Here is a 229984-nt window from a genome sequence, read left to right as displayed (position 1 = left end):
CCGGTATGTCCTTGAATCCGAAAGTAATCGCGTCAACCTGACGCTGGTTCCGCCGCGGCGTGGCTGGATTGTCGACCGCCATGGAAAGGCGCTCGCCAACAACCGCGTTTCGCTCCGCATCGACCTCATCCCCGACCGTCTGCACAACAAGGAGATGGTGCTCGGGCAGTTGCAGACGCTTTTGCGGCTCGATGGCGACGCGATGGAGCGGATCAACCGCGACCTGAAAGCGGCATCGGGATTCCAGCCGGTGGCGGTCAAGGAAGATATGACCGAGGCCGAATATAGCTCGATCCTCGTTCGTCTCCCCGAACTGCCCGGCATCGCGCCGCAGCGCGGTTTTGCCCGCAACTACCCGACGGGGGCGGCGGTCGGCCATCTGATCGGCTATGTCGGCGCGCCGAACGCCGAGGAATATCAGAAGGTCAAGGATCCGCTCTACATCACGCCCGGCTACAAGATCGGCAAGGACGGGCTGGAGAAATATTTCCAGGAGATGCTGAAGGGCGAACCCGGTGCGCGGCGTGTCGAGGTGACGGCGCGCGGCAAGGTCGTCCGCGACCTCTCCACCCAGCCCGACGTGCAGGGCAAGACGGTTCACCTGACGATCGATGCCGACCTGCAGGAATATGTCGCGCGGCGCATGGGACGCGAATCGGGCGCCGCGGTCGTCATCGACTGTCACAATGGCGACATCCTCGCCTTCGTATCGATGCCGAGTTTCGACCCGAACAGCTTTTCCGACGGCATCAGCAACAGCGAATATGCGTGGTTGCGCGCCGACGATCACCAACCGCTGATCAACAAGGCGACGCGCGGACTCTATCCCCCCGGCTCGACGTTGAAGCCGATGGCCGCGATCGCGGCCATCGAACATGGCGTCGACCCGAGCGAGCGCCACACCTGTATCGGTGGCTACCGCCTCGGCAACCGTTTTTTCCGCTGTCTCGGCACGCATGGCAGCCTCGACATGCCATCGGCCATCATGAAAAGCTGCAACAGCTATTTCTACTGGCTCGCGCACCGGCTCGGCTATGACGCGATGGCCCCCACCGCCCGTCTGCTCGGACTTGGCGAGGAATTCCGGCTGGCGGGCAGCAATCAGCGCTATGGCACGATCCCCGACAGCGCGTGGAAGATGCGGAAATATGACCAGCAATGGTCGGCGTCGGACTCGCTGAACGCAGTCATCGGACAGGGTTATGTCAGCGTAAACCCACTTCAGCTCGCGGTGATGACCGCGCGCATCGCCTCGGGCCGCCGCCTCTACCCACGTCTGGTCAACCGCGAATTCCAGAATGAGCCCCTGCCCTTCTCGCCCGAAGCGCTCGCGGTTGCCCGCCAGGGGATGGACCTCGTCGTCAATGGTGCGGGCACCGCGGTGCGCAGCCGCCTGCCGTTGGACGGCATCACCATGGCGGGTAAGACCGGCACCGCGCAGGTGCGCGGGCTCGGCACCGGCAACGGCAAAAGCGGAACGTGGAAATTTCGCGACCACGGCCTGTTCATCGGCTTCGCGCCGGTCGACAATCCGCGCTACGCCACCGGGATCGTGATCGAGCATGGCATGGGCGGCAGCCGCGCCGCGGCTCCCGTCGCCAAGGATTTCATGACCTTTCTCTTCGACCGCGAGAAAGGCATGGAGGCGCTCGAAACCTTCGAGGCCGGCTGGGGCGGAACCATCAAGGAACGCATGGACCGCGACTATGCCGCGTGGAAATCGGGCGCGGCGAGTGACCCCGAGCCGGGAGTGCCGCAATGATCCCCGTTCCACCCGCCATCCAGCGCATCCCGTGGAAACTGATCGCTATCCTGTGCGGCATCACCGGGTTCGGCTTGCTCGTCCTCTATTCGGCCGCCGGAGGGAACTGGTCGCCCTGGGCGTGGCAACAGGGCGTGCGCTTCCTCGTCTTTCTCGGTGCGGCGCTGGTGATCGGGCGCCTTCCCCTGCGGATCTTCGAGGATTTTTCTTATATCGCGTATATCGGCGTGCTGATCCTGCTCGTCGCGGTCGAACTGTTGGGCTTCGTTGGCGGCGGCAGCCAGCGATGGCTGAACCTTGGCTTCATAAACCTCCAGCCCTCGGAATTGATGAAGGTCGCGATCGTCGTCGCGCTGGCGCGCTTCTATGCGCAACTGCCGCCCGGAAACACGCGCACCTTTACCGCGCTCTGGCCCGCACTGGTGATGATCGGCCTGCCGGCGGCCCTCGTGATGCTGCAACCCGACTTGGGCACGGCGACCGCCATCTCGATCGGCGGCGTGGTGGTGATGTTCGCCGCCGGCCTGCCGCTCTGGTGGTTCGGCAGCACCGCTATCGCCGGCCTTGCGGCGCTGCCCATCCTCTTCTCCTTCCTGCACGATTATCAGCAGAAACGCGTGCTGATCTTCCTCGACCCCGAAAGCGATCCCTTGGGCGCCGGCTATCACATCAGCCAGTCGAAAATCGCGATCGGGTCGGGCGGCATCGGCGGCAAGGGTTTCCTCAACGGGTCGCAGAGCCATCTCGATTACCTCCCAGAGGGGCACACCGACTTCATCTTCGCCACCATGGCGGAAGAATGGGGCCTGATCGGCGGGCTGGCGCTGCTCTTCGGCTTTTTCCTGCTGCTCCGCTGGTCGACGCGCGTCGCGTTGAAGGCACGGACGCGCTTTGGCCAGCTCACCGCTGCGGGCCTCACGATGACGATCTTCTTCTACATCGCCATCAACCTGATGATGGTGATGGGCCTCGCGCCCGTAGTCGGTATTCCGCTGCCACTCTTTTCCTATGGCGGATCGTCGATGCTGACGATCATGACGTGCGTCGGCATCATCCTCGCGATCGAAAACGACAGCAAAACCGGTAGCCGCCGCTTTCATTGACAAAAAATTTCGGCAAGACCATTGCCAAGGCTCCGGCACCATGATAGCGGGCCGCTCTCTTCATGACGCAGGACGTTTTCTTCCTGCTTCGTGAACGCCGGAAACCGGCAGTGGACGCATAGCTCAGTTGGTAGAGCAGCTGACTCTTAATCAGCGGGTCCTAGGTTCGAGCCCTAGTGCGTCCACCATTTTCCTACAGTTAAATCAGAGACTTACCGTTCTGTGACGCCAAAATCAGCCGGGTCCCTTTCGGGGATGTAGGTGATTTTGTGACCTGGGCTTTCGCAGTTTCCTGCGCCTCTTCCGGTTTTCCGGATTGTGACGCAAAAATCAGCTGGTCCGCATATGGCTGGAGATGCTTCACCGACATATGCGCATAGCGGCGCACCATCGATTCCGACTTCCAGCCGCCCAGCTCCTGAAGCACCCAGGTGGGCACATCATTCTGCCGGAGCCAACTCGCCCATGTATGCCGAAGGTCGTGCCAGCGAAAATCGGTAATCCCTGCCCTTTTGAGCGCGGCCCGCCAATGTTTCGTGTTCACCTGACCCAAGGGCTTCCCCTTGTACGTGAACACATATTCGCTCTGCTCTCCCATCCGCCGCTCGAGCACCGAGACCGCGAGATCGTTGAGCGGCACACCCAGCGCCTCGCCATTCTTGGTGTCTCCGTGCTCGATTGTCGCGATGCGGCGGGAGAGGTCGACCTGATCCCAGGTCAGCCTCTTGATATTTCCCTGCCGCAAGCCCGTGGCGAGCGCGAACAGCATCAGGTCCTGCTGGTGAGAAGGCAGTTCCTGCAAAAGGCGCTCAGCTTGGGCGGGGGTCAAATACCGCACCCGCACTTTCGCGTTCCTCGTGTAGGTCTTGAATGCCGGGATATGTTCGATCCATTCCCATTCGCGCTGCGCCATCCGGAAAATGGCGCGGATCAGCGCCACATAAAGATCCTTCGTGCGATTGCTCGAACGCGCATGGTGCCTCGAGATGATCCCGTCGATCATGTCCCTGCTCACCTGATCCAGGGTCTTGCCGCGCAGATGCTTGGTGAACCACCGGATCCGCGACACATCGTCCCGATAGGACTTCTTGTGCCTCTTCTCCTGAAGCCACCTGAGCGCCGCCTCGTCCCATGTCCGCGGCGGCTTCCGCTTGAGTCTGACAAGGTCCCAGAGTTCTGCCTTCAGCTTGTCGTGATACTCCTTCGCTTTCTTCCGGTCGGTTGTGCCAGTAGTGCGTCTAATTCGGCTTCCGTCCGGTGCTGTGATGTCGACATAGTATGTATTTGCACGTTTCCAGAGTGCCATAAGCCTGCCTCCTTGATCGGGGCACCTGGCTGCATTCGTGCGGGCGAAGAATATCGAGCCCGGATCGCAGCGACAAGATCGCTCTCGAGAAACCACCAGAACCGACCAATCTTCGCCGCCGGGACGTGTCCCGACTTCGCATAGGATCGCAGCGTGTTCGGATGCACGCCGAGCCGCGCCGCCGCGGACTTCACGTCCATGATGCGCTCGCCGGTCGCGACGAGCAGGGCCGAACCGGCATCGCCCTCGACATCCGGCAGCGTCATTTGCGCGCCCGCACCTTGCGGAACCCGCGGTCGCCCTCAAGGAAGGCCGCGAGCATCGCGGGGACGAGGTCGGCGACGGTTTCCGAACTGCCATAGGCCGCCTCGTAAACGGCGGCATAGGCGCTCAGCGCCTCGGCCAGAGCGGGAGAGAGCTGGATGGTGAGCTTCACCGGCGTGCGGTCGGGGAGCTTTGCAAGTTTGAGAGCGGCCATCTCATCCCTCCCATGGCTTCAGGACGATGTCCTTGTGGACGACGATCCGAAGCGGCCAGCCGGGACGAATCTTGATTGTCGGCTGAACGTCGAGATTGCGCGCCACGAGCTGGTCGCCGGCCCGGGCGCCGGCCTGCTGGGCCGACTCACGAACCGCGCGGACCAGATCGCTCTCGCTACTTCCCCAGCCGAGCTCCGTCCCGACACCGAGCAAGGTCGAAAGCCCGACCCCCTTCAACAGCCGCCATGTATGGCGGTCGATCCGGTCGGCGAGCCCGGCATAGCCCGCGGTGTCGCTCGCGGGCACATTGTCGATCCGGATCGAAGCGCCGTCGGGAAAGATGATCCGTTGCCAGACGACGAGCGCGCGGCTCTGCCCGAAGGCCACGACGCTGTCGTAGCTTCCGATCACCCGCGAGCCCTGCGGAACAAGCAGGGTGCGCCCGGTGACGCTGTCATAGGCATTTTCGGTAACCTGCGCGGTCACCAGGCCGGGCAGGTCCGAGTTCAGCCCCGTGATCAGGCTGGCGGCAATCACGGTGCCTGCGTGCAGCGTCCATGGCGACGCCGCCGCCTCGAGCCGATGCGGGTTGACGTCGTCGTCCCGATTAGTGCGCCCGACGAGATCGATCTTGCGCCGCTGGCCATTGGGATCGCTCGCATCGTCGGATGCTCCCGCTCGCGGCAAGGACGCTTCCGGCCCTGCGGCCGGGTCGGCCATTTCTCGCCGAGTCGTCGCGTTTGCGAGCTGCATCATGACGCCCGATTCACGCGCCGCGCGCTGCTCGGCGGCGATGCGCAGACGTTCGGCTTCGGCCTGTTGTGCCGCGCGCGCGGCAGCATCAGCGGCGACATCGGCCGCAGGATCAGCAGCGCCCTCCATTCCGAGCTGACGCTGCCGCGCAAGAATGGGTCTTCCGAGGTCGCCCGGCAGCGGCGGTCCCAGCGGAGGAACGTCGCCATAGTTCGTCGGGACGCCCGCAAGTACTTCCGAAGCAGACTTGGCAGCGACAGGCGCGCGGTCGTCGTCAGGGCCGGTCGCAACGGGATCGGGACTGCGCAGCGCGAACCAACCGGCGCCGGCCAGCGGGACCGCGCTGGCTCCGGCAAGCGCAATGATCGCGCCGCGACGAAAGCGCACCACGCGCGCGGGCTGGCCGCGCAACGCGAGGCTTTGCGGCGCGAGCTTGGGAGGCGCGTCTTCCGGAGGCGCGGCTTTGCCGCGAGGGACCGCGTCACCGTCTTCGCAAGAAGCGCCGGTCATGCGCCCCTCCCCCGCTTCGCTGCCGGCTTGCCGGTCCGCGTGATACGGACGATCTTCTGCTTCTTGCCGCCGAGCCGGAGCTCGGCGGCGGCAAACAGCCGATCGACGACATAAAAACGTCCAGCGACGCGGTAGTTGACGAGTTCGGCCGCGCCGTCCGCGCCAAGGACGAACAGCGGAGGCGCTTCGCCGGCTGCGATGGTTGCCGGAAACTCGATCCAGGTCTGGCGCCCGTCGTCGAAGGCGCGCAGTGGTCGCCACGCGGGCTTGTCGCCGCTGATCGCATAGCCGAAATCGAGATCTTCGATCGCAATGCCGGCGGACACGGGGCGCGCACCCTCTTCGGCCGCCTTGCGACTTGCAAGCGCGAGCAGTTCATCCTGCGGATAGGTCCAGCGGATCGCGGACATCGCGGTTGATGCGGTGCTCGTCAGCTGGACATGATAGACGCGCCGGTCGGTCGCGATGACGAGGTTCGTGGACAGTCCAGCCGCGAAGGGCTTGACGAGGAGGTGCGTTCGCCGCGCCGCGCCGCTTCCGCTGGTCGTGTCGCCGACCGTCCAGCGGGCCGTATCGCCCGCCGCGGCCGAGACAAGCGTCTCGCCGGGTTCGAGCGCGATGTCGCTGACCCGGCCCGGCGCCGTGAAGAGCCGGTAAAGCATGCCGTCGGCGAAAGGATAGACCTGCACGGCATTCCTAAAGCCCGATGCCGCAGGCTCGCGGATCGCAGCCTTCTGTGCCGAGGCGACGACGGGTACGCCGCGCGCAAGAACCGGCGGTGCGAGAGCCGCGAGGCTCGCGGACAGGATCAGGAAGCGGATCATCGAGCATCTCCTTCGAGCGGGGGTTGCGAGGCCGGCGGGGCGGCCGTGCCCGGATCGAGCGGCGAGCCGAGCGGGATGCTTCCGGAGGGCGCCGCTGCGCGCGGGGCCGCGGCGAGCGCGCGGGGCGGCTCGGCCGCCGCGAGCGTCGGCAGCACGGGCGTCTCGAGCTCGCGGCTCCAGTCGATGGCATCGACATAAAGACCGAGCGGATTCTTGCGCAGCACCTCGGCCGAGCGCGGCGGCTTGACCTTGATCGTCACCACCGCCGTCCAGCGCGACGTCCCCGACAGGCTGCCGCGCTCATAGGCTTGCTCGGTCCAGTTGACGCGGAAGCTGTCCTCCGACGAACGAACGATGCTTGTGACCTGCACCGAGACGGTGCGGCGCCCGACCTCGACGAAGGGATTGGAAGCGCGTGCATATTCGCCCAGAAACAGCGCGCCCCGCTCGGTCGCGAAATCAAAGGCGGACAGCCAGTTCTCGCGCATGAGCACGGCATCGAGCGATCGCGAGCGGATATGGGTGATGAAGCGGCCCAGATGCCATGCGATCTGCGCGTCGCTCGGCCTGTAGTCGGCGACGGCTTTCGCCACCGCCTGCGCCTGCCCGAGTTTGTCGACCTCGACGACATAGGGCACGACGCGGCTCTGCATCGACTGCCAGACGAGCGCCGACGACAGGCCGGTCGTCAGGACCAGCCCGCCGAACGCCATCAGCCGCCAGTTCTTCGCCTGCACGCGCGCCGAACCGATGCGCTCGTCCCAGAGCTGGCCGGCGCGCCGATACGGCGTTTCGGGTTCGGGCGTCTGCCCGTAACGCTGCAAGGCCCGTTTGAATATCATGGCTTAGTCCCTTTCCTTGATGTCGGGTGTGATGCCGGCGCCGCCGCGATCGCCGTCGCGGATGGCGTGGACCGCCATCTGGCGTCGGTGGCGCGCATTCTGCTGCCCCTGAAGCCGCTGCGCCCAGGCCGGCGCGGCATCGACGGCAGCGGGCCCCGAACCGTCCGCGGCCGCGGCGGCGCCTGTTCCGCTCGAAGAGCCAGAGTTACCCGCGTTCCATGCGGCCCGCTCGCCGCGTTCGGCAGCCGCCTCGATGGCAGCCGCCGAACGCAGGCGCTGCACGGCGCCGCCCTTGGCGGCCGTAGCAATCCCTCCCAGCCCGGCGCCGATGGTCATCGAGCCCGATGTCTCCTGGCCGAGTTTGTAGGCCGTCGACGCGGCGCTCCCCATTGCGGTGCCGGCGCGGATCGCACCGAGCCCGGCACCGCCCAGCCCCCGCGCGGCAGCGACGGCGCCGGCACCGCCCATCGCCAGCCCGCCCGCGGCAAGCGCGGTGGTCGCCACAGCCGAACCGGCGCCGAGCTGCGGTGCGCCCGAGACGAGACCCGAGGCGATGCCGGGGCCGAAGATCGAGAGGCCGAACAGCGCAAGGCTTGCGAGCATCAGCGATACCGCCTGCTCGATCGTTACGTCCTCGCCGGTAAGCGCGCTCGTGAAGTCCGCGAAAAAGTTGGAGCCGATGCCGACGATCACCGCGAGCACCATGACCTTGATGCCCGAACTCACGACATTGCCGAGCACGCGCTCGGCGAGGAACGAAGTACGGTTCCACAGCGCGAAGGGCACGAGCACGAAGCCCGCGAGGCTGGTGAGCTTGAATTCCAGGATCGTGATGAAAAGCTGGATCGCGAGAATGAAGAAGGCGGCGATGACGATCAGCCAGGCGGTGACGAGCACCGCGATCTCGACGAAATTGTCGAAGAAGGCGATCGGGCCGACCAACTCCTTCGCCTGTTCGAGCAGCGGCCAGGCCGCCTCGAAGCCGGTGCCCGCGAGCCGCCCCGGCATCAGCAGATCTTCGGGTCCGATCGCGCTGCCACCGGCGGTGAGCCCGAGGCCCGCGAAGGATCGGAAGATGATCTCCGACAAAGTCTGGAAACTGTTCAGGATCAGCGCGAAGACGCCGACGTAGAGTATCTTCTTGAGGAATTTCGCGATGACATCGTCCTCACCGCCGAGCGCCCAGAAGAGACCGGCGAGCGTGATATCGATGCCGACGAGGATGCTCGTGAGGAAGCCGACATCGCCGCCGAGCAGCCCGAAGCCGCTGTCGATATAGGCGATGAAGGCCGCCATGAACTGGTCGATGATATTGAGATCGTCCATATTTTGCGCATCCTGTGGAATTTTGTCGCGGGGGCCGGCGGCAAGCGGCTAAAGGAAAACCGCTGTCGCGGCGGCCCCCACGACGGGGCAGCTCTCGGGCGGGTGATCTGGCGTGGTCCGTCCTGCCCCGATCGATCAGCTAGCTCAGCGCGGCGGCGTCCACGCCTTGCCGTCGCCGAGGAAGCGCTTGGTCGACGCGCGCGCTTCGCGCTCGACCTGCGCGCGCCGCGCGCGTTCGCGCGTCGCCTCGCGGAACTGCGCCGACATCAGCTGCTGAATCTGGAACTGCTGCTTTGCCGCGAGCGCGAGCAGCTGGTTGGTCGCCTGCGCGGCCTGGAGGCCGCCCGCGGCGCCCTGGCTCCGCTCGACGATCGCTTTCAAAGCCTCGGCGTCACCCCGAACATTCTCGACAATGCCGCTCTGCACCGCCATCGCTTGCCGGAACGACGCCATCTCGGCATCGAGCCGCGCCTTGGCGGCAGCGATGCGCGCGTCGCGCGTCGCCAGATGCTCGAAACTGGTCGGGAAGGACTGGCGGAACTGCTCGTCGAGCGTGTCGATGCGAAAGTCGATCCCCTGCGCCTGCCCCATCAACCGGTCGATCTGGGAGAGGCGCTGCTGCAAGGCCGTCATCTGCGGGAAGTCGATCGTCGCCAGATTCCTCTGCTGATTAACCAGCATCTGCGCTTCATTCTGGAGCGACTGGATCTGCTGGTTGATCTGCTGGAGCGTGCGCGCCGCGGTGAGCAGATTCTGCGAATAATTGGCGCTGTCGAACACCGGAATCGCGTGGGCCGGAACGACCGGAATCGACGCGGCGGCGGCGCCGAGCAGCAAGGCCATCACGAACTTCTTCATCTCAACTCTCCTTCTGGGGGTCATGGGGCGCGTCGAAGCGGCCGAGCAGCCCGGCTGCCCAAGGCAGGCCGCGCTCGGCGAGGAAACGGGCGGCAAAATCCGCGCGCCCATGCTCGGCAAGGATGCGGTCGATCATTTTCTGGACTTCGGGATCGGAGGCGCCGCAGAGCGCGAGCGCAACGGGGCCGAGCCCGAGCTCGAACAGCCGGTTCCCCCGCGCCGACTGCAGATAATATTGCCGCTTGGGGGTCGCGCGCGCGATCAGCTCGATCTGGCGCGCGTTGAGCCCGAAGCGCGCATAGGCCGCTGCGCTCTGCGGCTCGACCGCGCGATCGTTCGGCAGCAAAATGCGCTGCGGGCAGCTTTCGATAATCGCGGGTGCGATCGCGCTGTCCGCGATATCGGCAAGACTCTGCGTCGCGAAGATCACCGACACATTCTTCTTGCGCAGCACCTTGAGCCATTCGCGGATGCGCGCGGCGAACAATGGATGGTCGAGAAAGACCCAGGCCTCGTCGAGGATCAGGAGCGTCGGCCGCCCGTTGAACCGTTCCTCGAGCCGGTGGAACAAATAGCTCAGCACCGGCGCGACGACGCCCGCCTGCCCCATCAGCGCCTCGGTCTCGAAGCATATGACGTCGGCGAGCGCGAGATCCTCCTCGGCGGCGTCGAGCAGCCGCCCGAACGGCCCTTCGAGCGTGTACGGTGCGAGGGCCGCGCGCAGCGGCGCCGATTGCAGCAGCAACGACAGGCCGGTGAGTGTACGCTCCTCGGGTGGCGCGCTGGCAAGGCTGGTGAGCGCCGACCAGAGCGCCTCCTTGATCTCGGGGGTCACCGCGACCGCCTCACCGGCGAGCAGCGACGCGATCCAGGTCGCGGCCCAGGCGCGCTCGTCGGCATGGTCGATCATGCGCAGCGGCTGGAAGGCGATACCGCCCTCCCCCGCGGCATCGCCTTCGCCGCCAAGGCCGAGCGCATGATGCGCGCCGCCCATGGCGAGGACCGCGGCGCGCGCCGACGCGCCCTTGTCGAAGATAGTGACCTGCGCACCGGCATAGCGGCGGAACTGGAGCGCCAGCAGCGCCAGCAGCACCGACTTGCCCGCACCGGTCGGACCCACGATCATCATATGGCCGACGTCGCCGACATGGGTCGAGAGCCGGAACGGCGTCGAACCGCTGGTCTCGGCATGGAGCAGCGGCGGTCCGCCGAGATGGGCATTGCGCGCCGGTCCCGCCCACACCGACGACAGCGGCATCAGATGCGCCAGGTTGAGCGTGTGAACGAGCGGCTGGCGGACGTTGGCGTAGACCTGGCCCGGGAGCGAGCCGAGCCAGGCTTCGACCGCATTGACGCCCTCGCGGATCGAAGTGAAGCCGAGCCCGTTCACGATCCGCTCCACGCCGCGCAGCTTTTCCTCGACGCGTGCCCGGTCGGCGTCGGCGACGGTGATCGTCGTCGTGAGGTGGCCGAAGGCCACATGATCGCCGCCGAGCGCCTGGAGCGCGAGGTCGGCATCGACCATCTTGTTGTCGGCATCGCTGTCGAGCAGCTGCGCCGGCTGGTTATACATAACCTCGCGAAGCAGCGCCGCGACCGACTTGCGCTTGTTGAACCATTGGCGGCGCAGCCGTGTCAGCGCCTTGGTGGCCTCCACCTTGTCGAGCGCTATGAAGCGCGTCACCCAACGGTATGAAAATCCTTGATGATTGAGCCCATCTAGGATGGCGGGGCGGGTAAGGCTGGGAAAGCCGAGAATGGTGAGGGTCCGCAAGTGCCGCTCACCGAGCATCGGCTCGAGCCCGCCGACGAGCGGCGTGTCGGCAAGCAGCCCGTCGAGATAGATTGGCGTCGAAGGAGTCGCGACGCCATGCCGCCGCTCCGAGATCGTGCCATGAAGATAGGTCAGCGTCTCGCCGTCGTCCAAGGCGCGCACCTTGGGCATGAAGCCGGCGAAGAGGTCGAGCACGCGGTTCGTCTCGGCGACGAACGTCGCGAGCGCTTCGCGCCAGTCGCGCGTCTTGCCCGCCTCGCCGCGCTCGACAAGCCATCGCCCCGCGCGGTCGTTCCGGTCGGCGGGCGGCAGATAGGTCAGCGTGAGCGTGAAGTCGCTCTCATGATGCGCCTCGGCGCTTTCGAACGCCGCGCGCCTTTCCTCGTCGACGAGCCGGGAGGCAGCGTCGGGAAAGCGGCTCGCGGGATAGCCCGGCGCCGCGCGGCGCTCGGCCTCGATATGAAGCGCCCATCCCGAGCCGAAGCGCTTGAGGACATTGTTGGCCCGGGCGGCGACCGAAACGAGCTCGGCCTCGGTCGCGGACTCGAGGTCGGGACCGCGAAAGGCGAGCATCCGGCTGAAGCTGCCATCCTTGTTGAGGACAACGCCCGGCGCGACGAGCGCGGCCCAGGGGAGATGGTCGGCGAGCCGATCGGTCGTCCGGCGGTATTCGCGCAAATTCAGCATGAGAAATGCCCCTTCTGACGCAGGTGCCGCAAGAGCACCGGCGCGAAATCGGGGTCGTGCTTCGCCGCGATCACGGCGGCGCTGTGACCGAGCGCCCAGAGCGCGACGCCCGCGACCCATTGCTGGAGCCCGAGTCCGAGCGCCGCTGCGATGGTGCCGTTGAGGATGGCGATCGCGCGCGGCGCGCCGGCGAGCAGGATCGGCTCGGCGAGCGCGCGGTGCAGCGGCGCCTCGAACCCGTCGATATGCTGGCCACCGGTCATGCGATCAGCGCTCCGCCGCCGAAGCTGAAGAAGCTCAGGAAGAAGCTCGAGGCCGCGAAGGCGATCGACAGGCCGAAGACGATCTGGATCAGCTTGCGAAAGCCGCCGCCCGTCTCGCCGAAGGCGAGCGTCAGCCCCGTGGTGATGATGATGATCACCGCAATGATCTTGGCGACCGGCCCCTGCACCGATTCGAGCACCTGCTGGAGCGGCTCCTCCCACGGCATGCCCGAACCCGCGGCCCGGGCGGTCGCCGCGAACAAAAGACCCGCGGCGATGGCGGCCATCGCGATCGTGTTGCGACTATGCGTTGGAAAGTTGGCCCTCATGACAAATCTCCTGTTCTCAATCGGTCAGCGTGACATCTTCGATGGCGTATGAACCGTCGGTCCGCAGGCCCGCGACGCGCGCGACCGTCTCGACGCGGCGGGCAAGCCCGCGACCGGCGATAAAGATCACGACGTCGATCGCCTCGGCGATCAGCGCGCGCGGCACGGTGACGGTGAGTTCCTGGACGAGCTGCTCGAGCCGGTAGAGCGCGGCTGCGGCGCTGTTGGCGTGGATCGTCGCGATGCCGCCGGGATGCCCGGTATTCCACGCCTTGAGCATGTCGAGCGCCTCGCGCCCGCGCACCTCGCCGACGATGATCCGGTCGGGGCGCAACCGCAAGGTCGAGCGAACAAGGTCCGCCATCGTCACCGCGCCCGCGCCGTTGCCGACGGGCGCACGCGTGCGGAGCGCGACGACATCGCGCGCGGCGCATTGCAGCTCGCGCGTGTCCTCGATCAGGATGACGCGTTCGTCGAGCCCGCCCATTTCGGCGAGCAGCGCATTGGCGAGCGTGGTCTTGCCCGACGAGGTACCCCCGACAACGAGGATATTGCGGCGTTCGGCAACCGCGACGGCGAGCAGCCGCGCTTTCTTCGCCGACAGGATGCCGCCCGCAACATAATCGCCGAGCGTGTGGATCTTCGCGGCGGGCTTGCGGATCGCGAAGCAGGGCGCCGTCGCGACCGGCGGCAAAACGCCCTCGAAGCGTTCGCCCGCCCCTTCGCCATGTGGCGGCAGCTCGGCCGACACGATCGGCGCGCTCGCATGTGCCTCGGTGCGGGCATGCGAGGCAACGAGGCGGATGATCCGCTCGACCTGCGCGGGCTCGAAGCGCGTGCCCGTATCGCACCGGCCCTCGCCGAGCCGGTCGATCCACAACCGACCGTCGGGATTGATCATGATCTCGACGACGGCGGCATCCGCGAGCGCGGCGGCGATCGCCGGCCCCATCGCGGTCCGGAGCATCGCGCGGCTGCGCGCGGCGGACAAAGTCTCGCTCATGACATCTTGCCCCTGTTTTGAGGCGCGGCGCCGAGCGTGCGCGTGCCGCTCGCCATCGCCTCGGCGACGCGCTCGACGAAGGTGTTGAAGCGGTCGCGCCCGACGGCGCGCGCCGCCGCGTCACCGTCGGCGAGCGGCGCCTGGATCATCAGCTGGTAGCGTATGAACAGCGCGAGGCTTTCGAGGAGGATATGGCCGTCGCGCTCGATCCGCCCGAGCGCCAGCGACATGCGGTCGAGGCGGGCGCTGAACCGGGTCTCGAGTTCGGACACGGCCTGGCGGCCGAGCCAGGCGGTAAGCGCGTCGACGAGGATCGCCGATTTGCTCGCGCCGGGCTTCGCGGCGAGCGCCTCGAAGCGTGCGCTCAGTTCCTCGGGAAGGAAGAGCTGGTAGCGCACCTTGTTTTCCTTGCGGCGGCCCATGGTCAGAAGCTCGGCAGGGTGTCGTCGTCGTCACCCTGGTTGATCGCATGCGCGCGCCGCATGCTCTCCGGCCCACGCGCCTGCTCGATCGCACGCTTGTCGGCCGCGGCATCGTCATCGTCCTTCTCGAGGCCGAGCATGTCGAGCTGCTTCGTCGGCTCGGCGGGGGCCGGCGCCTCTTCGGCGATCTCGGGCGTGCGCTGCTGCTGAAGACCGCCGTCATCCTGCGTCTCTTCGCCCTCGGCCGCGGCCACGAGGCGGATATCGGTCCGACGCGCGAAGCTCCCCCAGTCGTTCGGCCGCGGTTTGGGCCGGTCGAGCCGGAGGCCATCCGATTTCGGCGGGTCGAGCCGCCGGTCGGCGAAGTTCGCATCTTCAAAATAGCGCAGCTTCTTCGCGCGGATTGGCGCCATCCCCGAGACGAGGACGAGCTCGTCTTCGGGCGGCAGCGCCATGACCTCGCCCTGCGTCAGCAGCGGCCGCGCGGTTTCCTGTCGGCTGACCATGACATGCGCGAGCCAGGGTGCGAGCCGGTGCCCGGCATAGTTGCGCATCGCGCGCTGCTCGGTCGCGACGCCGAGCGCATCAGATATCCGCCGCGCGGTGCGCTCGTCGTTGGTCGCGAAGGCGACGCGGACATGGCAGTTGTCGAGGATCGAATTATGCTCGCCGTAAGCCTTCTCGATCTGGTTCAGCGACTGGGCGATCAGAAAGGCGCGCACGCCATAACCCGCCATGAAAGCGAGGCTCGTCTCGAAAAAGTCGAGCCGCCCGAGCGCCGGAAACTCGTCGAGCATCATCAATAACTGGTGACGGCGCAGCTTCGAGCTGCGATCGTCGAGCTTCTCGGTCAGACGGCGGCCGATCTGGTTCAGGATGAGGCGGACGAGCGGCTTGGTGCGACTGATGTCCGAGGGCGGCACGACGAGATAGAGCGACAGCGGCGTCTCGCCGTCGATGAGATCGGCGATCCTGAAATCGCTGCGCGACGTCACCTCGGCCACGGTCGGATCGCGGTAGAGGCCGAGAAACGACATCGCGGTCGAGAGCACCCCCGAGCGTTCATTCTCGCTCTTGTTCAAAAGCTCGCGCGCGGCGGAGGCAACGACCGGATGGACCCGCGGCGCATCCTCGGTGCCGAGATGATTGGTGGACATCATCCGCTTCAGCGTCGCGACGAAGGGTCGCTGCGGATCGGAGAGAAAGGTCGCGACGCGCGCGAGGGTCTTTTCCTCCTCGGCGTAGAGGATGTGGAGGATCGCGCCGACGAGCAGCGCGTGCGACGTCTTTTCCCAATGATTGCGGCGTTCGAGCGCGCCCTCGGGGTCGACGAGAATGTCGGCGATATTCTGGACGTCGCGCACTTCATGCTCGCCGCGGCGCACCTCGAGCAGCGGATTATAGCGCGCCGACGCGAGGACGGTGGGGTTGAACATCAGCGCGTGCGAGAATTTCGAGCGCCAGCCGGCGGTCAGCTTCCAGTTCTCGCCCTTGATGTCATGGATGACCGCGCTGCCGGTCCAGCTGAGCAAGGTCGGGACAACCAGCCCGACGCCCTTCCCCGAGCGCGTCGGCGCGAACGCCATGACATGTTCGGGACCGTCGTGACGCAGATAGCGCGAGCCGAGACGCCCCAGGAACACGCCGGCCTCGCCGTGCAGTCCGGCGCGGCGGACTTCGTTCCCCGTCGCCCAGCGTGCCGAGCCGTAAGTGGTGACCTGGCTCGACTGGCGCGCGCGCCAGAGCGACCCTCCGATAGCCGCGGCGCAACCGAAGAAGCCGCTTGCGGCGGCGAGTGCGCCGGCCTTGTCGAAGACCTCGGGCGCATAGGCTTCGTAATGATACCACCAGGCGAACAGCTGCCAGGGACGGTAGACGGGCATGCCGAAGAACTCGAACCATGCCGCGCCGAGCTGCGGCTGATGGCCGAGCATCGCGGCGGCCCACTGCGTGGCTGCCCATAGCCCCGCGATCATGATCGCGAAGACGAGAAATATCTGTCCGACAAGCAATTTGGTGGGGGTCATGAGCCGCTCCGTTTCGTGGGCGCCGGACGAAGCCGGCTGACGAACGGAAGATCAGCGATGGAAGCGGAGGGGAACATTGCGGTTGTGCGGCAGAATGCCGCAGAGTGCGGCAAACGCAGCGCGGCAATACGGCCGACGCCCGCCGTCGGACCAAAAATTCGGTCCGCGACCTCGCGATTCGTCAGGTTCAATTCCTGAGTCGCTTCGCACGGCTCGTAGACCCCAAGTCTCGGTCGCGCCCGGATTTGACACGCCGGGCCGGCTCTCGGACCGACTTGGGTGGAAGACAATGGCGCCCGGCGCTCACGCTCCCTATAGCAGCAGCCCGTTCGGGATCGCCCCGGACGCACCAGGAGATATTCTATGAACCATGCGGAACTTTCCGACGCAGTCGCCACCTCGCTTGGCGCGAGCAAGGCCGACGGCAAGAAGGCCGTCGACGCCGTCTTCGCCGCGATCTCCGATGCTGCCGCTAAAGGCGACGAAGTGTCGGTCAACGGCTTCGGCAAGTTCAAGGTCAAGGAAACGGCCGCACGCGAAGGCCGTAATCCCTCGACCGGCGCAACGATCCAGATTGCTGCTGCGAAGAAACTGACCTTCGGCGCCGCGAAAGCCGTCAAGGACCGGCTGAACGGCTGATCCACCCTTTCCCAGCCGGCGTCGCTGGCGGGGATTTCCTTGGCGGCCCGATACGAGCGGTGAAGCAACAACTGAGCGCCCGGCGCATTGTTGGGGTAACAGACAAGGAGCTTCTACCATGGCAACCGACACCCCCCTCGCCTCGCGCCGCATTCTCATCATGGCCACCGACGGCTTCGAGCAGTCCGAACTTGAGGTGCCGCTCGAGCGCCTTCAGGATGCCGGAGCCGACGTCGATATCGCTTCGCTCGAAAGTGGTGAGATCACCGGTTGGGACGAGGATGACTGGGGAGACGACATCGAAGTCGATCTCCGCATCGCCGACGCCAGGGTCGACGATTACGACGCCCTCGTCCTCCCCGGCGGCCAGATCAATCCCGATCTGCTCCGCGTCGAGAAACAGGCAATCGAGCTGATCCAGGGTTTCGCAAAAGCCGGCAAACCCGTGGCCGCCATCTGCCACGCACCTTGGCTGCTCGTCGAGGCAGGTCTGGCGAAGGGTCGCCGAATGACGAGCTACAAGTCGATCCGTACCGATGTCGCCAACGCCGGCGCGAACGTGCTCGATGAGGCCGTCGTCATCGACCGCAATATTATCACGAGCCGCTGCCCCGACGATTTGCCCCTATTTTGCGATGCGATCGTCGATGCCTTGGCCAAGGCCCACGCACCCGCAGAATAGCCGCCGAACAAGCGGGCGCGCCGGCAACTTGGGACATCAGGGCGCCCTTATCGCCGGCGGCCTTTGGCGGGCCAATCACTTCCGTGGGATGAAGGGACTAATGTCGCATGGAAGTGCAAGAGGGTGGAAATCGCCCGCTCTCAGTTGCAGCGGTGCTTTTGCCAGTACCGGTCCCACTTCGCCGCATAGCCATCGCGCACCATCGCACACGAGATGTCGCCTGATTGCGGGGACGTGCAGAACGCTGCGGTCCGGTTACCGCCGGCACCGCCAGCGGATCGACAGCGCATCGTCGGACCAGCGACCGTGACATGCCCCGTCGAACGAACGCCCGTCGGTTTCCCGATCAACAAAGCGAGATGATCGCGCGCTTCGACCGGGCCCGCGGCAGGGCATGGATGGCCGGGCCTGCACGTTCCGTCCATTTCCCGCGCCGCGATACCCGACAGACGGATATGTGGCCCTTCGGCGCACCAGACCGGCCCGTCGCCGTCCCACACGGCAGTGGGCGTACAGTCGAAGGACTGGCCGGCAGGAACGACGGAGGCGAGAAGAAATTCTAAGATCACCGGTATTTGGTCACCATGATTGGCTCGGCTGTGAATATGGTCGCGATCTGCCCGGGGGCGGGCGCTGCGGCATCCTGCGAAAGAGCGGGCATCGCGGCTTTCGCGGCCGCGTCAAGAGCGACAATGATTTTCATGATATCCTCCCCCCGAATCGCTGGATGCGACCCATCTGCGACCCCGATCAGGCGTAGTGTCATATCTGTATGTCAGTCGAAAGATGTTGCCACATCGGCGTGATGGCACGACAAGTTTCAGCGACTAACCGCCGCAGACCTTCCGGTGAGCTTGAATGATAACGACCGGTTTGCGCCTTATTCTGTTGAAAAACTCCCGCTTGCAATGAAGGTCGAGTGCTGATTCACTCGTCCCGTTGTCGGGAGAAGGCTGATGATGGGTGAGCGAACGGTGATGCAGGAGGCGCTGTTTTACAGCTTCAGCCTCGAGGATCATGTGCCGACGGACCACCTGCTGCGGTCGATCGACCGCTTTGTTGATCTGGGCGATCTGCGCGAGCATCTACGCCCCTATTACAGCGAGACGGGTCGCCCCTCGATCGACCCGGAGCTGATGATCCGGATGCTGATCATCGGCTATTGCATGGGGATCCGTTCAGAGCGTCGGCTGTGCGAGGAAGTGCACCTGAACTTGGCCTACCGCTGGTTCTGTCGGCTCGGGCTGGATGGAGCGGTTCCTGATCACTCGACCTTCTCGAAGAACCGGCATGGCCGCTTCCGCGACAGCGATCTGCTTCGCGAGCTGTTCGAGATGACGGTGTCGCGCTGCATAAAGGAAGGCTTGGTCGGCGGCGAAGGCTTTGCCGTCGATGCGAGCCTGATCCGGGCTGATGTATATCGCCGGCGATCGGTGCCGGGGGACGAAGGTCTGCCGCCCGATGTTACCGGCCGCGCCGTTCGAGAATATCTGGAGGTGCTGGACGATGCGGCGTTCGGCGGTTCGACGCCTGTCCAGCCGAAGCGGATCGCGCTGACCGATCCTGCCTCCCGCTGGACCGCGGCCACGCGCGAGCGGGCCTTTTACGCCTACAGCACCAACTATCTGATCGACCTCGATCATGCGGTAATCGTCGATGTCGAGGCGACAACGTCGGTACGGCAGGCCGAAGTGACAGCGCAGCGAAGAATGATCGACCGGACACAGGAGCGCTTCGGCATCTGGCCGCATCGGCTTGTAGCGGACGCAGCCTATGGTTCCGCCGCGAACCTGGCGTGGCTAGTGGAAGAGAAAGCCATCGAGCCGCATATCCCCGTGTTCGAAAAATCCGGTCGCAATGACGGCAGCTTCGAGCGCGTCGACTTCATCTATGATTATGACGACGACAGCTATATCTGCCCGGGTGGCAACCACTTGCGGCGGTCTAATCGCAACTTCAGTACACCGCGCACCGGGATCGATAAGGACGGCTCCATCCGCTACCGCGCGCGTCAGCACGACTGCGAAGGCTGTGCTCTGAAGCCGCAATGCACGCCCAATGCGCCAGCCCGCAAGATCACGCGTTCAATCCACGAAGGCGCGCGCGACATGGCTCGCGACATCGCCACAACCGACGCCTATCTTGTGTCGAGCCGAGAGCGAAAGAAGGTCGAAATGCTGTTCACCCACCTCAAGCGAATATTGAAACTGGACCGCTTGCGTCTGCGCGGCCCCAATGGTGCCCGTGACGAGTTCCACCTCGCCGCCGCGGCCCAAAACCTCCGGAAAATGGCAAAGATCTTCCCGATCCAGCACCTCGCCACCGTCTGATCAAGATGCGGAGGTCGTGCGCCCCGCGTCCGCTTCGATCCTCGGCATCGCTTCCGGGCGACTTCTTCAACAGAATACGCCTCATCTCAGTCGAAGCTGGCAGCGGGACGGTTGCCCGAAACCCGCCATTCGGGGTGTAGGGTCACGGTGTCGGAATACGCGGATTCTTGTCAATTCGAATGCTGAAATCGCATCCCGGAAGCGCGATGCCGTTTCAGCATAGCGCTGAGAGTCGACCGGAAAAATTGGCAAGTGGAAGACCTAACCAGCATGATCCATTGGGCCATTCGGACCATCGGATTAGTTCGGAAATAATCATGCTTCCCGAAATCGGCTTCCGCGCTATCCGGTAGTCTGATCACCTATTTGTCAAAGGACTGACATGGCGCGCCGCCCGACATTTTTCCTATCGTCTACGATTTATGATTTTCGCGATCTTCGCAGCGCAATCAAGTTTAGCCTCGAAGAAAGGGGGTGCCGGGTCTTGGCGTCAGAGTTCAACGACTTCGGTGGCACTCTCGATCAGCATAGCTATGAGGCATGCCTCACCAATATTGAGCAGGCGGACTTTTTCGTTCTGTTGATCGGGGCCCGGGTTGGAGGCTGGTATGACGCTGCGAACCGCGTCAGCATCACCCAGCAGGAATATCGCACCGCGTATGACCTGCATCGGAAGGGCAAACTTCGGTTGGTAACCTTCGTGCGCGATGAAGTTTGGCAGCTTAAGGAGGAACGAAGGGAGCTTGCGCGCTATTTGACCGAGCTTGAGCTGACAGACAGTGAACGCAAGGCAGTCGTGAGGGCACCAAGCAAATTTGCGAACGACGCCGAGTTTATTTCAGCCTTCATTGCTGAGGCTGGCCGCAACACAGAAACCAGCCGAGCTGTCGCGTCAGGCGGACCCAAGCCAACGGGGAACTGGCTGCACCGCTTCCAGAATTTTCGCGATATCCATGACGTTCTCGGACCTCTCGCATTTACGGGTCTGACCTCGGAGGAGGCTGCTTACCGCAAAGCATTGCAGAATGAACTTCTGATCGTCATGAGCGGCCTTTGCGCAATGCATAAAGGCAAAGTCCTTGATCTTCGCAACGCGCTCAAAAAAGGGCTCGATGCCAATCCGGTAACGATCGAAATGCGTGACGAGGATTCGGTGCCGGTCGATCTCGAGAGTTGGGGCAAGTTCACAACAATCTTCATTCAGGCGCTCGGTCTGCGATTTGACACGATCGTCATCGATGACGCGCTGACATCGACTATCTTCCTCGACTACGATGCCGAAGGCGGTGAGTATGTTCAGAGCCCCGCTTATGACGCTTTGTCGGAGTTGCTGGACGAGATCCGTCGCTTCAATGCGCAGAACACCACCGAGAATCATTCGGTCATCTTCGAGACCACACCGCGCGCTTTGGGCGGTTTGAAGACGGGCACTATCGAGCTTCCAGCAATGAAGGTCGCTATGGTCAATTCAATTGCACACCGGTGGATCAACATCGGTAACCTAGCGCAATCCTTGATCTTTCATCTTGAAGGCAATCCCTTCCAAATGCCAGACCTGATGCCATTCTCACCCATCGTCGGCTTCGAAGAAGCTATTCAAGCCGAACGAGTGTCGGTCGCCGATCTTCGCAAAGCGATGGGTCTGCGTACCGCGAGGCGCGAGGAAGTTGACGAGAATTAATCGGAGCGCTGAAAAGGTAATTTCGTAGCGCGATCCCATCGCGCGTAATATGAACCCCAAAATACTCACTGCGGGTGAGGCAGCAGTCACGTCCGCTAGTGTGGACGAAAATGTTCCCCTTCCGCTCGATCTTGGGATCGCGCAGGCGACAGCGGGACTACTCCCACTCAACTCTGCAGCTCGCGCGACTAGCTTGTAAATGCTTTTGTGTAGCCAGTTAAAAACTTCGACGCGGTGAAGTTATGGCTGTCGAGATGCCCGGCGATTGCCATGTGATCATCATAACGCCCGAGAGAAGCTACTACGCGGCCGAACGACCGAATTCCCTGCCGCAGAAGTTCAAGCTTTTCGTTTTCGATGATCCGCATGTCAGCCGACGGCGAAGCTTCTTGCTGGAATCGATTGACGGGCTCGATCAGGATCGGTGTGTGCGTACACGTGCCGTCGTAGTTGCTCTGAAACCACGACACGGAGCCTAGCAGCTGATTGCAATGGTCTTTGGAGATGAGCCGTCCGTCATTCTTCACACCGCTTTTGCACTCAATAACATAATAATGCAGGCCACCCACCGCCCAGAGGTTGTCCGGACCGCCGTCGCGATACTCGTTATCGGGGCGCTGAGAGCCAAATCCGACGAGCGAACCGAGGTCGCGAACGGCAGCTTCGAACTTGTCGGTGTTGTCCTCATCCCATCTCAAATCCTCGGCGAGGGCATTTGTGAAGAGTATGAGACCGTTGGGGTCGACGAATCGCGACGCCATGAAATTGCCGCTCGCTGCCGCCTGACTTGCCGGCGCCGAGATACGGACATGCTGAATTCCGGCGAGCGGCTTTATTACCCGGCGGTTATCGCCGACCGCTGACAATAGTGTGGCCTGCGCCGCAACTGGGTCCCGTAGTTGAATGACTTCAGCGAGCTGTTGCTTAAAATAGCCCCTGACTGCCGGGTTTGCCTCGGCGTTCACCATCTTCTGCAGCTTCTCTTCCGCCGGCTTGAATTGAGAGGTGGTTAGCAGGTCAAACGCCTGGCGCTGGAGTACGATCGACCCTGCGATGCGGCTCGGAGGCCCTTCGGGAGCGTGCGCGAGACGTGAGCGCCCGGTTTGCCACCATTCGGGATTTCTGTTGATGCAATAGTCGAGGAGGGGGCGAAGCGCGCTCGCCGGTTGGCCCTTCACCTGCTGAGCGACCTCTCGACCAAGTTTTATTTGGGTTAGCGTCGCCGACGTGAACATATCCTGCGCGTTCGGTTGATTGATTTTTTCCGCAAGACGGCTGCCCAGCAAGAGGACTGCACATCGGTCTTCAGAAGATCGCACGCCACGACCCATTCCCTGTTCGAGCTTTTGGATCTGCCGAAGGAGAACGATATCGGTTCCTTCAAGGGCCGCCGCCTCTATTCGGCTTGCGAGCCCGAGAACGTCCGGGAGCCCGTCGATGATCAGAAGGCGGCACGCCTCTTCGGGGAGGTCGACGCCATCATATCGGTTTATCAGTACGGTTATGCCGACATGCTGGCCGCTTTTTAGTCTGTCGATCCCCGCTGCGATCGATTCCGACTTCAAAGTTTGGCCGGCAACATCGGCCCAATATGTAGCTCTCTTCTCCGACGGGACGATGACGGTGACATTTTTTGTAGTTGCGACCTCAGCGGCGAGCGCCTTGATTTCGTCGTCAGTGATTGCTCCATTAATCTCCTGGGGAACCAGTATCATCCGATCGCCGATTTCTCCAGCTCCCCTAGGCTTGATCGGATCGATAACAAGCGTCGGGTCCGCATTCAATTTTGAGACGAGAACTCCGTCGTCGGCCAGGGTCGCAGTCATGTATATCCGGCGACGAGCATTGCTGAACGACGGAATTCTCTCGATGGGGACGCAGCGGGGCGAGATCTCCAGACCTCTCCCGCTCATGACGCATTGGCAATGCGCCAGGACATCTTTCAAAAGCGGCCATTTAAATCGAAGATCGTCGTCATCACGGTGGGGGTGGAGGACCTCGAGAACCCGCTGCCGCTTATCGTACCACGCCCAGAACGGGACTAGCATGATAGAGTGAGGGTCCTGGGATTTTAGCTCAATTAGTCCAACTTCAGATTGCAGCCGCAAATCGTCTTCGAAAATCGCCAAAAGCTGGTCAAAAACCGGGTGGGATGCGGTGAGAGTGATTGAAAACTGATCATCCACGGTGGCAAGGCATGCGTGAGCATCATCAATTACTACTGATCCGATGGATTTGCGGACGCTACCCACCCCGAAGACAGACCTGCCGTTCACAAGCCGATGGATATTGACGACAAGGATCGCTCGGCCGGAAAGAAATGCAATATCGTCCGGGTCGTCGGTCGCATCTATTCCCAAATCTCGCGCCTCAATCATGACCTGATGAAGCAGATAATTGTCGGGGACTACGTAGACTGCGGGTGATATGCCTTCGTTGAGGCAGCTCTGAAGAGCCAGGAGTCCAACTAGCATCTTGCCCGACCCAGTGTTCATTTTGATCGTATTGTCACGCCGTGGTCGAAGTTCAAACCATTTATCGAGCACCTCGCCCTGATTGGCGGATGGGAATTTGAATCTCGGATGCCGGATCAGCGTTGTGAAAATCTTCCGCGGTTCGAGAACAGGAGTTCCATTTCCCCCGCCGCCGGCCAGTGCCCCAAAATCAAGCATTCATGTCTCCGATTCGTAGATTGGATTTTACGAGGGATTGATAGCTGAGCACGATATACTTTTAATCGGCATCATTGCCTGTTTCATTAGATTACACCTTTTCGGGTCCGATGATCCACACTGTCTCGTGGACGACTTTGGCCGTCGCTGTCTGGCATCTTCGCATTCTAAAGAAGGATCGACGTCTCGATCTCGATAAGGCCCGGATTGGCCTCTGCACCTGGCGGCAGACTTTTGAAGTCCCCTTTTGCGCCCCCTGACTGCGCCTCAATAAGCGACGCGATCGGCAGGCTTACCGTCTGGCTTGTCGATAGTCCGTTGCCCTGGTGCCGATAGAGGAGTCGTTTTTCAGACTTGTGGTATGGCGAGAGCACTGCAGACCCGCCAAAATGGCCGGTATTACATACTACAATGTTGCAGTAGATCATTCGCGCCAGCGCCTCCGCGGCATGCTCGAAGGAAGAAAGATCGTTATTGTAGGCAATGACGAACAGGTTCTGAATTCGCAGCCGGTACATCGCTACGCGTTCCAGATCGAGAAAATCGTAGCAGATCGCGACCGCGAAACGTCCGAACGGTCCCGCTTCAAATAGCCAGACTTCAGGTGTCTTCTGAAATTCGTACCCCAGCTTCTTGAGAAACTGATCTTCACGCCAAGCGGGATAGGTTTTGCCCACATAGGATATAGTCGTTCGCGTCGACCGATCGCGCCGCCCCCAGCCGTCGGGCACGATCACGGCAGCGCGGTTCACCACCTTCTTCGTCGGATGCCTCTCGGTGACATGAAAGTCCATGCCTGCGATGATGATCGCATTGGTCTGCGCTGAAATGCGTCTGAGGCGTTGGAGGAAACCCGTGGGCACGGAAAGCTCCGGAAGCAAGATTATGTGCGGGCGCGGCTTTTCGAGCGAGAGGGAGGCCACATGCTGCTGAATCTCGGCAATTACACGTTCTTCCTCGTAACGGGTCATCTGCACGCTCTCGGTCCATGCCGAGGTATTCTCGATGGTTGTCTGGATGATGCCGACGCGGAGCGCATCTTCGAACGAGGTAAGGGTCATGCCTCTAAATCCGGAATCGCGACGGCATTCTGACTTAACTGAATGATGTTCATCGGGATGAGCTGCCGCGGCGCATGGTTAAGAACGGTGAGCTGGTTGTGCTCGAGTACGGCTTGCGCATTGGCAACGGCGACCTTCAAATCCTCGATGTCGCGCAGCAAAGGCGGATCGTTGCGCGTATCGGTGACGACGGCAGTCGTCCGGTCGCCGAAAAACGCCCAAGGCGCTCGTTGGATAAGTCGCGTCTCTATGCTGCGAGGAAGCGTGGCCGCTTCAATGATTGCTTGCGACCGCGAGGAGATGATCGCCTCTTCGAGACGATGGCGCACGAAAGCTGCAATGTCGCGCTCGAGGCCACGAACATTCCACCACGCGGGGAGAGAAAAATCCTCTGTGACAAGACCTAGTAGAAGCAGGCCACAGCCTCGCAACTGATAGGTCCATCGCTCGGCGGGATCGAGATTGGGCCCGCTGAGCGGTTGGCGTCGGTAGTCTTCGATTTTTTGAGCGACGACCGCGAGTGGTGCGCTTCTGGCGTGGGCATGCCACGCCGTCCAGGTCCAGAGGTCCGTGTTTACAGTCCCCTTGCCCGGCCCTTCGGTCCAAGCGCGATCAAGCAGAATGTTCGCCGGGTGCAGTTCATCAAGGTCTGCAATGCTGCCAGTTCCGAAGCTCGTTACGTGATCGAGGAGCCGCCGAATAATTTCGAGCGCGGTCCATTCGCTCGCACGCGGGTCCGACGTCTGTTTGTTGGCGCCAAGGAAGGCGGTCCACTCCTGAAGCGACAGGAAACCGTCTATCCCTCGACGTTCTTCTTCATATGCTTTCACGCTGAGACCTGCCGGACTGTTCTCGATTGCCAAGGAGCCTGCCACCGCAGGAGAGCGGCGATGATCGAGAAGCCAGCCTGCATCACTCACGGTCAGCTCGCGCGGCGGACGCGTCCGCAAAAACTCCGCAGCGTGAGGAGGCAGTTTTTCAGGATGCTTGCGCAAATCGATCCAGTCCAGCAGCTCCGCAGGATCATGACCTTGGGCTGAAATACGCCATGCCAGAGAAGGCTCGCGCGCGCGTCCAAGCATTTCGAGATAATGGACCCAGACACCGATCGGCCGCCCCGTAGCATCCTTCCAGGAGGCCGAATCCGAAGTCAGCCGCGGCGCGGCGATCGCATCCGCGAGTACGGTCATGCGCGTTGCGATGGGGGCGAATCCTGACTTTCGTGTCGAGGCAGCGAGCGCGAAAGCAACCGCCGCCTGCAACGCCGCCAGCGCGCTCGCGTCGCAGCAATGCCGCTCGCGCGCACTCGCCAATATCGCGCGGACCGCCTTCACCGATTTGCCGTTGCCAGCAGCAAGGAGGAAGCGCCGCGCTGCCACCCGCTCGCGGTATAGGAGACTCCGGTCCCCGACGTCGAACGCTGCTGCGGCGATGTTGGTCGCGAGCGCTTGAAGTGCGAGCGCGGAAAGATATTCGGCGGTTGGTCCGTGCGGGCCTTTAGATTGCGACTCGATCCAGCCGAGTGTATCGGTAAATCCGCCATGGCCCGTCATTCGGCAGTAGCGGAAGAGGCGAAGAAGGAGGCGGGCCCGGTTCGGATGATCGGTAAATGCGCGCTCGACTAGTTTGAAATAATGGCCGATCAACCTCTGATAGCGCTTGAGATCGGCGCTCGAGTGTTCGGTGAGTTCCGCTTTCGCCCCGGCGAAAGCCTCGGCGTAGTCTGGCGTTTGCAGTTCAGGCTTAACCGACTGCAACCGGCTGAGCTTGCGCCACGCCTTGACGAGATCGGGAGAGGGACTGAAGGCGACCGGGACGAGTTGTGCGATCTTACCCGCAGCGAATGCAGCGCGGGTGTCGGCACGGATCTCGGTATCGGGCATGCTGGCAAGAAGTAGCCATTCGAGTTCGCCAAGCCGTTGGGTGCGCGACTGTTCCGGCAAAATATCGAAATCGGCGTTGGCGAGATCTGAAACCAGCGCGAGTGTCTTGGTAATGAGACGTACCGGCTGAGCGCCGTCAAGTTCAGCCTCCTTGGCCACCTGTTTCGTCACCGCCGAGTCAGCGCTCCCAGCGATGACCGCGGCGAGCCTCTCAGGCTCATATTTGCTTGCCGATATCTTGGCGCCGATGTCGTGGCGGTTCAAGATCGCTTCATAATCTTTGATCCACGCGACCAACTCTTCAAAATCGGGCGCGAGAATCGCATGGTCATCTACGAAGCGGAAATGGGCGATATTCCGCTTAAGAAGCAGCGCGCGTTCCACCTCGTCATCGATCGGCAGCATAGCGGCATTCGCTAAAAGTCCCGCGACCATCAACCCGGTGGGGATGTGCGGGAATGCGCCTGCTTGTGTTACCGGCTGGACGAGTTCGTCGGCAAGCCGACAACTGGATTTTTCCGAGATCGTGAACGAGAGCATCTTCGAAAGCAGCGGCTTAAGCCAGGGGTCGCCGCTGAACCCGTCGAGATGGCTTTCAAAGGAGCGCAGGATCGACTGAGCGGTGATGGAGGGATAGAAGCGCTCGAGATCAAGCGAAGCGTGGAACAGCATTTTGCCTTCGAGCGCAGGCCAATAGTCCGGGAAGAGATAGGCGGGTCTCTCTTCATATTGCAGCGCATGTCTTTCAGGCTCGTCGAGGAGTTCCGGGTCGCCGATACCATCCACCATGGCCCGCGCCGTGAGCGACAAATGTCTACGAAACAATGGCCAACTGTGCTGGAATTTGCGATACAGGCGCCCGCTCGAATGGCGATATGGGCCGATCTGGAGCGTATCGCTTCCGCCATGCTCTTCCCACCAGGCCGCCTTGTATAGCCGGTTGCCATAACTCCATTTCGGCATCTTATAATCGAGCGTCGGCCCGATGACGTTAGCGATGGCAAGCCAAGCGACTTGGTCGCGCACTGCGATGTGAAAAAACTGCCGCATGCGCGGTCCATTTTCGTCGGGCTTTTTGGGCTGCGGAAGATGCGCAAGCTCCGTCAACTGGTAAGCCCCGCTCGCAAGATCGCGGCCAATCAATTCGAGCTGACGCTCGATATCGAGTTCAAACTCCGCAATCTCGCCGAAATCGACGAAGCCATCAGCTTCGAGATAGAGGCGCCGGGCCTTCCGCCACGCCCAAGCCATGTTTTCGGGGCTGGTTATGAGGTCACGATAATTACGCATGATGACCGCGCTCTTGCACGAGATGGTCGTTCAGATCCTTGCCGGCTTTGAAGCGTTGGATCGTGACAAGCACACCGTAGCTGAGCAGCGTTTCGCGCGTGCTGGTTGCTATGCGTGCGCCCGATGTATCTTTGTCAGGCAGAATATACACGGTCTTGTGCCGCAGCCGACGACAGATTTCCGAGGAAAGCGGAGCCGAGGTTCCTGGCAAGCCGATCGCAGTTAGTCCCAACTCATGTGCGGACAACACATCTATCGCACCTTCGACGAGATACACTTCGCTGACACCTTCGATTGCATCGAGATTGAACGGTATTTTGCTGATACCGCCAAGCCCCATCCAGCGTGGCGTGCGACTGTCGAGCCGCCTTGACTGGAGAAAGAGCGGAATTCCCCGGTCGCAATGCGCGAACAGTAAAGCGTTGTGTGGAAAGCGAAAATAGCCACGCGCCGTCAGCAAGCCGGATGCGGCGACACGTTTCGCGCCGAATTGATCGGTGAGCGCCCGCAAGGTCGCCGCGGGATTGGCGATCTGCGCAACCCGAAACAGCTCCGCCGTCGCAGAGCCAATGCAACGTTGCGCAAGATAGGCGCGACCGGAAACACCAATTGGAGAGTGGGTGAGAAGCGCCTCATATATCTCTGGATCCGCGGCCGCAGAAGGCGTCGCCGACGGGGAGCGGATTGGCTTTGCCGGTAGTAAGGGCGCTGCATCGGCCGGCAGACCGAGGAGCCAGCGGCATGCGTCGGCATTGCCAACCTTTTTGTACGCAGCGACAAACTCGATCACCGATCCCTTGCGGCCGCAACCGAAACAGAGAAACAGATTTTTCGATGAATCGAGAGAGAAGGATGGCGTATCGTCGGGATGATCCTCGAACGGACAGCGCTGTTGGCGCTTGTCTACCAGGGCGGCGCCCAGCAACTGCGCTGCGCTCAGAATGGGGACCGATTTCGCTGCGGACCAGTCGAGGCGGGGCCGGCGTGCAGCCATCCTCAATTGCGAACCAGTGAGCGGAAGCGGTCTCGCGCGCTCATGCGGAGTACCAGCGCCTCGGGATGCGTCTCATGGTTTGCCAGAAACGCAAGTTCATCTTCGACAGCGTCAGGATCGACATCGCGCCACCAAGCGCGCGGATAGCCGTTTTGACCATCGTTCCATCGATAACCGCGGCTTTTCAAGACATGGCGCGCGTCGAACGGAGCACCCTCCGCATAAATCCGCGCGGCCGGGCGTCGTGCGGCGTGTAGAAGGGCGGCAAAGCCGGTGCCTTCGGAAACTGGCAGCGGCTGCGACAAAATGAATAGGAGCGCTTCGCAATCGGCGATTGCACGGTGCGCATCGTGAAAATAGCCAAAATGCCCGAGCAGATTCTCGAGGCGGTAACTACTAACGCCCTCCGCTTTCCAGTTGATGTCTGTTGCTGAGCAGGCCCAGGGAAGATTGGCGAAGTTAGCGCTTAGGCGCTCGGAAAAGGGGCGATCGAAGGCAGCATTGTGTGCGATGACAAGGGCCGCCTCCCTGACGAACTCGGTAACGGCATCCGGATCGATGGCTTGACCGCAAAGATCTCCCTCCGTCAGGCCTGTCAGTCGAGCAATCTCATCGCTAAGCGGCGATTCCGGCTGTTGAAATGCCTGGAAACGATCGACGATCGGGCCTATGCGCCCGTCCGAGCCAAAGTGGAATTTGACCATGCCAAGCTCGATCACTTGGTCGAGCTCGTGATCAAGCCCCGTGGTCTCAGTATCAAGAACGATGCCTATATGTGGAAGAGGACCTTCAGTCTCACCTGAAGTAACATGGGACGGAACGCGACGAAGCACCCGGTAATCGCCCGAGTTTTCGAGCGACTTTGCCATATTCTCTAATTTGTCGCGTTGCGTCACGAACCCTCCCCTGGCGGCTGGTCGCATGCTGCGCTTCGCGAAGCAAGAGCCGGAACCAATTGTTCTCGGCCTCCTAAATCGGGCATAATGACTCTTTAACTCAATAAGCGCCGATCCCGCTTCAAGGCGAATTCGGTCTCAGAGGTATCCGTACCGTCGCGCAAAAGCGGTTGTTAGAGACAGATGCACTATCCCATATGTTGCAAGCGCGTTTCCACGATCGACGAAAATTCGCTTATATTTTCCGCATCGAGCAGAATGACGCCGCTGCTTGCAGCGACATCCAGCGCCGCCTTTGTAAATCCCCCCGTGCCAATCACCGCCGCAAGGTCCGCGCGGTAATGCGTCATGCCCGTAAAGGCCTCCTGCACCGACTTATTGCCGATCGGCTGCTGATAGCGTTTGCATTGAACCGCGACCATTTTTCCGCCGCGCATTGCCTCGATATCGACGCCTTGGTCGCCCGTCGATTTGCTCACCCGAACTGCCCAGCCTTGAGCCTCTATCCTCGCTGCGCACCAATGCTCAAAATCAATCCCATCAAGCGGCATCGCGAGCGGATTTAGGCCTTCGGCAAACCAGTCCTCGATAAAATTCATGCAAGCCAGCAGCGGGACGCGATTGTAGAAAAATTGAAGATCCTCCGCTTGGAAATAGGTCCGGAGGAACTCGGCGAGCTCGGCGACATAATCCGTATAATCAAGGTCGCCGTATTTGTTCCGCCCCTTGGCGCGCGCGCGGAGCAAGAGCGGTTTCAAATAGTCTCGCTTCTCTTCGAGCTTTGCGAACAGCGCCCGCAGATCGGCCTTGCGCCGCTCTGTGCTCGTCTCGGTCAAAAAGGTCCGAAGATCAAAACCGGCTTGCGCGCAGAGGCTATTCAGCCCTTGGCGCTGAACCGCTGAACAAAAGCGCTCAAGCTCCGGCCGATTGGCGGCATGATCTTGGCCCGTGACGCCGAAGATTAAGGTATTGAAGGCCCCGCTTTGACAAAGCATGTTGCAGCCCTCGACCACCCGATTGACGCCAACCTCGATCCCCACCTGCGTGAAGGCGGGAGGCGCTTGGATGATCTCGTCGAAGCGCGCCGCATTATCGGGCGTGATGATTTCGTCGGGGAAGCCAGCCATGTTTGCATAAACGGCTGCCAGGCGGACGCCGCTGCAGGTGGTGAGCAATATGCCTTGCGCAAGGACATCATGCGGAAGCGTGCTCGGCTTTGCCTGTTCGGACTCCGCCGCTCCGGCTTTTCTCGAAAACGGCCACATCGAAATTCCTCCCCAGCCGATCCTCTGTCAACCTTATTTGGCCATACATGGCATCAAATTACGCGAAGATATAGTTGGAGGCTGCGACAGCAATTAACCTGACCTGGGCTTAAAGATGTTGGAACGGAGCGGCCATATCTCTTCCTTTCGAAAGCGCTAAGAGCGGATCATTTCGGAATGGCGCACCCGGGCGGCTGAAGCTATCTCCTTGCGCCTGATGAAAGACGGGGCGGGTAGCAACATCTTATGATCGGTGAATTCCGGGAGGCGCATGAATGACCGCGCGCGTTCGCCCTCACATACAAAAATCGATCGACCAGCTCGAAGCCCTATTCAAAGAGGGGCAGGATGACGCCGCTCTCCTGCGTGCGCTCAAAACCGAGCTCGGCCACCGCGGGACCCAGCGCGCCATCCGCCTCCGCGCCCTCGTCGACCAAGCGCTCGCGGCATTAAAAGAGACAAAGGAAGCGAAAAAAGCCCCGCCGCTGCGAGCTGCACCTAAAACGACGCCGGCACCCGCTCCGCGGCCAGCCGCTCGGCCCGCGCCGACGCGCGCTTCGCCGCCGCCCGAAACACCGCGGCCAGTAAGCCCGCCCACAGCCACTCCGCCACCAACGCCGATGGCGCGTCCTCGGACCGCACCAGGTGAACGCGATGCTCCAAGCGCGATCCTCGCCGCCTGGACCGCGCTTGAAGCCCTCTCGCCGCAAACCTATCGCCGCGCCGAAGACCTTGTCGGCGGCGATCGCCGCTGCGTCGCAGCCCTCGACGATGCCGCGCTCCCCTGGATACGCGGCGAACGCTCGCGCCCGCAGCGCCAGCTCTACTACCAGATCCTCTTAGGCTCGGTTCCGATGGACCGCGCCGAAGAAGATCTCATGCGCGCCTTTGGTGAAGATGAAGCCATGCGCACCCGCCCTGGCGAACAAGCCGCTATCGCGGCGATCATCGTCGATCGCGAAGGCCGGCCGCTCGACGAAGGCGGGGTTGCTATCTCAAGCTTTGCTTGGGCGCTCCCGCGCGCCCTTTCGGGCGATCTTGCAGGACTTGGTAGCTGGGCGGACGTCGAAGATGGGCTCGTCAGCCGCCTCGCCGAGCTTTTTCGTAAACCCGACCGCGAAGGCCGGTCCGAGGTGATGACCGCCGACACCATCCGCGCGGCCTTTGAATTTCTGAAGCAAGATCTCGCTCTTCCGGCCCATCTCGCCGAGCCCCCGCGCCACGCCTTGCGCATCTATCATTATTACCGCGCCAAAACGCCGCCCGAGCCCATCCTCCTCAATAGCTTTTTCCTCGGCGACCTCGCGCGCGCCTCAAAAAAAGCGGCTAATGGCGGGCTCCCCCGCGGTCTTCGCCAATATCTTGGCATCGAGCGCCCCGACGCAGCGATCGACCTCTTCACCGACAAGACCATGCTTGAACGTGCGCTTGCCCCAGGGCTCACGCCCGCCGCGCGCTGGCCGACACCCGGCGGCCATTCGCTCGTCACGCTGCAACAGGCCGCGGTCAACCTCACCCGCGCCGAGCTTGCGCAAAAGGATGGCATCGTCGCGGTCAACGGCCCGCCCGGCACCGGCAAGACAACGCTATTGCGCGATCTCGTCGTCGCTAGCGTCATCGACCGCGCGACCGCCATGGCTGTTTTTGCCGAACCCGCGGCCGCTTTTACGCCCTCGGGCCAGAAGATTGGCTTTGGCGGCGGATCCTTCTTGCATCTCTACCACCTCGATCCCTCACTGCGCGGCCACGAGCTTCTTGTCGCCTCGAGCAACAACAAGGCAGTTGAGAATGTCAGCCGCGAACTGCCCGCGCTCGGCGCGGTCGCCGAAGGCACGCCGGCTTATTTTCAGTCGATCAGTGACTTTCTTCATACCGGCCGCGCAGCCGCTGAGGCCGGAGAAGAGGATGCCGCCGCAGAGCGGCTCGAGACTTGGGGATTAATCGCTGCTGTGCTTGGCAATGCGCGCAACCGCGCCGCCTTCCAGCAAGCCTTTTGGTGGGATGAGCAATGGAGCTTTCGCCTCTATCTCAAAGCCGCAAAAGGCGATTCGGTTGTCCAAGAAATCCGTGACGACGCAGGGAAACTCATCGAACGCCGCACCCCCGCGGTCATCCTCGCTGAAAGGCCGCCAAGCCCCGAAGAGGCGGCGCGGCGCTGGAAAAAGGCGCGACGCGATTTTTCGGCGCTCAAAAAGGAGGTCGATAGCGAGCTCGCGGAGCTCGAGGCCGTACGCAAACTTTGCCTTCAGCTGCCCGCTAAGCGGGCAGCGCTTACTCGCCTCGAAGCCGACCTTGCCGAGACCAAAGCCGAATATCGCGCCAGTCTCGAACGCGAGCTCAGTGCGCATGCCCACCGCGGCGAGGCGGAGAAGCACGCCGCTGCCGCCGCCGCCGCGCTCGCCGCCCATTTTGAAACGCGCCCTGGCTTTTTCGCGCGGCTCTTTCGGACCGCGGGCTTTCAGCGCTGGGTCGAAATCTACCAGCCGCTCCTCGCCAAAGATAAAAATGCACGCGGCGCTTTTGAGCGCGCCGACAAAGCGCATCTGTCCGCAAACACATTGCGCGCAGCGGCTGGACGCTGCACGGCGACGGCTGAGCAAGCGACTGCTGCAGCGCGCGCCGAGGTTGTGGCGCTTGCCGCAGAGATAGAAACCCACCGCACCCGGCTCGGCGGCCGACTCGTTGATCATCTCTATTTTGCAGCCGGGCATGAGGCGATGCATCTCAGCGCGCCCTGGATGCCCGATAGCCTTCACCGCAAACGCGAGGCGCTCTTTGCTGCGGCCTTGGCGCTCCACCGCGCCTTCATCGACGCCTCGGCGCAGCGCCTCTCGCATAATCTAGGCGCGCTCATGGATATGATGAGCAAAGGACCGCCCAGCGATCCTGAAAAGCGTGCGCTCCTCGGCGATCTTTGGTCGACGCTCTTCCTCATCGTCCCGCTCATCTCGACGACTTTCGCCTCGGTTGAGCGGATGCTCGGCGCACTGCTGCCCGAAAGCCTCGGCTGGCTTCTTGTCGATGAAGCCGGCCAAGCCTTGCCGCAAGCTGCGGTCGGTGCGATCCTTCGCGCGCGCCGCTCAATCATCGTCGGCGATCCCTTGCAGATCCCGCCCGTCGTAACGCTCCCCGAGAGCCTCACGCACGCGATCTGCGATTATTTCGGGGTCGATGAAACGCGCTGGGCGGCGCCCACCGCGTCCGCCCAAACGCTTTCCGATCGCGCGGTGCGCTTCCAGGCGCGCTTTAAAACAGCCGAGGGCGATCGCATGGTGGGCATGCCGCTGCTCGTCCATCGGCGCTGCCGCGAGCCAATGTTCTCCATCTCCAATGATCTTGCTTATGCCGGGAAAATGGTCGCCGGGCCCGTCGCCGATAAAAGTCCGATCGGCGCCATCCTGGGGACATCGCGCTGGATCGACGTCGATGGCGAGGCCAAGAATAAATATTGCCCCGATGAGGGCGAGATCGTCGTCGCAATGCTACGCGAACTTGCGGCTGCAAATCTCCTCCAGCCCGACATTTTTGTCGTCACGCCGTTTCGGATCGTTGCGCAGGAACTCCGCCGCCGGATCGAGGCTGAGCCTGGACTGCTCGCCCAGTTTGGTGTCGAGCCTTGGCGGTGGGTGAATGACCGCGTCGGTACAATCCACACGGTTCAAGGACGCGAGGCCGAGGGGGTCATCCTCGTCCTTGGAGCCCCTGCCGCTGCGCAAAGCGGCGCGCGAAGCTGGGCCGGTGCGACTCCGAATATCTTCAACGTCGCTGTCTCGCGCGCCAAACAGCGACTATATGTCATCGGATCGCACGGCGCCTGGAGCGGCGCCGGATATGCCAATGCGCTTCGCGTTCTTCCCGCCGAGCGTATGAGCGTTTCATCACGCCCAAACTTCCGCTTTTCTCACTTCAGACCTAAAAGCTGACTGACCGCAACCGGCCATTCCTGAGGTTAATTTACAGACTGCAGACGACGCGCCGGTTTGCTTCCTGTGACGTGGAACGCCGATAAACAAGATTTAGTCGGCTGCTCAAATGCCAATTCAGGATTAAGGCAAGATCGCGACTGGTATGCCGTCAGGGGTGATCTCGTAAAGTTGTCTCATTTCCGCATGGCTAAGGCCAATATCACCGTCGGTCTTGTGTCTGCTCCCGACATAGCGGGCCATGGGTTCGAGTGCTCCGTAAATGACGATGCCGCCGCCTGCCGATCTCCCCCGCTTCGTTGCATAAGCGCGATCGGCGGCATTGGGATAGGAAATGCTGAGTGTGGGAAGGTCGCGCGGATCCGGTTTGGGCCTGACAATGACATACTCGCCTTCAGGAACCATTCCATCGCCATCGAAACGTTTGCGCCCTGCTGGCGCGCCGCCAAGATCGATGTTGAAATAGGTGACCAGCTCATCCTCGCCAGAATAGGCGGTCAGCCAGCCTTGGTGTTTGACGACGACAATCCGATCGGCTTTCGAGCCTGTAGGTAATGGCGTTGGTTGGGGCGCGCTACAGCCGGCAAGCGCGAGAAGCGGAACAGCGAAGAACGAGAGAGCGCGCATGCGGCCCCATCGTATAAGTTTGTGCTCCAGGCGCAAGCGACACGACTGGTCACTGCACGTCGCGCACGCGGCGTCCTGGCGAATGTCAGCTATTTTGGAGTGCCGACCGAGAGCTGCCTGTCTCAAAGCGGCCAGTTCGACGGATGGGTGGGCGAGATTTCAGGTGAATGTTTGGCGCGAGTGGATGCCGACCGTCCGCTGGCCTGTGAACACACAGGCCAGCGGATGACGACGCTAGATCGCAAACCTGACATGGCCATTTTCATCGATAGGCCAGTCCGGATTCCACGCTATCTCCCAAGCGTGATCGTCCGGATCGGCCACATATCCTCGAAAACCGCCATGGGGCGGGGCGTCTGCCGGTCTGATGATACGCCCGCCCGCCTCGACGAGCTGGTTGATCGCGCTTACTACCTCCGCCTCGCTGGGAACATTGTGCGCCAACGAAAAGGCGCCCGGCGAGGTAAGACCGGATCGGTTCATGTCTTTTTCAAGCGCCGACTTCTCGAACGTGCCAAGCACGAAGCCGTTCATCTGATAGAAGATGATGTCTTCATTCTCGAAGACAGGCATCCAGCCGAAGCCCTCGACATAAAATCTACGGGACCGCGGCAGATCACTGATGCCAAGTGTGATGACGGAAATCTGGTGTTGCATATCCAAAGCCTTTCCCTCGCTGCCGCGCCATTGCGACAACGTTCCAGGTCTTGGGACACGACGCCGCAGCGAAGGTCAGGGCCCGCTTGCGCGGGGATCGGGCTAACCGCACCGATCTCCCCTTTCTCGACGGATAGTTTTTAGCGACGCCAAACTGGGGCGGCAAGGTCGACGATCGGTCGTGTTTCGTCATAGCGCGAGAGTGACAGCTAATGTCCGCTACTCCAGCCTTCCAAAGCCGACCGACCGACGTGGGCCAAAATGTGCGAATGCTGGCGGCGTGGGTGCTGCTGCATCTCTGGCTGGTGGCTAGGTCCCGAACGACTCCAGTTAGAATCGGATCGAGAAATCGGCCTTGAAACCGTGCTGCCGGCTTTCGTTTGCGATTTGGCCGCTGTACGATGCGCCGATCGTGGCGGAGCCGCCAATCCCCAAGTCGAGGCCGGCCTCGATGAGGGCGGCGTCGTCATCGATCGGCAATCCGGCGACGGTAAAGGTCTCGCTCCCGGCGAAGCGATGGATCGAAAGCGGCAGGACATCCCCGAAGGCGTGACGCCATCCCACCGAGCCGCGCGCCTGCACCTTCACCTCGCCGATCGAAAAGACGCTCGCCGCGCGAACGCCGAGGGTCGTCAAGCCGGTCTCGGTCGTCCCGCTCTCGCCCGTCAACGCCGCTGCGCCGCCATCCTCGACGAAGACGCTGCTTTCTTGGTTTACATAGGCAAAGCCCGCGAACGGCTCGAACGAAGTCGTTCCGGCATCGATCCGGTAACCCGCCTCGGCAAAAGCCTGGCCCGTCGCCGCTCCATAGGATGCACTCGCGCCGTCGGCGAAACCCGTGAAAGCGATCGCGCGGTCGGTGCGAATGTCGTGGAACGTATAGGTGGCCCCCAGCCTGACACCGAGAACCCCTCGCTGGGTGCCGCCATAAATGCCCAGATGATAATTGCTGCTCTTGCCCGATGATGCGCGCCCGTCGGCGTCGAACGTCGAACGGCTGTAGCCGCCCAGCAGGCCGATGCGCCAATCGGCGAAGAGCCCGTCGACGCCCATGAAGAAGCCCCCTTCCGAACGATCGAGCCCGGCGGCATTGCCGTCGCTGTCCATGTCGGCCCATGCGCCAAAGGCGTGACCCCATCCGGCAAAGCTTTGAACTCCCGCCGCGGCGGGCGCCGGTCCGCCCTCCTGATAGGCCACGACCGGCGCTGCGGAGGAAGCGACAGTCTCGAACGCGGCCCGCACCCTTGCCGTCGCCGCTTCCCGAACAAAGCGGCTATCCTCGACCAGCGCCGTTTTGGCGGACCCATGAATTTCGCCGGAAAGCCGGTCGAATGCGACGCGGGCCATATCTTCATCGAGCTGCACGACCGCGTCATAGATCGGCATTCCGAAACCGAGGCTTTCCAGCCCCCCGGCGGTGGCGATCTGGTTGCGGGTCTTGCCGATCTCGGCAAAGCTTATGTCATTACGCTGAAGCGTTACTGTGACGGCATAGGCGCCATAGCCGAGGGTCGCATCGAGAAACGCGAAATCGGACGACACGGCATCGAAGGTCCCCTGGATCCCGCCGACCGCGGTGAGGATCGTGTAGGTCGCGGTGGGATCGTAGGTCCCGTCCGCGCCGATATGGACGACCGAGCCGCCTTGCAGGAAAGCCTTGCCCGATGCGGCGATAAGGTCGCTGCCGGCGCCGGTCGGATCGACCTCGACTGCATAGATCGAGCCGGCGGCGAAGGTGATGTCGCCCGCAACCGTCAGCGTCCCGATGGAGTTACCCGGCGCGATCGTCGCCCCCGACGCGACGAGGGTCGTGCCAACCGTTCCATTCCCTCCCAGCCGCGCACCGTTCAGCACATGTAGCGTGCCGCCGAGCGCGCCTTCGACCTGCAAGGCGCCTGCACGAATCTCGGTCTGCCCGTCGAAGGCCAAGCTGTCGCCCGTCAGCCGAAGCGCGGCCGCCCCCTCCTTGGCGAAGCGCCCCTCGCCTGAAATCACGCCCGAATAGGAAGCATTCTCTGCCTGTTCGAAAGTCAGGCTCGCTCCGGCACCGAGCGCGGCATTGCCGGTGAAGCGGTCGCCCGCGCTGAACAGCCCGCCTTCGTCGATCGACCAGTCAAGCGCGGACGTCCCTGCCAGGGTCAACACGCCAGATCCCCTTTTCACCACCACGCCCTTGCCGCCGCCCAAACCGGCGATGGCGCCGTCAAAGCGCGCGTTGGCCGTCTGGTCGAATATGACCGTGCCGGCGTTGGCGATGTCCCCCTTGATTGCCGTCACATCGCCGACCAGCGCACCCGCCAGCACCAGCGTATCACCCTGATAGCTGTTGTTCCCGGTGAGGATCAGCGTCCCAAGATCATTCTTCACCAGATCCGACGTCCCGGTCAGGTTCGAAGCGATCGTTGCGGTATAGCCAGCGCCCGTCGCCGTGCCGTCGCCAACCCTGATAACGCTTCGCCCATCGGCGCCGGCAAGCTCGATCGCATCGCCTTCGAGACGATAGCCGTCGGCGGCGAACTGCATCCCGGCGGCGCTGACCACCCCGTCCGCGTCATCAACCGTCACCGCACCTGGCGCAGCCTGAAAAACGGCGAAGCCGGGTTGCGGCCGCATCGGCCCGTTGCCCGTACCGTTCGCATGGGTCCAATTGACGCTCGACGCGTCCCACACACCCGCACCGCCATCGACCGAATTATTGTTATGCAGCGCGGGATCGCCGCCGTCCCAGAACAACAGGTCGACCCCCGAAAGCGAGACCAGGTTCACCTGTTTGGCGGCCGCAGTCTGAACGATGAGGTCGGACGGCGCTACGCCGCCAGGCATCGCGCCGATAACGAGCCCCTGGTCGTCCAATATGCCGCTATAGTCGATCAGGCGATAAACCCCGGCCCCGAAGCCGCCCGCGTCGGCGATATCGAGCGTGCCGTCCAGCGTCAGGTCGCCTGCGACGTCGAACAGCGCGACATCGCCCGGCGCACCGAGCGCCACGGCGATCGTCGCGCCGCTATTCAGTTCGAGCGCGCCGAGCGCCAGCGTCTCACCCTGAACGCCAGCCAGCGTGCCGCCCGAAGCCACGGTGACGGCGCCGCCGACCGCGCCCGCGCCCGCGAGCGTGCCGCCCGACCGAACATCGAGCCTCCCCCCAAGCGTTCCGTCCACCCGCAACGTGCCCGCTGCAACGGCGGTGTCGCCGGCAAAGGCGGCGCTATCGCCGGTCAGCGTCAAAATGCCGCCGCCATGTTTGATGAAGACGCCCGCTCCCGAAAGTGCGCCCGAATATCCCAGGCTGTCGCTGCGATCGAAGGCGAGCGTGCCGCCCGCCCCGACCGCTGCATCGCCGACGATCGCGCCTGTGGTGCCGCCGTTGCCGATCGACATGGTGCCGCCGTCGACGGTCGTGAGGCCGGTGTAAATATTGGCACCGGTCAGGGTCAGTGTTCCGGCGCCGGTCTTGACGAGGGAGCCGCCGGTGCCGCCCGCCGATCCCCCGTCCTGGATGACACCGCCAATGATGTCGTTCTGCCCGAGCCCGCCGAGCGTCAATGTCCTGGAACCCAGATAGACGTCGCCATTGCCAGATATGGAGCCGATGCCGATTCCTGCGGTCGTCAGGCCCGAGATTTCGATCACGCCGCCTGTTCCGTTAACGATCGAGGCTCCGTCAGCCGTGCTATTATCGAGGAAACGCGTAAAACCGCCGCTGCTGTTGATGATCGTCGCCGCGCCGGCCGTGGCGCCGCCGTAGAACGCAAGCGTCCCGCCCCCGCTGTTTCTGATGGTGGCATTGCCCGCGGTCGAGCCGTCGTTGAACGAGGTACCGCCAATATCATTGGCGATCGTCGCGTCCTGCGCGGAAGCGGTATCGTAGAAATTGATGCTGCCCATGTTGTCGACCATGGCGGCACCTGCCGACGACGACTGGCGGAAGGCGAGCGTCGTTCGGTTGGCTATGGCCAGATTGTCGGCACTCGCGCTGTTCGCAAAAGCCAGATCGCCGCCGTCGATCACGACCGGGCCCGTGCCGAGCGCGCCCGTGACGGCGGCCACCAGATTCCCCTGCAGGACGGTCGTGCCGCCTTGATAGCTATTTGTGCCCGACAGGATCAACGTGCCGAGGTCGGTCTTCGTCAGCGATCCGGTGCCGGTCAGGCTGGACGCGATCGTGGCGGTATAATTCGCTCCCGCGGGGCCACCGATGCCGACACGGATCACGCTTTCGTCGCTCGCCCCGGCCAGTTCGATCGCATCACCTTCGATCACATAGCCATCGGCTGCGAACTGCATGCCCGTGACGCTGATCGCGCCGGCGCTGTCGTCCACCGCCACCGTGCCCGCCGCTCCCTGGAACACGGCGAAGCCCGGCATCGGCTTCATCAGGCCATTGAGCTTTCCGTCCTTGTCGGTCCAGTTGGCATTGGCAGCATCCCAGATTCCGCCTCCGCCGTCGATGCCGCCATTGCTGTGGAGTCCGGCATCGCCGCCATCCCAGAACAGCAGATCGACGCCGACCGCGCTGATCAGATTGATCTCGCCATCGATGGCCGTCTGAACCGAGAAATCGCTGGCTGCGATACCGGCGGGCGTCCCGCCGATCTCCAGCCCCCGGTCGATAAGATCTCCACCATAATCGATCAGCCGGTAAATGCCGGCGCCAAAGCCGCCGGCGTCGGCGACCGAAAGCTTCCCGTCCAGCGTCAGGTCGCCCGTCACGTTGAACAGCGCGGCGCCGCCGGGCGCGGCGAGCGCGGCATCGATGGTCGAGGCTTCGCCGAGGGTCAAAGCGCTCATTTTCAGTGTCCGGCCCTGCCGGCCGGTCAGATGGCCATCGGCGATCGTCACGGCACCGCCGATCGTTCCGCGGCCGCCGAGGCTGCCGCCGCTGGCGACACTAACCGTGCTGCTGCCGTCACCAAGGCCGCCCTCGACGAGCAGTTGGCCGCCCGAGACGAATGTCCGTCCGGTGAAGCCTGAACTGTCCGCCGCAAGCCGCGTCGTGCCGGATGATATGTTGAGCGTGCCCGCCCCACTGATCACTGGCGCAAATACATAGTCGGCCTCGGTGTGCCTGAGATTGAGGGTGCCAGCGCCTGCACCGAACGCGACCTCGGACGCGCCAAGCGTTCCGGCGGTCGTTGGAGGCTGACCGATGGCCGAGCCAATGTTCAGGATGCCCGCGCTTCCGGCAACGGCGGCGATTCTAACCTGCGACGCTGTAACGGAACCGCCCTCGGCGATCGTCAACGAGCCGGTGCCTGCATTGCCGACGTAAAGGGTGGAGCTGCTCGTCCAACCCGACCCGGGGCCTTCGACCGTTACAATACCGTTCGACCCAGCATTGCGGCCGATGAAGCCAGCCGTGCCGGAGACCACTCCCCCATCCGCGATGTCGAGAACGCCGGCACCGAACGTGCCGACGAACACCTCGTTGCGGTTCGTCCAGGTTGACCCCGGCCCGGTCACCGTCACCTTTCCCGAGAAACCAGCGGCATAGGCGATAGCGCCGACCGCGTTGGTCACCGCGCCGCCATCCGCGATGTTCAAGGTGCCCGTCCCGGCATAGCCGACAAGGAGGTCGGCGCTGTTCGCCAACGTCGAGTTGGCACCGGTTACGGATACCGTGCCGGTTGAATCGGCACCGTGCCCGATGAAGGTCGTCGTGCTGGTCGCTCTGCCGCCTTTGTCGACGGTCAGCGCGCCCTTTCCGAAGAAGCCGACAAATGACACATCGCTGTTGGTCCAGATCGAATTCTCGCCGGTCACCGTTGCCGTGCCGATGCCATCCACCCCGCTTCCGAGGATGGCTGTCGCGCTCGTGACCCGGCCGCCGGCCGCGACGGTCAGCGTGCCCGTACCGTCACCGCCGACGCCGAGCGTGCCGTTACCGTGCCAGGCCGCGCCGGTGCCGGTCACGGTCACGCTTCCGCTGGAGTCCGTGCTGGAACCAATGGTCCGGAAATCCTGGGCAACGGCCGCCGACGTCGTGGAAACGATCCCGCCATCGGAGATGATCAGTTCGCCGGTCCCGTCCCGGCCCACCTGCATCGCATTGCCGAGGTTCCAGACCGAACCCCGTCCAGCGACGGTTACGGTGCCCTTTGACCCGCCAAAATATGCGATGACGCCCTGATTGCCGGTGGTCACGGCGCCCCCGCCACCGATCTCCAGCCTGCCAGTACCGCCATAGCCAACGATCAAATTGCCGCCGACGTCGAAAGCGCCGCCGCCGGTGACGGTCACCAGACCCACGCTGCCAGCATCTTCGCCCACTATGGCCTCCGCGGCAGACACCAAGCCGCGATTTTCAATGCCCAACGTGCCGTTGCCCGACGCGCCGACAAAGAGGAAATTATCATTTGTCCAGCGCGACCCGGGGCCGCTCACGGTCGCGATTCCGGAGGAACCCGCATATTCGCCGAGAGTGCCGTTGGTGCCGACGTCCACGCTCGCGCCGTTCGCGACGTTCAGCGTGCCGGAACCGAACATGCCGACATAGATGCTGCTGTTGTCGCTCCAGTTCGAGCCCGCGCCTGTCAACGCCACCGTTCCAACGGCGCCAGTATAGACGCCAATCTGGCCATAAGAACTCGTTACCGTACCACCACCTGTCACGGTCATGGTGCCGGCACTCCATTCGCCGACATTCAGAACCCCGTCGACATCCCAATTTGGTGACGTTGCCGGAGAAGGATTTACATCGCCGAAAGTCGTCACTGTCGCCGCCAGCACCCCTGAGTCCAATGCGCCGGGGATACCGGAACTGCTCCCTAGCCCTTCTCCCGGAACCGTCGGCGTTCCCGCCCCGCCTGCGTCGGCGCGAGCACCAGGAAAATAGGTGATGCCACCGTCATTTATGACGCCCTGCGCGGATGCCGGCGTAGCAACGAGCACTGGTGCGATCCAGCCAAGCGCCGCCGTCGCAAGGAGCGCCGGTCGCAGGGGGCTATTACGCTGGCCTGGCTTGCTGCCGACATTCTTCCGCGATGCTGAGGACAGCGGACGCCGGAAGACTTCCGCTGCGATGCTATTTTCCCCGGTACACATAGTTGATCCCCCGATTTCTGGTTCCGGGAGACGCTCAGCAGCTCAGCACGCTCGAATTTCATAGCCCGGTTGATTCGGCTTCTGGCACGTTTCGCACCGGGGGTTTTGACCGCAATTGCGGCACGGACTCTCAGCTCAGCGGGACCATGATGGTGGCCTCAAAGACGCCGCTGTCGCTCCATGGCGCCCGTTTGTGGAGTTCGTACGCGGGACTCGTGCCGATGGCCCGGCGCTGTTGATTCATCCAGACGTTACATATTCCGAAGATCGCCTCGGCAATCATCGAATAGGGTCCTTTGACATCAAGACTCGCAAATTCGATCAGCCCGATGCTCTGCCGCCGCAGAGGGGCGCCAACCAGATGGGCTGGATATCCCTCATCGACAATGCAGCAATCATATCGGAATCGGTGCTCGGGCGTCACGCCAGGATCGTCGTACAGAATCCCGACGGCGTTGGCGCGGCTCAGATCATATCCGAGACGTTGAAGATAGACGGCGAACCGGCGCCAATGCCGCGGCGCGTCCGCGTGGGCGCCGTGAAACCTCATAGCGATGAGCGGGACACGCCGCTGCCATTGAGGACGGGTTGCGCGGGCAAAGTCGCGATGATCGGCTGACGGGATCGGCATCTGTTTCAGCACGGCCTTGCGCGCAGCAGCTGGAGACACACCAAATTGCCTCGAAAAAGCGCGGGTGAAGGCGGCTTGGCTGCCATAGCCGGTCTCGATCGCCGCTTCGAGGATCGATGTATATCCCCGGCAAAGAAGCGTTGCCGCCATGTCCAAGCGTGTACGGCGCACATAATCGCCGACGGTTTCCCCCATGACGAGTTTGAAGCGGCGATGAAGCTGGTAGGGGCTCAGCCCGACGGTCGAGGCCAGATCGTCGAGCCGCCAGCTTGCCGACCGGCTTGCCTCGATTTGGTTCAGCACCGCGAGAATGCGCGCATCCTCGAGCTGAGGCAGCTTCACGAACGAAGCTGGGGACGCATCGTTCTGCGAAAGCAGCATGGACATCGGAAAACAACTCGCAGTTTGAACGGGTTATGCCGTTAGACGGCCGCGATACCGAAAGCACGCACAAACTCGCACTTGACGTTTGCTGTCATGGTAATTGCGTCATGGAGGCAAGGCTAAGGGTGGGCGACCGTTCGGCCGCTGGAAAATCAAATGGCAGCCATTGCCAATCCCTGACCCGAAGCGGTCAGCCTGCTGCCGGCCAGGATTGACCAAATAATCGCCGCATCACAGGTACGCCCGTCCACCACCGGAATTGGGCATCCACCTGGTCGCGCCGGACCGGAATCTCGGGGACGTTTTACGAGCGATTGCGGCGAGCGCGGCTTCAGATCGCGGTTGCGCCCGGGCTGAAGGAATAGGGCGGGCGCGCAACTTGGCTGAGCGCAGACGATCGGATATGCGCCGATAATGCGCGACAGCCCTATCCTCTATAGCTTTCGCCGCTGTCCGTACGCGATGCGCGCGCGGATGGCTTTGCTGACGAGCGGGAAGATCTATACGCATCGCGAGGTTCTGCTGCGTGACAAGCCCGCAGCGATGCTTGCCGCGTCGCCCAAGGGAACCGTGCCGATACTCGTGCTCGCCGATGGAACGGCAATCGATGAGAGCGTCGATATCATGCACTGGGCTTTGTCGCAGCATGACCCCGAGGACTGGCTGCCGCGCGCCGACACGGAGTTGGTTGCGAAATTCGACAGCGTGTTCAAACATCATCTAGACCGCTACAAATATGCCGGTCGCTACGAAGTCGATCCGCTGCACCATCGTGCGGCAGGATTGGCGATGCTGGCAGAGCTCGATGAACGGCTGAAAGAGCAAGATTATCTTGACGGCGCAACGCGCGGGTTCAGTGATATCGCGCTGTTTCCGTTCGTTCGACAATTCGCCGGAGTCGATGCGCAATGGTTCGCAGTCAATGCGCCCGAGCGCGTGTGCGAATGGCTGGCAATCCTCGTCGCATCGGAGCTGTTTGAGCAGGCGATGGTCAAAATAGCGCCATGGTCAGAAGGACAAAGCTGAAAGGGACAGGCCGTGAACCTCCCCTTGGCTCCTTGCCAATCCGAAGCAGACGAACGGCAAGCGACCAGCTGCGGTCATGAAATACTTGGCCCGCCGCGCTGCCGACCTAGCGACCAATTGATCCCGCTCTCCCGCATGATTCCGGAGACGGGCTTGCCGACGTGCCGGTCAAGCACGGGTCGCCATGGAACCAAAGTGAAATCACGCGTCCGTTCGACAACCGCATAACGCCCGCTCGCCGAATCGATCGGCCGGAGCAAGCGGCCAGTGACGCTGTCGCCAGATTTTGTCTCCACGAAGGGCTTGGCGAGCTCGTCCGCCAACCTTCCGGCTACCCGCAGCAATTCACGGCGCTGCAACGCCGCGAGGAGATTGCGACGATAGATCGTCCTTCCGTCTCGCTCTTCCGCGAGTTTTTCGGCAAGCAACCATTGGCGACGCAATGTCTGGGCCGCCCGAACCTCGCGACCAAAACCTGCCTCGCGGATCGCTGTTGGCAACTCCGCGACCATCTCACGATCGAGCCATGTCGCGGCTTCCATCGAGGGCAATTTTTCGATCGGCATCACAGACAGAATTTCGACCTCGACCGGTCGGTCGGCGAGCATCCGCTTTTCGAATGCCTCTGCCTTTCGCAAATGATCGGCGGCGACAATCCAGCTTCCATCGGGATTGCGGTCGATGCTGCGCAGGATTCTGCGCATTGCTTCGAGACGCCGGACGTGCGTTTCGGCAAAGGCCTCGCTCGCGCTCGGATCATGCCGCAAGTGCGCATCGATGGTGTATATTCCGTCGTTAGCGGCCGCGACCTCGACGATCGTCCTGTCGACAGCGCGAACGCCGCCTTCGCGAGCTGAAATTCTGACAATGGCGCCTTCGGGTGTCGGAGGCACATCGGCGCCCCGCCCAATCTCGATATAATGAGTGTGCCCGTCCACGCCATCGACGAGCAGATAATTGCGGTCGCGAAACTCATCGGAGAGCCCGCGCGAAATCACGCGGCCGGTGACCGAACCGACGTCAGGTACAGCCGGGTCGAATATGGCGCGATCGGCCAATGCACGATCGAGATTCCGCGCGGTCAGTTCGCGCTGCATGGTGCGGATGATGTCGCCGCGCTCGCCCATGCGGCGGAGCGTGCCCGCAAGGTCGCGGTCCAATCGCCAGCTATCGCCGCCAAGATGCGTCGCGAGCCCCATCCGTGCGAGCTTCTGCAAACGCCCAGCCCTTAACGTCTGCTGGAACGCGTCCTCATCGCGCGACAGGACAAGACGTTCGTTGGTCATCTCGCGGAGCAACCGGCGGTCGATCGCCGTCAGACGCTCAGCGTCCGCCTCGGCACGTAGCCGCGCCTCGATTTCGAGATCGGTCCGCGGCCCAAGGTCTAGCGTGAGAATGTCGCTCGCACGGTGCCGCAATCCGTGGCTGACATATTCGCGGGCAATGACCAGATCGGCGCCGCGGTCATTCTTCCCGCGCAGCATGATGTGACTGTGCGGATGGCCCGTATTGAAGTGATCGACGGCTACCCAATCGAGCCTGGTGCCCAGATCCTCTTCCATCTGCGTCATCAGCTTGCGAACGAAGGGTTTGAGATCCGGAAGTTGGTCGCCGTCTTCGGGCGCTACGATGATCCGGAACTGGTGGCGATCGCCGCCCGAACGGTCGAGAAACGCCGCCCCGTCAGCAACATCCTGTTCGGCGGAGTAGAGCGCTCCCGGCGCCCCCTCGCGCGTGACGCCATCGCGCTGGATGTAACGCAGATGCGCCCTGGCGCCGCCGACGCCGCTTCCGGCGAGTTTCACCGGGCGGAATTTCACGACCACCCGCCGTGAACGGAGACCCTCATGCCGGCGAGAGCGAAGCACCCGCGCGATGCTGGCACCGCGGCCGATCCGGCTCCCGTCAAAGCCGCCTCGCTTGGCAACTCTTTTGCCGACCCGCCGCGTGGCCTTGACGACAAGCGCGAGGTATCGCGCCTCCTTGCCGCGAGCGCCCATGCGCCCGAGGCGCGGCGTGAAGGCGTCGTCGTCCTTCATGACGCAAACCCGGCCAAGTTGGCGCCCCGCGCGGCTTGCCCAGCATATCGGCGAGCCTCGACAAATTGTCTCGCAAAATAGCCGGCGGAGGCGCGTAAATCCGCCGATCTCGAGAAACCTGTCTCGCACGACCAGGGCATGTCTCGCGGACATCGCGAGAAAAGGATGTGCAGACAGTAACTTACAGTATCGCGAGATATTGCTTCTATCTTGCTCTCCGCGATCTTCCTCCGCTCCTCACCCAATTCCGACACTCTTGCCGTCCTCACTGCCTTCGATTTCCGAGAGAAAGAAGCGGCGCCGCGTGCGTGCGCCGCTTCTCGAAACCATTGCTTTCACGCATCCGTGAAAGCGCGGCGCGCCGCTTCTGCGCTCGCAAACCCACGCCGCCCCATCATCCCGTGCGCGATTCCGTCGCCATCGACGATCATGGTGGCCAGGAAATATTCGTCATCGAGAAATCCCAGGATCGCGATCCGATCAAGCTCGATATCCTCGTCATCGATGCCCGCATATGCGCCGATCCAGCGCTCCGAAATTCGCGCATCCCAGTGAAAATCGACCTCTTCGGCGTCCAGAAAGCGCTGCGCCAGTGCGGCGCCCGCGCCGCGCCCGAACTCGACTTCGAGCCCCGAAACCAGCGATGAAAACACGCGATCCGACGCAACACCGATGTTCTGAAAACCGCCCATGACATGCTCCTTTCTTCGCCCCGAACCATTCGAGGACCCTCCCTCGACCACGGGCGGCGGTGCGGCTGTCAGGGCCGCCGGAGCGCAGCGGAGGCGCCGCGAAGCGGCGGCGGAGGAACCGATTTGCGGAGCAAATTGGAGGGGCCGCCGGCCTTGAAAGCCGCTCCGGCGCCCGTCATGCTCGGACTTGCCGAGACGAGCCCTCCCCCTTCCCGGCTCAGCGCTGCGGGCGATGGATGAAGAATATGTCGGCATGCCGATTGCTCCGGTCAGCGCCACCTAAAGCCGCCCGGTTCTGCACCTTGCTGACGAAAACGGCGGCGGATTCTGTGCGCGCGGAGTGCTGCGTCGGCATTCCCGTTACGGTGCGGACATAGGCGACTGTCTCGCCCGGAAGGCGCGAACGGCCGGCGAGATAGGCCGCGTAGCGGCCCGGGCCCGCATTGTATGCGGCGAACATGCCGGGATAACCGAAGCGGGCGTGCATGAGCTTGAGATAAAATGTTCCCGCAAGAATATTGTCGCGCGGGTCGTGCGGATCGGGACCAAGATCAAGCCGGTCGCGCATCGACTTCCACGTTCCGGGCATCAACTGCATGAGCCCCATCGCCCCCGCGCGGCTCGTGATCGGGCTGCCGCCCGCCCTGGTCCGGCCGCCGCTTTCAGCGCGGATGACCCACTCGATCCACTCGACAGGAACGCCGAGCCGGTCCGATGCCTCGGCGATATAAGGGTGCCACCGCACCACCGGATCGGCTTGCGCGGGGCTTGCCGCGAGCAATAGAACGGCAACCCATAGCACTCTCAGCGGGGCCAAAGCGGGGTCGCCTTGCCGATGATATCACCGCTTCTGGTGGGCCCGAAATAGCGGCCGTCGAACGAGCTTTCAGCATCCATCAGGAGCATAACCTCGTCGCGTCGAAGTATGTGACAGCCCCGCCAACCGGGCATCGAGCGCCCTGCCCGATCGACCTGATGGCGGATTGCGGCGATCCTGTCGTTGATCCTGACGATGTCGCCGGCTGCACAGACCCGATCGCCGGGCACGGCGGAAACGCGCTTGATCAGCGGCACATTCGACGGGAGATAGTGCCGCTGCGCGGCGAACCCGCGCCATGGATCGGCGAGCTTTGCGACAACCATATCGCCGCGATGCAGCGGCGCTTCGGGGGCAACTCGCCAGAGGCCGACCGGCGCGCTTGCGCTTGCATTCCAGACGAGGCGCGGACGCGGCGGTGATGCGATGGTGACGCCGATCGCGACCACAAGCGCGCCGCATGACAGAGCGCGAGCCAGAAGGAAGCGATCAGGCATCGTCGCCCGCCCGCCGCAGGCGCTGCGACCACGCGATCAGATCATCGATATGATAGCGAACCTTGTTTCCGTGGCGCCGGAACGCCGGCCCCCTCCCCTTCGATCGATATTCGAGAAGCGTGCGCTCGGATATCCCGAGGTAGTGCGCCGTCTCGGCGGCACTTAGGAACGGGCTCCCGGCGCGCGCCTTGGCGGCGCGCTCAGCCGGGCCGTCGTCGTCCGATCTTCCCATGACTGGCCCTCCTTCCAGCGGCGTCGCGAAACGCCGTGCGAAGGGTCATGACCGGACGGGATGCGCTGCGGGAGGATCGAAAATCTCACCCACGAAAATCGATCCCCCATCGAGGATCAGGCAGGCTGGAGATGTTTCTCGGCGATGGACTTCACTTCGCCCTGGAGCATCTCGATGCGCTCGACGAGCCACGCAAGCTCTTCTTCGCTGATCTTGTAATGCGGCGAATAGCGCGCGTTGACATAGGCCTGCTGGAGCAATTCGAAGCAACGGCGCGCGAATTTTTCGTCGCGCGGCCATACCGGAATCAGCTCGCGTGCGATGTCCTCAGCCCGATCGCGCAGGAAATTGATCTTGTGCGATTTGGGCGAGTAGAGGGTGAGCGTGTTGAGCACCGTGTGGTAAAAATGCTCGGTGGCTTGATGCAGCAAGAAGGCTGCACGGTTGTGGTAGGATTTCTCAACCGCCGCTTGCGCCAGGTCAAGAAATTCTCTTCCACTGGTATACCATTGTTCAAAGTAGACGTTGGCCTCTTCGCGAGCGACCTCGGGGGACAGCGGCTTGGGCGGATCGAAAGACTGCGTCCCGAGTTCGTAGAGGACGATCCCGTCGCGCACGATATCGATGAAGAAGGGCCGCCCGCGCGAGAGCTGGAAATTGACGTCGCCGAGGCTGTGAACGATCAGCCCGACGGGTCCCGACAGCCGCTTGGTAATGGCATATTCGCGCAGGAAATGATCCTCGGCCTTGTACCAGTAATCGACCGGATCGGTCAGCCGGTCGTCGTTGACGACGACGAGAATGTCATAGTCCGAATAATAGCCGCCCTTCGGATCGGCGACCCAGTCACCGCGCGCATAGCTGCCGTAGAGGATGACCTTGAGGATGCGCCCCTGCTTCTTCCACTTCTGTGTCGCGAGGGCGGTCGCGTCCTCGAACTCGGCGAAAAGGATTTCGACGATGCGTTCGAGATCGCGCTTCTTGCGCTCGGGAAGATGGTCGAGATCGGTTTTCATGGCCCTCGAATCCTAGCCGAATATCGCGCCGCGACAAGGAAAAGGGTGACCCCGCGCCCGCCGGAGCGGGCGCGGGGCCGGTCCCGTCAGTCGTCGGCGTTCCAGATGACGGCGTAGGTATTGTCGTCGTCCTGCCCCGCAGCGCGGCCGAGGTTCGCATAAAGCCGGCGCGGCCCGAATTCGGGGGCGGCAAGCGCCAGCCCGACATAGGGTTTGCCCGACATTTCGCCGATCCGGACCCAGCCCGCGCCGATCTCGACGCCGTCCGAATGGACCCGGAAATCGGGCTGCACATCGTTCGACTTGTTCCGGTTCGGGCTGATTTCGATGCTGGCCCGGATCGAAAGCGTCTTCAATTGGCCCACGAAACCCTTTTCGATGGTGCCGTTCACAAAGCCGATAGCTGCCATTGTTCGTCTCCTTCATCGCTGCCGGAGACCATCTCCGGAGCGTGAGCAGAGGCAGGGCGGGCGCCCAAGGACCGGCGCGCACCCGAAGGGCCGCAGCGTCAGCGGAGGACGGACGGCACCGGCTTTTTTGGCCGCGGAACGCGGCGGCGCGAGGAGCCCGCATCAGCGGGCGGGGAAAAAAGCCGGCGCCGTCCGTTGCGCGCCGGTTCGCGTCCGGCCAGACCGCTCACCCGGCTCCGGACGGGCTCCGGCGATGCCGAGACGGCGAGCGGCTAAAGAAATTTTGCCGAACATTTCATCGAAAATGGCGTGGCCAGCGGCATGCGAACGCGGCAAGGCACCGCAATGAATCCCCGGATTCGCGCGGAGAAAAAGCGCGCTGCCGGGACAGAGAACCAACGCCGCATCGGCTGTGCCGGGGAAATGAAGATGGATGGACGGGCCGAACTCTTGATCGCGGGCGAATGCGCCGATCTCGGCATGATCGCCGCGCGGAGCGCGGGCATCTGGATCGGACTCGCACTCGACGACGCGGCGCATGCGGCGCTCCGCCGCGACGGTCTCGACCCCGCTGCGCTGCGGCTGACCGGCCTCCATCCGTTCGAATTCGTGCCTGCGCAGGGCGGCGTGCAAGTCGTCGCGCACGCGAACGACAATGAAAGTGCCGAAGCGCTGCTCGACCTGTTCCGCGTCTATTTTCTCCGGCGGCTGCTGGCGTAACCGCAGAATGTCCTCGTGGCATGGGGGCGTCAGGAAGGCGCGGCCCATCGGCAATGAGGCGAGTAATTTGCTCATCCTAGCGCGGCGCGAGGAGCGATCGGCGCGCCGTTTCTCGTCCTGGCCCGCGCCGCCGCCGCGTGCGGCTAGGCGCATTCCAAGAAAAGCCATCGCGCCGTTCCGCGCCGCCTCAGCGGCGCGGAACGGCGCGATGGGTGGCGGGGCTCGGCGCCACTCTGCTTGGCCCACAGAATCTGCCGCCCCGGAAAACGGGCGGGCGGGAAGCCGCCCGCCCCCTCGTCACGCCGCGAGCGGCGGCACCTCGATGACGGCCTCGGTCTCGACATCGGAACATGGCGAGCCGTCTTCGCGGGCGTCGGCATCGACCTCGGCCTCGATCATATATTCGAGATCGGCGGCCCAGTGCACATGTGCCCGCACACTCCCGATCCCGCCGCGCGCGGTATAGGCCTCTGGCGGGAACAGCATCCAGCGCGGCGCCCACGGCGCGACATGCGCACGTCCGTTCGTGCCATCGAGATGGTCGGCGATAATCGCTTTGAGCGCCTTGGCCTTCTCCTTTTCATTGGCGCTCGCGACCGCTTCCCCCGCGACCTCGCCGACGATGGCAAGCAGGTTTTCGCGGTCGCGCAGCTGGTCGAAGAAGGCCGCGTCGGCGCGCCAGTGACGGCGCATGTCGGTTCCCAAGTGCAAACCGATCGCCTCGACCGCATCGTGCCCCGCCATGAGCGTCTCGCCCATCACGATCGCCACGATCTCGAGCACCACCGGGTCGGGAAGTTCGAGCAACCGCGCGAAGACGCCCGCGAAAGGGATCCTTCTACCCGGCGCGCCGGTCACGGTCGGCGTCTCGGCGCCCAAGCCGAGAACGCCCAGCACCGCGCGCCGCTGCACATCGAATTCGGCTTCGGCGGGCGCGGTTTCGACGCTCTCGGCGATATCTTCCTTCGGGGCGCGCTGCGCCTCGATATCGACGCGGTAATGGCCGCAGCCCGCGATCACGTGCGCGAGCATCGCGCGCAGCGCGACCCCGCCGTGGCGCGCCAGATCGGCGCGCACGGCGGCGTGGCGGTGGAGGTCGATATAGGCATTCATCGCCGACGTGACCTCGGGCCGCACGGGTTTCGGTTCGGGGTCGCTCGCACCGCGCTCGCCGCGCGCCGCTTCCTTGGTGGTCAGATAGCCTTCGTGAAAGGCTACTTCGCCATTGTCGCGCACTTCGACATAGACGCGCCCGCCCTTGCGCTTGGGCGCGTGGGCATAGTCCCACGAGCGGAACCAGTCGCCCTTCGTCATGACGACGACATCGCCCCAGCCCGCCTCGATATAGGCCGCCCTCCGCGCCTCGATCTCGGCCATCTGGAGCGTCCAGAACTGGTCGCTGTCGGCAAAGAAACTGTCCTCGCCGAACAGGTCGGAGACGATGGCGGCGCCGCTCGCCGCGACGTCGAACAGCGCGCGCGACACGGCGATCGCGCTGCCGCCGAACAGCCATGCCTTGAGTTGATGACCCGTCGGACAATAGGCTTCGCGGTCGTCGAACAGCGCCAGCCACGCGTTCTGCTGGCTTTTGGTGGCGAGGGTCAGGTGGCGCACCGTGGCGGCATCGATCTCGCCGCCGCGATAAAGATTGCGGATGCGCGGCACGAGATTGCCGAGCGCGAGGATGCGCTTCACCGTCGCCGGTTCGAAGCCGAAAGTGTCGGCGATCTCGTCGACACTGCGCCCCGCCTTGACGAGCGCGACGAAGGCTTCCCACTGGCTGACCTCGTCGGGCGCGACGCGCGCGAGATTTTCGAGCATCGATGCTTCGACCGCGTCGGCGTCGTCGCCATCGTCGAGGATCGCGCACGGCAGCGGGCGCGGCGTGCCGCCCTCGCGCAGGATATTTTTGACGGCGGTGAAGCGCCGCCGTCCCGCGAGGATTTCGAACGGAATATCCTCCGGACCCGCCCCCGCGCGCTCGCGCACGAGCAAGGGAATGAGCACCCCGCGCTTGCGGATACTCGGCTCGATGTCGCCCACGTCGGGGTCGCGCCCCTTGGCGCGCATATTGATCTTGGCGATTACCAGCTTGTCGGGTTCGATAAAATCGAGTTTCATGATGTCACTCCATTCACAGGGGTGCCGGCCTCCGATTCCTTGCAGGGAATGCCCTCGGAGGCCGGCTTTCGATGACGGCGAAACGCGCCGCCGCGTCAGCTGTCCGCGCCGCCCCCGTGCCGGTCGGCATCGGGAGGCGGATCGGGCAGAAGCCGGTCGATTTTGCGGCGCAAGAGCGCCTTTTCGGCGAGGCGGATCGAACCGAGCCGCCGCGCCGCACCGGTCCAGTCCGAGAGCGGCGCGAGCGGATCGAAATATGCGTCGCGCTCGATGGCAAGGCCGAAGGGGAGCCGCACGGCGGCAATTTCGGCGAGCGAAAAGCAGCCAAGTTCGGGACAGCCGAAGCCGAGATCGGCAAGGCCGAACAGCGTGTCGCCGTCGCCGTCGATCTCGGTCGCGATCCATGTCGCGACGCCCACGGGGTTGAAGAATTTGACGACAGGCCACGGATCGAAAGCCGTTTCGCGGGCGCGGTGGATGCAGCTCGCATGGCCGTTGAGATTGAGCGCGAAGCGCAGATCGGCGGGAAGGAGCGTCATTGCCCTTCCCCCGCCGCGCCCGCGCCGTCCGCTCGCGTCGTCGTCGTGGACGCGCCCGCCGCGCCCTGCTCGGCGGCGGGCGCGAAACCGAGCAGATAGTCGGCGGCCTTGCTGGCGTGGCTCGCCGCCCTGAAAATCGCGCGCGTGTCGGCGCGCATGATCGCAAGCCAAGCGCCGATATAATCGGCGTGACGCACGGTCGGCTTGATCCCAAGCGCGGCGCAGAGGAAGGCGCTCGCAAGTTCGGCGCAAAGCTCCTCGCGGCCATAGGCGGCGCTCGCGAAGCCGCCCTTCTGGTCGCGGTCGAGCCGCGAGGGGTGGCCGGTCCAGTGGCCGAGCTCGTGCAGGACGGTGCGATAATAGTCGATCTGCTGCCGGAACGACTGTTGCGGCGGCAGCGCGACATAATCCTCGGCGGGGCTGTAATAGGCTTCATTGCCGCCGATACGGATATCGGCCCCCGTCGCGGCGATCAGCGCCTCGGCGTCGGGGATGGTTTCGCGGGGCGGCAAGGGCACATCGGCGCGCGTGCAACGGTCGGGCAGTCCCTCGCACTGCGCGACGTTAAAGACGGTGAAGCGTTTGAGGAAGGGCACCGCGCCGCCATCGCCCGCGCTGCCCGCCCTCTCCCCACCAGCCGCCGCACTCGCTGCCCCCGCGCCGCCGCCGCGCGTGTGCGCTGCGCCCGGTCCGCGGGCGCCATGGTCGCCGCCGCGAAGATCGGTGCCCGCCTCGCCCTTGGGCGTGAAGCGCGCCGCGTAGAAGATCGTCGTGCCCTTCTCGCCCTTGCGCACGGCGCCACCCGCGCCGAGCGCCTGACGGAAGGTCAGCCATCCCTGCGCCGGAAATCCGCGCCGCGCCGCCTCGGCCCAGAGAATGAGGATATTGATCCCCGAATAGGCGCGGCGCGCGTCGGCATTTTTCGGCAGTCCCGGCGCAAAGGCGGCGCCGTCCCATGGCTGCACCCACGGGATGCGCCCCGCCTCGAGTTCCTGCACGATACGGCCGGTCACCTCGTCGTAGAGCGAAGCGCGCGGCGCGCCATCGGTGGGCGGCGCCTTGGCGCGCGCGCCGCCGCGCGCTCTCGCGCGGCCCGAAGGCCGCGCGCTCTCCTGCGGTGCGGTCCCGAGCGAAGGGAAAGGGCTGGTCAACATCGTGGCATCTCCTCACGGGTCAAATCCGCCGCGGCCGGCCCCGGACAGCGGGGCGGGCGGCGAACCCGCGGACAAGGGGACCGCCTCACGAGGCCGGCCCGCACCCGAAGGGCCGCAACGCAAGTGGAGGAGCCGCGCGCAGCGCGGCTTGCGGGGCGGCCGGGCGGTCCCATGGCCGTGCGCCGCCCGCCCCGCTGTCCGAGGTGCCGGCCCACCAAAGCGCCGCCGCGCGGCCCCCCGCGCGGCGTCATCAGCAAGCGTCCGCTCGCCTATCCTCGCTCTCGACAGGTTCGGCATCGCCGCCCGGGTCCGGCATCACCGCCGATTATCGGCGTGAAGTCGTTGTGCGCGCCCGCAGGGCGGGAAAAGGGCGCCCTTGGCGCGCCGCCGGCGCGGAGGAGTGCGCGCGGCGGCGCCGGGTCGGCCATGCCAGCCATGGCCGGAACGGCGCGACGCGCCGTTTACCCGGCGCCGACGTGCGCCGCCGCCGCGCCAAGACCAGCGCGCCAAGAGCGCCTGCGCGGCCTCAGGAAAATCGCGCGACCTCTGGCGGCGCCCGCCGCCGCCAGTGTGCGCCCATTTGGGCCGCGCTCGTCAGGCGCGCGCCGCCGATCGCTAATGGGTCGCGGCCATCTCGTCCGGGATCAATTCGCGTAACCTCGCGATCGTGGCTGCCGCGCTTCGGTGGTGCACGAAAATTCCGCCTGCCCCTTCCCAGAGAGGCGCGTGCTTCGTTTGATCATCGACCAGGATATCGCCGCTCCGCGCGTGGTTTCGCTTGTCGACCGCCATCACCGTCAGGATTTGGGTGCCGGGGAAATGCTCGGCGGCCCAGCGTATCTTCTGCGGCGCCGCCCACGCGCCTCGCGGGAGGCCGGTGAGGATGACGGGAATGAGGTGGCGGACCGCCGAGAAGAGTTCCATCGCGTCGGGCATCAGCGGGAGCGACCCGTAGAAATCGGGATGGCGCGCGATCTCGCGCCAGAAGCCCGCGATGCCGTGGCGCTTTTCATAGGCTCGCGGCGACATGCCGAGCAGTTCGGTAGCGCCGCGATCGAAATCGGCCAGGACGCCGTCGCAATCGAGATAGAGCTGCATCGGTCAGCTTTGCCAGCGCTTCGGCTCGATGTGCAGCGGCACAGGATCGCGGGCTCTCCACCCCGACGCGCCGATCACATCGTTGCTTTCCTTCGCGCGCCGTCCCGCGCCGAGCGACCAGGTGATATGGAAATGACTTCCGTCGCCGCGCGCGGTCCTGCCCCCGATTTCAACCACGAGCGCCTGCACCCCCACGCCATCGTCGGCTTCGCCGATGATGCGCGCTTCGGTTTCGAGCGGCAGCGGCGTCCCGGCGTCGGTGCCGAAGCGGAGCGTGATATGATCCGCCACGACAAGCGAATAGCGTGGCGGGAACAGCGAAAGCAGGCGCTCGCGCTCGGCATCGTCGATTTTCCAGCCGGCGATGGTTCTACCCATTGAACGCTTCCCTTGATTTGCTGGACGTTTCCCGTGATCGTTGGCGCCGCACGTCGCGCTGAGCTTCGGCGCCCGCTGTCGCATGAACGAACATTGCTGCCGCGGGTTGCGCGAATGCAACCTGCAGGGGGCGCGGCATCGGCAGGGCTCGTCAGCAGCGACCGCCGCTTCGCCTTGCAGCCCGCAACTCCGCCGCTGCGTCGGCCGATTATTCCCAACCCAGATCAATTTTTCGCGAAGATCGGCGGAGTTGAATCTGGCCGCGGGAACCTGAACCGGACGGTCGCGTCTGCCTTTTATGGCCGTGACCGGCACCGAGCCGTCCATGATCGACGACAGGCGGAGGCTCGGCGACACGCCGGGTAACTATTCGGCGGCGAAATCCTTCGGCGGTCGGCTCTGCGGGGCCTTCGACGGCCGCGAAGGCGCGTAGGAGAATGACAATGTCGATTCAGAAGATGGTTTCCCTGCATCCCGACGTCGTCGGCGAAACGAACGAACCCCTCGCCACCGCGGCGCGGCATGCGATGTTCTGCGCGCTGATGTGCACATCGTGCGCCGATGCCTGCGCCGCCGAACCGATGGACATGCAGCAGTGTATCCGCTCGTGCCTCGACTGCGCCGATGTGTGCGACGCCATGGCGAAGCTCGCCGTTCGCCGTACCGGAGAGAATATCGAGGTCCTGCGCCTGATGCTCGAGAGCTGCGCCAGCGTGTGCGAGCTTTGCGCCGCCGAATGCGAGCGCCACGACAATGATCATTGCCGGCTGTGCGCCGAGATGTGCCGCGAATGCGCCGCCGACTGCCGCGCCGCGTTGCCGACCGTCCAGTGAGCGCGAGCCACCATCCGCAATCGAGCTTCGATGCAAGCGATCCGGTCCAGGATTGAACTGAGCGTCGGGTGACCGTCGCCGCGAGCGACGACGAACTGCAGGCGGAAGCCCGGCCGCGCGCACATGCAATTTTGTCGCCGGTGCGACGGGGTGCCCTGCGGAACGTCGGCGTCTTCGCTCCACCGCCTGAAACTCCCCCCTATGCCATGCATTGTCCTCATAGCGGAGGCATTATCCTCATAGCGCAGGAGGCTTTTGATGCTGTTCGAAAACTGGGAAAATGTGGAACGCGTGCTGCTCATGGGCGGCGCCGCCTATGTCGCCCTCGTCATCATGCTGCGGCTGAGCGGCAACCGCACGCTCGCAAAACTCAGCGCCTTCGACCTCGTCGTCACTGTCGCCCTCGGTTCGACGCTCGCGACGATTCTGCTCAACCGCGATGTCACCCTCGTCGAAGGTGTCGTCGCCTTCCTGGCCCTGATCATTCTGCAGTTTGTCATAGCAGCGCTCAGCGTCCGCTTGCCGATCGTCGAGCGGCTCGCGAAGGCACGGCCGCGCCCCGTGCTGATCGACGGCGCGCTGGATGTCGACGCGATGCGGCGGGCGCGCGTCACGCGCGCTGAGATATTGGCCGCGATCCGGAGCGCAGGTTTCGGCGAGATCGAAGCGATCGCGGCGGTGGTGCTCGAAACCGACGGCAGCCTGAGCGTCGTCGCGCGCGACCGGGCCGGCACCCGGTCGGCCCTGCCGGGACCGTCCGCAAAATGAACAGCCCCGAACAGACCGAACTGGCCGAAAACCGCACCGATCTCGCCGAGGACCGCACGGTTCTGGCGCACGAACGCAGTTTCGCGGGATGGGTCCGCACGGGCATGGCCGCGGTAGGCATCGGCCTCGGCTTCAGCGCGCTTTTCCGAACCATGGAGCCTGCCTGGCTGCCCAAAAGCATCGCCACGACCTTTCTCATCGTCGCGATGTTCATCTTCGTGTCGGCCGAGCGCCGCGCCCGAACGCTCATCGATCGCCTCGAACCCCATAAGGTCAGCAGCCTGAAGCCGATGAGAATCCGCATTCTTTCAGCGGCCCTCGTCGGGGCGACCGTGGCGCTCGCCGCGACGATCTGGATCGCGGCGGGAAAATAACATCCGCTCTCGCGCCGACCTCGTCCAGATCCGGCGGCACGGCGACTTTCCGGTGCGTGGTAGCGTCGCGGCACCCCGGTCGCCGCGGCTACGCCAGCGAGCCGGGCGGCGGCCGCGCCGGTCAGACCGCACCCGACGCCGTATCCAGGATGCCGTATCCCAATGTCATCTGCCGACGCGACCGAGTTTGTGTCACCGAACGGTGCAAGACAATCGAGTGCCGTTCAGGCTCTCGGGAACAACCGCCGCCTGCGGCGGTTGATGGAGAAGAGGAGACGAGCATGTCCGACACCACAGACAATCGAATGCCCCGGGACGACGGCGACCTGCTCCCGGATCACCCCACCCCCGCGCAAGGCGGTGCATCGGGCGGAGATATCGCCCGCGACATCGGAAAGCGCGACGAGGAAAAACGCGCTACCGGCGCCGCCTCGGGCATCACGCGCGCCAAGAAAAGCGATGAGGTTCAACCGCAGCCCGCGACGCGGTCCGACCGTCGCGGGTCGGGCGGCTAAGCGCTCGGACACCGATTCGCGGCGCGCCGGCGGTGCCCTGCCGCCGCGACACGGCTGGCTCAGGAAAGCCGCCGCGCGTGGCGGAATCGCGCATAACGGCCCAGCAGGTCGTTGATCAGCTGATCCTCGGCATAACCGGTGACATCGTGCGGCTGATCGGCATCGGACGCTGTCGCAATCGCGCGATAATGCATCCGGTCGGGCTTGCGCGCCTTGGGCAATTCGGCGAACGCGAAGCTGGGGGAACGATAGGCCCGCGGCGCGACGGCATAGCGGAAGCTGTCGAGTTCGCCGTGGGAGATGGTGAGGCTCCAGCCTTCATCCCCGCCGCCAAGCTCGGGCGCGTGACCACTGGCCCTCAAATGTGCCGCAACATTCTCCAGCGCGGGGCGGACCGATCGGGCCAGAAAGTCCTCCACCTCGCCCTTCGAATAGAAATGCGTGATGCTGGTGAGACGTTGCTGCCAGCTCGGCTTCGCGGCTTCAGGGATCGGGGCGCCTGCCCCCGCAATATTCATCGCGATTCCGCGGCCTTCCATCTGCAGCGCGCGCAAAAGCCCGTAGCAGATGAAGATCATGATGACGGTGAAAGGCAAGGCACTGGCTATGGCCGCCGTCTGAAGCGCCTGGAGGCCGCCGGCGATCAGCAGAACGGCCGCCACAACCCCGGCGCAGACGGCCCAGAATATCCGTTGCCACACCGGCGTATCCTCGGCGTCCCCCGATGTTATCGTATCGATGACCAGCGCGCCCGAGTCCGCCGAGGTGACGAAGAAGGTGATGACGAGGAGCGTTGCCAACGCCGATGCGACCATCGACAATGGCAGATTCTCCAGCATCTCGAAGAGGGCGACCGGCATATCGACCGCTGCCGTCTCGGCCAGATTCGCGATGCCGCTCAGGTCCATCTGGATCGCGGTGTTGCCGAAGATGGTCATCCACAGAAAAGTGAAGAGCGACGGCACGATCAACACGCCCATGACGAACTCCCTGATCGTGCGGCCGCGCGATATGCGCGCGATGAACATGCCGACGAAGGGTGACCAGCTGATCCACCATCCCCAGTAGAAAAGTGTCCAGTCGCCGAACCAGGCATTGGGTTCATAGGCATACATGCGGAAGGTCCGCTGCACGAGCGAACCGAGATAAGCACCGACATTCTGGACATAGGCTTGCAGCAGGAAAACGGTCGAACTCGCGACGAGAACGAAAGCGAGCAGGGCGATCGCGAGGATGATGTTCAGCTCGGACAGGCGCTTGATTCCATTATCCAGTCCCGCCGCCGCCGAAATCGTCGCCAGCGCCGTAATCCCCGCGATCAGCATGATCTGGACGCCGCTTCCGACCGGAAGGCCGAACAGATGATGGAAGCCCGCGTTGACCTGCAAAACGCCGAATCCGAGCGACGTTGCCACACCGAACATGGTCCCGAGCACGGCAAATATATCGACGGCATGTCCGATCGGGCCATGGATGCGGCGCCCGATCAGCGGAAAGAGAGCGGAGCGGATAGTGAGCGGAAGGCCGTGCCGAAAGGCGAAATAGGCGAGCGCGAGTCCCACCACGATATAGATCGCCCAGGCGTGGAGGCCCCAGTGGAAAAAGGTGAGCACCATCGCCTGCCGCGCCGCTTCGACGGTTCCCCCTTCCCCGACCGGCGGCGCCCCGAAATGCTGGAGCGGTTCGGCGACGCCGAAGAAGAGCAGCCCGATACCCATGCCCGCGCTGAACAGCATCGCGAACCACGACAGATAGCTATATTCGGGCTCGCTTCCGTCGGGACCGAGCTTCACGTCGCCATAGCGGCTGAACATGAGAAAGAGCACGAAGGCGAGAAAGCCCGCGACGGCCACGACGTAAAGCCATCCGAAATCGACGATGATCGCGCTCTGCAGCCTGTCGAAGAGACTTCCGGCGGTGGTCGGGAATAATGCCCCGAATAACACGAAGGCGATGATGAGTCCGGCCGATACAAGGAACACGGGTGGATTGACGCGCATTTGAGCGCGGAGCCGGATCAGGCTTAGCTTCCGCTCGTTCATGTTGAGGCCTCCGCCGTCGCCAATAGCCTAACGATCGGAGAAATGCACGGTTGCGCACGGATGACACCGAGCGGCCGACGCGCGCGGCCTTCTCGGTTCCCCGCCTGCGATTGTGCCGGCTTGCGTCGGCGTGCGCTGGCTTGCGTCGGCTTTCGAGGCCGGCGGTCCCGTCAGCAATGGACCGGCTTTGCGCATCGCCTTTCGCGCGGGGAGCATATGGCATAACCGGCAGCGCGCTTGTGCACGCGGATCGGCGAGGTCGATGACGGATATGGGCCGTGAGCCGCGACAAGGCCCATGTGATGGACAATCGTCAACGCGGTGGACGCTCCGGCTGCCGATCACCCTTGTTCAGATGCCCCTGGAATCGAGGGACGGGCCGGACGAGCGCCGCGTCGCGCGTGGCCGCGACGCCATTGGCAGCGATGTCGTCGATCAGCCACTGCATTTCGGCGATTTCCTTGCGCTGAGCGCGGATGATGCGGTTGGCGAGTTCGCGCACCCGGACGTCGCTGATCCGCGCGCGCTCGCTGGTCAGAACCGCGATCGAATGGTGGGGGACCATGGCCGACATATATTCGCGGTCGCTCACGGTGCTTTGGCTTCGCACGAGGAACAGCGACAGCGCGAAAACGCCGACGGCGGCGCCGACGATGATCCAGTTCTTCTTCCTGTTCCTGTACATTCCCCGCATGAAGGCGAGCATCACGACCGCCATCGCCGCGCCCATGACGAACATCATCCAGAAGCGCGTCTCGCTCCACATGACATGATCGAGCGCATAGGTGTTGAGATACATCAGAGCGAACATGACGATGGTCGACGTGCCAAGCATCGCCATGAACCGAAGATAATTTCCCTCGCCCGCGCGGCGGGGCTGGCGCTCCGCTTCCATCCGCTTTCTCCTGTTCGCTACGAGAAAAGAGATGTTTGAGGCGCAGCAAAAGTTCCCGCGCATGCAGGCGGCCCTTTCCCGGCGGTCGGCCGACGCCCGTCCCCGGCTTCGCTGCGGGGCCTTCCAGCGCGCGGACCCTGACGCGGGCAGACCCTGGCATGCGAGGGCGGTCGCCCGCGGCAGCACGCGTCCGTCCGAGGGCGGCATCCGGCGCGCCGGCTGCGACCGCGCCCTCGTCAGTGAAAATCATGGCTGCGAACGCGCAGCAGCTCCTCCTCGGCGGAGCCGTGCGGCGGCGACGCCCATGTCCGCCCGCGCGGCGACCGGGCCGGATCGCGCGGATCGGGCCCGCCGCCTCCGCGCGATCCGTCGGCGCGGCCCGGCGCCACCGCGAAATCCATCCGCCCGATCGAGCGCAGCATATCGTCGCGGTCGACGATGCGGTCGCAGATGATGTGAATGATCTGGCCTTCCTTCTGGAGCCTGCCGCGCATCGCGATCATCGATGCCGACATGATCGGCCGGCGATAGATTTCGAACTTGTCGGGCCAGACGATGCCGTTCGCGATGCCCGTCTCGTCCTCGATCGTGACGAACAGCACCCCCTTCGCCGAGCCGGGGCGCTGGCGCACGAGGACGATGCCGGCGACCTCGACGTTGCGCCCGTCGCGAAGCTGCGCGAGATCGGCGCAGCGGACGATCCGCATCGCGTCGAGCTCGGGGCGCAGGAAGCTTAGCGGATGCGCGCGTAGCGAGAGCTGGGTGGTGCGATAATCCTCGACCACTTCGCGGCCGTCGGTCATCGGCCGGAGCTGCGTCTCCGGCTCGATCCCCTCGGGCGAGAAGGCCGCTTCGCGCGCATCGGCGGCGGCGAAGAGCGGCAGCGGCGCCTCGCCGAGTCCCCTCACCTTCCAGAGCCCCTGGCGGCGATCCTCGACGAGACAGCAAAAGCCGTCCGCCTCGGCGATCCGTTCGATCGCGGCGCGCGGCACGCCGGCGCGGCGCCAGACATCCTCGACGCAATCATAAGGCATGTCCCCCCGCGCGCCGACGATCGCGGCGCCGTGGACATTGGCGAGGCCGCGCGCCTGCCGCAAGCCGAGCCGCACCGCGAGCGTGCGGCCATCCCTTTGCTCGAGCGTGCAATCCCAGTGGCTGTCGTTGATCGACACCGGGCGCACCTCGACACCATGTTTTCTCGCATCGCCGACGATCTGCGCGGGCGCGTAGAAGCCCATCGGCTGCGCGTTGAGCAGCGCCGCGCAAAAGACGTCGGGATGATGATGCTTCATCCAGCACGAGGCATAAGCGATCTTGGCGAAGGAGGCCGCATGGCTCTCGGGAAAGCCGTACGAGCCGAACCCCTCGATCTGCTTGAAGGTCCGCTCGGCGAAATCCCTCGGATAGCCGCGCGCGACCATGCCGCCGACGAGCTTGTCGTAGAAATGGCTGACCCCGCCGGTGAGCTTGAAGGTCGCCATCGCGCGGCGAAGCTGGTCGGCCTCGGCGGGCGTGAAGCCCGCGCCGACGATCGCGACCTTCATCGCCTGCTCCTGGAAGAGCGGGACGCCCAAGGTCTTCTCGAGCACCGCGCGCAGTTCGGGCCTGGGATATTCGGGTTGCTCCCTGCCCTCGCGCCGGCGCAGATAGGGATGGACCATGTCCCCCTGGATGGGCCCCGGACGCACGATCGCGACCTCGATCACCAAATCATAGAAACATCGCGGTTTTATCCGCGGCAGCATCGACATCTGCGCGCGGCTCTCGATCTGGAAGACGCCCAGCGTGTCGGCCTTCTGGATCATGCCATAGACCGCCGGATCGTCATCCTGGAGATCGGCCATGCCGACCTCGATCCCCTTGTGCTCGCGCAGCAGGTTGAAGGCGCGGTTCATGCAGCCGAGCATGCCGAGCCCCAGCACATCGACCTTCATGAATTTGAGGACATCGATATCGTCCTTGTCCCATTCGATGATCTGGCGATCCGCCATGCGCGCGGGCTCGATCGGCACCAGCTCGTCGAGCCGCTCCTCGGTCAGCACAAAACCGCCGGGATGCTGCGAGAGGTGCCGCGGTGTCCCGATCAGCTGCTGCGCAAGATCGAGCGTGAGGCGCAGCCGGTGATCGTCGGCGTTCAAATTCAGCTCGGCGATGCGCTCGGCGGGAATACCGTCCTCCGACCAGCCCCAGACGAGCCCGGTCAGCATCTTGGTCAGATCGCGCGGCAGCCCGAGCGCTTTTCCCACCTCGGCGACCGCGCCGCGCGTGCGGTAGCGCGTCACGACCGCGGTGAGCGCCGATCGGTGCCGCCCATAGGTCTCGTAGATCCACTGGATGATCTCCTCGCGCCGCTCATGCTCGAAGTCGACGTCGATGTCGGGCGGCTCCTTGCGCTCGCCCGAGACGAAGCGCTCGAAGAGCAGCTCGTGCCTGATCGGGTCGATCGAGGTGACGCCGAGCAGGAAGCAGACGCAGCTGTTCGCCGCGCTCCCCCGTCCCTGGCACAGGATGCCGCGGCGCCGGCTCTCGGCGACGATCGCGTTCACGGTCAGGAAATAGGGCGCATAGCCGAGCTCGCCGATGAGGCGGAGCTCATGATCGATCTGCTTGCGATAGGCGGGCGGCACGCCATCCGGAAACATGCGCGCGGCGCCTTCCTCGGTGAGCGCCGCGAGCGCTTCCTGCGCGCTGCGGCCCGCCATCACTTCCTCATAGGGATATTGGTAGCGTATCTCGCCGAGATCGAAGCGGCAGACCGAGGCGATATCGGCGGCGGCCTGGATCGCGTCGGGAAACAGCGCGAAGCGCCGTTCCATCTCGGCCGGTGATTGCAGGGCGCGGTCCATGAAGCGCTCGCGCCGGAAACCGAGGGCGTCGATCGTGGTCTTCTCGCGGATCGCGGTCAGCACATCCTGCAGCGGACGGCGGTCGGGCGCGTGATAGAGAATGTCGCCGCACGCGACGCCGCGCACGCCGATGTCCCGCGCGAGTTCGTCGAGCGCGGCGAGCCGCGCAAAGTCGCCGGGGCGGCGCCGCAGCGTCAGCGCGAGATGGGCGCCGCCGCCGAAGATGTCGCGCAGTTCGCCCAGATCGCTGCGCGTCCGCGCGTCGGCGTCGCCGGGCAGCAGGATCGCAACCAGCCCCTCCGCCCGGGCCGCGACGTCGCCCCAGTCGAGCGAGCATTGGCCCTTCCCGCCCCGCGCCTTGCCGAGCGACAGCAGCCGGGTCAGCCGCGACCAGGCGGCGCGGTCGCGCGGGTAGAGCAAAAGCGAACGGCCATCGCGCAGGTCGATGCGCGACCCGGCGATGAGGCGGACGCCGGTCGCTTCCTGCCCCGAGAGCCCGCGCACCATGCCGGCGACGCTGCCGCGATCGCAAAGGCCGAGCGCCGAATGCCCCTGCAGCGCGGCCGCCGCGAACAATTCCTCGGGCGAGGACGCGCCGCGCAGAAAGGAAAAATGACTCGTCGTCTGCAGCTCGACATAGCGGGTCGCGCCGCCCGGTCCCCGAATGCCTCCGGCGCTCATCCGAACGCTCCGTGGATATACCAGCTCAGATCGCCGCTCGCCGCGTCGACGGCGTCGCCGCGGCGGAAGAGCCAGAAGCGCTCGCCGCTCTCGGTCTCGACCCTGAAGTAATCCCGCACCGCCCACATCTCGCCCGCGCGCCGCCACCATTCGCCATGGATACGCTCGGGCCCGTCGCCGGCGACGACCCGGTACGACCGCCCGCGCCACGCGAAGCGGCGCGGCGGATGATCGGGGAGCAGCGCGACGACGCCCGACAACGCCTCGGGCCGCGCGAGCAGGCGAACGGGCCTTGCCCATATCGGCCAGCCAGCCGGCTTGGCCAGCGGGCCGATGCGCCCGACCGCGCGTTCGGGAACGTCGCTCTCGCGCGCTTCGAGGCGGAACAGCGCCGCCTCGCCCGCGCGCCCCGCGAGCTGGTCGACGAGCGGCGCGAGGTCGGGCGCGCGCGGGCCGGTGTCGAAGCCCGGTCCGATCGCCGTAGCGGCCAGCGGTTCGACCTGCGGCGCCGCGAGCGACATCGCCTCGATTCCGAGCCCCGGCTCGATCCGCTCGATGCGCAGCCGGAACAGGTGCAGCAGATGCGCAGCGTCGCGCGTCGCGCGCGCCGTGCCGATCGCGACGAGCTGCTCGCCCATGTCGACCCGCTCGCAGCGAAGCACCGCGCTGCGCAGGCCGAGGCCCCGTCCCCCGAGATCGGCGACGAGATCGGCGAGCAGGTCCGCGATAACCTGCCCGATGGCCTCGGCGGTGCCGATCGGCTCGACGAGCGAGCGGCGCACCACCGGAAGGTCGAACGGGACGACGGGCACGATCGGCTCGCGCGCAAATCCCAGCGCCTGGTCGAGCCTTTCGACCGCGCCGCGCCCGAGCCGCCGCGCGAGCGGCGCGCGCGGCATCGGATAGAGATCGGCGATCCGCTCGATTCCGAAGCGCGCTGCGGCGACAAGGGCCTCCGGCGCGAAGCGAAGCGCCGCGAGCGGCAATGGCGCGAGCGCCTCGCTTTCCTGCCCGTTTGCCAGCACCCGTTTCGCCGCGCCGCCGAAGCGCGCGAGCGCATAAGCGGCGCCGGGCGTGCCGGCGATCGCGATGCGCGCGGTGAACCCGAGACGGTGCACGAAAGCGACCAGCCGCCGCGCGAAGCGCTCTTCGCCGCCGAACAGATGCGCCGTGCCGGCAAGCTCGAGCCACAAGCCGTCGGACGCGCAGACCGCCGCCGTCGGCGTCCAGTGGCGGGCGGCATGCAGCGCGAGCCGGTCGAGCCATGCCCGGTCTCCCCCGGGATCCGCCTCGCGGACGTCGAGACCGGTCACGAGGGCGCGCGCATGGGCGGCGGCCATCCCCGGCGCGATACCCAGTTCGAGCGCCGCCGGGCAAGCCGCGGTCACGACATCGCGCTGGCCGGTTCGCGCGACGAGGATGGTCGGACATAGGCTCGCCGAAAAGGGTATGGAAAGGGGAATGGTGCCCGGCGATCCGTCATCGCGCCGGAACGTCCGGAACGGCGGGTCGGCGGCCTCGCTGCGCCGTCCGAGTTCGCGCATGGGGGGGCGCTGGTGCTGCGGCAAGGCGTCGATCGCGGCACGCTTGTCCGGTGCGCGCGCCGCTTCTTCCCGCGCCCAGCGCGCCCCGGGACGCCAGCCGCCGCCGCGCGGCACCGAACAGGCCCCCGGCATATCGTCGATCGCGGCGCCGTCGAGCGGCATCGGGGTTCGCGGCCCCCGCCGCGGCGGCTCAGGCCGCGTGTCTTGCCGCCCCGCCTGCGGCAATCGCGCGCCCCGGCGAAGCCGTTCGATCGCGAGTTGCGGCAGGTAGAGCGAGGCGACCCTGGTCATCGCACGCCTCCAGTTCGAGGGAAAAAGGCGGGCCGCCGCGCTGGCGGACGAGCTCGACGGTCCAGCAGCCGCGGCCGACGCCGGGGACGGCGAGCCCCGTCGACGGCAAGGTGCCGATGCGCCACCGGGTCATGGCAAGCGAGGGGTCGGCGAGCGGACATTGTCCGGACCGCCGATATCGCCGGTAGAGGATCATCGGCGTGCCCCCTTCCGACGCCGCGAGTTGCAGGCGGCGCGTCGCGGTCTGGTCGGCGGCCTTCACCTCGGCGACGACGCAGGCCAGCGAGCCATCGCGCAGCGCGTCTTCGCACATCGCGAGCAACATCCTGTCGTCGCCGCCTTGCGCGTAAAGGACGCGCTCGGGCCCGAGCCCCGCCTGTTCGAGACCCGGCGCATAAAGGTCGAAGCGGGTCAACGCCCAGAGCGCCGAAACGCCGGGCGCCGCAGCAAAACGGGCGGCAATCCCGGCGGCGAACAGCGTGGCGGCGGCATCGTCGCTCAAGCTTGCGGACGCGCCCGCGACCTCGTGCAGGCCCGCGCCATCGAGCCCGCCGCCGGCGAGAAGGCGATCGAGCGGCGCCACCCCGAACGGCAGCACGGGTCCGCGCGCGGCCGCGGCGCGCGCCACCGCATCGCGAAGCGCGGCAAGCTCCCCGGCGCCGGGCCGAGGCAGGGAGAAGGGCATCATGCTCATATGGTATCGACTCGGATGTTCCCCTTATGTTTCACCGAGTCCGAAGGCGCGTCAAGCCGGGTGCGGCAAGCGGCTGTGGATCATTCAGCCTCGCGTCACCTCGCGGCCTGTAAACACGGGACCATTCATGCCCCTCACCACCGATCTTCCCTGGGACCAGCTTGCGATCTACGCCGTCGGAGCGGCGCTGATTCTCCTCCTCCTGTTCAGGATTCCCTATGTCGGCCGCGTCTTCAGCGCGCTTTTCTCCTTTGCGTTGCTCGCCTTCGCCATTTTTCTCGTCCTGCAGCAGGCGCCGTTCGACCCCAATCTGTCGCGCATCACCGCGAGCCTCGGGCTCGACCGCCAGCGGGTCGTCGGGGGCGAGGTTCGCATCCCGATGGCCCGCGACGGGCATTTCTGGGCCGCGGTGCGCCTGAACGGCACCGAGCGGCGGATGCTCGTCGACAGCGGCGCGACCGTGACCGCACTCTCGCGCGGCACAGCGAGCGCGGCGGGCATCGAGCCCGACGCTACGCTCATGCCCCTGATCATGAAGACCGCGAACGGCACCGTCCGCGCCGACGCCGGAACGGTCGGCCGGCTCGAGATCGGCGACATCGAAGCGCGCGGGCTCAAGGTCGTGATCGCGCCCGGGCTCGGCGACACCGATGTGCTCGGGATGAATTTCCTCTCCGAACTGCAATCGTGGCGCGTCGAGGGAAAGACGCTCATTCTCGTGCCCGCGGCGCCGAATGGAGCGGCCGATAAGGGACAGATCAAGGAGGCCGCCCGCTATGTGAGGGAAGAAGCCTTCGAAAATGGTGACAGCCCCGAAGCGAAGCGCAAGGCGCAGGAAGGCCGCGACCTCCGCAACGCGGGCCGCATCGAGGACGGCAAGCCGCCGAAGACGACGCCCCCCGGAACCGACAGCTAATCGTCGCTCGCCGACCCATGGCGAACTGAGCCCGCCTCGGGGGGCCCTTTCTTGTCCGCTAGAGGCGCGCGAGCGTGCAGCGGTCCCGCTCGCCACCGAACCAGCGATCGAGCGCCGCGGCAAAGAGCACATTGCCGTCCGCGGCTTCGAATAGGGTGAGCGAGGAACGCAGCTTCACCGCATCGACCGCGCCGAAGACCGCCACCGGGTCGCTGCCGATCAGATCCTGCAGCGCCGTCACGCATTCGACGTAGCGCGGCCCGAGAAGCGGATGGGCGAGATACGCCTTGGCCTCGGCGATGCCGTCGATCGCATAGCGCTGCGCCATCGCGCTGCGCCCCAATCCGACGAGCTGCGGAAAGACGAACCACATCCAGTGCGTGCGCTTCGCGCCGCGACGGATCTCGTCGAGGACGCGCGCATAGATCGGCTCCTGCGCCTCGACGAAGCGCCCGAGCCCCTGGTCCCCGCTCATAAACCCAATGCCCCTTGCGCCGGCGGCGCCCCGTAAACCTGTACGACTTCGAGACTGCCCGCCGGCAGCCAACCGAGCACCTGCTCCGCCGGAACTTCGGCGTCAAGCCAGTCGGTCCAGCTTTCGCGCGCGAGCGGAATGATCTGGCGATGATGATAGGGCGCGACGTCGGGGCCCGCATCCATCGTCAGCAGCGCGAAGGCTTCGCCGGCCTCATATTCGCGCCAGACGCCCGCCATCGCGAACCAGCGATGATCCTTCAGCGTGAAGAGCCATTTGTCGAGCCGCGTCTGCGCCGCGTCGGCGGGGTCGCTGAATTCATAGAATCCGTCGCACAGGACGAGGCAACGCCGCGACCCGAAACCGCGGCCTTCGGCGCGGACATTATAGACGGGCTTGCCCCAGGGGCCGGGCCAGCTCCAGCGCCGGTTGACGAGCGCTCCCTGCCCGCGCGCTTCGCCCGACCGCACGATCGGCGCCATGTCGGTGATCCTGATATCCTCGCGCGCGGGAACATTGGGCATGCCTTCGGGCGTATCGAGTTTGATCTGGAGATTGTCGAAATCCTCGGCGATCGACGCGATGTCGACCTCGAGCCGATAATCGTTGCACATTTGCCCTCATCCCTGTCTCTTGCGACTCGCCTTCGTTCCCATTATGTTCCAACAGTGACCAACGCGCCAACGCCTTTCGACCCCGATGCGCCCGAACGCGCCGAGCGGGCGCTCGTGCGGCGCAATCCGGAGAATATGTCCGAGATCGAAATGGTCAAAGCAGTCTGGGGTTCCGATCCCCGCTTTTCGGACGGGATCAACTATCGTTTCGTGCGCGCCGAGGGCCGCGCCTTTCCCGCGCGCCGCTGCCTGATACCCGCTTCGGAGTTTCGCATGGGGACCGGCGACCATCGCTACCGGGTGACGCTCGACAGCGGCAATTTCTTCTACCTTGCCGCCATCTGGGATCCGCCCCTCGCCGACTGGCCGCTGTCCTACCGCATCCTCACCATCGCCGCCGGCGCCGACGTCATTCCCTATCAGTCGCGCCACGGCGTGATCGTCGAACGGCGCAATGTCATGCACTGGCTCGACGGCACGCTGCCGAACGAGGCGCTGTTCGAGGAACCACCGCGCCACACGCTCTTTGTCGAACCGCTGCGCGCGCAAGCCGCGCTCCCGTTGTGACGGTGCCCGCTGCCGCGCGCGGGCCGCGACCCGCGCCCCACCCCGACCTGTTCGGGGCGCCGCTCCTTCCCGGCCTCGCCTATCGCGAGGACGCCGTCACGCCTGCCGAGGCGGCCGGTCTTGTCGCGCACATCGATGCCGCGCAGCTGACGCCATTCCAGTTCCAGCAATGGGAGGGCAAACGCCTCACGCGCTCGTTCGGCTGGACCTATGATTTCCAGACCGGCCGCTTTGCGCGCGGCGAGCCCATTCCCGCCTGGCTCGCGCCGCTTCGCGCCCGCGCGGCGCAATTCGCCGGGGTCGAGCCCGAGACACTCGAGCAGGCCCTGCTCATCGCATATGGTCCTGGCGCGGGGATCGGCTGGCACAAGGATCGTCCGGTTTTCGAGCATGTCGTCGGGCTGTCGCTCGGCGCGGCGGCGACGATGCGGTTTCGCCGGCGCGGTGCGAACCGGTTCGAGCGGGCAAATGTCGCGCTCGCGCCGCGCTCGATCTACCATCTTGCCGGCGAGGCGCGCGAGGAATGGGAACATAGTATCGCGGCAATCAACGAACCGCGCTGGTCGATCACCTTCCGCAGCCTGCGCTGATCGGGCGCGCGAGCCAGCCTGGCCCCCGCAAGCGCCGGACGAAAGCCGGCCGCAGTCGCCGACGGCGACGCGAAGTCCCGATCGTAGCTCGGGGCGCTCAACCTTCCGGTGCGCATCCGTGCATCGGCGCTCCAATCGCCCGCGCGGGCGGCAGGGCGAGCGAGGAGGAACCGGGAGGGCGAAACGGACGATGCAGCGCGGTCTGGCCTGGGTACCGGGGAATTTCTTTGCCGACACCGCCTAGGGGAGCTTGGTCTCGATTATGATTGCCATCGCAGCGAACATTCCGAATGCAAATATCGTGAGGAATATAATATCGAAGGCTTCGCGAATGCGCCGGAGAATGGCCATGATGACGCTCCTTTTCCCAAGACCCCGTCTTGAACGGGCATCTATGCGTGTTCCCCATTCCGTCGCCATCGGGGAAACCCCTTACGACGGTTGATTTTCGCCATCCTCTTGTCCTTTTCGTCCGCCCTCGGGCCATCCGCCAGCGCGGGGCGGAACATAGCGCCCAGCCACGCGTTTTTCGGCTGGCCCTGTGCTCCCGCGCCTTCTGGCCATGAGCCACGGGCCCTTGGAACCCTCTCACTGCGCCCCGCTCCGGCGGGGCGAATTTTGAAGCAAATATTATGACCTGCATCGACGCGGAGCTTCTCTCCCGACTGCCCATGGCAGAGGTGGAGAAAATCGTCTTCTACAAGCGCGACGAACTGACGAGCGATCTGATCTGCTGCGACATACGGATCTCTGGCGAAACCTGGACCTTCGACGAGGCGCTGCCCGGGTGGAGCTTGCTGATCGACCACCTCGGAGGGCTTCCCGGATTCCGGCCTGACGCGCTGGCCGCGGTATCGCAGCCGCCCGCCGGCGTTTCGGAAGCGGTCGCCTTCGACCGCGCGGCGGGTTCGGGCGGCGCGCGCTCGGTCAGGCGATAGTCGGGCGACGCAATGCCGGCATGCGCGCGATCCCCGTCTCTTCCGGGGTACGACCATCTCGCGTCGCCGCGCCTGCGGCATGCCCGCGCCGCGTCGCGCAATGGTCCTGAACGCGCATCATCGTCTATCGCCCTCGCGGGCTTCCTGGTCGGCAAGATCGTCCTCGGTAGGGCGTTCGAAAGGGCTGCCCTCGCTCGGCGTGCTTAGCGGCGAACTGTCACGCTCCGCGCTTTTGCCGCCAAGGCTGCCGCGATTGCCTCTCCCATTGTCCCGCGGCACCTCGCTCGATTGCCCGCCCGACGGGTCGGCACCTCCTCGGAGACTGTCGAACTCGCAACCGTCTTGATCTTCACGAGGGAGGATTTGTTCGCCGGGACCCTTTTGCGCGTCCTTCGCGGCCGGTTGCTCATTCGTCATATTCTCTCTCCTGCTACTTGTGCACGGGATCACGCGCTCCGCGATGCATGCGATCGGTCGATGCGCCTGCCCTCGATGCTCTTCACGCCTCAATCTCCTTGAGGTGTCCGCCGGTCGCAAAGGCACCGTTCCCCGGACCGCCTCCGGGATAGCGGCAAATCGCGGCCGGTCCCGCGCCGACCTCCGCCTTCGGCCTCACGTTTTTTGCTGACCTGGGTCAATTTTGCTCCGGACCGCGATGGGCACCGCGATGCGCGCCGGCGCGGGATGCCGAGCGGACCGGTCGCCATCACCGCATCGCTTGCCTGAGGCGGGCGTCGCCCGGCGGGTGCCTCCAGCATTGAATCGGCAGGGAACATTCCAACGCGCGACGAATTGATGGCTCGTAAGGGGCCATCGGAAAAGCGAGGGGTAATCGCGCGATGCAAAAACTGCGGCAGGTCTTTTCGGGTCCATGGCCCGCGGTCATCGTCGGGCTTCTCGTCGCCCTGATCGGCCTCATATTGTCGGTCGGCGGCGCCTGGCTCGCGGCTCTGGGCGGCTCGGCCTATTATCTCCTGGCGGGCGTCGCCATGCTCGCCTCGGGCGGCCTGCTGATCCGCGGACGGCGGCTCGGCGGCTGGATTTATTATGGCCTCGTCTTCGTAACGCTGATCTGGGCCTTTTGGGAAGTCGGCGCAAATGGCTGGGCGCTGGTCCCGCGGGTCGTCGCTCCCATCGTGCTGCTCATCGCCGTGCTGTTCGCAATGGCTTCGCTATCGGCCCGGCCGCGGCGGTGGCGCTCCGCGCTCGCAAGCAGCGCGCTGGTCCTACTTCTCTGCGCGGCAGCCGGCGCGACGATGGGATGGCTGAACAAGGCCGAGCCGCTGCGCGACCTTCCGGCCGCCCGGCTTGCCATGACCGATCCCGCGCTCCTGAAGGTGGGCGCCGACTGGCCGGCCTATGGCGGCACCTACAGCGCCCAACGTTTTTCCCCGCTCGCCGAGATCACGCCGGCGAATGTCGGCAAGCTCAAGCGCGCTTGGCTGATCCACACGGGCGACCTGCCCTCGAAGGCCGCGCATGGCACCTACGGCGCGGAAAATACGCCGCTGAAGATCGGCGACAGCCTCTATGTCTGCACACCGAAGAATATCGTCATGGCGCTCGATCCGGCGACGGGGCGGCAAAAATGGCGGTTCGACCCGAAGGTCTCCGACGACGCGATCCCCTACACCGCCGCCTGTCGCGGCGTGAGCTATTATACGCTCCCCGCCGCCGCCGCCGGTCAGGCGTGCGCGAGCCGGATCATCTTCGGCACGCTCGACGCCCGCCTGTTCGCACTCGACGCCGCGACCGGGCGCCCGTGCAAGGATTTCGGCGCGAACGGCCAGGTCGATACGACGATCGGCATGGGCAGGACCCCGCCGGGCTATGTCTCGATCAATTCGCCGCCGACCATCGTGCGCGGCGTGGTCGTGACCGGTCATCAGGTCCTCGACGGGCAGGATCGCTGGGCTCCCTCGGGGGTGATACGCGGCTTCGACGCCGTCACCGGCAAGCTGCGCTGGGCCTGGGACATGATGAACCCCGAGTGGAGCGGCTACCCGCCTCCCGGAGAAAGCTGGGCGCGCGGAACCCCCAATATGTGGACGATCGCCTCGGGCGACGAGGCGCTCGGCCTCGTCTATCTGCCGATGGGCAACGCCGCGGCGGATTATTATTCGAGCCTGCGCCGTCCGCCCGAGAATGCCTACGCAACCTCGCTCGTCGCGCTCGACGTCACGACCGGCAAGCCGCGCTGGCATTTCCAGGCGGTGAAGAAGGATGTCTGGGATTATGATTTCGGCGCCCAGGCGACGCTGATCGATTATCCGGGCCGTAGCGGGCCGGTGCCCGCGCTGGTCCTGCCGAGCAAACAGGGCGATATCTACATTCTCGACCGCCGCACCGGGGAGCCGCTGACCCCGATCGGCACGATCGAGGCGCCCGGCGGCGGCGTCGAGCCCGCCGAGCGCGCGCCGACGCAGATCGTGTCGCTATGGCATAGCCTGCGCATGCCCGATCTCACCGAGCGCGACATGTGGGGCATGTCGCCGATCGACCAGATGATCTGCCGCATCCAGTTCAGGAAAGCGAGCTACAAGGGCTTTTACACGCCCCCGACAAGCGAGCGGCGCTCGATCGAATATCCCGGTTACAACGGCGGGACCGATTGGGGCGGCGTCGCGATCGACCCGGTGCGCGGGGTGATCGTCGCCAATTACAATGACATGCCCAATTATGTCCGGCTCGTGCCGCGCGCCGAAGCCAACAGGAAGGGTTGGGCTCCGCGCGACCAGGCGCGCGGCGAGATCGGCGGTGCCGAAGGTGCGGGCGATCCGCAAGCGGGAACGCCCTATGCGATCGACGTGAACGCAGGGTGGCGGCTGCCCTTCACGGGCATGCTCTGCAAGCAGCCTCCCTATGGCGGGATTCGTGCGATCGATATCGCCACCGGCAAGACGATCTGGGACCGGCCGTTCGGAACCGCGCGCACCAATGGGCCCTTCGGCATACCCTCGATGCTGCCGCTCACGATCGGCACGCCCAATAATGGCGGCGCGGTCGTCACCGCGAGCGGGCTCATCTTCATCGCCGCCGCGACCGACAATCTGATCCGCGCGATCGACCTCGAGACCGGCAAGACGCTCTGGTCCGACACCCTCCCCGCGGGCGGGCAGGCGACGCCGATGACCTACGAGATGAACGGCAAGCAATATGTCGTCATCTATGCCGGGGGCCATCATTTCATGGAAACGCCGATCGGCGACGAGGTGATTGCCTACGCGCTGCCCTGACCGTCAAAGGAGCCTTCCGCCCGGGCCATCCGAACATTCGCAGCTGGCCGTGGACGCGCTTCGACGCTCTGAGGGGGCATGGCATTCCCAAGCGCCGGCACGCTCCATTTGCGACAGCGCCAAGAGGCGGACACGACACGCCGGCACGGTAATTGCCGCCGAAATACCGTCGCGCCTCGGAACATTTCAGCTGGCCTGCGGTTGAACAGGCAAGGTCGGAAGCGCCTGCCGATTTCGACCGGCATTCACGTCCAAAGCCTCGATGATCGGAGCAGCCATGACCGACGCGACCATGACCGACGCTCAATATCCGGCCCGGCTCCAGCCGCCTCTCGCGGGCTCGATCCAGGGGATGTGGCGTAACGCGAAGGCTGTTGTCGACCGCGAGTGCGGTGCGTTTCCCCCGATCAACCACGCGGTGTTCGATGTGGCGACGCGGCTCGCGGCAGCCGCGACCGAAAGCCATAACGCGCATCGCCACCTCACGCGGACTGGCAGCGCACATGGAACCGCGCGCGCGGCCTATCGCGAACGTAAATGCGGCGTCCGACCGCTGGACGAAGCGCGGGGTACCTCCATCATCTTCACCCCTGACGGGAAGGCGGCAGGCGAACAGCCGGCGCCGCACTCTTCGCGTTGAACGCCCGTACGATCCGATACGCAATGGCTCGCTGCACAAGCGGGCGTATGAAGCCCTCGCGCCGGCGGCCCGGAAGCGGATCCCGGCCAAAAACCTGCGCGGGTGATCGCCCGCACAGGCGCCGGCGGCCGGATCGGGCAAGGCGGCCGACATGAACAAGGCAATTCTCATCGTCGAGGATGACCCCTTCGTGGCGCTGATGCTGGAGGGTTATCTCGACGCCCTCGATTACAGGGTCGCCGCCGTGGCGGAATCGGTCCCCGCCGCGCTCGATCAGATCGCGAGCCGCGATCTCGATGCCGCGATCGTCGATGTGCATCTTGCGAACGGCGAGACCAGCGGCCCGGTCGCCGAGGCGCTGCGGGCCGCCGACGTCCCGTTCCTCGTGACGACAGGGTCGCTGACCGCCATCGACGATCCGGCGCTGGCGGGTGCGGAGCTTATCGCCAAGCCTTTCACCCTCGAACGCTTCGCATCGGCGCTCGCAGCCCTGTGGCCGGCCCCGGCATCGCTATAATGGTGCGGGGAAGACACGGACGCGAACTCTGTGCGGAGGCATGATAGCGGGCGCATCTCCCTCACTTCGCCGGCTGACGCAAGAACCGCGACCGAAGCGGCGCTGCTAAGACGGGCAGCTGTTCACCAGCGCCACGTCGCGAATGGCGCGCGCCAGCTCGGCGGCGCGGAAGGGCTTGGATAACCGGATGACATGGGTCGCGGTATCGGCAGCGAGATCGGCAAATCCGGTGATCATCAAAATCGGCATATCGGCGCGAACCTTGCGGGCTTCCGCGGCGAGTTCGAGCCCGCTCATCCCGGGCATCAGATAATCGGTCACGACGATATCGAACGGCTGCGACCGGATGGCGCGCAGGGCCGCCTGGCCGTTGTCGGCCGGAATGACACGATGCCCCATGTCTTCGAGCATTGCGGCGGTGCTCGCGCGGACGGAATCCTCGTCGTCGACAAGCAATATCCGCATCGGCGGCGCCTCGACCATCGCCGGATCGAAGCGGGGCTTGTGCGTGACCGCGGCGCTCGTCGCCGCGGGAAGCCATATTTCCGCGGTCGTGCCTTCGCCCGGCTCGCTGTACAGCGTCAGCTGCCCCCCCGACTGCGCCGCCAGCCCGTGGACCATCGAGAGGCCAAGACCTGTGCCCTTGCCCACGCCCTTGGTCGAGTAGAAGGGCTCCACGGCGCGGGCGAGCGTCGCCGCATCCATGCCTGCCCCGCTGTCGGTCACGGCAACGCGCACATAGGAGCCTTCGTTCAGAAACGGATCGCCCGAACCGATGGACTCATGCGCGACGACGATCGACAGGCGGCCACCGCCCGGCATCGCGTCGCGCGCGTTGATCGCGAGATTGAGCAGTGCGAGTTCAAGCTGGTGCGGATCGACCATGGCGGGAGGCACGGTGCCCGGCAGGTCGAGTTCGAGCGCGATCGTCGGGCCGAGCGAGCGCTGGATCAGTTCGGCGGTGCCCGCGACGAGCTGGGTCACGTCGACGGGCAGCGTTTCGAGATTCTGCCGCCTGGCGAAGGCCAGCAGCCGCGCCACGAGCGTGCGGGCGCGCTCGGACGACTGGAGCGCGCCGTCGACGAGTTTTTGCAGGCGCTCGTCGGTGATCTTGCGGCGGACGAGATCGAGACTGCCGACGATCGGCGTGAGGAGATTGTTGAAGTCATGCGCCACGCCCCCCGTCAGTCGCCCGAGCGTTTCGAGCTTCTGCGCCTCGTGAAGTTGCGCCATGGCATCGGCATATTCGCGCGTGCGTTCTTCCACCCGCCGCTCGAGCTCGACGGTGAAGTCGCGCAGCTTCTCCTCGGCCACCTTGCGCTCCGTGATGTCCTGGCTCACCCCGGTCATGGCGAGTGCGCGGCCAGCCGCGTCGAGCGCCGGCCGCCCGCGGACCTGGACCCAATGCAGGCTCGCGTCGGGCCAGACGCAGCGATATTCGACATCATAATCCTCGCCCGTGGCGAGCGCGTGCCGCACTTCGGCCTGCATCATCGCGCGGTCTTCCTCGTGCACGCAAGCGACGAGCTCCTCATAGGTAAAGCTGTCGCCTGCCGCCCGGCCGAAATGACCTTTGCAATCGGACGATGCATCGAGGCGCATCGATGCGGCATCGAAGGACCATGCCCCCAGCTTCCCGGCGGCGAGCGCGATGCGCAGCTGCTGCTCGGCGTCCCGGATCTCCCGCAGGCGCGCGCGGGCTTCATACTGGCGGCGGCGCCCCCGCAGCGCGGCCCTGGCGATGCTGATCAGAGTCGTCGGGTGGAAGGGCCGCTCGATGAAGGTCACATTGCCGAGCAGATCGAGATAGCGCCCAGCGGCGGGATTGCGCTCGATGCTGCCCCCGCGCTCGGTGAGCAGGACAAAGGGAAAGTCGGACCATTCCTCCTGCGCCTTGAGAAAGGCGTCGAGTCCCCGGAGATCGGCGCCCCGCAACGTCTCGTCGGTGACGATGCCGAAACCCGCGCCGCGACGCAACCGCTCGATAAAATCGGGCAAGCTCGCCGCGATATCGCTGTCGATGCCCGCCTCGCGCAGCATGGCTTTCGCGATTTCGGCGTCGCGACCGCGCGGGGCGAGAATGACCGCACGTTCGGAATTGGTTCGGTTCATTCGGCGGGAGTGCCCGGCGCATGTCCCATCAGCTCGGGAGACGCGATGACTTCGGGCACGCCGCGAAGAACGCCCTGGAATCCGGTCAAGGGCTCGCCAAGGGTGATGCCCGTGGCGTCGATCCGATATTCGCGGATCGTATACTCGTGGGCGCCGGTCCGCTTCTTCATGATCGATATGGCGCGCCGGACGCGCCCCGCAGCTTCGAAATAACGCAGAAGAACCACTGTATCGGCGAGATAGGTGACATCGACGGGTGCCCGCATGTCGCCCACCAGACCGTGCTGCGCGACGGTGAGAAAGGTCATCACTCCCTGGCGATTGAGATATTGGAGAAGCTCGTGCATGTGCAGGACAAGCGCGGTCTCCTCGGGCATCGCCGCCTGGAAGCCGTTGAGGCTGTCGATCACCACCGTCTTGGCGTCATATTCCTCGACGCAGCTGCGCACGCGCTGCGAAAATTCGCCCGGCGACATTTCGGCCGCGTCGACCTGTTCGATGATGAGATGCCCGCTGTCGACCATCGCCTCGATATCGATGCCGAGTCCGCGCGCGCGCGAGAACAGCAGGCCGAGCTCCTCGTCAAAAACGAACATCGCGGCCTTGCCGCCGCGCCTGACCGCGCTCTGGACGAAGGTCAGCGCGAAAAGCGACTTGCCGGTTCCCGACGGACCGAGGATCAGCGCGCTCGATCCGGTCTCGAATCCGCCGCCAAGCAGCGCGTTGAGCTCGGCGCTGTCGGTCACGACCGGCTCGCGGCTGAATTTCGTCTTGTGTTCGAGCGACACGAGGCGCGGGAAGACCCGCACGCCGCCGGTCTCGATAACGAAATCATGATAGCCGCCACGATATTGCTGCCCGCGATATTTGAGCATGCGCAGGCGCCGGCGCTCGGCGCCATATTCGGGCGACATTTCCTGCAGCCGGATGACGCCGTGCGCAACGCTGTGAACGGTCTTGTCGGCGCTGTCCGACGTCAGATCGTCCAGCATGAGGACCGTTGCATCATGCCGCGCGAAATAATGTTTGAGCGACAGGATCTGGCGCCGGTAGCGCAGCGAGCTTTGGGCGAGGAGCCGGATTTCGGAAAGACTGTCGAGAACGACCCGGTCGGGCTTCACCTCTTCATATTGATCGAGGATGCGCTTGGTCGTTTCGCCGAGTTCGAGATCCGACGAGTAGAGAAGGCTCTGCTGCTGGTCGTTGTCGAGCAGCGCCTCGGGCGGCACGAGTTCGAAGATATGGAAATTCTCCGGAAGCGTCCACCCGTGCGACCGCGCGGTTTCGCGCAGTTCGTCTTCGGTCTCCGAGAGCGTGATGTAGAGGCAGCGCTCTCCCGCCCCGGCACCGTTCAGAAGAAACTGCATCGAGATCGTCGTCTTCCCGGTTCCCGGATCGCCTTCCATCAGGAATATCCGGCCGCGCGAGAGACCGCCGGCGGTGATATCGTCGAGCCCGGCGACGCCGGTCGCCGCCTTCGCCGGGCGGATGTCGCCGCCGCTTCCCGGTCTTCCGTCCGTCATCGTGGACCCTGTCTCCTTCCAGCCGATCGGCAGGCTAACGAGGGGCGATTTCCGCCAATCGTCCCGCTCGACCGCGCCCGCGAAATCCCGATTTCATGGCGAGGTTCGATCCCGATCGGTCCATCAAGAATGTTCGACCGCGCAAGAGGGTTCCCGCGACGGGACCCGCGCGGGCCGCGCGCGGCATTGGCGGGCCGGTAAACGGGGGGCAAGGCGAGACAGCTTCCCGCCGCGCAGACAGGGCCGACTCTTGTCTTTCTCCGGGGCTAGGCGCCACGCGTTTGGCCGAGCCGCTCGGCTGCATCGGCGAGCATCGCGACAGCGACCCCTGCCGCCAATCCGAGAACGGTCTCGCGGCCGACGTCTCCGAAATGATGTTCCTCGATCCGCAACGCGTCGCGGTCGGCGGTCGCGACATATACCAGACCGACCTCTTCGTCCTTCTCCTGCGGACCGCAAAACCCCGTTATTGCCGCCGCGACATCCGCCCGGGCGCGATCGAGCGCACCCTGCGCCATCGCACGCGCGACATCCGGATTGACGGCTTCGCAGCGTTCGGCGTCATCCCTGCTCACCCCGAGCATTTCGCATTTCGCGTCGATCGAATAGACGATGAAGCCGCGCTCTAGACTGGGCCCAAGTTCGACGTCGCGGGCGAACAGCGCCGCGAGCTGCCCACCCGTGCAGCTCTCGGCGGTGGCGATGCGAAGGCCGGAGCCCGCCAGCGCCGCCGCGAGGCGGCGGGTCTGAATCTCGACCGGGTCGCGAAGGCTCATCTCGTCATCCTGACTCTACCGACGAAGAACAAATCCATATGGAGATGCCGGCGCCCTGCTCCGGCCGCTCAGCCGGGCTCCCAGGCCGGGAGACTTGCCCCGGTTTCGGCGCGCCGGAAGAGCGGGCCCTTCGCCGCGACGCTGGCGTCCCGCCTCCGCGCCGCGGCAAAACGCAACCTGCTCAGACGCGCATCACCGCAAGCTCGGCGGGCGGCAAGCCACCCTTCTCGGCCTGGGCCTTGAGCTGCTCCTTGCGCGCGAGCATTTGCTCGCCGAGCGCATCGAGATCGACATCGGCGGCGCGCGCCTGCTGGAACATATTTTCCTGCTGCTTTTCCTCTTCCTTCACATGATGCTTGATCTCCTCGGACAGCACCGTGACCTTCGCATCGAAAAAGCGATCGTCGGGTCCCGACTTCTCGATATCGTTGATCAGCAGCTTGGCGCCGTCATGTTCGACATAGGCCTCGTTGAGCAGGTCGTCGTCGATCTTGCCCCGAAGCGCCGGGTAGAACACTTCTTCCTCGATCTGGGCGTGGATCTTGAGCTCGGTACAGATCTGCGCGGCCAGCTTCGCCTTACGATCGGAACCGGTCGCCTTCTCGAATTCCTCGAACAGGCCCTCCACCGTCCGGTGGTCGGCAGCGAGAATGTGAGTGGCATCCATGTCGGTCGGTTTCATTGCGGTCTCCATCTGCTCCCGCCCCCCCGCAGAAACGATGGAACGGCGCGTAAGTTGCCGCCAAGGGATGCGCGCGTGCACGCGGTCGAGACCGAAGGCCGGCGCTCGAGCCGCCTTGTCATTTCGCAGGGCCTTCCGCGCGCGCCGCAGCGCCGCCCGCGCCGCGCGCCGCAGCCGAAGCGCAAGATTGCAGCGACGACACGCGCGGCACGACAGGCGGGGCCGGCAAAGCATGGCAGCCAAGATCGAGCATCGCCACGCGCCGAACAAGTTCCCCGCGCGGTGTCGCCGCGCGCTTCAGTCGGGTCGCTCGATATCGCACACCGCCAAAAACCGTCCTCGCCGCAAGCGCGAGCCACGATGTGATCGACCGTTCGGCGAGCCAGGCGGGCGTCCAAAGCGCGCTGCTCGGGAGAAACACCCGGCCGCCTCCAGCCTTTCGGCGGCCGAATTCCGCGATCGGGATGCTCGCCGCGCCCGCCGCGATCACCGCCTCCGGCCCGCCCGCAGTCGCGAGCAGAAGCGCGGCGGGAAGCAAGCTCAATTGCGCGACGAAGCGCTCGGGCCGCGCCCACTCGTCATAGGCCTGACGCGTGCGCTGCGAGAGAAAATGCCGCGCATCGGGTGGCCGCCGCGCAACGAACAGGTCGAGCGGCACCGCTTCACGGCCGCCGCCGGCCTCGATCGAGCGTATCATCTCGAGATTTTCGAACAGGACGTCGCCCGAGTAGCCGCCGACCTTCAGCAGGCTCGACCGCCGCACCCCCAGCGTGCCGGGCCAGTCCCCTCCGGCGACGCGATTGATAAGAATGCGCGCGGTGTCCCAGCGCGCGTGCCACGGGAGCGGCCAGAAGAAATTCTGCGGTCTGACGGCATCATGCGTCGCGAGCAGCTCAAACACGCGCGAAAGCTCGGCGCGGCGGTAGCGAACATCGTCGTCGGCAAGGATAATCGGTTCGTGGCTAGCCGCCGCAACGCCCGTCATCACGCCGCCGACCTTGCCGTTGGTCGTTTTCTGGACGGGACGCATGTGGCGGACCCGTCCCGACCAGGCGCGGTGGTGGGCGGCGAATATGTCGGGCGGGGATCCATCGACGACGATCACTTCGTCGATCTCGCGGCTGAGCCGGGAAAGATAGCCACCGAGCCGCGTCGCGTGCGAACGCGACGCTGCCAGCGGCAGAACATAGGTTGCCGGCAGCTTCGGACGCGAACTCGGAGGGGCGATTTTCATGCGGGGTCAATTACCCGGCGACGCGATGTTTCCGCGGCCGGGCGGACGAATTCGATAAAGTGGATCAATGGGGGAATATCCCCCGGCCGCGCGCCCATAATGCCGCGCAGGCCCACCGCCCGCGCGCCGGTCGAACGCCGGCGGCCATCCTGTCGCGAACGCCGGACCGCCCCGGGGGGGCGTGCCGGCAACGCCTCACCGGCCTTCGCCATCCCCGTCGCCGGCTTCGGTCCGCCCGTCTGCGGGTCCGATCGTCTCGATCGCGCGCAGCATCTGCCGATGGCGATTGACGGTGGCGGCGGCATCGGCCGCGAACGCCCGCAGCGGCGCGCTGCTCCCTTTCGATGCGAAGCGGCGCAAATTGCCGAGAATCTGCTCATGCGCCCTTCGTTGCTGCTCAAGATAGGCAGCGTCGAAATCGGCCGCTTTCTCCAACGCGGCCAGCGCCGCCCGCTGGCGATCGTCGGCTCCGCGCGGCACGATCCAACGCCCGCTCGCGGCCGCCGATCTGAGTTTGGCCGCGGCTTCGCCATTTGTCTCGGCAACGCTGTTCGCATAATCGCGCACCGCATTAGACCGCGTGCGCTCGCGGGCGATGCGCGCTGCGGCGATCTCGTAGAGAAGCGTTTCCCCGGTTTGCGTCACAAAAGACTGGGGATCGGGCGCGTCCGCCGACGAGAGCGGTGCGCGCGTGGCGCCCGCCGGCGCTGCGGGCGTCGAGGCCTCGGACTGGCGCGCGACTTCGCCCGCGTCGCGTTCCGACCCACCGCAGGCCGCAAGAAAGGGGAGGATGAACAGGGAAAGCGAATAGCGGTGCATTGCGTGTCTCCTTTTCGGCGCGCTATCCTGGAACGAGGAGCGCTGCGCCCGGGTTGCGCCGGCGGCCAGATCCAAGGCGGCGTTTGATTAACATGCGGCAATTTCGGTCGCCGACCAGCGGAATGCGCGCGGTGCCCGGGTGCGCGATCGGACGAGGACGCTCGCCGCCAGACCCCGGACTCACCCACGGCTTGCGGAGTCATACGGCCGCATTCGCTCGATAAACCGTTCCTGTTCGGCGATTTTTTCCCAAAGGGCGTTGGGCACATCGTCCCGGGGCGCCTCACTGGTGACCAGCGCGTCCGCGAGGCGCCGCAGCTGATCGAGATCGGCCTGCGCTTCCGCCAGAAACTTTGCGAATATGTGCATCGTCGCTGCGCTCCACATCGTCTTCGCGCGGCTGCCGCGCGGGTCGGGGACGAAGGAGCAACGTGGCGCCGGCGCAATGGTTCACCGCTCCGCCCGCCCGCCGCCGAAAGCGAAGCGGCACGCGAGTGACAGCGACAATTTGGCTCGCTATTTCCGCTCGCATCGAAAATTTCGCTTCGAGGGATCGAATGCGGGGGTTCGCGCTTTGGTAAAACGAGGCCCGCCCGCACTCCTACCCCCTCGACTGCGGGCGGGCCTACTCCCACAGAAATGTCCGAGCGGACGGGGCACCAACTATCCGAGGCGCAGCCAAGGCCGCCGCGAAGCCTTATCGGTTTGATCGGATCATGTCATGGCGCAACAACGCCGGTTATCGGCTGTTCGGGTTGGAACTACCGGCACTGGCGCGGTCGCTTTTACCCCGAGTGACTGAATGACTCTTTGCCGGCCGCTTCGCAGATGACATCGGCCCCAGTGCGACCGGACCACGATGACCGAACGAGCCCTGCTTGGACGCACGTCGACATGACTTGAGGCAGATTAACAAAATAAGCGCCGCCTGGATCGTCCTCGACATCATGGATCAGCCTTTGGTGTGCGATCTGTGATATTATACGGTTCGCGGTCGCCGATGCGGACCGCTGAAGGCGATCGAGATGGCGTCCTATTCAGAGATATTGATCATGAGCTGCGCGCGCGATGCGCGGGCCCTTTATGCGGGAAGCGCCGAGGAAAGGCTGCGCCGGCAAATCAGCTGGTCGCGCGCGCGCGGAGCGCATGACGAAACCGCGTTCTGGACCGCGGTTCTCGAACGACTGTCGGCCGGCAACGACGCGGCGCCGCGCCTGAGGACGCATCCTGCTCCGTCGGACAGATACGGGATCGACCGGCCTTCGCCCGCCGCGACACGAACCCGATAGCGAAACCTTGCGGGCGTCGATCGTCGGCGGGTCAATCGCCACCATCGCCGTTGCGAAAGGGACGGCTCGAATCCCCGCTTCTGCAAGACCCGCTCACGCGATCCCGTGCCCCGAACGGCCGAAACGCGGAACGATAGAGGACGCAGCGAATTCAAAAGAGCGGACGGAGACGGCCAAGGATCGAAAGAAGCGGCGGAAGAAATTCCTCCGACTCTTCTGACGCCGTGACGTGAGAGGATATCGAAAAAGCGAAAGGCCGATGCGTGAGCGATCCAGGACAAGAGGCGCCGGCAGCAACGGCGAAGTCTGTTCCGCTGGAAGGCGGCTGTGCATGCGGCCTGGTACGATACCGCCTCGACGAGATGCCCTATGACACGGGCTGGTGTCATTGCCGCGTCTGTCAGCGCGTGTCGGGCAGCGGGGGCATGGTGTTCACCACCGTCCATCTCGATCGCTATCGCATCATCGCAGGCGACCGCCATGTCGGCAGCTTCGCTTCGACCGACTTCGGCTCGCGGAGCTTTTGCCGCGAATGCGGCTCCCCGCTGACGATCCATGTTCGCCATCAGCCCGACGAGATCGACATCGCGGCCGGAACGCTCGACGACCCCGAAGCGGTCGCACCGGCTTTTCACATCTATGCCGCGAAGGCGCCGAGCTGGATGCCGATGATGGCATTTCTACCGCGGTACCCCGCGCTCCGCCCCGGCACCCGCGGGCTCGAGCGAGGGCAGACCGAAGCCGATTAGCCCTCCCGTCTGGCGCCCGCGGCAATCGGGACGCGATCTTTCCGGGGCCGCACTGCTGTCGGCCATCGCCGCACCGCGCTCGCACATCGGCCGCGCGAACCCGGTGATGGTATCGCGCGCGGCCCGACGTTCGGTCTCGGCGTTGACCAGCGCCCCGAGCAGGACGGCGTAGGCCGAAAGATGAAGCCACATAAGCAGGACGACGACCGCGCCAAGCGAGCCATGGGTCGTATCATGATCACCGAAACCCGACGCGTAGCCGCTGAAACCAGTCGTGGCCGCGAGCCAGAGCAAAGTCGCCAGCACCGACCCGGGGCTCGACCAATGCGCCCGCCCCCTTTCACGGCATCCGCCGGGGGATTTGCGCGGCGGTGCGGTTCTTAACCTGCGGCAAAGGCCGGAACATGCCGCCGCTACCCGGCGCTCTCCCAATCTACGAAGGAGATTGCCGTCATGTTCATGCACAACAAGCGCTTGCAATATACCGTTCGCGTAGCCGAGCCCAATCCGGCGCTCGCCTCGCTTCTTCTCGAGCAGTTCGGAGGCCCCGATGGCGAGCTTGCCGCCGCGATGCGCTATTTCACCCAAGGTCTCGCCGAGGACGATCCGGGCCGCAAGGACATGCTGCTCGACATCGCCACCGAAGAACTCAGCCACCTCGAAGTGATCGGTTCGATCGTCGCGATGCTCAACAAGGGCGTCAAATCCGAACTGTCCGAAGCCGCGCTCGAAGAAGCCGATCTATACATGTCGCTCAACGCCGGCGGAAACAGCCATACCCAGTCGCTGCTCTACGGCGGCGGGCCGTCGCTGACCAACAGTTCGGGAGTTCCGTGGAGCGCCGCCTATATCGACAGCCGCGGCGATCCGACGTGCGATCTTCGGTCGAACATCGCGGCCGAAAGCCGCGCGAAAATCATCTACGAGCGGCTGATCAACATCACCGACGATCCCGGAATCAAGGATGCGCTCGGCTTCCTGATGACCCGCGAGGTGGCGCATCAGAAAAGCTTCGAGAAAGCGCTCTATTCGATCACCGACAATTTCCCCTCGGGCAAGCTTCCCGGTCTCGCGCCTTACGCGAACATGTATGTGAACACGTCGCAGGGCGAAGGCGATATGACCGGCCCCTGGAACGAAGGGGAACAGTGGGAACGACTGGACGATGTCGCCGGCAACCTGCCGCTCGACGGCGGCGACGGTCAGCCGACGGTAGAGATCAGTGACACGCAGATGGCGGCCTATGAAGCGATGATGACCCGGCTCCAGTCGCGGCCCGACGCGAACCCGACGACCGGCGCCGATCTCGGCGCGGGGCCCGGTGCGGGCAAGACGACCGACGAGGATATGGGCGGCGCCGCCGACATGAAGGAGGCGAAGGCCATGAGCCAGGGCCGGACCGAAGCGACCGCCGCCGACAACGGCGGCGAATGATCGCCGACTCAATCGTCCTGACGGCGTTTGTCGCCAGCCTCCTCGCGGGGCTGGCGACGGTCGCCGGCGCCCTCCCCATCCTGTCGATCGGCCGCCCGACCGAGGCGCAGCAGAATCTGATGCTGGGATTTGCAGCCGGCGTCATGCTCGCCGCCTCCTTCTTCTCGCTGATCATACCGGGCATCGAACAGGCGGAGGCGCAGGGTGCGAGCCGGGCGATGGCGTCGGCGACCGTGGTGGTGGCGATACTGATCGGCGGCGCCTGCCTGGCGCAGCTCAATGCGATCGTCCCTCCGCTCGATCGTCTCGGTCTTGGCCCGGACGCGATTGCCGATGTGCGCTTCCGGCGAGTGTGGTTGTTCGTTGCCGCTATCACGCTCCATAATTTCCCCGAAGGACTCGCGGTCGGCGTGAGCTTCGGTGGCGGCGACGTCGCCGCGGGGACCGCAACAGCGCTGGGCATAGGACTGCAGAATATGCCCGAAGGGCTGGCGGTCGCCGGTTCGCTCGCGAGCCTCGGCTATTCGCGAAAAGCCTCGATCGGGGCGGCGCTCGCATCCGGCGCCGTCGAGCCGGTGGCGGGGCTGTTCGGGGCCGCGCTCGTATCCCTTGCGCTCCCGCTATTGCCCTGGGGCCTTGGTTTCGCCGCAGGAGCCATGATATGGGTCGTCGCGTCGGAGATCATTCCCGATACGCACAGCCGGGTTGATGGCCGCAAGGCGACGACCGGTCTGATGGTGGGCCTTGTCGCCATGCTGTTCCTCGACACGACGCTCGGATAAGGGGCCCCGAATTCCCCCGGGGCGGGCATCGCCGGCAGCGAAGATGATCGCCGCCCAAAGGAGCGAGGCCCTTCTCACTCCGCTGCGAGGATCTAGTCCCCCGGCGGGCCGCAGGGGTGAGGTCTCGCCTGCCTCGACGGCACCGCGACCGCTGGGTCGACGTGTCGAACCCGGCCCCGAAGTGACGCACTGCGCGGGGCTTCGTTCCCCCGCGGTCCCGCATCTCCGGCGGATATTGATCCAGATAGTGAAATGGCCCCGGCCGACAGGCCCCGGGACGGATCAGGGACCGGCACTCGATCCATGTCCCGCCGCCGCGAAAGCGAATATCATGTCAACGAGGCGCCACTTCGCATCGTCGTTCTTGTCGCCGCCGGCGGCCGCCGCGAGGATGTCGGCCTGAACGAATTGCGGCGGACCGCAATAAGCGAGCGTCCAGCGGGCAAAGCGTCGGTCGGAGGCGCGACCGTCGAGCAGTATTTGCATATTCTCGTGCCGTTCGTCGCGCCCGAGCGCTTCGAGCAGGGTCCCGACCGCGCGTTCCGGACCCTCGACAAACTGGATGAAGTTCGTCTGCGTGAACATGAGCGCTCCGGTGATGCCCGCCAACGCATTTCTTTCCCGCGCAGCCGAGACGAGCGATTGCAGCGCGAGCTCCTCGCCGGCCGAAGTCAGCCGGCTATCGCTGATGTAGAGTATCGTTCGCAACCGCCGATCCATTTCAGCCACATGTTCCGGAACGTTTGCTTTCGGCCGTTGGTTTCACGGCTGAAAGGAGGCGAAGGTGTCGGACCGTTCCATCGAGAAATTGTGGCACTCGCTCGCGGCGAGTGGAAAGATCTCGGCTGAAGATCGCGATGCACTGATCGAACTGCCCTTCGCTTCGCGGGCGCTTGAAGCAGGCGCCCCCGTCGACCGGGCGGAAGATGACTTGCGGCACTGCAGCATATTGATCTCCGGCTTTGCTTATTGCGGCAAGCTTTTGCGCGACGGGTCGCGCCAGATCGTTTCGCTCCATGTTCCGGGAGACTTTCTGGGCCTGGGCAATATCTTCCAGCCTGCCAACGATCGCGAGACCCGAATGATGACCCCCGGGTCCGTGGCCGTCATTGCCGCTCCGACGTTGAAAAGCCTCCTTTCTGTCCGGCCCTCGATCCAGAACGCCTTGTGGCGGCAGACGGCGGTCGAAGCCGCGATCTTCAGCGAATGGCTGGCCGGCGTCGGCCGGCGTGACGCACAGGGCCGGATCGCCCATCTCCTTTGCGAGTTCGCGGTGCGACTGCGAGCGGCCGGCCTTGCCGGCCAGGACCGGTTCGATTTGCCGATGACCCAGGCACAATTGGCCGATGCGACCGGGCTGACCGCGGTGCACGTCAACCGTGTGCTTCACAGCTTGAAGCAGTCGGGGCTCGTGGCGCTCGAGAAACGCACGATCACCATCAAGGACTGGGAGAGGCTCGTGGCGATGGCCGAGTTCGATCCCGGCTATCTCCAAAGCGAGCCGATGACGGTTCGTACGTGACGCTGGCGGGTCACGCCTGAGGGCCCGACATATCGTCCGCCGCACGACAGGCGCACGCCGATGGCGAGCGTTTTTCTTCACTTGGGCGGCATCGACTATGCCGTGAATGAGGCCGCTCAGACCGATATTCTCGCGTGGTCGCAGTTACGAAGGCCAGATGGGCGAGATAGCGGCGCATATCCTCCTGCGCCTAACCCCCGGTTTGCGCATGGGGCGCCGCGACGGGCTTCGACTCGGGCGACTCGCGTTGACGCAAGACAATCGAGAGGAGCACGAGGACCGCGGTCGACAGAAACTCGCTCTGCCAGTTCTGGAACGATTCGAACCAGAGCTGCGGATCGCCGAAATAAGCCATCGTCGACCGGGAAGGCTCGCCATGCTCGCCCGCCTCCTTCGCCGCAGCGGCGGCGCTTTGGGTCCAGTGCAGAACGAAGGAGAGGATGAACAGGAGGAACAATATGATACCGAGTGAGCGCGCGTAGAGGGCGCGCGCGAGCCGTCCCTTGCCGAGGATCGCAGGCGAGCCCGGCTTGGCCGCCTACGCCGCGAGGTCGGCGTCGCGGGGCGGTCCATCGGGATCTCGCGATTCCGAGGAGCCGCGCTGGATCAGCATCGCCGTCAGCACGACATAAGCCGACATCTGGAGAAATTCGCTCTCCCAATTCTCGAAGACGGACGAGAGGAACTCCGGGCTCCGGCTGTAAGTGGCGAGCGAGAGCGTCGGCTCGCCGTGACGCGAGGCATCCTCGATCGATACATACCAGCCCGTCAGCCACTGGCCGACGATGCTGGCGGCAAAGAGAAGAAGGAGGATGATCGTGAGGCCATTGTCCCTAAACAGGCGCATGGACGTTCTCCCGGTTTTGAGCGGCGGGCAAATGCTGATTGCACACTCTGCTGACCGCCGCATGGACGCCCTCGCCGCAGACGGTCCAGATCGAGCGGGCACGACTATCGCACCCTCCGCCGCCGCGCGCCGTCCGGATTTCCGGCTCGACCGAACCGCCGATCCTTATGCCCCGATCGGCAGCCGCAGGCATGCACCCGATCGCCCGCTCCGGCGCCGATATGTCTTTCGATGCGCCGGGGCTCCCGAGATGCGCGATCTTCGTCGCGCGCTGGTGCCTCGCGGCACTCACGCGCCGCGGCCGCGCAAGCCGCCGCCACGCGGCCTCCCGCCCTTCCGCCCGGAAAAGGGGCAAACCCAGCGATCGTCGACCGCGCGACCCGAATATTGGCGCGCTTCGGAGACGGTGCCGTGAACCGCGAGCATCGGATTGGGGTCGCCGGCAAGGGCCACGTCGCGCGCGATGATAGTCTCGCGCATCCGGTCGTAAACGCCGTTCGCGCGAAGCTGTTCGAACTGGTCATGGAGATTGAACACGAGCGCCGGCCGTTCGAAACGGCGCGCCGGCCGGCTCGCGCGCGGATGAAGCCCCACGACGAAAAATGCCTCGCCGCCGAAACTCAGCGAGAAATGGGGGTCGCCGGGATCGGCGCTGACGCGCGGATCGAAGGGTTGGCCGTGCCAGTCGTCCTTCGCCGACAGCGATGAAAGCCGCTCCCACAGGCAGGTCTCGAACTTGGCTTCGTCGAGCCCGCTGTCCTGTTCGAACAGCACGGCCAGCGAGTGGAACAGGCTCGGTTCGCGCGAATAGCTCCAGGCGAGATCGAGGAGATTGGGATAGATGCGAAGATCGTCCCAAGCCGAGCGCAGGTCGCGCCCGACGACGAAACGGATCTGGCTGCGGGCCAGCGCCGATTTGGCACCGACACATGGAAAGTCTCCGTCGCGAATGAAGGCGGCGAAGCGCCTGGCGAGAGGATGATCACTGTCGTCGGGTGGGGTCAGCATGGAAGCGAAACGAAGGGCGTGGCGAGGGAGTTGCGGCCGCTTGATCCATGTTATGCCGAATTTCGAGCCCTGTCGCATTGCCCGCTCGAGCCCTCCGCGTCGTCATCGCCGTGGGTGACATCTAGGACATAATGCGGAGCGCCTCGTCGCAGCCAATCCTTGCGACCGGGCGACCGCGCTCGTCGATGATCTCGATCGCAAGGCGGGTATCGAGCAACCCTTTGATCACGTCGCCTGCCATCATGTCCCTGAGCGACACGATCGCGCGTGCGCGCGCGGCGGCTTCATCGGCGAGAACCGCCCCCTCAATATCTTCGAGCACGTCGCCAAGGCCGTAACAATGAAAATAGAAGCGGGACATTGCGACAGGATAGCGACCGGAGGTGAATGCTGGGCAACGAGCCCCTGCATCTTGATCCAGTTAAACAAGTCCGCGCCGCTTCCGTCGCCGCGAAGCCGTTCGCGATATCGATCGCAGCCGATTTCCAATGCCCCCGCCCGGAAGCTCTCGGCGAGTCGAACCGGCACGCTCGAAAAGTGGAACAGCCGCAAGAAGACCGAGCGGTGCCAAGGGAGCGGCCGAAGTCTGCCGCGGCGGTGCTCAAGCGCGCACCACGACGCTGCGCGCAGGCCCGCTGGAAGATGCCGCTAGTTGAGAGACCTCAGTCCCGAAACGATGTGGAGGCGTTCAGGTCGGGTCGACCGCATCCTGCTGCGGCGACGGTTCGCGGCCGCGCGCGATGAAACTGATCTTGCCCTGCGGCTCGAGAATCGCCCATTCGACATCGCCCAGCCGTCCGATACCCGCAAGCCGCATCTCCGATAGGATTTCATCACGCGTCAACCGATCGCGCCGCAAATTTTCCTCGATGATCACGCCATCGCGCACAATTACCCGCGGGCTGCCCTCCAGGATATTCTGAGCCTTGGGAAAGAGATAGGTCGTCCAGCTCAGGACGAGCGCCCAGAAGGCAAAAGTGCCGATCGCCAGCAGCCCGCCCGTGAGGCTGAAGTCATTGTGGGTGACGCCCTGCTGGATGAGATCGCCCATCACGACCATCAGAACCAGCTCGAAGGGCGTCATCTGCGCGAGTTCGCGCTTTCCGAGCAATCGGATGAGCAGATAGAGCAGGACGAACATCGCCGTCGCGCGGAGAATGATATCCATCAGGGCAGCACCCTGACATCGAAGCGCCTTGTCCCGATCAGCCGCTCCCCATCATACAGTGCGATCGCTCCACTGTTCCCTGCAAACAGTGGAGGATTGATCTGACCGTCGATCTTGATTCGGAGGATTTCGCCGGCCTCCAGCGGCCCGTAGGAAAGTCGGAAGTCGCCATCGACGAATTTCTCTTCGGTCGCGGCGGGTATCATCGTGTTGATTGTCATGTCGCGCCAGAGATTGGCTTCGACCGCAAGCGTGGCATCGGTCAGCGGCGCCCCGGCCTCGATGTCGACGACAGCTTCGAAGAATTCACCATTGCGGATTACGGCAGGCATCTTCACGTGCATTTCGGCAAGACCGAACTGCGCTGTCGTGCGCGGGCTTGGCTGCCCGCCAGCTCCCCCGAACGCCGCAAAAAGCAGCAGGCTGCCAAGAATCAGCAAGGCGACCGGGCTCGCATGACGGTCCCAGAAATTCGCGCGGGGTCCCGGGTTTTCAAGACCGTCGAGAATAGTCGTCACGTGCGAGCCTCCTCCATCCGGCCATGGCCGCCATCGGTCAGCGATCCGTTCCGGGTTCGGCCTGCTTGCGGTGCATCTCCGCTGTCGCAGCCTCGCTCAAAACGCCCGACGCAAGGACCTGGGCCTTGTTCTTCAGCCCGTGCACGACGGAATGATCGCCCTTCTTCATGGCCTCCCAGCCAGTCGCGGCGACCTCGGCCGGATCGTCTTTCTCGGCCTGACCGACCTTGGTATCGAGCATGTCGGCGCGTTCGAAAAAACGCGTCTCGGTCGGACCGGGCTTGAGGCAGGTGATCGTCACGCCGCTGTCCTTGAGTTCGTTGCCGATCGCGGCGGCGAAGCTGTCGACGAACGCCTTGGTGCCGTTGTAAACCGCCTGGAATGACCCTGCGAGATGCCCCGCGATCGACCCGGTGATGAGCACCCTGCCCTCGCCGCGCGCGACCATTTGCTTCAGCACCGGCTGCAGCAGCAACAAAGTCCCGGTGATATTCGTATCGATCACATGCCGCCATTCGGCAGGATCCTGCTCGAGAAAGCTCCGACCGAGCCCGTGTCCGGCGTTCGCGACGAGTATGTCGATCGCGCGCCCGCCCGCCGCCGCGAGGAGTCGATCGACGCCCGACGTGCTGGCAAGGTCGACCTCGACCGTCTCGACCTCGACACCTTTCGCCAGCAGGCCCGCGGCGGCATCGACCAGCGGCTCGTCCGCCGCGACGAGCAGATCATAACCCTCGTCCGCCGCGAGCCTGGCGATTTCCCGGCCGATCCCGCTCGATGCCCCGGTGATGATCGCGAGTTTGCGTTCAGGCATGTTCCATCTCCTTCACGGCCTTCACCGCGCCCTTCGCGAGGCCCGGCTTCAGGATGATCTTGGTGTAGCTGTCCTGTTCGCCGTGCCAGTGCCTGTACATCTCGGCGGCATCCTCGAGCGGCGCGTAATGCGAGATCAGCGAGGTCGTATCGAACTTGCCCTCGCGGATCATGTCGAGAAGCTCGCCGGTATAGCGTTGCACATGCGTCTGGCCGCTCTTCACGGTCAGGCCCTTTTCCATCAGCTGGCCGAGCGGGAATTTATCGGCGAACCCGCCATACACGCCCGGGATCGAGAGGCGCCCTCCCTTGCGGCACGCGAGGATCGCCTGGCGCAGGGCGTGCGGGCGCTCGGTTACCGAATAGAATTGCGCCTTCACCTGGTCGAGAATATTGTCGGGGGTGAAGCCGTGGCTTTCCATCCCGACGCAGTCGATGCACGCATCGGGCCCGATTCCGCCGGTCATCTCGTCGAGCGCTTCGCGGACGTTCATCTCGCGATAGTCGAGCACCTCCGCCCCGAGCTGTTTCGCGAGCGCAAGCCGCGCGGGGAAATGGTCGATCGCGATGACGCGGCCCGCGCCGAGCAGCAGCGCCGACTGGATGGTGAACAGTCCGACCGGACCGCAGCCCCACACCGCGACGGTGTCGCCCGGCTCGATATCGGCGTTGATCGCCGCCTGCCATCCCGTCGGCAGGATGTCGGAGAGGAAAAGCACGTCATCGTCGGCAAGCTCGTCGGGAATGACGACCGGTCCGACGTCCGAATAGGGGATCCGGACATAGTCGGCCTGGCCGCCCGCATAGCCCCCGGTCAGATGCGCATAGCCGAAGGCGGAACCCATCGCATGGCCCATCAGCGTTTCGGAGGCGTCGCGCGTCTCGGACGGATTGGCGTTGTCGCAGGCGCTAAATTGTTGTTTCTCGCAGAAGAAGCACTGGCCGCAGCTGATCGTGAACGGAACGACGACGCGCTGCCCCTTCCTGAGCGTCGACGATGCGCCCACCTCGACGATCTCCCCCATGAACTCGTGACCGACGATATCGCCCGCGCGCATGCCGGGAATATAGCCATCGTAGAGATGCAGATCCGAACCGCAGATGGCGGTCGATGTTACCTTGAGGATCGCGTCGCGGGGATTGACGATTTGCGGATCGGGAACGGTCTCGACGCTGATCTTGTGACGGCCTTGCCATGTCACTGCACGCATGGGATGACTCCTCAGATGTGGGGTTGGGTCGGGGTCTCGGACGACCGCGCGGAGGGTGAGGCATTGCTGGTAACCTCGCCGGTCTCCATCAGCTGCTTGAAGCGGTGAAGATCGCGGCGCGCCTGCACCTCGGGCTCGCGCTGCAAGAGCTTCGCGCCCAGCCGCCCCAGCGTCCCGGCCGGCGGGTCGTAGGCGAGGATCAGGCTGACAAAGGTTCCGCGTCCCGCGGGAGCATCGGTGAAGCGAACCTCGCAGCTGTTCGCGATCTGGCTACCCTCCTCGCTCTGCCAGTAGATCGATTCGCCCGGAACAATCTTCGTGATCCGATTGACGAGAATGACCTCGCGGCCGGCGGGGGCTTTCACCGTCCAACGCGACACCTCGGAGCCGAGGCGCTCGACCGCGACGACATTCTCCATGAATTCGGGAAAACGTTCGACCTGCCAGGCCGCGAACAGCTCCTCGCGCGGCCGGTTGATCAGCAGCGACTTGCCGAACAGCGCGCGGTCGCGCTTCCGCTTGAGCGTCCAGTGGGGCGCATCGCTCGACGTCGTCGCTTCGCGCCGCTCGGCGTCGCGGCGACGCAGGCGCCAGTAGAGCAAGCCGGCGCCGACCGCGGCGAGCCCGACCATCGAGCCGGCGATGACTTCGGGTTTTTCAAACGAGCTTCGGGAGAAATAGGGCATGGCATCTTCCGGTCTGTTGGGGGTCAGGGCGATGCCGCATCGACGCGCGGGCTCATGCGATGTTCCCCGCCGGGCCCGGGATGCCCGCGCCGGCGGAGCGGTCCACCAAGGCGGAAAGGCCGTCCCAAAAGGCGGGATAAAGGGCGCGCCCGGTCGCCCGCCGCGGCCCGAGGCGCTCGATACGCGCCGCGCGCGACTTAACCCATGTGTTCAAATATGTGCCGGCGCTTCTTCAATCGCCTGCCCCGGCATGCGGCGCCGGCGTGAAGGTCTCGGCCAAGCCACTCGAAGCGACGACGGAAGCGCCCCGATCGGCGCCGCATCAGCCCTGCTGCGGCCGAATCGCATATCCCGCGACGGCGGCGTCGGCCCCGAACACCGACGCGAGCCGTTCGGCCGCAGCCGCGCGGTAGCCTGTTGCCACGACGCGATATTCGATCATGCCGGCGTCGAGCGATTGATCGATCGTCGTGAACGTCAGCCCGTGCTCGGCGAGTATTTCCCCGAATTCGACCGCCGACCTCGGCGCCGGTGCGCGATATCGGACGCTAAAGAGCGCGACCCGTCGCTGAGGCGCCCATTTTTCGGTCAGCGTGACCGCCGCCAGGACGAGCAAAGTCGCGACCGCACCGAATAATGCCAGTTCGTAGAAACCGATCCCGAACAGCACCCCCAGGGTCGATGTCATCCAGAGCGATGCCGCGGTCGTGAGACCGCGGACGTTGAAGCCTTCGCGAAAAATCACGCCGCCGCAAAGGAATCCGATTCCGGTAAGAATGCCGTGCGCCATGCGAACCGGATCGATGCGCACCACGTCGAGCGGCGTATCGCTGAGCCAGCTCATCTGGTGCACCGCCGACAGCATCAACAGGCAGCAGGAAAGGGCGACCAATATGTGGGTGCGAAATCCTGCCGCGCTGGCGCGATACTCGCGCTCGGCGCCGATCAGCGCGCCCGCAAGGACGGCACCGGCGATCGGCCAGAAAAGTTCGGGGTTCAATAACTGCATCGCGTTCGCGCCGGTTCGTCGACTGTCGAGCGGCACGCCGTCATCGCGGGTGCTCGCATGGTCGTGACCGTCCGCGCCTCGGGGGCGGTTTCCGGAACGCCGTGGCAAGCTCCGGCGCTATGCGGCACGAAGACCCCGCCCGGGCTTCGGAAAGGCCACCGCGTCGCTTTGTTTCTCGGGCCGGATGTAGATGGAGGTGATGCGGCTGTCCGCGGTCTTCAGCTCGCTCTCCATGCTTTCGATCAGCGTCTCCGCCGCCCCCATTGCCAGACCGTCGTCAAAGTCGGCGCTGACCGCGACGAAAACGGCATCGGGCGCCGTGTGAATGGTCCGGACGTGATTGACCGCGGTGATTTCGGCCCGCCTTTCGAGGCGGGACCATATCATGTGGACGAGCTCCGCATCCGCGCTCTCGCCGATGAGCAGTCCCTTCGCTTCGCGGGCGAGCAAAACCGCGACGGCGGCGAGTAGGACCCCGATCGCCATCGAGGCATATCCGTCGATGCGCGCGTCGCCGGTCGCGTGGCTCGCCCAGACCCCGGCAGCGGCAATGAGCAGCCCGAGCATCGCGGCGCTGTCTTCGAACAGGACGATGAAGCCCGCGGGATCTTTCGAGCGCCGTACCGCCTGCCACCAGCCGACGCCGCCGCGACCGGCGTTGAACGCACGTACCGCGATCGCCCATGACGTGCCCTCGAGCATCACCGCGACACCGAGCACGATATAGTTGATGGTCGGATCGCGCAGCGGCTCGGGATCGGCCACGTGGCGCCACCCCTCGTAGAGGGAAACGCCGGCGCCGATCGCAAAAATCAGGATGGCGACGACGAACGCCCAGAAATAGAGTTCGCGGCCGTAGCCGAACGGATGAAGCGCGTCCGGCGGACGCTTGGCCCTCGACTGCCCATAGAGCAGCAGAAGCTGATTGCCGCTGTCGACCAGCGAATGCACGCCTTCGGTCAGCATCGATGAGGAACCGCTGATCGCGGCGGCGAAAAATTTCGCCGCCGCGATGCCGAGGTTCGCGAAGAGCGCGCCGAAAAGGACGATGTTCGCCTTCACATGATGGAGAACCGTGGTCTGTTGCATCTCGCGTTCGATCGAATGGGGCCGCCCTTGCGATAGAAGCGCCGGCGGCGCCGAGAGTTCCCGTAGAGGCCCGGACATCGTCCGGCACGGCTATGCGGGCGCCGCGCCGGAGCGCCCCCCACTTCGGCCTGTCGGCATCGTGCGGCCACCTGCTCGTCACCCAATTCCATCGGGAATCCAGACCAAGGGTCGCATCGCGACCCAATCCGCATCGAAGATCCGAACCGGTCCCGCCGGGGAGGGTAAGCGATCAAGTGCAGCAGAAAATCCGTGCCGGGCCCGCTTTCCAAAAGCCGCGAGCCCCGGACGCCGGCGGCGGGTTCGCGGAACAATGGCGCGCGCGGCGCATTCCTTCGAGCGGCGTGCCTGCGCCGCTGGAGCCAAGACGCTGGAGTCGCGCGGATGCCCTTCCCGGTCGATCATCTGATATTCGGACCAGACGATGTCGATCTTTCGCGCTCGCCGCTCGCCGGCCAGTTCGGCGCCGAAACCTATGTGCTCGGCGCCTTCAATCCGGGCCTGACGCGCCTCCCGAGCGGCAACCTCCTGATGATGGTTCGCGTCGCCGAGGCGCTGCGGAAGCCGATTGCCGACGGCCATGTTCACTGCATTCGCTGGGACGCGGGCCGCTACCGGCTCGACGCCTGGCCGCTCGATCTGTGCGACACCGCCGACCCGCGCAAATTTCTCGTCCGCGGCGGCAAGTGGCGGGTGATGGCCCTCACCTCGCTGTCGTGGCTGCTCCCGGTCGAACTCACCGCCGACGGCCGCGAACGCGTAGCGGTTCATTATGACCGGGTCATCGCACCGCACGCGGGCTTTCAATGCTATGGCATCGAGGACGCGCGCATCAGCCGCGTCGACGACCGGTGGCTGATGACGAGTTGTTCGGTCAGTCCCGAGCGACATTCCACGACGCTTTACAGCTCCACCGACGGCCTCGACTGGCGCTTCGAGGATATCGTGCTCGATCACCAGAACAAGGATATGCTGATCTTCGAGGGCCGCATCGCGGGACGATATTGGGCCCAGACACGCCCGCTCGGAGATCTATATTTCGCCTATCCCCCGGCTTCCGAGTGGCGCGCGGGTCCTTCGATCAATCTGGCGACCTCGCCCGATGCGCATCACTGGAAACCCCATCCCCATCCGGGAATTCGCCCGCACGCCGACACGGTCGCGACCGCGCGCATGGGCGGCGGCACGCCGCCGATCCTCACCGACCAGGGCTGGCTCACCCTCTGGCATGGCGTGGAGCCGAAGGAGATTGTCGGCATCTACCGCACCTACTGGTCGCTGCTCGACAGCGAAAACCCCGCCGAGATCGTGCGCACCGAGCATGAGCCGCTGCTCGAAGCGGCGCCCGAGCTGACGCGGCCGCTCGAAGACAAGCTATACGTGCGCGACGTCGTGTTCACGACCGGAATCGTCGACGCCGGGGACCATTTCATCGTCGCGTCGGGCGAGGCCGATCTGGCGTGCCGTATCACGCACATCCCCAAATCGGCGTTCGGCCTGTGAGCGGGGGCACCTGGGGCCACGCGGCACAAGGTCTTCTTTCCCAGCCCCGCCCGCCACATTCCGCCCCGGTGATCGAAGGCGACGTGCACATCGAGACGCAAATCGGGACCGCCTGACGCGGGGCGGCCGCTTGCCCCACGCGCGGAGACGCGGCTCGACAATCAAACCGTCGCTCAGTTGGTCGCGGACAGCGCGCTTGCCGGCGCAGCGAAGGGACCGCGCGGCGAGGGCGCGTCCTCGAACTCGGCGTCGAGATAGTGCGCGTCGAAAGAGCCGATGCGCGCGAGCTTGGCGAAGTCCACGATACGAAGCCGGCGGCGGCGCAGTTCGATGACCGCTTCCTCGCGCAACTCGCGCAGGGTGCGGCATGCGTGCACCGCCGTCATTCCGGTAAAATCAGCGACATCCTGCTGCGAAAGCGGAAAATCGCAGATATGCTCTCTCGCTTGGCCGCGCCGTTCGAGCCGTACATAGAGTTCGCACAAAAAATGCGCGATCTTCTCGCACGCCGATTTGCATCCGAGGGTGATGAGCCATTCCGCCTGCGCGCGCAGCTCGGCAAGCGCGTCGCGGGCGACCGTGACCGAAAGGTCGGGGTCGATCCCCATTCGCGTATCGAGCCGCTGCCGGTCGAGGCGCGCGGCGCGCACGCTCGTCAGGGCGACTACCGACTGATCGGCGGCATCGGTCACAAGCCACGACAAATCGCACAGATCGCCCGGAGCGTAGAAGCGCGAGATGTGGCGGCGCCCGTCGCGCAGAAGCTTGAACCGCGCGGCCCAACCGTCCTCGATGAGCCAGATCGCGCGCGGGGCCTCATGGCGGTGAGCAAGAAATTCGCGTGCCCGAAACGACCGGCCGGGCGCCTCCGATCGAAGGGGCAGCAAGCTTTGGGCGGCATGGCTGTTGTTCATGAGTGCTCCTCGGCCCCCACTCATGCCCCAGATGTCATGCCTTCCGCGCCGCCTCCATAACTCATGTTGGCGTTTCGGCATTCTGTCGGCGCAAGCACCTCGGCCCGTCTCAAAAGGCGCATTCGATACCGGAACATCGCGCCGAGCAAAGCGCGAGGTCGCTGCGCAGCAGATCGCCCGATTCGGATCGAAATAGGTGGAGGCACCGGACTTCCCGCGCTCTCGCGCGCGATGCCGCGGCGGCGGCGGCGGGAAAAGGATTAACCTGCATCAACAGGGCGGAACGATGCCGGGATTCGGCGCTTGCAGGGGCATTCAGCAAAGGAGGCAGAAATGACGAGCCTGAAGGAAAGAACCGACGAATGGCTTCGCGATGCGCATGCCAGCGAAGCGCAGGCGGCGACGATGCTGCGCGGCACGGCGGGGCGTAACGAAGACTATCCCGATTTCAGTCGGAAGCTGCGCGAACAGGCCGAGCTTTGCGACAGCCACGCCCGCGCGATCGATCGCTGTCTTTCGAGCCGGGGCGCCAGCACCTCGCTGATCAAGGATGCCACCGGCCAGATCACCGCCCTCGGCCAGAGCCTCAGTGGTACGGTCCTCGGCGACGAAGTCGTCAAGGCGGCGCTCGCAACAAGCACCTTCGCGCGCATGCAGACCTCGTCGGCGCGCATCCTTGTCGCGGCAGCGGAGGAAGAAGGCGATACGGCGACGGCGCAGGCGTGCGCGCAAATGGCGAACGCGAGCGAGCGTTTTGCCGTCGATCTCGACGACATGCTGCCGAGCCTCACCGTCGAATATCTCTCGCGCGAGACCAACGGCGAAGCGATCGATCCGGCCGCGCCGCGCCGCGATGCCGGGCTTGACCGGGACGCTGCACCGGCAAGCCAGACCGGCCGGCCGGGCACCCCTGTCGGCTGAAACTTTCGCCCGGGGCGCCGCGCCCCCCAAGGCCCGGCACGCGCGCCGCGCTCACCGCAAGCGCGAGCGCAGCGAGGGCAACGGATTGCATCCCGGACGCGCAGGGCAGATTCGCGGGGCGTCCCTGGGGGAACGCGTGCGCTCCTCGCGCGCTCTCCTTGCGGTGACGGCGGCGAACACACCGCCGGCGCGATCCGGTCCGCACCGCCCGAAAGGATTGAGGAATGACGTCGAGCGCCCTTCGCAAGCAGGCCCTGGCCGTGACGCCCGGCCTTCTCGCGCTGCGCGACCGGCTTGCATCGTCGCGCGGAAAGGCGCCGGCCAGCTTCGGAGTCGGGGACCTGGACGCGGAGTTGCGGCCGCTGGGGGCGGCGCTGTGGCTCATCGTGCGCCGCGAACGCAAGGGAGGCATCGCGCTTCGGGCGGCGCATTGGACAGGCGATTCGAAGATCGAATTTCGCGATCCCGACCCCGGCGACATCGCCAGCCTTGCGATCACCAGCGCGCTGGGCGAACATCGCGTCTCGGTCCGGACGGGCGCGCGCACCCTTCCCTATTTCCGTGTCGTGACGCGCTTCGTTCCGGCGGCGCCGACGATCCTGCCTTTCGTCCCTCGCGACCTCTACCCGCTCGATGCGAACGACGACCCGGTCGGCGCCGTGGGAGGGGTGGATGCCGTTCAGCGCGGTATCAACAGCGGACTTCTCTTTTTTCATATCGACGATCCCGAAGCCGGCAGCATCTTCTATTTTCAGAATCTCACCGCTCTCAACGATTATTGCCGCGCGACCGCGACGACGCCGAAAGAATGTGTCGGCGGGATCTGGCCCGAGCTGGGCTTGCTCCTCCCGACGCCGCGAACGCACGAAGAGAAGGATGCGAAGCCGCTCGCTGCCGGCAAGGAGATGATCCTCTCCGATGCGACCGTCCTGTTCCGTCCCGACGGTCCCCGCGACGAGCGCGATCGCGCGCGGCATTTCCTGCAGATGCTCGGCGGAGCCTACCAGTTGCTCGATCTGCCCGACACCGAATATCGAGACTGGATAGCGCGCGCGCGCGCGACGCTGCGCGACCTCGACGGCGCGCCCGAGGCGACCATCCGTCATTATGGCCATCGCTATATCCATCCCTACACCGCCGCCGAATATCCCGACGTCATGGTGCAGATGTCGCTCGTCCAGGCGATCCACGAATGGGGACGGTGGACGGGCGAAGCGCACCCGCTCGAGGCCGAGTTCAAGGCGGGGCTCTCGCGTTTCTACGACAAGGAGCTGGCGACGCTGAGGCGCTACCTGCCCAATGTGGGTGACGACAAGGATGCCGACGCGGTCGACAGCTGGTATCTTTATCACCCGCTCCTCAACCTGGGCAAACTCGCGCTCGACGGCGATCATGAGGCGAGGTCGCTGTTCCTGAAGTCGCTCGATTACGGGATTCGGGCCGCCCGCCATTTCGACTATAAATGGCCGATCCAGTACAAGGTCACCGATTTTTCGGTCATCACCGAGACGGCGGGGGCCGACGGGCGCGGGCAGACCGACGTCGGTGGCATCTATGCCTGGGTGATGCTCGAGGCCTATGAGCTCACCGACGAGAAGCGCTATCTCGACGAGGCGCGGGCCGCGACCGACGCGGCCATCGGCCTCGGCTTCGCGATCAACTACCAGGCCAATCTGACGGCTTGGGGCGCGGCGGCGTGCATGCGCTTGTGGCGGATCACCAACTGCGACGTGTATCGCGAACAGAGCTATGTCTATCTCGCGAGCTTTTTCCACAATTGCGAAATCTGGGAAAGCCGGCTCGGCCACGCGGCCCATCATCGCAATTTTCTCGGCGCGACGGCGCTTCAGGACGCGCCTTATATGGCGATCTACGAATGCTTCGACAGCTTCGCGGCCTTCGAACATTATCTCGGCGACAGCGGTCCCGATCTCGAACCCGCCGCGCGCATGCTGATCGCCGAATATTGCAAATATGCGCTCGACCGTGCCTGGTACTATTATCCCGACGCGCTACCCGCCGACGCAATCGCCGATCAACAGCGCGCGAACAACGGCCATGTCGACCGCAAGCTCTCGTTCCCGCTCGAGGATCTCTACCCCGACGGCCAGCAAGCCGGGCAGGTCGGACAGGAAATTTACGGCGCGGGAGCGGCGATGATCTTCGCGTCGCGCGCGTTCCACCGGATCGAAAACGCTCCTTTTCTGCTATATTGCGATCATTTCGTGCGCGCGATCGAACGCACCGACGAGCGGACGGTCACGCTGACGCTCGACGGCGGCGAAACCTGCGTGGCGCGACTGAGCTTCGTCCGCCAAAAGCGCCGCAAGCTGACCCCGACCCGCGTGGCCACCGCCGACGGTGACGTGCTGCGCCCGCAGCAGACAAGCGACGACCGGGTCGATTACCGTGTGCCCGCGAGTGGACGCCTTCTGCTCAACTGGGAGTGACGACGAAAACCGAGCCGAAACGCGCGGGGCCGCGCACGCCCGGCATGAAGCGCGCTGCGCCGACGGTCCACCCCTCCCCGCAAGCCGCCCCCCGACTTCCCGCGCCGCGAGACGATTTATAAACCTGTGATAAGCGGGGCCGAAAATTCGGCTCGCCGCCCGGATTCCCCCGCAACTATCGGCATGTTTGCCTGGTTGGACCGGGTGAAGACGAGGAGCAATGTCATGGCGACAAGGACAGACAAGATTCTGGGACTGGCGATGCTGGGAGCGCTGTTCTGGTTTACCCGCCGTCAGCGCCCCGGGGCGCCGAAGAGCGAACGGCACGCGGCGGCCTTCGCCGATAACGAGACCGAACCCGAAGGGTTTGACCAGACGCGCAGCGCGGGACCGGATGCGATGCGCGATGAAACCCGCCGCGAGTGGGACAGGGTCGACCAGGCCGCCGACGAATCCTTTCCGGCCAGCGATCCGCCTTCCTACTGAGGCTCGGCAATATGGCGTCGCTCCTTCCTGTCCCCCCTGACCTCGGCGACCCGGCGGCCGGCCCTGTCGCGGTCCCGCGACGCACCTATACGCTGCGCTACGACGACGACGGCGCCGGGGTCGGAAAACGGGTCGAGTTCGAGGCCGAAAATGCCGGCTATGCGCTCGAAATCGCGCGCGGCGAGGCCGAAGGACGACGCGCCCTGCTCCTCGAAAACGGCCGCGCCCTGTGTCGCCTCGAAAAGGCGTGGGACGGCGACGCACCCTACTGGATCGTCGCGGCGGAGCCCGCACCTGTGGGGTCCGGGCTCGAGATCGATGGCGCCGCACCCGTCGACGGCCGGATCGGTGTCGGCGAAGCGAGCTATTCCGCCCGCCAGCGCGGGGCGCAGATGCCCGAAGCCACGTCGTGAGACGCGGCGGGGTCGAAGCGGAGCCCACGCATCGACGCCCTCCCTTATCTCGGATCGCCAGGTGAACCCGCGCATTGCCGGCGCCGCAAAGCGATAACCCGCGACCGCGTCCAGCCGGACGGCCGGTGCCTCAGCGGCGCGGACCGGGTGCGCTCCCGACGGGCGCTTGCTCGGCCATCACATGCCCTTCGAGTTCGCGCAACCAATTGTGAAGGCGTGTGGCCGCCATTGCGCCCTGACCCGCCGCGACGCTAATCTGGTCGAGGCCGGTCAGGACGTCACCCGCGGCAAAAAGCCCGGGACGTAGCGGTTCGCCGAAGGCGTCGGCGGCGAGCCCGCCGTCGGCATTGGGCGCAATACCCAGCTGTTCGGCGAGCTCGGTTCGCGGCCGCGAGCCCAGGGCGGGATAGAGGATATCGAAGGCGCGCGGTGCCCTGTCCCCATCGAGCGTCAGCTCGATCCGGTCGGCGCGATGCCGGATCGCGGTGACCCCGCGCTCGAGAATGGCGACATCGCTCGCCGCGAGCTCGCGGCGCTGCGCCGCGGTCAAGGCAACGCGCGCTTTTGGAATCAGTGTGACCGCGTCCGAATATTGGCGCAGGAACATTGCCTCGGCCGCACCATGCAGATCGGATCCGAGCACCGCGATCGCGGCGCCACGCTGTTCAAAGCCGTCGCAGATCGGACAATAGCGAAGCACGCCGGCGCGTACGGCATCGTCATGGTCGCCCTGCTCGAGCGTGATCGTGCGGGTTTCGACGCCGGTCGCCAGGATGACGCCGCGCGCGGACAGCTCCTCACCGGTGTCGAGCAGCGCGACATAGCCGCCTTGCCGCGCCTTGAGTGCGGTCACGCGCCCGTGATCGAGACGCGCGCCGTATCGCTCGGCATGCTCGGTCATCCTGCCGATCAGTTCGGAGCCCGCGATGCCGCCAGGAAATCCGGGAACATTGTGCGCGCGCGGGGCGAGCAAGGCGCGCGAGCGGCGATCGTGAACGAGGCGCACGCGGCGCCGATAGCGCGCAAGGTAAAGCGCCGCAGTCAACCCCGCCGGGCCGCCGCCGACGACAAGCACATCTTCCATGTCCACTTCCTTTGCGGCGACCCGACGCCGGAGCGCGAGTGCGCCACGGCCCGCGTCGCGTTCCCTTGTACATTACCCGCTCCGCAAAACAGCCAGTTCCTGGCGCTGCCGCCTCTCCGGCCTCGCCCCGGCCGAGCGCCCGCCCGAGGCGGGGCGGGACAGACCGCATTCGCCGCCGCGCGGACCTTGCCGGCGCTCCTCGCGATCCGGCTGTTCCTGCTGTTCCTGCCGTTCCGCTGCCCGTCGCGAAGCGCGTTGACGCCGCGCGGACTGGCTTGTTCATTCTGCGTCATGACGGCGTCCTTTCTGCCAATTGCCTCCGCACGGGCCTGAACAAGACGCCCGTCGGCGCGCGCCGTTCCGCCGCCGATGCCGATCGTGACCGCCGTCACGATCTTGAGGTTGTCGCTCGCCGACGGGTAGCGACCGGCGCCGCGGCAAACTGACCCGTTTCCTCTTCGCGGCCTCGGGGCGTCGCTCCGCGGATCTGGCCGCCGATGCCGCCCTCTCCTTTTTCGCGGTCCGCTCTCGACAGCGCGATTCCTGACGCAGGTTAAGGAGTTTTCGGGAGTCCGCACCGCGCGGCGGACGGAACTCGGCCCGAACCCGTCGGTTTCGAAACCAGCGGGGGCAGAAGGAGACGGACCATGCCCCGCGGCGACAAGTCGAGCTACACCGACAAGCAGAAGCGCAAGGCCGAACATATCGAAGAAGGCTATGAAGACCGCGGCGTCGGCAAGGAGGAAGCCGAGCGACGCGCCTGGGCAACGGTGAACAAGGAATCGGGCGGCGGCAAGAAGTCGGGCTCGGGACGCGGCAAGACGGAAAATCATGCCTCCTCGCGCAAGGGCGGACGCAAGGGCGGATCGAGCCAGAGCGCCGAACAACGCTCGGCGGCAGCGAAGAAGGGCTGGGAGACCCGGCGACGCCGCGCGCGCAGCTGAGGCCTCCGGCGACCGTTCCACTACGCGCGAAGCCCCCAAAAAACACAGGCGAGACGGATTATGATCGACGAACAAGATGCCCATACCGAGCAGCCCGACCTCGAGGGTCGCCGCGCCGTAATAACCGGCGGCACAACAGGGATCGGCCGGGCGATCGCGGTTCTTCTCGCGAGCTATGGTGTCAAGGTGTTCGTCTGCGGCCGCACCCCCGATCATCTGGACGACGCCTTGCAGCGGATCAGCGAAGTGGGCGAAGGCGACGGGATCAACGTCGATCTTTCGGTAGCCGAAGACATCGACCGCTTCTTCGAAGCCGCGAACAGCTATCTCGGCGCGATCGACATCGCGGTGATCAATGCAGCGGTTCCCGCGGCCGCGCTGGCCGACGCCGGCGAGAGCGAAGCCCGTTATCAACTCGAGACCGACCTCACCGCATATCTCATTTGCGCCCAGGAAGCCGCGCGCTGCATGCGTCCGGGAAGCGATATCATCTTCATCGGCTCGATGTCGGCGGTGTCGAAACGGCCCGGGAGTTCGATCTATGTCGCGGCGAAAGCGGGCATCCAGGGGTTCGTTCCATCCTTTCGCAAGGAACTCGCCGAACAGGATATCAAGGTTGGCCTGATCGAGCCCGGCTTTACCGGCGCCGATTTCCAGTATCCGGAATTCCCGCCCGAGAAGCAGCGCGAGCTCATCCACGAGGATCAGATGCTGCGCGCCGAGGACATTGCCGCAGCGGTCCATTTCATGCTCGCGCAGCCCCGCCGGACCGCCGTTTCGCTGATGCGCGTCGAGACGCGGCTCGAGCATCCCTGACCAATTGGAAGGATTTCCCCATGGCCACCAGTTTTTCCTCAGACCGGTTCTTCAAGAGTCCCGCAGGCCTGCTCGGCGCGGCGGCGGCCGGGTTCGCGGTCGGCATGGCGGCCAATTTCAGCCGCAAGGCGATCGTCCAGGGCATCACGGCAGCGCAGGGCGATTGGGATGAGGGATTGAAGGCCGAACACCGAATGACGCTGAAGCTTTTCGATGCAATCGAGGCGTGCGAGCCACGGCAGACGAAAAAACGCGCCGCGCTGCTCGTCCAGCTCCAGCATGCGCTGGGCAAGCATGCTTTCGAAGAGGAGAATGTCGTCTATCCCGCGATGCGCGATCACGGTCAGATCGAGGAGGCGGATCGCCTCGTTCACGATCATGGCTATGTGAAGCAGTATCTGTTCGACCTGTCAGAAATGTCGAGCGGCGATCCGCAATGGATCGGGAAGCTTCGCGCCTTTCGAGGCGAGATCGAGGAGCATATCCGGATCGAGGAGGAAGAGCTGTTTCCCCGGCTCCGCGAGGCCCTGGGCGACGAGGGCAATGCCCATATCACCGCGGTGATGAACAAGGCCGGAATGGCCGCAGCATAGGCCGCACGAATGAAGCGTCCCCGCCGAAAGACGATGTGATGGCCGGGCAAAGTCCCTCGAGGCGGCCGCAAGCCGCCCTGACTCCCGGGCCGGCTCAGCTCGATATATTCGTGCGAAAGCTGCTCGCCTATAGTCCGCTTTCGACCGCCGACCAGCGCGAGCTCGCCGACTTGCCGTTCCAGTATCGCTCGCTTGGCCCCGGCATGACGATTCTTCGCGAGGGCGATCATGCCCAAGTCTGCCCCATCCTGCTTTCGGGGTTCGCGTTTCGCTACAAGTTGGCCGCCGATGGCGGCCGCCAGATTGTTGCGCTTCGCATTCCCGGCGATCCACTCGATTTCCAGTCGCTCTATCTGCGCACGGTCGACCACCACATGCGTTCCTTGACCGCGGTCGAGCTCGCGCTGGTTCCGCTCGCTGCGCTCGAGCAGCTGGCGGACATGCGGCGCTCCATCGCGCGCGCGATCCTCGTCGATATCCTCGTCGAGGCCTCGATCGGCCGCGAGTGGCAGCTCAATGTGGGCCGGCGCCACGCTCTCCCCCGCCTCGCGCATTTCCTGTGCGAGCTCGCCTACCGGCTGGAGGTCATCGAGCCCCGCGCGCGCGCAGGCTTCGATGTGCCGCTCACGCAGGAGCAGCTCGCGGACATCCTCGGGCTGACCCCCGTGCACGTCAACCGCACGCTCAAGGCGCTCGAGCAAGCCGGCGCCGTCGCGCGCAGCGGGCGGCGACTGCGGGCGACCGATCTGGGACTACTCGCCAGCTTCGCCGACTTCGCGCCGCTCTATCTCCACCGCGATAACGCTTGATAGGAAGCTCAGAAACGGAGACCCGCGATGCCACGATATTTCTTTCACACCAGCGACGGTTCACGCGACCAGGACGACGTCGGCGTCGAGCTGAACGACGCGGCGACCGCGCGGCGCGAGGCGATCCGCTATGGCGGCAGCCTGTTGCACGACAACCCCGAGATCGTCGACGCCCACGGCGGCCTGCGGATCGAGGTCGTGGACGAGAGCGGCGTTTTTTGCGCCGCCGTGTTGATCCAGGCTGTCGATGCCGACCAGGCAAGAGGGCGCGCGGCCTGATCGGGTTTCCCTCGCGAGGCTACCCCGCCAAGCCGGTGCCGCGTCCCTCCAGCGCATGGAACCCGGCTCCCGCGCCGCAGGACTTCAATCGACCGCCTAGGCCGCGGCGGGGACGGCGCTGCTTTCGATCCGGCCCGCTTCGGGCTCGACTTCGCGAGCCTCGGCGCCCCAGAAAACGCTCATCGCATGGTGCGCGAGATGATAGGCCAGCGTCGATTCGGCCCCGACGTTGCTATTGACCCCGCGCGGGGTCAATCCGTCGCAGCACCGGCCCGTGCTGGGGTCGGCGAGGATCAGGCCGCGGTCGTTGCCGCCCGAGAACCAGCGCCACGCGGACCCGGCGCGCTCGGCCCAGCGGGTCGAGGCGGTCAGTCCATGGGCAACCGCGCACGCCGCGATCGTCGCCCAAGCCTCGAGCGGCTGCTGATCGAAGGGCGTCGTTTCACCGAGCAGATGAAACCCTTCCGAACCGGCCGGACGGAAATGACCCGCGCGGCTTGTCTGGCGGTCGCAGAGCCAATCGAGCGCCGCAAGGCCGGCTTCCTCCATCGGAAGCGATTGCAGACGCCGTCCGGCCCGTATCAGCGCTTCGGCGAGCCGCGCATTGTCATAAGCGAGACCGGGCTCGAACCAGTCCCAGTCGGGCCGCCGGCTCGCCTTCCACACGGCGTTCAGAAACGCCCCGCCGCGCTCGATGATCGCGTGCGCGCGCTCGTCGCGCGGCGATCGATCGAGCAGTTCGTCGGCCCCGAGCAGGGCGAAGGCGATCGCCCGCGGGCTCTTGAAACCGATGGCGATGTTCGAGGTCTGTGCGAACCAGCCCGTTGCCCAGGTCCGCAAATCCTCGCTGCCGGCGTGCGCCGCGCAATGGCCGAGCGCCCAGAGCGCGCGACCGTTGCTGTCTTCGGACCCGACCTCTTCGAGCCAGCGGCGGTCATATCCCATGAAGTTGCGGAAGCCTTGCTTATCCTCGTTCCAGGCGTGCTGGAGGAAGCTCGCGTAGCGAAGCGCCCGATGCTGCGCATCCGGCTGGCTCGCGAGCGCGCCGCTGTTCATCAGCATCAGCGCGCGGGCATTGTCGTCGATGCAATAGCCATGGTTGCGATCGGGCACCGGGCCGCGTCCATGCTGCAAAATGCCGACATCGTCGCTCAGGTCGAGGATCGCGACCTGCGAGGGGGCGGCGCGGCGCGAGCCCGCGCGCGGCTTCGGCGGTGCCATGACGCGGTCGAGGAGCCCGCCGAATTCGCGCGCGATCGCGCCCCAGGCGGTCCGGCGCCCGCGTGCGTAAGCCCGCTGCTGCAGAGCCTTGCGCTCCTCGGGGACCGCAAGCAGCAGCAAGGCGGCTTCGGCGATCGCCTCGCAGTCGCCCGCCGGCACGAGAATGCCGACATCCTCGGCGAGCAGTTCGCGCGCATGGACGAAGGGCGTCGAGACGACCGCGCGCCCCAGAGCCACCGCGTAGGCCAATGTGCCCGAGGTTATTTGCGCGAGATTGGGATAGGGCGCGAGATAGATGTCGCACAACTCGATTGCTTCGAGGAGATCGCCGGAGTCGAGAAAGCGGTTGTCCCACGCGAGATTGCCGGCGACGCCGAGGCTCTCCGCGAGCGCCTCGAGGCTTTCGCGATAGGCTTCGCCCTCGGCGGCCAGAAGATTGGGATGCGTCGCGCCGACGATCCGATAGAGGACGTCGGGATATTGCGCCGTGATCGCCGGCAGCGCGCGGATGGCGGTCTCGAGCCCCTTCCCCGGCCCGATCAACCCGAAGGTCGACAAGACGGGCCGGTCGCCGATCGCGAGGGCGGCGCGCAGCGGCGAGGAGGCGACAAAAGGCCTGTCGGGCGTGCCATGTTCGATCACCGCAACAGCGTCACGTTCCGCGCCGTAGACATTCACAAGCGTATCGCGGCCGAACCGGCTCATCACGACCAGCTTCGAGGCGCGCGCGACGAGGCGCTCCATAACCGCGCGCTGCGCCTCGTCGGGCTCGGCGAGCACGGTATGGAGGGTGACGATCAGGGGCGCCGCGACGCGCTCGACGAGTTCCAGAACCATGTCGCCCGCCGGGCCGCCGAATATCCCGAACTCGTGCTGGAGCCAGACCGCGGCGGCGCCGCTGGCGTTGATCGCGTCGGCCGCGCGGCGGTAGGCGGTGACGTCTTCGTCATCGATCGAGCCGCACACCGCGGCATCGACCCCGGCCTCGGCCTTCGAGCGCATCGCATAAATGTCGAGCGCGAGGTCGGGCCGCGCGCGCGACAGATGATCATAGGTATCCGCGGTAAAGGTCGCGATGCCGCACTTGCGCGGCCGAAAGCAGCCGACGAGCGCCACACGCGCCGGCTGATGCCGCAGCGGCTCGCTTACTGCTGGCGTGTCCGTTTCGCAAAAGCTGGAGAAAAGCTGGTGTTCGGCTTCATATTTCATTGCTGCCACCTTCGTCATTTCGCTCGGGACCCGCGCGCCCGTTCGTGCGTTCGCCGCGCGGGAGGAGCGGCGTGGGACGAAGGTCGTCGCGGTCAAAAGGCAACGCATGCTGCGCCGCACAAGTTGCAGCCCGGACCGTCCGAGCGGGGTCAATTTTGCGCCGATTTAATCTATGTTTGCGAGAAAGCGGCGCGCCCGCCTGACTGCCAAGCCGGCACCCAGGGCCATACCGCCCGGCCGGATGGCGCCCAACACGAAACGCGGGGCGGAAAAGCGACTATGGCTGTCCCTCGCCCGCGTGTCCGGCGGCGCTATCCTCCTCTTCGCCGACACGCGTTCCGCTCTCGGGGTTATAATTCTCCGGGATGCTTCCGCCGCTCTCGGGATCGCGCTTCGGCTCGCGGTCGAGCGTATCGCTCGGCCGCCGTGCGGCGCCCTCGGGCTGATTTTCGGTCGAGAGGTTGGGCTTGCGGGTTTTTACGGTCGGCACGGTACGGACCCTGCGATCGTCGGACATTTTTCCACTCCTGTTTCGTCCCCCGCTTCGGGACGTCGCCGGCTCAGCTCTCGGTGATTGTCTCGTCCTCGATCGCCGCCCCGATCATCCGCTCCCATATCGCCCCATCGCCGACCGCGAGCATCTGCGCGCTCGGCTCGCGCATGGTGCGCAGCACGGCCAATGCCGCATCGCTATACTCGGGCCACGAGGCATCGACCGCCTCGGCCGCCGAGGCCATGTCGCCCTCGGCATTGCTGCTCAGCGCATGACCGGCAAGCGCGCGCGCGATGCGTTCGACGGGTGACGTCAACGCCCGATCCTGCTCGGCAGCCATCAGCGCGCCTTCAGATAATCGCGCACCTTCGCGGCCGAGTTGCCGACCGCATCGACCGCCTCGCGCAGCTCCTGCTCGCTCACGCCGAGAGCCTTTGTCCAGTCGCGGACCTCATAATCTTCGGAAAGGCTGACGAGATCGCGGTCGGGCGCGCCAATATTGCTCGGGTCGTCTGACATATATAATCTCCTCTGAGCTCAGCAACGCATCCGCCGGGGCGAAGTTGCCGCGCCCCGAAACGCGGAACGAAGGCCCTCCCCCCGCGTCTTTCGTTGATGGCCCGGCAAAGCGACAAAGGCGCGCGCGAAGCCCGATCGACCCCGACCGGTTCGCGGTCGCGCGCGCATCTCCCCGCGGCCTTGCGCGCCTTCCGGCCGGTCCGGTTGGCGACGCTCGTCGACACGGTAGGGGCGGGAAGCGGCTGGCTCCACGAGATGAAATATGACGGCTATCGTCTGCTGCTCGCCATCGGCGGCGGCGCGGCGCGCGCGGATGCGCGCTCCGGACTCGACTGGTCTGACCGTTTCGGCCCGCTTCTCGCGGAGGCCGCCCGGCTCGACATTTCGTCGGCCCTGATCGACGGCGAGGCCGTCGCACTCGGTGCGGATGGCCGCTCCAATTTCCAATCGATGCAAAAATGCGCTCAAAGCCTCTCCCGAGGCGATCGACTTATTCGCCTTCGACCTGATCGAGCGGCGCCGGTCGGCTGGAGGGAGATGGAAACCATCGACGCGCCGTCGCACTTTCATGTCGGCGACGCCGCCACCCTGGTGAAGCGCGCCGGCTCGAAGGCGCTCGCCGCCCGGGACCGCGCCGCGCAGGAGCTGCCCGACCTGTGAAGATCGCCACCTATAATGTGAACGGGATCAACGGCCGGCTCCCGGTGCTGCTGCGCTGGCTCGACCTTGCGAAGCCCGACATCGTCTGCCTGCAGGAACTCAAGGCGCCGCAGGAGAAATTTCCCGAAGCCGCGATCCACGCGGCTGGCTATGCGGCGATCTGGCATGGCCAGAGCCGCTGGAACGGCGTCGCGCTGCTCAGCCGGATCGGCGAAATCCACGAGACGCGGCGCGGGCTTCCGGGCGATCCCGACGATCTCCAGAGCCGCTTCATCGAAGCTGCCGTCGGCGGCATCCTCGTCGCGGGACTTTATCTTCCGAACGGCAATCCGAGGCCCGGTCCCAAATTCGAGTATAAGCTGCGCTGGTTCGAGCGTCTCGAGGCGCATCTGGCGACGCTCGTCGATCTCGACGCGCCGGTCGTCATTCTGGGCGACTTCAACGTCATGCCGACCGACCAGGACGTCTACAAACCCGAACGCTGGCGCGACGACGCGCTCTTCGCTCCGGAGGTGAAAGCCGCCTATCACCGTCTGCTGGGCCAAGGCTGGACCGATGCGATCCGGCACCTCCATCCCGACGCGACGATTTACACCTTCTGGGACTATTGGCGGCGCGCGTTCGAACGAAACGCGGGCCTGCGCATCGATCATCTGCTCCTTAACGAACCGGCGAAATCGCGCCTCGTCGCCGCCGAGGTCGATACCCGGCCGCGCGGCTGGGAAAAGACCAGCGACCATACGCCGGTGTGGATCGAGCTTGCCGACGCGCCGAGGCGCAAGCGTCGCTGATCAAGGGCGACCCCGCCGGGGTCGCCAATGCGGCGCTTCGTCCGCGGCGGATACCCGGAGCGACGCTGTCCCGCGCGGCGCAGCGGTCAGCGCGCCTCCAGGATGCGGCGGTAGAGCGCGATATAGTCCGCGGCCATCCGCTCGACCGAGAAGCGCGCGCGCGCGCTCGCGGAAATGCCGCTGCGATCGAGGCTCGCCGCGCGATGAACCGCCGCGACCGCGCCGGCTTGGTCCTCGACGAGAAATCCGTTCCGGCCGTCTTCGACGATTTCCGCCATCGATCCGCGCCGCATCGCGATCGCCGGCGTTCCGCACGCCATCGCTTCGACGACCGACAGTCCGAAGGGCTCGTCGAAGCTGATGAGATGGAGCAGCGCGCATGCGCCGCCGAGCGCGCGCGCGCGGTCGGTGCCGCCAACGCTTCCATGAAAGACGACATGCTCTCCATCGAGCGCAGGCACGACATGTTCGCGATGATAGTCGGCGTCCTGCACGACGCCGTAAATATGAAGACGGCGCCGGGCGGCCCGCGCGACCGCGATAGCCTCGCGCGCGCCCTTGTCGGGGTGGATACGCCCGAAAAATACGAGATCCTCGCTCCCGGCCGGATCGAGAGGGAAGTCGTCCAGACAAATGCCATGGTGGATGGTCGCCGCATAGGCGAGGTCGGGATGGCGGTCGGCGTCACTGATCGCAACGAAATGCACCCGTTCCTCAAATGCTTTGTACATCGGCAGGATCCGCTCGGACGAGAAGCCGTGGATCGTCGTCACGATCGGCGTGTCGACGAGCGGCGCGAAGGCGTGCGCCGGAAAATCGGCCTGATTATGGATGATGTCGAATTCGCTCGCGCGCGCGAACAGGTGCGACAGGTGGCGATATTCCCACACTTTCGCATCGACCGAGGTATCCTCGCTATAGGGCGCAGGGACGACCGCCTCGAGCTTCGCCGCGGTAATGCTGTCGCGGGTGGCGAACAGCGTTACGTCGAGCCCGCGCGCGACCAGCGCCTCGGTCAGCAGGCTCGTGACCAGCTCCCACGGTCCATAGTGGCGCGGGGGCGTCCGCCACGCGATCGGCGCGAGCATCGCAATCCGCATTTCAGACATTCTCGAGGCGGAGCACGAGCCCCTCGTTGGGAGCGAGGAGGCCATCGAGCGTACGCAGGGCGTGCGTCGAGGCCAGCACGTCGGCGATCGCCGAGCCCGCGGGAAGCAGCAGGCGGCGCGTCTCGCTTCCGATATTGAGGGCGACCAGGACGCGTTCCTGTCGGCTCCGGCGCTCATATTGGAGCACGTCCTCATCGGAAGCCACGAGCCGAAGATCTCCGATGCGCAGTGCGGCGGAGCGACGCCGCAGGGCCAATAGACGCCGATAGAGCGTGAGCATCGAAGCGGGATCCCGATCCTCGCTCGCGACGTTATGAAGCTGCCAGCTTCCATGGAGCGGCAGCCAGGGCTCGGCGCCGCTGAAGCCGGCGTTGGCGCTTTCGTCCCACGCCATGGGCGTGCGCGCGGCGTCGCGGCCGAGACCAAGCCCGGGCTGGCGCAGATCCTGCGGGTCGCGGATACGGTCGGGCGGAATAGCCACGCGCCCGATCCCGAGCTCGTCCCCCTGATAGAGCGTCGGCGTGCCGCGCAGCGTCAGCAGGAGCATCGCGGCGACGCGGGCCTGGAGATCGCCGACCCGGCCCGCGAGGCGCGGCGCGTCGTGACTGCCCAGCACCCAGTTCGGCCAGCCTCGCGGCGGCAGAGCCGCTTCATATTCGGCGATGATCGCGGACAGCACACCGGCATCCCACGGCGCCTCGAAGAGCTGGAAGTTGAAGGGAAGATGGACTCCGGGCGCCTCCGCGCTTCCGTAATAGCGCATCAACTCATCGACCGGGAGACAGATCTCGCCGACAAGCAGCCGCTCGCCATAGCCGTCGGCGAGCGCGCGGAAGGCGGCGGCGAGCTCGTGGATTTCGGGCTGGTTGGTCGAGTGGCGCTGGAGGACGCGGAACTTTTCGCCCATGCCGGGCACGAACTCGGGATTGACCGGATTGTCGGGCAAATCCTCGGCCTTGATGCAATGCCACAGCACATCGATGCGAAAGCCGTCGACGCCGCGATCTAACCAGAAGCGCAGCACGTCGGTCATCGCCGCGCGGACCGCCGGATTGCGCCAGTTGAGGTCGGCCTGCTCCTTGAGAAAGCTGTGCAGATAATATTGGCCGGTCGCGGCATCAAGCTCCCATGCCGGACCGCCCATGTCGCTCGTCCAGTTGTTCGGCGGCCCGCCGCCCGGGGCGCCGTCGCGCCAGATATACCAGTCACGCTTCGGATTGGCGCGCGACGCCCGGCTTTCGGCGAACCAGGGATGCGCGGTTGAACTATGGTTGGGCACGAAGTCGAGCAGGAGCTTGAGGCCCCGCGCATGTGCCGCGGCAATCAGCTGGTCGAGATCGTCGCGAGTGCCGAAGATCGGATCGACTCCGCAGTAATCGGAGACGTCATATCCGAAATCGGCCATCGGCGACGGAAAGACCGGCGACAGCCAGATCGCATCGACGCCGAGGCCCGCAATATAGTCGAGCCGCCGCCCGATCCCCTCCAGATCGCCGATGCCGTCGTCGTTGCTGTCCTGGAAGGAGCGCGGATAGATCTGATAGATTACCGCACTTTCCCACCAGGGCCGTTCGCTGTCGTCCGAAGCCTCTTGCCCGTTCATGCCCGGGACAACGCCCGAGCACGACGATAGTGCCGGCGCGGCAGCCTTTCGCGCAAGGATGCGGCACATTTCGCCGCGAAGCGGGCGGCGTGTGCAACGCATGCGGAACCCCCGGCCCGGATTCTGCCCGAGGGCATGTCCGGAGCCGGGGCGCTCCTCGCCTGGCGATGGGAGGGCTCGGCGCAGGCGATGGGTGATGCGGCGCATATCCGCCGGGAGCGCCGCATCAGGGCTAGTTCGACGGCGGGGGCGTGCCCTGATCGGCGGTCGCGGGTTCCGTTCCGGAGCCCGACATGTCGCCGGTCGATGTGCCGGGCGGGACCGCGCCGGTGTCGCCCGGCACGGCCCCTGAACCCGGCGCCGCGCTGCTCGTCGCGCCGGCGGTGCCGTCCGCCGCACTCGAACCGGCGTCGGGCGTTGACATGTCGGTCGGCGAGGCCATCGCGCCCTCGCCGGCCGGAACCGTCTCGGTCTCGCTCCGGGTCGTGCCGTCGCCCGGCGAGTTGCAGGCTGCCAGCAGAAATATTGCGGGCATGAGAGTCAGATAGGAACGTGTCATGTTGGCATTCTCCATCGGATCCCAGGGTGGACGACGACCGCCGGCTGCCATGGTTCCGCCACGCCTGCCATGTTTTGCGCGGAGTTGATCCAGTATAGGATATGGCGCCCGCGCCGCCGCTAAAGCAGGCGCGAAAGGGCAGCCCGGCGCCCGCGCGGCCGGTTCGATCGCACGACCGGACGAAGCGCCAATCCATCGCGGGCGATGCTTGCGACCGGAGAGGCGGAACTAAAGAAGATGATCCGAACCGCACCCGGGGGCTGGCTCTCCGGTCCGCGAGGGGCCGGAAGAGCAAGGATGCAGCAGCCACAAGTCGGGCGCCGCCTTCGTCAGGCGCGCGAGCAGCCGCGCGCCGTCCCAAAGTTCGGCGCGAATACCCGCCTGTTCCTGCGCGGCGACGACCAGCGCAAAGTCCGGACTCTCGGCGACGAAAGGAATCTGGCGCGCTGGAGGGCCGTCCCCGTCGGCGAGCAGCAAATGGTAAGTGCGCAAGCGCCCCTCCCTTCATCCACGCTCCGGCAGGAGGTCTCGTCGCAGAGACGCGCCGGCAACGGACAGCGGGCCGCACGCGACCGCGCAGACGATCTTGCGGCCATGTGCAACTCCGCCGAAAGCCTATCGCAAATCTCGCGGATCGCACCAACATGGGTTGCAATATCCGCCTGCCGGACGTGCCGTCCCGCGCGGCGTGCCGCCTCCGGTCGCAAAAATATCTTATCATGGGTCAATTATCGCGTCGCGATAGGGGCGCCCGCCTTTCCCGACGGAACTTGGCGCGCCGCGTCACGTTGGCCGCGCAGAGGGGCCCATCCCCAAGGGAGATGATCGATGAAAAGTTTTCTGATGCTCGGCGCACCCGCCCTTCTGCTCGCCGCCTGCGGCGACAGCGGCGAGCGCGATGCGCCTCCCGCCGACACCGCCGCGACCGACACGGCGGCCGTCCCCGCCGATGCCGCCCCGCCCGCCGCGGCGCCGGCCGCCCCCACCGACGCGCCGACCTACGTCGCCAAGGCCGGCGGCGGCGACCTGTTCGAGATCGAATCGTCGAAAGCGTTGCTCGCCAAGTCGGACAATGCCGAGGTGAAGAAATTCGCGCAGATGATGATCGACCAGCATGGCCAGTCGACCGCGAAGATCAAGGCGGCGGCGACCGCCGCGCGTGTCGAGGTTCCGGCGCCGCAACTCGATCCGGATCAGCAGCGCATGCTCGACGAGATAAAGCAGGCCGATGCCGCCGCCGTCGACACGGCCTATCTGCGTCACCAGCGCACGGCGCACGATGCGGCGCTTGCGCTCCACAAGGGCTATGCGGAGCGCGGCGACACCGACAGCCTCAAGAAAGCGGCGAGCGAAATCGTTCCCGTCATCGAGACGCATCGCAGCAATCTCGACAAGCTCGGCGCGCAGACATGAGCGCGCTCATCGACAGGAGGATGACATGACGATCGACAATGTCCGGCGCGGACCGCTCGGCGACGCGCGCCCCGGCGCGACGGACGAGAATATCAAGACGCCGGGCTCGCTTCCGCCCGAGAAAGTCGAAGACCGCGAAAATGTGGGCAGCGTGCGCCCCGAGGACTATCCGCGCGAAGACCGCGCCAGCGCCGACCCCGGTGCGGCCAATCGCGGCCGGCGCGCCGGCAAGGGTAGCGGCCCGGTGAGCGGCAGCGGGGCCGGCGCCGGCGGTAAGGGCAATGCGGAGGATTATGACAGCGACCCGCAGGCAGGGAGCGGCGACGCGCCGACCCCGACCGATCGGGGTCCCAGAACCGGCGCCGACGCGCCGATTGGCGGAAGCCGCTAGACCGGCCGGTGGAAAAGGACGCCTGCGCCATGGCGCAGGCGTCCTTTCGATCGCGCCCCCCGCTACGGGCTCGCTCAGTCGGCGATCCGCGGGCTCTCGACCCCCGAATGATAGCGCAGATTATTCTGCACATGCTTCACCCCCGCGACGGCTTCGACGCAGTCTTCGGCGCGGCGCTTGGCGCGGCGATCCTCGACCGTCCCGTTCAGCGTCACTTCGCCGTCGGCCACGGTGATTTCGACCTCGGACGCGTCGATCCACACATCCTCGGTCAGCCGGTCGTTGGCGTCTTCGCGGATGCGCTCGTCCGGTCGGGTGTAATTTTTGGGGCCCCGCCCGCGATGATCGACCTCGCGGCGGCGTCGGGCATCGCGGTCGCCGAACCAGGAAAGGACTTCGTCCCCCGCCCTTTCGAAAAATCCGCGTTCATCGCCGTCATGGGCGACCGGGACGCGGCCGCCGTAAGGCGCGTAGCCGGGCGATGGCGGATAACCCAGCTCGCTCGGCCAGAAGGAAGCTGACCGGCCATCGCGACCGCGCCCCGCATTGCTGTCGCCGAAATATCTCTCGGGCTCGCGTCCGACGCCGCGAGCGGGATAGCCGGGCCCGCCCCGAACGCTGCGGCCGCGAGCCTGCGAATAGCGATCGCCGTCCCAGTTCGGGCCTCCGGGCGCGACGCGGCCGCGGTACGGACCCCGGGCGGAGGCCGGCCGGTCGTCGTGATCGGCGCTGTCCGGATACTCCCATGGCGGCGTCCTCGCGTCATATCTGTCCATGATCCATCTCCTTGTCGAAAACGAAAAAGGCTGGCGGCGCGAGCGCCGCCGCCCCCACCTGCTCAACCGACGCACGCGCGCCTCACGAGTTCCTCACGCGCGCGGCGGCCGGCCGCAATTTCGTCGGCGCTGCGCAGCAAACGCTCGCGCCGTCGGTTGTTGGGACAGACGGCCGGCAGCTCGGCGGCCGATCCGATGCAAATGAAAGGAAGTGACGATGGAATGGAGCCTGATGACGATCGCCGGACCGATCCTCTTCGCGGTGGTCCTTCTTTGGCTCATGGCCCACAACCGCCGCTCGCGCGCCGAAAAGCGGTGGACCGAGGAAGCCACGCGCCGGCGCCGGGCGGAGGAGGACGCCGATCAGAAGGGCAAGGACGCCTGAGACGAGCGGGCCGATCCGCGCCGCCTGCGCGTCCTCGCCTCGAAAGTCGGCCGCGATCCCCGCCCCCCCCCCCCCCCACGGGGCCGGCCGCAATTTTTGCCAACATGGATCAAAGGAGCGGCCTTTGGAACAGCTTGCGGGCTTCGGCGGGGCAACCGCGCTCCCGGTCCGACGTTCGCCCCTGGAGCCGGAATGCCGCCGCCGACAGGCCGGCGACCGATTTTCGCTGGCATTTTCCGAATGCGGACAGGGAGCTTGAATGAACGATCAAATCCAGCCGGTCATTCTGTGCGGCGGCGCCGGGTCGCGGCTCTGGCCCCAGTCACGCGGCCTGCGCGCCAAGCAATTTCTCCCGCTCGCCGGCACCGGCAGCCTCTTCGTCCAGACGCTCGCGCGCGTCGCGGACGAACGCCTGTTCGGCGCGCCCCTCATCCTGTGCGGCAAGCCGCATCTGGCGATGGTGCGCGAGCAGATGGGCACCACCAATAGTCGGCTCCTGGTCGAGCCGATGCCGCGCAATACCGCCGCCGCGATCGCGCTAGCGGTCGCGGGCGCCGATCCCGAGGCACTGCTTCTGGTCATGCCGAGCGACCATGTGATCGCCGATGTCGCGGCATTTCATGCCGCCGTCACCGGGGGCGCCGCTCTCGCGCGCCGGGACTGGCTCGTCACCTTCGGCATCACCCCCGACCGCCCCGAAACCGGCTTCGGCTATATCGCCAGCGGCGCGCCCGTCGGAACGCAAGGGTTCGCGGTCGACCGCTTCGTCGAAAAACCCCCGCTCGCCGATGCCGAGGCGATGCTCGCGGCGGGCGGATATAGCTGGAACGCGGGCATCTTCCTGTTTCGCGCCGGGCGAATGCGCGACGCGATGCTGACGCATTGCCGCGCGATCTTCAAGGCCGCCGACAAGGCCGTCGCGGCGGGCAAGCACGATGGCGACGCGCTTCACGCCGACGCAATCGAATTCGCCAAGGCGCCTTCGAATTCGATCGATTATGCGGTGATGGAAAAGGACGACCGGGTCGCGGTCGTGCCCGTCGCCATGGGCTGGTCCGACCTCGGCAGCTGGCACGCCGTGCACAGTCTTGCCGAGGCCGACGGCGCCGGGAATGTCGTCGATGACAATGTGTTCCTGCACGACTGCCGCGGCAACCTCGTGCGTTCGGACGGCAAGCGCGTGGCGCTGATCGGCATGGAGAATGTGGCGGTGATCGTCGACGGCGACGATATCCTCGTCATGCCGCTCGCGCGGTCGCAGGACGTGCGCATCGCGGCGCAGGCGCGCGAACCGCCCGTCGATTGAGCGGCGCCCCCCGCGCAGCGGCGCGGCCCGGCGCGGCGCCAAAAAGGCCTCGCACGCGGCGAGGCCTTTCCGTCCTCATGGTTGGCTACGCATGAGACAATCCTCTGCCTTCCGGCGGTCGCGGCCGGCGGCATCAGGGCCGCGAGACTAAGCGGGCCGCGACGCAAGGCTATTGATCCAGGTTAGAATCCTGAAAAAAATGGCCCATTATCTCGCCAGCAACATCGGCAGCGTCTGCCAGATCACCGCGATCGCGCCCAGCAGCAAGCCGCCGCGCGCCAGCCGGGTTCGCCACCTAGCGAGACCGTCGCCGCGCGTCCGGCGACCGACCTCGAAGGCGAGGCCCGCCATGGCCGCGAGGCAGGCGATCGAAAGCATCCCGATGGCGACGCGCGCGGCCGCGCCGCTCCCCCAGAATTCGCCGATGCCGTAGAGCGCGAAAAAGTGCAGGCCCCAGAGGAGCATGCCGGCGAGAAGGATCGCCCAGGTCCGCATCACGCCATGCCGATCGCGCGGCCGAACAATGCGCCGACAAGGCCCTGAACGGCGCCGTAGGCGAGAAACAACATGGCGAGATCGACCGTATTGCTTCGCGGCGTCGTGAGCAATCCGCGCGCCGCGCGCGCGGCGCAGTAGCCCGCCATCATGAGGCCGGCGACGAGCGCGGTGGCCTGGAGCGCCTGCAGCGCGAAGACGGTAGCGCCCTGACCGCTGCCCTGCGGGCGGAGTCCCGCCGCACTCCAGTCCGCCCAGTCGCGCCACAGCGCCGCGCCCCCGGCGCCCGCCGCTAGGAGAAGCAGGCAGGACGCCTCGAGGGTGCCGCGACGCAACATGGGCCGCGCCGCGAGCGCGGCACTCAGCGCGGCGCCGTAGAGAAGGACGACCGGCGCCGCGGCGCCCATCGCCGGTGGGGGCATCCAGAAGCCGGGCTGGTTCGACCAGAGGAACGCGAGGCTGAAGAGCGCCATGATGAAAATCATCGCCATCACGGCGAGCAGGATGACCATCGCCCACCAACCGTGGCTCGCCGGACCCGTGACATAGGTCGGAACCATGATGCCCGCGCCGATATCGACCTCAGGCGGCTCGACCGGGCGATCGGTCTCCCAGAGCCAGCGCAGCACCGATATCACCGCCAGCAGCGCGCTGACCCATCCGAACATATAGGCCTGCACGGTGAGCGCGAGAAAGAAGCCCGCGGTGAAGATGGCGGCGGCGAAGGGCCAGGCCGAGGGCCCCGGCATGATCTGCAGATATTGGGGTTCGGCGAGCAGCGGACTGGTCACGATCGTCTCGCGGCGCCCCGTCGCCGAGCCGGGAAGGAAATAGCGCCCCGCGGCGACGTCCGCGGCGAGCTTCGGGTCGTCGCGCAAGGGCTCGCGGCTGCGCACGACCGGGATCGAGCGCGTCGAATATAATTCGCTCGGCAGCCATTCGAGCGTGCCGCCGTCATAGACGTTGCCGGCGTTGCCCGCCGCTGGCGCGAGCCGGAAGTTGCGCGCGAGATCGATGAGGAACAGAAGCACGCCGAGGGCCAGGATGACGGCGCCGATCGTCGAGATCAGGTTCGGGAGCTCGAGCCCCTGCCCGGGCAAATAGGTATAGACGCGCCGCGGCATGCCCTGGAGCCCGGCGAGATGCATCGGCAGGAAGGCGATATTCATCCCCGCGAACATCAGGCCGAACACCCATTTGGCGAGCCGTTCGGAGAGCGCGCGGCGACTCACCATCGGGATCCAGTAATAGAAGGCGGCAAAGAGCGGGAAGACCATCCCGCCGATCAGCACATAATGGAGGTGCGCGACGACGAAATAGCTGTCGTGCGCCTGCCAGTCGAACGGCACCATGGCGACCATCACCCCGGTGAGCCCGCCGGTGACGAAGATGATGATGCTGCCGAGCACGAAGAGGCCGGGCGCGTTGAAATTGCGCCTTCCGATCGCGAGCGTCGCGATCCAGGAGAAGACCTGCAGGCCGGCGGGAACGCTCACCGCCATCGAGGCGGCCGAAAAGAAGCCGGTCGTCATCGGCGGCATGCCGGTGGTGAACATATGGTGCGCCCAGACGCCGAAGCTGATGAAGCCGGTGGCGAGCATCGCGAGCACGATCAGCCGGTAGCCGACGAGCGCCTCGCGCGCGACCGCGGCGACGATCATGCTCATCATGCCGGCAGCGGGAAGGAAGATGATGTAGACCTCGGGGTGGCCGAAGAACCAGAAGAGATGCTGCCAGAGCATCGGATCGCCCCCGCGCGTCGCATCGAAGAAGGGCCAGTTGAACGCCCGCTCGATCTCGAGCAGCAACGTGCCCAGAATGATGCTCGGGAAAGCGATGACGATCATCACCGCGAAGACGAGCATCGCCCAGGCGAAGATCGGCATCTTGTCGAGGCTCATCCCCGGCGCGCGCGTGCGCAGGACGCCGACGATGATCTCGATCGCGCCCGCGATCGCGCTGATCTCGATGAATCCGATGCCGAGCAGCCAGAAATCGGTGTTGATCCCAGGCGAGAAGGCCTTCGAGGTCAGCGGCGGATACATGAACCAGCCGCCGTCGGGGGCGAGCCCGACGAAGATCGAGGCGAAGAAGCACAGGCCGCCCACCGCATAGGCCCAGAAGGCATAGGCCGAGAGGCGCGGGAACGGCAGGTCGCGCGCCGCGAGCATCTGCGGCAGGAGCAGCACCCCCGCCGCCTCGACCGCGGGCACCGCGAAGAGGAACATCATCACCGTGCCGTGCATGGTGAAGACCTGATTGTAAGTCCCCTGCGGGAGGATTTCGAGCATCGGCGCCGCGAGCTGCGCGCGCATCAGGAGCGCGAGCAGCCCCGCCATCAGAAAGAAGAGGAAGGCGGTGCCGAGATAATAGATGCCGACATAATTATTGTTGACGACGGTCAGATATTCCCAGCCCCTGGGTTTGCACCAGATCCGCCGCAGTTCCTCTTCCTCGCCCTCCGGGCGGCGGCCCCTGGTCGGAAAGCGATCGTAGAGCGCGGGATCGAACCCGGTCTCGGATCTCATTTCAGCGTCACCAGATAATCGCTGACGGCGCGAAGCTCGTCGCCGCCGAACTGATGATAGGCGGGCATGCGATTGCCGGGCTTGATCGCCTGCGCATCGGCGATCCAGCCCGCCATCGTTCCGGGATTGTTCGGGAGGATGCCCGCGCCGAGCGTCTGGCGCGCGCCGACATGCGTGAGGTCCGGGCCGGCGAGACCGTTCGCGGGGGTTCCGCGGATCGTGTGACAGGCGGCGCAGCCGCTCGAAAGGAAGATGTCCAACCCCCGCCCTCCGGCGCCGCTTGCCGGCAAGCGCGACGCCTTCCAGCGCGCGAAGTCGTCGGCCGCGTGCGCGACGACGACGAACCCCATCAAGGCGTGCGGCCCGCCGCAATATTCGGCGCATTGCCCCTTGTATATCCCGGGCTTGTCGGCCTGGATGAGCAGGCGATTGGTGCGCCCCGGGATCATGTCCATCTTGCCGCCGAGGCGCGGCACCCAGAAACTGTGGATGACATCGGCGGCCTCGAGTTCGAGAAGCACCGGCGTGCCGACCGGGATGTGAAGCTCGTTCGCGTCGCGCATCGTCTCGCGGCCCGCCGCGTCCTGGTAGTGGACGCGCCACCACCACATTTCGCCGATGATTTTCACGCGCATTTCCGAGCCGTCGACGCGCGCCGCCGAAAGCGAACCGGTGAGGATCAGCCCCCAGACGAGAAGGCCCGTCAGGACGATCACGGGAAAACCGAAGCCGAGGATCCAGATCGACCGCTCGCCGCCGAGCCGCGCCTTGAGCGCCGCCGAACCGTAGAGCGCCGCCCACAGGGCCGCGAGGACGATCGCAAGCACCCCGCCAGCGCCGAGCAGCAGGACCCAGGCGAGCGTCGTCACCGGCTCCGAATAGGGGCCCGCCGCGTCGAAGACCGCGGGCGGCCAGCCGGTACCCGCGCTAGTCACGCAGGCTCTGGAGCCAGGACGCGATATCGCGCGCCTCGCGCCGCGTCATCGGCACCGCGGGCATTGCGCTTCCCGGCACCGCCGATGGGGCGTCGCGCACGAAAGCGGCGAGACGGGGAAGGTCGTTCGGCAGCCGGCCTGCGATCAGGCCGCGACGGCCGAAACCGTGCAGCGGCGGACCCATGGTCCCTTTCGGCCAGCCGATGCCGGGCAGATCGTGGCAGGCGCCGCACCCGTGCCGCGCGGCGGCCGCCTTGCCGCGCGCGATCGCGGCGGCATCGGCTCGCGGAGGCGCGAGAGGGGCCGGGTCGCAGGCGGCCAGCAAGAGCAACATCGATCCCGCGACTCCCCTTTTCCCGATCATCCTCGAACCTCGTGCGCCACGCTTCGGGAACCACCCGGCGCCCGCATTGGTTCCCGCTCCGTGCGCGCCGCTGCCCTTCTCCTCCTCCTTCCCATCGCGGGATGCGACGCGCCCCCCCATGTCGACCGCTTTCGGGCCACCGGCGAGACGCTCGCGTTCAGCGGCGGCGACGCGGGCGCGGCGGCGGCCTGTTTCACCTGTCATGGCCTCGACGGCGAAGGCGACGGCGCGGAGAGCCCGCGTCTCGCCGGCCTCGACCCCGGCTATCTTCACCGGCAGCTCGCCGACTATGCCAATGGCAGGCGCGAGCATCGCCTGATGCGCACGATCGCGCTCAGCCTCTCCGACGCCGATCGCGCCAAGGTCTCGGCCTATTATGCCGGCCTTCCCACGCCCGCGAAGATTGCCGCCAGGACGGATGCGCAAGGCGAGCGGCTCTATCTCAGGGGGGACGCCGCGCGCGGTCTGGCCTCCTGCGCTACCTGTCACGGCGCCGACGGCGAAGGCGACGCGGCAAATCCGCCGCTCGCGGGGCAGCCGGCCGCGTATCTCGAACGCCAGCTCGCCGCGTGGCGAACGGGCCGGCGGAACAATGATCCGCTCGGCGAGATGCGCGCGATCAGCCGCCGGCTTTCGCCTTCCGAGGCGCGCGCGGTTTCGGCTTATGCGGCGGGTCTTCCCCCGGCTCGCGCTCGAGATCGGGCAGCATCCCGCGCAGCACATCGTGGCGATCCCAGAAATGATGCTTCAGCGCCGCGCCCACATGGACCGGGATCATCGCAACGAGAAGAATGACGAGCAGCGCGTGGATGCCCTCGGCCCAGTCGAGAATCCACCACTGGAGCGCCGGCGCGAGCGTCTCGAAGGGCATATAGGGAAAGGGAATGATTCCGGCGATGCGGAGCGGCTCGCCCTCGACCGCCGACCACATCGCCCAGCCGCTCAGGGGCAGGCCGAAAAAGCAGAGGTAGAAAAGGACATGCGTGACATAAGCCGCCATCGTCTGCCAGCCAAGCCGATCGGCGTCGTTGATCGGGCCGGGGATCACCAGTCGCCAGAGCATCCGCATCGCGGCGAGCACGAGCATCAGCAGCCCGATCTCGGCGTGAATGCGGAAGGCTTCGAGCTTGTCGCCGCCGGCGGGGATCCGGCTCATTCGCCACCCCCATCCGAGCTGAAAGAGAATGAGCGCGGCCATCACCCAGTGGAAGATCTGTCCGACCGGCGAATAGCGCCGGTCGTCGGCGTAGCGCGCCGCCCACGCCTGCAGCGCCTCGATCATCGGATTGCCGTGGCGGGCGGCGCCAGCATGTGCCAACCGCGCCAGAGCGCCGCGGCGAGGTAGAAGGCGGCCGCGGGTGCCCACATGATGAGGCCCGCGAGCTGCTGGTCTTCGAGCGGCGTCAGGTTCCAGGCAAATGTCGAAACGGCATGCGGCGGATAAAGCGGCGCGCCCGCGAAGGTGATCAGCGCGCCGAGCAGCCCCATCTGGACCATCATCGCGAGCAGCAGCAGGATTGCGGTTGGCGCGGCCGCGCGCCGCAGCGCGCCCCAGAAGGCGAGCGCGCTGGCGAGCAGCGACAGCTGCATCGTCCAGAAGATGAGGTCGCTCGACAGCGCGGCCGCATAAGGCGCGGGCGCGTGCCATATCCAGAACAGAAGGATATGCGCCGCCGCCCAGAGCGGCGCGCTGCCGCGTATCGCGAGGCGCGGCATGCCCCACAGCAGCCATGGCGCCGCCACGGCGGTCAGCAGCACATGATGGACCACGCGCACAGAGAAGAGCGCCGACGACAGGGCACAGAGCGGCGACACGAAAAGAAGGACGAGCACCGCCATGCCAGCCCAGAACGGCCGATCGACGCCGCGCCGCAGAGCCAGCGAGGCGGTCGCTGCGAACGCGAGGATAAGCAAGGGATCGCCGTTCCAGCGCGCGAGCCAGTCGGCGGGAAGCGGCGCCGCGCCGCAATAGGGAATCCAGCCTCGGTCCATCATGCGCCTTTCTCACCGGACGAACGTCGCGCCGCCGCGCGGGTTCCCGTGCATCCTCACGAAACCAATCGCCAAGCGGTGCATTCTTCGAGAGGAGCGGCAACCGGCGGAGAATGAGCTTGGCAACGACAGTCGATCGAACCGGCAGAAGCCCCCTGCACCCGCTTCACGCCCTGTTGCTCGCCTTTCCCATCGCGCTCTTCGCCTGCGCGCTTCTGTCCGATATCGCCTATCTGAAGAGCGCCGAGATGCAGTGGAGCAACTTTTCGGCCTGGCTGATCGTCGGGGCTCTCCTCTTCGGCGCGCCCGTCCTGCTCTGGTCGGCGGCAAGCCTGTTCCGCCGCCGCCGCGCCCCGGAGAGCCGACGCGCGCCCGCCTATTTCCTCCTCCTTCTCGTCATGTGGGTTGCCGGGCTCGTCAACGCCTTCAAGCATAGCCAGGATGCATGGAGCTCGGTCGGCAGCCTGGGGCTCGCGCTCTCGGTCGTGTCGGCCCTCACCGCGCTTGCCGCCGGCTGGATCGCCTATGGCGGCGAGAGGATCGCCCGATGACCGCGCGCGCCCTCCTCGTGCACCTGCTCGCGGCGAGTAGCCTCGCGGCCTGCGGCGGCGGCGACGAAAGCCTCGACCAGACGGGCGCGAGCCCCGCGCTCCCCGCGATCGACGAGACGCTCGTCCCGCCGATGAAGATCGCCAGGCCGCAGGGCTGGAACGGCGAACTTCCCACCGTACCGAAAGGCTTCACGATCACGCCGGTCGCGACCGACCTCAAGATCCCGCGCCAGATCCTCCTTCTCCCCAATGGCGACGTCCTGGTCGCCGAAGGCTCGGGCGGCCATGCCCCGAAACTGCGGCCCAAGGATGTCATCGCCGGCTACATCAAGAGCCTGGGCAAGAGCAGCGTCCAGGGCGGCGACCGCATCACGCTGCTCCGAGATGCCAACGGCGACGGCAAGCCCGAACTGCGCACGACCTTCATCGAGGATCTCGACGCGCCCTATGGTCTCGCGCTCGTGAACGGGAGCCTCTATGTCGCGAACCAGGGCGCGCTGCTGCGCTTCCCCTATAGCGACGGCCAGACACGTATCACGGCGCCCGGCGAAGAGATTACAAAGCTTCCCTCGAAGATCAATCACCACTGGACCAAGGCGCTCGCCGCGAGCCCCGACGGCAGCAAGCTTTATGTCGGGATCGGCTCGAACAGCAATGTCGGCGAACGCGGCCTCAGCCTCGAAGAGGATCGCGCGGTGATCTGGGAGGTCGACCCCTCGACAAAATCGAGCCGCATCTATGTCTCGGGAATCCGCAATCCGACCGCGCTCGCGTTCGAACCCGGCTCGAACATGCTCTGGGCCGTGGTCAATGAACGCGACGAACTCGGCGCCGAGCTCGTTCCCGACTATCTGACGTCGGTGCGCGAAGGCGCCTTCTACGGCTGGCCCTACAGCTATTGGGGACAGAATCCCGACCCGCGCGTCCACCCGCAAAGGCCCGAGCTCGTAAAGAGCGCGGTCGCCCCCGATTACGGGCTGGGCTCGCATGTCGCGCCGCTCGGGCTGAGTTTCGCCGACGGCAACGGCTTTGCCGGCTTCGCCGAGGGCGCCTTCATCGGCGAGCATGGCAGCTGGAACCGCCAGAATCTCGCCGGTTACAAGGTGAGCTTCGTGCCGTTTGCGAACGGGAGGCCGGCGGGCAAGCCGCGCGATTTCGTGACCGGCTTCATCGAGGACGGCCGCGCGCGCGGCCGTCCGGTCGGCGTCACGTTCGACGCGGCGCGCGGCGCGCTCTGGATTGCCGACGATCTGTCGAACACGGTGTGGCGCGTCACGGGTCCCCGCCCGCTCGCCTCGCCGGTCGGGCCGACGGCTGACCGGAACTGATCTAGGCTCCCTCGCCGGGCCTGAAACGGATCACCCGCCAGAGATAATAAAGCAGAAGCGCGGCCATGATCGCCGTGCTGATCGGACCGAGATATTTTTCGACGCCTTCGAAGCCTTCGCCGAGCAGATAGCCCGCGACCGCGAGTGCGCTCGTCCAGACCCCGGCACCGACGGCGCTCAGCAGGACGAACCGCACCGGCGGCATCGCGAACACGCCGGCCGGGATCGAGATCAAGGTCCGAAGCCCCGGGACGAGGTGCGCAAGCGGGACAGCCCAATTGCCATGCCGGCAGAACCAGTTTTCCATTTTCCGGATATCCGCGCCGCTCAAGGTGATCCAGCGTCCGTGGCGGTCGGCCCACCGGCGCAATCTTTCGTCGCCGATGCGCCGGGCGAGGGCGTACCAGAAAAGCGCGCCCGCGAGGGTTCCGGCGAGGCCCGCGATGATAACGAAGACGAGGCCATATTTGCCATCGGCGGCCCCGAAGCCGGCGAGCGGCATGATGACCTCGGACGGGATCGGCGGAAAGAGATTCTCGAGGAACATCAAAAAGATGATGCCCATATATCCCATCGTGTCGACGAGGTCGATGATCCAGTCCGTCATGCTCCGCTCCGATAGTCAGCCTTCTCCCGGAAACGATCGCCATCGGCAATCGATCCCGCAAGCCGGCCCCGCAGCTCGGTGTCGGCGGGAGCCGTCATCGGACCGCGGCGCGAAATCCCGCGATCAGAGACCGAATGGGAACGTGTCGCTTCCTGCTCCGGTCGCGCGGGCGGGCAGCGGCGACACCGCGCTCGTCCGGTCGAACCAGATCCAGGCATCGAACTGCTCGGGCAGCACGGCGCTCGAATAATGGCTCCAGCGCTCGGTATCGGGACGATAGATGACGCCGATGAAGCGCTCGAGCCGCGGCTCGAGCAGGTCGGCGCGCGCGTCGGGATGCACGCCCGCGCGCAGATCGAGCAGGAACCGTTCGAGCCCGACGTCATGACATAGGCGCTCATAGCTGTCGGGCCGCGAGGGATTGACCCGCTTCACCTCCATCTCGCCGCCCCAGTCGGTGGCGGCGGCGCCGGTGCCCCCGTGCGTGCCGAAACCGACAAGGCGTGCCGCGCCGCGATGATGCTCGCGGCAAAGCTGTCCGATGTTGAGCTCGCCGCGGGTTCGCCCCATGTCCGTGGCGCGCGCATCCCCGATGTGGCTATTGTGTGCCCAGACAACGGCTTTCGCTCCCTCTCCCCTTGCGCCAAGCAGCGATTGGAGCGTGTCGAACATGTGCCGATCGCGCAAATTCCAGCTCTCGGCCGCGCCGTAGAACATCGCGCGATAATAGGCTTCGGCGTTCGCGACGAGCCGCGCATTCTGCGTGGCGTCGAGAAAATCGTCGCCGTCTTTCGCTGCAAGGTCGCGGTCGCGGCGGAAGAGATCGCGCAGCTGGGCGACCACCGCCTCCTCGCACCGGGCAAAGCCCTCGGTGATCGCCATCCGGCCATAGCTTGCGGGATCGCTGCCGAAGGGCGCGAGGCAGGCATAACGCTCGCGCGCGACCGCCGCGGCCTCGGGATCCTCGCGATCGAGATAGGTCAGCACGGCGTCGATCGAGCCGGACATGTTATAGAGGTCGAGCCCGTAAAATCCGGCGCGCCGCGAGGGCTCGCGCCTTTCGTTCCAGCGCCGCAGCCAGGTCAAGAAGCCGGCCACATCCTCATTTCTCCACATCCAGGTCGGAAAGCGCTGGAAGGGCGGGCCGACCGCCGGCGCGAGCGCCTCGCGCAGGCGAACATGGCGGTCGACCGAGGCGGCATCGGGCCAGTCGGCCTCAACGGCAACGATCGTGAAGCCATGATGTTCGATCAGACGCCGGGTGATCGCGGCGCGCGCGCGATAGAATTCGGACGTGCCATGACTGGCCTCGCCCAGCAGGATCACCCGTGCGTCGGCAAAGCGGTCGATAAGCCCGGCGAACGCCGTATCGTCGATGGCGGGAAGCGGTTCCGCCGCCTCCCGGAGCCGGTGCAAGGCACGCGCCGCGTCGGGCTCGGGCGGCGCTGCGTCCCCGCGCCAGCCATGCGCGCCGATGAGCGGAACGAACCGGACCGCGCCGAGATCCTCCTCGAAAAATTCATCGTCGCCGGTGCGGGTCACGCGCGTGAGCCGCTGCTCGTCGGCACCGCCGACCGGCACGATGAGACGCCCATCGACCGCCAGCTGCTCGCGCAGCGGCCGCGGCACCGCCGGGCCCCCTGCCGCGACGAGGATGACGTCGAAGGGCGCGTTTTCGGGCCAGCCGCCCGTGCCGTCGCCGGTGCGAATGACCACATTGTCGTAGCCGAGGCGTTCGATGCGCGCGCGCGCGAGCGCGGCGAGCTCGGCCTGCCGGTCGATAGCGTGAACCCGCCGGCCGATGCGGCTCATCACGGAGGCGGCATATCCCGAGCCGACGCCGATCTCGAGGATGCGATCGTCGACCTGGATTTCCGCGGCTTCGAGCATCAGCGCGACGACATAGGGCTGCGAGATTGTCTGCCCCGCCTCGATCGGAAGCGGCGTGTCCTCATAGGCGAATTCGGCGAGCGCCGCGGGCACAAACGCTTCGCGCGGGACTTCGCGCATCGCGGCCAGGACATGCGGGTCGCGCACGCCGCGGGCGACCAGCTGCATATCGACCATGGCATCCCTGCGCTTCTTCAGATCGGCCATCGCAGCCTCCTTTGGGCGCCGCGCGGCGGCCCGACAATGGCGCCGCGGCCCCTTGGACGACGGGTGGGCGCCGCACCGTCGCCTTATGACCAACCGACCGGCGGGGCCGAAGTTCCGGTCGCGCGCCCGCCGCGCGCGTCCACGCAAAAGATCGGCAGGCTCGAAGGGCAGCGCTGCGCAGGTCCGCGCAACCGGTGCCTGCGTGCGGCGTTTCTTCCACATGACTGGCTCCGATTTTTCCCCCGCCCCCATGACGCCGCGCTGGCCCTCGGTCCTCTGGGTGGTGCGTCACGGCGAAAGCGCCGGCAATGTCGCGCGCGACGCCGCCCAAGCGGCGCGCGCGCATCGTATCGCGCTCGATCACCGCGACGTCGATGTCCCCTTGTCCGACCTCGGCAAGAAGCAATCTCGCGCGCTCGGCGAATGGTTTGCCGCCGGACAGGAAGACGGGCGTCCCGAGGTGATGCTCGCGTCGCCCTATATCCGCGCCGTCCAGACCGCCGAGATTTTCCGCGACGCCGGCGGCTGCGCGCCGGATGAGCGCATCTGCATCGACGAACGGCTTCGCGAGAAGGAATTCGGCATTCTCGACGGCCTCACGCGTTTCGGGATCGAGGCCGCCTATCCCGAGCAGGCCGAATTTCGCGGTCTCCTCGGAAAATTCTATCACCGCCCGCCCGGCGGCGAGAGCTGGTGCGACGTCATTCTCCGGCTCCGCTCGCTGCTCGATACGGTCTCGCTTCACTATGGCGGGCGCCGGGTGATGATCGTCGCGCACCAGGTCGTCGTCCTTTGCCTGCGCACGATCATCGAAAATCTCGGCGAGAAGGAAATTCTGGCGATCGACAGGGCCGGCGACGTCGCCAATTGCGCGATCACCGAATATCGTTTCGATCCCGACGCGGGCCGTGACGGCAATCTGATGCTGGCGCGTTACAACGTCACCGCGCCGATGAAGAACGAGGTCCCGGTCACCCGCGAACCCGATGCGATGGTCGCCGCACGTGGCTGACGCCGTTGCGCTCGATACCGGCTGGCTCAAGGCGCACCCGCTCCCCGCCCACGCCGATGATGTCGACAAGAACGAACGCGGAAAATTGCTGGTGATCGGCGGCTCGCGCCGCGTCCCCGGGGGCGTCGGCCTGGCGGCCGAGGCCGCCTTTCGCGCCGGCGCGGGGAAGGTCACCATCGCCACGATCGCCTCGGCAGCCCTTCCGCTTGGCCTCGCCTTTCCCGAATGCGCGGTGGTCGAACTGGCCGAGACCAGGGCCGGCGAGATCGCGGCTGACGCGTCGGATGCATTGCGCGCCGAACTATCGCCGCATCACGCCGTGGTCCTGGGCCCCGCCATGACCGACGAAGCGGCCGCCGACGCGCTCCTCGCGGGGCTGCTTCCGTTTCTTGCGGAGGAGCAATTTCTGGTCCTCGACGCGGCAGCGCTGCGCGCCGCAGCCAATCATGCCGGCGCCCTTGCAGAGCGCGGTGCCCGGACCGTCTACACGCCGCATCAAGGCGAGCTTGCGGCGATGCTCGCGCTCGAAAGGTCCGTCGTCGAGGCCGATCCGATCGCGGCGCTCGCCCATGCGACCGAAGATTTTGGCGGCGCCGTGATGGTCAAGGGCGCGACAAGCCACATCATGGCGGGTCGAACCTGCCTTGCCTATGCCGGGGGCGGTATCGGTCTGGCGACGGGCGGACCGGGCGATGTGCTCGCCGGGCTGATCGGTGCATTCGGCGCGCAGGGCCTCCAGGCGCTGGAGGCGGCGGCCTGGGGAACCTGGCTGCACGGCGAGGCGGGTCGCCGCCTTTCGGAAACCATGGGACCGATCGGCTTCCTCGCGCGCGAACTTCCGGCGCTGGTTCCGGGACTGATGCGCGCCCTGTGAAGAGGGCGAGGGGTTGAGCGCGAGCCGACGGCTATCGCCGGGCGGCTACGACCTCGTACTGAATGGGCTTGAAGCTGCCGCCGCAGCTATCATAGGCCGAGCAGGCGGTCAGGCCGACCACGAGATCGGCGAGCGCCCGCATGGCGATGAAGTCACCGGCGCGGGTGGTCGGCGCCAGAACCCTTATCCCGCCGTCGCCGTCGATCGGCACGTTCATGAAGATATTGAATGCGACGGGAATGGCGTCTTCGCCGACGCCGTACGGCGCGAGGGCCTCGGCGAGATTGCCGAAGCAGCCGCGATGGACGGGTTTGCCGGGGTAGAAATGACGAAATGTCGCCTCGCTGCAGGGCGTCAGCAGAAAATCATGCGAGCCCGCGCTGTCCTCGACGATCTCCAACATCGGGTTCGACCGGTTCGACCACAGGCGATTGCCCCTGGTCAGCCGGATCGTCTCCTCATAATCGAAGGTGCGGCCATTGGACAAAGCCTCGCGCCGGTCGGCCGCCATGAAAGCAAGCATATCGCTTACCTGCCCGCCCTCGGGGTCGATCACCCGCAAGATTTCTCCGGCCTTGATTTCGAAAGCCCGGCCGCTCCGCGGAGCGATCACATTCACCGTCATGTCCAACCTCTTCCCGCGCGAGCGAGCCTATCGCGCACGGCAGCGCGCGTCCGCTCGCAATGGGCATTTCAAAGCAATGAAACGGGCTGGAAGCGCTTTGGCTCCCTCCCCCCGCCGCCCTTTGCAGCCGAATGATCGGCATTCGGCGCCCGCGCCGCCTTTTTCCTAACCTGGGTTGAGAAAAACGCCTTTTCTCCCTCCCGAACGGGCCGCCGGAGGAACCGGTCTCCAGGCCGGGCGTCGTTCTCGAGCGCGCTTGGCAGGGAGACGCCCGATGCTTGACGAGACTCACGAAACGCTCGAAGCGGCCGCCGCGATCGTCCTCGCCGGCGCCGCCGCGCGCGGTCTTCGTATCGCAACCGCCGAAAATCGCACCGGCGGCCTGGTCGCCGCCCTGCTTTCGAGCGTCGATACGCGGGCGCGCTGGTTCGCGCGCGGGCTAGTCGTCGCCACCGAAGCGGCCCAGCGCGAATTGCTGGGCGTTCCGCAAGCGCTGATCGACCAGTGCGGCCCCGTGTCGCGTCCCGTCGCGCTGGCAATGGCCGAAGGCGCGCGTCTGCGTTCGGCGGCGGACGCCGGACTTGCCGTCGCAGGCCATCCCTCCGCCGTTGCCGAGCATGAGGAACCCGGCCTTCTATTTGTCGCAGCGAGCTCGGGCGAGCGCGCCGAATGCCGCGAATTTCATCTCGGGCCGCTCGATGACGACGCGCTGCGCGATCATGCGGCGCTCGCCGCGCTGTCGGTCCTTGCCGGTTTCGTCAAAGACTATCCCGCGGCCTCCGGGCGCGGCGCGGTCCTCGAGATATTGCAGCGATGATCCGCGCGTAACCCATGCTGGCACCGCAAGCCGACATATCCGACGCCGAGCGCGAGCGCGGCCTTCAGCGGCTCGTGATCGAGGCCCTCTTCTCCAATACCACGGCAGCGCTCACGACCGGCGTGGTCCTCACCGCCTTCGCCATCCATCTGGGCGCCAACAATTCCACCATCGGGCTGCTCGCGGCGCTGCCTTTCCTGACGCAGCTGGCTCAGCTGCCCGCGATTGCGCTGATCGAGCGGCTGCGGCAGCGAAAGCGTATCGCCGTGCTGTCGAGCGTCTTCGGCCGCTTGATGCTGGGTGTCATGGCTCTGGCGCCATTTGCCGGATCGCTTGCGCTGCCCGGGCTTGTCACCGCGACGCTCGTCCTGTGCGCGCTCGGAGCCGTGGGGGGCTGCGCATGGAACAGCTGGATGCGCGACCTCGCGCCAGAGGATCGCATGGGTCGCATCTTCGCCCGCCGCACCTTCTATGCCACGATCACGAGCCTGCTCGCCGGCCTCGGCGCCGCGCTCGCGCTCGAATGGACGCCCGAAAGGAGCCAGGCGCGCGATCTCGCTTTCGCCGGCCTCTATGCCGCGGGATGTGCCGCGGGGCTGTACAGCGCGTGGATCGTCGCGCGTATGCCCGAGCCGCGCATGCCCGACGTCGACCGGCGCGCGACCCATCTTCTCGCCCAGCTGCGACGTCCGCTCGGCGATCTCAATTTCCGCCGGCTCATCCTGTTCCTTGGCACCTGGCAGTTCGCGATCAACTTCGCGACGCCCTTCTTCACCGTCTATCTCGTGCGCCAGCTCGGTTACGACATGACGGTCGTCATGGGCCTCTCGATCGCCAGTCAGATCGCCAACGCGGTCGCGCTTCGAAACTGGGGAACGCTTGCCGATCGCTACGCGAACAAGTCGGTGCTGCTCGTGGCCGCCCCCCTCTACATCGTCTGTATCGCGGGCATGGCGGGCGGCTCGCAGATCGCCGATCCGGCGATGCGGCTCGCCTGGCTCGGCGCGCTTCATCTCTTCATGGGGGCCGCCGTAGCGGGTGTCACGCTCGCGACCGCGAATATCGCGCTCAAGCTGTCGCCGCGCGGCGAAGCCGCGTCCTATCTCGCCGCCAGCGCGGTCGTCACCGCGCTCGCTGCGGGCTCGGCACCCATCGCGGGAGGGCTGCTCGCCGACTTCTTCGCGGTCCGGCGCCTCGAGCTGGTCGGTCGATGGACCGATCCCGAGGGTGTTTTTACCTACCTGTCGCTCGCGCTCAGCAACTGGGATTTCTATTTCCTGCTCTCGGCGGTTCTCGGCCTCTACGCGCTTCACCGCCTCGGCCATGTCGAAGAGGCGGGCGAGATCGGCCGACAGGAAATGCTCCGCCAGGTCGTCAAGGAGACGCGCGGTTCGATCCATAATTTCTCGACCGTCACCGGGCTGAAGGCGCTGACCGAATTCCCCTCGAACCTGGTCCGCGAGATGCAGGTGCGCCAGCGCTATCGGCAGATCCACCGCAAGCGCGACGAGGGACGATCGCGAAGCGGCTGAACGCGCGATGGGAGCGCGCGGCGTCGTTCGGCGCCCAGGGCCGCCAATCGCCTTGGCACCCCGAAGGCGATCGGCGGATCAGACCATCAGGTCGAGCAAGTCGGCGACGGTCGTGGTGGCGAAGCCGATGGCGCTGTCCGAGATGCCATAGGGAATGAAGATCTCGCTCCCCACCATGAGAGCCCCGCAGGTATATACGACATTGGGCACATAGCCTTCGCGATCGCTTTCGGCCGCCGACAGGATGGGGCATGCGGTCCGCGCAAGGACGCGCGAGGGATCGTCGCGATCGAGCAGCGCCGCGCCCAGGCTGTATTTTCGCATCGCGCCCACACCGTGCGTGAGCAGGATCCATCCTTCATCGCATTCGATCGGGCTTCCGCAATTGCCCATCTGGACAAATTCCCAGGGAAATTGCGGGCTCAGCAACGCAATGCCCTCATCGTCCCACCGGGTAAGGTCGGGCGACGACAGCAAGGTGACATTCTTGCCGTCCTGCCGTCCGACGACGAGATAGCGGCCGCCGACCTTGCGCGGGAAGAGCGCCATTCCCTTGTTGCGGGCAGCGCGCCCCGCCAGCGGCTCGAGGCTGAAGCTCGCGAAGTCGGTGGTCCGCAGCAGCTCGGAGCGGATCGCATGCCCCGAATAGGCCGTGTAGGTTCCGAGATACTCCTGCGAACCATCGTCGTGCGTGAAGTGGACGAGACGCAAATCCTCCAGCCCGTTCCGTTGGGCTTCGGTAACCGGAAACAGCACGCTGTTCGAGATGGCGCTGTCGGGCTGGCGATGGACGAGCGTCGCATCCTCGGGTTCGAGATGGTGTCGGTCGTCGGGCACGGCGGCCATCGCGGGGCCGGACTGGGGCCAGAGCGTGAAATCGCCGTCGGGGCCGACAATCCCCTCGCGAAACGCAACCGAACTGATGTGCCCTTCCCCGACCGCGCGCATCGACATGATGAAGCGTTGCTGGCCCGACCCGATGCCCGTCTGATCGGGATGCGGCACGATGCTCGGGTTCATGAGCGCGGCTGCGGCATAGCTATATTCGTGGCAGAAATAGGCGCCGATCAGCCTTCGCTTGACGGGCGATACGGCGCCCTCATCGAGGCGCATATCCTCGGCAATGTCACGGAAGCGCTCGTCGAATATTCTTCCGATCTGCCAGTGCCGTTCGGCAAAATCCTTCCAGATGCCATTGAGTTCGAGTTCGGCATCGTCCTCGTCGAGCCCCAGAATGTCGCGGACGAGAAGTTCGGCGCGGGTCGTCTCCGACACATTTTCCTGCCACGCGAGGTGAAAGGGACGCAGCACGACCCGCGACGGGTCGGCGGTGAGTTTCTCGCGCAGGATCCGCAGCGGCGACTGGACGGCTCGGCAATTCAGCATAGGCGACGTCAACATCCTTCGAGGGCGCGCGCACAGGATAAGGGGGGGCCGGCGAGCAACGCAAGCCCAAACCCGTCACCGATCGCGCGCCCGCTTCAGGTCGGCGCGCCAAGCCTCTCGCTTTGCCGCAGCCCGCCGGCACAGGATGCCGGTTCGCCGCCGCGGCGAAGCGACAGCGACCGGAGATGCGGCTGCTCCCGCTCCATCAAGCGCATGCGCTCCCGGCCCCTCCGACACGAACGACTGTCGCGTGGCCCGCCCGCCCGCCGCCATGCGGGGGGGACGGGCGGGCCGGACGTTCAAAAGGGATAGTCGACGCCGTAATAGCCATATACGTCGCGGCCATAATTGCGGTCGAATGCCGGCTGCGCGTCGCCCGAGTAGCGCGGCGCCTTCTCGAGCATGGCCTTGTCGAGCGCCACGACATAGCCGCCCTGCCGCGTGTCATATGTGAGCACGTCCCAGGGGAGCGGATAATAGTCGCTTCCGATCCCGAACAAGCCCCCGAACTGGAGCACGGCATATTCGACCTGGCCGGCGCGCTTATCGACCATGAAATTGTACACGGAGCCGAGCTTTTCGCCCTCGCGGTTATAGACGGCGGTGCCCTCGACCTTGTTCGACGCGATCAGGCGGTCGGTTTCGTCGGTGGCGATATCGGTGGGAGACATGTGCGCTTCCTTTCAGTTGAGTGCATCAACGAAAACGCGCGGCGCCCGCCGGCTATCCCGCCGGACTTGTTAAAATGGATCAACCATCGGCGCGCCGCGAAGGCGGTGGGCGGCCCCGTTCGCCAATTCCACTGCGGGCTCGCGCGCGCAATCCCGACGCCCTTCAGTCGACCGATCGGACAAGGTCGGCTCCGCGCCACGCGGCGGGTCCGATCAGCGCGCCATGCGCGATCCGTACCGAGTGGAGCGGCGCTTCGATCCGGCGGCGCCACAATCCCAGAAAGTCGAACAGCACCGGAAAGTCGGGCGGAAGATCATAGTCCTGCCAGACGAAGAGCTGGAGCAACGACGGATAATCGGGCCGGTAATAATGGATCTCGGCGGTCGTCAGCCGATAGCCGTCCATCTGCGCGACCAGCGCCCGGTCGGTCATGACGCGCGCGCCTCGCCGCCGTCGAGCGACCGCAGCGCCGCGAGTATGTCGTCGACGGGCACAGCGCGCGAGACGCCGGGCGGCTTTCGAAGCGCGGGCTTGTCGCGGACCGCCGAACGGTCCGATGCCCAGGACGCGAGCAGTGCGCGCTTGACCTCGGGCTCGAGGCTCGGGTGGCGCGCTACGTCGAACGGATGAAGAAAACGGGAAAATGGCTCGGACATGATCGTGCCTCCTTCCTTTGTCGCCATTCCTTTCTCGTCGTGCGGCGATGCGCCGCAGATACAGATTTTGGGAAGGAAGCGAGTCGCGTCAAGAGGCGTCAGGCATCTGAAAAGAGGCCTTTTGCGCCTGCCGCTCGAGGGGCGAAAAAATTCCGAACGAACCTCTTGAAGCGAAAAAAGCGCTTTCCTAGCTCTTCGGCGCCGCGCGTTCCGGACAGGCGCGCGGTCTGTATCATCGTTATGCAACATGGAGGTTATGCATGCATTTCCGTCCCTTGCACGACCGTGTGGTCGTCCGCCGCATCGAAGCCGAGGAAAAGACCTCGGGCGGCATCATCATCCCCGACACCGCGAAGGAAAAGCCGCAGGAGGGCGAAGTCGTCGCCGTCGGCCCGGGCGCGCGCGCCGAGGACGGCACGGTGACCGCGCTCGACGTCAGGGCGGGCGACCGCATCCTGTTCGGCAAATGGTCGGGCAGCGAAGTCCGCATCGACGGCGAGGAACTGCTCATCATGAAGGAGAGCGACATTCTCGGCGTGATCGAGCCGGCAGCGGCGCTCAAACAGGCGGCCTGACGCCGTATCATCCAGCAACTGAAAGGACATCGAGAAGGAGAAAGAAATGGCTGCCAAGGAAGTGAAATTTGCGTCCGACGCGCGTGATCGCATGCTGCGCGGCGTGGATACGCTTGCGAATGCAGTGAAGGTCACGCTCGGTCCCAAGGGCCGCAACGTCGTGATCGATAAAAGCTTTGGCGCGCCGCGCATCACCAAGGACGGCGTCACCGTCGCCAAGGAAATCGAGCTTGCCGACAAGTTCGAGAATATGGGCGCGCAGATGCTGCGCGAGGTCGCGAACAAGCAGAACGACCAGGCCGGCGACGGGACGACAACCGCGACCGTGCTCGCACAGGCCATCGTTCGCGAAGGCTCGAAGGCCGTCGCCGCGGGCATGAACCCGATGGACGTCAAGCGGGGCATCGACCTCGCGGTAAGCACCGTCGTCGACGATCTGAAAAGCCGTGCCAGGAAGGTCGAGGCGAACAGCGAGATCGCACAGGTTGCGACCATCTCGGCGAACGGCGACGAAGAGGTCGGCAAGATCCTCGCGGAAGCGATGGAAAAGGTCGGCAACGAGGGCGTCATCACCGTCGAGGAGGCCAAGAGCCTCGCGACCGAGCTCGAGACGGTCGAAGGGATGCAGTTCGATCGCGGCTATCTGAGCCCCTATTTCGTCACCAATGCCGAGAAGCTGAAAGTCGAACTCGACGATCCCTACATCCTCATCCACGAGAAGAAGCTGTCGAACCTGCAGGCGATGCTCCCGCTCCTCGAAGCTGTGGTGCAGTCGGGCCGTCCGCTCCTCATCATCGCCGAAGACGTCGAGGGCGACGCGCTTGCGACGCTCGTCGTCAACCGGCTGCGCGGCGGCCTCAAGGTCGCGGCGGTCAAGGCACCGGGCTTCGGCGACCGCCGCAAGGCGATGCTCGAGGACATCGCGGTGCTAACCGGCGGCAACGTCGTAAGCGAGGAGCTCGGCATCAAGCTCGAGAGCGTCACGATCAACATGCTCGGCCAGGCGAAGAAGGTCGTCATCGACAAGGATAACACGACCATTGTCGACGGCGCCGGGACGCGGTCGGACATCGACGCCCGGGTCGCGCAGATCCGCCGGCAGAGCGAGACCACGACGAGCGATTATGACCGCGAGAAGCTCCAGGAACGGCTCGCCAAGCTGGCGGGCGGGGTTGCGGTGATCCGCGTCGGCGGCGCCACCGAGGTCGAGGTCAAGGAGAAGAAGGACCGCGTCGACGACGCGCTCCACGCGACGCGCGCGGCGGTCGAGGAAGGCATTCTTCCCGGCGGCGGCATCGCCCTTCTCCGCTCGCTGAAGGCGCTCGAGGGCCTGAAGGCCGCGAACGACGACCAGCAGTCGGGCATCGACATCGTCCGCCGTGCGCTCCGCGCGCCGGCGCGCCAGATCGCCGATAACGCGGGCGAGGACGGCGCGTGGATCGTCGGCAAACTGCTCGAGAGCGACGACTATAGCTGGGGCTTCAATGCCGCCTCTGGCGAATATCAGGACCTCGTGAAGGCGGGCGTGATCGACCCGGCGAAGGTCGTGCGCACCGCGCTCCAGGACGCCGCCTCGGTCGCCTCGCTCCTGATCACCACCGAGGCACTTGTTGCCGAACTGCCGAAGGAAGAGAAGGCCGCGCCGGTGCCGGCGATGGACTTCTGACCAACAAAGGGCGGCGGCGAGTTCCGCCGCCCTCACCCTCAAACCAACCCGAATGTGAGGCGGAAAACGGGATTGGCAAGATCATTGCCGGTCAAGAACCGGGGGCCGCGCGCGGGACTATATGCTCAAAGCCCGGACCCGCTCGCCGGACGCGTCGCGCCCGGCAAAAGCCATGCCGATCGGCAACTCGACGGGCATGGATCAGGGGAAGTCGATAGGTTCGGCGATATTCCGCGCGAGCGCGAGCGACGTTCGGATACCAATCTGGAAGCGCAACGCGAGACCGGAACAATGTGCGCTTCGAAAGGGTTTGAACGCAAATCTTAAGCCCTCTTCAGGCAGGTGTAGCCATGGTTCGAACCACATCTCGGCAGCCGGCGCCGCGTCCGGGGAAATGGTGTTAAAGCTCCAGAACATCATTCTTGAAATGATCGCAAAGGGCGATCCGCTGGGCGACACGGCCGCGCGGCTGTGCCTCGAAGCGGAAAAGCTGGTCCCAAGCGCGATATGCTCGGTCCTGACGGTCGATAGCGCAGGCATCATCCACCCTCTCGCCGGTCCGAGTCTTCCTGCCGACTATTCGGCGGCGCTCGAAGGCATCAAGATGGGTCCCACCACCGGGTCCTGCGGCACCGCCGCCTATTTGCGTTCGGAAGTTACGGTAATCGATATCGCGACCGACTCGCGGTGGGCTGACTATCGTCATCTGGCCTTGCCGATCGGGCTTCGCGCCTGTTGGTCGAGCCCGATTCTCGATGCCGCCGGCGAGCCCGTCGGGACGTTTGCATTCTACTATCGCGAATGCCGCGGGCCGACCGAAGCCGAACGGGAGATCGTCCGCCAATGCGAGCATCTTTGCGCCATCGCCCTCGACCGCGAACGCCGGATGCAGGTGCATCGGCAGCGCGCCTTCGTCGATTCGCTCAGCGAATTGCCGAATCGCGCCGCCTTCAACGCGGCGCTGGGCGCGCTCGACTGCGGCACGCCGGGCGATTGGGCGCTGTTCGTCATCGACCTCGACAATCTGAAAGTGGTGAACGACACCTTTGGCCATCATGCCGGCGACTGCCTTCTCAAAGTCGCGGGGCAACGCATCGCCGCGGCGGTCGCGCCGAACCCCACCTTCCGTATTGGCGGCGATGAATTTGCCGCGGTGTTGCAGTCGGCGGACAGGCTGGCGGACCTCGACCATACGGCCGAGTCAATTTTGGCCGCTCTTGCCGAGCCCGCGGAGTGCGCGGGCCATGTGGTCATCCCGCGCGCCACGATCGGCGGCGCCGCGCTGACCGCCGGCGACCGGGTCGCGGAGCGCGTGCGCCAGAACGCCGACTTTGCCCTCTACCATGCAAAGGAAACGGGACGCGGAGGGTTCGTGCGCTACTGGCCCGGCCTCGGCACGAACATTACGCGCCGTCTCGGCAATATCCGCGATGTCGACGCGGCGCTCCGCGATCATCGGATCGACGCATATTACCAACCCGTGGTGCGGCTGGATACGCGCGAAATCGTCGGTCTCGAAGCCTTGTGCCGTATGCGCGTCGGCAGCCGGGTCGTCGCGGCCGCCGATTTCCAGGAAGCGACCAATGACGTCCATGTCGCGATGGCGATGACGGAACGGATGATGGCGCTCGTGGCCGCGGACGTTCGCGCCTGGCTCGACATGGGTATTCCGTTCCAGCATGTCGGCATCAATGTTTCTTCGGCGGACATGCATGGGGGGATGCTCGACCGCCTCCTGGCAGACGCGTTCAAACGCGAGAATGTGCCCCTCGAACATGTGATCCTCGAAGTGACCGAGACAGTCTATATGGGCGAAGGCGACCGCCAGGTTCAGCGCGCGGTCGAAGCCCTTCGCGCCAAGGGGCTGCGCGTCGCGCTGGACGACTTCGGAACCGGATATGCGTCGCTGACGCACCTGCTGACGGTGCCCGTCGATATCATCAAGATCGACAAAAGCTTCATTGCCCGCCTCGCGCCGGGCGACGCGAGCATGGCCATCGTCGAGGGCCTTCTCCAGATCGCCGGAAAGCTCGATATCCGCGTCATCGCCGAGGGTATCGAGACCGAGGATCAGGCGCGCCAGCTGGGTGCCGCGGGCTGTCATCACGGCCAGGGTTATCTATATTCGGAGGCGGTCGATCGCGATGCCACGACGGCGCTGCTGTTGAAGCACGCGCAGGGCACGGCGCGGCCCGCGCCGCTGCAAGCCGGCGCGCGAAAGGCAATCGCGCGTCATTGACCGGGACAGCATTGGCTGGGACAACCGGCGACGAGCGGCCGCTTCGCCCGCGATATGACTGTGTCTTCGGGCGCGGAGCCTCCCGGCGCCAGTCCGACAGATCGGCCCGTGCAGGGCCGGTTCGAAATCCGCACTTGGGCGTCGGCCAGTTCCGGAAAATCCGGAGCGAAGGCGGCGATCGCTTGATCTTGCGCTGCTTCTGCCTCCGGCACGTCCCGCCGAAATTATGCTATGCTCGCTGTTCCCCGACCGGTCCGGAGGTCGATATGAAATCTATATCCTTCACGCTGACGACGATCGCGCTCACCGCCTCGCTTTTGCCGTCCCATGTTGCTGCGCAAACCATGCGGGAGGAGCAGGCGACCGCCGAAGGCAATGCCGGATTTTTTATCGAGCCGGTCGCTGAACGCCGGGTCACCTCACTGCCCGAAGGCGAGTTATACTGGCAGGTGCAGACTTTTTCCTCGCTGGAGGAGGCGACAACGATCGCCGCGTCCATCGGCCGTCATGCGCTTGCAGCATCGGCCGCAGGGCGGCACTGGCTGTTCGTGCTCGGGCCCGCAGCCATGCCCTCATATGGCGGCGCGACGGTCGCACGGATTGGTCCAATCGCCGCTCCCGCCGCCAAAATCTATCTGCTCCGCGTCAATCTTGCCGGAGGGCCGCCGGGATCGAAGACGCCTGTCCACAGCCACCCCGGCGCGGAGGCGATTTACGTTCTGCGGGGCGAGGTATCTCAGCGGATGGCGCATGGAATGGAGGTCGCCGCGGCGGGCCAGACGCTGAACGCCCATGCGCCCGAGATGGTCATGCAGCTCATCAGCACCGGGGAGCGCGATCTCGAGCAACTCGTCCTGTTCGTCGTCGATGCCGCGCGCCCCTTTGCTCCGTCGGCGCAGTTTGAAGCTGGACCCGATTAGGTCGATGGGCGCCCGCCCCTCTCAGCACGCGCGGGAATATCCTCCACCACCCAAGCACAGGCGAGGCGCTGCGAGGCATCTCGCCTCCCAAACACAACCGCCGAACCCGGCCGGTAACGACCAGACCGCTTTCCAATCGGAAGACGGCGGAGGGGGATGGCCCCTCTCGCGGCGTGTCGCAAAGAAAAAACGGGATAATTCGTCGCGCCGGCGGGCGGTGGGGAGGTTGTTCCAGCTCGAAGCGACGATCGCGGCAAGAAGCCAGGCCTTGCCCGCCGCTCCCGTCGAGGCGAAAGTCGCTCGCCAGCTCCACCTGCCATCAGCCGTGGCATCGACGCTTGTCTCAAATGGCGAATTCGCCGCGTGCAGCGAAATGGAAACACTATCTGGCAAGCCTCATCTTCTGACCGCGACCTTCATCGTCTGGCGTCAAGATGACGATGAATCGCGTCGGACACGGGCAGGACGTGGTGGATTATTCCCATGGTGGGACCTAGAAGATTTTGCTGATCGATCCCACCACCGTGGGTTTCCCTTGCGGATCGCGCGAAGTACGGCTCGAGTCGATATAGGCGAGGCCAATGGAGAACCCCGCCGCCTCGCCGTTCAAGCCGAGCGACCAGTCGAGCTTCCGGTTGCCGAACGCGCCATCTTCGACACCAATGTTACCGATAAGGGTCAAGGGCGACGTGCCAAGCGCAAGACTGGCATCGAGCCCTAGGTAGAGATTGTCAATATGGCCGATGTTCGCCTGGGCGGGGGCATAGGATATCGTGGCGCCGGCTTCGACCGGGCCGGCAGCGCGTGAAGCGCGCGCGGCAAACTCTGCATAATTGTCCGACGAAGCGCCCGGATATAGATAATAGGCGGCCATGATGTCGAATGCCAGACCGCCACTTTCGGCGGAATATCCGAGCGAGATCTGGTTTTCGAGGTCGGCGCCGCCATTGTCGGCGATCGTCGCCGCCCACAGCGCCGCGTAGAGGCCTGCATCATGTGTCGCGGTCAGATTTGCCTGCGCCGAAGGCTTTTTGTCGCTCAGCGAAATCCCGCGGTAGCGGTAGTCGGTAACCGCGGCCAGGGACAGTTCGACGTCGATCGGCGCAGGGGACGCAGCTTCCGTTGGTTCGCCGCGCGCGGTGGCGACGCACGCGGCGATCGAAGCAAGCGCGATGGCTGCTCGGAAAGCGGACTGAAAACGCGTGATCTCAAGCCGCATCAGCGCCAATTGCTTCATCGCATGACGCCGCCTCGACGCTCGCGAGCGGTAGCCGCACCACTGCGCGCGAACCACAACCCGGCCCATCGCTCTCGAGAGTGATCGACCCTCCATAGGCATTCAGCGTATTCGCGCACCAATGGAGGCCAATCCCACCCCGGTGTTTATTGCGGCCTGACTGGCCGCGTTCGAATAAATGCGCAGCCTTGCCGCGTGCGAAGCCATCGCCGTCGTCCCTTATGGTCACGCGAACGAACTTCTCCGGGTCGCCCGGATCGCCGACGGCGTCGATCCCAATCTCTCCGTGCCCGCGGCCCGTTGCCGCGATGGCTTCGACTGCATTGGTCAACAGATTGTCGATAATCTGGGCCAGGAGCACGCGCGGCATCGCAATCCGAAACCGCTCGTGCGCTGTGAACTCGACGTTCACGTCCGCATCATGGCTGTGGCGCGCGATGGCGGAGGATGATCCGATGACCGGCGTAAGATCGCAACTCGCCGGCGCCTCGACGAGCGAGCGGTCGGTGGCTCGGACTGCCGTGATCGCTTCATCGACATGGCCTACGCTGCGGAGCGCTTCGCGCACATCACTCCGATGTTGCGTCAGGTCGGCCTGGAGCTTTTCCATGGCGGCCTTGACGAAGGCGACGAGGTTCGTCTGGCGCTCGGGCGATGCCGGCTCCGCCAGCTCCTGCAAGGCGCGTTCGACCTTCTCTTCCGCCGGAAATCGAAGCCGTTGATCGAGCTTCCCCAAAATCGCCTGGACCGGGCTGATCGCGTTTCGCACATTGTGCATGATATCGGTCGCGCTCTCGTTCTTGCCGATCGCGAAACTTTGCGCTTCGACTTTCGCACGCAGACTCTCAAGTTCGTCGGTCATCCGATTGAATTCACGATAAAGCGCGCCGAGCTCGTCGCCGCGTCCTGCGTCGGCGAAATGTTCGAGATCGCCGCTCGCTGTAATATGCGACACATGGGCCTGGAACGCAGCCACGGGGCGGATCAACACGTCGCGCAGACGCCAGTTCAACAAGAGGATCATGGCGGTCAGGAGGAGAGCCACGCCGCCAACGGTCAGCCAGAGCAGATTGCGCCCTTCCTGGTGCAGCGACCGCGGAACCGAGAAGCGGACGGCCGCTACAGGTTCGCCGCCGAAGCCGCCGATGCGCTCCACGATCGAGACGCGGCCTGCCGAGCGCGTGACCGTCGGAACATCCGTCGCACCATAGGGCGCTATATGTGCTGGAAGCTGCAAGGCCTCCGCGATGTCGGCATCGCTGAGAATCTTGCCCATGACCAGATAGCCTTGAGGGGTGCCCGTCTCGTCGCTCCGAAGCACCTGCGCGCCGGCGACGACGAGGACGCGGTCCCCGACGCGCATGAACCCGGTCTTGACCTCGGCGCTGCGCATGATCGCGGCGAAGCGCGGGTTTGAGACCTTTTGCTCGAAGCGCGATGCCGCGGCGAGGTCGGGTTCGCCGCTTTGCAGATCGAAAAATATCGTCTTGCCGAGGCTGCCGTCGAAGCGGACGAGGCTCATGGCGGAAATTTCGATATTGCGCATCGAACTCAAATTGAGATTGGCGTCTTCATAGGCCCGGTTGGGCGACCGGAGATATTCGAAGCTCTCGTCCCACACCGCCCAGTCGAGCGCGCGCGTCTTGGCGGTATCCTCGAATAGCTGGAGCATCGCCTTGCTTCGCTCGACATGCCCCTCGATTTCCTTGGTCTCCAGCCGCGAAAAGCGATCGTCGATGACCGTGCCGAGAAGGAGCAGAATGGCGACGAGGCCAAAGAGGCTGTATGCGAACAGATTGAGCCCGAGACGCCGGCTCAACGATGCGGTCAGATAATATTTGATGGCGTGCGCCCCGCCCACGGATCAGCGCCTCGACCGCTTCGCGGTAACGGCGTCGTCAGGAGCCAGAATCGTCGGGACGCCGGCGCGTCCCGCCAGATAATATTCGCCGGTCTGGGCGAGCGGCACGCCCTTGCCGAACAGATAGCCTTGCATGTGCGAGCAGCCGATGACGCGCAGTGCCTGGCACTGAACGTCGGTTTCGACGCCTTCGGCAATAACGTTGAGGCCGAGACCGCGAGCCAGCTGCGTTATCGAATTGACGATCGCGGCGGCGTCGGATTCGACCCCGAGACCATCGACGAAGCTCTTGTCGATCTTGATGCAGTCGAGCGCGAAGTTCTTCACGCTGAGCAGGTTGGAATAGCCGGTCCCGAAGTCGTCGAGCGCGACGCGGAATCCAAGGCGCTGAAGCTCGGTAAGGGTCGATGAAGCCCGGTCGATATCGTCAAACATCGCCGTTTCGGTCACCTCGATCTGAACTTTGTCGAATGGCGCGCCGAGACGGGTCGCGGCCTCGCAGATGGTCGAAATGAAATCGGGACGCTTGAACTGCGCCGGCGAGAAATTGATCGAGACGATGAATTCGGGCCAGCTGCGGCTGTCCGCTAGCGCCCGTTCGAGGACCCAGTCGCCGATCTGGTGGATGAGCGCCGTCTCTTCGGCGATCGGGATAAAAACCGCGGGCGGGATCTCGCCGTGGACCGGGCTGTGCCAGCGCAGCAGCGCCTCGAACCCGATCGGAACGAGGCCGTCGCGCTCGATGATCGGCTGATAATGCACGGTCAGTTCGTCGTTGGCGACCGCCTGGCGCAGCGCCACCTCGATCGTCTGGCGGAACTTGGTGCTGGCGTCCATTGCCGCATCGAAGCGGCAATATTGCTGGCGTCCGCGCCGCTTGGCCTCGTACAGCGCAATATCGGCGAAGCGCAAAGCATCGTTCGCATCGCGCTCGGGAAAATCCTCGGCCCAAAGCATTCCGATGGAAGCCCCAACCTGGACGCTGTTGCCGTAGATCATGAAATTTCCCGCGCACCGGGCAATGATGCGTCGGCAGACATCTTCGGCGTCTTCGACCGATGCCGTCTCGAGGATGACGCCGAACTCGTCGCCGCCGAGCCGGGCCACCACGGTTCCCGCCGGCACTTCCTCGCGGATCGTTTCGTAGATCGTCTGCAAAAGATGGTCGCCGGCCCCGTGGCCGAATGTATCGTTGACGGTCTTGAAGCGATCGAGATCGAGGAGCCCGAGCGCAAAAGCCCTGTCTGCTCCATGGACCTTCGCGTTCAGCGTCTGCTGGAAGGCAAGCCGGTTCGGTGCGCCGGTCAGGAAGTCGTGGAGTGCGGCGTGCCGGGCCCTGGCTTCGCTTTCCGCCAGTTGGTCGATCTTTTCGCGCAGCATCTCGATCTGGCGGGCATCGACATCCCAGCGGCGCGACAGGGCGATCGCCATCTGCTGGATTTCGTCGGCGGAAAAAGGCTTGGAGATATAGAAAATCTTGTCGGGCGGCCCGGCGACGAGCGATATGTCGGTGACATCATGGTCTGAATAAGCCGAGACGATGACCAGATTGATATTCGGGTCGGCGGCCCGAATCCGCCGCGCCGTCTCCCGGCCGTCGATACCGGGCGGCATGCGAACGTCGAGAAACGCCACCTGGAAAGGGCGCCCGGCGGCGACTGCCGCCTCGACTTCGGCGACGGCCTCGAGCCCTTGCCGGCAATAGGTGATGTCGGCGGGCTGCGCGATAGACACGCCCGCGCCAGCTGGCGTTGCGAACAGGGCCTCGCCGAGCGCATCGAGCGCGGAGGAATGGTTGTCGGAATCTGGAGCGAGGATGTGACGATAGGCGTCCAGAATTGCCTGCTCGTCGTCGATAGCTAGGATACGCATACCAATGGGATAGCGCTGCGATTCTTAATTTTTTTGTCAATGATCCATGTTAAGCGGGGCCGGTCTCGGGGCTCTCGGACGAGGCAAAATTGCCGCTCGGCATCGCGACGAAAGAACTCGACGCGCCGGTCCGGGAAAGATGTCGATGCGCCACCCCGACGACGCGATGGCACTTCCGATGATGACCACCGCACCCCCGCGAATTCCCGCACACCGCGATGCAAAAGACCCCGAAACGATCGATACCGCAGCAATGGCGGTATCCACGCACGCATCTATTGCAGCGGGAACGGCGAAGGAGGCATAATCGTCGGTCGCATTATCGGACATGGCCCAAGCTTTTGTTAACCTTGCCAGCGCAGATTCCGGGCGGGGGCATGAAGCGGCATAGCCTTGCGAATGGAGAGTTCGCGGTGCTCGAACGCAGGACAAGACCGACATCGGTTGCCGGACCGCTGGGCCCGCTTACGATTGACGATCTGCCATCGTCATGCACGACCTATTGGGTTTCGCGTCGCAAGACTGAGGTCCTGGCCGCGATCGATGGCGGAATGCTGGCGCTCGAAGATGCCTGCAAAAGATATCGCCTTAGCGCCGAGGAGCTAGCGGCGTGGCGGCGCTCGATCGATCGCGCCGGGGTTCCGAGCCTCCGCATTACAAGGATTCGAGAATATCGGGGCCGACATATCGAATAGAGAATGGGCGCCGTACGTCCCCACAACGTGCGGCACCCCGAGGACGGCGCGAGCAGACTGGTCCCTCTCGCGCCGTCCTTTCGGTTCAGCGACATTTGAGCTCGCCGCGGTCGACCGCCCTGCCGAGGAGGCCGCCACCCGCCGCGCCGATGATCGTGCCGACGGTGCGGTCTCGCCCGCCATCCAACTCCCGACCCACGAGCGCACCGACCGCTGCGCGACGATCAGTCCCGTGGTGCCATTGTCGCGGCGGCAGTGGTAACGGCCGTCCTTGGTCCGCCAGATGCGATCATTGTGCGACAGGCGTCGGGGTTCATAATAGCGGCCATAACCATCATAAAGGCCGCGATCCTTGGCCCGCTTCCCGTGCGCTGGAGCCCAAGGCGGAGGATCAGCAAGCACCGGTGCCGCGGGGATAGCGAGTGCCGCGAGGACAGCGGCGGCAATAATCTTCTTCACAACCCGTCCCCCACATTTGACGATCCGAAAATATCCAACGCGCGCGAACAGCTGCTGAACGAGCCAAATGCCTCTCGCATCCGGTCCGGCAATTTGCAGATCTGGCCGCAGATTGACGACGCCGTGCCCAAGCATGGGAGAACTGCCGATCAAATGGGCACATTGTTGATCGAGGACACGCGGCAGGCCGGCGTGGGGTAAATCTCTCTACCTCGGAAACAACCGCCTGTCGCCTCAACCTCTAAATGAGTGCCAGTTGGAGACAGAAGCGCACACAACCCCGGCGACCTGACCGATTTTGTTTCCGAATGACGCAATTCGTGTGCGTACAGATGCAATGCCCGGCTCGGCATGCTACTGAGTTGATGACAAAAAACGGAGATAATGGTGCCGATGCAAACCGTTTTGGTATGCGACGATGATGAGTTGCTGGTCGAACTCCTCAGCCACCGGCTTGGCAGTCGGGGATACCGCGTCGTCGTCGCGAGCGACGGCGGCGCCGCAGTAGTACAGGCGGCCCAATGCAGCCCCGACGCGATCGTGCTGGACATGATGATGCCCGTGCTCGACGGCCAGCAAGTCTTGCGTCGCCTGAAAGCCGATGTGGCCACCGCCGACATTCCGATCATCATGCTCACCGCGCGGCGCCAGGAACGCGATATCGTCGGGGCGCTCGAACTCGGTGCCGATGATTATCTAGTAAAGCCCTTCATTCCGGAAGAGTTGATGAGCCGGCTGGCTCGCCTGATGGCGGCCCGCCGGTGATGCGGCCGCTCATCCTTGCCTTGGCAATCGGCTACGCCGTCCCGGCGGCGGCGCAGGAACCCGCGCGCAGCGTTTATGATCAGGCCGTTGAAGCCCGGCTCGCGGGCGATCCGGCGCGCGCCGTCGCGTTGCTCGAGCCGCTCGTCGTCGCCGATCCCCGCAATAGCGATGCACAGGTGCAGTTGGGACTGGCCCACCTCGCATTGGGGCAACTCGATTCGGCGGAGGTAGCGTTCAAATCCGCACTCGCCATCGCGCCCGGCTATGGCGACGCGCAGATCGGTCTCGCCCGGATCGCCCGGCGGCGAGGCGATCGAGCCGGAGCGCTGCGCGTGCTCGATGCCGTGGGCGCGGACAATTCCGAGGTCGCCGCGCTTCGCCGCGAGCTTGCCGATGCTCCGTCCGAGCATCGCTGGCAGGTCGACATGGACGCCGCATACAGCTGGCTGGATAGCCCGCAGCCCGAATGGCGCGAGCTGGCGATTCAGGTCCGCCGCACCGCAGCCGCAGCCACGATCGGAGCCCGCATCGAATATGCCCGGCGCTTCGACCGCGACGACATCTATGGCGAGGCGCAGCTCGATTATCGTTTGTCCGACGCCGCACGGGTGTATGCGACGCTGGGAGGCACGCCGAATGCCGACTTCCGCCCGGAATGGCAGCTGGGTCTGGGCGGCTCGCTCCGGATCAAAAGCGGCCCGAATGCAACAATATTGACGCTCGATGGCCGGCAGTCCCGTTTCGCCGTCGGCGACGTGCAGAGCCTGACGCCCGGTATCGAACAATATGTCGGCGGACGTTTTTGGCTTTCGGGCCGCTGGATCAACCTTTTCGACGAACGCGGCACGCATCGTTTGGGCTTTCTGGTGCGCGGCGATATTCAGGCCAGCGAGCCTCTACGCCTGTTCGCGGGCTATAGCGACGCGCCCGATACCGACGAGGGCGTTGTCGTCGATGTTCGCAGCCTTTTCGGCGGGGCCTCGCTCGATCTCGGACACCGTCACCTGCTACGCGTGGCCGTGGCGCACGACGATCGCGCGACGGGAGCAGACCGGACGCAGCTCACGGTGGGCTTCGGGCTGCGCTTCTGACGATGCTGCGCCTGATCTGGGACCTCTCATTGCTTCTCGCGGGTCTGGCGCTGGTAGTAATGGTCTCGCTCGTTGTCCTTCGCGCCTTATCAACCTCGAGCCGCAAGCGGCTGCTCGCCGCGCGGCGGCGGCTCGCGCCGCTTCTTCTGGACGGCGACAGCGCGGCATACGGTGATATCGACGGGATGGCGGATTCGGTTGTGACTGAGCTGACCCTTGATCTCATCCAGCTTGTCCGCGGTGCCGAGCGAACGCAATTTATCGTCAAGGCGACCGAACTCGGCGTTCCCGAGCGGCTGAGGCGCCAGCTGCGCTCCGTTTCGCGGCGCCGGCGCGCGGCGGCCGTCCAGGGTCTCGCGCTGTTCGACGATGCAGCCTCGCGCGGCGCGTTGATGGACGCGCTCGGCGATCACGATGACGATATCAAGCTCGCGGCGGCTCTCGCCCTGGCGCGCGGGGAGACGCGCCCCGGGCTGGACGAAATCGTCGCCCGGCTTGGACTTCGCGACGAGCGATCCTCGCTGCTCACGATCACCCTGTTTCGGCATTATGCCGACTATGCGCCGGACGAGGTCCAGGAGCTGGTGCTCGATCTGGATTTACCCCTGTCCGTCCGCTTGGCCGCGATCGAGGCGCTGGCGAATACCGGCGATTATCGTCTCGTTCCAGCCATCGTGGAACTCGGGCTTCGCGCCCCCGAGCATAGCGAAGAATTGCCGCGCTACCTCCACGCGCTGGGCCGGATCGGCCATCCCGCCGCGCGCGAGGCAGTCCTCGCGGGTCTCGCCAGTTCCTCGATGCCCGCACGCGTCGCGGCCGCTGGCGCAGCGGGGCGGATTGCGCTGCTCGAAAGCGCCGAGCAGCTGACCGGGTTGCTCGGCGCGCCCGAATGGTGGGTGCGTTTCCGCGCCGCGGAAGCCCTGCTTCAGCTTGGTGGCCCAGGGATCGCCCATCTGCGGGGCGCTGCCGAGCATGGCGGCGAACTTGCGCGCGAAGCGGCCGCCGCCATGCTCGCAGAGCGCGGCATCGCTCCATGATGGAGATGCCCTCCTGGCTATTTCGTGCCGCCGAAATCGTCACGCTTCTCGTGATCGCCTGCGGACTTGTTCAGATATTATTCTACATCGTCCAACTGCTGTTCGCAGCCCTCGCGCTCCATCGCCGACCGGCCTACGCATCGACCAGCGCCTTATGGGATCGCTTCGCCGATATCGCGCCCTCGATTGCGATTGTCGCGCCCGCCTACAACGAAGAGCTTTCCATTATCGAAAGCGTCGAGGCGCTGCTCGCGCTCCATTATCCCGATTTCGAAGTCATCGTCGTCAACGATGGATCCAAGGACAAGACGCTCCGGGTCCTGATCGACCATTATTCGATGCGGCCCGTAACCCGCTACCACGACCGAGCCCTGGTCCATCGACCCATACGGCAGCTCTATGCGGCCCCCGAACGGCCGCGCCTTTGGCTCGTGGACAAGGAGAATGGCGGCAAGGCTGACGCGATGAATGCCGGGATCAATGTCGCTCGCACGCCGATCGTGTGCGTGATCGACGCCGACACGCTCCTCGAACCCGATGCGCTGATGCGCGCGGCGCGGCCCTTTATCGAAGACCCGGCGCGTACGGTAGCGGTGGGCGGCACCATCCGCATCGCCAACGGCTGCCGCGTCGAGGGAGGCCGCGTGCTGGAGGCGCATCTTCCCCGCAATTTTTTCGCGCTGGTACAGGTGGTCGAATATCTCCGCGCTTTTCTGATGGCGCGGCTGGGCTTGAGCGAGTTGCAGTCTCTCATGATCATCTCGGGTGCGTTCGGCCTGTTCCGCCGCAACAGCGTGATCGACGTAGGCGGGTTCAGCGCCGATACGGTTGGCGAAGACATGGAGCTGGTCGTAAAGCTTCACCGCCGGATGCGCGATTTGAAGCGTCCCTACCGGGTCGTCTATATTCCTGAACCCGTCAGCTGGACGGAGGCGCCCGAAACGGCAGCCATTCTCGGCAACCAGCGCGCCCGCTGGCAACGCGGGTCGCTCGAAACATTTCGCACGCACAAGGATATGTTCCTCAACCCCCGTTACGGCCGGATCGGGTTTCTGGGCTTCGGCCAGGTTTTCCTCGTCGACGTCATCGGCCCGCTTGTCGAGGTCGCGGGCTATCTGCTCGTTCCGCCGTTATGGATGCTCGGGCTCATTTCGGTCGATTATCTGCTCGCCTTTCTCGCGGTCATCTTCACCTTCGGGATATTCATCAGCGTCGCCACACTGATCCTAGAGGAAGTCCAGCTTCGCCGCCTGCCGCGGGCGCGGGACCTCGTCATTCTGACCGCCGTCGCGGTGCTCGAGAATTTCGGATACCGCCAGCTCAACAATTTCTGGCGCTTGCGCGGCTGGTGGCAGTTTCTGCGGAAAAAACAGGGCTGGGGTAAAATGGTCCGCAAGGGGTTTCAGCGTTCCTGACGCAGAGCCCGCAATTGATCGAGCAAGGCGAGCGCCAGAGGTTCGATCACGGCCGCCGGCGCCGCAGCGTCGATGGCTTCTTCGACCGCTCGGGCGGCTTCGCCGAGCGGTGCCTGACCGAACATTCCGGCGCGCCCAGCAAGGCTGTGGCACCGGGCCGAGAGATCGATCCAGTCGCGGCGCGCGAGGCATGCTTCGATAAAAGCGATGCTGCCGGTGGCCTCAACAAAGAAGCGCGCCGCCAAGGCGGCCAGGCGTTCGTCAAATTCGCTCATCGAGAAAATCCCGAACCTGTCCGGCGAGCGTCATCGGATCAAAAGGCTTGGCGATTACCCCGCGAGCGCCCAAGGCCTGCAGATGCGCGACTTCCTGAGCCTGGGTGCGCGCCGTGATGAAAACGATCGGGATTTTCGAGGTTGCGGGGTCGTCGCGCAGCAAGCCGAGCACCGCCGGCCCGTCAAGTTCGGGCATCATGACATCGAGCAGGATGAGCGCCGGCGCCCAGTCGCGTGCGGCGGCAATCCCCTCGCGGCCCGACGCGCTGGTTCTCACAGCAAATGCCGAATCGAGTTCGAGGGCCATCTGCGCGATTTCGCGAATGTCGGCTTCGTCATCGATATAGAGAATTCGATCGCTCATTCGCCCCTCTCCGCGTTGCGCCTTGCCCTATCGATCCGGTCGAGCATCTCGCGGACGAGAAGGTCGAGGCTCGCCCGCGATTTGACCAGGACGAGATCGACTCCCTCGGCTCCCCCTTCGATTTCCTGGGCGGTGAAGAGAATGATCGGGATAGCGCCCGAGCGCTTGCGCAGGGGAGCCACGAGATCGGTCCCGCACCCGTCAAGCATCCCCACGTCGAGGATGGCGCCGTCATATCGATGACGTCCCAACAGCGCCCGCGCCTCGGCAACGCTGGGGGTGGACTGCAAATTGGCCTTGTTCTCGAACATGCCGGCAACGACAGCGAGCATGTCCGGGTCATCGTCGACGTGGAGAATGACGGGCAGCGTCGAATTGCGCACACTCGATTCCGCCAGATCCGCTCGCGGCGTCATATTTGGCGGTTCGGCAGCCGGGAGGTCGACGTGGAAGACCGTTCCCTTCCCCTCCTCGCTTTCGAAACCTACCGAACCACCGAGCCGAACTACGATTTCGCGCACGATGCTCAGGCCCAAACCGGTTCCCCCTTTTTGGCGTGAATCCGAAGCATCTGCCTGGGCAAACTTCCCGAAAATCCGGTCACGGAAGGCTTCGGGAATGCCCGCGCCGCGATCGATGACACTGATGCGGCGGCGCCGATCGAGCGCTGACACCCGCACAGTCACGTTCCCCCCGCGCGGCGAGAATTTGATCGCATTGGAAAGGAGGTTCGAAACGACCTGCATCAACCGGTCTTCATCCGCCAATACCGCTGCATCGGAGTCAAAAGGTTCGATCTGAACAGATACGTCATATTCCCGCGCGAAGCCCGACATCTGTTGAGCCGCCTCATCGAGGATCGGGCGAAGTGCCAAAGACCGCACGTCGAACGGCATCCGCCCCGCTTCGATTTTCTCTATGTCGAGAATGTCGTTGATCAGCCGCACCAGCCGCGCGGCATTGCTGTGCGCAATCTCGACCAGGCGTGCGACCTTCGGTGATACGTCGCCGGCGGCGCCCCCACTGATAAGTCCGAGCGATCCCGCAATCGACGTCAACGGCGTTCGCAATTCATGGCTTACAGTTGCAACGAATTCGCTTTTCATCTGCTCGACCTCGCGCCGCTCGCTGATGTCGCGGATGACTGCGAGAAACAGCGTTGCGTCCGCCAAGTGAACCGGACTGACGGAAACCTCGAGCGGAAAGCTCGCTCCATCGCTTCGCCGCCCGACGAATTCCTGTATCTGCCTCGGGTGCGATTTCCTGTTCGCCACGAGACGGCGAAGGAAGGTTTCGATCTGGCCCCGGTCCGGCGCGATCTCGAAAAGCGATCCGATGTCGCGGCGAAGCATCGATTCCGGCGCCACGCCGAACATCGACGCCGCGGCTGGATTCAAACTCTCGATGCTGCCGCTCGGGTTGAGAACAATCATCCCGTCCTTGGCGCTGTCGAAGATCGCTTCCTGACGGGCGGCAAGATCCTGCGCGCGGCGGAACGCTCGCTTTCTCGCGGCTTGGCTCCGCGCGATGAAAAAGGCCGACAAGGCCAGCAACAATATCAACCCCGTCAACAGGATAAACGTGCGCTGCCTGAGCGCCTCGCGGGCCGCATCCGCAACCGTGATGCGTTCGCGAAGCCGCTGCCGCTCATTTTCCGAGATTTCCGAGACGAGCGAGCGGACCCGGTCCATCGATTCCTTACCCTCGCCGCTGGCGATCAGGCGTTCGGCTTCGGCGCGGTGCCCCGTTTCGACGAGGCCAATCGTCCGTGAGACAAACTGTCGCTTCTCGGCAGATGCCCGGCGAAGTTCTGCGATGTTTCTTGACGGGCCTTCGCCCGCGCGTCTGGCAAATGCATTGAGATTTGCTTCGATACGCGTCTCGGCATCTCTATAGGGTTGAAGAAATCCGGGGTCGCCGGTGATCACATAGCCCCGCTGACCAAGTTCGATATCCTGATGCCTAGTCAGGACGGCTTGCAGCGCCGCCCTTGCGTCATAGGAATCCGAGACGTCTTGGCGCAGGCGCGCATTCTGTTCAAAGCCCCGATCGACATCGACCACGAGGAAAAGGACGACAAGTAGCGCCGTGGCGCAGGTGCCGATTAGCAATCGATTTGACCAAATGGCGCGATGCAAACCCGAGATCCCGATATCCATTATGCGCTCAACGATCCGATACTGGACCAGCGAGTAGATAGCAGGACCGTTGCCGGCCCGCACCCCTCAAGTGACTATTATCGTAGGCTTCTAGAGGAAGTGGCGCCCTTGGGAGCTGCCCTGTGTCTCGGCCACTCGCCAATTGCTGCATGTCGGCTCTCGGCTGATGCGCTCCGAAATCAGGCAGCGGTCTCGTCCCCGAATATAATCTGATCATTCCCTATGCCCAGCCTAGACCCAGCAATGGCTCCGTTCGCCAATGACCACGCTCGCCCGAGCGCGGTCTCGGCTGGCACAATATGGTCGGGTTTTACGCCAACGCCTTCCCGGTCCCTGCCGTTGACAGGGTTGATCGAGCGCCCCTCTGGCAGCGAGAGCCGAACCCGTCCACGGGCCGATATGAATGAAACAGTCTCGTTGATGTAACCGACCAGACTCCCCGGGCGAACACAGACCATGACCATGCGACTTTGCTCGTTTCCCAAGGCTGTTTTGGATCGCTCGTCGCAGAAAACTGACACTGGCTCGATCGAGGATTTCTCATGATTTGCCACCGGCCTGTTCGCCTGAAAAATTGGCTACTTAGCGTGGCGGCAGCTGCTACGTTATTGACCGGCTTCGCACCGACGGCGTGGGCCGCTCCACAAGCGTCTTACCGTTCGACTACGACCTATCACAGAATTCAGATCGACGGCGTCGGCGTGTTCTATCGCGAAGCCGGACCGAAAGATGCGCCGACAATCGTCTTGCTGCATGGTTTTCCGACGTCATCTCGCCAGTATGACGCGCTCATCCCGCTGCTGGCCACTCGATACCACATCATCGCGCCGGATTACCCGGGCTTCGGACAAAGCGACGCACCCGACCCATCGGCCTTCCCCTATACCTTCGATCATCTCGCGAAAGTGATGGATGAGCTGCTGGTACGCCTCAAGGTCGAGCGTTACAGCCTGTACATTCACGATTACGGCGCTCCGGTAGGTTTCCGGATGATGCTGGCGCATCCAGAGCGATTGGAAGCGCTCATAACACAGAACGGCAATGCCTATCGAGAAGGCTTGGGCAAGAAATGGCCCGGAATTGCCGAATTTTGGGCCGATCCGAAAGGCCATCCGGAAGTTCTTGAAACCTTCCTGTCTTTCGAAACCACGATGCAGCGCCACATAGCCGGCACATCGCATCCAGAGCGTTATAATCCCGAAAGTTGGCTTAACGAGTTTGCGCATCTCGCAAAGCCAGGCCAGCGCGAGATCCAGTCCGCCTTGCTCTACGATTATCGGACCAACGTGGCGGCCTATCCGAAGTGGCAGGCTTGGCTTCGCGAACATCAGCCGCCGACCCTGGTTGTATGGGGAGCCAACGACCCATCCTTCATCGCCGCGGGGGGCGCCGCGTTCAAGAAGGACGTGCCTAATGCGGAAATTCACTTGCTCGATGCGGGCCACTTCGCTCTCGACGAGAAGAACGAAGAGATAGCGAGCCTGATCCTCGATTTTATGGGCAGACGCTCGGAATGAGCTGCTCTGAAACAATGTCATTTCCTCCCGTTGGCGCGACGGCGGGAAGCGATTTTGCGCCCGAAATAGCTTTCCCTTCATGGCAGCCGGTCCGGCGTCCACCCGGAATTGGGGATTTGCTCATCGCGGCTGCCGTTCAGCAAAATCCGGCCGTTTGCGGTCCGACCGCTTTGTGGACTGAAGAAAGACAAGCCGACGTCCGAGCATTCTCTTGGTCGAGCCGCATGCGACTGGCGCCGATACCGCGATCGACGCGGCCTCGGCGCGCTGCTTGGCCGTGTTCGCGCAGTCCGGCGAGGTTCTCGGGCCGGTCGGAACGGCCGTCATGGGCGGACTTCCGCAGCGCAGTACGACGGCCGGCTTCTGGCAGCCGCCTTTTCATCGATCATCCGCAGCCATGGCCGCCATTGCCACATCATGTCTCGCGTACAGGCCAGGAAGCCGGGCCCGTCATGCGCTTGATGTTTCTCGCCCCGCGCTGACGCTAAACTGCGGCCAACCCGTCCACAAGAATCTGCTTCATGAGAGCAAATTCCTTGTGCATCAGTTCAGACAGCGACCGTTTCCCTTCCTCCAGGTTGAAACGTTCGAGCGACAGGCGCACGATACTGACGACCATGGTGGCCGTCAGCCGCAACTCTTCGCGCATGGCAGGATCGGGCCATCGCGATTCCATAGCCAGGAACAATGTTTCTTCGTGCAGAATATAGTTGGCGCGCTTTCGGGCCAGCACCGCTTCGCTCGATCGCATGACCCTGTCAAAGATCAAAAGCTCGTCACGCGGCTGCGCGGCGGCAATGCCTTCGAGCACGTCGATCATGGTCGCCAACGGCGACTTACCCGCCGGCCGAGCCCTCAGCCCTTGTGCAAGCGCGTCCCCCATGCCGCCCGCCATTGACATCAGGATGTCGTCCTTCGACTTGAAATAATGGAAGACCGTGCGCCGCGAGATATTCGCCGCGTCGGCGATATCTTCCAGCGTCGTGGCCTCGTAGCCGCGCGCGATGAACAGCTTCTTCGCCGAATCCTGGATGCGATTATGGGTTTCGCGGCGCTTTCGCTCGCGCAAGCCCTCGCGGACGACCTTTCCCTCTGCTCTCGTCAATTTTGCCTCCGGTGCAATTTTTCACTTGGCGAAATCATTTGCACATTCTAGTGCATTTTTACACAGCGTGCAATTTTGATGAAAGAATTGGAAGATGGCTAAATGGACGGCGGCGGACATGCCCTCTCAGCGAGGGCGCACATTTGTGGTCACGGGCACGGGCGGCCTTGGGTATGAAGATGCGCTGGCTTTGGCGAAGGCGGATGCGGAGGTAATCCTCGCCGGTCGCAATACCGGAGCCGGCCAGGCAGCCGTAGAGCGGATCAAGGCCGAGGCTCGGGGCGCGAGGATCAGCTTCGCCCATCTCGACCTCTCGGACCTCGCGTCGGTTCGGCGCTTTTGCGGCCGGCTGGCGAGCGAGCGCGACGCGCTGGACGGCCTGATCAACAATGCCGGCGTGATGAACCCGCCGGTGCGGATGGAAACGGTAGACGGTTTCGAGTTGCAGTTCGGCACCAATTATCTCGGTCATTTCGTGCTGACCGCAGGGCTTCTGCCGCTCCTCAGGCGCGGCACCCGATCCCGCGTCGTGACCCTGTCCAGCATCGCGGCGCGTCAGGGCGACATTCATTTCGACGACCTCCACTTCGGCGAAGATTATCTCCCGATGAAAGCCTATGCGCAGTCCAAGATCGCCTGCCTTATGTTTGCGCTGGAATTGCAGAGACGGAGCGACGCGGGCGGCTGGGGCATCACCAGTATCGCGGCGCATCCAGGCGTGTCGCGAACCAACTTGCTGCTGAACACGCCAGGAGGCTCGGGGGCCGCGGGGGTCGCACGAAAATTGCTGGGCTTCCTGTTCCAGCCGGTCTGGCAAGGGGCTCTGCCGACGCTGTTCGCGGCAACCGCTCCCGAAGCCAAGGCCGGCGGCTATTATGGACCGGACAGGCTGGGCGAGACGCGTGGTTATCCCGCCGAAGCCCGTATTCCGGCGCCAGCACGAGAACCGGAAACGCTGCGCCTTCTGTGGACGGAATCCGGACGACTGACCAATACCAGCTTTCCTTGAGGGCCACCGAAATGCACAAATATATCGTCTTTACGGCCTTCGGAGTGCTGACGCTATTCGGCACGGCCCATTTTCTGATCGACGTCGTATCGCAACATTTTCGCGGACTGCATCGGCCGGGGCCGACCACCGATCTCTATTACGGTCTGCACAGCGCCTATGGCCTGGGACAGGCGGCCTTTGGTGCAATGGGGCTTTATGTGGCTTCGCGCGCGGCGCCCATGACGCATGCGTTGCCGCTGTTGATGCTTGCGTTGCTGGCAGGTCTCGGATGGCTCGGAATCTGCTTTCTCTTCATCGAGTATACGCAGCCGCGTTTTGCCGTCAGCCTCTATTGCGCGCTTATGCTGACGACATTGTTCACCCGGCAAACCGCCGCTGGGCGTCCTTGAAGCCTCTCACCGGTGCGGCGATCGCTTCCGGGCGGATCTGGCCGTTAGCGGCCAGACAGCTTTGGCCCGCCGTCGCAGAATGCAGACATTCCCAACCTCAAGGTCGCCGCCACGCGTTACAAGCTATCAAGCCGCCCCAGCATCGCGGCGATGCTGACGGCGCGCTCCCGTCCGATCCCCCATCCCGTCGCGTCCACCGACACGCGGATTGAAGGCGCCGGATCAACCGCGACCATAATGCAAAATGGTGATCAAAACCCAGTTCAATATCAACGTGGCTACGCAAAGCAAATCACCTCCGCCCTGCCATCGCGCGCCGCCCGATTCAGGCCAGGACGCAAAAGGAACGATACGCTGCACGGCGGATTGATGCCGCATGCACATGCGCTCCGGTCAGCAGGCCTCAGCGGTCCGTTCGCCAGCCTCCAACTGGGCCGATCGCTCGCGCCGCTGGGCACGGACGGCGTGGACGCCCGCCTGGCTCGAGCGACGCCCGCGACCGCTGCGTATCGCTATCAGGACGGTCGCGATCATCCTGCTTTTTATCTTCGCGATCTGGCTGGTGCTGTTCATCACGAAGGGCCATTTCCTCAAAGGCCCGTTCGAGCGGTTCGCAACGGCGCAGCTCGAACGCGAAGTCGAAGTTGGCGGCGACTTCGAGCTCTATTTCGCGCCCTTCAACGTCAAATTCTATGCCGAGAACATCCGCATCGCAAACCCCGCATGGGCGCGCGAAAAGCAGTTCTTCACGGCCAAAAAGGTCGATACGAGGCTTGCCACCCTGCCGCTCATGTTCGGAAACCGCATCCTGCGGTTCGCCGATCTCGACGGTGCACAGATCGCGCTCGAATGGGACGCCGGAAACAATCGCAACAGCTGGACCTTTGGCGACCCGAACCGCCCGCCCGAGCCGCTCGAACTGCCGCAAATCCGCCGCGCCGCGATCACGCGGAGCGGCCTCACCTATCGCGATCCCAAACTGCAGCTTTTCGCCGACATCGATATCGACACCGTGCGCGCGGCCGGCACGCGCATCAACGACGATATCGGCTTTTCGGGACGCGGGGCGATGCGCGCGCAGCCCTTCTCCCTGTCGGGCGGCCTCAAATCGCCGAACGCGACGATTGCCGGGGGTAAGAACGCCCTGACGCTTCACGCGGTCGGGCTCGGCAACACGCTCGATGTGTCGGGGACGCTGCCGGGGCCGACCGAGCTTGAAGGCGCCAACCTCAAGCTACGGGCGCGCGGCGGCAATCTGTCGCGCATTTTCGATTTTCTCGGCGTCGCGATCCCCGACACCCGGGCCTATCGCGTCACATCCGCTTTGACCTATGAAAACGAGGTTTGGAAGTTGACGGGGATGAAGGGAATGTTCGGCGACAGCGATCTGGCCGGTTCGCTCGCGGTCAGCCGGCCGAAGGGACGGCTGTACCTCAAGGCCGACCTTACCACGCGTTCGCTCGACATTATCGATGCAGGGCCCTTCGTGGGTTATGATCCGCAGCGGCTCGACACGATGGGCACCGGCGGCACGATCGAAACCGTCGGCGGCCGCCCGCGCGTGCTGCCCGACGCGCCGCTGCGCGTCGAGGCATTGAAGCGCTTCGACGCCGACGTTCGTTACCGAGTCACGCGCGTGCGTGCCGAGAGTTTCCCGATCAGCAATGTCGACCTGACGCTCGCGCTCAAGAACGGCCTCCTGGAGTTGAAGCCGTTCAATTTCATCGTCGCGGGCGGCAGGGTCAAAAGCGACATCGCGATCGACACGCGCCCCGCGGCGGTGCGCACCGAATATGACGTCCGCCTATCGCCGACGCGGCTCGGTACCTTGCTCGCGCGCTTCGGAACGGAGAAATCGGGTACGACAGGAACGGTCAGCGGACGCATGCGGATGGTGGGCTTCGGCGACAGCGTGCGCGAGTCGCTTGCGACGTCGAACGGCCGGATCGCTTTCGTCCTGCCGCAGGGCACCTTCTGGACGCGTAACATCCAGCTCGCCGAACTCGATATCGGGACTTTCGTGCAGAAGATGTTCCAGGACAAGCTCAAAAAGCCGGTCGAAATCAACTGCGGGGTGATCGCCTTCACCGTGCGCGGCGGGATCGCAGCGGCCGACCCGATCCTGATCGACACCAAGAAGAATGTAATGCTGGGCCGCGGCGGATTCTCGTTCCGCAACGAGGCGATCGACATGGCGGTGCGCGCCGACGGCAAGACCTTCAGCCTCTTTTCGGGCCAGTCGCCCCTCGGGGTCGAGGGCCATTTCGCGGCGCCGAAGATCGATCCCATCAGCGACGAACTTGCGGGCCGCGCCGGCGCTGGGCTCGGTCTGGGCATTCTCGCCAGCCCCGTGGGATTGATCATTCCATTTATCGATCCCGGCGATGCGAAGGCGGCGCAGTGCGGTCCCGTGCTCGCCGGCGCGACCGCGGCCGCCCAGCGCACCAGCAAGGGCAAGCCGCGCGACGATGTCGGCAAGGGCACGACCGCCAAGTCCGAGGATGGCAAGCAGTCGGCCGACGGTCGAAAGAAGCAACGCAAGAAGTTCCTCGGTATCTTCTGAAATCAACTCCCGCACCGCTGCTCATGGCCGTTAGCGGACCAGCTAGTTTTAGCGCGACATTGTGCAAAGTGGCCAGTCAGTCGATGTCGAAGACGCGACAGGAGCCCGGTCAGGTCGGTACGGTGACACGGGATTTGAATAGAAGTAGCGCTAATCCCGCCACCAGTAGGGCCGCGTTGACGATCCATACGACAGTATCGACCGAAGAGGCACCGTCACGAAGCGTGAAGTGCACCGCGCTGGCAAGGAGCATCAACGCGCCGGTAGTCGTAGTGCCCCAGCGGCGAAGCCGGGCTGCGTCGATGCGGATCGCGAGCAGCCAGAAAAGGAGCGATACGATAACCCAGGTCGCGATCGCCGCCCCCGCCGTTCCCGGGGCCAGCGCAGCGATCGCGGCGGCGGCGAAGCCCGCGGGCTGGCCCCAGACAGTCGCGGCCCAGACGCGTTCCCAGCCGGGCGCGGGGCGGCCCTTGTCGCGGCGGCGCGCGAGCCAGATGTTGACCCCGCTCGCGGCGAGATAGGAGAGCGCGAGGCCGAGCAGAAAATAGACGATCTTGACGATCCCGCCGCCGAACCAGCCGAAATGGAGCTGGCCCATGCCGCCGAGCAGGTCCTCTCCGAAGTTGTTGTCGGCGGCCTTTTGCGCGTTGTAGATGCTGGCGTCGCGGCGGAAGGCGTAGCTGTCGACCCCCGCCATGCGGTCGGGCTGCTCGACGTTGAACAGCGCGGCGCCGCCCATCTCGGTCGGATGTTCGGTGAAAATATAGGTGAGGCGGCCGCCGTCCTGCGGCAGCTTCGCGAACATGGGCCGCAGGTCGAGCACCGGTGCGGGGCGCGGGTCGTCGACCGGCGGCGGCGGGAAGAAGAGCGCATAGACCTTGTTCACGTCGCCGTTGAACATCGCCATGCCGAGCACCCCGACGATGATCGTGGTGAGCCCGAGGAAGGCCCCGGTCAGCGAGATGATGATGTGGAAGGGCAGCGCCCAGACGCCGAGCCGGTTGTGGAGGTCGGCCTCCTGCAACCGCTTCGATCCCCCCAAGCGCAGGTGGAAGGCGTCGCGGAAGATGCGCGGGTGCGCGAGGATGCCCGAGACGAGCGACGACAGGAGCGCAACGCCGATCAGCCCGACAAGGAAGATGCCCCAGGTGACGGGGAGGTGGAGGTTGATGTGGAGGCGGGTGATGAACTCGGTCCAGGCGAAGTCCTTGCCTGGCGCGATCCGGCCGCTTTCGTCAGCGAGATATTCGCGGTCGGCGTCGGCATCGACGTGGAGGAGGAGGCGCGGGAAATCAGCGCTGGGGAGCGTGATATAGACGTGCTCGACCCCCGCGCCCCCCGCAGCGATCGCGCCTTCGAACGCGGTCTGGACGGCATCGGGGGTGACGTCGGTGACGTGTGGGCCGGCGGCGCTTTCCCAGCGCTGAAACTCGTGCGCGAAGACCGCGATGCTGCCCGAAAGGCAGACAAGGTAGATGAGCGCAGCGAAGGCGAGGCCAAGGCTGCTGTGCCCGCGAAGCACCGCGCGGACGAAGCCCGCGGGGATGCGCGACATCAGGTCTTTCGGCTTCCTGGGCTTCGGCGCGGGGGTGGCGGCGGTCATGCAAAGCCCTTCACGATGGCGGCGGTAAAGCTGACCAGCGCGACGCAGGTAAGCACGGCGGTCGCGCGGAGGATGCGGTTGTCGGCGAGTGTCCACGCCATGCACGCGCCCCAGGCGACGGGGACGATCATTCCCCCGACGACGAGGCGCGTCTGCTGCTCGCCGGGGGCAAGCGCGGCCCAGGCGATGCCGACGCCCATTGCGGCGATCATGCCGATCGGTCCCGCGAGCAACCAGCGCAGCGTCTCGCGCCAGCGGGTCGTCGCGCGGTCGGAGGGTTCGGGCGCGAGGCTTTCGCGCGCTGCGCGGGCTTTCGCCTGACGAACGCTATAGTTCGCGGCGACGATGCCAAGCGCGGCGGCGGGGACGATCGCGAGCGCGACGAAAGGCCCGCGCGCGGGGCCGAGCACCCAGGCGGGAAGGAGGGTCGCGGCGGCGACGAGCAGCCAGCCGCCGAGCACCAGACTCGCCTTCTGGTCCCTGCCCTGCCACGAACGGCGCAGCAACCAGACGCCCGTGCCAGCCGCCACGCCGATCAACAGCGCCGGCCAAAGCGCCGGAGTGTCTTCCATATGTCCCCCTATGTCCTTCTGCCTAACTATTGACTCGCATTCGCAATAGCAATAGCGGCCCCGTCGTTAGCCAAGCGGGGAGCTAAAGACAATGACCAAGACGATCCGGCCGGTTCTGGCCCTGATGCTGGCGAGCGCGGCGATGCCGCTGCACGCCGAGGAAGCCGCGATGGATGCCGCCGCCGAAGCGGGCGATGTCGGGACGGGCCACGAGATCGTCGTCACCGGCATGAAGTTCGACCGGACGTTGCAGGACACGCCCGAAAGCGTGAAGGTCTTCACCGCCGAAGAGATCGACCGGCAGAATCTGATCAGCGTCTATGACCTGATCGACCGCACCGCGAACCTGTCATCTACCTTCGCCAAATCGGGTTTCAACATCCGCGGCATTTCGAACAAGAATGTCTCGGGCTATGGCTTCGGCAACCTTGCGACCATCTATCTCGACGGATCGCCGCTGCCGACCGAGGCGGCGGGCGGCGGGCCGCTCGACCTTTGGGATCTCGAGCAGGCCGAGATCCTGCGCGGGCCGCAGTCGACCCTGCAGGGGCGCAACGCGCTCGCGGGCGCGATCATCCTCAAGACCGCCGACCCCAGCTTCGACTGGCGCGGAAAAGCGCGCGCGATGATCACCGACGCCGACGGCGAATATCGCCTCGCCGCCGCGATCGGCGGGCCGATCGCGGGCGATGTGCTGGCGTTCCGCGTCGCGGGCGAGCTGGCGCGCGGCGACGGGCTGATCAGGAACCGGCTGAGCGGCGGCCATTATGCGAAGACGAACAGCGAGGTCGTGCGCGCCAAATTGCTGTTTACCCCCGCGGGCGCCGACGGCATCCAGATCAAGGCGTCCTATCTCTATGACCGCCATTTCGGCAACGACGGGCGCGGCTATGTGTTCAGTGATGAACCCGGCGCCTGGGACGATCGCACCGTCGAGGCGAACCGTCCGACCTATACGAAGACGAGCTCCGACCTGTTCACCTTCGACGTGGCATTGCCGCTCGGCCATGTCTTCACCATGTCGTCGGTGAGCACCTACAACCACCTCAAGACCTTTTCGACCTATGACGGCGAATTGCGCCCCGAGGACGAGGCCTATGGCGATTTCTTGACCGACCAGAAGATCTTCAGCCAGGAAATGCGGCTGAACTTCGATACCGGCCCGCTGCAGGGTCTGATCGGCGGCTTTTATTCGCGGCTGAAAAACCCGCGGTCGGATTCGAACAGCACGTTCAGCCTCGATCCCGACGTCGACCTGGGCCTGACGGCGCAGGTCGCGGCGTTGCTCCAAACCCAGTCCGGGCTGCCCGCCGATCAGGCGCTGGGGCTCGCCCAGTTGGCGCGCAGCTATTACCCGCCGCGCGTCTTCATCTCGTCGGACCAGCGCTATGCGGTCGACATCGAAACGATGGCCCTGTTCGGCGACGCGAGCTGGGAGGTCGCACCGGGGCTGAAATTGCTCGCGGGCTTCCGCTACGATCAGGAGCGGCAGAAGGTCGCGAACGACAATGTCGTCATCCTCAACACGGTGCTGCCCGACCCGGCGGCCGCCCCCGATCCGACGCTCGGCCTGATCCTCCAGCAGATCAACGGCCTGCTGCTCCAGACCGTCGCCGACGCGAACAGCGCCGGGCCCGAATCGACTACAACCTATAAGGCGTTCCTGCCCAAGGGCGGAATTTCGTGGGAATTCGCGCCCGACAAGACGGTCAGCGCGATCGTCCAGCGCGGTTATCGCTCGGGTGGCAGCGGGGTGAACCCCGGCCGCGCGACAACGCATGTCTATGATCCCGAATATACGTGGAATTACGAGCTGTCGCTGCGCACCCAATGGCTCGACCGGCGGCTGACCTTCAACGCCAACGCCTTTTACATCGAATGGAAGGACCAGCAGGTCTATGTCCAGCTGTCCGACAATGTCTATGATTATGAGACGCAGAATGCGGGCAGCTCGCGCGTATGGGGTTTCGAGGTCGAGAGCGATTTCGACGTCACTGACCGGCTGAACGTCTATGGCTCGGTCGGCTATGCGAACAGCAAGTTCCTCGATTTCGAAACGGGCAATGGGCAGGTGCTCGACCTGTCGGGCTTCGAATTCGCCAACGCGCCGCGCTGGACCTGGGCGGCGGGGCTCGACTGGCGCCATCCGTCGGGTTTCAATGCCAACCTCAACGTCAATTATCGCGGTCCGCAGTTCCAGGACATTCGCGACCAGAGCGGCGGCCGAAATGTGCCCTCGCGCACCTTGGTCAACGCCAAGGTTGGATACGCAAATGACTATTTCGGCACATACTTGGTCGCGACGAACATCTTCGACGACGAATATTACGACTATCAATATGAGAATGCCGGCCGGATGCAGGCGCTGTTCGGTGAGCCCCGAATGATCGGGCTGACTCTGGAAGGCAGATTTTAACCTTGCCGGCTGCTGGCCGGTTGCTGACAGTCAGGTTGCCACGCGCCGAGCGCGAATAGCGGACGCCCAGTGGTCCACGTCCGTCAACTATTCGGACAGCTCTACGCGGCGTACGGAATGGCGCCCGTGATGATCGCGGCCAAGGTCATGATGAGGCTTATCCCAACCGCATATTTTAGCGCGAACCGCTGCGCATCTGCGACATCGACCCCAAGCAATCCGCACGCCAGATAGACGGGAGCGAGCAGCGGGCTCAGTGAATGGACGGGACCACCCATCAGCGATGCGCGCGCAATCGCCTCAGCCGGAATTCCGTGGGCGACGCCGGCCTGTGCCAGCACCGGTACCACGCCAAAATAATAGGCGTCGTTCGACATGACGAACGTCAGTGGCAAGGCAAGCAAGGCGGTGATCGGCGCGAGATAGACTCCGAGTGCGTCGGGCACGCCGGCGAGCAGCGCACGCGCCATCGCATCGGTCATGCCGGTGCCGCCCAGGATGCCGGTAAAAGCGCCGGCCGCGAAGATCAGCACCACCACCATGACCACATTGTCGGCGTGCGTCGCAATCCTTTCGCGCTGATCGGAGAGTTTCGGATAATTGACGGTGAGCGCCACGGCGAGCGCCCCCATAATCAGCACCGGTAAGGGTGCGATTCCGGTGACCATTCCGGCCATCAGCGCGGCGGTCAGCAGCAGATTGAACCAGAACAAGCGCGGACGCCGCTCGGGGCGGTCCGCCGCGACGGCAGGTACCGGCGTCGCGCGCGCGCCCGCTTTCCACCCCAGCCGCGCCCGTTCGCGCGTTCCGAACCACCACGCCAGTGCTGCGAGCGCCGCGAGAGCAATGAGCATGGCTGGCACCAACGGCAGGAACACCTCGTGGACGAGGTCGACCTTGACCGCGGCGGCAGCGCGCGCCGACGGGCCTCCCCAGGGAAGCAGGTTCATGATGGCGTTGCTGCTGCCAAGCAGCATCGCGAGGATCAGGGGATTCATTCCGATCGCGCGATAGAGCGGAAGCATCGAGGTAATAACGATCAAGGCGGTGGTCGTGCCGTCGCCGTCCAGCGAGACGAGCGAGGACAGCGCCATCGTTCCGATCGCAATGCGAACGGGATCGTCGCCCACGACAGCAAGGATGCGGTTGACCAAAGGGTCGAAAAGTCCCGAATCCATCATCACTGCGAAATAGAGGACCGCGAACGCCAGCATCGTCGCAATTGGCGCCACGTCGACGATGCCCTTGAGCATCATGTCCCCGAGGCCGGGCCCGGCGCCGGCGAGAAGGCCGCCAACGATGGGAACCGCGATCAACGCGGCGGCCGCCGACATCCGTTTGATCATGATGAGGACGATGAACAGCAGGACGGTCGCGAAACCCAGCAGCGCCAATGTCATCGTGAATATCCTTCGGAATAAGGTCGCCGTGAGTGCTGCAGAATGTCAACCGCGGAGGCCGGAGTCGATCCGGCCTGCCATTCGCATCCCGGCGCCGTCCTCAGGCGACGTCGTCAGTCGGCCAGTTCGACGTCGAGCAGCGGCACATATTGCTGCCCCGAGTGCATGTCGCGTTCGACCATGCCGCCCTGCGGGAACGTTCGCGGATAGGAAATCTTGATCATCGAAAGATCGTCGACCGGAATACGCTTCACCATGCTCGCATCGGCGCCGTAGAGGCGCGCGAAGCTGTCGGCCGACAGCGCGGGATCGGTATGATAGCGCGTAAAACTGGCCGGCCCGTCGAAGAATATATCGAAGGTGACCCAGAAGGGGCCGGCGTTCTTCGACCGGATCTCGTGGCAGACGTCGCGAAGCTTAACCATGGACCGCCTCCTTTTGTGCTGCAGCCGACCCCGATGCCAGATCGACATATTCGATCCGGACCAGTTCGAACGGATCGTCGAGCGCAACGATGTGGTTCAGCCGGAATTCGAAGAACTGGCCGCACGGCACGTCGGCCGGGCTCAGCATGAAGCCATAACTCGGAATTTCCTTGTTCATCACATTGGGATAATGGAAGAAATAGGGGTTGCACGCATGCGCGATCGCATTGGCCAGTTCCTGCGTATCGGCAGTGGCGACGAAGACCATGCCGATCTCGGGCGGGGGCGGCCTATCCGGTGGCACCGGCTTGCCGTCGATGCCGTTCCATCCGTACATGCGAAGCGAAATATGGAATTCGCCAAGCGCCTCGGCCGGGAAGGACTTGCGGGTTCGCTCATATAGCGCGGCCAGCAGCTTATCGTGAAAATTCTCGATGTCGCTCAGCACTTCCGGATTCCGGATACCGACCAGCATCATCGTCTGATACTGTCCCGCGCTCGCGCCTTCGAGCTTCATCGAATAGGGGCCTGGCTCCCATCCCGATCCGCTTACCGAGACGGTTCGCTCATCCAACTGCGTGTAGCGTGCGCGCGTTACGTCGAGCACGCCGCCGGGTTCGGCAAGCCGGAAGGGATCGGTATTCTCGTACAGCATATGCGCAGACACGCTATGGACAGAACAACGATTGTCGTCGCTCAGTGGCGCGACCTCGAAGCCGTCGGCCTTGACGGTCAGCATGACGCCCGAACCCAGCGTCGGATTGACCGAACATTGGACGCCGCATTCGCCCGTCTTGCCCGCGTGCCACGCCGGCCCCCACGGCGCTCCCTTCCAGATCGGATAGCAAGCGAGCACCGCGGTATCGGTCGACCGTCCGCCGAGGATGATGTCGGCGCCGCCGTCGAGCGCGGCGATAAAATGTTCGACGCCGAGCGCGGCGACGATATGTTCGCACTGGTCGATGACCTCGTCCTCCAGCGGGCCGAGCGGCGGCAGGGGTTGGATACGGCCTGCGGCGTTGAGCCGCTTGATCGTCGCCTTGTCCTGTTCGCAATGAATGAGCGCAATCTTCGGCGCCGTTCCGAGCTCGGCCGCGACCTCCTCGACGATCTCGCGCGTCCATTGAAGGTTGAGGTCCCCCCCCGCCTGCCCCGAGGTTCCGATGATGATCGGAATGCCATGCTCGGCCTGCGCCCGCATCAAAATCTCGAGGTCACGCTTGACCGCGCCGCGACTGTTCTTCGACTTGCCGAGCGCGAGATAGGCAGCGCCGCTATCGGTCGACCCGGCATCCGACGCGATCACATGCGCACCCTCCGCTATGCCGTAGGCGATCTCGCTTTCGCGCACCCCCGCGCCGAGCGAGCCGCACGGCACGAGCACCTTGATCGGGCCGGCGAACGCGTCGGCGGCTGGCGGCTGTTCTGTCACGCTTTACGCTCCTTCATCTCAAATCGTCGTGGCCCGGCGGCAATCAATAGCGCCAGCCGAGCGTCGCTCCGTAGGTACGCGGCGGGTTGTAGGTTCCGAAGTTGGCGCCAAGGAAAAGCGTCTGGTGCGTTCGCGTCCGCTCGTTGGTCAGATTCTTGCCCCACAGCGACAAGGTCCAACGATCGCCGATCCCGGCCAGAACGACGCGCGCGTCGACGAAATGCGTCGCCGGCCGGATTTCGGGCCCCTCGTTACTGTTGTCGTCGTAGATCAGGCTTTCATATTGATAGTCGACCGCCACCGTCAGTTCGGTGCTCCCACCGAGCGCTGCAGTGTAGGACGGTGACAGTGTCAGCTTGTGCTTCGGCGTGCGCGAGATGCGGTTGCCCGACCGGTCGATCCCCTCATCGTCGAACTCGTCGAAGCGCGCATCGGTATAAGCGTAGGCGGCCGAGAGATTCAGTCCGCCCGTCAACCGCGCGGTCAACTGCGTCTCAAATCCCTTGATCGTCGCCTTCCCTGCGTTGTTGGTGATGATCGAACCATCGGGCTGCGATTGGCGCGTCTGGAGATTCTTGTAATCGAGCCAATAGAGCGTGTTGTTCCAGATCAGCCGTCCGTCGAAGAAGCGGCTCTTCTGGCCGATTTCATACTGCACCGCGGTTTCCGGATCGAATGCGGTCGCGGCATCGATCGCGCTTGCCGGCGTATCCTGGAACCCACCGCTTTTAAAACCGCGCGACACCATCGCGTAGAGGAGATGGTCGTCGTTCGGCTTGAAATTGAGGCCGCCGCGATAGGTTACGTCGTCCCAGCTCTTCTGCGTGGTGACGTCGAAGAACTCGTCGCCGCGCAGCGGCACCATCCCGCGCATGTTGGTGACCCGGTACGTCTTGTCGTCGCGCGAATAGCGCACGCCGCCGATGATGCTGAATTTGTCGCCGAGCGGGATCGTCGCATCGCCGAAGACCGCAATGCTGTCGAGCCGCGCATCCTGGTCGTAAATGTCGGTGAGCGGGATCGGCGCTACGAACTCGCTGTCGAGATTGAAGATGTCGGACCGGATCGTCTTTTGCCGGTAGCGATAGAAGCCCACGACCCAATCGATCCCCGAGCCGGGCAACGACGACAGCCGCACTTCCTCGCTCGACAATTCCGAACGCTCGTCCTCGCCGCCACTGATGTCGACCAGCGATCGCGTCGGGTTGCTGCCGTCGAAATCATAGCGGGTTCCATAATCGAGATCACGGAAAGAGCCGAGGAACGACAGCGTCGCGAAGCTCAAGTCCCAGGCAATTTCGCCGCGCACCCCGATGGTGTCGCGATCCTGATAGCCTGCGAACGATCCGTAGGTGCGCTTGGGATCGCGGTCGACCGTATAAGCGGCCGACAAGGGGTCATCGGGGTCGACATCGAAGATATATTTGGCGGGGCCGGTCGCGCGGTCGCGGGTTCCGTCGAGCGTGAAATGCACGCGCAAATTGTCGGTGGGTTCGGCGAGAAACTGGAAACGCCCGCTCAGCGTGTCCTGATCGTCGACGCGGCGGTCGATCACCGGATTATAAACATAGCCGCCGTGCGAGCGATAGGCACCACTGACCCGGATCGCCCCGCCCCCGCCGCCGAACGGCAGATTGATGAAGCCCGCGCCGTCGAGCCGGTCGTAATTGCCATAGGTGAATTCGGCCGCCGCATCGAAGCCGCCCAGTTCCGGGCGCTTGGTCACGACGTTGATCGCGCCGCCCACGACGTTGCGCCCGAACAGCGTGCCCTGCGGCCCCTTGAGCACCTCGATCCGCTCGACGTCGAAGGCGTCGAACGCTACCGCCGCAGGGCGCCCGAGATAAATCTCATCGAGAAACACCGCGGCGCTTGGATCCCCGGCTGCGCCCTTGTCCGACGATCCGATGCCGCGAACTGCCAAGCGCGGCTGGCTCGCAGGAAAAGCGTCGAAACTGAGGCCCGGGGTGCGCGTCACGACATCGCTCACCTGCTGGATTCGCGCCTGCTCGATTTCCTCTGCGCCGAATACGGTGACCGTCACCGGCACGTCCTGCAGACTCTGGCTCCGTCGCTGCGCGGTCACGATGATCGCATCGTCGGCCGCTTCGACGCTATCGGGCGCACCTGCCCCCTCTTGCGCCCGCGCTGCATGCGCATTCGAAAGCGCCAGAACGGCGGCGCCGCAAAACAAGATTCCACCTCGCATAGCATCCTCCACTTCGAGCGGCCGTCTGTCGCGGCCCGTCGCCGTTCTAATCGACGATTGAATGCAATATGTCAAATCTGTGGATTCAATATACGGAGGACGCGCGAATGCACGTTCCGGATTCGGACGGAATCAGCGGGAATTAGCGACGCGTGGCGGCGAGGAGCACGCGGTGCTTCACTGCGATAACATGCTGGTGCATCAGCCGTTCGGCTGCCTCCGCATCGTCCGAGCGAATCGCATCGGCGATCGCCTCATGCTCGGCCTGCGACTCGGCGACATGCTCCGGCACGGTGGGCGGAATCTGACGATTGCGCAGCGGGACATAGCGCGACACCGACGGGCACAACCGGCAGACATCGCCGAAAATCGGGTAGATAAGCGTCATCCGCATGGCGCTGCGGATGGAAGGATTCCGCCCGACCCGCACAATCCAGGCATGAATGTCGCGGTTGATCTCATACCAGTGTCGCTCGATTTCGGCCGACCAGTCGCCACGGTCGACGATCTCGCGGCCGGCCGCGATCCGTTCGTCGAGGGTAGCAAGCTCCTCGGGCGACCAGCCATATTCGATCGACATGCCGCAGCCGCGCGCTTCGATCACCGCGCGCATGTCGATAGCACCCAATATATCGCGGAGCGGAATCTCGCGCACCGAGAAGCCGCGATTGACAGAATGCTCGAGCAATCCTTCGGCCAACAGAACCGAAAAGGCGTTGCGCACCGGCGTCCGCGACACGCCGAGGCGGCTTGCGATCGGCTCGGCGGCGAGATGCGTGCCCGGTGGCAGCTCGCCGGTGACGATCAACTCGCGGATCTGCGTGAGCACGGTCGAGGTGAACAGCGTTTCCGGCTCTTCTGGAACGGCGGATGGCTTGGCTTTGCGCTGGGGCATATGCGCTGATTAGCCCCGGCCGGCGCATGGCGCCACCAAAATGTTGCAAATTGAATTCAATCCTTGGTATGATTGATTCGCAAAATTCGAGTTCGTCACCGAAGAGGCTGATCGGCCACCGGTTCAAGACGACGATTGTACCGACAGGAGGGGATCATCATGAAGCCTGACCGGGCTCGCGTCATCGTCACGCAACGCTTCTTCGACGAGGCCGCGATCAGGCTCCTTGAAGGCGCCGGTTGCGAGGTCGTGCAGGCCGATTTGCCGGCCGGTCAGGCCGACGGCAATCTGTCGCACGACCAACTTGTCGCGATGCTGGACGGCGCGGCCGGATGGATCGTCGGCCACGCGCGCGTGACGCGCGAATTGCTGGCCGCCCTGCCCCTGCTGCAAATCGTGTCGCGCCGGGGCGTCGGCTATGAGCGCGTCGATGTCGCGGCAGCAAAGGAGTTCGGAAAAGTGGTGTGCATCGCCGCGGGCGGTAACGACGCCTCGGTCGCCGACCATACGATCGCCTTGATGCTCGCGGTCGGGCACCGCTTCCGTGAGACCCAGGCCAAGATGATCGGCGGGGACTGGTCAATCCTGACCGGAGGGGATCTGTATCGAAAGACCGTAGGCATCGTCGGATTGGGCCGGATCGGGCGCAGCCTCGTCCAGCGCCTCGGCGGGTTCGAGACGCGCATCCTGGTGGCAACGCCGACGCCCGACCCCGATTTTTCCGGACGCACCGGCGTCGAATTTACGGACCTCGACACCTTGTTGCGCGAAAGCGACTATGTATCGCTCCACGCGCCGCTTACGCCCGAGACGCGTTTCCTGATCGATGCCGATGCGCTGGCGCGAATGAAGCCGGGCGCCGTCCTGATCAACGCCGCGCGCGGCGGGCTGGTCGACGACGCGGCGCTGCTCGATGCACTACTGGCCGGCCAGATCGCCGGCGCCGGTCTCGACACCTTCGTCAGCGAAGCCGATCCCGAATATCGCGCGATCAGCCAGCGCCTCATCGAACTTCCCAATGTCATCGCCACGCCGCACGCTGCCGCCTCGACCCGCGAGGGGCTCGAGCGGACCAATATGGTCGCCGCGAAATGCGTCGTCGCGGTCCTCACGGGCAAAGACCCGCCGTCGCAATGCGTGATCGCCGATGGTCGGCGCAGGCTCTGATCCTGCAATGGACGCGCGCGAACTGGTGATCCACTTGTTCGATACCGCCGTTGCGCGCGCCATGCCGGCGGGCTCATTCGATGGCCGCCGCCTGCCCGACCCGCCCCGGGGTCGGACATTGGTGCTCGGTGCGGGAAAAGCCGCCGCCTCGATGGCAAGCGCCTTCGATCAGGCATGGGAAGCACCCCTTTCGGGCATGGTAGTAACGCGATACGGACACGGCGCCCCGTGCGAGCGGATCGAGATCATCGAGGCCGCGCATCCCGTGCCCGACGATGCGGGCCGCGCAGCGACGGCGCGCATGCTCGCCGCGGCCGAGGCAATGGGACCCGACGATCTCGTCGTCTGCCTCGTCTCGGGAGGCGGATCGGCGCTCCTCGCAGCCCCCGCGGGGCCGCTCACTCTCGACGACGAACAGGCTGTAACCCGCGCGCTCCTCCGTTCGGGTGCGCCGATCGGCGCGATCAATGTCGTCCGCAAGCATATTTCGGCGGTGAAGGGCGGACGCCTTGCGCTGACGGCCGCACCGGCACGCGTCGTCACCTATATTATTTCGGACATTCCGGGCGACGATCCGGCGCAAGTAGCGTCGGGACCGACCTTCGCCGACCCGAGCAGCCGCTATGACGCGCTCGCGATCCTCGACCGCTACCGGATCGACGCACCGGCGGTTCGCGCCTGGCTCGAGAATCCGGAAAGCGAGACGCCGAAATCACTGCCCGCCGCGCAGCATTTCGTGATCGCGACCGCGCGCGACGCTCTCGATGCGGCGGCCGAGGCGGCGCGCAACCACGGCTATCATCCCGTCATTCTCGGCGATGCAATCGAGGGCGAAGCACGCGACGTGGCCCGCAATCACGCGGCGATCGCGAAGGCCATCCGCGCCGGGGACGGTATCGCGGCGGCGCCCTGCGTCCTCCTGTCGGGCGGAGAAACCAGCGTCACCGTGCGCGGCGGCGGGCGCGGCGGGCGCAATGCGGAATATCTGCTCGCGCTCGCGCTCGAACTTGGGGGCGCGGCCGGGATAAGCGGGCTCGCCGCAGACACCGACGGGCTCGACGGCAGCGAGGACAATGCGGGGGCTATCATCGGCCCCGATACGCTCACGGCCGCCGCGAAATGCGGCGTCGATGCGACTTCGGCGCTCGCCGCCAATGACGCCTACGGCTTCTTCGCGGGGATCGATGCGTTGCTCGTCACCGGCCCCACCCTGACCAACGTCAATGATTTCCGCGCCATCCTGATCGATCCCATCTGAGAGAGGTTCCCGTGACGAACAAGACTATTCACCGCATCGCCGTGATTGCCGGCGACGGGATCGGCAAGGAAGTCGTTCCCCAGGGGCTGCGGATACTGGAGGCCGTCGAACGTAAATTCGGCTGCGGCTTCGCTTTCGATCATTTCGACTTCGCTTCATGCGACCATTATCTGCAGCACGGCCGGATGATGCCGGACGACTGGAAGCAGCAGATCGGCGGCCATGACGCGATCTACTTCGGCGCCGTCGGCTGGCCCGAAACGGTGCCCGATCATGTATCGCTTTGGGGTTCGCTGATTCAGTTTCGCCGCGAATTCGACCAATATGTCAACCTTCGACCGGTCAAGCTGATGCCCGGCGTCCCCAGCCCGCTTGCCGGTCGCCAGCCGGGCGACATCGACTTCTACGTCGTTCGTGAAAACACCGAAGGCGAATATTCGTCGATTGGCGGCAGGATCTTCCCGGACACTGACCGCGAAATTGTCATGCAGGAAACGGTCATGACGCGGGTAGGCACGGACCGGATCCTGAAATATGCCTTCGACCTCGCGCAACGGCGGGAAAAGAAGCATCTGACTTCGGCGACCAAGTCGAACGGCATTTCGATCACCATGCCCTATTGGGACGAACGGGTCGAAGCGATGGCGGCGCATTATCCCGACGTAGCCTGGGACAAATATCATATCGATATTCTGACCGCGCATTTCGTCCAACATCCCGACTGGTTCGACGTCGTCGTCGCGTCCAATCTGTTCGGCGACATCCTGTCCGACCTCGGCCCCGCCTGCACCGGAACGATCGGGATCGCGCCGGCGGGGAACATCAATCCCGAGCGGCGCTTTCCCTCGCTGTTCGAGCCCGTCCACGGCTCGGCACCAGACATCGCGGGCAAAGGCATCGCCAATCCGGTCGGCCAGATCTGGTCTGCATCGCTGATGCTCGATCATCTTGGCGAACATGAAGCCGCCAGCGCGGTCCTTCGCGCGGTCGAAGAGGTGCTCGCACAGCCGCAATATCGAACGCGCGACCTCGGCGGCGCGGCAAACACTCGCGAGTGCACTGACGCCATAGTCGCTGCGCTTTCATGAGCGTCCGGCATGCCAATACCGCCCTTTCGTTGCGTACCGGTAAGCCGGTCGGCCGGAAAGCGGTTGCCCATGATCCACTTTGAGATCGCCCCCGACCCTCTCGCCTGATCAGCCTTTGCGGAAAGAATATTGATGAACGAAACATTTGCCATGAAGCTGGCCAGCTATGCCTGCGATCTCGACGCGGCGGCGTTGCCCGAACCCGTCTTGGCATGCGTCCGCCGCCGTTTTGTCGACAGCCTCGCCTGCGTTCTGGGCGCCTTTGATACCGCCCCCGTGAAAGCGGCTATTGCTCTGGCGCGGACCGTGCCGGCAGCCTCTTCCAGTGTCTTCGGGACGACGCTGCGCACAACGCCCGACCTTGCCGCCTTCGCGAACGGAACAATGGTGCGGTTCCTCGACTATAATGACGGCTATATGGGCCGCGAGCCCGGCCATCCCAGCGACAATATTTTTGCGTGCCTCGCTTTGGCGGAGGCGGAAGGCGCTCGAGGTCGCGACCTGATGGCCGCGATCGTCGTCGCCTATGAAATCCAGATGCGTCTTCAGGACGCAGCGAACCTCAACAAGCGCGGATGGGATCAGGTCAACTATGTGACCGTCGCGGTCGCGGCGGCCGCGTCGCGCCTTCTGAAACTCGATGTTGCCCGGACTACGCAAGCTATCAACATCGCCCTCAACGGCCATATCGCGATGCGGCAGGTTCGCTCGGGCGAGCTGTCGGACTGGAAGGGCTGCTCGGCCGCAAACGCGGCGCGAAACGCGATCTTTGCCGCTCAACTCGCCGGGCACGGAATGACGGGTCCATCGCCGATATTCGAGGGGAAAATGGGCTTCTTTTCGCAGGTTTCGGGGCCGTTTACGCTGGACACGAATGCGTTCGGCAGTCCCGAGAACGGCGATTATGCGATCCTGCGCTCACTGACAAAAAGCTTCCCCACCAACGGCGAATTGCACACGGCCGTATGGGCGGCCCTCGAATTGCGGCCTCGAATACCTGACCTCGGCGCTATTTCCGCGATTCATATCGAGACGACGGAATTCAACTGCCGCGTTCTCGCGGACGCGGAGAAATTTCATCCCAAGACCCGGGAAACCGCCGATCATAGCTTGCCGTTCAATGTGGCCCGCGCGCTGATCGATGGCGACATCACCATCGAGACCTATTCCGACGCAAAGATTGCTGGCGCCAGGGCTGCGGCGCTGATGTCCATGACAAAGGTCTCCGAAGATCCAGTGCTCACCGCGATGTTCCCGCAGCAGCTGCCCAACCGGGTGACGGTCACGCTTGCTTCCGGCCAGACGATCTCAAGCGAAGTCGTCAGCGGTCCTGGCTCACTTGAAAACCCGATGTCCGACAAGGATTTCGAACAAAAGCTCAGACGTATGGCCGGGCGGCATTTTACGGAAGCCGTACAAGACCGCATTCTGGCGTTTACCGCGCGACTTGAGCACCAGCGCGACTACCGGGAGTTGTTCGAGAATATGGCCTCACGGCGCTGAATCGGCACGGCGCGCCAACGATTGATTACAGCGTTCTGCCGCGCCAGCCAAGCTCCGCGGCCGCCGGACTTTGGCCGGCAGCCGACAATCAGCTTTGGGTTCGAGACGACGCAAAACCGACCTCATCGAAAAGCGATACACGACTCGACGACTTCACCAGCGCCTTGCTAATATCTCGTCGAAGAGACTGCATCTCTCTGGATCGTCAGGCCGCCACGGCCCTGCTGCGAGCCAGCTTGATGTCCCTGACCGGGGGCTGGCCAAACATCCGGCTATATTCGCGATTGAAATGGGAAACACTTTCATATCCCACATCGAACGCCGCGTTGCTGGCGTTCTTCCCTTCCGACAGCATCAGCCTGCGCGCCTCGACAAGCCGCAGATGCTTCTGAAACTGGAGCGGCGAAAGCGACGTGACCGCGCGAAAATGCTGATGGAAAGCCGACGGGCTCATGCCTGCCGCCGCTGCCAGCCGCTCGACCGGAAGCGGCCTTGCATAGTCGGTGCGCAGGATGGCGACAGCGCGGGCCACGCGCTGAACATGGCCATCGGGCCAGCCGAGGTGGCGTATCGCCGCCCCGTGCCTGCCGACGAGCAGCCAGTAATGCATTTCGCGCAAAAGCTGCGCCCCCAGCACCGGGATGGAGGCCGGGCGATCGAGCAGCCGGATCAGCCGCAGAGCGGCGTCCGCCACTTCCGCGTCGGTCGGGTCGACCCTCACGGGTGCATGGTCGTGAACCAGCCCCGGCTTCATCTCGGCGACCAGCTCGGCAACGATGGCGGTGTCGAGCTCGAGCACCAGCGAATAATAGGGCGCGGCGATGCTCGCCCGCGTGATCTGGCTGACGGTCGGCACATCCGCGGCGATCAGCAGCGACTCGCCTGCGGAAAAGGCAAATCCGGACGTGCCCATGGTGACATGCTTGCCGCCCTGCACCACGAGCGCGACCAGCGGGCGCGAAATCGCATAGACGAGATCGCTCGGCGCGGTGGCGCGAATGGTCGACAGGCCAGCGATCGGCGTGGCGGCGACGCCATTCGCATCGGCATTCGCGTCGGCATAGCGGCTCACGGCAGTGAGAAGGTCGTTCATGCCTGCCTGTATAGCGCAGGAGCGCAGCCGCTACCATAGATTTGGAGAATTAGGCAAAGATAAGCGAGGTGCCGGCAACCTCTCGGGGCTCGGCCGCGGCATATCGGTGTGGCCACTCACGGCACAGGAGACCGACCATGACCAAGATCACGCTCATTACCGGTGCTAGCCGGGGCCTCGGCCGCAACACCGCTCTCAGCATCGCCCGCACCGGCGGCGATGTGATCATTACCTACCACAGCCGTTCCAGCGACGCCGACGCCGTCGTTGCGGAGATTCAGGCAATGGGCCGCAAGGCGGTCGCGCTTCAGCTCGACTGCGGGGCCGTCTCGGGCTTTGGCGATTTCGCGGACCGGCTGCAGGCTGCGCTGCGCGACACCTGGCAGCGGAGCAGCTTCGACCATCTCGTCAATAACGCGGGGCATGGCGACTATGCGATGATCGCCGACACTACCGAAGCCCAATTCGACGCGCTGGTAAACGTCCACTTCAAGGGCGTCTTCTTCCTGACCCAGACGCTGCTGCCGCTCCTCGCCGACGGCGGACGCATTGTGAACCTGTCCTCCGGCCTGACTCGGGTTTCCGCTCCCGGCTTCGCAGCCTATTCGGCTGCCAAGGGCGCAGTCGAGGTGCTAAGCGTCTATCTCGCGAAGGAGCTGGGCGCGCGCGGCATCGCGGTAAACACGGTTGCGCCGGGTGCGATCGAAACCGACTTCCTCGGTGGCGCGGTGCGCGACACGCCCGATCTCAATGCCCAGTTCGCCGACATGACCGCGCTGGGCCGTGTCGGAATGCCCGACGATATCGGACCGATGGTTGCCAGCCTGCTTTCGGATGCAAATCGCTGGATCAACGCCCAGCGCATCGAAGTATCGGGCGGCCAGGGTATCTAGATCGCTTCATTCAACCGCGCGTCGGTGGAGCATGCTCCACCGGCGCGCGATCTTTTGTGGTTTTCGGGCGATCAGGATCTAGATACTTTGAGAAAACCGTACCACATGCCAGTCGACCATTGGCCGGTTGCTGGCAGTCTGCTTCTGGGCGCGAATTTGAGAGAGCGGACGTTGCGCGCGCGCCGTCAAGTGGTGGGCGCAGACCATCGGCTCTTGGTCGCACCGATCGACAGCCACCTACGAATGACGCGATGCATGTGCGATCCGTCTTTTGACGATGTACTCGGAAACATGAGCGATGGGCATCGATACCCCGAATATTCCGCGGAATGTTCTTAGACATATAGTTTTCTCGCCACTTTGGGCGTGCATCCCATTGAAATCTTGATACATGCCCGCTCGCAATCGCTTAGGAAGTAAAGCAATTGCGACCTTCCGGGGGACCCAAGAACAGCAATCGAAGGAATACCGAAGCATGAAGAAGTTTTTGACGGTCGCCGCAATCGGCGCGGCGCTGGCATTGAGCGGCTGTGGCAAGAGCGACGATACGGCGGCTACGTCGGCCGGGACGGTGAAGCGCGAAGCCGGCAACTGGAAGACCGACATCAAGCTGGTCAAGTTCGAGATGCCGGGCGTTCCCGATAATGTGAAAAACCAGATGTCGAAGCAAGTCGCGGCCGCCAGCGGCAACGAGCAGTGCCTCACGCAGGAACAGGCCGACAAGGAAGATGTCGCCAGTGCGCTATCGAAGGGCTACGGCGACGCCTGTACCTGGAGCAAGAACGAGATCGGCAGCGGCAAGATCGACGTCGCGGGCACCTGCACACAAGGCGCGCAGAAGGTCGAACTCGCCCTCGCCGGAACTCTCGACACCAAGAAGAGCGACGTTCTCGTTACCTCGAAGGGCAAGTCGCCGATGGGCGGCGGCGACATGGAAATGCAGATGCAGGTCACCAGCACCAATGTCGGTCCCTGCAAGGGCTGAGCTTCCCAGAAAAAAGTTGATGAAGGGGCGCGGTTCAGAACCGCGTCCCTTTTTTTGGCCAGCTGGATTTTCTCACGGCGATGTCTACTTATTGAACTGCCGCATCCCGCCAGAGATAAATGCCGCGGCCATCGAGAAAGTCGGCCGCGAGGCAAGAATATCGAGTGGCTTTCCCGCCGCCCAAACGTCGGGTGGGCATCAAGGCGGGCGTTAACCCGCGCGTGGTGCGACTGGTCGGCCGACCATATCCGACGCAGCGGCGCCGAAACTCAATCGGCAGACCACAGCCGGGCCATCGATAGGGACTGCGATGCGCCATAACCAGATCCCGCCTTCGCGGCGGCACGATCGAGAGACTTTAGCCTGCGCAGAATTTCATTCGCCAGCGGCGAAAAGGACATCGGATGTGCTTGGTCGAGATCGCGGGCGATCCGCTGGATCGTCGCATGGTTCAGCTTGGGTCGTTCGTCCCTGAATGCAAATATGACCCGGTTCATTCCTATTTTGACCGGAAGATCGATAGTGACTCCGAAGCATTCCCGTATGCGCGAAAGAACGGAGGCGTGCTTCCAGTGGTGATCGCATAGGTTGACCACTAAGACGCCGCCTGGATTCAGCCGCGAATGGCAATCGCGGTAAAATTCCGAAGAGCAGAGCTCGGCGGGCTGCCCGTCCTTGTCAAAGCCATCGACGAGCAAGACATCGCAGGTTCCTGCGTCCCGCTTGACGAACGCGGCGCCATCATCACAGACTATCTCGAAGCGATCATCCTCGGGCGGCATGAAGAATTGGTCGCCAACGGCAATGACCTCGGGATCGATCTCGACTGCGGTGATCGAGACATCGGGCAGATATTTGTAGCAATATTTTGCCAGCGATCCTCCGCCAAGTCCGATCATCTCGATCGTCTGCGGAGAGGGATTGAACAGGAGGAACCCCATCATCTGGCGCGTATAGTCGAGCATCAGCCTGTCCGGATCGTCGATGCTCATTATGCTTTGCACAAAGGCCCAATTTGCGAGGAGGCTTCGCATATTGCCCAGTTCGAAGATGAGCGGCGCGTCCAATCCGCTTTGCTCGATCGGATTTGGACCGTCACTGTCGGTGCCATATCGTTCAAAATGACGCTGATCGCGGTCGAAGTCGTCGAGGTGATCGAGAAAATGATCAAGCTCGCTTCTCACCCAATCGTCGCCATGCAGGTCTTGACCCGTCTCGGGTCCGCAGGCCAAGTCGGCCTCGGCTTCGAAGCATTCTGCGGCCCTATCTGTCATCGTCACGATGTTCATTTTGCCGATCGTGCGCCCGTCCGCCGGCAATGGTGACGCCAACGAACAGGACCAGCAGAAAAACGGTGACAAGGATGATCAGGAATGTCGTCATATTTGCCTCCCGTCCGAAACGACCTTCAGCGAAAACAGCGCCTCGCCGCGGTCACGACGTCCCCGCAGGGTCAACGTCCTTGCCGCTTCTCGTCAAACTGCTGAGCCTTGTTGTACATCTCCTGCCACGCCGCCGCCGCCCGGAGGGCCCGGTCCCGGACATTCGGGAGCAACGTCTCACTTGCCTCTGCTTGGCAGGCATTCATGCGAGCCAGGTAGAATTCATGGTTGCGGACAGTCGGCTTCGGGCTGGGTGGAGAGGTCATGTCACAAGCACCATGTTTTTCTGGCCCTGCGGGGCGCCCATCGGACCGGATTGGGCGAAGCCCCGATTGCGATTGGAATGACCGCATTCGACGTTCCCAGCCGGGTGACCCATCAGCGGGCACAATGTACATATACAATATCTTCTTGGCTTGTTAAGATTGATATTTGACGTTTTAAACATCAATCAAGAATGTAAGCGGGCGACATATCAGCCTCAACCAGATATTCGATCTTTCAGCGAGCAACGACGATGACTATGGCAGGTCTATGCCCCGGCGGATGACGATAGCAGGACAGATCGAGCAGCTGATCGAATCTCTAGAAGGCGCGGCGACCTGCGACGATTGCATCACCGACCGGCTCAACCTGTCGGTCCGCAGCCAGGCCAACGCGGTGACGCGCGACCTCGGCGACGACAAGAGGTTCGACCGCGGCAAAGCACCGTGCGGCCTGTGCGGATCGACCAAGACTGTCATCCGCCATCGCATCATGTAAGCCCGCGTAGGAAGGCCGGCGGCGGCGAAGATTCAGCGCTTGCGCACGAACTCGGCTCGCAGGACAAGACCCTTGATCGCCTCGTGGCGGCAGTCGATTTCCTGCGGATCGCCGGTCAGCCGGATGGATTTGATGACGGTCCCGACCTTGAGCGTCTTGCCGGCGCCTTTGACGTCGAGGTCCTTGACTAGAACCACCTGATCGCCGTCCTGAAGGATGTTGCCTACCGCATCGCGCACCTCGACCTGGCCGGCGGCGGCTTTTCGGGCGGCCAGTTCGGATGCCGACATCCACTCGCCGCTCTCCTCGTCATAGACATAATCATCATCGTTGGTCATTTCATGCTCCATTGGGGTTGGACGACCGGTCGGTTGAACGAACGTGTCCGGTTTTGAGAGCGCGCAGAGCGCGGCACCGCATTCACTTCCTTTCGAGTAGCTCGGCGGCGAGCGACTGGGCGCGCGCATAGTCGGCTGCATACGAGAGCTTCATCGACGTTTCGCCGAGTCCGACGCGATCGAGCATCGAACGGGGCTGCGGCTGTACGCCGGACAATATGATCTCAGCCCCGGCGAGCCGTGCCTGTTCGACGAATTCCTCCAGCGCCTGCGCACCGCTCGCATCGAGGAGGGGCATAAGCCGCAGGCGCAGGATGATCACGCGCGGCGACTGCCCCAACCGGCGCAGCGTATCGAGAAGTTCGCCCGCGACGCCGAAGAAGAAGGGCCCGGCGATCCGGAACACCTCGACACCCGGCGGCAAATCGTCACGCTGGTCGATATCTTCGGCATCGAGTTCGGGATCGCGCGGCCCTCCCGACCCGACCTCGACCGCCTCGGCCATGCGCGCCATGAACAGCAGCGACGCGAGCGTCACGCCGACGGCGATCGCGACTGTCAGGTCGACGAGCACCGTCAGTCCGAAGGTGAGCAGCAGAACGGCCCGATCGCTGTTCGGCATCCGCAGCAAGGCAAGGAAGCGCTGATACTCACTCATGCCCCAGGCGACCATGAAGAGGATCGCGGCGAGCGCCGCCATCGGCACATAGGCCATGAGGTCGGTGCCGAAGAGGATGAAGAGCAACAGGAAGGCCGCATGCATCATGCCCGCGACCGGGGTCTTCGCGCCCGAGCGGATATTGGTCGCGGTGCGGGCAATTGCACCGGTCGCGGGAAGGCCGCCGAACAGCGCCGAGCCGAGATTGGCGACGCCCTGGCCGATGAGTTCCTGGTTCGAGCGGTGTCGCGTCCCGGCCATGCCGTCGGCGACGACCGCGGACAGCAGCGCCTCGATCCCCGCGAGAAACGCGATGGTGAAGGCCGACGGCAGGACGGCGTTGATTTTCGCGAGCGAGAGATCTGGAAGCGACGGCATCGGAAGGCCTGCCGGGATGTCGGGAAAGCGCGAACCGATCGTATCGACCGGAAGGTTTAGCAGCGCCACGGCGATCGAGCTTGCCACCACCGCGATCAGGAAGCCAGGCAAGCGCGGCGCGAATTTGCGAAGCGCAACGATGATCGCGAGAGCGCTCGCGCCGACCCCAATGGTCGCCCAGCTCGCGCTAGGCAGCGCCCCAAGATACGCCTGCCATTTGGGAAGGAAGTCGGCGGGAATCTTGTCGATCGCAAGACCAAGGAAGTCCTTCACCTGGCTCGAGGCGATGATAACCGCTATACCCGCCGTGAAACCGATCACGACCGGATGCGGGATATATTTGATCATCTGGCCGAGCCGCAGCACGCCGGCGAGGATCAGGATGAGCCCCGCAAGCAATGTCGCGACGAGCAACCCGTCATAGCCGTGGCTCGCGATCACATTGAAGATCACGACGACGAAGGCGCCGGTCGGCCCGCCGACCTGGACGCGCGATCCGCCGAGCGCCGAGATCAGGAAGCCCGCGACGACCGCGGTAATCAGCCCCTTGTCGGGCGAGGCGCCGCTGGCGATGCCGAGCGCCATGGCGAGCGGCAAGGCGACGATCGCGACGGTCAGCCCGGCGATCGCATCGGCGCGGAATGTGGCGGCGGAATAACCTTCGCGAAAGACCGTAAGGAGCTTCGGCGTATAGGTCTCGGGTTTCACCGAATTTCGGGCCGGCTCGGAAATTTGGCGGAAAGAAGCCCGCGCCCGGGCCGCGCGGGATCGGCGAGGGCCGCTTCGCGCAGTCGCACGCCGCGCCCGTGCCCGGTGCTCGAAGAATATTCGCCAAGCAGTTCGATCCCGTTGCTTTCGAGCGCTCCGATCACCTTCACCAGCGTATCGACGACACCGCGAACCTGGCCATTGGATGCTTCCATCCGCTGGATCGTGGGAAGAGAGAGGCCCGCCAGTTCGGCGAGTTGACGCTGATCGATCCCAAGAAGGGCGCGCGCGGCCCGCATCTGCTGTGAGGTGATCATATCAGCTCCCCGATGTTTGATACATCATTTATCAATCTTAACACCATCATCTAATACTGTATATATCGATCATGCCAAGCAATCGATCAACCGTGACGGGTGTCCGCCAGGATTATAGTTCGCAGATTTTCCTCGGAGAGCGCGGCTGATGCCGGATTTCATGGTGTCGCCATTCGACCGCCCCATCGCCAGGAAGATTCAGCCGCCGAACGATCAGGATCCGGAAGGCGAAGACTTTGCACTTCCATCCTCCGGTTGGGAGGCGATGGCCCGCGGCGCGCGAGGCCGATGCCCGCGTTGTAACGATGCGAAGCTCTTTCATCGCTTCCTCAAACCGGTGGCGACTTGCCCCCGGTGCCGGCAAGACTGGACCCATCAGCAGGCTGATGATTTCCCGGCCTATGTGTCGATCCTGCTGACCGGGCATATCATGGCGCCGATCATCATCGCGCTCGTTCAGGAGACGGCACTGTCACTGGCCGCTTTGGCCGCGATCATCGTGTCGTCGATGCTGATACTGATGATCGGCATTCTTCAGCCCGCGAAGGGCGCGACCATCGCCTTGCAATGGTGGTTCGGCATGCACGGGTTCGTGAAGGAACGGGGCACTTCGAAAGAAGAAAACCCGATGCCCGGCCACCCGGGCGGAAACGGCAAAGGGTTGCCCTGACAAAGTCCCGCCTTTTAGATGGCCGGCAACCCGCAAAATGGAGCGAAATTACTTGGATACGGTATCGATCGTCCTCTTTCTGCTGCTGGCTGTCGTCGTCAGCGGCGCGATATCCCGAATGCTCCCCATATCCTTGCCAACCCCGCTCGTGCAGATCCTGCTAGGAGCGGGCATTGGTCTATCGACATCCTACCGTGTCGAGCTCGACCCCGAACTGTTCCTGCTGCTTTTCCTGCCGCCGCTGCTATTCCTCGACGGCTGGCGCATTCCCAAGGATGAATTGCTGAAAGACGTCTCGACGGTGGTCGAACTCGCGCTCGGCCTCGTCCTGATAACAGTCGTCGGCATGGGCCTGTTCATCCACTGGATGATCCCGGCGATGCCGATGGCGGTCGCCTTCGCGCTCGCCGCCGTCGTATCGCCGACCGATCCTATTGCGGTCTCCGCCATCGCGGCCCGCGTGCCGATCCCCAAGCGGATGATGCACATATTGGAGGGTGAGTCGCTGCTGAACGATGCGTCGGGGCTCGTCTGCCTGCGTTTTGCCATCGCCGCCGCGCTGACCGGCACCTTCTCGGCCAGCACCGCCGCGCTCAATTTCCTGTGGGTCGCGGGCGCGGGACTGGCGATCGGCGTCGCGGTCACGCTGGCCGTGACCCGCGTCAAAGCCTGGGTGACGAAACGCTGGGGCGAGGATACGGGCTCACAGGTTCTCGTCAGCCTGCTGATCCCTTTCGGCTCCTACCTCCTCGCCGAGCATTTTCACGCCTCGGGCATCCTTGCCGCGGTGAGCGCGGGCGTGACCATGAGCTTTGCCGAAATATCGCGTCAAGCGATGGCGGTCACGCGGATGCGGCGTAATTCGGTGTGGGACACCATCCAGTTCGCGCTCAACGGTATCATCTTCGTGCTGCTCGGCGAACAATTGCCCGCGATCCTCGCTGGCGCGAAAGAGACCGTGACACTGACGGGACATAGCGCGCCCTGGTGGCTCGGCATCTATGTGATCGCGATCGTCGCGGGACTGGCGGCGCTGCGTTTCATATGGGTGTGGGTTTCCCTGAGGTTCACCATCCTGCGCAAGCGCGACAAGGACAGCGGCCTTCAAAGCCCCGACTGGCGACTGGTTGCCGCCATGTCGTTCGCCGGCGTGCGCGGGGCGATCACGCTGGCGGGCGTACTGACGCTGCCGCTGGCGCTCGATGATGGCACAGCTTTTCCGGCGCGCGATCTTGCGATCTTCCTGGCGGCGGGTGTCATCATCGTCTCGCTGGTCCTGGCCAGCGTCGCATTGCCGCTGTTGCTCAAGGGGCTGGTGATGCCGCCGGAACCATCGAAACAGGCCGAGGAGGATGCGGCTCGCGTAGCAACGGCCGAAGCAGCCATCCGCGCGATCGAGCGGCGCCAGCACGCCTTGTCCGAGGATCATGGCGAAGCCGACCTCTATGCCGCCGCGGGCGCGCGCGTCATGGACTTTTACCGCGAGCGTATCGAGAGCCGCAGCCAGGGCCTCTCCGAGGCACGCCGGGCGGAAGAGCATCTCATCCGGGAATTTCAGCTTGTCGGTGTCAAAGCCGAACGCGAAGCACTCATGAAGCTTGGCCGCGCTCGCGCGATCGGCAGCGAGGTGGCCCGAAAACTGATCCGCGAGCTCGATCTGTCCGAGGCGCGGTATCGCGGTTAATGGCCGATAGCTGACGGTCCGGAATCGGGAATGCGCACGCAAAAAAGCAGACCTTCCGTTCCGCCTCAATCCTATTCGGCAGATAATTCGGTGATCGGAATGCACAGGCGAACGGCCAAGCCACCGCCCAGACGATTATTTGCCGCGATCGTGCCTCTGTGGATCGCTATACTGCGTTTTGCGATCGACAGCCCCAGACCGAAACCCACGCTCTCTTCGCTTCCCCGCGCAAATGGTTCGAACATCGCATTGATGCTCGCTTCGTCGATTCCAGGCCCTCGATCAGCCACCAGGACGCAATGCGCTCCGGCTTCCAGCCTATAATCGACGTCAACAGATTGACCGGACTCCGAAAACCGGATCGCGTTACGGACGATATTGTCGATTGCCCGGCGAACCGCTTCCGCGTCGCCGCGTATCGGCGGGGCCTGATCACTGGACATTGCCTCGCCGTGAAGGCGGATCGAAACATCATGCGAATTCGCCTCGAATTGCGCGTCCTCGATCACGCTTCGCAGGACGTCTGCGAGGTCGAAATAGTCGTCGCTTTCACCCGCGCGATGTTCAGATCGTGCGAGGCTCAGCAATTCGCCCACCAGCGCGTCAAGGCGCGCGACCTCATGATCGATCCGCGCCAGCGACGCCTCGGTCCGTTCCGGCGCCTGTCGCGCCAGCCCGATCGCGAGTTGGAGCCGGGCGAGCGGCGAACGCAGTTCGTGGGAGACATCGTGGAGGAGCCGGTCGCGTGCGCCGACCAGCTCTTCGAGCCGCTGCGCCATGCGGTCGAAATCATGCGCCAGATCGGCTATCTCGTCGCGCCGGTTGCCGATCACCGGCGCGAGCCGCTCCGACAGCCGCCCCTGCGCGAGCCGATCGAACCCCTTGCGAAGGCGAATGATCGGCCGGGTCAGATACCAGCCCAACATTGCCGCGAAGAACAATCCGCCGACGAGCCCCAGCGTGAGCAGTTCGAGCGGCATGTTGAAGATATCGGCTCGGCGGCGCTCGTCGCGGTACCAATAGTTTACGCGAAAGCGCCGCCGGTCCGGGGCGACCGCCTCCCGCGACAGCGAATGCACGAAATCGCCGGAACGGGGCGAAGCGGCCTCGCCCGCTTCGACAAGTTGCAACCGCGCACGCTGATCGGTAGGAAGCGAGCGAACGAGCGCATCGAAACCCGGCTTTCCCGATCGCTCCACCTCGCCCTTGGCAGCGGCCAGCAGCGTCGGTGCCATCCGCTCGACCATGAAACGCTCGGGCGGTCCCCGATCGTCGCGTTGCAACTGGAAGAGCAGCCAGACCCCTTGCGTGATCGCGAAAAACGTCAGCCAAAACGCGAGCAATATCTTCCAGAAGAGCCGAGTCCTCATGACGCGCTCCGCAGCCTGTAACCGATACCGCGCAACGTTTCGATACCGACGCATCCCGCCGACGCACCCTCGAGTTTCAACCTGAGATTGCTGATGTGGACATCGACGCTGCGGTCATAGGATTGGCGCGGCCGGCCGATGGCGCGAAGCGACAGTTCGTCCTTCGTCTGCACTTCTTCGCCCGCGCGGAGCAGGACGACGAGCATGTTGAACTCGGTCGCGGTGAGTTCAATCGGCACGCCTTGCCAGCTTGCTCGCCGCTCGGCGATGCGAACAGCCAGATCGCCGAGTTGCAGGGCTGGTCCCCGCTGCGCGGCCGCCGGCGCGTGCCGCCGCAGAATTGCGCGAAGCCGGGCGACCAGTTCACGCGGATAATAGGGTTTCGCGACATAATCGTCGGCGCCGAGCTCCAGCCCGACGACGCGGTCGACCTGGTCGCCCTTCGCCGTGAGCATCAGGACCGGAATGTCGGTTGTCTGGCGAATCTGGCGCAGCGCCTCGATGCCGCTGAGACGCGGCAGCATGACGTCGAGGACCACGGCGTCGAATTCACCCGACAGCGCGTGCGCCACGCCGTCGGGGCCGTTGAACACGGCCTCGACACGAAAGCCTTCGCTTTCCAGATATTCGCGCAGCATCGCGCTGAGGTCGACATCGTCGTCGACCAGCAGGATGCGCCGGACAGAAGCATCGTCTTCCATAAACCGATCCATCGGCTGCCCCCGTTCGGCTGTCACCCCGTCTTTTCACAAACTTTACGTTCCGCTTGCGAACTCTTGATCCCGCGCACCGTGGCAATCGTCCATATCCAAGGACGTGACGTTTCCCCCTCCCCCCGTCGGCCCGTTGTTCGCAACGGGCCGACAACCTTGCCAAGGAGTCATGCCATGAAAATCCTGATGGGCTGCGCGCTGGGCGCCGCGATGATGATCGCCGCCCCGTCGATCGCCGCGCCGCGCGCGGCCGACGTGCCCGCGCGGCAAGACCATTCGACCCATGCACCCGTCAAAAAGCCCGCCCCGGCGAAGAAGGCCGCCCCCAAATCGCCCTATGGACAATGGAACAGGTCCTGGGGCGCGCAGCCACCCGCACCGCCGAAGCAATTCGCGAGGAAGAGCGACTGGTATCGCCATGTCCGCGCCTGCCAGCAGAAATATCGCTCCTACAACGCCCGCACCGACACTTATCGGACGAGGGCCGGAAAGTCGCGTCGCTGCGCCGTTTGACGCGCTTGCCCGGGCCGGACGCGTGTCGTTGTCCCGCCCGCCCCCTGATCGAGAAGCCCCAGCGATGAACAAGAGCCTGCTTGCCTTCTGCGCCCTGATCCTTGCCGTCCCCGCGAACGCCCAGTTCGGGGGTGGAGGTCCGTCGAGCGGCGGGCCTCCGGAGGGTGGACCTCCGGGTGGAGGGCCGCCCCGGATGAAGGACATCAAAGCGGTCACGCGCGCGCGGTTCGACAAGATCGTCGCGAACATGTTTCGCGATGCCGACCAAAATCGCGACGGCTTCGTGACGACCGCCGAAATCAAGGCCCTAGCGAGCGCGCGGCGCGACGTCCTGATCGGCAAGCGGTTCGAGCGGATCGATACGAACCGGGATCGTGCGATCAGCCATGATGAATTTTTCGAATGGCAGCGCAGCCTCGGTTCGCTCGCCCAGTCGGACGAAGCGCAGGCGATCGGCCGCGGCGGCCTCGTTCCCGAGACGATCGAGCCCGACTATCGCGACGAGATGGAAGCGCGGCTGTTGCTCGGTCTGATCGAGCCGCTGAGCACCGGCCTCATCGCCAAAGCCAACCTCAATTATGACGCCGGCCTCTCGCTCGCCGAATTTCTCGCTTATGAGGGCAAGCGGTTCGACGAAGCCGATCGCGACCGCAACGGTGCGATCTCGATGGGCGAGGCGCGCCAGCCAGAAGGCCGGCTGCCCGGCGGCGTCCGCGGCCTTCCTCCCGGCCGGCCGCCGCAGCCGCCGCAAGGAAATCAGTGAATATGGCCGACGCGCGTCAGGTCGAAAAACGAGGTCGGCGCCGCGGCGTTACCGGCTGCGCGGATCGTGCCCGTACATGGTGGCCGCCTGATTTTACAGGGTATCAGGGACGACCGGCCCCTGTCCCCTCGACGGCCGGGGATGGAGGCCATGGAATGAGCGTTCGATGGCGATATGCGACGGCGCTGGCGGTTTCAGCGTCGCTCGCCGCGTGCAGCGCCGGCCCTGATTATCGGCCCTCGACGCCAAGCGATCTCGGCGTTCCGGCCGCCTATGGCGCGGGCAGCGGCGCGGCAATCGACCCCGCCGAACTCGCAGCTTGGTGGAAGGGTTTCAACGACTCCGCGCTCGATGCGCTCGTCGATCGCGCGGTCGCGGCCAACCTCGACCTCGCACAAGCGCAAGCGCGTTTGCGCCAGGCGCGCGAGGCGTCGATCCAGGCGGGCGCAGATCTGCTTCCGACGGCAAGTGCCAGCGGCGGGGCCGGACGCAATTTCGACAGCAACCAATCCGACAGCGGCAGTTATTCGCTCGGCATCGACGCCGACTGGCAACTCGACCTGTTCGGCGGCGTTCGCCGCGCGGTGGAAGCAGCGCGCGCCGACGAAGCGGCGAGCGGCTATGACCTCGCCTCGGTGCGCATCGCCATCATCGCCGAGCTGGTCACCAATTATATCCAGCTTCGCCTTGCGCAGCAGCAACTGGATATCACCGAAGATACGCTTCGCTACCAGCGCGACAATTACGATATCGCCCGCTGGCGCGTGCAGGCGGGACTTGCCTCATCGCTGGACGAACAACAGGCGCGCACCCAGCTCGCGCAGACCGAGGCGAGCCTTGCCGAATTCCGGACGAGCATTCGGGGCGCGCTCAATCGCATCGCGGTGCTGACAGCGCAGGCGCCCGGCGCCGCGACCTCGTCGCTCGAACCGATCGCGGCTATTCCGCGCCCGCCGGACGGCGTCGCGGCCGGATTTCCCGCCGACACATTGCGCCAGCGCCCCGACGTTCGCTCTTCCGAGCGCAGCCTTGCCGCCGCCACCGGCCGCCTCGGCGTTGCCGAGGCGCAATTGCTTCCCTCGCTCAGCCTGAACGGGTCGCTGGGGACGAGTGCGCTCACGACCGGCGGGCTGTTCGACACGATCACGGGTTCGCTGTTCGCCGGGATTTCGCAGATTTTGTTCGACGGCGGCGCGCGCGCGTCGCAGGTCCGCGCGCAGCAAGCCGCGGTCGACGGCGCCTATGCCACCTATCGCCAGACGGTCCTGACCGCGCTGGAGGACGTGGAAAACGCCCTTGTCGCCCTGTCGTCGGCCGACGAGCGCGAACGCCAGTTCGCGATCGCCCGCGAAGCTGCGAGCAACAGCGCGCTGCTCGCCCGGTTGCAATATCAGTCGGGGCTTACCGACTTCCAGACGCTCTCCAACATCGAAACCTCGTTGCTCTCGTCGAGCAACAGCCTCGCCAGTTCGCGCGCAGCGCAGGCGCTCGCAGTCGTTCAGCTCTACAATGCGCTCGGCGGCGGATGGCAGACCACAGGAAATGGGAATGGCGAATGACCGAAGCACAGGCATCAAGCGAGAATCTCGACGAATTCCTGGGGGTAAAGCCCGAAAACCCCTGGATGCATCGCGGCAAATGGATCGCCATTGCCCTGCTCGCGCTGCTCATACTCGTCATTCTCTATCGCTGTTTCGGCCCCGCTGACCAAGCGGGGTATTCGACACAGGAGGTCCGGCGCGGGTCGCTGACCGTCACGGTCTCGGCGACCGGCAATATTAAGCCGATCAACCAGGTCGATGTCGGGTCGGAACAATCGGGCCTGATCACCGATGTCTATGTTGACGTGAACGACCGCGTGACCGAGGGGCAGTTGCTCGCCTCGCTCGACACCGCCCGTCTGCAGGATTCGGTCGTGCAGGCGCAGGCAAGCGTCGCGGCCGCGCAGGCCAATGTGGGCGAAGCGCAAGCGACGCTGGCACAGGCGAACGCAACGCTGGCGCGGCAAGAGGAGGTGTCGCGCCTTTCGGGCGGCCGGGTGCCGTCGAGGACCGAACTGGACGCGGCGCGTGCCGACCAGAAACGTGCCGTCGCCTCGCTCACCGCCGCACGCGCGCAGGTCGCGCAGCAGCAGGCGGCGCTCGGCACCGCACAGACGAACCTTTCGAAGGCGCGCATCTATTCGCCCGTGACGGGCGTCGTTCTCTCGCGCGATATCGAGCCCGGCCAGACCGTCGCTGCCTCGCTCAATGCGCCCGTGCTCTTCACCATCGCCGAGGATCTGAGCCAGATGGAACTCGAGGTCTCGATCGACGAGGCCGATGTCGGGCAGGTGCAGGAAGGACAGGATGCGACCTTCACGGTCGACGCCTTCCCCGGCGAGCGCTTCCCGGCAAAGATCACGCGCGTCAACCTCGGGTCGAACAGCAGCAGTTCGTCGTCCACCTCTTCGTCGAGCACGTCGACGACCAGCGCGAGTTCGGGCAATGTCGTCGCCTATACGGCGATCCTGGCGGTCGACAATGCGAAGCAGACGCTGCGCCCAGGCATGACCGCGACCGCCGATATTGTGACGACGAGCAAGCAGAATGTCCTGCTGATCCCCAACGCGGCGCTCCGTTATCGCCCAGCGACCGAGGGACAAGGGGCCGATTCCTCCAAGGGCGGCATCACCAGCGCGATCGTACCGCGCGGGCCGCGCCGCAGCAGCAATCGCGCCGAGCGCAGCGTGACGACCGAGCGCGGCGCGCAGCAGACCATCTATGTCCTCGGCAGCGACGGCCAGCTGCAGGCCGCCCAGATCACCACGGGCGACACCAACGGTTCGCTGACCGAAGTGACTTCGGGCAAGCTCGGCGCCGGCATGAAGGTCATCACCGGCCAGCTTTCCGGCGACGATGCGCGCGGATCGGGGACCGGCGCGCAATCGGGAACACGGAAGGGCGGCTGAACAATGGCCGAGCCGATCATCCGCCTGAGCGGCATAACCAAGATCTATGGCGAGGGGCCGACGGCTTTTCAGGCGCTGAAGGGCATCGAACTCGACATCATGGCGGGCGACTTCGTCGCGGTGATGGGGGCTTCGGGGTCTGGCAAATCGACGACGATGAACATCCTCGGCTGCCTCGACGTGCCGACGCGCGGCTACTATCTGTTCCAAGGCCACCATGTCGAGGCTTTGACCCGCGACGAGCGTGCGCTGCTGCGCCGCAGATATTTCGGTTTCGTCTTCCAGGGCTTCAACCTGCTCGCGCGCACGAGCGCCTTGGAGAATGTCGAGCTGCCGCTCCTCTATCGCGGCGATCAAAAGGCCGAACGACGCGACGCAGCGCTCGCGGCACTCGACAAGGTCGGGCTCAAGGACTGGTGGGACCACACACCGGCCGAGTTGTCGGGGGGGCAGCAGCAGCGCGTCGCCATCGCGCGCGCGATCGTGACCCGTCCCGACGTCCTGCTCGCCGACGAACCGACAGGCAACCTCGATTCCGAGCGATCGGTGGAGATCATGGAACTGCTGTCCGAGCTGAACCGCGAGAGCGGCATTACCGTCCTGATGGTGACGCACGAGCCCGATATGGCTGAGTTCGCGCACACGCTCGTCCACTTCAAGGACGGGCTAGTCGAGGATATCGAGACCAACGCCGCATCGCGCGCGGGCAAGGCGCCGCAACAATGATCGGCACCACCTTCCTCCTCGCGCTGCGTTCGATCCGCCGGCACGTGCTGCGGTCCTTCCTGACGGTGCTCGGCATCGTGATCGGCGTGGCCGCCGTCGTCACGATGGTCACACTCGGCAATGCGACGACCGCCGCCGTCCAGAGCCAGATATCCGCCCTGGGCACGAACATCCTGCAAATCCGTCCCGGCCAGGGCTTTGGCCGCGGCGGTGGCGGCCCGCGTCCGCCCGATTTCGAAATGGCCGATCTCGAGGCGATATCGCAGCAGATCGCCGGCGTCACAGCGGTCGCGCCGCAGACGCAGAGCAGCGGCACAGCGATTTACGAGGGCGCGAACTGGTCGACCACGGTCAACGGAACGACCGACGCCTATTTCACTGTCCAGCCTTGGCCCCTCGCCGAGGGCCGCAGCTTCACCGCTGCCGAGGAAGAGGCAGGCAAGGCGGTCTGCATCATCGGCAACACCATCCGCCAGAACCTCTTTCGCGGCGGTAGCGCAGTCGGCACTCGCTTTCGCATCAAGGGAATCAGCTGCGATGTGATCGGCGTGCTGTCGACGCGCGGCCAAGGCGGCTTCGGAGGCGATCAGGACGATATCGTTATCATGCCGATCAAGGCCGTGCAGCGGCGTTTTACGGGCAATCAGGACGTCTCCGTGATGCTCGTCGGCGTCGATCAGAGCTTTTCGACCGAACAGGTACAGGCATCGATCACCGATCTGCTGCGCGAACGCCGCAAGGTCATCGACGGGAAGGAAGATAATTTCAACATCTTCGACACCAAGCAGATTTCCGACACGCTGACCGGTACGACAACGCTGCTTACCCGCATCGTCGCGGCGGTGGCGGCAATCTCGCTGCTCGTCGGCGGAATCGGGATCATGAACATCATGCTCGTCTCGGTCACCGAGCGGACGCGCGAGATCGGCATCCGCCTCGCGATCGGTGCGGTCGCGCGCGAGGTGCTGATGCAGTTTCTAGTCGAGGCGATCGTGCTGTCATGCCTCGGCGGCCTGTCCGGGCTGCTCATTGCCCAGCTCGCGATCGCGGTCCTTTCGCCGCTGATGCAGGTCAGCTGGATGTTCGACGCCGAGATCAATATCATCGCCTTCGCGATCTCGGCCGTCATCGGCGTGGTGTTTGGCTACTTCCCCGCAAGGAGGGCAGCGAGCCTCAATCCAATCGATGCTCTGCGGCACGAATAGGCGCCGTTCATGGCGCTGTCGAAAGTCCGACTAGGATAGCGCGATCTGCTGCAGGCGACCTTGCGCCTTGAGCGCTGCCAATGCCTCGCCTCCGAGCAAGCTGGTCAGGCCGGCAAAGACCAGCGACAGGAATTCTGGCGCGATGCCGGCGACGATCAACCGCGACCCGTTGTCGAGCAACGACCGGATCTTCCGGCGGTGCGCCACGAGCATCGCGGCTAGGCCGGCCATGTCGCCGAGTGCCGGCATCGCCCCGACCGTCCCGTCGCGCCAGCACTCGCGGCCAAGGATGGCCTGCGGGGAAAGCGAATGGCCGCCGCGGCCGGCCTCGATCAGGAAGATCAGTTCGCCCTCCTGATGCTCCTGCGCGAAGGCGCGAGCGAGCGCGGCAGCGCCGAAATCGCCGATGAAGATGAGCGGATCATCAGCATTCCAGCGCGCGGGCGACGGGATGACCCGAAGATCGACGGTCGTACCGACGAGCAGTTGTTGCCGGATTTGGTTATCGATTTCGGGACTGGCGTTTTGTCCGGAAAAGACGAGCAGGTCGAGCGTCGCAGACCCCGCGCCGGAGGCGATAGGGAGGCGGCGACTGCCGCCGGTGGAGCGCGCCCAATCGCCAGCGGGCCATCCCCCGGCGAGCAGGCTGACACCGGCGTGCCGCGAAGGACGAAATGATGCTGCAAAGGTGTCGTCGTCGCCAGGCCCGGGATCGAAGGAATCGCGCAGTTCGACAAGGTCGCCGGCGCGCCAGCGTCCCGGCAAACCGTCGGCGCGCTCCAGGCGTACAAGGCATTCCACCGCATCGCCGCGCGCGGGCGACAATAGCCGGCGCTCGACCAGCCGCCATCGGGCCTCGCCGCCGGGATCGGCCTCTCGCCCGGTGACCGCTGCGCGAAGCGGCGCGGCGAGAAGGCAATTGCTTCCTGTCGCTGCGCCGTTCGCCTGCTTTCCGGCGACGGATTTGCTGCCGCCGCGCATTAGAACTGCGTTCCCACATTGAAGGAGAAGCGCTTGGTATCGTCGCCTTCCTCCTTGCGAAGGGCGTAAGCGAAATCGATGCGAAAGGGACCGAAGGGCGAGTTCCAGTTCACCCCGACCCCGACCGCGACGCGCGGCATCCAGCTGTTGCCATAATATCGCTCCTCGAAGGGCGCGAGCGCCGAAAAGCCGCTCGGACAGACGGAATAGGTTCCGCTCGGCGTCCCGTCGGAGCCGGTCGATTGCGTCGCGAACTGGGTCGTGCCCGCAGAGGCATCGCGGCAGAGATATTTGGTGAGCCCGTCCGACGGATCGCGGAAATCTGCAAGCGCGGTGAGCGTCGGTTTGCGGAGCCCGAAAACCGCGCCGGTGTCGAGGAAGATCGAGGGACGCAGGCCCAGCTCTTTCGCTCCCGTACCGAGCGGAATGTCCATTTCGAGCCGCCCCTGATAATAAGCGCGGCCGCCCAGCGCGTCGTCGGTGGTCGTACCCGAGCTCGTGTCGAGGACGGGATTTGACGGATCGGAAATGTCGACCGAGCTGTAGCGGAGGACGCGCGGACCGACACCGCGGATGTCGAAGCCGCGCATCTGCGGCTCGCCAAGGAAGAAGCGATCGGTCAGCAGCACCTTGTCGCCGGAGGACGAACTGCCGTTACCGAAGGGATGAATATAGCCGCCTTCGGCCGAGGCATTGACGATGAAGCCGCTGCCGAGGTTGAAGTGCTTCGTCGCGGCAAGCCGCGTTCGGGCATATTCGACGTCGCCGCCGAGCCCCGCGAAATCCTGACTGATCGACGCCGACTGGCCGCGCGTCGGGCGCAGGCGGTTGTCGCGATCGTCATAGGCGAGCGTGAAACCGACGAGCGACGTCGTGCGCTTGCCGATCGCATCGCAGAGGTAACGGCCGGCGACGAGCGGATCGCATTCGTCACCAAAGTAATAGGTGTCCTTGTCGAGGGCCACATCGTCGAAATTCAGCGTATAGCGCCCGAACAGCGACATATATTCGGTCAGCGGCACGCCGACGTTGACCTGCGCGCCGGTCGTGACCTGTTCGAAGGTCGTCTGCCGGTCGTTGTCGATCAAATTATAGCTGTTGAGGTCGCGGCGATAAACGCTGCCGCCGATCGAGATATTGCGGTCGAACAGATAGGGTTCGGTAAAGCCGAGCTCGATCGACTTCGAATAGCTCGAATAGCTGACCGAGGCTTGCAGTTGCTGGCCGAGGCCGCGGAAGTTGCGCTGACGGATCGAGGCCTGGAGCAGCATATTTTCGGTCGAAGAATAGCCGGCTGACAGCGACAGTTCACCCGTCGGCTTTTCCTCAACATTGGTTTCGAGGATGATGCGGTCGGGCGCGCTGCCTCCCTTGCGCTCGATCGACAGATTTTCCTGGAAATAGCCGAGGCTGTTGATGCGGTTCTCGGTGCGCTTGACGCCGAAGCTGTTGAAGGCGTCGCCTTCGTTCAGGCGGAATTCGCGGCGAACCACCTTGTCGTGGGTCAGCGTGTTGCCGTTGACGTCGATGCGCTCGACGTAAGTCCGCGGGCTTTCGCCGACGTTGAAGGTGATCGCCATCGTCCGGTCGTCGGGGTTGCGGCGGAACTCGGGATTGATGTCGGCAAAGGCGTAGCCGAACAGGCCTGCGGTCTCGCTGAGGCTTTCGACCGTGTCCTCGACCAGCTTGGCGTCATACCAGCCGTCCTTCTTCATCGGCAGCAGCTTCTTCAGCATCTCGGGCTGGAAGTCGCGGATTTCGCTCTGCACGTCGACATCGCCGAACTTGTAGCGTTCGCCCTCCTCCACCACATAGGTGATGATGAAGTCCTGCTTGTTGGTCGTCAGCTCCGCCACCGCCGAAATGACGCGGAAATCGGCATAGCCGTTGGTGAGGTAGAAAAGGCGCAGCTTCTGCTGGTCATAGGCGAGGCGGTCGGGATCGTAGCTGGTGTTCGACGACAGTATCGTCATGAACCGCGACTCCTTCGTCGCCATCTCGCCGAGCAGTTCCTTATCGCTGAATTTCTGATTCCCGATGATCTCGATATGCCGGACCTTCGATTTCGGGCCCTCGTTGATCTCGAACACGACATCGACGCGGTTCTGGTCGAGCGACACCATCTTGGGTTCGACCGTCGCCGCGAAGCGGCCCTGCCGCTTGTAAAGCTCGATGATGCGCGCAACGTCGGCGCGGACCTTGGAGCGCGTGAAGATCTGGCGCGGCGCGAGCTTGATCTCGGGACGGATCTTGTCGTCCTTCAGGCGCTTGTTGCCCTCCAGGATCACGCGATTGATCACCGGGTTTTCGGTAACCTGGATCGTCAGCGCACCATTGTTGTCGGTGATCTGGAAATCCTTGAACAGCTCGGTCGCGGCGAGATCCTTCAGCGCCTGGTCGAGCACCGCGCGGTCATATTGCTGGCCCACGCGCAGGCGCAGGTAAGAGAGAATGGTCTGGGCCTCGAGCCGCTGGTTACCGGTGACGGTGATCGAGCGGATCGTCGAGGCCGCGGCCGTATCGGCAAGCGCCGGCATCGCAGCCGGCACGGCTTCTTGTCCGGCGGCCGGCAACGCGCCGCACATCGCGAGCATCGCCGCGGCGAGCGATGAGCCCACGCGAAGATCGATGCGTGTCGGGCCGAGGCCGCGCCCTTCTTGACGGCGCGGCCTCGGCCCGGTCAGCGTGGCAGCAGAGGAGGCACGCAACAAAGCTGGCGCACGTGATTCTTGGGATTCCGCGATCGTCTCGCGGACTTTGCTGGGCGACCCGGGGGGGCGCAGGAAAAGCTTGTTCATCGTCGGATAAACGGGGAGCCTTCCGGAACCCTTCGCGCAGGGCGCAAAAGTTTTTTTGCGCCCTGCGCGAAGGGTTCCGGCGGCCGCGCGGTCAGAAGGCGACGCTCAGCGAAATGCGGCCCGAATAGCCAAGGTCGCTATTCTGGCGCTTCTCGACGCCGCCGGCGATTTTCCAGGTATAGTCCCACCCGCCGGCGAACAGCCGCAGTTCGCCGAGCCAGGCATCGTCAATCGCGTCGGGCGTGATGGTGAACGGCGTCCCGGCGACATCGTCGACCGCGAAACTCGCGGTCGTTGCGCCGAGCTTGCCCGACAGCACGCTGCGCCGCCCGCCTTCGAGTTCGAGCGTGAGCGGGTGATAATCGCGGCGCGGAGGCCCGAATGCATAGGAAACCGCAAGGCTCGTGATGCCGCTCAAGGCAGAGCTGTTTCGCTTCGCCACAGCAAGGTCGATCGCCTCGCCGCCGCCGCTTTCGGTATAGCCGCCCTCGCTCAGCCGGTACCACTCCAGTACCGCCTTCGGCCGGATCGACAGGCGACGGGTCGGCGTGAAATTGTATGACGCCCCGCCCATCCCGGAGAAGAGCCATCCGCTCCAATCGCCGACGGTCGTATAGGTGAACTCGCTGTCATCAGCGGCTCCGGTGACATTGCGTTCGCTCGAGAATGATGTTCGCGCGGCGCCGACGCGCGCAAAGCCATAAAAAGACCCGTTGCGGCCCGTGCGCCAGAAGAGACCGAGGTCGTGCTGCGAGGTGTCGATCGTCTGACTGCCGCCATTATTCTCGACCTCCCCGCCGAGCCATGCGTAAGAGCCGCCGACATAGCCAATGTCGGTCAGCCATTCGGCGCCGCCCGACATGCCCCAGCCGCTCGTCTTGTAGCTGTTCGTTCCGGTCGCATCGCGGTTGGTGCGCCACATCACGGGTTCGAGCCAGACCGACATGTCGCCCGTCTCCGTGACGTCGAACTGCGAATCGCGATCCATGACGTGCTGCGCGACGAGGCGTGTTGCGCGCGTGACGCTGTCGAACGGGCCGCCTGCATGATCGGGCAACATCTGCGAAACCTGCGCCTGCAAAGTCTCGCCATCCTCGATATCGAGGAAGCTTTGCGCGATGACATCGTCATTCTCGGCCGCGGTAAGAATCGCGTCATAACCGCTCGCCGCCGCGCGCGTCAGCCCGACCTCATCAGCAGTCTTGCGCCGGATGTCGAGAATCAGGTCGTTCGCATCGACGCTGATGGAACCCGTGAAAATATAAGGAAGCTGTGTGGTCGCTTCGTCGAAAACCGGGTCGCCTTCGATATTCGATGCGCTGAGGATGACATAGCTGCCCTCCGCCCCCACGAGCGAGTTCACCGTGGCCGAGACGGTCGCGCCGGCTTCGAAAGTCGCCGTGTCAGCGAGGATCAGCGAACTGGTGCCGGTATCGCCGTCGATATAGGCGTTGAGCGTTCCGCCCGCCCCGATCGTCAGCGAACCGACGGTGAAGGTCTTGACACCATCGGCGCCGAACGTGCCGCCGTCGACCACGATCGATGAAGCCTCGCCATTGGCAATGGTGCCGAAAAAGATGGCATCGTCGGCGAGCGTCAACGATCCCGAGAGTCCGGCGAAATCGAGCGTGCCGGTGAAATAGGCCTCGTTCGACAGCGCCGCGAGCGCGGCGCCGTCCCCGAAATAGACCTTGCCGTTGTAATAGGCTTCGCCCGAGAGCAGCAGGCTGTCGTCGCCCTCGTTGAACGTCGTGTTGCCCACGATCCAGCCGGCGTTGGCGGCGATCGTATCATTTCCCGATCCGGTGACGATATTGCCGGTGATCGAAGTGTAGACCGTCGAGTCACTCTCGCCTTCGTCGAGATCGGCTTCGACCTCCTCGCGCGTCGCGATATCGTCTTCGTTCATATATTGGGTGATCGTGACATCATCCGTTGCGGCGGACAGGTTGATCGCGTTGACGATGTCGGTGCTCGACCCCACAGCCGATATGTAGCCGGTATTTTCGATCGTCGTCAGTGTTCCCGACAGGTCCAATATGCCATAGGCGGCACCCTCGCCCTGCGAATTGATCGTCGCGTTGATCGTGCCGCTGTTATACAGCGAGCCCACCGTCACACCCTCGTTGATCAACAGTGCCGTCGCGGCCGAGTCCTGCGTCGTCGCCGTCACGGTGCCGGTCACGCCGATCCCGCCGGGCAGGTCGACCGTCCCGCCCTTGCCGCCAATCACGATGCCATAGGCGTCGGTCGAACTATAGTTGGCGGTTCCCGTCACCGACCCTTCGACGAGCAGCGAATAGCCGCCGTCGCTGGCGGCCAGCGCGCCGATGGTGATATCCTCATCGCTCGCAATCTGCATCGCGGGACCGTTGCCGAAAGAATAGACCGTGCCCGACCCTTCCTCGCTGTCGTCGATGCCGTCGCCATCCTCGTCGTCGTCCTCGTCGTCGGTATCGGTCGGTGGCACCGCCACGACGATGCCGCCATCGACATTGCCGGCGATCGACACCGCCGGCGCGCCGAGCCGCAGATCGAAGCGCGACAGGTAGACGGTGCTGTCGTCGTCATAGGAAAAGGAGGTCGTCTGGCCGACTATCCCCTGAAGGCGAACGGTGCCGCCGACGTCGCCCGTGATGTCGAGCGCCGTGGCGCCACGCCCGGTGACCGTCGTCGTTCCCTCCATCACGACGTCGCCGGTGACGTTGGCGGTGCGCACGCCCACCGAATTGTCGCCGACGACGCGGATCGTCCCATCCTGGACCATCGACCCGTCGAGCATCGAATCGACGACGACACCGCCGGAATCAAGTCCCTCGACCGTGATCGTCCCAGTGTTTTCGATCGTCCCGGTCACCGTTCCGCCCGCTGCGACATGGATGCCGTACCGGCCGCTCGCGAATGCGAGCGAGCCATCGGCGATCCCGTTCGCATCCTCATCCTCGGGTTCGAAATCCTCGAGGACCGAGATGGTGCCGCCGTTCGCGATGGTCGTGGTCACACCCGGCTCGACCAATATGCCCGTCGCGCCATCATCCTCGCCCGCGATCACCTGGCCCGGTTCGTCGTCGCTATCGTCGCTGTCGTCATCCTCGATCGTGACGTCATTGTGGCTGTCGATTGTAATCGCGGCGCCAGCGGCCACTTCAAGCTCAGCGTCCTTCTGGACGGCGACGTCGCCCGCGCTCGACGTGACGAGCGGCGTGGCGCTATCGCCGGTGACGGTCGTGTCGGCGACCGCCGGCGCGGCGGCAAACGCCAATGACGCGACGCAGCTCGAACCCAGTAGGGCGCTCAATTTCATAGGCCATATCCTTGATTGATGAGGGGCGACGATGCGCGCGCCATCGACCCGCGGGCTGGCGGGGACCGATAGGGCTTCGAGCAGGACATCGTCATCGATCGACAAACGGCGTCGGCCTCGCCACCCTTCGCGGCTCTTCAAATATTTTTGCGGATACATCTGCCGTTCATCGAACGGGCCATAGCCCGAATACATCAGTTCCCTCGGAAAATGGCGGGTTGCCGGTGTCCTTTCAGCAATCCCTGACTCCCACCGCCGATCTCTCGGTTTTCGCCGGACAGGATCGAGGTATCGAGCCGGCGGCGGCGGTGGCGCCCGACGATGCGCTGATGGCGCGCATCGGCGGCGGTGATGTCGATGCCTTCGCCGAACTCGTCGAACAGTATAGCGGTCGCCTCTATCGCGTCGCCTATCGCCTGCTGTACGACGCGCAGGAAGCGGAGGACGCGGTGCAGGACTGCTTCACCCGCCTGTGGCAGAATGCGCCGCAGTGGCAACCTCGCGGCGGCGGACTGCTGACCTGGCTACAGCGCGTCACGGTCAATCTTTGTCTCGACCGGCTTCGCCGTTTCCGGATCGTCCCGGACAGCGACATGCCGGACGTCGAGGATCCATCGCCAAGCCCCGAACGCCAGCTCGCGATCCGCGGGCTCGAACATGTGATCGAGACGGCGCTCGGCGCGCTTCCGCATCGGCATCGCGCGGCGCTTGTGCTATGCTATTTGGAAGGCCTGTCGAACCTGCTTGCGGCCGAGATGCTCGGCCTTCATCTGAAGGCCATGGAGTCGCTCCTGTTCCGGGCGCGGCGTAGTTTGAGGGAAGAGCTGGAAAAGATGGGCGTGGCGGCCGAGGATCTGGAGCTTCTGGCATGAGCGCCCCCGACGCCCGCAAGGACGAACTCGCGGCGCGCGCATTGTCGTGCCTTGGCGAACCGCCGGTCCCCGAAGGACTCGCCGCCCGTATCACGGCGCGCGCGACGGCGGCGCCGCAAATTGCGGACGTCTCGCCTGATAGCGCACCCTCCCCCGCCCCCGTGCCCCTTTCCTTCGCCCCGCCGGTGCGAGCGACCGGTCCCGCACGCTCGCACCCGGTTCGGCGGCGCCATGTCATCGCGGCATCGATCGCCGCCGCGTTACTTCTTTCGGTCGGCGTCTATGCCGGTCTCCGCGACCGGCCCGGCAAGTCTCCTGCATTCGCAAACGACGTGCCGACGCAGACCGTCCCGCAATCCGACCCGCGTGCACCGTCCCGGCTGGCAGATGCGGCGCCCCCCGCCGGGGCACCGGAAGCTGCGCCGACGCGCCGCGAAAAGGCACCACCCGCGCAGCGCTTTGCGACAGTTCCCGCACCGGTCGATCCGCCAGTCGAGCTTGCAGAGGAAGCGCCCCCCGCAGCCACGCCCGCCACCGGCGGCGAAGCCCGCCCTCAGGAAGGCAGGCTCGCGCAAACCGGCCCAGACAATATATCGAATAGCGGCTTGCGGCCCGTCTATGGCCCTCCCGCCCCGACCGGTCTCGGCATTGCGGGCGGGCCAGCTGGCGGTATTTCATTGCCGGGCGAGCCGCCAAGCGGAGGGGCGCGTGGCACCGGCGGCAACGGCCCGCCGCCGAGCGGGCCGCCATCCGGAATGCCAGGCCCCGGAGGCCCCCACGGGCCGCGAATGTAGCACGACCTTTTAAATCAAAACTGGCCGTTCTCAGACGGTCTCCTTTTGGACGAACATCACGAAAAGCCGACATTCGCCAAAGCCGAAATCTCGATGGGCTTAGATCGCTTCAACCTGTGTCCCTGCGTATGGCCGCCCGCATAAATCGGAATATTAGAGTCTGCGTAACTTATCGTACCAATGACGCATCACTTTGAGACAAGTTGTCGAGATCATAACTCACCCTTTGACTTGTCTGATACGCACCTTCATTCCTGCGGCCGATGTATCAAAAAATAGTCATCCGAAACGTTGGCGTTTTGAAAGCATTCGATGCCGGAGCATCTCCACCGCTCTCGGAACTTTCTCTGTTCTACGCTCGCAACGGCCGTGGAAAATCCACGCTGACAGCCGTCATGCGCGCAGCGCGGGATGGGTGTTCGACAACCGTTATGGCGCGTCGCTCGCTCGGCAACAATGCAGCCGATCCCGAGATAGTGCTTGTCTCGAGTGGAGGAAGTCAGAGCTTCAAAAACGGGCGCTGGGCGCATCAGCGCGCAACGATCGAAGTGTTCGATTCAACGTTCATAGCCGATAATATCTTCGCTGGAGAAATGACCGAACTCGACCACGACCGCGGGCTCTTCTCGGTCATCATAGGCGAGGATGGCGTCCGGCTCGCCAATCTCCTCCGCCGCTTTAACGGCCATGCAAAAAATGCCGCGACGCGGCTGAAGGATGCGGAGACTGCCCTACAGGACGACCTTCCGACTGATATCAACCAAGTCGAATTTTTCGCGCTAGCGCCAAATCCAGCTTATGCCCAGCGGCTCGACAAGGCGGAAAAAACGCTAAAGGCTGTACAGCAGTCCGACAAACTGGCCTTGCTAGCGAGCCTCGACAAGATCGCGTTGCCGGCGCTCCCGTCCGACCTTCACAAAATAATGGCAGCGACGGTGCCTACCATCGATGCCGCCGCCCGTGCGCGGCTTGCCGAGCATTTTCGTCATTTTAAGCTGGGAAAGAATGGCGAGGCGTGGGTCAATTTTGGCCTTGAACATATCGAGGACGACGCATGCCCCTTCTGCGGCCGCGAGAATGCCGACGAACTTGGGTTCGTGACGCTCTACGGACAAATTTTCGGGGAAGAATATAAGAACCACATGACCAGGATCAGCGAGGCCATGGACGTTCTCGACGATGCGACGGGGGATGAAGCGCGCTCGGCGATAATCGCGAGCATCGCGCAAAATGCAGAACTTGCGAAGAAATGGGGGCAGTATATCCGCGTCGATGCAGACCTGCCGGGACTGGCGACGCTGGCTGCCGACCTTGGCGAAGCGCACGCGAACGCCAAGGCCCTGCTCGAGCGAAAGCGAAGCTCGCCCCTAGAGATAATCGAGGATCTCGACGCGGTGGCCGCGCTGGGCGGCGCGATGCTACGCGCCGAGACCGCGCTCGAGGGTTACAATGTCATCGTCGACGCGATCAATTTGGCTTCGAAAGGCGCGACAGCCGCAGCGACAATGAGCGTGGACGCCGCCCGGCAGTCGGTGATCAATGCCCGGCGCCGCATAGCAAGGACGCAGGATCCGGGCGTCCAACGCCGGGTAGACGCCTATTTAGCGGCCAAGCGAAGCGATGAGCGCGCCAAAAAAGCGCGAACCAAGACACAAGCGGCCTTGAAGGCCGCAAACGAGGCCGCTGCCGACCACTATCATCTACGGGTCAACCATTATCTCGGACAGTTTGGGGTTGGGGCTCGCATCACGCGTCCAACGAACAGCATGGCCGGAAATGCCGGACAAGCCGATTATGCCTTGCTGATAAGGGGAGAGCAGATTGTTCGCGGCCGAGGGCGTGTAGCCGACGCGATGCCGAGCTTTCGCAACACACTTTCTACCGGCGACAAGACGACCCTGGCGCTCGCATTCTTTCTCGCCAAGCTCGACCATGACGGCAACCTCGCGAGCAAAGTGGTCGTTTTCGACGATCCGCTTTCCAGTCATGACAGCCATCGCCGCGGCAAGACCGTCGAGGCGATCAAGCAGCTTTGCGGAAGGTGCCTTCAACTCATCGTCCTTTCCCATGACGAATATTTCCTGCGCGACGTTGAGAAGCGTTGCGCCGGCACGTCCACCGCGACCTACCAGATCGACTATAGCGACGGTGATCAATGGTCCGACGCGAAACACGTCCGCCTGTCAGACCTCTGCGCCTCGGACCATACGCGCCGGATAGAGAAACTCGCATCCTATTCGGACCATAGCACAGGCGACCCCGACGACGTCGTCCTCCACGTTCGCCAGGTCCTCGAAACGCATTTTCGGCGGTCCTACACCGCCTATTTCCCGCACAACCGAAACCTCGGCAAAATTGTTCGAGATATTGATAGTTACATTGGAGCCCACCCGCTCGCGGGCGCTGTTAGGGACAAGCTCGATTTTCTGAACGCTTCGACCTGCGACAATCATCATGGGGATGACGCAGAGGTGACGCCGAAAAAGGGTGTCGATAGCGATGAACTGAAGATAATCGTGACTGAGGCTTTGGAGTTGATTGGCGCCCGAAGACCGCCGGAATAACCGGCTGTCGCGGTTCAGGGCGCCCCCGCTCATGGCCGCTAGCGGTCCTTCGACTTTCGGATGCGAATTGGCGAAAGCCGACGGGATGGAGTATCTGGGAAGCTGATCCGACGGCGGGACGGACAATCGGATGGGATTCGACAGTGCCCATCGCAGTGGACCAAAACCTGGAGCGAGCAATGGTAGATATCGTCGCTGCAATTCAAACGTCGATTGAAGTCGTCAAAAAGCTCCGTGAACTTTCGAAGAAAGTCGACAACGCGGAGTTTAAAATGTTGCTTGCTGACTTATCCAGCGAACTTGGCGATGCGAAGCTGGAGGCTGCAAGCCTAAAAGTGGATTTGGCTGACTTGCGATCGAAAAATTTGGAGTTGATCGAAAAACTAGAGGCACGACAATTAGGGAAGCCAAGCTTGGTTGAAGGCGTGTATGCTTTCTCGGATGATCCTGACGGGCGCTTTTGTACGAACTGCTTTGATACCAGGCACCAGCGCGTTCGAGTGGCTCAACAACATCCGCCGTTCGACGTGTTTGGGAAATGGAACTGCCCATCATGCAAAGCGCACTTTGGGCAAAGCCGAGTATAGCTCAAGAGGAAGTATTGAATGGACACGATATACTTGTATGAGATGAGCGGCGGGCAAGCCTTTGGCTATTTCTCGGGTAAATACCTCTATTCAATGGATGGGAAATGCACCCACTATAGGTCAGGAGCTGATCAACGCTATCTATACAAGATGGATGGCGGAGACTGCGAGTTTTATCAGAGTGGAAGATATTTCTACGAGATGGATGGCGGAAATTGTCGATGGTATACGACCGAGCAGGCCTAAATCTCAGGGTCTTCAGCTTGAGGCTACACGTCCAATCCCCAATTGAAGGCTATCAGATTGCGATCGGTCAATATTCGAACGTGCCCTAAGAAATTCGGACGTTCTGTTCGGAGCGGCAATCCTATATTGCACCAAAGTCACTGGTACACCGATACGGGAGGTTTGCCTCCGCACGGAACTATGCCAGAGTGAAGGCCGAGGGGCGAATGACAGCGAAGAACAACTTCGGGGCGGGGCCCTCGGCAGCAGGTTATTTATATCAGGCGCGCATGGCGCTTGCCCTGTCGCTGCCCTATGTAAATAAGGACAGCAACGTCGAAGTCTCCCTTGAACGGCTCGACGACGTGGCGTTCGAGTTGGATGGCGCGCCGCTCGAACTTCTTCAAACAAAGCACCACATCAACCGCGTAGCCAACCTGACAGATTCCAGTCCTGATCTTTGGAAAACTCTGCGCGTTTGGGCCGAAGCGGTCGAGAACGACCCGTCTATTCCTGCAAGGACACGCCTGGCACTGATCACAACGGCCGAGGTTCCTGAAGGCTCGGCCGCGGGCATGCTATTACCGTCGTCTGCCTACGGCGCTGGAAAAAAGCGTGACCCGAAGTCAGCAGCAACCCTCTTGACGGAAATAGCAAACGCCTCTGCCAACAAAGAGCTTAAAGCAGCCTTTGCAGCCTTCCTGAATCTCATCCCCGAGATGCGTGCCTCGTTGCTCAGCGCGGTCGAAGTGCTTGGGCGGCAGCAAAAGCTGAGCGATCTAGGGGCCGAGATCGAGGAGCATCTCAGGCTGTTCGCGCCGAAAGGAAAGGCAGCACAGGCGAGAGAGATGCTGGAGGGCTGGTGGTGGCCCCGGATATGTTCGGCACTCGTTTGCGACCCCCCCGGGGCAGTTGCGATCGGAGAGATTGAAGCGAAGCTCGACGATATCCGCGAGATGCTGAAACGCGAAAGTCTCGCGATCGATTTCGAGCACGCCGACCCGTCCGATGAAGAGACAGCATCCTACGATGGCTTCCGATTCATCCAGCAGCTCAAAGCAGTCGGCGCGACCGAAGCGAGAATGCATTGGGCTAAGCGCGACTATTATCGCGCCTATGCGCAGCGATCCAAATGGACACGCGAGCATGCTGTGTTCGACGGGGAAATCGCCCGCTTCGAATCGCGTCTCATCGAAGAATGGGAACCTCGATTCGGCGTCATGTGTGACAGCAACGCCAAGGCCCCTTCCGACTGCGCCACGCTGCGAGAGGCAGGACAGACGCTCTATCATTGGGTCGAAACCGACGCGCGATTTCCGTTCCGCACAGCTACTCACCGTTTTCTGAACGTGGGGTCTTACCATATTCTGGCTGATGACGTCCGCGTCGGCTGGCACCGCGATTTTGCTACGCTATTTGGTAAAAAGGACTGACATGGCGACTGCGTGGCAAATTGATTGGGAACACCGCCCACCGGAAGAGGCGGCCCTTTACAACCCCGCCTTCTGTGGCGAACTTCTTGCGCGATCCGTCAAAGCCTACTGCGGCTCAATCGACAGGTGCTTTCCGCTGCCCTTAGCTTTTGTCATTCTGCCGCTGGCATTGCCACCGGGCACGCGGCGGGCACTACCCGGAAAGTCAAACACGACCTTCGAAACATGGGCAGCACAACATGAGGTGCTTCTGAGCGAAATACCTTCCACTGTCTTAGCCCTCAGGCCGGTTACTCGTGAGGCACTTCTGTTCCTGACACAACATAAGGCATTGGCTATTTCCCCGAGAGGATTGGCTCTCGGAGAGACACCACTTCGTCTGAGCTCGAAACGTACGTCGACGTCGACTGAAGTTGAAGAGATGCAAAGAACCGCCCGCCTGCTGGGCCGTTGGTTCGCTAACCAAGCGAATCCCAATTCCATCCTCCTCGCAATGGGAGTCCAACCATGACCTTACAGCTTCGTGCGATTGCTATCTATTCGCACACGGGCGAACGACGGGAAGTCGAGTTCGAGCTTGGGCGTCTGAACATCGTCACGGGCGCTTCCAAGACTGGCAAATCGGCCCTTCTGGATATAGTCGACTTTTGTTGGGGTCGTGACGAATGCACAGTGGCCGAGGGTGAAATCCGACGCTCGGTTAAATGGTTTGCCGTTCTGTTCGACAATGACGGCGAAGGCATATTCATCGCCCGGCACAATCCGGGTCCTGGCGGCCGCGGGGCGGACCATATATATTTCGAGCGAAACATCGACGAGTTGCCGGCATCGGCGTCGCATTTTCTACAGAACGTTACCGCAGTTGCGCTACGATCGCACCTCTCGCAGATTTTGGGGATCGCCGAAAACCTGTATGTACCGGAACCCGGTGCAACCCGCGTGCCACTCTCCGCGTCAGCGAGCCAGGCAATATTTTTCAGTCTCCAGGCCCAAGACGAAATTGCCAATCGCCGGCTGCTTTTTCATCGGCAAGGCGAGCAGCATATACCCGTCGCAATCAAGGACACGCTGCCTTACTTTCTCGGCGCCATGGAAGAAGACTATTATCTCAAGCAACGTCGGTACAATGAAGCCCGAGCGCGATTGAGAAGGCTTGAAAAGGATCTCAACGAATTACGCGCCCTTACAACGAATGCGACGACCGCGACCGAGGCGCTCCTGCAAGGTGCCAAAAAGGTTGGATTGGTCGAAGCAGACGTTTTCCCTGAGACAACGGAAGAGCTGAGAGGTGTCTTGCGGGGTGCCTCAGCACCGCGCGAATTTCATTATGCGAAAACCGATGATGCCGCCTCCGATCTGGCCGATTTAGAGGATCGCCGGCGCCTGATCCGAGGTCAATTGATGGAGTTGCGAGAGGAACATGCGCAATTCGTTCGACTTGATCGTGAAGCGACCGATTTTACGGTGGAGGCCCGGGCACAAGAAGCTCGGCTGGCTTCTATCGGCTTAATCGCCTCCGAGGCTGAAGGACATGAGTCCTGTCCTTTGTGCGAAAGCAAGCTGGCGGTTGCAGTCCCCTCCGTGTCGCAGATTCGGGAATCGCTTCGTCACGTCGGTCAGCAGCTTACAACGGTCAGCCGGGATCGTCCCCGTCTCCAGGAACATATTGCTTCGCTTGAAGTACAACGCGCCGAACTCGAGGAACAGCAACGGACCGTGCAGCGGGACATAGCCACCCGGATAGCGGACAATGAGCGTCTTCGGATCGAGCAGGATCTATTTACAGAGCAGGCGCGCGTTGCTGGCCGCATCGGTTACTATCTGGAGAATGTGCAAGCCATTCAGGAAGACAATGGCCTGCGTCTTGCGGTAGCGCGCGGGCGTGCAGAGGTCGCCGAACTCGAAAAGGCGCTCGACCCCGAAGCTCTCAATGAGCGCATCGCTACCGCCCTTAGCCTCGTTGGCCGCGATCTTACCGCTTATGCGCAAGCACTGCAGCTGGAGCATGGTGATAACCCGCTCCGTCTCGATCGGAAGAACTTGACCGTGGTCGCGGACACCGATGAAGGGGCGCTGGCCCTTTCCCAAATCGGCAGCGGTGAAAACTGGGTCGGCTACCATGTTGCGGCCCATCTCGCCCTGCATCGCCTGTTCCGAGCACGCAAACGTCCAGTTCCGGCGCTGCTGATGCTCGATCAGCCATCCCAAGCTCACTATCCGCCTGATAGGGATGCAGGCGTTATCAGTGCAGACGAAGATGAGGATCAAGCAGCCGTCGCACGCCTTTATCGCGAGCTCTACAACTATTGCGAAGCACTTGGAGGAGCGATGCAAATTATCGTTGCCGATCACGTCGAGTTGCTTGAGCCTTGGTTCACGGATGCGACCGCGCAGCGGTGGCGAGACGGTATCAAGCTGGTTCCGATGAGTTGGCTCCGCGGCGAATAGAAGGCCGAAAACCATGCAGTACGATTGACCGAGCATCGCTGGTCAAGTCCAGAAAAACGGCCAGCCCCGAAAAGCTGCGACAGGAAACAATGCAGAAGGCGTCCCATCTACGACTCCGAGCGGTTGATAGCGAGACGAGGTGCCCGCGCCCCCGCGACCGTCTCTCGGCTCCGTCTCCGCATCGAGAGAGTTGGAAGCAGAAGTGGCATCCACGCTTGTCGAGGTCGCGGGCCGTCCAAGTTTAAGGCCATGCAATTCATTTGTGAAAGCCTTGTTTCTGGCTTCCGACTTTTGGCAAAATGGCCATAATCTCAACACACTCTAACGATTGAGTGCAAAACGAAAATAAAACGATCGGCAAAGTTCAGACACCATCATGGCATTCAAAACAGACATCTTCGCAACTACGGCCGCTTCTGACCCGGCTGCGCATTTTAAGACGCTCACGAAGCGACAATTCCCCGATGTCATGCCGCATCAGAAGGTCATACTCGAACAGTATGCGGCGCAGTTAGAGGGTAAGAGTGACGTCGCTCTGCAACTTCCGACAGGAAGCGGCAAAACCCTCGTCGGCTTGCTCATTGCGGATTGGCGCCGGATCAAGCTGGGCAATCGAGCCGTCTATCTTTGTCCGACTAAGCAACTTGTACGGCAAACCGTCTCGCAAGCGCGTTCACAATACGGCATTGATGTCGTCGATCTCTCAGGAGCCAAGGACAGTTTCGATCCTGCTGATCGCACGGCATATTTGACCGGTGCGCAGGTTGCGATCAGCACCTATTCGGGCTTGTTCAACAGCAATCCATTTTTTCAAAATCCAGATCTGATCATAATTGATGATGCCCACGCTGCGGAAAACTACATCGCAAAAATGTGGTCGCTTGAAATCAGCGCCAATACTCCACTGCATACCGCTTTGGCCGAGTTTTTTCGGCCTCATATAACACCTCAAGAATATGCGCGTTTAACCGGAGACTGGCAGGGACCGGATGACGCGTCGTGGGTCGAAAAAATTCCGACGCCGAAACTAGACGGCTTCGCTCAAAATTTGGCCGAAGTGATTGACGCGCACGTCAGTTATTCTGTCCCGGAGTTGTATTTCCCTTGGTCGCTTATTCGCACCCACCTCCAAGCATGCAACGTTTATCTCGGCTCACGAGAAATTCTCATCCGCCCACTTATTCCGCCAACGATATCGCACGCCTCCTTCACGGGAGCGCAGCAGCGTATCTATATGTCAGCGACGCTCGGCGCTGGTGGCGACCTAGAGCGGTTGATGGGTCGAACAAATATAGATCGTTTGCCGGCGCCTGTTGGTTTTCAAAGTTCCGGCGTTGGGCGCCGCTTCTTTGTTTTCCCAAGTTTATCACTGACGGGTGATGAAACAGATGCTTTGCGAAACGATATGCAAAAGCGCGCGGGCCGGTCAGTGGTGCTCACTCCGTCCACGCCAAGCGCTAGTGCCCATACGGCGAATGCTGCCTCGAATCTCCCTGGTTTCCAAATTTTCAACAAGGATCATATCGAAGCTGACAAAGCGCCTTTCGTCCAAACCGCGCTGGCTGTTGCCATTTTGGCAAACCGCTATGATGGGATCGACTTTCCTGGCGATGAATGCCGGTTGCTGTGCCTTGATGGATTGCCAAGAGCAATGAATTCTCAAGAGCAGTTCATCATGTCAAAAATGGGGGCAGCCGCACTATACAACGAGCGCATACAAACTCGCGTCCTTCAGGCAGCTGGCCGGTGCACGCGCGCATTACAGGATCGGTCGGCGGTATTTGTTACCGGCACAGAACTTGTGGATTTTCTAGCGGACAGCAGGAAATGGGCGTATTTCCATCCCGAGCTTCAAGCTGAACTTGCTTTCGGCGTGAACCAATCAACAAATGTGACGGCGACCGACATCCTCGACAACTTCGACATGTTTATGCAGAACAATGTTGGTTGGGCTGGGGCGGATCAACAGATACGCAATGGCAGTTTCCAACTCAGTCAATCTGCGTTTCCGGCGATGGACGAGCTAGCAGCTGTAGTCAGACACGAGGTGGGATTTCAAAACGCGCTGTGGAATGGAGACTTCGCAACTGCTCTGACAGAGGCGCGCACCGTTTTAGCCCATCTAAAACACCCTGATTTGCGAGGGTATCGCGCTCTATGGCATTATCTTGCAGGTTCGGCAGCTCACCGACTGTCAACAGTCGCAGGCGATCCTCAGGCACAAGCTGCTCAGGAACAGTTTGGACAGGCCAAAAATGCGGCTCCAGCCGTGTCATGGCTGAACAATCTGTCGAGAACATCGGGAGTTTCAGAAACAGCCGAGGCTGTCCAAATTAGTGCTGAAACAATACGTCAGGTCGAGTTGATCGAAAAACAGTTTCTCGCGATGGGAACGGTAAACAACAGTAAGTTCGAGAAGAAGGTATCGGAGATATTAGCTGGCTTAGCGCAGTCCAACACTTTTGAATCTGCCCACGTTGATCTTGGCACTCTACTCGGATTTACAGCCGGCAATGACAACAGTGATGCCGCGCCCGACCCTTGGTGGCTCGGCGAAAAGCTCGGAGTAGTTTTTGAGGACCATGCCGATGGTCAGGACACGACCATCTTTGGAGCCACCAAGGCTCGGCAGGCAGCGAGTCATCCGAAGTGGATTAAGGCCAACGTCGCCGGCACAGAAGCGATGGACCTGGTGCCCATACTTGTGACTCCCTGCGTTCAGGCAAAAAAAGGAGCGGCCCCACAACTGGATGGGGTGCGTCTTTGGTCACTCACCGATTTTGTGACTTGGACGAACAAAGCGATACCCGTACTTCGGACGCTCAAGGGTGTATTTCCCGGTGAGGGTGATCTGGCGTGGCGCGCGGAGGCTCAACAACAGTTGGAAGCCGAAGGATTGACATTAGAGGCACTCAAAAAAACACTGCCGATGGCGACACAAGTGATGAAAATCGTGGACTAATCTCCACGTTCAATTGAGGACTTGCCGGAGGGATTAACGACTGGCGGTAAGTCAGAACCCCTTTTATACGGTCGAATAGCGACAGATAGTGTCACTACAAGGTCCAGGTGATTTTGGGGTCTTTATGGAGATGACTAGACCGGCGTGCGGAGTGGGTGTTCCAACCGCTGTAGCCGTACTCGGCATCAAATGCTGCCTTTACCCTGTCCAGCGCAGCCAGTGCATCGATGGCCTGTTTTCGGCAATCGGCGAGATTGTACACGCGCTCACCGTGAACCATCTTATTACGCATGGTTGAGGTTGTCTGAAAGATACTCCAGTCGGCAACGGCTATGATCGACAACAGGGGCCGGTGTTTCGGATCGTAGAGCTCCCATGCTTCTTTGAGCTTTTGCAGCCCCCCGTGGCCTCTGATAACTTTGTCTGCGATGATGGATTTGAATCCAGCCGACACGATGATCTGGCGCAAAGTCCTTCGAAGCGTCTTCTCGACCGTGAACGCTGTTGTGACAAGCGCCTCTGCATCGTGCCCGTTACCCAAAAGGCTATTGATGCGTTGTTTGGCGACCCCGTAACCTAGACTGACTGGGTACATCGTTTTCCCCTCCATAGCTCACCAGAGGTGGCATAGCGCATCCCGAGAACTGGTAAAAGCGAGTGAAATGAAAGTAAAACTATCGCGGCCGGCTTCTGACGTCATCTTTGGAATAACCGGGAGGTTCTGCATGCAGCCGAGACGTCATCGCCCGCCGTGTCGTAGCTGAGGGCCGCGTCGCATTCGGTGACGAACTTGGACGTATCAGGGCACGTCGAGAAGGTAACGAGGCGTTCTAGCGCCCTCCCCCCCGCTCGATTAGTGCCGCGGCGACTCTTCGTCGTGCCGAGGATCAAGTTGCGCCTGTGGAACTTCAACGATCTGTTTGCCGATGAATGTACGACCGCCTTCGAGATCGAAATTCCTCAAGTCGGATGACGGACCTGGGGCGCCAAGCCACTGGTCCGTGTGTCGATCGAACGACCGCTTTTGTGTAGACACCGATAAAGGTCGGAACGGCCGACATCAGGCGCAATGCGGCCATTACACGTTTGAAAGAGAACCAATCGGATAAGGTTGTCGCGACGAAAAGAGCCGGTTTGCCACGTCTGCTCGCGCAGCGACCTCTGCGAGGGGAACCCGCTAAGCTGGTTTCCATGCAGCACGTCCGGCCGCCTCACCCAGCATTAGAGCTGCAAAGGCACAATGGCTGAGATCAGCCGTTTCAATCATGCGGCACGCCGTGCTCGACGCCATTTCCCTGGCGGCACGCCGAATCGCTTTGCAAAGGCGCGGCTGAAATGGCTTTGGTCATAGAAGCCGCAATCGAGCGCGATGTCAGCAAGGGACAGATCGGTAGAAAGGAGCAACTCCTGCGCACGCTGAAGTCGGGAACGGATCAGCCATTGGTGCGGGGTAATTCCGGCCGACACCTTGAAGGCGCTGACGAAGTACCCCCTTGAGATACGGCAGCTGCGGGCAATGTCTTTGACATCTGCAGAACCCGAAAGATTATGCGACATCAGTTCCTCGGCCTTGCGTTCTTGCCAAGCCGACAGCCGCGGCGCCGCCAAAGCGGCTAAGGTACGGGTGTCACCAAGCGGGGCTATGACACGTTCATCGCATGCCACGTTGTTCGGAACACTTCCCATGTCCGTCCGAGCGGCGCGTCGCAATTCATGCGGTGCCATCTCCTCCCATCTCACGGGTCGCGTCATACGGCGCACCGCACCGGTAGGCTGGAGGGAGTTGCCAGTACCATGCGGGATCCGCGCCATACCGCCGAAGACGCTGCCTGTGACGGCACGTTGCGATAATGAGCACAACCAACATCGCATAGGCCCAACCAGCGACGACGGTGCCATAGGCCCACGGGATAATGTCCAGACGTAGTCCCGAAAGATGCGACAAGGCAACGCACCCTTGCATGGCTGCCATCCAGGCGGGCCAGTAGCGGGTGGAGATCAGAGAGAGGATGTAAAGAGCGGCGAAAGCGGCTGAATCGACCGCGAACATCGGCCATTCCACGCCCGAGAAGCGGCTGTGCATCGGAGCGACAACCCAGGCGCTGAGCTGGAAATCCGCGATCAGGATGATTGCCCCAATTCTTTCCGGAGCCCCTCCGCGTATAAGCGCAAAGAGGCTGGAGAAGGCATAAAGGGCGTTGAATATCAGTAACCTGACCATCAAGTCGTGCAGTCGGCATTGGAAGCCCCTCGGTCAACCGACAATTGCACCCGGTTCTTCCGCTATCCCTTCGGCCAGCCCTTCGGTCCATGAGGGAAGAGGGATTTTGTCGCCACCTAGGGTTTCGGGAATCTTCAGTTCGCGGCGCAGATCGTCGAGGTTGTGATGGCCGCTGGTCGCCTTGCCCATCGCCTGGCTGATGAAGGCGATCGAAGCGACGAAATCACCGATCACCTCCGTGCCTGCCGCGCCGGAAAGATTGGCCCGAGTCCGGGCGCTGGGCAGCAAGCCGATCAAGGCCGAACCGCTGGACAGGGCTCGCCCGAGATCCATCTCGAAGGTTTGGAGGTGCGAGACGATCTCGTCCGCGACTTCATGGCGTTGTATCTGAACACGGCGCTTCTCTACAAAGGACATCGTTTGAACTCCCCGCGGCACGCAGGCCGTCGTTAGGTTGAAGTCCGATGTCAGCGCGTAAGGGCGATGGTCAGCTGGGAGAGCTCCGATGCGACTGCCATGATTGCCCCTGCCCCGATGGCAATCACGCCAAAGAGGAGAAACGGCCATGCGAGGCGCCATCCGAAGCTGAGATCGTTCCAAGGCCTGCCTTTCTTCGCGAAAGGAAGAACACTCGATCTCTCCACCACCACCGGCTCGAACGCCGACGTATCGGTGGAGTGGTTTTGGGTGACGATGGATGGCCTCGGCGATCCTGATTTATTGGTATCCGAACTTTTGGTGGGGTTCTCGAGCGCCCGCAACAGCTGGGCAGCGCTCCAACTGTCGCTCGTTCCCAACTTTCGCCGCGCGGATTTCAGATGCTCGTTGACCGTATTGACCGACAGGCCGGTCGTCCGCGCAACCTCCTTCGCGCGCATGGGCGTCAGCAGCAGCCGAAGGCATTCTTTCTCCCTCGGGGTGAGTTGCTCGATCGTCACAGCAAGACTCCGCGCTGCACCCCTCGCGATCCGGCACTGGCTGTTTGCACGGTCCAACTAGCGCACGACAGATCCCCGTTCATTTCAGCTTCCGCTCCTTTTCTGGCACCAAGATGTTGGATCGAGACGATCGATCGGTGCGTCATCCGGTCGGCGGCCAGTCGAAGATCGCAGGCGGCGCCATTGCACCTAGCCGTACAATATGGATGCGGGCGCGGTGTAGATCATAATCTAAAAGGCGCGTCGCTTGCAGTCAAAGCCGTGCGTCGTCTGCGGTCGTTTTTATTCAGGAGCAGCAGAATCCCTGCCTGAGGCGAGCGCGGGCCGACATAATAGCGCGCTTCAAAAGCAATGCGCGACATGTCAGATGTGAACAACCGTCGTATAGCGTGTCAAAAGCCCGCCGTTTCGCGAAGGTAGGCGTGCGCCTTGTCGGTCTTTCGTTGGTCTATGCTCGCAAAGCCTGGTCGCAACCCCAGCTGCCGAGATGGCGAGATGGCGGGCTTGCGAAAAATGTGGACTGCGCGAACGGCAGCGCCGGTGTTTCCGCATGCGGGTCGATGCGATCCAGAAACGCCTTATCGTGAAATCGAACCCACCACGCCGGCGGTCGCTTGGCATGTGGAAATCCGCGACGTCGGAAAGATGCCGGCGCAGTTCGCCCGAGCAATGAGATCGGCGACCGCTTCTTCGGAGATGATGCTTCCCTGCCCGTCGAGGTCCATCACCTGCCCTGCGATGCCTTCGAGGATCTGCGTGGAAGCAAATCCCCGGTCAGTCCTACCGCTCGATGCGGAAATTCATTAGACAAGAATCGCGGTGAGGCATGATGCACGGTGGAGGCAGGCCAGACGGAGACCAGCCCGCCCCCACCGCCCGGGAGCGCCCGGCGGAGCAAGGCCGCCGGGCCCACCGGGGTCAGAAGCGCTGAGTCAGGCTCACGAAAAAGCTGCGCAGCCGCGGATCGCCATAGGGCGCATAACCCGTCGGACGGGTCACATCGATCGGCGGCTTTTTGTTGAAGAGATTGTTGATGCCCGCGCGCACTTCGGTTCTCGTCGGCAGCTGGAAGCTACCGAACAGATCGATAAAAGTAGCTCCGGGAATGCGGTTGGAGCCTTGATTCACGTTCACCGGATACTCTCCGGTCGCCAGATTCTTATAGAACAGATAATAGCCGCTGAAATGCCTGGCCCGCGCGCCAACGCTCCATTTCTCGGTGGCATAGTTCGCCGTGAGCGTTCCCCGAAAGCGCAGGCTGTTGCCGATGCCGCCGGCATCCTGAACCGTGACTACGCCATCGCGGTCGAGCATCGGCGAGGAGGCCGTCAGCTGGCGCTTGATGTCGAGCAGGAGCGTTGCATTGCCGGTCAGGCTGAATGTGCCTTCGCCGATCGCCGTTCTATAGTCCCCGGAGAAATCGATCGCTTCACTGCGAAAATAGGACAGATTGGTCTGTGTCGCATCGATAAAGACGATCTTCCCGACGCTGAAAGGGTCACCCGCCGCGGGCGCTTCGCGTGTGAAGCGTTCGGGGTGCGCCGCGAGAAAATCCTCGAACGCCTGCTGCTGCTCCACCGTATTCGCAACGAGCAGGGCCCGCGGATCGAAATAGGCGTTGCGGATCGTAATCCGCGTCCAGTCGACGCGCAGCGTCAATCCGGGAACAAAGCGCGGGGTCAGAAGCGTGCCGAACGACCAGCTTTTCGACTTCTGGGGATCGACATTGGGGTTGCCCCCCGTTGCCCCGTCAATGGCCGTCAAAAGGCCGAGCCCCCCCGAAAAGTCTCGTCCGATCCGTTCGTTGCCACGCAGCGGATCGCGCACGGTTGTCTGAAGAAAGTTCGCTAGGCCGAGAATAGGCCTGTCGGGATCCTCGACCAGCGCCGACAGATAGGGCGGGGTATAGCCGGTCGAATAGCTGCCACGGAAGGCGATATCGGGCGTAACCGACCACTTGGCGGCGACGACGGGATTGATCGAATTGCTGCGCGTCGTAATGAAGGGGATCGTCGTGCCGGCCGGCGGGCAGGCTTCGGCGATCTGTTCAGGCGTGAGATACCCTGGAACATTGTTGAGACAGACATAGCTGGCGTTCGTGCCGACGCCCTTATAATCGTCATAGCGGCCCGCGAGACGTAGCTCGAAGTCGTGAATGAGCGGGACCTTGTTGTCGGCGCCAATGACGGGCAGCACGAGTTCCCCGAAGACGCTCTGCGTCGAGAGGTTCCGTTTCGGCGAATAGCTGATGCTCGAAGTGCCGGGCGAATCAGCGACAAGAATGCTGTCGCCGAACGCTTGCCTGCGCATTTCGCCCACGATAGTGGCCACCGGCAGACCGCCGGGCAGCCGGGCGAAGCCGAGTGGGCCCGCAAATTTGGCCGTATAGGTCGTCGCGGTCGATCTCGACGGAGCCAGACCCCTGCTATGCCCCTCGGAATCGAATTCGGGTTGCAAGGGGAAGGCAAGCGTATCGAATAAGACATCGACTTGTCCGGTCGTCAGCGCGCTCGTGTAGGCCTGCGAGAGTTGCTTCCCGCCCGCCGAAGCCGATTTGCCCCAATTCCTGCTGAAATCGAAATTGCCCTGCCAGTGATATGGCAATTTGACGATAAGGCCACCGAGTGCCTGCTTGTTGCTCATCACCGACTTGCTGGTCGTATAGAATTCGCTGGGGAATTGCACCACGACCGACTGGACGAACGGATTGAGCGGCGACGTTCCCGGGAGCGTGACCGAGGAAGGAAGCGAACTTACCAGCGAACTGACTTGATAGCGCGAATAGGAACCCGATGCGTAGACGGCGAGCCAGTCGGTAATATCACCCCGCGTCGACAGCGACAGGTTCTGGCGCTCGTTGCCGATACTCAGCGGGAACCGGTCACCGAAGACGAGCCCCTCGGTGGCGCCCGGTCCCGGCTCGGTGTTCTGTTGCCCGGCATTGGCAAGAAGCGCGGACCCCAAGGCCGTGTTACCGACGGCCGAACGCCCCTCGAACCCAACGGGGATATAGGTGAAGCGCGAATTGAGCGCAGTGACGCCGTTCACCGCAAATTGCGGCTTCAAGGTCAGATTTGCGTTGCCCGTTGTAAAGATATTCGGCGACGTGGAGGCGATGAAGCTGTTCGTAGCGAAGGGGGTCTGAAAATAGGTCGGGTTGTTGCCGAGGATATAGTCGGCCCGGCTCTGGACGAACGGCCGATCCCCCGCGAGGAGCGGGTCGGATTTGCTCCAGCTCGCACTCGCGGATACGGAAAATTTGTCCCCAAGCAAGGGGAAGGTGACGTTACCGCTCAGACGCCGTTCGATGGCATGTCCATCGGCCGTACCGCCGAGATATCCGGTGAGTTCGAGCCCGCGAAAATCGCGGCGCAGGATGATGTTGATGACCCCGCCGACCGCATTGCTCCCATATTGACCAGCCGCCGACGAGGCGAGCACTTCGACGCGTTCGATCTGTTCGAGCGGGATTCCCATGATCGACGACTGAAGAAAGGCTCCGCTCTTCAGACCGCCGGGGCCAACATTGGGATCGGCAATCCGGCGGCCGTCGACGAGGATCAATGTTCCATCAAGACCGAGGCCGCGCAGGTCGATCTGCGAATCGCGGGAGTTGCGCTGTCCTGCAGTCGAGACGCTGGTATTGGCGCCGAGAAAGTCGCGAAAGAATGTGTCGAGGTCGGGCGCCCCCGAGCGCTTGATTTCCTCGCGCGTGAAAACCGTATAGGGCTGCGCCTCATCCTTGCTGCGCGGGATGTCGGTATTGAGCGACCAGCTGCGCTTGCCGAGCACCAGAATTTCCGGGATATTCTGCTGGCCGTTCACATAGCCGTTGCCGGCACCGATATCGGAGGAGAGCCGCCTGGCCTTCTCGTAACTTTCCTTGCTCGGCCCGGAGACGACATAGGATCCGCCGTTCACCTTGCGAAAGCTGAGCCCGCTGCCTGCGAGCAGGCGCGTCAGCGCCGCATCGACCGTCATGCGGCCGCGGACGCCCTTGCTCTTTCGGCCTTCGACGCTGTCGGGCGTAAAGACGATCTGGACCTTCGCTTCGCGGCCAAGCGCCATCAAGGCGGAGGAAAGGCTGCCGGAGGAAATGCGGATATCGACGGGAGCACCCTGCGCCTCTTGTGCGGCCGCCACCGCAAAAGGCGCAATCGCCAGCGGCGCGGCGCTCGCCGCGAGCAGGCATCTCAACACGCGAATCGTCTTCCGAACTGCAGCCATCATGTCCCCCTTGATTTCCCGAGGCGGGAAAAACCCGATCCCCGCCCCCAAGACGCAGCACGAAACAAAATCCACATATGAGATGCGGAAAAATGTAACAAAAAGGAGAAAGCGCGCAGCAAGCAGCCCGGCATCGCTGGATCGCTAGCCGAGAGTTGAATTTTATAACCGTGACTTAGGGCGCGTAGTAAAGCTCGATGTCCCCGCGCGCATTTTTTCGCGAGGCGACAGGCAGCATCGCGCCGACGAGCGTCGTGAACTCGCCCGCATCGCCCGTCTTCACGATACCGCTCATGCGCATTGCGGCGACCCGGCTGTCGGCCACCACGATCTGGGTCGCCGAATAGCGATTGAGTTCGGCAACCGCAGCGCCGACCGTCTCGTTGTCGAATTCGACGAGCGAACGGCGCCAGAGCGTCTGCTTTGCGGCATCGACGCTCCCGACGACGGGTGGGAGTGCGCCCGTTGCTACAAATTGTTGCCCGGGCACGAGAACCGCAAGCGCCGGCGGCTCCACCCCTGCCTGCTCCACCCGATCCTCGTCGATACGCACCTTGCCCTGAAGCAACGTGACCTTCAGCCGGTCCTTGTCGAGCCGTACCTCGAATATCGTGCCGAGCGCGGTTACTTTGCGTCCGGCGACGATGACCGAGAACGGCCGATTCGCCGCATGCGCGACATCAAAGAGCGCCTGCCCGCGCACAAGCCGGACGATCCGTTCGCCCGCGCGATAATCGACCGATATTTCGGTCGCGGTATTGAGCGTCACTTTCGACCCGTCGGCAAGCTCAAACGTTCGCTGCTCGCCGATCCCGGTCCGGTAACCATCGCCCGCGACCCGCACCGAAGGGCTGGCTCCATTTTCGGCAATAAGGGCTTCGCCGCCAGGCTGCCCATTCTGTGGCGCCGGCTGCCCGACAAGCAGCAATGCCGCGACGATCGATGCGGCGAGCGCGCTGCCGGCCCATGGCATCCAACGGCGCATAACGGGCGGACGGGCGGACGGCACCTTTGTTTTCGCGAGTGCCGCGTCGCCAAGCGCTTCCTCCCGAAGCGCTGCGAGTTCGGGAAGATCGAGATCGAGCCCATTGAAGACATGCATCGCAGCGGCCGCTTCGGCATAGGCTTCGGGATTACCCGGTTCGCCGAGCCAATGCTCGAAGGCCTTGGTTTCGGCATCGTCAAGCTCGCCGCGATCGAGCCGCACCGCCCAAGCGGCCGCCCCTTTCTCCGGCGCCGGTGCGCCGCCCGATACGAGCTTCAGCGTCATGCTTCCTCACCCATGCGTCTTGCAAGCTGCTCGGCGGCGCGCTCGACATGTTTCTCAACCGCACTTACCGAAATACCGTACCGCTCTGCAATCTCCTGATATTTCCAACCCTCGACACGTCTCAGCACGAATATGATCCTGGTTCGATCAGGCAACGCCTGAAGTATTTCCATGGCGCGCGCGAGGCGCTCCTTCTTTGCCAAGACGTGCTCGGGCGAAAAATCCACACCTGCGTGAAGCGATTCGTCAAATTGATCATGCGCATGACTGCGCCGCACGGCGGCACGGCGCATGTGATCGGCGAAAACATTCTCGGCCACCCGGTAGACATAGCCCTTCGCATTTTCGATCGAATCGAATCCGCCGCGCTGCACGAGCCGCTCGAAAACCTGCTGCACCATGTCCTCGGCTGCTGCATCGCCCGGCAAGCGCCTGGCAAAAAAGCGCAAAAGCGGCTCGCGAAAGTCGCGATGCAAGCTGTCGAAAGCCAAAGATTCGCGCGCCTGCACCATTGCCAAGCCGATCCGTGTCCCACCCCGATGCACTGATTGTCATTATGATGTCGCAATTCGCCCGCGCGTCAACCCGGCTTGGAAGACGGCCTTTCCCGTCGCGGGAAATAAATTTTCCAGGGAAGCGGTGGGGATTTTCGGCCGGCGTGCGTCTTGGCGTCCAGGCAATGTATCTCCCGGCACCGGCAAATCGGCGCGCCCGGGGGGCAATGATCTTCGGCCTGACCTCGAGGGAGCATATTGATGAAGAATTTCCGGCAAACGCGGCTTCGGATCGGCGTATCGGCGATCGGGCTGTTGTTGGCATCGCCCGCCCTGGCCCAGACGCCGCCTTCGCCCGCGGCGGAAGCTCCGACGACCGCGACCCCGCCGTCGCAACCGTGGGCGCATGAGCGAAGCGACGTGCCCGCCGATCCGGCGGTGCGCTATGGCCTGCTTGCGAACGGCCTCCGCTATGCAATCCTCCGCAACGAGACACCCGCCGGCAAGGCCTCGCTGTGGCTCCGCGTCGATGCAGGATCGCTCATGGAGAAGGAAAACCAGCTTGGGCTCGCCCATTTCATGGAACATATGGCCTTCAACGGTACCGAGGAAATTCCGGAGAATGAACTGATCCACCGCCTCGAACGGCTAGGCCTGAAGTTCGGCGCAGATCTCAATGCCGCCACGACCTTCGACCAGACCTTTTACCGCCTCGACATGCCGAAGAATGACGATCTGTCGATCGACACTGGTCTCCATATCCTGCGCCAGCAGGCGTCGGCCGCGATCATGGATCCCGGGGCGATCGACGAGGAGCGTGGCGTCATCAAGGGCGAGGAGCGGCTTCGTAACTCGCCCGCCGCTATCGTCGGCGTCAAACAGCTCGAGATTCTCGCCGCAGGTACGCTGCTTCCCCAGCGCATGCCCATAGGTGATATGGACATCATCGGCACGGCGCCTCGTGACCGCTTCGTCGAATTTTATCGGCAATATTATCGGCCATCGCGCACGACCGTCTTCGCGGTGGGCGATTTCGACGTCGATGCGATGGAGGCCAAGATCAAGGCGCAATTCGCCGACTGGCAGCCGAAGGAACCCGACGGCCCCGAACCCGATCTTGGAAATATCGCGCCCCAGCAACTTCAAACGCATGTCTATGTCGAGGGCAGCCTAACCCCGTCGGTGTCGATCAGCTGGACCAATCCTCCGAAGCGCGCTTCCGATACGCTCGCGAGCCGCCGCGACGATACGGTGCGCGGCCTGGCAGCGGCAGTGCTGAACCGGCGCCTGACCGAAACCGAGCGGCAGGACGACCCGCCCTTCCTCTCCGCTCAGGCGGCCGAAAGCGAAGTCTTTCGCAGCCTGCGGATGGCAACCGTATCGAGCAGCTTCGTGCCGGGCGAGTGGCAGGAGGCGCTTCAGGCGATCGATCAGGCCGTTCGCCAGTTCGGCGAATATGGCGTCACCCAGGACGAGCTCGACCGCGAGATCACCTCGTTCCGGTCGCGTTATGAGAATGCCGTGAAAT

203 protein-coding genes, 1 tRNA gene and 4 pseudogenes (2 of these 208 running past the window's edge) are annotated in these 229984 nt (G+C 64.2%); 86 read left to right on the top strand and 122 right to left on the bottom strand.

The window, feature by feature from the left end:
• The 3 genes from mrdA to VSX79_RS07115 all read left to right on the top strand — a co-directional run.
• Window positions 1–1762 carry the 3' portion of a penicillin-binding protein 2 gene (mrdA, locus tag VSX79_RS07125; protein WP_326915001.1) on the top strand. The gene continues 146 nt to the left of window position 1, outside the view, so the window shows 1762 of its 1908 coding nt (coding positions 147–1908); its start codon lies off the left edge, out of view; the stop codon is at window positions 1760–1762.
• Entirely contained in the window at window positions 1759–2865 is a 1107-nt protein-coding gene (gene rodA, locus VSX79_RS07120; RefSeq protein ID WP_326915000.1) for a rod shape-determining protein RodA, read from the top strand. The genes mrdA and rodA overlap by 4 nt, the downstream gene beginning before the upstream one ends.
• Window positions 2866–2977: 112 nt before the next feature.
• Window positions 2978–3053, top strand: a tRNA-Lys gene (locus VSX79_RS07115).
• Between the two features lie 11 nt (window positions 3054–3064).
• Here the strand turns inward: VSX79_RS07115 and VSX79_RS07110 are convergent.
• The 14 genes and pseudogenes from VSX79_RS07110 to VSX79_RS07050 all read right to left on the bottom strand — a co-directional run bounded on the left by VSX79_RS07110 (window position 3065) and on the right by VSX79_RS07050 (window position 16268).
• Window positions 3065–4171 carry a tyrosine-type recombinase/integrase gene (locus VSX79_RS07110; RefSeq protein WP_326914999.1) on the bottom strand — a complete coding sequence of 369 codons (1107 nt, stop codon included), beginning with the start codon at window positions 4169–4171 and terminating at the stop codon, window positions 3065–3067.
• 113 nt (window positions 4172–4284) lie between these two features.
• Window positions 4285–4371 (bottom strand): annotated as a pseudogene (locus tag VSX79_RS18590) (hypothetical protein); the annotation flags it as partial.
• A gap of 62 nt (window positions 4372–4433) precedes the next feature.
• Window positions 4434–4649 (bottom strand): DUF2274 domain-containing protein, encoded by a 216-nt coding sequence (locus tag VSX79_RS07105; protein ID WP_326914998.1) that lies wholly within the window; start codon window positions 4647–4649, stop codon window positions 4434–4436.
• Window position 4650: 1 nt separating this feature from the next.
• Window positions 4651–5913, bottom strand: coding sequence for a TrbI/VirB10 family protein (locus VSX79_RS07100; RefSeq protein WP_326914997.1), 1263 nt, complete (start codon window positions 5911–5913; stop codon window positions 4651–4653).
• Window positions 5910–6737, bottom strand: a complete 828-nt coding sequence (trbG, locus tag VSX79_RS07095; RefSeq protein WP_326914996.1) for a P-type conjugative transfer protein TrbG — start codon at window positions 6735–6737, stop codon at window positions 5910–5912. The genes VSX79_RS07100 and trbG overlap by 4 nt, the downstream gene beginning before the upstream one ends.
• The gene (gene trbF / locus VSX79_RS07090; RefSeq protein WP_326914995.1) at window positions 6734–7579 is read right to left on the bottom strand and encodes a conjugal transfer protein TrbF; all 846 of its coding nucleotides are present in this window, start codon (window positions 7577–7579) and stop codon (window positions 6734–6736) included. The genes trbG and trbF overlap by 4 nt, the downstream gene beginning before the upstream one ends.
• Before the next feature lie 3 nt (window positions 7580–7582).
• Complete coding sequence (trbL, locus tag VSX79_RS07085; RefSeq protein ID WP_326914994.1) at window positions 7583–8905, bottom strand: P-type conjugative transfer protein TrbL; 1323 nt, start codon at window positions 8903–8905, stop codon at window positions 7583–7585.
• Window positions 8906–9049: 144 nt separating this feature from the next.
• On the bottom strand, window positions 9050–9763 hold the full coding sequence (trbJ, locus tag VSX79_RS07080) for a P-type conjugative transfer protein TrbJ (RefSeq protein ID WP_326914993.1): 714 nt from the start codon (window positions 9761–9763) through the stop codon (window positions 9050–9052).
• Between the two features lies 1 nt (window position 9764).
• Entirely contained in the window at window positions 9765–12224 is a 2460-nt protein-coding gene (gene trbE / locus VSX79_RS07075) for a conjugal transfer protein TrbE (protein WP_326914992.1), read from the bottom strand.
• On the bottom strand, window positions 12218–12487 hold the full coding sequence (locus VSX79_RS07070) for a VirB3 family type IV secretion system protein (protein WP_326914991.1): 270 nt from the start codon (window positions 12485–12487) through the stop codon (window positions 12218–12220). Before VSX79_RS07070 ends, trbE begins: the two co-directional genes overlap by 7 nt.
• Window positions 12484–12816, bottom strand: coding sequence for a TrbC/VirB2 family protein (locus VSX79_RS07065; protein WP_407697265.1), 333 nt, complete (start codon window positions 12814–12816; stop codon window positions 12484–12486). The genes VSX79_RS07070 and VSX79_RS07065 overlap by 4 nt, the downstream gene beginning before the upstream one ends.
• Window positions 12817–12832: 16 nt before the next feature.
• Window positions 12833–13819: a P-type conjugative transfer ATPase TrbB gene (gene trbB / locus VSX79_RS07060; RefSeq protein WP_326914990.1), complete on the bottom strand. Its 987-nt coding sequence runs from the start codon at window positions 13817–13819 to the stop codon at window positions 12833–12835.
• Entirely contained in the window at window positions 13816–14217 is a 402-nt protein-coding gene (locus VSX79_RS07055; protein WP_456154545.1) for a CopG family transcriptional regulator, read from the bottom strand. Before VSX79_RS07055 ends, trbB begins: the two co-directional genes overlap by 4 nt.
• A gap of 26 nt (window positions 14218–14243) precedes the next feature.
• The gene (locus VSX79_RS07050; RefSeq protein ID WP_326914988.1) at window positions 14244–16268 is read right to left on the bottom strand and encodes a conjugal transfer protein TraG; all 2025 of its coding nucleotides are present in this window, start codon (window positions 16266–16268) and stop codon (window positions 14244–14246) included.
• A 363-nt stretch (window positions 16269–16631) separates the two neighbouring features.
• Between VSX79_RS07050 and VSX79_RS07045 the strand changes: the two genes are divergently transcribed.
• The gene (locus VSX79_RS07045; RefSeq protein WP_326914987.1) at window positions 16632–16907 is read left to right on the top strand and encodes an HU family DNA-binding protein; all 276 of its coding nucleotides are present in this window, start codon (window positions 16632–16634) and stop codon (window positions 16905–16907) included.
• A gap of 118 nt (window positions 16908–17025) precedes the next feature.
• The gene (locus VSX79_RS07040; RefSeq protein WP_326914986.1) at window positions 17026–17589 is read left to right on the top strand and encodes a type 1 glutamine amidotransferase domain-containing protein; all 564 of its coding nucleotides are present in this window, start codon (window positions 17026–17028) and stop codon (window positions 17587–17589) included.
• Between the two features lie 140 nt (window positions 17590–17729).
• On the opposite strand, the gene VSX79_RS07035 is transcribed toward VSX79_RS07040, so the two are convergent.
• Window positions 17730–18155 carry a hypothetical protein gene (locus tag VSX79_RS07035; protein WP_407697277.1) on the bottom strand — a complete coding sequence of 142 codons (426 nt, stop codon included), beginning with the start codon at window positions 18153–18155 and terminating at the stop codon, window positions 17730–17732.
• On the bottom strand, window positions 18155–18292 hold the full coding sequence (locus VSX79_RS07030; protein WP_326914984.1) for a hypothetical protein: 138 nt from the start codon (window positions 18290–18292) through the stop codon (window positions 18155–18157). The genes VSX79_RS07035 and VSX79_RS07030 overlap by 1 nt, the downstream gene beginning before the upstream one ends.
• Window positions 18293–18545: 253 nt before the next feature.
• Between VSX79_RS07030 and VSX79_RS07025 the strand changes: the two genes are divergently transcribed.
• The gene (locus VSX79_RS07025; RefSeq protein WP_326914983.1) at window positions 18546–19919 is read left to right on the top strand and encodes an IS1182 family transposase; all 1374 of its coding nucleotides are present in this window, start codon (window positions 18546–18548) and stop codon (window positions 19917–19919) included.
• A 382-nt stretch (window positions 19920–20301) separates the two neighbouring features.
• Window positions 20302–21600 (top strand): DUF4062 domain-containing protein, encoded by a 1299-nt coding sequence (locus tag VSX79_RS07020; RefSeq protein WP_326914982.1) that lies wholly within the window; start codon window positions 20302–20304, stop codon window positions 21598–21600.
• 188 nt (window positions 21601–21788) lie between these two features.
• Here the strand turns inward: VSX79_RS07020 and VSX79_RS07015 are convergent, their stop codons facing one another.
• The 6 genes from VSX79_RS07015 to VSX79_RS06990 all read right to left on the bottom strand — a co-directional run bounded on the left by VSX79_RS07015 (window position 21789) and on the right by VSX79_RS06990 (window position 31661).
• Entirely contained in the window at window positions 21789–24272 is a 2484-nt protein-coding gene (locus VSX79_RS07015) for a helicase C-terminal domain-containing protein (RefSeq protein WP_326914981.1), read from the bottom strand.
• Window positions 24273–24439: 167 nt separating this feature from the next.
• Window positions 24440–25333, bottom strand: a complete 894-nt coding sequence (locus tag VSX79_RS07010) for a hypothetical protein (RefSeq protein ID WP_326914980.1) — start codon at window positions 25331–25333, stop codon at window positions 24440–24442.
• Window positions 25330–28506 (bottom strand): RNA-directed DNA polymerase, encoded by a 3177-nt coding sequence (locus VSX79_RS07005; protein ID WP_326914979.1) that lies wholly within the window; start codon window positions 28504–28506, stop codon window positions 25330–25332. The genes VSX79_RS07010 and VSX79_RS07005 overlap by 4 nt, the downstream gene beginning before the upstream one ends.
• Window positions 28499–29500 carry a CHC2 zinc finger domain-containing protein gene (locus tag VSX79_RS07000; protein WP_326914978.1) on the bottom strand — a complete coding sequence of 334 codons (1002 nt, stop codon included), beginning with the start codon at window positions 29498–29500 and terminating at the stop codon, window positions 28499–28501. Before VSX79_RS07000 ends, VSX79_RS07005 begins: the two co-directional genes overlap by 8 nt.
• A 2-nt stretch (window positions 29501–29502) precedes the next feature.
• Entirely contained in the window at window positions 29503–30396 is an 894-nt protein-coding gene (locus VSX79_RS06995; RefSeq protein WP_326914977.1) for a 3'-5' exonuclease, read from the bottom strand.
• A 188-nt stretch (window positions 30397–30584) separates the two neighbouring features.
• Window positions 30585–31661 carry a restriction endonuclease gene (locus VSX79_RS06990; RefSeq protein WP_326914976.1) on the bottom strand — a complete coding sequence of 359 codons (1077 nt, stop codon included), beginning with the start codon at window positions 31659–31661 and terminating at the stop codon, window positions 30585–30587.
• A gap of 275 nt (window positions 31662–31936) precedes the next feature.
• Here VSX79_RS06990 and VSX79_RS06985 point away from each other — a divergent pair, with 275 nt between their 5' ends.
• The gene (locus VSX79_RS06985) at window positions 31937–35584 is read left to right on the top strand and encodes a DEAD/DEAH box helicase (RefSeq protein WP_326914975.1); all 3648 of its coding nucleotides are present in this window, start codon (window positions 31937–31939) and stop codon (window positions 35582–35584) included.
• A 123-nt stretch (window positions 35585–35707) separates the two neighbouring features.
• Here VSX79_RS06985 and VSX79_RS06980 read toward each other — a convergent pair whose 3' ends face one another.
• The 4 genes from VSX79_RS06980 to VSX79_RS06965 all read right to left on the bottom strand — a co-directional run bounded on the left by VSX79_RS06980 (window position 35708) and on the right by VSX79_RS06965 (window position 44927).
• A complete protein-coding gene (locus VSX79_RS06980; protein ID WP_326914974.1) occupies window positions 35708–36211 on the bottom strand; it encodes a L,D-transpeptidase family protein in 504 nt (167 codons plus the stop codon).
• A 234-nt stretch (window positions 36212–36445) separates the two neighbouring features.
• Window positions 36446–36868, bottom strand: coding sequence for a VOC family protein (locus VSX79_RS06975; protein WP_326914973.1), 423 nt, complete (start codon window positions 36866–36868; stop codon window positions 36446–36448).
• Between the two features lie 330 nt (window positions 36869–37198).
• Entirely contained in the window at window positions 37199–43483 is a 6285-nt protein-coding gene (locus VSX79_RS06970) for an autotransporter domain-containing protein (RefSeq protein ID WP_326914972.1), read from the bottom strand.
• A gap of 556 nt (window positions 43484–44039) precedes the next feature.
• Entirely contained in the window at window positions 44040–44927 is an 888-nt protein-coding gene (locus VSX79_RS06965) for an AraC family transcriptional regulator (protein WP_326914971.1), read from the bottom strand.
• A 411-nt stretch (window positions 44928–45338) separates the two neighbouring features.
• Here VSX79_RS06965 and VSX79_RS06960 point away from each other — a divergent pair, with 411 nt between their 5' ends.
• A complete protein-coding gene (locus tag VSX79_RS06960; RefSeq protein ID WP_326914970.1) occupies window positions 45339–45950 on the top strand; it encodes a glutathione S-transferase in 612 nt (203 codons plus the stop codon).
• 74 nt (window positions 45951–46024) lie between these two features.
• On the opposite strand, the gene rlxS is transcribed toward VSX79_RS06960, so the two are convergent.
• The 7 genes from rlxS to VSX79_RS06925 form a co-directional block, all read right to left on the bottom strand.
• Window positions 46025–47950 carry a relaxase/mobilization nuclease RlxS gene (gene rlxS / locus VSX79_RS06955; protein ID WP_326915230.1) on the bottom strand — a complete coding sequence of 642 codons (1926 nt, stop codon included), beginning with the start codon at window positions 47948–47950 and terminating at the stop codon, window positions 46025–46027.
• Between the two features lie 374 nt (window positions 47951–48324).
• The gene (locus tag VSX79_RS06950; protein WP_326914969.1) at window positions 48325–48960 is read right to left on the bottom strand and encodes a hypothetical protein; all 636 of its coding nucleotides are present in this window, start codon (window positions 48958–48960) and stop codon (window positions 48325–48327) included.
• On the bottom strand, window positions 48899–49498 hold the full coding sequence (locus tag VSX79_RS06945) for a lytic transglycosylase domain-containing protein (RefSeq protein ID WP_326914968.1): 600 nt from the start codon (window positions 49496–49498) through the stop codon (window positions 48899–48901). The genes VSX79_RS06950 and VSX79_RS06945 overlap by 62 nt, the downstream gene beginning before the upstream one ends.
• Window positions 49486–49995 (bottom strand): S26 family signal peptidase, encoded by a 510-nt coding sequence (locus VSX79_RS06940; RefSeq protein WP_326914967.1) that lies wholly within the window; start codon window positions 49993–49995, stop codon window positions 49486–49488. The genes VSX79_RS06945 and VSX79_RS06940 overlap by 13 nt, the downstream gene beginning before the upstream one ends.
• Window positions 49988–50227, bottom strand: a complete 240-nt coding sequence (locus VSX79_RS06935) for a helix-turn-helix domain-containing protein (RefSeq protein WP_326914966.1) — start codon at window positions 50225–50227, stop codon at window positions 49988–49990. The genes VSX79_RS06940 and VSX79_RS06935 overlap by 8 nt, the downstream gene beginning before the upstream one ends.
• Window positions 50228–50343: 116 nt before the next feature.
• Window positions 50344–51243 (bottom strand): HEPN domain-containing protein, encoded by a 900-nt coding sequence (locus tag VSX79_RS06930; protein WP_326914965.1) that lies wholly within the window; start codon window positions 51241–51243, stop codon window positions 50344–50346.
• An 86-nt stretch (window positions 51244–51329) separates the two neighbouring features.
• Entirely contained in the window at window positions 51330–51653 is a 324-nt protein-coding gene (locus tag VSX79_RS06925; RefSeq protein WP_326914964.1) for a DUF736 domain-containing protein, read from the bottom strand.
• A 429-nt stretch (window positions 51654–52082) separates the two neighbouring features.
• Between VSX79_RS06925 and VSX79_RS06920 the strand changes: the two genes are divergently transcribed.
• A complete protein-coding gene (locus tag VSX79_RS06920; protein ID WP_326914963.1) occupies window positions 52083–52373 on the top strand; it encodes a hypothetical protein in 291 nt (96 codons plus the stop codon).
• A 297-nt stretch (window positions 52374–52670) separates the two neighbouring features.
• Here VSX79_RS06920 and VSX79_RS06915 read toward each other — a convergent pair whose 3' ends face one another.
• From VSX79_RS06915 to VSX79_RS06895, 5 genes are all read right to left on the bottom strand, one after another.
• Window positions 52671–54494: a ParB/RepB/Spo0J family partition protein gene (locus tag VSX79_RS06915; RefSeq protein ID WP_326914962.1), complete on the bottom strand. Its 1824-nt coding sequence runs from the start codon at window positions 54492–54494 to the stop codon at window positions 52671–52673.
• Window positions 54495–54589: 95 nt separating this feature from the next.
• A complete protein-coding gene (locus VSX79_RS06910) occupies window positions 54590–55033 on the bottom strand; it encodes a DUF2958 domain-containing protein (RefSeq protein ID WP_326914961.1) in 444 nt (147 codons plus the stop codon).
• Complete coding sequence (locus VSX79_RS06905) at window positions 55030–56187, bottom strand: ArdC family protein (RefSeq protein WP_326914960.1); 1158 nt, start codon at window positions 56185–56187, stop codon at window positions 55030–55032. The genes VSX79_RS06910 and VSX79_RS06905 overlap by 4 nt, the downstream gene beginning before the upstream one ends.
• A gap of 615 nt (window positions 56188–56802) precedes the next feature.
• The gene (locus VSX79_RS06900) at window positions 56803–57285 is read right to left on the bottom strand and encodes a 5' nucleotidase, NT5C type (RefSeq protein ID WP_326914959.1); all 483 of its coding nucleotides are present in this window, start codon (window positions 57283–57285) and stop codon (window positions 56803–56805) included.
• 3 nt (window positions 57286–57288) lie between these two features.
• Window positions 57289–57663: a hypothetical protein gene (locus VSX79_RS06895; protein WP_326914958.1), complete on the bottom strand. Its 375-nt coding sequence runs from the start codon at window positions 57661–57663 to the stop codon at window positions 57289–57291.
• 443 nt (window positions 57664–58106) lie between these two features.
• Here VSX79_RS06895 and VSX79_RS06890 point away from each other — a divergent pair, with 443 nt between their 5' ends.
• From VSX79_RS06890 to VSX79_RS06875, 4 genes are all read left to right on the top strand, one after another.
• Window positions 58107–58496, top strand: a complete 390-nt coding sequence (locus VSX79_RS06890; protein ID WP_326914957.1) for a four-helix bundle copper-binding protein — start codon at window positions 58107–58109, stop codon at window positions 58494–58496.
• Window positions 58497–58754: 258 nt separating this feature from the next.
• A complete protein-coding gene (locus VSX79_RS06885; RefSeq protein WP_326914956.1) occupies window positions 58755–59264 on the top strand; it encodes a DUF421 domain-containing protein in 510 nt (169 codons plus the stop codon).
• A complete protein-coding gene (locus VSX79_RS06880; protein ID WP_326914955.1) occupies window positions 59261–59638 on the top strand; it encodes a DUF202 domain-containing protein in 378 nt (125 codons plus the stop codon). Before VSX79_RS06885 ends, VSX79_RS06880 begins: the two co-directional genes overlap by 4 nt.
• Before the next feature lie 281 nt (window positions 59639–59919).
• Window positions 59920–60153, top strand: coding sequence for a hypothetical protein (locus VSX79_RS06875; protein ID WP_326914954.1), 234 nt, complete (start codon window positions 59920–59922; stop codon window positions 60151–60153).
• Between the two features lie 59 nt (window positions 60154–60212).
• Here the strand turns inward: VSX79_RS06875 and VSX79_RS06870 are convergent, their stop codons facing one another.
• The 5 genes from VSX79_RS06870 to VSX79_RS06850 all read right to left on the bottom strand — a co-directional run bounded on the left by VSX79_RS06870 (window position 60213) and on the right by VSX79_RS06850 (window position 69146).
• Entirely contained in the window at window positions 60213–62195 is a 1983-nt protein-coding gene (locus VSX79_RS06870; RefSeq protein ID WP_326914953.1) for a BCCT family transporter, read from the bottom strand.
• Window positions 62196–62508: 313 nt separating this feature from the next.
• Window positions 62509–63090, bottom strand: coding sequence for a DUF305 domain-containing protein (locus VSX79_RS06865; RefSeq protein ID WP_326914952.1), 582 nt, complete (start codon window positions 63088–63090; stop codon window positions 62509–62511).
• Between the two features lie 236 nt (window positions 63091–63326).
• Window positions 63327–66617, bottom strand: a complete 3291-nt coding sequence (locus VSX79_RS06860) for an error-prone DNA polymerase (RefSeq protein ID WP_326914951.1) — start codon at window positions 66615–66617, stop codon at window positions 63327–63329.
• Window positions 66614–68452, bottom strand: coding sequence for a DUF6504 family protein (locus VSX79_RS06855; RefSeq protein ID WP_326914950.1), 1839 nt, complete (start codon window positions 68450–68452; stop codon window positions 66614–66616). Before VSX79_RS06855 ends, VSX79_RS06860 begins: the two co-directional genes overlap by 4 nt.
• Entirely contained in the window at window positions 68352–69146 is a 795-nt protein-coding gene (locus tag VSX79_RS06850) for an ImuA family protein (protein ID WP_326914949.1), read from the bottom strand. Before VSX79_RS06850 ends, VSX79_RS06855 begins: the two co-directional genes overlap by 101 nt.
• Window positions 69147–69273: 127 nt before the next feature.
• Here VSX79_RS06850 and VSX79_RS06845 point away from each other — a divergent pair, with 127 nt between their 5' ends.
• A complete protein-coding gene (locus VSX79_RS06845; protein ID WP_326914948.1) occupies window positions 69274–70062 on the top strand; it encodes a retropepsin-like aspartic protease family protein in 789 nt (262 codons plus the stop codon).
• Window positions 70063–70120: 58 nt separating this feature from the next.
• Here the strand turns inward: VSX79_RS06845 and VSX79_RS06840 are convergent, their stop codons facing one another.
• Together VSX79_RS06840 and VSX79_RS06835 are read right to left on the bottom strand one after the other, a co-directional pair.
• Window positions 70121–70537 (bottom strand): DUF1810 domain-containing protein, encoded by a 417-nt coding sequence (locus tag VSX79_RS06840; protein ID WP_326914947.1) that lies wholly within the window; start codon window positions 70535–70537, stop codon window positions 70121–70123.
• The gene (locus VSX79_RS06835; RefSeq protein WP_326914946.1) at window positions 70534–71151 is read right to left on the bottom strand and encodes an SOS response-associated peptidase; all 618 of its coding nucleotides are present in this window, start codon (window positions 71149–71151) and stop codon (window positions 70534–70536) included. The genes VSX79_RS06840 and VSX79_RS06835 overlap by 4 nt, the downstream gene beginning before the upstream one ends.
• Window positions 71152–71205: 54 nt before the next feature.
• Between VSX79_RS06835 and VSX79_RS06830 the strand changes: the two genes are divergently transcribed.
• From VSX79_RS06830 to VSX79_RS06820, 3 genes are all read left to right on the top strand, one after another.
• A complete protein-coding gene (locus VSX79_RS06830; protein ID WP_326914945.1) occupies window positions 71206–71718 on the top strand; it encodes an SOS response-associated peptidase family protein in 513 nt (170 codons plus the stop codon).
• Window positions 71715–72308: an alpha-ketoglutarate-dependent dioxygenase AlkB gene (locus VSX79_RS06825; RefSeq protein ID WP_326914944.1), complete on the top strand. Its 594-nt coding sequence runs from the start codon at window positions 71715–71717 to the stop codon at window positions 72306–72308. Before VSX79_RS06830 ends, VSX79_RS06825 begins: the two co-directional genes overlap by 4 nt.
• 632 nt (window positions 72309–72940) lie before the next feature.
• A complete protein-coding gene (locus VSX79_RS06820) occupies window positions 72941–73246 on the top strand; it encodes a hypothetical protein (protein WP_326914943.1) in 306 nt (101 codons plus the stop codon).
• 117 nt (window positions 73247–73363) lie between these two features.
• Here VSX79_RS06820 and VSX79_RS06815 read toward each other — a convergent pair whose 3' ends face one another.
• Complete coding sequence (locus tag VSX79_RS06815; RefSeq protein WP_326914942.1) at window positions 73364–73663, bottom strand: hypothetical protein; 300 nt, start codon at window positions 73661–73663, stop codon at window positions 73364–73366.
• 422 nt (window positions 73664–74085) lie between these two features.
• Here VSX79_RS06815 and VSX79_RS06810 point away from each other — a divergent pair, with 422 nt between their 5' ends.
• The 3 genes from VSX79_RS06810 to VSX79_RS06800 all read left to right on the top strand — a co-directional run bounded on the left by VSX79_RS06810 (window position 74086) and on the right by VSX79_RS06800 (window position 77639).
• Window positions 74086–76482 carry a membrane-bound PQQ-dependent dehydrogenase, glucose/quinate/shikimate family gene (locus VSX79_RS06810; RefSeq protein ID WP_326914941.1) on the top strand — a complete coding sequence of 799 codons (2397 nt, stop codon included), beginning with the start codon at window positions 74086–74088 and terminating at the stop codon, window positions 76480–76482.
• Between the two features lie 277 nt (window positions 76483–76759).
• Window positions 76760–77122, top strand: a complete 363-nt coding sequence (locus VSX79_RS06805; protein WP_326914940.1) for a hypothetical protein — start codon at window positions 76760–76762, stop codon at window positions 77120–77122.
• A 151-nt stretch (window positions 77123–77273) separates the two neighbouring features.
• On the top strand, window positions 77274–77639 hold the full coding sequence (locus VSX79_RS06800; protein ID WP_326914939.1) for a response regulator: 366 nt from the start codon (window positions 77274–77276) through the stop codon (window positions 77637–77639).
• 105 nt (window positions 77640–77744) lie between these two features.
• Here VSX79_RS06800 and VSX79_RS06795 read toward each other — a convergent pair whose 3' ends face one another.
• The 7 genes from VSX79_RS06795 to VSX79_RS06765 form a co-directional block, all read right to left on the bottom strand.
• On the bottom strand, window positions 77745–79751 hold the full coding sequence (locus VSX79_RS06795) for a response regulator (protein ID WP_326914938.1): 2007 nt from the start codon (window positions 79749–79751) through the stop codon (window positions 77745–77747).
• The gene (locus VSX79_RS06790; RefSeq protein WP_326914937.1) at window positions 79748–81274 is read right to left on the bottom strand and encodes an ATPase domain-containing protein; all 1527 of its coding nucleotides are present in this window, start codon (window positions 81272–81274) and stop codon (window positions 79748–79750) included. The genes VSX79_RS06795 and VSX79_RS06790 overlap by 4 nt, the downstream gene beginning before the upstream one ends.
• Before the next feature lie 266 nt (window positions 81275–81540).
• The gene (locus VSX79_RS06785; RefSeq protein WP_326914936.1) at window positions 81541–82050 is read right to left on the bottom strand and encodes a CinA family protein; all 510 of its coding nucleotides are present in this window, start codon (window positions 82048–82050) and stop codon (window positions 81541–81543) included.
• 181 nt (window positions 82051–82231) lie between these two features.
• Window positions 82232–82732: a hemerythrin domain-containing protein gene (locus tag VSX79_RS06780; RefSeq protein WP_326914935.1), complete on the bottom strand. Its 501-nt coding sequence runs from the start codon at window positions 82730–82732 to the stop codon at window positions 82232–82234.
• Window positions 82733–82850: 118 nt separating this feature from the next.
• Complete coding sequence (locus VSX79_RS06775; RefSeq protein WP_326914934.1) at window positions 82851–83966, bottom strand: glycosyltransferase; 1116 nt, start codon at window positions 83964–83966, stop codon at window positions 82851–82853.
• A 195-nt stretch (window positions 83967–84161) separates the two neighbouring features.
• Complete coding sequence (locus VSX79_RS06770) at window positions 84162–84785, bottom strand: DUF4142 domain-containing protein (protein WP_326914933.1); 624 nt, start codon at window positions 84783–84785, stop codon at window positions 84162–84164.
• A gap of 180 nt (window positions 84786–84965) precedes the next feature.
• Entirely contained in the window at window positions 84966–85154 is a 189-nt protein-coding gene (locus VSX79_RS06765; protein ID WP_326914932.1) for a hypothetical protein, read from the bottom strand.
• A gap of 656 nt (window positions 85155–85810) precedes the next feature.
• Here VSX79_RS06765 and VSX79_RS06760 point away from each other — a divergent pair.
• Window positions 85811–86074, top strand: coding sequence for a hypothetical protein (locus VSX79_RS06760; protein WP_326914931.1), 264 nt, complete (start codon window positions 85811–85813; stop codon window positions 86072–86074).
• 263 nt (window positions 86075–86337) lie between these two features.
• Window positions 86338–86823: a GFA family protein gene (locus VSX79_RS06755; protein ID WP_326914930.1), complete on the top strand. Its 486-nt coding sequence runs from the start codon at window positions 86338–86340 to the stop codon at window positions 86821–86823.
• Here the strand turns inward: VSX79_RS06755 and VSX79_RS06750 are convergent.
• Window positions 86755–87129: a YhjD/YihY/BrkB family envelope integrity protein gene (locus VSX79_RS06750; protein ID WP_326914929.1), complete on the bottom strand. Its 375-nt coding sequence runs from the start codon at window positions 87127–87129 to the stop codon at window positions 86755–86757. The two genes, VSX79_RS06755 and VSX79_RS06750, sit on opposite strands and share 69 nt — an antisense overlap.
• Window positions 87130–87276: 147 nt before the next feature.
• Between VSX79_RS06750 and VSX79_RS06745 the strand changes: the two genes are divergently transcribed.
• Window positions 87277–88257: a manganese catalase family protein gene (locus tag VSX79_RS06745; protein ID WP_326914928.1), complete on the top strand. Its 981-nt coding sequence runs from the start codon at window positions 87277–87279 to the stop codon at window positions 88255–88257.
• On the top strand, window positions 88254–89039 hold the full coding sequence (locus tag VSX79_RS06740) for a ZIP family metal transporter (RefSeq protein WP_326914927.1): 786 nt from the start codon (window positions 88254–88256) through the stop codon (window positions 89037–89039). The genes VSX79_RS06745 and VSX79_RS06740 overlap by 4 nt, the downstream gene beginning before the upstream one ends.
• Window positions 89040–89321: 282 nt before the next feature.
• Here VSX79_RS06740 and VSX79_RS06735 read toward each other — a convergent pair whose 3' ends face one another.
• The gene (locus tag VSX79_RS06735; RefSeq protein ID WP_326914926.1) at window positions 89322–89747 is read right to left on the bottom strand and encodes a BLUF domain-containing protein; all 426 of its coding nucleotides are present in this window, start codon (window positions 89745–89747) and stop codon (window positions 89322–89324) included.
• Window positions 89748–89847: 100 nt separating this feature from the next.
• Here VSX79_RS06735 and VSX79_RS06730 point away from each other — a divergent pair, with 100 nt between their 5' ends.
• Window positions 89848–90561 (top strand): Crp/Fnr family transcriptional regulator, encoded by a 714-nt coding sequence (locus tag VSX79_RS06730; protein ID WP_326914925.1) that lies wholly within the window; start codon window positions 89848–89850, stop codon window positions 90559–90561.
• Between the two features lie 190 nt (window positions 90562–90751).
• Here VSX79_RS06730 and VSX79_RS06725 read toward each other — a convergent pair.
• The 10 genes and pseudogenes from VSX79_RS06725 to VSX79_RS06680 all read right to left on the bottom strand — a co-directional run bounded on the left by VSX79_RS06725 (window position 90752) and on the right by VSX79_RS06680 (window position 98910).
• Window positions 90752–91408: pseudogene (locus VSX79_RS06725) on the bottom strand (DUF6766 family protein).
• Window positions 91409–91696: 288 nt separating this feature from the next.
• The gene (gene gntA / locus VSX79_RS06720) at window positions 91697–92416 is read right to left on the bottom strand and encodes a guanitoxin biosynthesis heme-dependent pre-guanitoxin N-hydroxylase GntA (RefSeq protein ID WP_326914924.1); all 720 of its coding nucleotides are present in this window, start codon (window positions 92414–92416) and stop codon (window positions 91697–91699) included.
• Window positions 92417–92537: 121 nt separating this feature from the next.
• Window positions 92538–92777 carry a DUF6894 family protein gene (locus VSX79_RS06715; protein WP_326914923.1) on the bottom strand — a complete coding sequence of 80 codons (240 nt, stop codon included), beginning with the start codon at window positions 92775–92777 and terminating at the stop codon, window positions 92538–92540.
• A gap of 327 nt (window positions 92778–93104) precedes the next feature.
• Window positions 93105–93584 carry a DUF421 domain-containing protein gene (locus tag VSX79_RS06710; protein WP_326914922.1) on the bottom strand — a complete coding sequence of 160 codons (480 nt, stop codon included), beginning with the start codon at window positions 93582–93584 and terminating at the stop codon, window positions 93105–93107.
• Entirely contained in the window at window positions 93584–94102 is a 519-nt protein-coding gene (locus VSX79_RS06705) for a hypothetical protein (protein ID WP_326914921.1), read from the bottom strand. Before VSX79_RS06705 ends, VSX79_RS06710 begins: the two co-directional genes overlap by 1 nt.
• Before the next feature lie 37 nt (window positions 94103–94139).
• Complete coding sequence (locus VSX79_RS06700; RefSeq protein ID WP_326914920.1) at window positions 94140–94916, bottom strand: SDR family NAD(P)-dependent oxidoreductase; 777 nt, start codon at window positions 94914–94916, stop codon at window positions 94140–94142.
• On the bottom strand, window positions 94909–96126 hold the full coding sequence (locus VSX79_RS06695; RefSeq protein WP_326914919.1) for a zinc-dependent alcohol dehydrogenase: 1218 nt from the start codon (window positions 96124–96126) through the stop codon (window positions 94909–94911). Before VSX79_RS06695 ends, VSX79_RS06700 begins: the two co-directional genes overlap by 8 nt.
• Before the next feature lie 11 nt (window positions 96127–96137).
• On the bottom strand, window positions 96138–96812 hold the full coding sequence (locus VSX79_RS06690) for an SRPBCC family protein (protein ID WP_326914918.1): 675 nt from the start codon (window positions 96810–96812) through the stop codon (window positions 96138–96140).
• A gap of 322 nt (window positions 96813–97134) precedes the next feature.
• Window positions 97135–97821: an MgtC/SapB family protein gene (locus VSX79_RS06685; RefSeq protein WP_326914917.1), complete on the bottom strand. Its 687-nt coding sequence runs from the start codon at window positions 97819–97821 to the stop codon at window positions 97135–97137.
• 117 nt (window positions 97822–97938) lie between these two features.
• On the bottom strand, window positions 97939–98910 hold the full coding sequence (locus VSX79_RS06680) for a cation diffusion facilitator family transporter (protein ID WP_326914916.1): 972 nt from the start codon (window positions 98908–98910) through the stop codon (window positions 97939–97941).
• Window positions 98911–99312: 402 nt separating this feature from the next.
• On the opposite strand from VSX79_RS06680, the gene VSX79_RS06675 reads away from it, so the two are divergent.
• Window positions 99313–100431: a glycoside hydrolase family 130 protein gene (locus VSX79_RS06675; RefSeq protein ID WP_326914915.1), complete on the top strand. Its 1119-nt coding sequence runs from the start codon at window positions 99313–99315 to the stop codon at window positions 100429–100431.
• Between the two features lie 173 nt (window positions 100432–100604).
• Here VSX79_RS06675 and VSX79_RS06670 read toward each other — a convergent pair whose 3' ends face one another.
• Window positions 100605–101345: a Crp/Fnr family transcriptional regulator gene (locus VSX79_RS06670; RefSeq protein ID WP_326914914.1), complete on the bottom strand. Its 741-nt coding sequence runs from the start codon at window positions 101343–101345 to the stop codon at window positions 100605–100607.
• Between the two features lie 333 nt (window positions 101346–101678).
• Between VSX79_RS06670 and VSX79_RS06665 the strand changes: the two genes are divergently transcribed.
• From VSX79_RS06665 to VSX79_RS06650, 4 genes are all read left to right on the top strand, one after another.
• Window positions 101679–102266 (top strand): DUF892 family protein, encoded by a 588-nt coding sequence (locus VSX79_RS06665; RefSeq protein ID WP_326914913.1) that lies wholly within the window; start codon window positions 101679–101681, stop codon window positions 102264–102266.
• Window positions 102267–102490: 224 nt separating this feature from the next.
• Window positions 102491–104716, top strand: coding sequence for a hypothetical protein (locus tag VSX79_RS06660; RefSeq protein WP_326914912.1), 2226 nt, complete (start codon window positions 102491–102493; stop codon window positions 104714–104716).
• Window positions 104717–104941: 225 nt separating this feature from the next.
• Window positions 104942–105202, top strand: coding sequence for a hypothetical protein (locus VSX79_RS06655; RefSeq protein ID WP_326914911.1), 261 nt, complete (start codon window positions 104942–104944; stop codon window positions 105200–105202).
• An 11-nt stretch (window positions 105203–105213) separates the two neighbouring features.
• Window positions 105214–105615 carry a hypothetical protein gene (locus VSX79_RS06650; RefSeq protein WP_326914910.1) on the top strand — a complete coding sequence of 134 codons (402 nt, stop codon included), beginning with the start codon at window positions 105214–105216 and terminating at the stop codon, window positions 105613–105615.
• Window positions 105616–105745: 130 nt separating this feature from the next.
• Here VSX79_RS06650 and VSX79_RS06645 read toward each other — a convergent pair whose 3' ends face one another.
• Entirely contained in the window at window positions 105746–106699 is a 954-nt protein-coding gene (locus tag VSX79_RS06645) for an NAD(P)/FAD-dependent oxidoreductase (RefSeq protein WP_326914909.1), read from the bottom strand.
• A gap of 647 nt (window positions 106700–107346) precedes the next feature.
• Between VSX79_RS06645 and VSX79_RS06640 the strand changes: the two genes are divergently transcribed.
• The 5 genes from VSX79_RS06640 to VSX79_RS06620 all read left to right on the top strand — a co-directional run bounded on the left by VSX79_RS06640 (window position 107347) and on the right by VSX79_RS06620 (window position 110140).
• Window positions 107347–107643 carry a plasmid stabilization protein gene (locus tag VSX79_RS06640; RefSeq protein ID WP_326914908.1) on the top strand — a complete coding sequence of 99 codons (297 nt, stop codon included), beginning with the start codon at window positions 107347–107349 and terminating at the stop codon, window positions 107641–107643.
• Between the two features lie 60 nt (window positions 107644–107703).
• Entirely contained in the window at window positions 107704–108459 is a 756-nt protein-coding gene (locus VSX79_RS06635) for an SDR family oxidoreductase (RefSeq protein WP_326914907.1), read from the top strand.
• Window positions 108460–108479: 20 nt separating this feature from the next.
• Entirely contained in the window at window positions 108480–109052 is a 573-nt protein-coding gene (locus VSX79_RS06630; RefSeq protein ID WP_326914906.1) for a hemerythrin domain-containing protein, read from the top strand.
• 110 nt (window positions 109053–109162) lie between these two features.
• The gene (locus VSX79_RS06625; protein ID WP_326914905.1) at window positions 109163–109861 is read left to right on the top strand and encodes a Crp/Fnr family transcriptional regulator; all 699 of its coding nucleotides are present in this window, start codon (window positions 109163–109165) and stop codon (window positions 109859–109861) included.
• A 27-nt stretch (window positions 109862–109888) separates the two neighbouring features.
• Window positions 109889–110140: a DUF6894 family protein gene (locus VSX79_RS06620; protein WP_326914904.1), complete on the top strand. Its 252-nt coding sequence runs from the start codon at window positions 109889–109891 to the stop codon at window positions 110138–110140.
• 96 nt (window positions 110141–110236) lie between these two features.
• On the opposite strand, the gene VSX79_RS06615 is transcribed toward VSX79_RS06620, so the two are convergent.
• From VSX79_RS06615 to VSX79_RS06600, 4 genes are all read right to left on the bottom strand, one after another.
• Complete coding sequence (locus VSX79_RS06615; RefSeq protein ID WP_326914903.1) at window positions 110237–112570, bottom strand: glycosyltransferase family 4 protein; 2334 nt, start codon at window positions 112568–112570, stop codon at window positions 110237–110239.
• A gap of 277 nt (window positions 112571–112847) precedes the next feature.
• Window positions 112848–113087: a hypothetical protein gene (locus VSX79_RS06610; RefSeq protein WP_326914902.1), complete on the bottom strand. Its 240-nt coding sequence runs from the start codon at window positions 113085–113087 to the stop codon at window positions 112848–112850.
• 43 nt (window positions 113088–113130) lie between these two features.
• Window positions 113131–113403, bottom strand: coding sequence for a hypothetical protein (locus VSX79_RS06605; RefSeq protein WP_326914901.1), 273 nt, complete (start codon window positions 113401–113403; stop codon window positions 113131–113133).
• A complete protein-coding gene (locus tag VSX79_RS06600) occupies window positions 113403–113582 on the bottom strand; it encodes a DUF3606 domain-containing protein (RefSeq protein WP_326914900.1) in 180 nt (59 codons plus the stop codon). The genes VSX79_RS06605 and VSX79_RS06600 overlap by 1 nt, the downstream gene beginning before the upstream one ends.
• A gap of 204 nt (window positions 113583–113786) precedes the next feature.
• Between VSX79_RS06600 and VSX79_RS06595 the strand changes: the two genes are divergently transcribed.
• Both VSX79_RS06595 and xth read left to right on the top strand, forming a co-directional pair.
• Window positions 113787–114242: a DNA ligase-like domain-containing protein gene (locus tag VSX79_RS06595; protein ID WP_326914899.1), complete on the top strand. Its 456-nt coding sequence runs from the start codon at window positions 113787–113789 to the stop codon at window positions 114240–114242.
• Complete coding sequence (gene xth, locus VSX79_RS06590; protein WP_326914898.1) at window positions 114239–115033, top strand: exodeoxyribonuclease III; 795 nt, start codon at window positions 114239–114241, stop codon at window positions 115031–115033. Before VSX79_RS06595 ends, xth begins: the two co-directional genes overlap by 4 nt.
• An 86-nt stretch (window positions 115034–115119) precedes the next feature.
• Here the strand turns inward: xth and VSX79_RS06585 are convergent, their stop codons facing one another.
• The 4 genes from VSX79_RS06585 to VSX79_RS06570 form a co-directional block, all read right to left on the bottom strand.
• On the bottom strand, window positions 115120–116133 hold the full coding sequence (locus VSX79_RS06585; RefSeq protein ID WP_326914897.1) for a glycosyltransferase family 4 protein: 1014 nt from the start codon (window positions 116131–116133) through the stop codon (window positions 115120–115122).
• Window position 116134: 1 nt separating this feature from the next.
• The gene (locus tag VSX79_RS06580) at window positions 116135–117745 is read right to left on the bottom strand and encodes an alpha-amylase family glycosyl hydrolase (protein ID WP_326914896.1); all 1611 of its coding nucleotides are present in this window, start codon (window positions 117743–117745) and stop codon (window positions 116135–116137) included.
• Window positions 117746–117977: 232 nt separating this feature from the next.
• Window positions 117978–118304: a hypothetical protein gene (locus tag VSX79_RS06575; RefSeq protein ID WP_326914895.1), complete on the bottom strand. Its 327-nt coding sequence runs from the start codon at window positions 118302–118304 to the stop codon at window positions 117978–117980.
• A gap of 228 nt (window positions 118305–118532) precedes the next feature.
• On the bottom strand, window positions 118533–118796 hold the full coding sequence (locus VSX79_RS06570; protein ID WP_326914894.1) for a hypothetical protein: 264 nt from the start codon (window positions 118794–118796) through the stop codon (window positions 118533–118535).
• A gap of 336 nt (window positions 118797–119132) precedes the next feature.
• On the opposite strand from VSX79_RS06570, the gene VSX79_RS06565 reads away from it, so the two are divergent.
• Window positions 119133–119717 carry a DUF4142 domain-containing protein gene (locus tag VSX79_RS06565; protein ID WP_326914893.1) on the top strand — a complete coding sequence of 195 codons (585 nt, stop codon included), beginning with the start codon at window positions 119133–119135 and terminating at the stop codon, window positions 119715–119717.
• Window positions 119718–119742: 25 nt separating this feature from the next.
• Window positions 119743–120108 (top strand): hypothetical protein, encoded by a 366-nt coding sequence (locus VSX79_RS06560; RefSeq protein ID WP_326914892.1) that lies wholly within the window; start codon window positions 119743–119745, stop codon window positions 120106–120108.
• A gap of 74 nt (window positions 120109–120182) precedes the next feature.
• On the opposite strand, the gene VSX79_RS18585 is transcribed toward VSX79_RS06560, so the two are convergent.
• The gene (locus VSX79_RS18585; RefSeq protein WP_407697264.1) at window positions 120183–120884 is read right to left on the bottom strand and encodes a BON domain-containing protein; all 702 of its coding nucleotides are present in this window, start codon (window positions 120882–120884) and stop codon (window positions 120183–120185) included.
• Window positions 120885–121101: 217 nt separating this feature from the next.
• On the opposite strand from VSX79_RS18585, the gene VSX79_RS06550 reads away from it, so the two are divergent.
• Window positions 121102–121269 carry a hypothetical protein gene (locus VSX79_RS06550; RefSeq protein WP_326914891.1) on the top strand — a complete coding sequence of 56 codons (168 nt, stop codon included), beginning with the start codon at window positions 121102–121104 and terminating at the stop codon, window positions 121267–121269.
• A 259-nt stretch (window positions 121270–121528) separates the two neighbouring features.
• Window positions 121529–122575: a mannose-1-phosphate guanylyltransferase gene (locus VSX79_RS06545; RefSeq protein ID WP_326914890.1), complete on the top strand. Its 1047-nt coding sequence runs from the start codon at window positions 121529–121531 to the stop codon at window positions 122573–122575.
• A gap of 207 nt (window positions 122576–122782) precedes the next feature.
• Here the strand turns inward: VSX79_RS06545 and VSX79_RS06540 are convergent, their stop codons facing one another.
• The 4 genes from VSX79_RS06540 to VSX79_RS18580 are packed head-to-tail and all read right to left on the bottom strand — an operon-like array spanning window position 122783 to window position 126867.
• On the bottom strand, window positions 122783–123070 hold the full coding sequence (locus VSX79_RS06540) for a hypothetical protein (protein WP_326914889.1): 288 nt from the start codon (window positions 123068–123070) through the stop codon (window positions 122783–122785).
• On the bottom strand, window positions 123070–125598 hold the full coding sequence (locus VSX79_RS06535) for a cbb3-type cytochrome c oxidase subunit I (protein WP_326914888.1): 2529 nt from the start codon (window positions 125596–125598) through the stop codon (window positions 123070–123072). Before VSX79_RS06535 ends, VSX79_RS06540 begins: the two co-directional genes overlap by 1 nt.
• Entirely contained in the window at window positions 125595–126533 is a 939-nt protein-coding gene (gene coxB, locus VSX79_RS06530) for a cytochrome c oxidase subunit II (RefSeq protein ID WP_326914887.1), read from the bottom strand. The genes VSX79_RS06535 and coxB overlap by 4 nt, the downstream gene beginning before the upstream one ends.
• Window positions 126526–126867 carry a c-type cytochrome gene (locus VSX79_RS18580; protein WP_407697263.1) on the bottom strand — a complete coding sequence of 114 codons (342 nt, stop codon included), beginning with the start codon at window positions 126865–126867 and terminating at the stop codon, window positions 126526–126528. Before VSX79_RS18580 ends, coxB begins: the two co-directional genes overlap by 8 nt.
• On the opposite strand from VSX79_RS18580, the pseudogene VSX79_RS18575 reads away from it, so the two are divergent.
• Window positions 126751–127503, top strand: a pseudogene (locus tag VSX79_RS18575) (c-type cytochrome); the annotation flags it as partial. The gene VSX79_RS18580 and the pseudogene VSX79_RS18575 overlap by 117 nt on opposite strands.
• 13 nt (window positions 127504–127516) lie before the next feature.
• On the opposite strand, the gene VSX79_RS06520 reads toward VSX79_RS18575, so the two are convergent.
• Both VSX79_RS06520 and VSX79_RS06515 read right to left on the bottom strand, forming a co-directional pair.
• Window positions 127517–128179: a cytochrome b gene (locus VSX79_RS06520; protein ID WP_326914885.1), complete on the bottom strand. Its 663-nt coding sequence runs from the start codon at window positions 128177–128179 to the stop codon at window positions 127517–127519.
• Window positions 128176–128892 carry a cytochrome c oxidase assembly protein gene (locus tag VSX79_RS06515; RefSeq protein ID WP_326914884.1) on the bottom strand — a complete coding sequence of 239 codons (717 nt, stop codon included), beginning with the start codon at window positions 128890–128892 and terminating at the stop codon, window positions 128176–128178. The genes VSX79_RS06520 and VSX79_RS06515 overlap by 4 nt, the downstream gene beginning before the upstream one ends.
• A gap of 116 nt (window positions 128893–129008) precedes the next feature.
• Between VSX79_RS06515 and VSX79_RS06510 the strand changes: the two genes are divergently transcribed.
• Together VSX79_RS06510 and VSX79_RS06505 are read left to right on the top strand one after the other, a co-directional pair.
• On the top strand, window positions 129009–129440 hold the full coding sequence (locus VSX79_RS06510; protein WP_326914883.1) for a DUF2231 domain-containing protein: 432 nt from the start codon (window positions 129009–129011) through the stop codon (window positions 129438–129440).
• The gene (locus tag VSX79_RS06505) at window positions 129437–130768 is read left to right on the top strand and encodes a PQQ-dependent sugar dehydrogenase (protein WP_326914882.1); all 1332 of its coding nucleotides are present in this window, start codon (window positions 129437–129439) and stop codon (window positions 130766–130768) included. The genes VSX79_RS06510 and VSX79_RS06505 overlap by 4 nt, the downstream gene beginning before the upstream one ends.
• A 1-nt stretch (window position 130769) precedes the next feature.
• Here VSX79_RS06505 and VSX79_RS06500 read toward each other — a convergent pair whose 3' ends face one another.
• Both VSX79_RS06500 and VSX79_RS06495 read right to left on the bottom strand, forming a co-directional pair.
• A complete protein-coding gene (locus tag VSX79_RS06500) occupies window positions 130770–131375 on the bottom strand; it encodes a DedA family protein (RefSeq protein ID WP_326914881.1) in 606 nt (201 codons plus the stop codon).
• 123 nt (window positions 131376–131498) lie between these two features.
• A complete protein-coding gene (locus VSX79_RS06495; protein ID WP_326914880.1) occupies window positions 131499–133472 on the bottom strand; it encodes a protein-L-isoaspartate(D-aspartate) O-methyltransferase in 1974 nt (657 codons plus the stop codon).
• A gap of 220 nt (window positions 133473–133692) precedes the next feature.
• On the opposite strand from VSX79_RS06495, the gene VSX79_RS06490 reads away from it, so the two are divergent.
• Window positions 133693–134484 (top strand): histidine phosphatase family protein, encoded by a 792-nt coding sequence (locus VSX79_RS06490; protein WP_326914879.1) that lies wholly within the window; start codon window positions 133693–133695, stop codon window positions 134482–134484.
• Entirely contained in the window at window positions 134477–135358 is an 882-nt protein-coding gene (locus tag VSX79_RS06485) for an NAD(P)H-hydrate dehydratase (protein ID WP_326914878.1), read from the top strand. Before VSX79_RS06490 ends, VSX79_RS06485 begins: the two co-directional genes overlap by 8 nt.
• Window positions 135359–135389: 31 nt before the next feature.
• Here VSX79_RS06485 and VSX79_RS06480 read toward each other — a convergent pair whose 3' ends face one another.
• Window positions 135390–135983 carry an urea carboxylase-associated family protein gene (locus VSX79_RS06480; RefSeq protein ID WP_326914877.1) on the bottom strand — a complete coding sequence of 198 codons (594 nt, stop codon included), beginning with the start codon at window positions 135981–135983 and terminating at the stop codon, window positions 135390–135392.
• Between the two features lie 274 nt (window positions 135984–136257).
• Between VSX79_RS06480 and VSX79_RS06475 the strand changes: the two genes are divergently transcribed.
• Together VSX79_RS06475 and VSX79_RS06470 are read left to right on the top strand one after the other, a co-directional pair.
• Entirely contained in the window at window positions 136258–136800 is a 543-nt protein-coding gene (locus VSX79_RS06475) for a CinA family protein (RefSeq protein WP_326914876.1), read from the top strand.
• 14 nt (window positions 136801–136814) lie between these two features.
• Window positions 136815–138332, top strand: coding sequence for an MFS transporter (locus VSX79_RS06470; RefSeq protein ID WP_326914875.1), 1518 nt, complete (start codon window positions 136815–136817; stop codon window positions 138330–138332).
• 78 nt (window positions 138333–138410) lie between these two features.
• Here the strand turns inward: VSX79_RS06470 and VSX79_RS06465 are convergent, their stop codons facing one another.
• The 4 genes from VSX79_RS06465 to VSX79_RS06450 all read right to left on the bottom strand — a co-directional run bounded on the left by VSX79_RS06465 (window position 138411) and on the right by VSX79_RS06450 (window position 141046).
• Entirely contained in the window at window positions 138411–139718 is a 1308-nt protein-coding gene (locus tag VSX79_RS06465) for a glycoside hydrolase family 130 protein (RefSeq protein ID WP_326914874.1), read from the bottom strand.
• A gap of 299 nt (window positions 139719–140017) precedes the next feature.
• Window positions 140018–140389, bottom strand: coding sequence for a PRC-barrel domain-containing protein (locus VSX79_RS06460; protein WP_326914873.1), 372 nt, complete (start codon window positions 140387–140389; stop codon window positions 140018–140020).
• Between the two features lie 163 nt (window positions 140390–140552).
• The gene (locus VSX79_RS06455) at window positions 140553–140822 is read right to left on the bottom strand and encodes an usg protein (protein WP_326914872.1); all 270 of its coding nucleotides are present in this window, start codon (window positions 140820–140822) and stop codon (window positions 140553–140555) included.
• A complete protein-coding gene (locus VSX79_RS06450) occupies window positions 140819–141046 on the bottom strand; it encodes a hypothetical protein (RefSeq protein WP_326914871.1) in 228 nt (75 codons plus the stop codon). Before VSX79_RS06450 ends, VSX79_RS06455 begins: the two co-directional genes overlap by 4 nt.
• A 260-nt stretch (window positions 141047–141306) precedes the next feature.
• Between VSX79_RS06450 and groES the strand changes: the two genes are divergently transcribed.
• From groES to VSX79_RS06430, 4 genes are all read left to right on the top strand, one after another.
• Entirely contained in the window at window positions 141307–141621 is a 315-nt protein-coding gene (gene groES / locus VSX79_RS06445) for a co-chaperone GroES (RefSeq protein WP_326914870.1), read from the top strand.
• Between the two features lie 46 nt (window positions 141622–141667).
• Entirely contained in the window at window positions 141668–143287 is a 1620-nt protein-coding gene (gene groL / locus VSX79_RS06440) for a chaperonin GroEL (protein WP_326914869.1), read from the top strand.
• 121 nt (window positions 143288–143408) lie between these two features.
• On the top strand, window positions 143409–145526 hold the full coding sequence (locus VSX79_RS06435; protein WP_326914868.1) for a putative bifunctional diguanylate cyclase/phosphodiesterase: 2118 nt from the start codon (window positions 143409–143411) through the stop codon (window positions 145524–145526).
• Between the two features lie 134 nt (window positions 145527–145660).
• Window positions 145661–146446 (top strand): hypothetical protein, encoded by a 786-nt coding sequence (locus VSX79_RS06430; protein WP_326914867.1) that lies wholly within the window; start codon window positions 145661–145663, stop codon window positions 146444–146446.
• A gap of 493 nt (window positions 146447–146939) precedes the next feature.
• On the opposite strand, the gene VSX79_RS06425 is transcribed toward VSX79_RS06430, so the two are convergent.
• The 3 genes from VSX79_RS06425 to VSX79_RS06415 all read right to left on the bottom strand — a co-directional run bounded on the left by VSX79_RS06425 (window position 146940) and on the right by VSX79_RS06415 (window position 151416).
• Window positions 146940–147683 carry a TorF family putative porin gene (locus tag VSX79_RS06425; RefSeq protein WP_326914866.1) on the bottom strand — a complete coding sequence of 248 codons (744 nt, stop codon included), beginning with the start codon at window positions 147681–147683 and terminating at the stop codon, window positions 146940–146942.
• Window positions 147655–149355 carry a CHASE4 domain-containing protein gene (locus VSX79_RS06420; RefSeq protein ID WP_326915229.1) on the bottom strand — a complete coding sequence of 567 codons (1701 nt, stop codon included), beginning with the start codon at window positions 149353–149355 and terminating at the stop codon, window positions 147655–147657. The genes VSX79_RS06425 and VSX79_RS06420 overlap by 29 nt, the downstream gene beginning before the upstream one ends.
• 192 nt (window positions 149356–149547) lie before the next feature.
• A complete protein-coding gene (locus VSX79_RS06415) occupies window positions 149548–151416 on the bottom strand; it encodes an EAL domain-containing protein (RefSeq protein WP_326914865.1) in 1869 nt (622 codons plus the stop codon).
• A 218-nt stretch (window positions 151417–151634) separates the two neighbouring features.
• Here VSX79_RS06415 and sciP point away from each other — a divergent pair, with 218 nt between their 5' ends.
• A complete protein-coding gene (sciP, locus tag VSX79_RS06410; RefSeq protein WP_407697261.1) occupies window positions 151635–152111 on the top strand; it encodes a CtrA inhibitor SciP in 477 nt (158 codons plus the stop codon).
• A gap of 85 nt (window positions 152112–152196) precedes the next feature.
• Here sciP and VSX79_RS06405 read toward each other — a convergent pair.
• Window positions 152197–152570: pseudogene (locus VSX79_RS06405) on the bottom strand (glycine zipper 2TM domain-containing protein).
• A gap of 393 nt (window positions 152571–152963) precedes the next feature.
• On the opposite strand from VSX79_RS06405, the gene VSX79_RS06400 reads away from it, so the two are divergent.
• From VSX79_RS06400 to VSX79_RS06385, 4 genes are read left to right on the top strand one after another with little or no spacing between them, the layout of a single operon-like run.
• Window positions 152964–153335: a response regulator transcription factor gene (locus VSX79_RS06400; RefSeq protein ID WP_326914863.1), complete on the top strand. Its 372-nt coding sequence runs from the start codon at window positions 152964–152966 to the stop codon at window positions 153333–153335.
• Window positions 153335–154426 carry a YaiO family outer membrane beta-barrel protein gene (locus tag VSX79_RS06395; RefSeq protein WP_326915228.1) on the top strand — a complete coding sequence of 364 codons (1092 nt, stop codon included), beginning with the start codon at window positions 153335–153337 and terminating at the stop codon, window positions 154424–154426. Before VSX79_RS06400 ends, VSX79_RS06395 begins: the two co-directional genes overlap by 1 nt.
• 2 nt (window positions 154427–154428) lie before the next feature.
• Window positions 154429–155463: a HEAT repeat domain-containing protein gene (locus VSX79_RS06390; RefSeq protein WP_326914862.1), complete on the top strand. Its 1035-nt coding sequence runs from the start codon at window positions 154429–154431 to the stop codon at window positions 155461–155463.
• Window positions 155460–156878: a glycosyltransferase family 2 protein gene (locus VSX79_RS06385; RefSeq protein ID WP_326914861.1), complete on the top strand. Its 1419-nt coding sequence runs from the start codon at window positions 155460–155462 to the stop codon at window positions 156876–156878. The genes VSX79_RS06390 and VSX79_RS06385 overlap by 4 nt, the downstream gene beginning before the upstream one ends.
• Here VSX79_RS06385 and VSX79_RS06380 read toward each other — a convergent pair.
• The 3 genes from VSX79_RS06380 to VSX79_RS06370 are packed head-to-tail and all read right to left on the bottom strand — an operon-like array spanning window position 156866 to window position 159676.
• Entirely contained in the window at window positions 156866–157153 is a 288-nt protein-coding gene (locus tag VSX79_RS06380; protein WP_326914860.1) for an Hpt domain-containing protein, read from the bottom strand. The genes VSX79_RS06385 and VSX79_RS06380 overlap by 13 nt on opposite strands.
• Window positions 157140–157517 carry a response regulator gene (locus tag VSX79_RS06375; protein ID WP_326914859.1) on the bottom strand — a complete coding sequence of 126 codons (378 nt, stop codon included), beginning with the start codon at window positions 157515–157517 and terminating at the stop codon, window positions 157140–157142. Before VSX79_RS06375 ends, VSX79_RS06380 begins: the two co-directional genes overlap by 14 nt.
• On the bottom strand, window positions 157514–159676 hold the full coding sequence (locus VSX79_RS06370; RefSeq protein WP_326914858.1) for an ATP-binding protein: 2163 nt from the start codon (window positions 159674–159676) through the stop codon (window positions 157514–157516). The genes VSX79_RS06375 and VSX79_RS06370 overlap by 4 nt, the downstream gene beginning before the upstream one ends.
• 542 nt (window positions 159677–160218) lie before the next feature.
• On the opposite strand from VSX79_RS06370, the gene VSX79_RS06365 reads away from it, so the two are divergent.
• Window positions 160219–161193: an alpha/beta fold hydrolase gene (locus VSX79_RS06365; protein WP_326914857.1), complete on the top strand. Its 975-nt coding sequence runs from the start codon at window positions 160219–160221 to the stop codon at window positions 161191–161193.
• A 484-nt stretch (window positions 161194–161677) separates the two neighbouring features.
• On the opposite strand, the gene VSX79_RS06360 is transcribed toward VSX79_RS06365, so the two are convergent.
• Window positions 161678–162298, bottom strand: coding sequence for a TetR/AcrR family transcriptional regulator (locus VSX79_RS06360; protein ID WP_326914856.1), 621 nt, complete (start codon window positions 162296–162298; stop codon window positions 161678–161680).
• A gap of 94 nt (window positions 162299–162392) precedes the next feature.
• On the opposite strand from VSX79_RS06360, the gene VSX79_RS06355 reads away from it, so the two are divergent.
• The 3 genes from VSX79_RS06355 to VSX79_RS06345 all read left to right on the top strand — a co-directional run bounded on the left by VSX79_RS06355 (window position 162393) and on the right by VSX79_RS06345 (window position 166262).
• Window positions 162393–163307 (top strand): SDR family oxidoreductase, encoded by a 915-nt coding sequence (locus tag VSX79_RS06355; protein WP_326914855.1) that lies wholly within the window; start codon window positions 162393–162395, stop codon window positions 163305–163307.
• 11 nt (window positions 163308–163318) lie between these two features.
• Window positions 163319–163699: a hypothetical protein gene (locus VSX79_RS06350; RefSeq protein ID WP_326914854.1), complete on the top strand. Its 381-nt coding sequence runs from the start codon at window positions 163319–163321 to the stop codon at window positions 163697–163699.
• A gap of 376 nt (window positions 163700–164075) precedes the next feature.
• Complete coding sequence (locus VSX79_RS06345; protein ID WP_326914853.1) at window positions 164076–166262, top strand: AsmA family protein; 2187 nt, start codon at window positions 164076–164078, stop codon at window positions 166260–166262.
• Between the two features lie 109 nt (window positions 166263–166371).
• On the opposite strand, the gene VSX79_RS06340 is transcribed toward VSX79_RS06345, so the two are convergent.
• Entirely contained in the window at window positions 166372–167865 is a 1494-nt protein-coding gene (locus VSX79_RS06340; RefSeq protein WP_326914852.1) for a PepSY-associated TM helix domain-containing protein, read from the bottom strand.
• Entirely contained in the window at window positions 167862–168437 is a 576-nt protein-coding gene (locus tag VSX79_RS06335) for a hypothetical protein (RefSeq protein WP_326914851.1), read from the bottom strand. The genes VSX79_RS06340 and VSX79_RS06335 overlap by 4 nt, the downstream gene beginning before the upstream one ends.
• Before the next feature lie 91 nt (window positions 168438–168528).
• On the opposite strand from VSX79_RS06335, the gene VSX79_RS06330 reads away from it, so the two are divergent.
• Complete coding sequence (locus VSX79_RS06330; protein WP_326914850.1) at window positions 168529–170853, top strand: TonB-dependent receptor; 2325 nt, start codon at window positions 168529–168531, stop codon at window positions 170851–170853.
• Between the two features lie 101 nt (window positions 170854–170954).
• On the opposite strand, the gene VSX79_RS06325 is transcribed toward VSX79_RS06330, so the two are convergent.
• The 5 genes from VSX79_RS06325 to VSX79_RS06305 all read right to left on the bottom strand — a co-directional run bounded on the left by VSX79_RS06325 (window position 170955) and on the right by VSX79_RS06305 (window position 177214).
• Window positions 170955–172253: a CitMHS family transporter gene (locus VSX79_RS06325; protein WP_326914849.1), complete on the bottom strand. Its 1299-nt coding sequence runs from the start codon at window positions 172251–172253 to the stop codon at window positions 170955–170957.
• A gap of 113 nt (window positions 172254–172366) precedes the next feature.
• Window positions 172367–172678 (bottom strand): DUF4387 domain-containing protein, encoded by a 312-nt coding sequence (locus VSX79_RS06320; protein ID WP_326914848.1) that lies wholly within the window; start codon window positions 172676–172678, stop codon window positions 172367–172369.
• A complete protein-coding gene (locus VSX79_RS06315) occupies window positions 172671–174110 on the bottom strand; it encodes an acyclic terpene utilization AtuA family protein (protein ID WP_326914847.1) in 1440 nt (479 codons plus the stop codon). The genes VSX79_RS06320 and VSX79_RS06315 overlap by 8 nt, the downstream gene beginning before the upstream one ends.
• A gap of 43 nt (window positions 174111–174153) precedes the next feature.
• Window positions 174154–176319 (bottom strand): TonB-dependent receptor, encoded by a 2166-nt coding sequence (locus VSX79_RS06310; protein ID WP_326914846.1) that lies wholly within the window; start codon window positions 176317–176319, stop codon window positions 174154–174156.
• Window positions 176320–176461: 142 nt separating this feature from the next.
• Window positions 176462–177214: a GntR family transcriptional regulator gene (locus VSX79_RS06305; RefSeq protein ID WP_326914845.1), complete on the bottom strand. Its 753-nt coding sequence runs from the start codon at window positions 177212–177214 to the stop codon at window positions 176462–176464.
• A gap of 159 nt (window positions 177215–177373) precedes the next feature.
• Between VSX79_RS06305 and VSX79_RS06300 the strand changes: the two genes are divergently transcribed.
• The 4 genes from VSX79_RS06300 (at window position 177374) to VSX79_RS06285 (ending at window position 182230) form a co-directional block, all read left to right on the top strand.
• Window positions 177374–178381 carry a phosphoglycerate dehydrogenase gene (locus VSX79_RS06300; protein ID WP_326914844.1) on the top strand — a complete coding sequence of 336 codons (1008 nt, stop codon included), beginning with the start codon at window positions 177374–177376 and terminating at the stop codon, window positions 178379–178381.
• 7 nt (window positions 178382–178388) lie between these two features.
• Complete coding sequence (locus tag VSX79_RS06295) at window positions 178389–179639, top strand: glycerate kinase type-2 family protein (RefSeq protein WP_326914843.1); 1251 nt, start codon at window positions 178389–178391, stop codon at window positions 179637–179639.
• 11 nt (window positions 179640–179650) lie between these two features.
• Window positions 179651–180727, top strand: coding sequence for a tartrate dehydrogenase (locus VSX79_RS06290; protein WP_326914842.1), 1077 nt, complete (start codon window positions 179651–179653; stop codon window positions 180725–180727).
• 132 nt (window positions 180728–180859) lie between these two features.
• Complete coding sequence (locus tag VSX79_RS06285; RefSeq protein WP_326914841.1) at window positions 180860–182230, top strand: MmgE/PrpD family protein; 1371 nt, start codon at window positions 180860–180862, stop codon at window positions 182228–182230.
• Window positions 182231–182435: 205 nt separating this feature from the next.
• Here the strand turns inward: VSX79_RS06285 and VSX79_RS06280 are convergent, their stop codons facing one another.
• Entirely contained in the window at window positions 182436–183323 is an 888-nt protein-coding gene (locus VSX79_RS06280) for an AraC family transcriptional regulator (RefSeq protein WP_326914840.1), read from the bottom strand.
• 137 nt (window positions 183324–183460) lie between these two features.
• Between VSX79_RS06280 and VSX79_RS06275 the strand changes: the two genes are divergently transcribed.
• Together VSX79_RS06275 and VSX79_RS06270 are read left to right on the top strand one after the other, a co-directional pair.
• Entirely contained in the window at window positions 183461–184216 is a 756-nt protein-coding gene (locus VSX79_RS06275) for an SDR family oxidoreductase (RefSeq protein WP_326914839.1), read from the top strand.
• 475 nt (window positions 184217–184691) lie between these two features.
• A complete protein-coding gene (locus VSX79_RS06270; RefSeq protein ID WP_326914838.1) occupies window positions 184692–185201 on the top strand; it encodes a DUF3617 domain-containing protein in 510 nt (169 codons plus the stop codon).
• A 269-nt stretch (window positions 185202–185470) separates the two neighbouring features.
• Here VSX79_RS06270 and VSX79_RS06265 read toward each other — a convergent pair whose 3' ends face one another.
• Window positions 185471–186490, bottom strand: coding sequence for a fused MFS/spermidine synthase (locus VSX79_RS06265; RefSeq protein ID WP_326914837.1), 1020 nt, complete (start codon window positions 186488–186490; stop codon window positions 185471–185473).
• 639 nt (window positions 186491–187129) lie between these two features.
• Here VSX79_RS06265 and VSX79_RS06260 point away from each other — a divergent pair.
• Complete coding sequence (locus tag VSX79_RS06260) at window positions 187130–187345, top strand: hypothetical protein (RefSeq protein ID WP_326914836.1); 216 nt, start codon at window positions 187130–187132, stop codon at window positions 187343–187345.
• Window positions 187346–187377: 32 nt separating this feature from the next.
• Here the strand turns inward: VSX79_RS06260 and VSX79_RS06255 are convergent, their stop codons facing one another.
• The 3 genes from VSX79_RS06255 to VSX79_RS06245 all read right to left on the bottom strand — a co-directional run bounded on the left by VSX79_RS06255 (window position 187378) and on the right by VSX79_RS06245 (window position 189744).
• Window positions 187378–187683: an alkylphosphonate utilization protein gene (locus VSX79_RS06255; RefSeq protein ID WP_326914835.1), complete on the bottom strand. Its 306-nt coding sequence runs from the start codon at window positions 187681–187683 to the stop codon at window positions 187378–187380.
• Window positions 187684–187765: 82 nt separating this feature from the next.
• Window positions 187766–189427, bottom strand: coding sequence for a SulP family inorganic anion transporter (locus VSX79_RS06250; protein WP_326914834.1), 1662 nt, complete (start codon window positions 189425–189427; stop codon window positions 187766–187768).
• Window positions 189424–189744: a helix-turn-helix domain-containing protein gene (locus VSX79_RS06245; protein ID WP_326914833.1), complete on the bottom strand. Its 321-nt coding sequence runs from the start codon at window positions 189742–189744 to the stop codon at window positions 189424–189426. The genes VSX79_RS06250 and VSX79_RS06245 overlap by 4 nt, the downstream gene beginning before the upstream one ends.
• Before the next feature lie 148 nt (window positions 189745–189892).
• Between VSX79_RS06245 and VSX79_RS06240 the strand changes: the two genes are divergently transcribed.
• Complete coding sequence (locus VSX79_RS06240; protein WP_326914832.1) at window positions 189893–190414, top strand: DUF983 domain-containing protein; 522 nt, start codon at window positions 189893–189895, stop codon at window positions 190412–190414.
• Window positions 190415–190466: 52 nt separating this feature from the next.
• Complete coding sequence (locus VSX79_RS06235; RefSeq protein WP_326914831.1) at window positions 190467–192098, top strand: Na+/H+ antiporter; 1632 nt, start codon at window positions 190467–190469, stop codon at window positions 192096–192098.
• 71 nt (window positions 192099–192169) lie between these two features.
• Here VSX79_RS06235 and VSX79_RS06230 read toward each other — a convergent pair whose 3' ends face one another.
• Both VSX79_RS06230 and VSX79_RS06225 read right to left on the bottom strand, forming a co-directional pair.
• Window positions 192170–193468 carry a HAMP domain-containing sensor histidine kinase gene (locus VSX79_RS06230; RefSeq protein WP_326914830.1) on the bottom strand — a complete coding sequence of 433 codons (1299 nt, stop codon included), beginning with the start codon at window positions 193466–193468 and terminating at the stop codon, window positions 192170–192172.
• Complete coding sequence (locus VSX79_RS06225; RefSeq protein ID WP_326914829.1) at window positions 193465–194169, bottom strand: response regulator transcription factor; 705 nt, start codon at window positions 194167–194169, stop codon at window positions 193465–193467. The genes VSX79_RS06230 and VSX79_RS06225 overlap by 4 nt, the downstream gene beginning before the upstream one ends.
• Window positions 194170–194355: 186 nt before the next feature.
• On the opposite strand from VSX79_RS06225, the gene VSX79_RS06220 reads away from it, so the two are divergent.
• The 6 genes from VSX79_RS06220 to VSX79_RS06195 all read left to right on the top strand — a co-directional run bounded on the left by VSX79_RS06220 (window position 194356) and on the right by VSX79_RS06195 (window position 200338).
• Window positions 194356–194694 carry a BA14K family protein gene (locus VSX79_RS06220; protein ID WP_326914828.1) on the top strand — a complete coding sequence of 113 codons (339 nt, stop codon included), beginning with the start codon at window positions 194356–194358 and terminating at the stop codon, window positions 194692–194694.
• A 193-nt stretch (window positions 194695–194887) separates the two neighbouring features.
• Entirely contained in the window at window positions 194888–195457 is a 570-nt protein-coding gene (locus VSX79_RS06215; protein ID WP_326914827.1) for a calcium-binding protein, read from the top strand.
• Window positions 195458–195612: 155 nt separating this feature from the next.
• Entirely contained in the window at window positions 195613–197016 is a 1404-nt protein-coding gene (locus VSX79_RS06210; protein ID WP_326914826.1) for an efflux transporter outer membrane subunit, read from the top strand.
• On the top strand, window positions 197013–198407 hold the full coding sequence (locus VSX79_RS06205; protein WP_326914825.1) for an efflux RND transporter periplasmic adaptor subunit: 1395 nt from the start codon (window positions 197013–197015) through the stop codon (window positions 198405–198407). Before VSX79_RS06210 ends, VSX79_RS06205 begins: the two co-directional genes overlap by 4 nt.
• A 3-nt stretch (window positions 198408–198410) precedes the next feature.
• Entirely contained in the window at window positions 198411–199133 is a 723-nt protein-coding gene (locus VSX79_RS06200; RefSeq protein ID WP_326914824.1) for an ABC transporter ATP-binding protein, read from the top strand.
• The gene (locus tag VSX79_RS06195; protein WP_326914823.1) at window positions 199130–200338 is read left to right on the top strand and encodes an ABC transporter permease; all 1209 of its coding nucleotides are present in this window, start codon (window positions 199130–199132) and stop codon (window positions 200336–200338) included. Before VSX79_RS06200 ends, VSX79_RS06195 begins: the two co-directional genes overlap by 4 nt.
• A 30-nt stretch (window positions 200339–200368) precedes the next feature.
• Here the strand turns inward: VSX79_RS06195 and VSX79_RS06190 are convergent, their stop codons facing one another.
• The 3 genes from VSX79_RS06190 to VSX79_RS06180 form a co-directional block, all read right to left on the bottom strand.
• On the bottom strand, window positions 200369–201319 hold the full coding sequence (locus VSX79_RS06190; protein ID WP_326914822.1) for a hypothetical protein: 951 nt from the start codon (window positions 201317–201319) through the stop codon (window positions 200369–200371).
• Window positions 201319–203904 carry an outer membrane protein assembly factor BamA gene (bamA, locus tag VSX79_RS06185; protein WP_407697276.1) on the bottom strand — a complete coding sequence of 862 codons (2586 nt, stop codon included), beginning with the start codon at window positions 203902–203904 and terminating at the stop codon, window positions 201319–201321. The genes VSX79_RS06190 and bamA overlap by 1 nt, the downstream gene beginning before the upstream one ends.
• Before the next feature lie 304 nt (window positions 203905–204208).
• Complete coding sequence (locus VSX79_RS06180; RefSeq protein WP_326914821.1) at window positions 204209–207421, bottom strand: autotransporter outer membrane beta-barrel domain-containing protein; 3213 nt, start codon at window positions 207419–207421, stop codon at window positions 204209–204211.
• Window positions 207422–207645: 224 nt separating this feature from the next.
• Here VSX79_RS06180 and VSX79_RS06175 point away from each other — a divergent pair, with 224 nt between their 5' ends.
• From VSX79_RS06175 to VSX79_RS06145, 7 genes are all read left to right on the top strand, one after another.
• A complete protein-coding gene (locus VSX79_RS06175; RefSeq protein ID WP_326914820.1) occupies window positions 207646–208293 on the top strand; it encodes an RNA polymerase sigma factor in 648 nt (215 codons plus the stop codon).
• Window positions 208294–209350: 1057 nt separating this feature from the next.
• Window positions 209351–211651 carry an AAA family ATPase gene (locus VSX79_RS06170; protein ID WP_326914819.1) on the top strand — a complete coding sequence of 767 codons (2301 nt, stop codon included), beginning with the start codon at window positions 209351–209353 and terminating at the stop codon, window positions 211649–211651.
• A gap of 179 nt (window positions 211652–211830) precedes the next feature.
• Window positions 211831–212238, top strand: coding sequence for a hypothetical protein (locus tag VSX79_RS06165; RefSeq protein ID WP_326914818.1), 408 nt, complete (start codon window positions 211831–211833; stop codon window positions 212236–212238).
• A 452-nt stretch (window positions 212239–212690) separates the two neighbouring features.
• Window positions 212691–213896 (top strand): ABC-three component system protein, encoded by a 1206-nt coding sequence (locus VSX79_RS06160; RefSeq protein ID WP_326914817.1) that lies wholly within the window; start codon window positions 212691–212693, stop codon window positions 213894–213896.
• Window position 213897: 1 nt separating this feature from the next.
• Window positions 213898–214407, top strand: a complete 510-nt coding sequence (locus tag VSX79_RS06155; protein ID WP_326914816.1) for a three component ABC system middle component — start codon at window positions 213898–213900, stop codon at window positions 214405–214407.
• Window positions 214404–216344, top strand: a complete 1941-nt coding sequence (locus VSX79_RS06150; RefSeq protein WP_326914815.1) for a DUF3732 domain-containing protein — start codon at window positions 214404–214406, stop codon at window positions 216342–216344. The genes VSX79_RS06155 and VSX79_RS06150 overlap by 4 nt, the downstream gene beginning before the upstream one ends.
• A gap of 376 nt (window positions 216345–216720) precedes the next feature.
• Window positions 216721–219306 carry a DEAD/DEAH box helicase gene (locus VSX79_RS06145; protein WP_326914814.1) on the top strand — a complete coding sequence of 862 codons (2586 nt, stop codon included), beginning with the start codon at window positions 216721–216723 and terminating at the stop codon, window positions 219304–219306.
• A gap of 94 nt (window positions 219307–219400) precedes the next feature.
• Here VSX79_RS06145 and VSX79_RS06140 read toward each other — a convergent pair whose 3' ends face one another.
• The 8 genes from VSX79_RS06140 to VSX79_RS06105 all read right to left on the bottom strand — a co-directional run bounded on the left by VSX79_RS06140 (window position 219401) and on the right by VSX79_RS06105 (window position 228474).
• Window positions 219401–219901: a hypothetical protein gene (locus VSX79_RS06140; protein WP_326914813.1), complete on the bottom strand. Its 501-nt coding sequence runs from the start codon at window positions 219899–219901 to the stop codon at window positions 219401–219403.
• Window positions 219902–220569: 668 nt separating this feature from the next.
• Window positions 220570–221031, bottom strand: a complete 462-nt coding sequence (locus VSX79_RS06135; protein WP_326914812.1) for a helix-turn-helix transcriptional regulator — start codon at window positions 221029–221031, stop codon at window positions 220570–220572.
• Window positions 221018–221527: a hypothetical protein gene (locus tag VSX79_RS06130; protein ID WP_326914811.1), complete on the bottom strand. Its 510-nt coding sequence runs from the start codon at window positions 221525–221527 to the stop codon at window positions 221018–221020. Before VSX79_RS06130 ends, VSX79_RS06135 begins: the two co-directional genes overlap by 14 nt.
• A 33-nt stretch (window positions 221528–221560) precedes the next feature.
• Entirely contained in the window at window positions 221561–221944 is a 384-nt protein-coding gene (locus VSX79_RS06125) for a hypothetical protein (protein WP_326914810.1), read from the bottom strand.
• Window positions 221945–221994: 50 nt separating this feature from the next.
• Window positions 221995–222465: a helix-turn-helix transcriptional regulator gene (locus VSX79_RS06120; protein ID WP_326914809.1), complete on the bottom strand. Its 471-nt coding sequence runs from the start codon at window positions 222463–222465 to the stop codon at window positions 221995–221997.
• Between the two features lie 918 nt (window positions 222466–223383).
• On the bottom strand, window positions 223384–226692 hold the full coding sequence (locus tag VSX79_RS06115; RefSeq protein WP_326914808.1) for a TonB-dependent receptor: 3309 nt from the start codon (window positions 226690–226692) through the stop codon (window positions 223384–223386).
• Between the two features lie 175 nt (window positions 226693–226867).
• Window positions 226868–227962 carry a FecR family protein gene (locus tag VSX79_RS06110; protein WP_326914807.1) on the bottom strand — a complete coding sequence of 365 codons (1095 nt, stop codon included), beginning with the start codon at window positions 227960–227962 and terminating at the stop codon, window positions 226868–226870.
• Complete coding sequence (locus VSX79_RS06105; protein WP_326914806.1) at window positions 227959–228474, bottom strand: RNA polymerase sigma factor; 516 nt, start codon at window positions 228472–228474, stop codon at window positions 227959–227961. Before VSX79_RS06105 ends, VSX79_RS06110 begins: the two co-directional genes overlap by 4 nt.
• Before the next feature lie 243 nt (window positions 228475–228717).
• On the opposite strand from VSX79_RS06105, the gene VSX79_RS06100 reads away from it, so the two are divergent.
• A protein-coding gene (locus VSX79_RS06100; protein WP_326914805.1) for a M16 family metallopeptidase crosses the window boundary here: on the top strand, window positions 228718–229984 show its 5' portion. It continues 1649 nt past the right edge of the window; only the first 1267 of its 2916 coding nucleotides appear in the window; its start codon is at window positions 228718–228720; its stop codon lies off the right edge, out of view.

Origin of the sequence: Sphingopyxis chilensis (assembly GCF_035930445.1) — a bacterium.
GTDB lineage: Bacteria > Pseudomonadota > Alphaproteobacteria > Sphingomonadales > Sphingomonadaceae > Sphingopyxis > Sphingopyxis chilensis.
This window is presented reverse-complemented; position numbering and strand designations above follow the sequence as displayed.

Coding starts and splice junctions, on each gene's coding strand:
- rodA (WP_326915000.1), top strand. CDS start 1,759: ATGATCCCCGTTCCACCCGCCATCCAGCGCATCCCGTGGAAACTGATC.
- VSX79_RS07110 (WP_326914999.1), bottom strand. CDS start 4,171: ATGGCACTCTGGAAACGTGCAAATACATACTATGTCGACATCACAGCA.
- VSX79_RS07105 (WP_326914998.1), bottom strand. CDS start 4,649: ATGGCCGCTCTCAAACTTGCAAAGCTCCCCGACCGCACGCCGGTGAAG.
- VSX79_RS07100 (WP_326914997.1), bottom strand. CDS start 5,913: ATGACCGGCGCTTCTTGCGAAGACGGTGACGCGGTCCCTCGCGGCAAA.
- trbG (WP_326914996.1), bottom strand. CDS start 6,737: ATGATCCGCTTCCTGATCCTGTCCGCGAGCCTCGCGGCTCTCGCACCG.
- trbF (WP_326914995.1), bottom strand. CDS start 7,579: ATGATATTCAAACGGGCCTTGCAGCGTTACGGGCAGACGCCCGAACCC.
- trbL (WP_326914994.1), bottom strand. CDS start 8,905: ATGGACGATCTCAATATCATCGACCAGTTCATGGCGGCCTTCATCGCC.
- trbJ (WP_326914993.1), bottom strand. CDS start 9,763: ATGAAGAAGTTCGTGATGGCCTTGCTGCTCGGCGCCGCCGCCGCGTCG.
- trbE (WP_326914992.1), bottom strand. CDS start 12,224: ATGCTGAATTTGCGCGAATACCGCCGGACGACCGATCGGCTCGCCGAC.
- VSX79_RS07070 (WP_326914991.1), bottom strand. CDS start 12,487: ATGACCGGTGGCCAGCATATCGACGGGTTCGAGGCGCCGCTGCACCGC.
- VSX79_RS07065 (WP_407697265.1), bottom strand. CDS start 12,816: ATGAGGGCCAACTTTCCAACGCATAGTCGCAACACGATCGCGATGGCC.
- trbB (WP_326914990.1), bottom strand. CDS start 13,819: ATGAGCGAGACTTTGTCCGCCGCGCGCAGCCGCGCGATGCTCCGGACC.
- VSX79_RS07050 (WP_326914988.1), bottom strand. CDS start 16,268: ATGACCCCCACCAAATTGCTTGTCGGACAGATATTTCTCGTCTTCGCG.
- VSX79_RS07045 (WP_326914987.1), top strand. CDS start 16,632: ATGAACCATGCGGAACTTTCCGACGCAGTCGCCACCTCGCTTGGCGCG.
- VSX79_RS07040 (WP_326914986.1), top strand. CDS start 17,026: ATGGCAACCGACACCCCCCTCGCCTCGCGCCGCATTCTCATCATGGCC.
- VSX79_RS07030 (WP_326914984.1), bottom strand. CDS start 18,292: ATGAAAATCATTGTCGCTCTTGACGCGGCCGCGAAAGCCGCGATGCCC.
- VSX79_RS07025 (WP_326914983.1), top strand. CDS start 18,546: ATGATGGGTGAGCGAACGGTGATGCAGGAGGCGCTGTTTTACAGCTTC.
- VSX79_RS07020 (WP_326914982.1), top strand. CDS start 20,302: ATGGCGCGCCGCCCGACATTTTTCCTATCGTCTACGATTTATGATTTT.
- VSX79_RS07015 (WP_326914981.1), bottom strand. CDS start 24,272: ATGCTTGATTTTGGGGCACTGGCCGGCGGCGGGGGAAATGGAACTCCT.
- VSX79_RS07010 (WP_326914980.1), bottom strand. CDS start 25,333: ATGACCCTTACCTCGTTCGAAGATGCGCTCCGCGTCGGCATCATCCAG.
- VSX79_RS07005 (WP_326914979.1), bottom strand. CDS start 28,506: ATGCGTAATTATCGTGACCTCATAACCAGCCCCGAAAACATGGCTTGG.
- VSX79_RS07000 (WP_326914978.1), bottom strand. CDS start 29,500: ATGGCTGCACGCCGGCCCCGCCTCGACTGGTCCGCAGCGAAATCGGTC.
- VSX79_RS06990 (WP_326914976.1), bottom strand. CDS start 31,661: ATGTGGCCGTTTTCGAGAAAAGCCGGAGCGGCGGAGTCCGAACAGGCA.
- VSX79_RS06985 (WP_326914975.1), top strand. CDS start 31,937: ATGACCGCGCGCGTTCGCCCTCACATACAAAAATCGATCGACCAGCTC.
- VSX79_RS06980 (WP_326914974.1), bottom strand. CDS start 36,211: ATGCGCGCTCTCTCGTTCTTCGCTGTTCCGCTTCTCGCGCTTGCCGGC.
- VSX79_RS06975 (WP_326914973.1), bottom strand. CDS start 36,868: ATGCAACACCAGATTTCCGTCATCACACTTGGCATCAGTGATCTGCCG.
- VSX79_RS06970 (WP_326914972.1), bottom strand. CDS start 43,483: ATGACCGTGACAGGTGGTGGTACGGTAACGAGTTCTTATGGCCAGATT.
- VSX79_RS06965 (WP_326914971.1), bottom strand. CDS start 44,927: ATGTCCATGCTGCTTTCGCAGAACGATGCGTCCCCAGCTTCGTTCGTG.
- VSX79_RS06960 (WP_326914970.1), top strand. CDS start 45,339: ATGCGCGACAGCCCTATCCTCTATAGCTTTCGCCGCTGTCCGTACGCG.
- rlxS (WP_326915230.1), bottom strand. CDS start 47,950: ATGGGCGCTCGCGGCAAGGAGGCGCGATACCTCGCGCTTGTCGTCAAG.
- VSX79_RS06940 (WP_326914967.1), bottom strand. CDS start 49,995: ATGCCTGATCGCTTCCTTCTGGCTCGCGCTCTGTCATGCGGCGCGCTT.
- VSX79_RS06935 (WP_326914966.1), bottom strand. CDS start 50,227: ATGGGAAGATCGGACGACGACGGCCCGGCTGAGCGCGCCGCCAAGGCG.
- VSX79_RS06930 (WP_326914965.1), bottom strand. CDS start 51,243: ATGAAAACCGATCTCGACCATCTTCCCGAGCGCAAGAAGCGCGATCTC.
- VSX79_RS06925 (WP_326914964.1), bottom strand. CDS start 51,653: ATGGCAGCTATCGGCTTTGTGAACGGCACCATCGAAAAGGGTTTCGTG.
- VSX79_RS06920 (WP_326914963.1), top strand. CDS start 52,083: ATGGATGGACGGGCCGAACTCTTGATCGCGGGCGAATGCGCCGATCTC.
- VSX79_RS06915 (WP_326914962.1), bottom strand. CDS start 54,494: ATGAAACTCGATTTTATCGAACCCGACAAGCTGGTAATCGCCAAGATC.
- VSX79_RS06910 (WP_326914961.1), bottom strand. CDS start 55,033: ATGACGCTCCTTCCCGCCGATCTGCGCTTCGCGCTCAATCTCAACGGC.
- VSX79_RS06905 (WP_326914960.1), bottom strand. CDS start 56,187: ATGTTGACCAGCCCTTTCCCTTCGCTCGGGACCGCACCGCAGGAGAGC.
- VSX79_RS06900 (WP_326914959.1), bottom strand. CDS start 57,285: ATGCAGCTCTATCTCGATTGCGACGGCGTCCTGGCCGATTTCGATCGC.
- VSX79_RS06895 (WP_326914958.1), bottom strand. CDS start 57,663: ATGGGTAGAACCATCGCCGGCTGGAAAATCGACGATGCCGAGCGCGAG.
- VSX79_RS06890 (WP_326914957.1), top strand. CDS start 58,107: ATGTCGATTCAGAAGATGGTTTCCCTGCATCCCGACGTCGTCGGCGAA.
- VSX79_RS06885 (WP_326914956.1), top strand. CDS start 58,755: ATGCTGTTCGAAAACTGGGAAAATGTGGAACGCGTGCTGCTCATGGGC.
- VSX79_RS06880 (WP_326914955.1), top strand. CDS start 59,261: ATGAACAGCCCCGAACAGACCGAACTGGCCGAAAACCGCACCGATCTC.
- VSX79_RS06875 (WP_326914954.1), top strand. CDS start 59,920: ATGTCCGACACCACAGACAATCGAATGCCCCGGGACGACGGCGACCTG.
- VSX79_RS06870 (WP_326914953.1), bottom strand. CDS start 62,195: ATGAACGAGCGGAAGCTAAGCCTGATCCGGCTCCGCGCTCAAATGCGC.
- VSX79_RS06865 (WP_326914952.1), bottom strand. CDS start 63,090: ATGGAAGCGGAGCGCCAGCCCCGCCGCGCGGGCGAGGGAAATTATCTT.
- VSX79_RS06860 (WP_326914951.1), bottom strand. CDS start 66,617: ATGAGCGCCGGAGGCATTCGGGGACCGGGCGGCGCGACCCGCTATGTC.
- VSX79_RS06855 (WP_326914950.1), bottom strand. CDS start 68,452: ATGACCAGGGTCGCCTCGCTCTACCTGCCGCAACTCGCGATCGAACGG.
- VSX79_RS06850 (WP_326914949.1), bottom strand. CDS start 69,146: ATGAGCATGATGCCCTTCTCCCTGCCTCGGCCCGGCGCCGGGGAGCTT.
- VSX79_RS06845 (WP_326914948.1), top strand. CDS start 69,274: ATGCCCCTCACCACCGATCTTCCCTGGGACCAGCTTGCGATCTACGCC.
- VSX79_RS06840 (WP_326914947.1), bottom strand. CDS start 70,537: ATGAGCGGGGACCAGGGGCTCGGGCGCTTCGTCGAGGCGCAGGAGCCG.
- VSX79_RS06835 (WP_326914946.1), bottom strand. CDS start 71,151: ATGTGCAACGATTATCGGCTCGAGGTCGACATCGCGTCGATCGCCGAG.
- VSX79_RS06820 (WP_326914943.1), top strand. CDS start 72,941: ATGACCTGCATCGACGCGGAGCTTCTCTCCCGACTGCCCATGGCAGAG.
- VSX79_RS06815 (WP_326914942.1), bottom strand. CDS start 73,663: ATGACGAATGAGCAACCGGCCGCGAAGGACGCGCAAAAGGGTCCCGGC.
- VSX79_RS06810 (WP_326914941.1), top strand. CDS start 74,086: ATGCAAAAACTGCGGCAGGTCTTTTCGGGTCCATGGCCCGCGGTCATC.
- VSX79_RS06805 (WP_326914940.1), top strand. CDS start 76,760: ATGACCGACGCGACCATGACCGACGCTCAATATCCGGCCCGGCTCCAG.
- VSX79_RS06800 (WP_326914939.1), top strand. CDS start 77,274: ATGAACAAGGCAATTCTCATCGTCGAGGATGACCCCTTCGTGGCGCTG.
- VSX79_RS06795 (WP_326914938.1), bottom strand. CDS start 79,751: ATGAACCGAACCAATTCCGAACGTGCGGTCATTCTCGCCCCGCGCGGT.
- VSX79_RS06790 (WP_326914937.1), bottom strand. CDS start 81,274: ATGACGGACGGAAGACCGGGAAGCGGCGGCGACATCCGCCCGGCGAAG.
- VSX79_RS06785 (WP_326914936.1), bottom strand. CDS start 82,050: ATGAGCCTTCGCGACCCGGTCGAGATTCAGACCCGCCGCCTCGCGGCG.
- VSX79_RS06780 (WP_326914935.1), bottom strand. CDS start 82,732: ATGAAACCGACCGACATGGATGCCACTCACATTCTCGCTGCCGACCAC.
- VSX79_RS06775 (WP_326914934.1), bottom strand. CDS start 83,966: ATGAAAATCGCCCCTCCGAGTTCGCGTCCGAAGCTGCCGGCAACCTAT.
- VSX79_RS06770 (WP_326914933.1), bottom strand. CDS start 84,785: ATGCACCGCTATTCGCTTTCCCTGTTCATCCTCCCCTTTCTTGCGGCC.
- VSX79_RS06765 (WP_326914932.1), bottom strand. CDS start 85,154: ATGCACATATTCGCAAAGTTTCTGGCGGAAGCGCAGGCCGATCTCGAT.
- VSX79_RS06760 (WP_326914931.1), top strand. CDS start 85,811: ATGGCGTCCTATTCAGAGATATTGATCATGAGCTGCGCGCGCGATGCG.
- VSX79_RS06745 (WP_326914928.1), top strand. CDS start 87,277: ATGTTCATGCACAACAAGCGCTTGCAATATACCGTTCGCGTAGCCGAG.
- VSX79_RS06740 (WP_326914927.1), top strand. CDS start 88,254: ATGATCGCCGACTCAATCGTCCTGACGGCGTTTGTCGCCAGCCTCCTC.
- gntA (WP_326914924.1), bottom strand. CDS start 92,416: ATGCTGACCCCACCCGACGACAGTGATCATCCTCTCGCCAGGCGCTTC.
- VSX79_RS06715 (WP_326914923.1), bottom strand. CDS start 92,777: ATGTCCCGCTTCTATTTTCATTGTTACGGCCTTGGCGACGTGCTCGAA.
- VSX79_RS06710 (WP_326914922.1), bottom strand. CDS start 93,584: ATGGATATCATTCTCCGCGCGACGGCGATGTTCGTCCTGCTCTATCTG.
- VSX79_RS06700 (WP_326914920.1), bottom strand. CDS start 94,916: ATGCCTGAACGCAAACTCGCGATCATCACCGGGGCATCGAGCGGGATC.
- VSX79_RS06695 (WP_326914919.1), bottom strand. CDS start 96,126: ATGCGTGCAGTGACATGGCAAGGCCGTCACAAGATCAGCGTCGAGACC.
- VSX79_RS06690 (WP_326914918.1), bottom strand. CDS start 96,812: ATGCCCTATTTCTCCCGAAGCTCGTTTGAAAAACCCGAAGTCATCGCC.
- VSX79_RS06685 (WP_326914917.1), bottom strand. CDS start 97,821: ATGCAGTTATTGAACCCCGAACTTTTCTGGCCGATCGCCGGTGCCGTC.
- VSX79_RS06680 (WP_326914916.1), bottom strand. CDS start 98,910: ATGCAACAGACCACGGTTCTCCATCATGTGAAGGCGAACATCGTCCTT.
- VSX79_RS06675 (WP_326914915.1), top strand. CDS start 99,313: ATGCCCTTCCCGGTCGATCATCTGATATTCGGACCAGACGATGTCGAT.
- VSX79_RS06670 (WP_326914914.1), bottom strand. CDS start 101,345: ATGAACAACAGCCATGCCGCCCAAAGCTTGCTGCCCCTTCGATCGGAG.
- VSX79_RS06665 (WP_326914913.1), top strand. CDS start 101,679: ATGACGAGCCTGAAGGAAAGAACCGACGAATGGCTTCGCGATGCGCAT.
- VSX79_RS06660 (WP_326914912.1), top strand. CDS start 102,491: ATGACGTCGAGCGCCCTTCGCAAGCAGGCCCTGGCCGTGACGCCCGGC.
- VSX79_RS06655 (WP_326914911.1), top strand. CDS start 104,942: ATGGCGACAAGGACAGACAAGATTCTGGGACTGGCGATGCTGGGAGCG.
- VSX79_RS06650 (WP_326914910.1), top strand. CDS start 105,214: ATGGCGTCGCTCCTTCCTGTCCCCCCTGACCTCGGCGACCCGGCGGCC.
- VSX79_RS06645 (WP_326914909.1), bottom strand. CDS start 106,699: ATGGAAGATGTGCTTGTCGTCGGCGGCGGCCCGGCGGGGTTGACTGCG.
- VSX79_RS06640 (WP_326914908.1), top strand. CDS start 107,347: ATGCCCCGCGGCGACAAGTCGAGCTACACCGACAAGCAGAAGCGCAAG.
- VSX79_RS06635 (WP_326914907.1), top strand. CDS start 107,704: ATGATCGACGAACAAGATGCCCATACCGAGCAGCCCGACCTCGAGGGT.
- VSX79_RS06630 (WP_326914906.1), top strand. CDS start 108,480: ATGGCCACCAGTTTTTCCTCAGACCGGTTCTTCAAGAGTCCCGCAGGC.
- VSX79_RS06620 (WP_326914904.1), top strand. CDS start 109,889: ATGCCACGATATTTCTTTCACACCAGCGACGGTTCACGCGACCAGGAC.
- VSX79_RS06615 (WP_326914903.1), bottom strand. CDS start 112,570: ATGAAATATGAAGCCGAACACCAGCTTTTCTCCAGCTTTTGCGAAACG.
- VSX79_RS06610 (WP_326914902.1), bottom strand. CDS start 113,087: ATGTCCGACGATCGCAGGGTCCGTACCGTGCCGACCGTAAAAACCCGC.
- VSX79_RS06605 (WP_326914901.1), bottom strand. CDS start 113,403: ATGGCTGCCGAGCAGGATCGGGCGTTGACGTCACCCGTCGAACGCATC.
- VSX79_RS06600 (WP_326914900.1), bottom strand. CDS start 113,582: ATGTCAGACGACCCGAGCAATATTGGCGCGCCCGACCGCGATCTCGTC.
- VSX79_RS06585 (WP_326914897.1), bottom strand. CDS start 116,133: ATGCGGATTGCGATGCTCGCGCCGATCGCGTGGCGGACGCCCCCGCGC.
- VSX79_RS06580 (WP_326914896.1), bottom strand. CDS start 117,745: ATGAACGGGCAAGAGGCTTCGGACGACAGCGAACGGCCCTGGTGGGAA.
- VSX79_RS06575 (WP_326914895.1), bottom strand. CDS start 118,304: ATGACACGTTCCTATCTGACTCTCATGCCCGCAATATTTCTGCTGGCA.
- VSX79_RS06565 (WP_326914893.1), top strand. CDS start 119,133: ATGAAAAGTTTTCTGATGCTCGGCGCACCCGCCCTTCTGCTCGCCGCC.
- VSX79_RS06560 (WP_326914892.1), top strand. CDS start 119,743: ATGACGATCGACAATGTCCGGCGCGGACCGCTCGGCGACGCGCGCCCC.
- VSX79_RS18585 (WP_407697264.1), bottom strand. CDS start 120,884: ATGGACAGATATGACGCGAGGACGCCGCCATGGGAGTATCCGGACAGC.
- VSX79_RS06550 (WP_326914891.1), top strand. CDS start 121,102: ATGGAATGGAGCCTGATGACGATCGCCGGACCGATCCTCTTCGCGGTG.
- VSX79_RS06545 (WP_326914890.1), top strand. CDS start 121,529: ATGAACGATCAAATCCAGCCGGTCATTCTGTGCGGCGGCGCCGGGTCG.
- VSX79_RS06540 (WP_326914889.1), bottom strand. CDS start 123,070: ATGCGGACCTGGGCGATCCTTCTCGCCGGCATGCTCCTCTGGGGCCTG.
- VSX79_RS06535 (WP_326914888.1), bottom strand. CDS start 125,598: ATGAGATCCGAGACCGGGTTCGATCCCGCGCTCTACGATCGCTTTCCG.
- VSX79_RS18580 (WP_407697263.1), bottom strand. CDS start 126,867: ATGTTGCTCTTGCTGGCCGCCTGCGACCCGGCCCCTCTCGCGCCTCCG.
- VSX79_RS06520 (WP_326914885.1), bottom strand. CDS start 128,179: ATGATCGAGGCGCTGCAGGCGTGGGCGGCGCGCTACGCCGACGACCGG.
- VSX79_RS06515 (WP_326914884.1), bottom strand. CDS start 128,892: ATGATGGACCGAGGCTGGATTCCCTATTGCGGCGCGGCGCCGCTTCCC.
- VSX79_RS06505 (WP_326914882.1), top strand. CDS start 129,437: ATGACCGCGCGCGCCCTCCTCGTGCACCTGCTCGCGGCGAGTAGCCTC.
- VSX79_RS06500 (WP_326914881.1), bottom strand. CDS start 131,375: ATGACGGACTGGATCATCGACCTCGTCGACACGATGGGATATATGGGC.
- VSX79_RS06495 (WP_326914880.1), bottom strand. CDS start 133,472: ATGGCCGATCTGAAGAAGCGCAGGGATGCCATGGTCGATATGCAGCTG.
- VSX79_RS06490 (WP_326914879.1), top strand. CDS start 133,693: ATGACTGGCTCCGATTTTTCCCCCGCCCCCATGACGCCGCGCTGGCCC.
- VSX79_RS06480 (WP_326914877.1), bottom strand. CDS start 135,983: ATGACGGTGAATGTGATCGCTCCGCGGAGCGGCCGGGCTTTCGAAATC.
- VSX79_RS06475 (WP_326914876.1), top strand. CDS start 136,258: ATGCTTGACGAGACTCACGAAACGCTCGAAGCGGCCGCCGCGATCGTC.
- VSX79_RS06470 (WP_326914875.1), top strand. CDS start 136,815: ATGCTGGCACCGCAAGCCGACATATCCGACGCCGAGCGCGAGCGCGGC.
- VSX79_RS06465 (WP_326914874.1), bottom strand. CDS start 139,718: ATGCTGAATTGCCGAGCCGTCCAGTCGCCGCTGCGGATCCTGCGCGAG.
- VSX79_RS06460 (WP_326914873.1), bottom strand. CDS start 140,389: ATGTCTCCCACCGATATCGCCACCGACGAAACCGACCGCCTGATCGCG.
- VSX79_RS06455 (WP_326914872.1), bottom strand. CDS start 140,822: ATGACCGACCGGGCGCTGGTCGCGCAGATGGACGGCTATCGGCTGACG.
- VSX79_RS06450 (WP_326914871.1), bottom strand. CDS start 141,046: ATGTCCGAGCCATTTTCCCGTTTTCTTCATCCGTTCGACGTAGCGCGC.
- groES (WP_326914870.1), top strand. CDS start 141,307: ATGCATTTCCGTCCCTTGCACGACCGTGTGGTCGTCCGCCGCATCGAA.
- groL (WP_326914869.1), top strand. CDS start 141,668: ATGGCTGCCAAGGAAGTGAAATTTGCGTCCGACGCGCGTGATCGCATG.
- VSX79_RS06435 (WP_326914868.1), top strand. CDS start 143,409: ATGCTCAAAGCCCGGACCCGCTCGCCGGACGCGTCGCGCCCGGCAAAA.
- VSX79_RS06425 (WP_326914866.1), bottom strand. CDS start 147,683: ATGAAGCAATTGGCGCTGATGCGGCTTGAGATCACGCGTTTTCAGTCC.
- VSX79_RS06420 (WP_326915229.1), bottom strand. CDS start 149,355: ATGCTCCAGCTATTCGAGGATACCGCCAAGACGCGCGCGCTCGACTGG.
- VSX79_RS06415 (WP_326914865.1), bottom strand. CDS start 151,416: ATGCGTATCCTAGCTATCGACGACGAGCAGGCAATTCTGGACGCCTAT.
- sciP (WP_407697261.1), top strand. CDS start 151,635: ATGCAAAAGACCCCGAAACGATCGATACCGCAGCAATGGCGGTATCCA.
- VSX79_RS06400 (WP_326914863.1), top strand. CDS start 152,964: ATGCAAACCGTTTTGGTATGCGACGATGATGAGTTGCTGGTCGAACTC.
- VSX79_RS06395 (WP_326915228.1), top strand. CDS start 153,335: ATGCGGCCGCTCATCCTTGCCTTGGCAATCGGCTACGCCGTCCCGGCG.
- VSX79_RS06390 (WP_326914862.1), top strand. CDS start 154,429: ATGCTGCGCCTGATCTGGGACCTCTCATTGCTTCTCGCGGGTCTGGCG.
- VSX79_RS06385 (WP_326914861.1), top strand. CDS start 155,460: ATGATGGAGATGCCCTCCTGGCTATTTCGTGCCGCCGAAATCGTCACG.
- VSX79_RS06380 (WP_326914860.1), bottom strand. CDS start 157,153: ATGAGCGAATTTGACGAACGCCTGGCCGCCTTGGCGGCGCGCTTCTTT.
- VSX79_RS06375 (WP_326914859.1), bottom strand. CDS start 157,517: ATGAGCGATCGAATTCTCTATATCGATGACGAAGCCGACATTCGCGAA.
- VSX79_RS06370 (WP_326914858.1), bottom strand. CDS start 159,676: ATGGATATCGGGATCTCGGGTTTGCATCGCGCCATTTGGTCAAATCGA.
- VSX79_RS06365 (WP_326914857.1), top strand. CDS start 160,219: ATGATTTGCCACCGGCCTGTTCGCCTGAAAAATTGGCTACTTAGCGTG.
- VSX79_RS06355 (WP_326914855.1), top strand. CDS start 162,393: ATGGCTAAATGGACGGCGGCGGACATGCCCTCTCAGCGAGGGCGCACA.
- VSX79_RS06350 (WP_326914854.1), top strand. CDS start 163,319: ATGCACAAATATATCGTCTTTACGGCCTTCGGAGTGCTGACGCTATTC.
- VSX79_RS06345 (WP_326914853.1), top strand. CDS start 164,076: ATGCACATGCGCTCCGGTCAGCAGGCCTCAGCGGTCCGTTCGCCAGCC.
- VSX79_RS06340 (WP_326914852.1), bottom strand. CDS start 167,865: ATGACCGCCGCCACCCCCGCGCCGAAGCCCAGGAAGCCGAAAGACCTG.
- VSX79_RS06335 (WP_326914851.1), bottom strand. CDS start 168,437: ATGGAAGACACTCCGGCGCTTTGGCCGGCGCTGTTGATCGGCGTGGCG.
- VSX79_RS06330 (WP_326914850.1), top strand. CDS start 168,529: ATGACCAAGACGATCCGGCCGGTTCTGGCCCTGATGCTGGCGAGCGCG.
- VSX79_RS06325 (WP_326914849.1), bottom strand. CDS start 172,253: ATGACATTGGCGCTGCTGGGTTTCGCGACCGTCCTGCTGTTCATCGTC.
- VSX79_RS06320 (WP_326914848.1), bottom strand. CDS start 172,678: ATGGTTAAGCTTCGCGACGTCTGCCACGAGATCCGGTCGAAGAACGCC.
- VSX79_RS06310 (WP_326914846.1), bottom strand. CDS start 176,319: ATGCGAGGTGGAATCTTGTTTTGCGGCGCCGCCGTTCTGGCGCTTTCG.
- VSX79_RS06305 (WP_326914845.1), bottom strand. CDS start 177,214: ATGCCCCAGCGCAAAGCCAAGCCATCCGCCGTTCCAGAAGAGCCGGAA.
- VSX79_RS06300 (WP_326914844.1), top strand. CDS start 177,374: ATGAAGCCTGACCGGGCTCGCGTCATCGTCACGCAACGCTTCTTCGAC.
- VSX79_RS06295 (WP_326914843.1), top strand. CDS start 178,389: ATGGACGCGCGCGAACTGGTGATCCACTTGTTCGATACCGCCGTTGCG.
- VSX79_RS06285 (WP_326914841.1), top strand. CDS start 180,860: ATGAACGAAACATTTGCCATGAAGCTGGCCAGCTATGCCTGCGATCTC.
- VSX79_RS06280 (WP_326914840.1), bottom strand. CDS start 183,323: ATGAACGACCTTCTCACTGCCGTGAGCCGCTATGCCGACGCGAATGCC.
- VSX79_RS06275 (WP_326914839.1), top strand. CDS start 183,461: ATGACCAAGATCACGCTCATTACCGGTGCTAGCCGGGGCCTCGGCCGC.
- VSX79_RS06270 (WP_326914838.1), top strand. CDS start 184,692: ATGAAGAAGTTTTTGACGGTCGCCGCAATCGGCGCGGCGCTGGCATTG.
- VSX79_RS06265 (WP_326914837.1), bottom strand. CDS start 186,490: ATGAACATCGTGACGATGACAGATAGGGCCGCAGAATGCTTCGAAGCC.
- VSX79_RS06260 (WP_326914836.1), top strand. CDS start 187,130: ATGACGATAGCAGGACAGATCGAGCAGCTGATCGAATCTCTAGAAGGC.
- VSX79_RS06255 (WP_326914835.1), bottom strand. CDS start 187,683: ATGACCAACGATGATGATTATGTCTATGACGAGGAGAGCGGCGAGTGG.
- VSX79_RS06245 (WP_326914833.1), bottom strand. CDS start 189,744: ATGATCACCTCACAGCAGATGCGGGCCGCGCGCGCCCTTCTTGGGATC.
- VSX79_RS06240 (WP_326914832.1), top strand. CDS start 189,893: ATGCCGGATTTCATGGTGTCGCCATTCGACCGCCCCATCGCCAGGAAG.
- VSX79_RS06230 (WP_326914830.1), bottom strand. CDS start 193,468: ATGAGGACTCGGCTCTTCTGGAAGATATTGCTCGCGTTTTGGCTGACG.
- VSX79_RS06225 (WP_326914829.1), bottom strand. CDS start 194,169: ATGGAAGACGATGCTTCTGTCCGGCGCATCCTGCTGGTCGACGACGAT.
- VSX79_RS06220 (WP_326914828.1), top strand. CDS start 194,356: ATGAAAATCCTGATGGGCTGCGCGCTGGGCGCCGCGATGATGATCGCC.
- VSX79_RS06215 (WP_326914827.1), top strand. CDS start 194,888: ATGAAGGACATCAAAGCGGTCACGCGCGCGCGGTTCGACAAGATCGTC.
- VSX79_RS06210 (WP_326914826.1), top strand. CDS start 195,613: ATGAGCGTTCGATGGCGATATGCGACGGCGCTGGCGGTTTCAGCGTCG.
- VSX79_RS06205 (WP_326914825.1), top strand. CDS start 197,013: ATGACCGAAGCACAGGCATCAAGCGAGAATCTCGACGAATTCCTGGGG.
- VSX79_RS06200 (WP_326914824.1), top strand. CDS start 198,411: ATGGCCGAGCCGATCATCCGCCTGAGCGGCATAACCAAGATCTATGGC.
- VSX79_RS06195 (WP_326914823.1), top strand. CDS start 199,130: ATGATCGGCACCACCTTCCTCCTCGCGCTGCGTTCGATCCGCCGGCAC.
- VSX79_RS06190 (WP_326914822.1), bottom strand. CDS start 201,319: ATGCGCGGCGGCAGCAAATCCGTCGCCGGAAAGCAGGCGAACGGCGCA.
- bamA (WP_407697276.1), bottom strand. CDS start 203,904: ATGTGCGGCGCGTTGCCGGCCGCCGGACAAGAAGCCGTGCCGGCTGCG.
- VSX79_RS06180 (WP_326914821.1), bottom strand. CDS start 207,421: ATGAAATTGAGCGCCCTACTGGGTTCGAGCTGCGTCGCGTCATTGGCG.
- VSX79_RS06170 (WP_326914819.1), top strand. CDS start 209,351: ATGTATCAAAAAATAGTCATCCGAAACGTTGGCGTTTTGAAAGCATTC.
- VSX79_RS06165 (WP_326914818.1), top strand. CDS start 211,831: ATGGTAGATATCGTCGCTGCAATTCAAACGTCGATTGAAGTCGTCAAA.
- VSX79_RS06160 (WP_326914817.1), top strand. CDS start 212,691: ATGACAGCGAAGAACAACTTCGGGGCGGGGCCCTCGGCAGCAGGTTAT.
- VSX79_RS06155 (WP_326914816.1), top strand. CDS start 213,898: ATGGCGACTGCGTGGCAAATTGATTGGGAACACCGCCCACCGGAAGAG.
- VSX79_RS06150 (WP_326914815.1), top strand. CDS start 214,404: ATGACCTTACAGCTTCGTGCGATTGCTATCTATTCGCACACGGGCGAA.
- VSX79_RS06145 (WP_326914814.1), top strand. CDS start 216,721: ATGGCATTCAAAACAGACATCTTCGCAACTACGGCCGCTTCTGACCCG.
- VSX79_RS06140 (WP_326914813.1), bottom strand. CDS start 219,901: ATGTACCCAGTCAGTCTAGGTTACGGGGTCGCCAAACAACGCATCAAT.
- VSX79_RS06135 (WP_326914812.1), bottom strand. CDS start 221,031: ATGGCACCGCATGAATTGCGACGCGCCGCTCGGACGGACATGGGAAGT.
- VSX79_RS06130 (WP_326914811.1), bottom strand. CDS start 221,527: ATGGTCAGGTTACTGATATTCAACGCCCTTTATGCCTTCTCCAGCCTC.
- VSX79_RS06125 (WP_326914810.1), bottom strand. CDS start 221,944: ATGTCCTTTGTAGAGAAGCGCCGTGTTCAGATACAACGCCATGAAGTC.
- VSX79_RS06115 (WP_326914808.1), bottom strand. CDS start 226,692: ATGGCTGCAGTTCGGAAGACGATTCGCGTGTTGAGATGCCTGCTCGCG.
- VSX79_RS06110 (WP_326914807.1), bottom strand. CDS start 227,962: ATGACGCTGAAGCTCGTATCGGGCGGCGCACCGGCGCCGGAGAAAGGG.
- VSX79_RS06105 (WP_326914806.1), bottom strand. CDS start 228,474: ATGGTGCAGGCGCGCGAATCTTTGGCTTTCGACAGCTTGCATCGCGAC.